Source organism: Hymenobacter norwichensis DSM 15439, from assembly GCF_000420705.1.
Lineage (GTDB): Bacteria > Bacteroidota > Bacteroidia > Cytophagales > Hymenobacteraceae > Hymenobacter > Hymenobacter norwichensis.
In genome coordinates this window covers 979,836-1,156,132 of sequence record NZ_ATVL01000007.1, presented here as the reverse complement: position 1 = coordinate 1,156,132, position 176,297 = coordinate 979,836, and the positions used below count along the sequence as shown (strand labels likewise).

Genomic DNA, 176,297 nt, shown 5'->3' with positions numbered 1-176,297 from the left:
CTTGAGGTGCTTGCGCATGGTCCACCATCGGTAGTAGTAGATCTGCTGCAACACCGAATCGGGGCACTCGAACAGCGGCACCTGCGCCGCCATCCAGTCGGCGGTCTGCGCGTTGGGCACCAGGTTGATAACGTCCTCCTTGTCCAGCGCGTTGAAGCGGGCCACGCTGGCACGCAGGCCATCGGTGGTAAGTACCGGGCGCGCGGATGTGGTTTGGGTGGTTGACTTCGTGGAGTTACAGCTAGCGCCGCCAAGTAGTCCGAGGGAAAGTAAAAGTGCTGTGGTGCGTGAGAGCATATGCTACTTTCTAGTGCGTTTTACTCTAAGATTAGAGGCTAACTCCCCTCCTTTTTCAAGGAGGGGTGCCCGGAGGGCGGGGTGGTTTGCTGGAATTAGAAAGCTAGAGCTAGTTGTCGTTCTAACGGTTTTACCACCCCGCCCTCCGGGCACCCCTCCTTGAAAAAAGGAGGGAAACTAGTCACTAGCTCTAGTTTTCAATACTGAATTATTCATTCTATTTCTATTTCTATTACTGAAATAACCAGTCGATTTCCTTGGTTTGCTCGCCGTTGCTGCCGAGGCCCGCATTGTAGGCTGGTAGCGGCTGGCTGGCATCCACGAAGCCCAGAATCAGGCAGGCACCGCGGCTTAGGTTGAGGGTGTGGGTACCCGCTTTAAAGGAATAGACGTGCACATTCACAGGCGGCTGCCCGGCCACCACCAAACCGTTGGCAATCTTGACGTCGGCCTGACCATAGTCGTTGGCGCTGGCGTCGATTTCCAATTGCGGCGCGGGCAGGTAGCGCGGGCTTTTCTTGTTGAAATAGCCCACTACCACTTGTACTGGCTTAGCAGTCGTGAAGCGCAGCTCCGTGCCGTTCTTCCGCTGCTGGGAAGCACTAAGGCGTACGCCCTTCAGGCCCGCCAGCTCGGGCGCGAGGGCGGTAATCTGGGCGGTGGTATCAGCAAAAACCGACTGTCCGGCCGCTACCGAGTAGGTCCCGGCTTTGGTGAGCAGCGTAACGGGGGTGTTGCGCAGCACCACTAACTTCTGCGAGGCGGGCAGCGCCTTTACTGCTTTCAATGAGTCGATGCTGTGGCGCAGGTTGGTTAGCTCCCGCTGGTACACGGGCAACATCTCGGCCCAGGTGATGTAGGTGGCATCTACGCCGCGCATCGGGATTTTGCGCTGGGCGGTTTGCATGCTGTTGGCGTAGAGGTAGGTGTCTTTGGTAAGGTCCACCATTTTCTGCCAGTGCTGCACGCTGCGTTCTAGCGCGGGCACGGCCTGCTCCAGGTCGGTTACGTTCTTGCTGTATTTGTAGCGCAGCACCCGCAAAGCAGCCCGCACTTTCTCGGCGTAGAAATCAGCCAGCACGGCCTGACAATACATGTCGTTTTTGATGCGCGCAAACTCTGCCTGGTTTTTCGTCACCGATGGGGCGGCGCGCTCAATGGCGGCTACGGCGGCTTTGCCATGCGCTTGCACTTCGTCGGCCACCTGGGGCGGCGTCTCGCCGATGTGCTTCTGCCCTTTGGCCTCTTTTTCGGCGTACTCGATAATCATCTCGCCCTCCGGTGCTTCCGACTCATACATCATCGTGAACACGCCGTAGCGCTTAGGGTTGATAAGTTGGCCCATAAGCATACCCAGCGTTAGGGTCTGGCGGTTGCCGTCGGTGATGCCGTAGCGGCGCAGCAGTTTCGGCTCGATTTCGCCGGCCTGCTCATAGGCTTCCAGCACCTGCTTGCCGGCGGCTTCGTCGGTACCAAACTTGGTGCTTAGCTGCTGGCCCCAGTAGTTCACTTCGGCCGGCCGGGGGCGGTCGGCTTTCCAAGCGTAGCGCGACCAGGCCTTATACCACATCCAGTCCCGGTCAAGTTGCAATAGGCGCTCGGGGGCTTTGTCGGCGGTATAAGGCCAGTCCCAGTACGAAGCCTGTGGGTAAATGTGCAGGGCGTTGGCGCCGTACACACTGTGCATAGCCTGCACACTCTTCTGAATAAAATCGGCAGAGCCGTAGCGGAATGGCTCCAGATTGGCCAGAATATGCACGTTTTCTACATGCACCGTGCCAATGGCGCTGAGCTTGCGGTGCAGTTCAGCCCAAGAGCCGCGCGGCGTGTAGGTGGTAAGGGCCTCGCCGTTGTACTTAGCCATCGTGTACAGATTCTTGTACAACGGCAGCGCGGCGGCCATTACACGGGGCGCGTCGGTGTCGTGGGCGCGTAGCACGATGGGTGGCTGCTCCTGCTGGCCGAGGGCCTTGAGGCCGTCCTGCACGCCGGGAATAATGGTTTTGGTGAACCAATCCACGTCGTCCTGACCGGCGCCTTCCATGGCCTCGCCCAGCGTGATAAGCAGCCCGACGTTGGGATACTTCTCCACGAAAGCAGCAATGGACTTGCGAGTGTAATCGGCAATGAGTGGGGTGATGGGCCGGGCGCGGTCCTGGGTTTTGATGTTGTGATGCTCGGCGAAGGGTTTGGAAACAAGGATGTTGTAAAACATCTGAATTACCCAAATGCCGCGCTTATCAGCCTCCTCAGTTAAGAAGCGGTATAGTTCCTCGTTCTTCTTGAAGGTGGCATCGTCCACTTCCACTGCGTAGGGGTAGTCCTTGAGGCGCACCAGGGAGGCAAACGGGTGGCCGTTCCAGAGGTAGAGCGAGTTCATGCGGTTATCGGCCAGCATGTCGAGGTACTTCACCCACAAGGCTTTATCGTAGAGCCAGGGAAACACTTCGGGCGTGTACGGATACTCGTACACAGTGCGGCCCGGCAGGTAATACGGCTTCTGAATACCGATGCAGGCACCGCGCATCACCATCTCGGGCTGCTCCTTCACGGCCAGCTTCTCCCCTATTTTGCCCTGCGCTTTCACCTGCTCGGCTAGTTCCAGGCAGCCATAAAGCACGCCCGAGTTGTCGGTGCCGCTGATGAGGACGTTGTTTTTATCAGCCGAGGTGATGGTGAAGCCCTCTTTGCCGGGCGCTTGGCCGGGCGTGGCGTGGTAGGCGGTGGCAGCCTGGGTTAGCAGCGCGTCGGTGGCGCGGCCGATGACAATCTGGTTGCTCTTGCCGCTGGATTTGTCTTGCTCGGTGATACTGGCCTTGTAGCCAGCCGCTTGCAGAGCCGCCAGCAGCCGCTCGGCGCCGTAGCGCAGGCGCGGGTGGGCCTTTTTGGGCAGCACGATGGTGCGGGTTTCAGCGGGCTTTGCGGGGGCGGCAAGCGCGCCGAGCGCGGAAAGCAGCAGGCAGCCAATCAGGAAACAACTAGTTGCGAGGCACTTCCACAAACTCCAACGCATCGGCAGGTTCCTAAGTTAATCTTGAGGTTAAGAGAGTATTTTACCTCATCAAAGTTATACGGACTGCCCGCGCTGGCCTTATACCATCTTCTCCGCCTCTTATAGCATATTGCCACGGTACCCCAGCCGCTCCGGCGGCGTTGCAATGGATTGCTTTCGGCGCTTTAGATGCTCAAAAGAGGCAGCTTCTACGAGCCTGAATCATTCCCACCGCTCCTTATATAGTATAGCCCCAAGGTGCTAGGCACCATAATATGGCGCTTCCCCCATATAGATTCCCGGTTTCCACTGCGGATTTACCGGCTCCTACTGGTGCAACTACCCCTAGCATTTGGGGTGATTTAGGCTTGAAATAGTGAATAACGCAGTGCCGCTACGTGGAATGATAACATCCTACACAGGGTCGAAAAAATGGTATAGGTAGGGGCTGTTTTTGTCTTGTTACTTAGCTGCGGTTTAAATCCTACCCACCTCATGAAAAAATACGCTCGTCCTCTTCTCGGTTTGGCAGTGTCTCTTGCCACGCAACAGGCCGCTCTGGCGCAGTATCCGCAGATTCCGGCTGATGTCCAGAAAGCTACCAACGACATGATGAAAGAGGCCCAGCGGCAATCGGATATTGCCTGGGCCAAGGCGCTGCCCATCATCGAGCGCGACAACAAGAATGGCAAGCCCTACATTCCGTGGGCCGCTCGCCCGATTGATTTGCCGCAGTCGCCGATACCGGCATTTCCGGGGGCTGAGGGTGGCGGCGCGTACTCGTTTGGCGGGCGCGGTGGCAAGGTGTACGTGGTAACCAGCCTCGCCGACAGCGGCCCTGGCACCCTGCGTGAGGCCTGCGAGCAAGGCGGGGCACGCATCGTAGTATTCAACGTGGCCGGCATTATTCGGCTGAAAAGCCCGCTCATTATCCGGGCGCCCTACATCACCATTGCGGGGCAGACCGCGCCCGGCGACGGGGTGTGCGTGGCCGGCGAATCGGTGTGGCTGAACACGCACGACGTGGTGATTCGTTACATGCGCTTCCGCCGCGGCGAAACCAACGTGGGCCGCCGCGACGATGCCATCGGGGGCAACCCGGTCGGCAACATCATGATTGACCATGTTTCGGCTAGCTGGGGCCTCGACGAGAACATGTCGATATACCGCCACATGTACAACGACAGCACCGGCATTGCCGAGCAGAAGCTGGGCACGGTGAACATCACCATCCAAAACTCCATCTTCTCGGAGGCGCTGGACACTTGGAACCACGCCTTTGGCAGCACATTGGGCGGCGAGAACTGCACGTTCATGCGCAACCTGTGGGCCGACAACGCCGGCCGGAACCCGTCTATTGGCTGGAACGGCGTATTCAACTTCGCCAACAATGTGATGTTCAACTGGGTGCACCGCTCCACCGATGGCGGCGACTACAGGGCCATGTACAACATTATCAACAACTACTACAAGCCCGGTCCGCTCACGCCGAAAGATTCGCCGGTGGGCCACCGCATTCTGAAGCCCGAATCGGGCCGCAGCAAGCTGGGCTACCAAGTGTACGGCCGCGCCTACGTGAATGGCAACATCATGGAAGGCAACGAGAGAGTGACCAAGGACAACTGGAACGGCGGCGTGCAGGTGGAAGAACTAGCCGATGCCGGCAAGTACACCGCCGACATGCGCGTAAACTCGCCGCTGCCCATGCCCACCATCACCATTTTGCCCACTGAAAAGGCCTACAGCTACGTGCTGGACAACGCCGGCGCCAACCTACCCAAGCGTGACCCAGTGGACGCCCGCATTCTAAAGCAGGTACGCACCGGCAAAATCGAGTATCCGGAAGGCGTAAAAGTGCCCGAAACGCAGTTCAAACACCGCCGCCTTCCCATCGACTCCTATAAGCAGGGCATTATCACCGACATCAGCCAAGTGGGCGGCTACCCCACCTACGCCGGCCAGCCCTACCAGGACTCCGACAAGGACGGCATGCCCGACGCCTACGAAAAGAAGAACAAGCTGAACCCCAACGACGCCAACGACGCCAGCCAGGTGCGCGGCAAAGACGGCTACACCAACATCGAGGTGTACCTGAACAGCGTGGTGCCCGTGAAGGAAGTGAAGCCGTCGTAAGCGTCTCTATTCACCTTTAGAACGTCATGCTGAGCTTGCCGAAGCATCTCTACCGCAGTGGTAATCAGATTTACTTTGGCGGTAGAGATGCTTCGGCAAGCTCAGCATGACGTTCTTATAGTTTTATTGAAGTAGGGCAACCCGTACGAAACCTCTACTCGTCAGGCTCCCCCTCTCCTTTTTATTCCGCGCATCAAGCGGCGTAGGGGGCCGGGGGGTGAGGTGCCCCACCCAGAACGTTCCACTCCACGCTCCCATCGTGCCCACACCACGCTTCCTTCCTGCACTATTCATTGTACTAGCAACTAGCGTCGCGCCAGTGCTGGCGCAAAGCAAGCCGCCCAAAAAGCCGGTGCCGCCGCCACCCGTTGCCGCCGACAAAGACGGGAAGCTGGTATACGCGCCCGATTCGTTGGGCAACCGGGTGCCCGACTTCTCCTACTGCGGCTACCGGGCCGGCGAGCAAGCTATTCCGATGGTGAGCATCCGGGTGCTGGTACCCGCGCAGGCTGGTGATGCCACCGCCCGCATTCAGGCGGCGCTGGATTACGTGGCTGGGCTGCCGCTGGGCAAAGATGGCTTCCGAGGCGCAGTGTTATTGGGCAAAGGCAAGCACGAAGTAGCGGGTCGGCTGTTGGTTCGGGCCTCGGGCGTGGTGCTGCGCGGCAGCGGCATGGGCGACGACGGCACCCTGCTCATCGGCACCGGTTACTCGCGCGACAACCTGATAACCCTAACCGGCCGCAACGACCGGAAGCTGGAAACCGCCCAGGCCATTACCGATGCCTACGTGCCCGTAAACGCCCGCACGGTGCGAGTGGCAAATGCGGCCGGGTTCAAAGTCGGTGACCGAGTACGCATTCAGCGGCCCAGCACAGCCACCTGGATTCAGACCCTCGGCACCCAGAGCTTTGGGGGCGGCGAATCGGCGCTGGGCTGGAAACCCGGCCAGCGCGACTTGTTCTGGGACCGGCAAGTAGTGGCCGTTGATGCCAACGGCCTTACGCTGGACGCGCCCATCACTACGGCGCTCGATAAAACCTACGGCGGTGGCACCGTAACCCGCTACATGTGGCCGGGTTTGCTCACGCAAGTGGGCATAGAGAATCTGCGGCTGGAATCGACGGTGGACGCCACCAACCCCAAGGACGAAGACCACCGCTGGATGGCCGTGGTGCTCGACAACGTGCAGGATGCGTGGGTGCGCCAAGTAGTATTTCGGCACTTTGCCGGCTCGGCGGTGCTGGCCCACGAAACCGCCCGTCGCGTGACCGTGGAGGATTGCATTTCCACCGAGCCCGTATCGGAAATCGGTGGCGAGCGGCGCAACACCTTCTTGACCAAGGGCCAGCAGACGCTATTCCAACGGCTCTACGCGCAGTCGGGCTACCACGATTTTGCCGTGGGCTACTGCGCCGCCGGCCCCAATGCCTTCGTGCAGTGCGAGGCCGAAGATGCCAACAGTTTTAGCGGCGCCATCGACAGTTGGGCTTCGGGCACCTTGTTCGATATTGTGAAAGAATACGGCCAGGCTTTACGTTTCGGCAACCGGGAGCAGGACGGCCAGGGCGCTGGCTGGGCCGCGGCCAATAGCGTGTTCTGGCAGTGCACCGCCGCCCGCGTCGATTGTTATAAGCCCCCAACGGCTGAAAACTGGGCGTTTGGCACCTGGGCACAGTTTGCCGGCAACGGCCACTGGGAGCAATCCAACGAGCATATCCGTCCCCGCAGCCTCTACTACGCGCAACTCCAGGACCGCCTCGGGGCCGGCGTAGCCAGCCGCGCCGTGCTGCTGCCAATTTCCACCGAAGCCTCTAGCAGTCCGCCTGTATCGGTAGCGCAGGAACTAACGAAACTCTCGGTGGAAGCCGCTCCTACCGTGCGGGCCTTCGTTCTGGCCGCCCCAACCCGGCAGCCGATTGCCGTTCAAACCACCGCACCGAGCATCGACAAGCTGAAGGTGAAGCCCGCCGCCAAACCCACGTACGCCGCCCCGCTGCAAGTAACGCGCGGCGTGGTAACGCGCGGCAACGCCCTCATAACGGGCCGCAGGCTGGACGTGCCGTGGTGGAACGGCAGCGCCCGGCCCTACGGCCTGCGCAACCCCAAGCCCCACGTCACGCGCTTCGTGCCGGGCATGAGCGGCGCCGGCCTCACCGACGATTTGCCGGAAATGACGGACTCGATGCGCGTGCAAAACGTGGTAGCCCTCAGCCACAACTACGGCCTGTGGTACGAGCGGCGCCGCGACGACCACGAGCGGGTGAAGCGCATGGATGGCGAAGTATGGCCGCCGTTCTACGAGTTGCCCTTCGCCCGCAGCGGCCAGGGCACCGCCTGGGACGGCCTCAGCCGCTACGACCTCACCAAGTACAACCATTGGTACTGGAACCGCCTGGCCGAGTTTGCCGACCTGGCCGACCAAAAAGGCCTCGTGCTGCTCAACCAGCATTATTTCCAGCACAACATCATCGAGGCCGGCGCCCATTATGCCGACTTTCCCTGGCGCCCGGTCAACAACCTCAACAACACCGGCTTCCCCGAGCCTGCCCCCTACGCCGGAGACAAGCGCATCTTCATGGCCGAGCAGTTCTACGACGTGACGGACGCCACCCGCCGGCCGCTGCACCGGGCCTACATCCGGCAGTGTCTCAACAACTTCGTGGGCAAAACCGGCGTCATTCACTTGATTGGGGCCGAATTCACCGGGCCGCTCAGCTTCGTGCAGTTCTGGCTGGATACCATTAAGGAGTGGGAAATGGAAACCGGCCACCAAGCCACCATTGCTCTGAGCACCACCAAAGATGTGCAGGACGCCATTCTGGCCGACCCCGCCCGCGCCGCCGTGGTCGATGTCATCGACATCAACTACTGGCACTACCAGTTCGACGGCAGCACCTACGCCCCGGCCGGCGGCCAGAACCTAGCCCCGCGCCAACACGCCCGCCTACTCAAGCCTAAACGCAGCTCGTTCGAGCAGGTGTACCGGGCCGTGCGCGAGTACCGCCAGCAGTTCCCCGACAAAGCCGTGCTCTACTCCGCCGACAATTACGACACCTTCGGGTGGGCGACGCTGCTGGCTGGGGGCTCTCTGGCCAGCGTGCCACGCGTAGAGGATGCACGTTTTGCTGCTGCCGTATCTGCCATGACCCCGGTGGAGCTTCCAGGCAAGCCCGCTAACCAGTGGGCTCTGAGTGACAGCAAAACGGGATTTGTGGTCTACCGCGACGGTGCCGCGCCCGTGCAGCTGGATTTATCGGCCCTGAAAGGCACGTTTACTGTCCGTCACATCAACCCAAAAACGGGTCAGGTAACCGCCTCAAAAGAAATGGTGAAAGGCGGGCAGTCGGTGACGCTGAACAGCCCTGCCACCGGCGCCGATGTGGTGTGGTTAGTTAAGAAATAACGATGAAAACACAGGTAGTTGGGCTGCTGGCAGCACTTGGATTTGCTACTTCGGCGCAAGCCGACGTGGTGCTGCCCCGCATCCTCGGGCACAACATGGTGTTGCAGCGCAACAAGCCGCTGCCCATTTGGGGTACCGCCACGCCAGGCGAAGCGGTTTCCGTGCAGTTTGCCGGGCAGCAGCAGCGCACCACCACCGATGCCAACGGCCATTGGCAGGTGACGTTGCAGCCCTTGACAGCCTCGGCCAAACCGGCGGAACTGGTGATTACCGGCCAGAACACCATTCAACTGCACGATATTCTGGTGGGGGAAGTGTGGCTGGCCTCGGGGCAGTCGAACATGGAGTACACCATGCGCAAGAACAGCAAGGTGACCATTCCGGCCACCGAGGATGCCAGTCCGCTTACCGAACTGGAGCGCGCCCACAACCCGGCCATTCGCATTTTTCTGGTGAACCGGAAGGAGCTGGTGAAGCCCGAGCCGCAGCACCGCGGCTGGAGTGTCGCGCAGGATTCGGCCTTACGGTCGTTTTCGGCGCCGGCGTATTTCTTCGCCAAAGAGCTGTACGACCATCTGAAAGTGCCCATCGGGGTTATTTCCTCTGCCATTCCGGGCAGCCGCATCGAGCCCTGGATTGCCGAAGAAGCGTTTGCGCAGGATCCGTACTACGCCAGCCAGAAAGTGGACGGTGACCCCGGAAAATTCTACGAGCCCATGATTCGGCCGCTGGCGCCGTTTGCGGTGCGCGGCTTCCTGTGGTACCAAGGCGAATCCAACTGCTTCCTGGGCGAAACCACCACCTACACCCACAAGCTGAATACGCTGATCAGCAATTGGCGCACCGCCTGGCACGACCCAACGCTGCCCTTCTACTACGTGCAGCTGGCCCCGTTCAAGTACTCGGAATCCAAGGACACCAAAGTACCTCTAACCCGCGAAACCCTGCCCAAATTCCGCGAAGCGCAGGAAGCCGTACTACAAACCCCGCACACGGGTCTAATCGTCACGACGGACCTCGTTACCAAGCTCGACGACATTCACCCCCCTTACAAGTGGAAGATTGGCCGCCGGCTGGCCTGGCTGGCCCTCGCCGATACGTACAAGCAGAAAAACGTGGCCGCCAGTGGCCCGGTGTTCGACCACCTGCAAGTGAAGGGCACCACGATGACAATATCCTACAAGTCTTTGGGCAGCGCCCTCATCAGCAAAGACGGCCAGCCGCTCACCGATTTTGAAGTGGCCGGGGCTGACGGTGTATTCCATAAGGCACAGGCCCGCATCAAAGGCAAGCGCGTGTTGGTTTCCGCGTCCGAGGTACTTCAGCCGGTGGCTGTGCGCTTCGGCTGGGACGAGGTAGCCAAGCCCAATCTGTTTTCCAAAGCAGGCCTACCAGCCCGGCCTTTCCGCACCAACGCCGCTGCTACAAGTGCTACCACCGCCACTACAGAAGCTGGCAAATAGCCTTCTGTACGATACGGGAGCCAGCTTAGAATCCGCTTCTACTTTGTCAATCGAAATAGTATCAGTAAGTATTTACTAACTGCTTCGCCATGCACCAACACCCACTCAACCGTCGGGACTTCCTGAAAGCCGGCTCCCTACTCACGGCTGGTTTGCTCTTGCCTTGGTCAGCCTCCTCGGCCCGCAGCAAGAAGCTCACCTACAAGATTGCCGTAGTGGACCTCATGATTCTGAAGCGGCAGAAGCTGGGGGCCTTACAGCTCACCAAGGACATCGGGGCCGACGGCGTAGAAATTGACATGGGTGGCCTGGGCCAGCGCGAAACCTTTGATAGTCAGCTGGCAAAGCCCGAAATCCGCCAGCAGTTTCTTGATAAAGCCAAGGAGCTGAACCTGGAAATCTGCTCTTTGGCCATGACGGGCTTCTACGCCCAGTCCTTCGCCACCCGCCCCACCTACCAGCGCATGGTGCAAGACTGCATCGATACCATGAAGGCCATGAACGTGAAGGTGGCTTTCCTACCGCTCGGCACCCAGGGTAACTTGGTGAAGAACCCGGAACTGCGGCCGGCCATTGTGGAACGCCTGAAAGTGGTGGGCAAGATGGCCCAGAAAGCCGATGTGGTGGTTGGCATCGAAACCGCCCTAGATGCCAAAGGCGAAGTGGAACTGTTGCGTGAAATCGGTTCTAAACACATCCAGATCTACTTCAACTTCTCCAACCCGCTTAAGGAGGGCCGCGACCTGCACCAGGAGTTGAAAATTCTGGGCCGCAAGCGCATCTGCCAGATGCACGCCACCGACGAGGACGGCGTGTGGCTGGAAAACAACACCCGCCTCGACATGCGCAAGGTCAAGCAGACGCTAGCCGAAATGGGCTGGGAAGGCTGGCTGGTGATTGAACGCTCCCGCGACGCCAACGACGCCCGCAACGTGAAACGAAATTTTGGAGCCAATACGGCGTATCTGAAGTCGATTTTCCAGACGGGCTAGAAGAAAAGCACCCCGTTTGCTGTCAGCAAAACAACTTATACCTTATATACTATACAGAAGGCTGGCTGAGTCATCACTTACCCGTTAAATTGTCGACTTTCTACCCGAACTATTTCCAATGAATTAGTGCTTTGGTAATCCTAAAAATGGGTTTTCTGCGTGCAACCAAAGCCAGATGATAAGATCGTATAACAAGTTGCCTAAAAGGTGCATATCTACCTCTGGGAGTGGGTGTAAATTGCTGCTGCACTGAAGCTACTCCTCACCTATGCACTCTATCATCCGCAGCTACCTGTTTGCCGGGATTCTATCCGTTGTTGCTGTGGCCCCGGCTGCCGCTCAAACCGCTCCGCCCACAGAAACCAAAGAAGCTGCTTATACGCGCACTATCACGGAACGGGCCGACAAGATCGTGGCTACTCTTGGCCAGTTAAACGCAAAAGCTAGCGGGCAGGTTCGAGATATTATTGCTGGTCAGTATCGGGCACTCAACGAGATTCACGAGAAACAGAAAACGCAGGTTACGGCGCTGAAGGCAAAGCCGCAGGATGATGCCACCAAGGCAGAATTGGCGAAAGTGGAAAACACTACCAATGTGGCCCTCGACAAGCTGCACGCCCAATACCTCAAAAAGCTGGAGCGCCACCTCACGGCGGCTCAAGTTGAAAAAGTGAAGGATGGCATGACCTACAGCGTGGCGCCCAACACCATGCGCGCCTACAACGACATGCTGCCCACCCTGACCGAAGCCCAAAAAGCGCAGATGCTGGCCTGGCTGCATGAAGCTCGGGAGCACGCCATGGATGCCAGCACCTCGGAGAAGAAGCACGCCTGGTTTGGCAAGTACAAAGGCAAAATCAACAATTATCTCTCGGCGGCTGGCATCGATATGAACCAGGCCGGCAAGGACTGGCAAGCTCGCCGGGCCGCTGCTGCTACGCAACCTGCACAACCCACAAAATAAATCCCCCCAACACAGCATGTGTTTTCCCACAAATCAACTGCTATGACCCGTTTTGTACCCCTACTTCCTCCCCGCCCGCTCAGCGCCAGCCAACAGGCTGTCTACGCCTTATTAGCCGGCTTTTTGCTTAGCGCTGGCGTGGCCAGTGCCGCTGTGGTCGGCCCGGCGGTAGGTGCTGCCCCCACCACGGCTTCCGCCGCCTTTATCAACCTGACCGGTACGGTGCGGGATGCCAAAGGCGAAGGAATACCAGGGGTCAGCGTGGTCATTAAAGGTACTACCACAGGCACCGCCACCGATGCCAAAGGTGTGTTTCGTCTCAACGTGCCCACCGGCAACGAAACGCTGATTATTAGCTCTATTGGCTTCAAGAAGCAGGAAATAGTCGTTGGGGGCCGTTCCAACCTCGACGTGGTACTGGTAGACGATGCCGCCGCCCTCGATGAGGTAGTGGTAGTGGGTTACGGCACGCAGTCCAGAGTAAGCCTAACGGGCGCAGTAGCTACCGTGGATATGAAAGCCATTGAGGAACTGCCAGTAGGTAGCCTCTCCACGGCCATTGCGGGCCAAAACCCCGGTGTGGGCGTAAGCGGTGGTACTGCCCGCCCCGGCGATAAAGGCCAGATTACGGTTCGGAACCCGGTTGTTCTTACCAAAGACGGCGGTACCACCCGCCCTCTCTTCGTGATTGACAACGTGGTGCGCACTGAGGAAGACTTCAACCTGCTCGACCAGTCGGAAGTAGAAGCTATTTCGATTCTGAAAGACGCCGCCGCTGCTATTTACGGGGCCCGCTCCAACCAGGGGGTGGTAGTAGTAGCTACCAAACGTGGCAAAGCCGGGCCGGCTAAGTTCTCCTATAGTGGCTCGGTAGGCATATCGGATGCTGCCCGTCTGCCTAGCATGATGAGCGGCCTGGAGCACGCCACCTACCTGAACGACCTTAACTTCTACCGGGGCCGAGCAGCTACAGAGCAGATATTTTACACGCCGGATGAGCTGGATTACTTTGCTACCCACGACACAAATTGGCTGGAGAAGGCCTGGAAACCTTCTACCCTTACCCGCAATGCGCTGAACGTAAGTGGCGGTAGCGACCGGGCCACGTACTTCGCCAGCGTATCGTACAACCGCCAGAACGGCAACTTCGACAACGTTAATTCCGATAAGTGGACGTTCCGGGCTAGCACCGACGTAACCGTGGCTACCGGCCTGAAAGCAGGCCTCTCGCTGAGCGGTGACCTATTTAAGTCGAAGACATATTGGTTTAAGCAGGGTACGGAAAATCCCGACAATGACATGAAGTCGTTGCTCTGGACACCTAAGTTTACCGAGTTTTACATTGATGGCAACCCGGCCTATCAAGCGCCTGGCTTTACCAACACGAACAGCGTTGATGCCGCCCATTTCTTTGAAGTCCAGAAGTCAAACAACTACGCGTCACAACGCAACAACGGCCTGAACCTAACGGCCAACATTGACTACGATATTCCCTTCCTCAAGGGCCTAAAAGCCCGAGTGCTTTATAGCCGCACGCTCGACAATACATTCGGCAAGAATTTCGGCACTAGTTACAACGTAACTGAATACGTGGGGCAGGGTGAACACGGACACATTCCGGGAGGGGCAGTTCGTCAGCAGCGCAACATTCGAAATGGTGACCAGATTTTCCTCACTCCTAGTTCTACGGATACGTACCAGCTCAACGGCTATCTGAACTACGATCAGCAGTTTGGCCAGCACCACATATCGGCACTGGCCTTCTTCGAGCAAGCTGAAACCTATTACGATGAAGTCAGAACTTATAAGACGGGTATTGTTCCGGGCGGCCTCGACAACATAAAATTTGCTATCGGTGAAGTATCTACCGATGAAAACGTAAGAGAATCAGGCATTCTCTCCTACGCAGGCCGCATCAACTACAACTTTGCTAACAAGTATTTTGCAGAGCTGGCCTTGCGTTACGACGGCTCCACCAACTTCGCGCCCGAACATCGCTGGGGCTTGTTTCCTTCGCTGTCAGCGGGTTGGGTGATTTCCGAGGAAAACTTCTTTCCGAAGGGCAACGGAGTTAATTTCCTGAAGCTACGGGGCTCCGCGGGTTTGCTTGGAGGTGACGCTACCCGCGGCTACAACTGGCAGGAAAACTATCAGTTCCGGATCGGTGGCGGCGCGGTATTTGGTGGCAACGGCGAAAAAACCCTCACCGTATCGCCTAACAATGCAATGGCCAACCGCAATGCCCGATGGGACGAGAACCGGAAGTACAACGCCGGTATCGACGCCCGTTTCCTTAACAACCGCCTGTCGGTCAGCGCGGATGGCTTTTACGACCAGCGCCGGAACATGCTCACGGCTATTTCATCCTCGGCTCCGCTGCTGATTGGCGCGCCACTACCCTCAGAAAACTATTCGTCAATTGATGGTTTTGGCTATGAGTTGTCGGTGGGTTTCGGCGACAAGATTACCAATGATTGGTCGTACCGGGTAAATACATTCCTGTCGTGGAACGATGACCGGCAGATTAAAGTGGATATAGAGCGCGGCAAAGTCGGGCAGTGGGACGACCCCACTGGCCGTTCAAGCGACCAAGGCGTGCGGGGTTATAAGTACTTGGGCATGTTCCGCTCCCAAGACGATATAGATGCCTTCTTCCAAGCCAACCCCCAACTTAACCGTAACACTTACACCATCTTTGGTGATAAGCCGGCACCCGGCATGCTGTATTACCAGGACATCCGCGGCCGCAAAGATGCGTTGGGCAACTATACTGAGCCTGATGGTATCATCACCGAAGAAGACGAAACATTCCTGAACCGGAAGTCCAGCAACCACTACGGTATTGGCCTCAACCCGAGCATGTCCTACAAAGGCCTGACTATTCAGGTAACAATGGGGATGTCGTTTGGCGGCCAAGGGCTGGTAGAAGGTACCGCGCGCTCAGTCGCCACGCCTACTGCCAACCGGCCGGAGTTCTGGGCCGACCACTGGAGCCCCGATAATCCGAATGCTAAATACCCGTCGCCCGGTACTGCCAACACTTACAACAAGACCTCGGAGTTCTGGTATGTAAACTCGCTGTCGGCCACTATGCGCAACGCCACCATTTCCTACACGTTGCCTACCGCACTGGTGAGCCGCGCTAACATCAGCAGCGTGAAAGTCTACTTCGTAGCCGTTAACCCCATCAACTTCTACAACCCCTACACCTACAAAACCTACGGAGGTGCCTACGATGCGTACCCCACGCTACGGTCGTTGTCGCTGGGTCTGAATGTTGGCTTCTAATTCCCTCTGAACTCATGAAATTCACTCGCCTAGCTGCTTTACTCGCTTTTTCGGCTTCTGCCCTGACCATTGCAGGCTGCAAAGACACTCTGGATAAAATCAACCAGTCAGCCGCCAGCGAAGAACTGGTTTTCCAGAATGAGACCATAGCTTTTCTCAACCTAAGCTACATCTACGACCAAAACCTACCCGGCTGGTTCGGCGTGACCGGTGCAGGCCTGGGGAACGTCAACCCTAGCGGCTTATCGGAAGAAGCGGCGTCAGACAACGACTACCTCCGAGGCACGGTGACGCAGAATACCGTAACGGACTTTGGCGTTGCGCTGGCTGCCAACAACAACTACGGCAAGATTCGGACTATCAACATGTTTATCCAGGGCCTCGGACGGTCGCCGATTCCGACGCAGCCACGCAACCAACTCAAAGGCGAGGCGCTATTCTTCCGCGCCTACCGCTACTTCGATTTGGTGCGGGTGTACGGCGGGGTGCCGCTGGTACTCACGCCGCAGAATGCCGTAGGCCCAGAAGCGCGTGAGGCGGCTTATTTGCCGCGTAATACCACCACTGAGTGCTTCAACCAAATTACTGCCGACCTGGACTCAGCTATTGCTTATCTGCCAGGCAAATGGAGCGGCAACAGCAACTGGGGTCGTATTACGAGCGGGGCTGCCGCTGCCTTTAAGGCTCGCGCCTTGCTTTTTGCTGCCAGTCCACAGTTCAACCCTTCTGATGATGCTGGCAAGTGGCAAAAAGCTTTTGCCGCCAGCCAGCAGGCCCGGACGCTGTTGAGTACCAATGGCTTTGGCCTGCACCCGTCTTTCGACCAGTTATGGCTGCCTACATCGGAAGTTAATAACCCAGAGGCAGTGCTGGTAACAGGCTATAATACCGGCGCTGCCGGCACCCAGGGCGTTAAGAACAACCAATATGACAACTCCACCCGGCCGGCCTACACCGGTACCGGCGGTGGCTCCAACCGGCCTACCTGGGATTTGGTGAAGGCTTTCCCGATGCTTGATGGCAAGAAGCCTGGCGAATCGACGAAGTACCCCTACACTTTACAGAAGTTTTATAAAAACCGGGACCCACGCTTCGACAAAACCATTGCCTACAATGGAGCAACTTGGCCGCTGAACGGTAACGCCAACTTCAAAATCTGGACTTATCTGCGGGGCACCACAAGCGTAGAACCATCTGGCGCTACTCCTAGCGGCTTCTATCTGCGCAAAGCCATCAACCCCACGGTACCCGCTAACACTGCGAATCTTGTTGGTACCGACTGGATTGAGATTCGTTATGCGGAGGTACTACTAAACCTAGCTGAGGCTGCTTGCGGTGTAAATAACCTCACAGAAGCATATGCTCAACTCCGTGCTATCCGAGCGCGGGCCGGCATTGAAGCTGGCGGTGGCGACTATGGCTTGCAAACCGGAATGAACCGGGCGCAGATGTTCGAGGCCATCCTATACGAGCGGCAGATTGAACTAGCCTTCGAGGGCAAGCGGTTCTGGGACTTACGGCGCTGGCGTAAGATGGAAAGCCTCAATGGTAAGCGCCGCGAGGGACTTGTTGTCACTCTCAAGACTACCGGCATCCCCTCCGATTTTGCCACCAACCGTGACAACCTCAACATCGACTTCGTTTACGACAACTATTTCACCCTTTCAACTAAGGTACTAGATGGAACTACAGCAGCTGCTTATCCTCAAGGTATTCAGTGGAAGCCAGAATACTACTTCTTCGCTATTCCGCAGCAGGCCATCGACAATAACCCCCTGCTAATCCAAAATAACACCTGGGGTGGCGCTTTTGACCCGCTGCAGTAGGGCAACAGCTTCGGTTTACATACTCAAACGCCCCTTGGCCAACTGGCCAAGGGGCGTTTGATTTTTAAGCGTTTCGATATCCACTACGCGGCAAATTCGCGTACAGGCTTCATCTTTCGTACTCAACTCCACCTCATGGCCACTTTTCGCCAGAAATTTTTGAAGCTGCTTTACCCACTTATTATGCGTCTTTCAGGCTCAGGAAGCCGGGGCCAAGTGCTGGAAAACAAGCAAGCCAAACCGGCCATAACCCCATTTTACAACTTGGCCAGCCAACTCAACAACGGCCAGAACTTGTCTTTCTCAGATTTGAAAGGCAAGAAAGTGTTGCTGGTGAATACAGCTTCTAACTGCGGCTATACCAACCAGTACGAAGAATTACAGCAGCTTTCCGAGCAATATGCTGGCGAACTAGTGATATTGGGCTTTCCAGCCAACGACTTCGCCGAGCAGGAAAAGGCCGACGACCACGCTATTCAGGAATTTTGCCAGGTAAACTTTGGCGTGTCGTTTCCGCTGATGAAAAAAAGCGTGGTGGTGAAGAAGGACGAGCAGCACCCCGTGTACCGCTGGCTCACTCAAACCGCCCAAAACGGCTGGAACGAGCAGGCTCCGGTCTGGAACTTCTCGAAGTACTTGGTAAACGAAAATGGCCGCCTAACGCACTACTTCGGTCCGGCCGTCTCACCACTCAGCGACACCGTAACCCAGCACCTTACCCGCTCCTAAGCTGGTACCACAGCAAGCCAGCGGCAGCTTTACGGATGAGCTACTATCTACGTGTTTAGTTTGCAGCCAACAGTATTATCAGTAGCCGCGGCCGTGAAGCAAGCCGAAAGCTGCCGCCGTACAGGCTCCAGCCAAAGTATTGAGCATATTCACCACGTTGTTTGAGAGCCGGCCCTGTCGTTCAAGGGTGGCCCCAAGCAACGAATCCACTAGGTTGCCAACCGTGCCGGCTACGGGCAGCCACCACAACCATGGCCCCCAGTTCTGTCCCGCACAGTAGACCAGCGCAAGCAGGGTACTACCCGCCGCTCCCAGCAGAGTACCTTCCAGGCTAACCACTCCGTTTTCGCCGCGCTTATCGGGCCGAAGCGTGAGGACGTTGACGTAGCGGCTGCCGTAAATGTTGCCTAGCTCAGAAGCCAGGGTGTCGGCGGTGGCGGCGGCAAAGCTACCGGCCAGCATCAGCTTACCAAGAGAAGCAAATTCCGGAAACAGCCAGCTTAGCAACGCCAGTACCCCGGCTACTCCAGCATTGGCCAGCACCTGCCCAGCCGTACGGCGGCCTTTGTTTTCTTCGGCCAGCCCCAGTCGGCGCTTGTCGGCTACCCGCCACGCCGAAGCCGCTGTGCCCAGCCCAAAAAACAAACCGAGTAAAGCAAGACCCAGGTAGCCCGTGCCGAGAAAAACAAGTAGCCCAAGGACGCCTCCCAGCCATGCCCCAGCTGGCGTAAGCTTACGCGCCCACAGGCTATACCCCATGCCCGCCCCCAGCAGCAGAAGCACCGGCGCAACATGAAAAAAGAAGGTCATGGCCGGACCTGAAGTTGCACTACCGCAGGGCTATGCGCAAGGCCGTTTTTAGCACACATCATTTTGCTGCTTAATAGGTTACTTCTAATGGCGAAGCCAGCCGCTTGGCATAGTTAGCCAAATACTGGTCCCATTCGGCGGCGGTTTTGAACTGGTTGCTTTTAGTCCAGCCAAAGCCGGCATAATACACCAGTTTGTTTTCCTTTGGCGTAGCTACTACTAGTAAGTGGCTTTGCTCTTTGGCTTTGGTACGGTGGTCTTTCCACGTTTGTATTTGGCTGGGTGCTAGTACTACACCAGTCCCTACAAACGCATCGTCCATGGGCTCCCAGTAACGGAACCAGCCCTGCTTGGGCTCGCCCTTCACTTCGCCTAGCACGCCTTTGGGCTCGGCGTGCAACGTAGTGCCAATAGTAACGTTGGGCAATGGTTTATCGGCGGATATTCGCTCTTCGAAGCGCGTTAGATTCGAGCCCAGGTCGATGCTGAGCATTTTCTTCTCCGTGACGGTGCGGCCACCTGCCTGCCAGGGAGCGTAGCTCAACTCAAACAGCGTACGGATGGGACCGTTGGCCAGCGTTTTATAGCCCGTAAAGTTTCGCGATACATACAGCGAATCATTTTCCCAAATGCCAATGCCCGCAAAGCCCCGGCTGTCGCCCACGTGATAAGGGTCGTAGCCTTCGCCGTGGTCTTTGTGGTAGTAGCCGGCTTCTTTTACGTGGCCGGCATACCATTTGTCGATGATGGGATACGGCACGCGTTTCAGCCAGCAGTCCATGCCACTGGTGAGCGTGCCGCCGGGCTGCTTGGCTACCACTAAGCGCTCGGCCTCGGGCCCGTACGTGCGAAAGGCTACCCGGTCGTTTTCCCAGGTGTAGTCGTCGATGCGCTCAGGAACCAGGCGGGCAAAAGTAGTATAAGGGCTTTTCGGTTGCTGGGCGGCTCCGTTAGCAGCACCGGTTACAGTGAACTTCTGAGTGGCCTTGGCCGGAATATCGATCTGAAACAACAACTCATCCATGGCGCCGTCGCCATTGTTATCTATAGCCTGGCTAACCAGCGCCTTACCGCGGGCATCCTTCACCAGCAGATTAGTAGGACCGTATTTCCTGACTAATACGGTGAGCTGGGCGGCCGGAATACTGATGGTTTCAGAGAGGCGGTGCAGAGCCAGCTTGTTGCGGACCGTTACCGTTTTGCTGTTGGGTGCCGGGGCAGTTGCACCAAGCAAGGTGGCGGATAACAGTAGGGCTGGGGCAGCGCCGGAACGAAAAGGAAAGCGCATAAGCAAAAGACGAATAGCGTGGATAAGGTGCAAAGTAGAAGGTAACTTCCAACTAACCTTACCTGCCTTCCTAAGCAAGTCAGCTTTTACGTGCGCATGTGCTTCTATGCTATACGCTTCACCCTAATTGCCTTAGCATGCTAGGCAACTCCTCTCGATAGTGCTATGCGCCATCAGCTCAGAAAGCTATAGCAGAGCAGGATATCAATATAACTATCTGATGCCTCGATGCTTAAATGTTCCACAATCACTCTTGAATAGCAGTAAAATGCAAACAAATAAAAATAATATAGTAAAACGCTAGGAGTTGTGAATTATTCCAAGCTAACTTTATACTTCTCTTTTATCATTGCCAAGATATCTGCTCTCGCGTCCACCTACTGCTATTTCATCCAGTGTTAAATTCTTCCAGTTTTTCCCTTGCTGCCGTACGGCGGCGGCTTTTTCTGTGCCTGCTCCTCTTAGGTACCTATGATGGTTGGAGCCAGCCTACCAACTCTGGCGTTGCCCCGGTTCTTGTTACCGTAACGGCTCGATACCGCCAACTCCCAGCCGCAACTACTGTTCAGTTCGAAGAATTGAAGTATGGCAAAACGGCCGGCTTTATTTTCACTAAAGACGACGGGGAAGCAACCGACACCAGCGTTGTCATGCCCGTTTTGAATGGCGGCCGAGCCTCGAACGGGGTTACGTACCCCGGTGCCTACTACACCGATGGAGCGGGGCTCCCAGTGAAGTTTCATTACACTTTCGCCGTTAATACAGCTACTATCAACGCTAACTGGCGCTCATACGCCAAAGCGCTGGCCAAAGGCGACAACCTCGCTAACCATTCACACCTGCACGGCAACGCCTATAACGCATGGCGGGCCATCAAAGACCCTGAAAAGGCGGCTTTCGATAAGTTGGGAATTCGTATGCGCACCCTAGTTATTCCGGCTGACTTTGCTGGCTATACGGCTAACTCTATCTATTTGGGGTACAAATTCATTGGCTCTACGTTTGCGGCCAATGCCATTGATGGTTATACAGCCGATATTCAATGGAACGACAAACTGCGCATAGCCACCTTCAACCCAAACCGCATTCTGGCTAGCCGCGCCAATTTAGATGGCAAATGGATGGAGCCTGGTCAGCCAACTATCCGATTTTTCATCGACGACTTGTTGGCGCAAAGCTCAAACGGGGTTAAGCTGATTGGGCACGCGTTTTCTCACGGCCCCGGCACCACGGAAATAGATGGCTTCAAGCGCTTTACGGATTACCTGCTAACCCATCCTAACAACAACGACCGGGTATGGCTGGCGGGGCAACAGGAGGTGATGGAATACTACGAAGTCCGAGACTATTTCCTGACTAATCCCAGTCGGATAAGCAAGGTGGTAACTGGCAACGTAGTGACGTACACCTTCGATACCTCGGGCTTGCCGGCCGAGGGTCTACTGCGCGACTTTTGCCTGCGCTTGCCTACTACCGATTTGACTAGTGTAACCGTCAGTGGGGCTGATACGGCGTCTTACAACCTCAACACTGGGCTGGTGAACGTATATCTGAAAAACAGAACGGTCAAAAACCCACGTATCGATACGGTTCCACCCCAGATTCTTACCGCGCTGGCCTCCCCCACCGACCCCAAGGTTATTGACCTGGTATACAGCAAGAGCGTAAGCCAAACGGCAGCGGGCTTTTCAGTGGCGAGCAATACGCTGACGCAGCTTACGGGCAGCAATCAAAAATGGCAGTTGCATTTGCTCAACGACTGGCAGCCGACCCAAACAATAACGTACTCGCTACAAGCCGGCGACGCACTGGAAACAGGCACGGCCGCTGGCAAAGTATGCAGCCATTTGGGATACTTTGTATCGAGAGAAGAAGTGGATGCTGATTCTACTGATAATAGCCGGCCCCTGCACTTTCGGAACTACCTCTGGCAAAACCTAGATGGCACGTACACCAATAAAGGTACTGCCCCATATCAGCAAACCATTGCCACAGAAACCATAGCAGCCGGACAAGTTGCCCGCGTTTACTGGCGCAAATCTGCAACAGATGGCCTGGCCCTAGGTGTGGCTACCACCGCCGATGCGCACGAAGCACTGGGCATGACTGGTATCGAGGCAGGTATCATGTTTGCCAGCGAAAACCTGCGTTTAGTTAATAAAGGAGTAGACAGCTACAATGGCTCACCCATTGCGGCCTACTATGGCCTGTTGCGCAAAGCTGACGGCACCATCATCCTGCAAACCAGTTCAGATGGCATAACGTGGGTGAATGGCTCGGCTTTCTCGCTCTCATCCACCGCGAAGCTGTATGTAGTGGCGGCTTTACGGGGAAATTTAAATGCTTCGCCCCTCACACAGCCCAGAATCGATTTGCTAGGCCCCATAGTAGGAAGCCCCTTGCCAGTAACGCTGAGCAGCTTTGCCGCCACCCGGCACGCAGATGGGGTAGCCGTACGCTGGCGCACGGCTTCGGAAACCAATAACGCGTACTTCGAGGTGCAATACGCAGCGGCTGGGCAAGCATTTCGGACGGTTGCCACCGTGGCGGGCCAGGGACAAAGTACGCAGCAGCGTAGCTATCAGGTATTACACTACCCACCGGCGGGCCTGAGCTACTACCGGCTCCGGCAAGTGGACAATGATGGAACAGCCACCTTTTCTGCGGTGGCCACCGTCGCCGCCAACCTGGAAGTAAGTTTATTTCCCAACCCGGCCTATACCCACCTAACCTTGGTGGCACCAGCTGGTACTACCAGCTACCGGGTTCGTAACTTATTAGGCGAAGCAGTACTTCAGGGTCCGATGCCGGCTGGCACCGTAGAACTGGACGTGAGCCACCTTCCGAACAGCATCTACCAGATAGAAGTGCTTACAGATGCAGGCCGCACAACCCGTAAGTTCATCAAAGAGTAACCGGTTGGCCGTCGATGGAAACGTGCAACAGCTTGTAGATGAGCACAACCTGCGGAAGTAGTTGAATCACTCACTTAGCAGATTTGCAGTTAGAAGTTTAGGTTAGTAGAAAGACCTGGGCTTACCAGGCACGAGGCATTCTGCTCCGACCAATTTTAAGAGGGCATATGCGCTAGGCCAGCCTAGGTAATGCGCCGGTGTGGTACTACTTAGTTTTCTTCAACACTAAGCAACACAAGTATTGGCAATAAAAAAGGGCAGTCCACAAGACCGCCCCTTTTCCACAACCAAAACACCTAATCACAAAAAAGCCCCTATACGTAGCGTATGAGGGGTTTATTTTTGCAAATCCTGACCTCTAACCCTGGAAAATCCTGACCTCTTGGCTATCTTCGTGTACACTCCGAATACTCCACGAATAGCACAAAATGGCTACTATCAACGCATTCACCAAGCCAAAAGACAGGGACAAGAAAAAGAAGCTCCTGTATGTCATCCTCAGACATGGGAAAACTGAGGTATTGAAGAGCACAGGGGAATTCATTCAGGACTCTGAGCTAAAGAAAGGAGCCATCCGTGAATGCAAACTAGATGGTCAAACTGATTAAGAGGCGTGTACTTGAAAATACGGATGTAGGCCTTATTGCTGGTGTAAGCATTAAGGTCGGTTGATTCAGAAAGCTTTTTGGAAGACATAGTAACAGGATTAAGCTGCAAATCACTAACGCCTATACAGACCCGGCTCAGTGCCGGGTTTTTACATTTTAGAGCTAGCTGATTATTACTATCTTCACTAACCTATTTGACTCACTTTATATAGTTTATATGGCTCAGCAAGACCGGGACCATCATATTGTTATACAGGCACTCAAGGCCGCTGGCTGGACAGTAACCCATCCTCAGGGTATTGCAACCAGATTCGCTGGGAAACGCGGAACCGTTGACATAGGTGCAGAAATCTATGAAGCAGAGAAAGGAAACAGAAAGATTGCTGTTGAGGTTAAGAACTATCCACCGACTGGCAACGGTGTAATGGGTGACTTTCAGCGCAACGTTGGGCAGCACCTGATGTACAAAGAATGGTTTGAGGAAAACGAGCCAGACCGAGAGGTTTATACAGCCGTACCCAAGGCCACCTACGATGGCTTTTTATCCAATCAGGAATCCCAACGTTTTCTGAAAAAGCACGAAATCAAAATGTTTACGTACAACCCAGAGTCTCAAACGCTTGACAAATGGATAGATTAGCCAATTACCGCCAAATCATTTCAGACTACCTCCGGGAACAAGCTAACGTGCCGTACCCGACAACGGTAAACCTGAAATCTTTAGCTGTCATTGACAGTGACCAGTTTCTGTTGCTCACAATTGGGGAGCACAAGGGAGAACAGGTACATTCAACCGATGTACACATTACCATACAGGAGGATAAGGTTCTCTTGCTGGTAGACAACACCGATTGGGATGTTTTAGCCGAGTTGGAAGCCCGAGGTATCGCAAAGGATGACCTGGTTGACGCAACTCAAACCCTGGAACTTGTTAACTCCTAATTATGAGCTTCAAAGCTGTTTTTAAATTGAGTGGTGGAGAGGCGGAAGGACATGAGGTCATCTTCTGCCGCTATAGCTTCAACCAAGCAGTTAATAATGTGGGACAGCCTAATTCCGTAGTGCGCCACACTAGGATGAACGTCACCATCATTGGTACCGGCAACGATAAGGAACTTCTAGCCTGGATGCTTGACCCGTACCAGCAAAAATCAGGGTCCCTCACCTTTTACCGCAATGATGTGGAAGCTGTATTCAAGACCCTCAGCTTTGAAAATGCTTATTGCACGATTCTGAAGGATAAATTTGATGCTACTGGTAGCACCAAGGACAGCAGCCTCGTCACGCAACTCGTCATCAGTTACGAGAAGTTGAACGTGAACGGCGTTGAATACGCAGCCAACTGGTAACGCAGAATTGGAATTAGATAGCGAACCGGCCACACCAGCCGGTTTTTGCGTTTTGGGGCCACTGGTGACACTTCCAGGGCTTCAAGGTCCAATCACTTGCCTCCTATCTAAACGTTGAATACAAGAGACCTGTTTTTCAAGAAGTTTTCAGGGTTACTTTTCAAGCAATCCAAGGTAAACCCAAAATTGGTGAGGTCAAGATGCGCGCGCTTAGAGGTCAGGATTTGACCGAATTCCTGACCTCAAAACGCTAAAAATCCTGATCTCTGAGTACCCAAGAAACCCTTTGAAAGGCTCAAAAACGCCGTTTCCAAGTAACTGGCCGCAAATAATAAAGGACGCCCCATAGGAGCGCCCCTTATCCACAACCAAAACACCTAAAAAAGTATTCTTTCTGCTAAAAACGTGTACAACTACCGCGCCAAAAAGCCCAAGTAGACGCTGTGAAAGAAACTTAATTAGAAAATAACTAGCTGCTGGCAACAGCCGGTTATTAATAAAGTAGTTGACTATACTCTGATGGCTCTTCCGTTACTCTTTCACCATGCGGCTGACTAGCCGGGAGCCAGCAATTTCTATCGTTACCAGATAAACTCCGGCCGAAACGCCACCTAAATCAAGCTGCGGCTGATTGACTCCAACCTTAACGGGAAGGGCCCGTGTAGCCACTGTGCGGCCCACTAAGTCAGCTACCTTAACGGAGGCAGTGCCAGCTACCCGCGAATCGAAGGATAGGGTAACAGCATCTTGAAATGGATTCGGATAGTAACCGAACGATTCAGCAACGAGCACGGCAGGTTGGGTGCTGAGCACAATAGCTAGGTCGCGGGCACCGCGGAACACTTGGCCACGGATTTCGCCGGACGGGTAGAGTGCGGTGTGAATGTTGGCGTAGATACTGTCGCGGCGGAACTGCAAGGCACGGCGGGCAGTGAAGGGCGCGGCAGTATTAGGTGCCACATTACCCGTCGGTTGCCAGAAGCCCTCGGCCGAAATGGCGGTGTTGCCGGCAGGCGTGTAAAATGGGCTCAGTTCGAACACTACTGGCCCACCTTGGTTGCGCAGCCCTGTATGGAAGTGCCCGCCCGTAACCGGGCCACTTAGGCCACCCCATGCCATGCTAAAATGCACATTGCTCTGGTCACGGTCCATGCTGACAAAGCCGGAACCGTAGGCAGTGCTGGCATTGGGCGTAGGCCGCTCTTGACTGCCGTTCATTGAGAAGGTATATCCTTCGCGGGCCAACCGGTACACCTGCCCCCGGATTTCGCCGTTCGGGTTGGCTGCCGTATTTAGCACGAAATTCACCCCGCCCGTCAGAAACAAATTAACCAAGTCCGACGACAAGTTGGTAAAGTTCACGCTGATAGCCGCCGGGGCTCCTACCAGTGACAGGTTGGCCAGCAAATCGGCGGCTGTATTGGCCTGGCCCAGTTCTTTGACAAAAATACTAAGGCTGGTTGGGGCGGCACTCAGGCCGGTGTGAGCCAAAGACACTTGTAAAGTATCGAAGGTAGCGTTAAGCCGACCAAAAGCTACTGCTTTGGCAGTAGTTGTTACGGTGGGTACCATCTGGGTCCCGTCGAGGCGGGCATCGTGGCCGAGGTGGCGCACCTGCCGCACCAATTGACCCCTGATTTCACCACCCGGATTAGCAGCCGTATGAATATTGACGTACACCTGCCCGCTAGCCAGCGCTGCCAGCACTGTGGCGTTGGGCGTTAGTTCGCCCTCAATTACGTTGCCGCTCACGTAGGTCAGCAAGCTTTGGATAACGCCACCAGCTACGCCGGGCAACCCTTGGTGAAAATGAGCATCGGTAATGGCGCCGCTTAATCCGGTAGCTACCACCCGAAACTTCATCTTGTCCTGGGCTTGAGTTAGATTAAACGTGCCAATACCCACAGCATTGGTTATAACAGCAGGTACTTCGTTGGCACCCAAAAGAACAGCTATATAATGCTCGTCTTTTTCCAATTCAATCTGCCCCCTGATTTCACCGGTGGGGTTAGCAGCGGTGTGAACGTTCAGGTAGTAGCCGCCGCGTAGGTAGCGGTCCAGTTTACCTCGGTCGATATCGGACCCAGTGAGGAAGCCTTGAATGCGGTTGCCCCGAATAAACCGAAACAAATCTGTTACCACTGGTCCCGATACGCCCCGGAACCCAAGGTGCGTATGTGCCATTGTAATAGGACCGCTAAGGCCACTGAAAGCGCCGGAAATAAACAGCGTATCCCGCGTGGAATTCAGCGTGAAGCTCACAGCTCCGCGTGCTGCCGTTGTGACGGCCGGTACCTCTTGACCACCATTAAGTGTGGCACCTAGCAGCAGATGTGCCCGTAGATGATCGGCCTGCGAAGGAAGGCTGAACAGCAGGATCAACAAGCCGGCCAGCAAATGCGTAAGTTTTTGATGCATAGTACTATGAAGATGGGATTTGAAATATGCCAGGCTTCCGTCTGGCAACTGGACTGTACTTTCTACTACTCCTGGTTTCTAAATATGTTTAGATTATTATATTTTATTTCCAGTCTTCCGAACACGATTGCTAGCAGTTGTAAGGCGTACTTTGTGGTTTTGCCCGTACAGGCAATGATCTGCCACTTTATTTCCCCATCAGCATGGAAGCACCCAACCCCGACTTCATGCGCGAAGCCATTCGCCTGTCCATCGAAAAAATGCAAGCCGGTTACGGCGGTCCGTTTGGGGCCGTGATTGTGAAAGATGGCGCTATCATTGCCCGCGGCTTCAACCAAGTAACTAGTACTAACGACCCTACTTGCCATGCCGAGGTAGATGCTATCCGGAAAGCCTGCGCCACGCTAGGCACGTTTCAGCTGGACGGCTGCGACCTGTACACTTCCTGTGAACCTTGCCCGATGTGCCTCGGCGCCATTTACTGGGCCCGCCCAAGGCGCGTGTTCTATGGCAATACCAAGCAGGATGCTGCCGACGCCGGCTTCGACGACCAGTTTATTTATGATGAAATAGAGAAGCCTTTGGAGGAACGCCGGATTAGTATGATAGAACTATTGCGAGATGAGTCGAAACAAGGCTTTGAAGCTTGGCACTTACAGCAAGACCGAACCAACTACTAGCCAAAATACAATATATTCAAGCGTCCTATTACTGCTCAGGTTATTGAGCAGCAATAGGACGCTTGTGTTTATCAGGCCGTTGGTATACCAATACAACATATTTAAAAACTTAATAGGATTAAACTATTGTATTTTTTTGTTTAAATACCTTTTTCACTATAATACAGCTATACTGGCTTAAAAATTACAAAGTGCAATTTGACAGATACTGACAGGCGCATATATTTGTTTTGAGGGCTAGTGCTGCTGCTGTTATTATGGCGAACATAGAGGAGTATATTATTGTATAATTCTCCGCTCAAAGAGCACACTAGCTCTATTTCCTATCCGCGTTTCAAATCCAACTACTCCACATGAAAACACTTTTTCCCTCATTTCAGCAGGCTGGTATCTGGCTGGCTAAGCCCGTCCGACTATTGTTGCCGGCAACCCTTTTATTTGGTGCCACCCAGCAGGCGTATGCGCAGTTTCCGCGAAACGAGACCTTCAAAAATGCCTCGGCCCCTAATTTTACTATCAGCGGAGCAGCCCGCCTGACTGGTACTGGCCAAACAGGCAACGACGCAGTTGGTCAAGGCTACCTACGGCTAACTAGCGCCGCCACCGACCAAGCGGGTTCCATCATCGACAATGTAGGCTTTGATGCACCGGATGGATTTACTATTTCCTTTGAATTTTTTGCCTACGGTGGTAGCGGAGCGGATGGCTTCAGTGTATTTCTGGTAGACGAAGCCGGTCAGCCAGCCAGCGGCTTCCGCATTGGCGCATCGGGCGGTTCATTAGGCTACGCCCAGAAAACCAATGCGCCGGCGTCACCAGGTGTTTCACGCGGCTACATCGGTATTGGCATCGATGAGTTCGGCAACTTTGCCAACCCTACCGAAGGCCGCAATGGCGGGCCCGGCTTCACGCCCGATGCTATTTCTATCCGAGGAGCCGGCGACGGTTCGAGCACCACTGACTACCCTTATTTAACTGGCACGGCACTTAACCAACTGGGTTTCAGCCTGGATGTACCCACTACCCGTGCTCAGAGCGGCTCCGCTGACTATCGGCGGGCATTCATCGACGTGGTACCTACCGGCTCGGGTAGCACCCGCACTTACCGCATAACAGTCCGCATACAGCATGGTAGTGTGGTTACTACCACTGTTGATAACGTAACGGTTAGCACACCGCCCGACCGGCTCCGCCTAGGCTTTTCGGGCTCGACAGGCAGCCTGACTAACGTGCACGAAATCCGGAACCTGAACATCGTGCAGGCGCCTTTCGCCAACGACGACCTAGCCGCCACGCGCTACGACCAGCCCATCACCATCAATGCTATCAGCAATGATATATTTCCGGGCACTGGTTTCCAGCCCAATTCTCTGGATCTAGATTTTGGCGCTCCTGGTATTCAAAGTACGTTCACAGTTTCAGGCAAGGGCACCTTTACCGTAGACCCAGCGGGGCAAGTAACGTTTCAACCTACTGGAAATTTTGCGGGTACCATCACTATTCCGTATACCGTCAACGACATTCTTAACCGGACAACCTCCACTTCCAGCCCGGGTAATATCACAGTTGTTGTACAGGGCGCTGATGTAGCAACCAGCATCACAGGACCTACCACTGCCAACCCTGGGTCCCGTATTACTTACAATGTAAATACCACCAATCTAGGCTCTATTACGGCTCAGAACGTGACGGCCACGTTGCAGCTTGCGCCTCGGCTGCCAGCCGGCAGCGTTACGCCATCCAGCGGAAGTTATGACGCCACTACGGGCCTGGTTACATTTGCTCCTGTTGCTAGCCTAGCCAGCGGCGACCCGCCTATTGCAAACTCGGTAACCCTTATAGTACCGGCCAATGGCACAATAACTGGCACCGCTGTTTCCGGCAACTCCATTCCCGACCCCGTTTCGGCCAACAACACAGCTGCTATTACTACCACAATCAGTGGTATTGCCAATGTAAGCACGGTCTGCGCCACCCCCGGCAAAGACGGTCCACTCACTGTTACCGGAACCAACCAAATCCTCAACACCTACTATGCCGGCAACCAAACGGTAACAGCGGGTAGCAGCACTATAAGCGTAAATACCACCACGCGCGGCGCAACCAACACTCTTGCTCCCGGCGACGTGGTATTGATTATGCAAATGCAGGGAGCCGACCTGAATACAGCTAATTCAAATGCCTACGGTGACGGAGTTACTGGCGGGGAGGCTAGTGGTAATTTAACCACCAACTTCACAGCCGGGAATTATGAGTATGCTACTGTTGAAAGCATTGCCACCTCAGGCAGCAACCTGACAATTACGCTTAATAAGGGGCTAGCATACGGATACGAAACTGTTGATTATGCCAACATTTCGGGCACGCAAACGGGGCAGCGTCGTTTCCAGGTTGTTCGGGTTCCTCAGTATGCCACTCTCACGTTCACGGCTGCTAGCACTGTAACTGGTCCTGCCTGGGATGGTAGCACTGGTGGTGTATTAGTGCTGGATGTAGCTGGTAAAACCATTTTCAATGGTAGTGGCTCTTCTCTGTCGATGACAGCGAAAGGATTCCGAGGCGGTGGCGCAAAGGGCTACGATGGCACGACGACAGCCTCAGCCTTCCGCAATATAGCAGCCACTACCCGTACGGGGGCTCACGGCTCAAAGGGCGAAGGCACGGCCGGTACTCCCCGGTATGTGTATGAAGGAGGCACTACCATAGTGAATACGGGCAACGAAGGCTATGTAAATGGCAGTACCGCACAAGGTGCCCCTGGCAATGCAGGCGGCGGCGCTACATCTTTAACTCCTACTTCCAACAATGGCAACGCAGGCGGTGCTGGTGGTGCCAATGCCGGAAAAGGCGGTATTGGGGGCTGGGGTGCAGGCAGTGGCAACAACAATACGGGTAGTGGAGCGCAGGCATCAGGAGGCGCAAGCTTTGATGGTACCTCTGCACGGCTAGTAATGGGCGGCGGCGGTGGCGCAGGCTCCACTAATGCAACTATCGTTTCTGGTACAGAATACTTTAGCAGCGGTGGCATTGGCGGCGGTATCATTTTCTTACGTACAGGCTCCGTGACAGGTACGGCCAGTATAGAAGCCAACGGGGGAAATGCGCCGGGTGCCGGCACCCTACCGGAAGGCGGCGGCGGCGGCGGCGCAGGCGGTACAGTGGTACTGTTAGCCACTCCACCGAGCGGCATAGCAGCCGGCCTGGATGGCTTGACGGTGAGAGCACAGGGCGGCAGAGGCGGCGACGCCCAAACCAACACAAACAGCTCTGTTGGACCGGGTGGCGGTGGTGGCGGTGGCTTCATCTTCGCTAACTCGGCCCTTGCTTCTTCCTCTATAGCGGCTGGTGCCCGTGGCGGTACCAATACTAACAGCCGGGCCTTTGGAGCAGCCGCGGGAAATGCGGGTAGTTCCTCTACTACCACCAGTGCCTCTATCCCAAATACTATTGCCGGTGCTGGCAATTGCTTACCGATGCTCACGGTTGCTTTGCGTACCGAAACGCCGCGCCGAAACCGAGTAGGCGCACCGGGTAGTGCCGTCTATCCGGCCATGTACACTCTAACCGTTTCCAATACAGGCGGTATTGCCACTGACTTGACCCTCTTTACCAGCCTGACTGACAATATTTTCAGTTTTGACAACACTTTCACTCCTGAAGTAACACTGACGCTGGCTGATAATACGTCAAGCACACCTACAGACTTCACAGTGAGCAGCGGCGGTAGTACCCCTTCTTTCAACCTAGCTACCCTACCAGCAGGAGCATCGGCAAGTATTACCTTCCGCGCGACTATTGCAGCCACGGCCAACGACAACTTTGCGTATCAAGCCAGTGCTGGTGTAAGCTACACCAATCCGTTGCGTGCTCTGGCTAGTTCCACTATTCAGCCTGGCGGCAATTATTACTCCGATGATACCAGCTACGGCGCCGCAGGCGGCAGCAATTACACAGGCACTAATCCTAGCAATACGGCCGAGGATGTGATGATTGCCCGGCCACTACCCGTCGAGCTAAAGCATTTTGAAGTTGCAGCGAAAGGCTTGAACGCAGAATTGATGTGGGCCACCGCCAGTGAGTTGCAAAACGACCGTTTCGAGGTAGAACGCAGCCTAGATGGCCGTAGCTTCGAGCAGATTGGTACAGTGCAGGGGCAAGGCACAACCACCCGTGAAACCGCTTACCGGTACACAGACGGCAACGCTGCTCGTGTATCACTGAGACCAATCTACTACCGGTTGCGGCAGGTGGACCGCGACGGTTCCAGTAGTTACTCCCCGGTTCGGATGGTACGGTTCACGCAGGGCGCCAAAGCCGCCATTGCCCTCTACCCTAACCCGCACAGCGGCAGCGCTACCCTCGACCTGACAAGCCTACCTGTAGCCGACTACCGCGTAGAAATACTAGATCTAGCCGGTCGTCAGCTTGGAAAGTTTGAGTTGAAAGGCGGCCTACAGCATCCGTTAGATTTGCATTCGCTGCCGCTCGGCTCCTACATCATCCGGGTGCAAAGTGCCGAAACGATTATTACGCTGCCTATGATTCGCAACTAACCTTCCGGTACACTTCCCTCAACACAAAACGCCCCCGCAAGTAGTTGCGGGGGCGTTTTGCATTCCAGTGCTACCAGACGGCATCTATCCAAACAAACCGGCCCGGACACTCACATAGCGTCCGGGCCGGTTTGTATTTCAGGGAAGGAGAAAGCTAGAATTTGCCGCCAGCTTTGCCCATGCCACCCATCATGCGGGCCATTTGCTGCATACCGCCTTTCGTCTGGCTCATCTTGTTCATGGTGCGCATCATTTTACGCATGTCCTCGAACTGCTTCATCAGGTTATTCACCTGCTGAATGTCCGTGCCGGAGCCTTTGGCAAGGCGCTTCCGGCGCGAACCGCTGAGTACATCGGGGTTGGCGCGCTCGAAAGGCGTCATGCTCTTGATGATGCTTTCGATTGGCTTGAAGGCATCGTCGTCGATTTCCACGTCTTTGATGGCCTTGCTCATGCCGGGAATCATGCCTACCAAGTCCTTCAGGTTGCCCATCTTCTTGATCTGCTCCAGTTGGGACAGGAAGTCGTCGAAGTTGAACTGGTTTTTGCGGATCTTCTGGTTGATACGCTTGGCTTCGTCTTCATCGAACTGCTGCTGCGCGCGCTCTACCAGCGAAATTACGTCGCCCATGCCCAGGATCCGCTGCGCCATCCGGTCGGGATAGAACATGTCCAGCGCCTCCATCTTCTCACCCGTCGAGATGAACTTGATGGGTTTTTCAACCACGGCCCGGATGCTGAGGGCCGCGCCACCGCGGGAGTCACCATCGAGCTTGGTGAGTACCACGCCGTCGAAGTTCAGTCGGTCGTTGAAGGTTTTGGCGGTGTTTACGGCGTCCTGGCCGGTCATCGAGTCCACCACGAACAGGGTTTCCGACGGATTAATAGCACGCTTGACGGCCTCAATCTCATTCATCATCTGCTCGTCCACGGCCAAGCGGCCGGCGGTGTCGATGATAACAACCTTCTTGTTGTTTTTGCGGGCATACTCAATGGCGTTCCGCGAAATGTCCACCGGGTTCTTGTTCTCCACCTCGGCGTACACCTCCACCCCAATTTGCTCGCCCAGCACTTGCAGCTGGTTGATAGCCGCCGGACGGTACACGTCGCAGGCCACCAGCAGCACGGTGCGGTTTTGCTTCTTGATGAACGAGGCCAGCTTACCGGCAAACGTAGTTTTGCCCGAGCCCTGCAAGCCCGAGAGCAGTACCACGGCTGGGTCACCCTTGATAACAATATCCTTTTTGTCGCCACCCATGAGCTGGGTTAGCTCGTCGTAGACGATTTTGGTCATGAGCTGGCCCGGCGACACGGCGGTCAGCACGTCGCGGCCCATGGCCTCGTCCTTGATTTTGTCGGTGACTTCCTTGGCCACCTTGTAGTTGACGTCGGCATCAACGAGGGCGCGGCGGATTTCCTTGATGGTAGCCGCTACGTTGATTTCGGTGATGCTGCCTTGGCCCTTAAGGGTTTTAAAGGCTTTATCGAGCTTGGTACTGAGGTTATCAAACATCGGTTGATGCGCTACTTATTGATTTAGTGCATTGCTGCTGAGGTGCTTGCGCATCTTGTTGCAGCTTAATTATTTTCTTGGGTTTTCGAGGTATCGAATAGTCTTCAACCCACCTGAAAACTTTACTTGCTACTCTCTGATTCAGTGGCTGCCGGTTGGCCGCTTCCGTATCCGCTAGCTTGTTGAGCTGAACAGCTACTAGGTCTAGCCTTCAAAAGTAACCAGAAAACCCCGAAAGGCCGCATCTGTGTACCTTCGCACTTTCACGCTTCCTGTTCTGCTCCCGTGCCCGACCGTCCGCTCCGCCTGCTTGTCATTACCTATTACTGGCCACCCTCTGGAGGTGCGGGCGTACAACGGAGCCTGAAGTTTGTGAAGCACCTACCCACGCTGGGTGTCGAGCCCACGGTGATTACCGTAGACCCGGAGCACGGCGCGTATCCCGTGCTCGACCACTCGCTGGCTGCCGAAATACCCTCTAGCGTCCGCGTGATTCGGACAGGCACTTCCGAGCCATTTGGGAGCTACAAGAAACTGACTGGCCGGCAGCAGATTCCGTACGGTGGTTTCGCCAACGAAAGCAAAACTAGCCTAGTGCAGCGAGCCTTCAAATTTGTGCGAGGCAACCTGTTTATTCCGGATGCCCGGCGCGGCTGGAACGCTCACGCCCTACAGGCCGTAGCCGACCTGGTAGCGCAGGGTGAGCAGTTTGATGCTATACTCACCAGCTCGCCGCCGCATTCCTCGCAGCTGATTGGCCTGGAGTTGAAACGCCGCTACGGTTGGCGCTGGTTGGCCGATTTGCGGGACCCTTGGACCGATATTTACTACAAAGCCGAGCTGAACCAGACCGCGCCGGCCCGCTGGCTCGATGCCCGCTACGAGCGGCAAGTGCTAGAGCAAGCCGACATTGTGCTGACGACCAGTGCTGATACCAAACGGCTATTCCTGGGCAAATCAGGGAAACTACAAGCCGCTAAATTCCATGTACTGCCCAACGGCTACGACGAAAGTGACTTCCAACTTCCCTCCTGCCCGCCTACCGATGCGCTGCTACTCACGCACACCGGCACCATTTCCGAAACCTACCACATCGAGCTGCTGCTAAGCGCCGTAGCCGAGTGCCGCCGCCGCCACCCCGAGGTGCCGTTGCGGCTACGCTTTGTGGGCAAAGTAGCCGATGGCGTACAGCGCCAGCTCACTGCCATTGGCCTCAATGACGCCACCGAGCTGCTACCTTTCGTGCCCCATGATGAATCCGTAGGCTATCTGCTACGCTCCACGGTGCTGCTGATGGCCATTCCAGACGTGGCCCACAACTTTGGTATCCTGCCGGGCAAAGTGTTCGAATACCTGGCCGCCAACAAGCCCATTATCTGTGTAGGTCCGACTGGCTCCGATGCCGATAATTTGCTACAAGAGTGCGGTGCCGGCCGCGCCTGGCCTTACGACGCCTACGAGGATATGCTGGAGTACCTGGAAACCTTAGTGGCGCAGTGGCAAGTGAATCCCAACCTCGACTTGCCGGCCCTTAGCCACACCCGCTATTCTCGCCGCTCCCTCACTGAGCAGCTAGTGAAGCTGTTGCGGTGAGTGGTTCTATAGCAGCCACTCCGTCTTAGTCTCTCTACCCGCAGAATCTGGCTTTCTGCACTACGCAATACCCTTACCTTTGCGCCCGGTGACTCCAGCGTCTGGCGCTTTCTTCCTGTCACCTCCCAGCTTCAGTCTTCTAGCTTCTTTTCAATGGCTCTCGACCTCAATCATAAATCTATTTTGGTAACCGGCGGCACCGGTTCGTTCGGTAAGCAGTTCGTACAGACCGTGTTCGAGAAATTTCCGCAGGTGCGGCGGCTGGTGGTGTACTCGCGCGACGAACTGAAGCAGTACGAAATGTCGCAGACGTTTCCGCAGGCCAAGTACCCGGCTATCCGCTACTTCATTGGTGATGTGCGCGACGGGGAGCGGCTGAAACGGGCCTGTGAAGGGGTAGATATTATAGTGCACGCCGCGGCGCTCAAGCAAGTACCCGCCGCCGAGTACAACCCCATGGAGTGCATCAAAACCAACATCTTCGGGGCCGAAAACGTGATAAACGCCGCCCTAGACTGCGGCGTGAAGGAAGTAGTAGCCCTAAGCACCGATAAAGCCGCGGCCCCCATCAACCTGTACGGCGCCACCAAACTCTGCTCCGATAAGCTGTTTGTGGCCGCCAACAACATGAAAGGCGCCCGTGACCTGCGCTTTTCGGTGGTGCGCTACGGCAACGTCATCGGCTCCCGCGGCTCGGTGGTGCCGTTTTTCCTGCAACAGCGCCATTCCGGGGTGCTGCCTATCACCCACCCCGACATGACCCGCTTCAACATTTCGCTGGAAGAAGGCGTTGATTTGGTGCTCTACGCACTGGAACACAGCTGGGGCGGCGAGATTTTCGTGCCTAAGATTCCAAGCTACAAAATTACGGAAGTAGCCGAAGCCATTGGCCCGAACTGCCGGCAGGAAATCGTGGGCATCCGGCCCGGCGAGAAGCTGCATGAAGAAATGATAACCGAAACCGACGCACTGAGCACCATCGAGCTCGACAGGTACTACGTTATTCTGCCCTCTACGCCCCAGTGGAGTGTGGATGAGTTCGTCGCGCATTTTGGCGGCAAGCGCATGCCGCTAGGCTTCCACTACGATTCGGCCAACAACGACCATTGGCTGAATGCCGAGCAGATCCGCGAGGAAATCCGGCTGCACGTAGATGCCGACTTTGAAGTGTAATCAGCTCATCTAGCTATTAGTAAGCCGCTGTATTCGATGAGTGCAGCGGCTTTTTTATAAATTCCCTGCCATAAGTCTTATTCTTGCTACATGTCTTTCCAGCCCACTCACCCTATTGCCTACGGCCGCCAGCACATCACCGAAGCCGACGTGCAAGCTGTGGTAGCAACGCTGCATTCCGACTATCTCACGCAAGGCCCAAAGGTGGGCGAGTTCGAAGAGAAGTTTGCCGCCTACATCGGGGCGAAATACGCCGTGGCGGTTAGCAACGGCACGGCGGCGCTACACTTGTGCGCACTGGCGCTGGGGGTGCAACCGGGGCAGCGAATTATTACCACGCCCATCACCTTTGCTGCCTCGGCCAACTGCGTGCGCTACTGCGGCGGCGAAGTACATTTCGCCGACATTGACCCGGCTACCGCCCTCATTGATTTGAAGGCCGTACGCCAACTACTGGAAAGCCACCCCGAAGGCTATTTCCAAGGCTTAATTCCGGTAGATTTCGCTGGTCTACCCGTGAACATGGAAGAGGCCCGTAAGCTGGCTGACGAGTTTGGGCTCTGGATTATCGAGGACTCCTGTCACGCGCCGGGTGGCTTCTTCACCGACTCGCAGGGCCGGGAGCAGCGCTGCGGCAACGGGCAATTTGCTGATCTAGCTATCTTCAGTTTCCACCCCGTCAAGCACATTGCCACCGGCGAAGGCGGTATGATTACCACCAACCGGGAGGATTTGTACCAGGAGCTACTAAAGCTGCGTACCCACGGCATCACCAAAGACCCCGCCCAAATGACCCGCAACGACGGTGGCTGGTACATGGAAATGCAGGAGTTGGGCTACAACTACCGTATGCCCGACATGCTGTGCGCGCTAGGTATCAGCCAGCTTAGCCGCGCTGAAGAGGGCATCACACGCCGCCGTGCGCTGGCCGCACGCTATGATGCTGCCTTCGCTAACATGCCCACCGTGCGCCCACTAGTGGGTGCGCCTGGTCATGCTTACCACTTGTACGTTGTTCAGGTGGCTGACCGCAAAGGCCTATATGATTACCTCCGAACCAAGGAAATCTATGCGCAGGTGCACTATATACCAGTGCATACCATGCCGTATTACCAAGGACTGGGTTGGAAACTTGGAGACTTTCCCTTGGCGGAAGAATATTACGCACACTGTTTAAGCATTCCGCTGTTTCCTAGCCTTACAGACGAAGAGCAAGAATACGTAATCAGCTGCATCCAAGCTTTTCTATCAGAAGCAGGCAAGTAGTAGCGCCATACTCCTGGCTGATTGCGGAAGTCATTTCTTCACTCATTCATTTATTTACCCCTTGAAGAAAGTCGGCATTATCTCGCAGGCGCGCATGACCAGCACCCGATTGCCGGGCAAGGTACTACGCGTAATAGCGGGCCAACCGTTGTTGCATTATCACACCAGTCGGTTACAAGCCAGCGGGCTGCCGGTTTATCTGGCAGTAACAAATAATACCACCGACGATGTCTTGGCTGATTTTGCGGCAACTAACCATATACCCTGCACCCGCGGCGACGAGCAGGATGTGCTAAGCCGTTATCAGCAATGCGTCACCACTCACAACTTAGATATTATCGTGCGTGTGACGTCGGACTGCCCCTTGCTGGACGGCGAGCTGATTGCCAGCAGCGTGCGTGCTTACGTGCAGGCCAACAACCCACGTTTATACCTGTCTAATGTACTGGAACGCAGCTTTCCGCGCGGACTAGATTTCGAGATTTTCTCGCGCGAACTACTAGAAGAAGCTTTTCAACTGGCTACTCTACCTTCTGATCGGGAGCATGTAACGCCCTACATCCACCAGAACCGCTCGGGCCAAGTGCAATTCCAGCACATTGTACGCTCGGAAGATCGAAGTAACTACCGCCTTACAGTGGACACCGCCGAGGATTTCCAGCTAATTCAGGAACTCATTGAAAACTACCAGGCTAGCCAACTTACTATCAACGAACTAATTGCGCTGCTAGACACCCATCCCGAACTAGTTGCGCTGAATGCGCATATCGAACAGAAAAAAATCTGATATGCCCCTTCCCCGTCTGCTTTTACGCGCCGATGGCAACTCCCATATCGGGTTGGGGCACGTGATGCGGCTATTGGCCCTAACTGAAATAGTACGCGCTGAAGCCGCCGAATGCTTGTTTATGCTCCGTGAGCCGTCGGATGAACTCCGCAGGCAGCTAACCGAAGCCGGCTGCACCGTTATAGAAGTTCCGGTACAGCCACTGCCTGAAGAAGCGGTTTGGCTGGTGCGGCACGTGTTGCTAGCCACGGATATACTGGTTCTGGACGGCTATTCTTTCACGTATTCCTACCAGCACACGGTGCGGGCCGCCGTTGCCAGACTAGTGTACCTTGATGATTTACATAGCTTTCCGCTAGCCGCCGACTTGGTATTGAATCCGGCGGGCGGCATTCAGATCAACCAGTACGAGATGCGTCAACCGGGGGCACGGCTACTGGCTGGCCCCGCTTACGCGCCGCTGCGGACCGCTTTTCGGGAGGCCACTCAGCGGCCAGCCTCCATTTCCTCTTCTGATACGGTGCTGGTGTGCCTTGGCGGCGCCGACCCCACCCACCAAACCCGGCATGTAGCGGCAACCCTGTTGACATTGCCTTCAATAAGGGAGGTGCATGTAGTGGTAGGAAGTGCCTATCTGGGGTGGGAGGAATTACAGGCCTGGGGTACGCAACAGCCGCAGCTTATACTGCACCGCAACGTAGCCGCCCCCCAGTTAGTGGACTTGATGCGAACCTGTGGTGCGGCGGTGTGCTCACCCAGTACGGTAAGCTACGAGTACTGCGCGGCGGGCGGTGGCCTGCTGGCCTTGTTACAGGTTGCCGATAACCAACAGGATATCAATCAGTTTCTTTGCGATGCTGGTTTGGCGTTGCCTTACTCCGAAGCGCTAGTAGCGCTGGCCTCAGGAGCTGCCAGTGGGCTGGCCGTGAAGTTTCGGCAACGGCAGCGGCAGGTGTTCGATGGGTTGGCACCAGTGCGACTGCAACAAGAATTTCGGGCGCTACAGCTGCCAGCCCCACCGTTCTACCTCCGGCCCGCCCGGCCCTCCGATTCCAGCCAGCTTTTAAGCTGGACCAATGACCCCATTGTGCGGCAGCACTCGTTTAATCCCACTCCGGTCACTCGCACCCAGCACCAACAATGGTTTGCGGCCCGGCTCGCCGATAAGAATAGCCTGCTGCTACTGGCCGAAGATGGTGGCACCGGCAAGCCAGTTGGTTTGATTCGTTTTCAGGTTGAAGAAGATGAGGCTACGCTTAGCTACTTACTCGACGCCGCTTACCGGGGCCTGAAACTGGCGCCTCTGCTTTTGCTGGCCGGCACCCGCACGGTGCTACAGCATTTTCCGCGGCTGCGCCGGGTAATAGGCCATGTACAGCAAAGCAATACAGCTTCCATCAAATCATTCCAACACGCTGGCTTTCAGATCACCAATCAATTACCTGCTGCACCTGCGGGCTCCGTTACGTTCGTGTGGGAAGCCGCCGCATAGCCGCGCCAGTCACGAAGCTTGGTATGCTGAGCTGCTAGGCATGCCAAGCTTCGGTATGGTATTCGTTTCTTTGCAACATGAACTTCTCTATCGGTTCCCGCCTTATCGGCCCCGACCAGCCGCCGCTTATTATTGCTGAACTCAGTGGCAACCACAACCAGGACCTTAACCGGGGCTTGGCCATTGTGGATGCCATGGCTGCGGCCGGGGCGCACGCCATTAAGCTCCAGACCTACACGGCCGATACGATGACGCTACCCGGCGCCTACCGCATCGACGACCCCAACTCGCTGTGGTACGGGCGGGAACTGCACGAGCTGTACCAGGAGGCGCATACGCCCTGGGAATGGCACCGGCCGCTGTTCGAGCGGGCCCGCCAGCATGGCATGCTGGCCTTTAGCTCGCCGTTCGATGAAACGGCTGTCGACTTTCTGGAAACCTTAGATGTGCCGGCCTACAAAATTGCTTCGTTTGAGAATACGGACTGGCCCCTGCTGCGCAAAGTAGCAGCCACCGGCAAGCCCGTCATTATGAGTACCGGGGCCAGCCAATTATCAGAAGTAGCGGAGGCCGTGCAGATATTGCGCGAAGCCGGCTGCCGCGACTTGGTGCTGCTGAAATGCACCAGCACCTATCCGGCTACGCCTCAAAACACCAACTTGCGTACTCTTCCGCATTTCCAGCAGCTGTTCCCCGACTCTCTAGTAGGCCTGTCAGACCACACCATGGGAGTTGGGGCGGCCGTTGCAGCTGTTGCACTGGGCGCCTGCGTGGTGGAAAAGCACGTAACTCTGCGCCGCGCCGATGGCGGCGTAGATTCAGCTTTTTCGCTGGAGCCCGAGGAAGTGGCGCTGCTAGTTACGGAAACCGAGCGGGCCTGGCAGGCGCTGGGGCAGGTGCAATATGGCGTGCAGCGGGCCGAGGAAAAAAGCCGCTTGTATAAACGCTCTTTGTATGTGGCGCAGGATGTGAAGGCCGGCGAAGTATTCACCAAGGAAAACTTGCGGGTAGTACGGCCCGGCGACGGATTGCCACCGCGCTACTACGACCAGTTGCTAGGCAAACCCGCCCGGCAGAACCTGCGGGCAGGTACGGCCCTTACTTGGGAAGCACTGTAACGGCTTACTATGCCCGATTCCACTGCTGCTGGCACTGTTACCACCCGTCTGCGCGACATACTGCAACTGCGGTTCACCGACCTGTTTGCTGGCTTGCCGGCGCGAATGCTTGAACCCATTTCTCCGGCCAACCCACTTAAACGGCTCGGGAAAGTACTGGGCTACGCAGCACTACGGTTGGTTGGCAACGTGTTTCAGCCGATCCGCAACCCCGAGCCGCTACACAACCGAGTGTGGCTGTACGTGGTCAGCCAGAACAACTACGACTCCTTGCATTTTCTGCGCGAAGCCCGGCCCGATACGGTGCTGGTGGCTGGGCAAAGCAAACAGATTGGCAGATACCAAGTACAGGTAAACCGGCTTTCCCTGCGGCGTAAGTTGCTCTACTACTGGCAATTTCCGCTGGTTATAGTGGGGCTTATGCGCACGGAAGGGCGGCGGGCCTGGCGGTTTTTCGATTTAATTTTCAACGCCATCGGCTATTACGAAGTGTATTGCCGGGCCCTGCGGCACTACCGGCCGCGGGCTGTGGTGTTTGCCAACGACCACAACGACGACGCTCGTGCCTTACTGCTGGCTTGCCGCCGAGAGGGGGTACCCACCGTTTACGTACAGCACGCCAGCGTAAGTGCGAACTTTCCACCGTTAGCTTTCGACCTGAGTTTGCTGGAAGGCCAGGATGCCCTCGACAAGTACCACCAATGCGGGCCAATACGGGGCCAGACAGAGTTGGTAGGCATGCCCAAAGCCGACGAGTTTTTGAGTGAAAAAAACTTGAACCCAATGGTGCAGCGCGTAGGTATTGCCTGCAATGTACTCGATGATACAGAAGCACTTACTACGGCCATAGACTATCTATTGTCGCAGTTTCCGTCCCTCACATTCACCTTCCGCCCCCACCCTGGCGACACGCGTGACTTCCGTTTTCTGCAAGCCCAGCATCCGCAGCTCGTCTTTTCCAACGCCCGGCAGGAAAGCGTGTTCGAGTTTCTAAGCAAGCAAGACGCGCTGATTGCCGCTGATACCAGTACCCACTTAGAGGCCACTTTGCTGAACGTAGCAAGTTTGTATTTTCGCTTCGGCACGCATGCCGTAGCCGACGACTACTACGGCTATGTGGCCCAAGGGCTGGTAGAGCGGGCCCGCACCTTGCCCGAATTAGGAGCACTGCTCCTCCGCTATCAGCAGCATAAACCCCTAGACCTGTACCGCCGCGCCGCGTACTATAACGCCACACTAGGCACACCCGAAGAAGGCCACAGCCAACAGCGCGCCGCCCGGTTGCTGGCGGAGTGGCTGGAATCCGAGGGGACGAGGTAGCTTACATTTCTGTTTTTCAAAAATATGCTACCTCCTTTACCTGTTGTCTCGCCGGTTAGCGCCGAAATCCGGCTGACGTATGTGCTGCGCCACTTTCGGCAGGCGTACCAGGCGGTGCCGGTCGTAAGCATCGGCTACGCTAGTCAGCAGCCACAGGTGGAAATTGCCGATTGTGCCGGCAGCTTTTTTGCGGAGCAACAACCTTACCCAGCGCCTCCAAACGTGCGCGAGTGGCAAGGCCGCCAGCTGCCGATATTTTTCGATTCCAGTCCGGAGAAACTACTACTGGAGTTGCTGCCCAACGGCCGAGCCTACATCCACGCCGACCTGATTTCGGCAGCTTTTTATTTGCTCAGTGGCTGGCAGGAGTATTTCAGTGACGAGCGGGACCGGCACGGGCGTTTTCCCTACTCGGCCAGTATGCAATACCGGTACGGCTTTGTGGCAGTGCCGGTCGTCAACTACTACTTCGATATTCTGAAAACTGCCGTTGAGCACGTAACCGGCCAGCCGCTGCACCCACGCTGCTGGGCCAACGGCGCGTCTTTCGCCACCTTCGTCACCCATGATATTGACGAGTTGCGCAGTGCTTGGAAAACCCCAGCCAAGGCCGCCTTACGAAGCGGCAACCTGCTGAAATTCGGATGGCAATTGTGGCGGCATTTTACGCGCCCTGATGCCTGGAACAACTTGGAACTAGTGCAGCAGACCGTGGCAGAATACGGTGCTAAGAGCACGTTCTTCTTTCTACCCGAACACCGCAAATCGGCCAACGGTACGCCGAATGCCGACTACAATATCCGGCAAAAATGGCCGCAGCTAGCCGCAGCCATTGGCGGGTCAGAAGTTGGGCTACACGCCAGTTTGGGCACGGCTCAGCACGGAGGCCGGCTCAAGCGGGATGAACACCGGCTGCAACATCTGCGCAATGATGTGAAAGCCTATGGAATCCGTTTTCACTATTTGCAATGGGAGCCGCGCATTACTCCATTCTTACTTCACACCTTGCTTTACGAGTACGATTCTACGCTGGGGTTTGCCGAGCATTTCGGCTTCCGAAACAGCTACTGCCTACCCTTCCAGCTTTTCGATTTTACAACTTGCAAAAGCTTCGATTTCCTGGAAATTCCGCTCAACGTGATGGACGCCACGTTGCATCACCCTAATTATCTGCAACTGGCGCCCGAGCAAATTCTGCCGGCGCTACAACCCATGTTCCAGGAAATCGAGCGGTTCGGTGGGGTTTGCACACTACTCTGGCACAACGACCACTTCGACCCGGCCAACGAAACCACCGGCCCCCGACAGTTCGCCGAACTCATGCAGTACCTTCACAGCCGCAACACGGCCTTCGTCAATGGCTACGATATCTGGGAAGCCGTGATGTAGCAACAAAAAAAGTTTGACGCTTCCCCCTGACTAGTAACGCAGTTGGAACGTCAAACTCACCACTTCACCTCTTCACCATTTCACCTCTTTGGGCATCGTTCAGCGGCAGGGACTGCGCAATACTATCATTTCGTACGCTGGGCTGGGGCTGGGCTTTGTGAATACGGTGCTGGTGCTGCCCAAAATTCTGGAGCCGCATCAGATTGGCCTCACGGGTGTGCTGGCCGCCATTGCTACCATGCTGGCCCAGATAGCCGCCCTTGGTTTTGGCAACATGGGGGTACGGTTTTTCCCTTATTTCCGCAAACCGGAAGCCGGCCATCAAGGGTTTCTGCCATTTCTGCTGAGTGTACCGCTACTGGGGTTTGTGCTAGTAGCCGTGCTGTATATGGCTGGCAAGCCGCTGGTAATGAGCTGGTACGCCGATGAGGCTACCGACATGGCGCTGCTCGACTACTACTATTTTTGGGGCCTAGTACTGGCGCTGTTTATCTTGCTCATTAACCTCTGGGACGCTTACCTGAAAGGCCTGTACCACACGGCTTTTTCGTCGTTCACCCAGGAAATTGTACTCCGGCTGCTTATCACAGGCGGCGCGTTGCTGTTCGCCGCCGGTTACCTTGACTTTCACGGCTATGTGCTCTGGTACATTGGGGCGAGTAGCGGCGTGGCCGTGCTACTGATTGCCTACACGGCTTTTGTAGGCGAATTGCACCTGCGGCCAGCCGCCGTGTCGCGGGTGCGGCCCTTGCGCGAAATGCTTGGTTTCGGGGCGTTTGCGCTGCTCGGCAACGTATCGGGCGTAGTTATTTCCAGCATTGATTCGTTGATGGTGAGTTCCAAGGTAGACCTGGATGCCGCGGGTATCTACGGCACTGCTTTCTTCATCAGCACGGCACTAGTGCTGCCGTTTCGGGCGCTCTACAAAATTGCCTTCCCGCTGTTGGCCGAGTACTGGAAAAACAACGACCTGCCGCGCATGGCCGACTTTTACCAGCGTACCACCCGCCTCAATACCATGCTAGGCTGCTACCTGGCCCTAGGAATTGCCCTAAACCTAGACTTCATCTATGGTCAGATGAAGCCCGCTTATGCCGCCGGCTCCACCGCCGTACTTATTTTGCTGGCCGGCCGACTCTTTGATGGCATTACAGGCGTCAATGGCCTCATCGTTATTACCTCGCCGCGCTACCGCTACGACTTGATTTTCAATGCGTCGCTAGCCGTGGCCACAGTACTGCTCAACCTGCTTTTGATTCCACGCCTGGGGCTGACGGGTGCGGCTGTAGCAGCGGCGGCGGCTCTGCTGGCTATCAACGTGGCCCGCACTTGGTTTGTGTGGCACAGCTTCGGATTGCAGCCCTTTGACCGGCGCGTACCGTTGCTGCTGCTGCTGGCCTCGGTAGCGGGCGTGGCGGCGTGGCTGGTGCCCTTTATGCATTCGTTGCTGGTGACAATGCTGTTGCGCTCTTCGCTCCTAACCGTGGTATACGGTGGGCTGCTGCTGGCTACCAATGCCGAACCGCAGGTGCGGGAGACACTGCAAAAGCTGCTGCGCCGGGGCCGCGCAAGCCACTAATTTTTCAGCTAAATCTCACTTCTGCTCCTACGGCTGTAGCGGAGTTGTGCCCAAAATACCTGTATACATTCGGCCACTTGTTGGGTGATTTGCAACTCAATTCGCTACAATTTCTATTGCCGTACCAGAAAGGAATAATCCACTCTGAATGCAATTAGGAGTTGAATTGCACGGGCGGGCACGCTTATTTCCTACGCTGGAAAACGCACCAATAAACACGTATCGAAAACACAATGCGGTAGTTAGCTGTAGTTGGTGCTTGGAAATAAATTTGGAAGTGTAAAATTTCGGCCACTACCTTTGTAGTATCAATTCTTTACCCCCAAAAGGATTGTTTTTATACAGAGGCGTGGAGAGACAGGCTCGACGAAGCGCCGGCAACCCTCGGATAATCCGAAACGGTGCCAAGTCCTGACCATATAAAAACAACAGCACCGTGAAACTCTTCACCATCACCGCCGCCAATTCCACTACCCTTTCTGCTGTACAGCATGGGTGTTGTGGCATGGCTAGCCCCGTCTGTATGACCGTGGCTTTTGGGTGCTGTTGCTAGAGGTTACGCTACTCCCCCTTCTTTCCTGGTTCGTGCGCTGAGTTCAGCTTGCTGATGCGTTTTTACGCATAGCTCTACAGCGTTTTCGCACGTCCCGATTTTCGCCCCACTGCTGGTTTTCCGCGCTTTTGCGCCACGCCAACGGGGCTATCCTTCGGCCCGATGTTGCCCACGCGGCAACGTCTCCCTCTCTCGCATATGTCCGCAGTATCTGCCGTTTCGGCCGTTCCCAATCTGGACGACCTACGCCTTCAGCTACCAGCCGCCTCCGCTTTGGAGCGGTTGCGCTTGGTAGCCACCCGCTTCCCCGGAAAAGCCGTTTTCTCTACCTCTTTCGGCTTAGAAGACCAAATTATCAGCCACTTAATCTTCGAGAACGAATTACCTATCAAGGTGTTCACCCTCGATACCGGCCGCAACTTCCAGGAAACCTATTCCACTTGGAACAAGACACTGCTCAAGTACGGGCAGCCGATTGAGGTATTTTATCCGCAGCGGGAAAGCGTGGAAGAGCTGATGCACGCCAAAGGCCCGAACAGCTTCTACGAAAGCATCGACAACCGCAAGGAGTGCTGCTACATCCGCAAAGTGGAGCCCCTGAACCGCGCCCTAGCCGGCCAAGACGCCTGGGTAACCGGCATCCGGGCCGAACAGTCGCAGAACCGCCAAACCATGGACCCCGTGGAATGGGACGCGGCCCACAACCTCACCAAGATTCACCCCCTTTTCGACTGGACCTGGGAGCAGGCCGTGGAGTACGCCCAGGCCAATGGCATTCCGGTGAACCCGCTGCACAAGCAAGGCTTCGTGAGCATCGGGTGCGCCCCCTGCACCCGCGCCATCAAGCCCGGCGAGGATTTCCGGGCTGGCCGCTGGTGGTGGGAAGACCTATCGGCCAAAGAGTGCGGCTTGCACTCCACCGCCCGCCACGACGGCCCCGACCCGGTGGTGGAACCCATCCAGATTGAAAAATAGCAAGCCGTTGGGCTGCCTTCCGCGCCGTCCAACCATGGAATTGAAACAGACAGCATCCTTTGATATGAGCACCCCACAATTCGATTACCTCGACCGGCTGGAAGCCGAAGCCATTCATATTCTGCGCGAAGTTGCAGGGCAGTTTGAGCGGCCCGCGCTGCTGTTTTCGGGCGGCAAAGATTCTATCGTGCTGACCCGGTTGGCAGAAAAAGCGTTTCGGCCCGGCCGCTTCCCGTTTCCGTTGGTGCACGTAGATACCGGCCACAACTTTCCGGAAGTGCTGGCCTACCGTGACCAACTGGCCACTGAGCTGGGCGAAAAGCTGATTGTGCGCAGCGTGGTGGACACCATCAAGCGGCAGCGCTTGCGTGAGCCGGGTGGCAAGTTTCCGAGCCGTAACCCGCTCCAGACCTACACCCTGCTGGAAGTAATCGAGGAATTCGAGTTTGACGCTTGTATCGGTGGGGCGCGCCGCGACGAGGAGAAAGCCCGCGCCAAGGAGCGCATCTTCTCAGTGCGCGACGAGTTCGGCCAATGGGACCCCAAACGCCAGCGCCCCGAGCTGTGGAACGTGTACAACGGCCGCATCCAGAAAGGCGAAAATGTGCGCGTGTTCCCGATTTCCAACTGGACCGAGCTGGACGTGTGGCGCTATATCCAGCGCGAAAACATCCAGCTCCCTGATATCTACTTCGGCCACGAGCGGACCTGCGTGGTACTACCCAGCGGTCAGCTACTGGGTCTTTCCGAGCACTTGCAGCTCGATGAGGAAGACGAAATCGTGACCCGGCAGGTGCGCTACCGCACCGTGGGCGACTCCACCTGCACGGCCGCCGTGGAAAGCGACGCCAGCACCGTGGAAGACATCATCCAGGACTTGCTGCTAGCCAAAGTGAGCGAACGAGGCGCCACCCGCCTCGACGACAACATCTCGGAAGCCGGCATGGAAGACCGGAAACGCAACGGCTATTTCTAAGTGGTGAAACGAATCTAGAACGTCATTCCGAGCAGCGCGAGGAATCTCGCTAGTGTAGTAAATGCCATTTCTACATCAGCACGCGAGATGCTTCGCTGCGCTCTGCATGACAGTTCAAAGTTGAACTCGCCATCTCACCACTTCACAATTTCACCTCATGGACTTACTTCGTTTTATAACCTGCGGCAGCGTCGATGACGGCAAAAGCACGTTGATTGGCCGCCTGCTGTACGATTCCGATTCGGTATCCTTGGACATACTGGCGGCGCTGGAAAACCGCCCTACCGTGCACGGCACTGTGGATTTGGCTCTCCTCACCGACGGCTTGCGGGCCGAGCGGGAACAGGGCATCACCATTGATGTCGCCTACAAATACTTCACTACCCCGCGCCGCAAATTCATCATCACCGATGCGCCGGGCCACGTGCAGTACACCCGCAACATGGTGACCGGCGCCAGCAATGCCGATTTGGCTATTGTGCTGGTGGATGCGCGCCAGGGTGTGATAGAGCAAACCCGCCGCCACACGCTGATAGCCGCGCTGCTGGGCATCCGCAACTTCGTGCTGGCCGTGAACAAGCTGGATCTGGTGGGCTTCGACGAGAATATCTTCAATCAGATTTCGGCCGACTACGCCGCCCTCACCGACCACTTCCAGCTGCCAGCCGCTACTGCTATTCCGCTCAGCGCCTTGCACGGCGACAACGTGGTAGCCCGCTCCAACCGGATTGCGTGGTACAACGGCCCGAGCTTGCTGGAACACCTCGAAAGCGTGCCGGCCGCCGTGGAAGTAGCCAATGCCGAGCCCCGCTTCCAGGTGCAGTATGTAATCCGTCCTCAGACCGATGAGCTGCCCGATTACCGCGGCTATGCCGGCCAAATCCAGAGCGGCCAGTACCGCCGCGGCGACCGGGTGAAGGTGTTGCCTTCGGGCCGGGAGTCGGTGATTGAGGCCATCGAAGTCAACCAGCAGGAAGTGGAATCCGCTGTGGCTCCGCAGGCCGTGGTACTGCGCCTCACCGACGACGTAGACATCAGCCGCGGCGACTCCATCATCCCCGTAAACCACGTACCGACGCTCACGCGCGAGCTGGAAGCCACGGTGTGCTGGATGAGCGAGCAGCCGTTGTTGCCCGGCCGTAAGCTGCTGTTGCAGCATCATTCGGCAGTGGTGAAAGCCGCCGTACCCACCATTCTGCACAAAGTGAACGTGCAAACCTTCGACCGGGCCGATGCCGAATCGGCCCAACTCAACGACATCGTGCGGGTGCGCATCAAAACCGCCGTGCCGCTGGCCGTTGACAATTACCACGAAAACCGGGTGACGGGTGCCTTCATTCTGGTAGACGAGCAAAGCGGTGACACCGTAGCCGCCGGCCTCATTGGCGCCGCCAACGCCGACTACTTCACCGCCCCGGTAACGCCGCCAGTAGCCTTTTCTATTTAGTGCATACCCATAGAACGTCCTGCTTCGGCAAGATCAGCATGACGTTCCTGTTTATTCAAGCCTCTCTTATGTCACTCTCCAAAATCCCTCGTCTTACCGTACTAGGTGCCGGCCCCGGCGACCCGGAGTTGCTGACGCTGAAAGGCGCGCGGGTATTGGGCGAGGCCGACGTCATTTTGTATGACGCACTGGCCAACAATGACTTGCTCGCTCACGCCCGCCCCGATGCCGTGACGGTATTTGTGGGTAAGCGGCGCGGTTTGCGCAGCCATAGCCAGGACGAAATCAACGCCCTGATTGTGGACTACGCCCGCCAGTATGGCCATGTAGTACGCCTGAAAGGTGGCGACCCATTCGTGTTTGGGCGAGGCCGGGAGGAGATGCTGTATGCCGAACAGCATGGCCTCTTAACCGATTACGTACCCGGCATCAGCAGCGCCGTTGCAGCAGCGGGCAGTTTGGGCATTCCGGTTACGCACCGCGGGGCTAGCGAGGGGTTTCGGGTGATTACGGCCACCACCGCCACCGGCGAGTTGTCGGGCAGCGTGAGTGAAGCGGCCAGCACGCGCAGCACCACAGTTATTCTGATGGGCTTGGGCGAGTTGGCGCGCATTGCGGCCCTATACTGCCAGCACGGGCAGGCCAGTACGCCAGCGGCCATCGTGCAAAACGGCACTTTGCCCAATGCGCGGCTAGTAACAGGCACCGTGGCTGAGTTGCCCGCCCGCGCCGCCGCCGCCGGTATTGGCGCTCCGGCCATCATCATTATTGGCGAAGTGGTCCGGCTGGCTACCTCGCAGGCAGAAGTAGCCTCCCTGCTCCCCGGTTTATCATTTCCAGCTTTTGCCGCAGCCTACGCGGAGGTAGCCTAATGCACTGCCATTCCAACCAAAGGGAGGAATCTGAACAGAATAGTTAACCCAGATTCCTACCTGTGGCCGGAACAGCAAACCAGCCTCCCTCCTTCTTAGCCCACCGCTTCAACTTAGTTTCCTGATGTCTATTTCTTCTTCCTCCGGGTTGCCGCTTGGGCTCGACGACAAGGCCCTCAACGACTTGACTGCAAGCCTATCTTCGCAGCAACTGGTGTGGCTGAGCGGCTACCTCTACGGCCGCGCCACCGATGCCACTTCAACCAGTGCCGCTGCTGCCCCAGCCCAACAGGCGTTATCTGCTGCTGTAGCAACACCTGCCCCAGCTCCGGCGGTGGCTCCGCCGCGACTCACCATTTTGTATGGTTCTCAAACGGGCAACAGCAAGAAGATAGCACTGCAAACTGCCGAGGCGGCCCGCCAGCGCGGTTTGGAGCCCACGGTGCGCGACATGAACGAGTACCCAACTCGCGCGTTGGCATCGGAGCAGCAGTTGCTGGTGATTACCAGCACCCAGGGCGAAGGCGAGCCCCCCATTGCGGCCGAAGACCTGCACAAGTTCCTGCTGGGCCCCCGGGCTCCCAAGCTGCCGGCCTTGCGCTACTCGGTGCTGGCCCTCGGCGACAAAAGCTACGTGCAGTTCTGCCAGACCGGTATCGAGTTCGATGAGCGGCTGGCCGCTTTGGGCGCTCAGCGCCTGACTGAGCGGGTGGACTGCGACGTGGCCTACCAGGAGTCAGCGGCGGAATGGGCCGACCGGGTGCTGGACGTGCTGGCGCAGGAAGTAGCCACCGCCACGCCCCAAACCGGCCCCAGCACGGGCGCTACGTTGGCACAGGCGGCAGCTTCCGGCTCCAACGGCGGCAGCCAGGCGGATATTTCCGCGTTTCGGGTGGCGGCTCCAGCCGCTACGCCGGCTGTGCAGCACGATGAAACGCCAATTGAAGCCACGTTGCTGGAAAAGATTCAGCTGAACGGCCGCGGTTCTGCCAAGGAAACCTACCACCTCGAATTCTCCCTGGAAGGTTCTGGCCTCCAATACGAGCCCGGCGACGCCCTAATGGTGCAGCCCCACAACCGCCCCGAGCTGGTAGCCGATGTGCTGCAAGCTGGCCGTTTCGAGGCTTCGACGCCCGTGAAATTCAAAGGTGAAGAACTGGATTTAACTACCGCCCTGACTGAGCGGCTAGAGCTGTCGGTGCTGACCCGTGACGTGCTGGAACGCTACGCGGCCCTCGCGCCGCAGCACCCAACCCTGCACGAAGCGTTGGCGGGTACGCCCCAGCTGCAAGCCTTCCTGTATGGCCGCGACGTGGTGGATTTGCTCACTCAGTTTCCCGCCGACTTATCGGCGCAGCAGTTGGCTACGGTATTGCGGCCGTTGCCGGCGCGGGCCTACTCCATTGCCAGCAGCTTGTCAGCATACCCGGATGAGGTGCATTTGACGGTAAGCGCGGTGCGCTACGAAACCAACGGCCGCCAGAAGCACGGCGCCTGCTCGGTGTATCAGGCTGACCATCTGAACATTGGCGACACGGCGCGGGTGTGGGTGGACCGCAGCGAGTACTTCAAACTGCCGCAAGACCCCGCCACCGACATCATTATGGTGGGGCCGGGTACGGGCGTGGCACCCTTCCGCGCTTTCGTGCAGGAGCGGGCCGAAACCGGCGCGACGGGACGCAACTGGCTGGTATTCGGCAACCCCGAATTCACCACCGACTTCCTGTACCAAACCGAGTGGCAGCAGCACCTCAAGCAAGGCACGTTGAGCCGCTTGGACCTGGCGTTTTCGCGCGACCAGGCCGAGAAAATCTACGTGCAGCACCGCTTGTTGGAGCAGGCTCCGCAGGTGTTTAAGTGGCTGGAAGACGGCGCCCACTTCTACGTGTGCGGCGACAAAACCCGCATGGCAGCCGATGTGCGCAAGGCCTTGCTCACCATCATTCAGCAGCAAAGCGGCCAGGATTCTGAGTATGCCGCCGAATACCTGAAGCAACTTAAAAAGCAGCGCCGCTACCTAGAGGACGTGTATTAAAAGACCTCACGGAGAGGCCGTTGTGTTTCTGTCATCAACATGACGGCCTCTCTTTTGCGTCGCGGCTGAAACCCTTGCCCTTCTCTTTTACTAGGGTTAACTCTCTTCCTTGCAGCTAAATAGACCTTTATTCCGATGAAAGCACGTTACGCTGCTTTAGCTATTGTTCCTGCCTTGGCGCTGGTAACTCCCGCACGGGCGCAAACCGAGCTGATTGCCATCAGCGGGGAGGTGCGCGAGAAAAGCACCAACGAGCCGCTGCCCGGCGTGAGCGTGAGCGTGAAAGGCGGCACCCTGGGCACTCAAACCGATGCCGAAGGCAAGTTCGAGCTGCAAGCCAAGCTGCAATACCCGTTTGTACTGGTATTCAACGCCCTGGGCCACGACCGGCGCGAAATTGAAATTGCGCGCGGCAGCCGGCGCATTGCGGTGTCCTTGGACTCGCGCGAGATTATCACCAACGAGGTGGTGGTATCGGCGTCGCGGGTGGAAGAAAGCCGGTTGAAGTCGCCGGTGGCTATTGAGAAGCTGGATATCCGGGCCATCAAGGAGACACCCGCGCCTAGTTTCTACGACGCGCTGGAAAACGTGAAGGGCGTGCAGATGACCACCAGCAGCCTCACCTTTAAAGTGCCCAACACCCGCGGCTTCAACATCCCGAACAATTTCCGCTTTATGCAGCTCGTGGATGGCGTGGACATGCAGGCGGCCACGCTGGGCGTACCGCTCGGCAACGCCATCGGCCCGACAGAGCTCGATATTGCCAGCGTGGAAATCACGCCCGGTGCCGCTTCGGCGCTGTACGGCATGAACGCCATCAACGGTATGGCCAACCTCACCACCAAAAGCCCTTTCACCTACCAGGGCTTGAGCGTGTACCAGAAAGTGGGCGTCAACCACGTAGATGGTATCGACCGGGACCCGAGCGTGCTGACGGAAACCGCCGTGCGGTACGCGCAGGCGTTCAACAACAAGTTTGCCTTCAAGGTGAACCTCGACTTTATGCGGGGTACCGATTGGCTGGCTAACACCCAAAACGACCAGAACCCGCAAACTGCCAGCTCGGCCAACCCACGTTTCCCGGAGCTGAGCGGCGACCAGAACCCTGCCGCGGACCTCTGGAACCGCTACGGCGACGACAACGCCGGCAACGTGGCCATCACCATTCCCTACAACGGCCGCAACGAAACCTTCAACGTGCGCCGCACGGGCTACTACGAGCGGGACCTCACCAACCCTATCGTGCGCAACATCAAGGCCGATGCCAGCCTGCACTACAAGCTCACCGACAAGCTGGAGCTGAGCTACGGCTACCGATTCGGGCTGATGGACGGCGTGTTTCAGCGCGGCAACAAGATTCAGCTGGACGGCGTGACCGTGCAAAACCATAAGCTGGAACTGAAAAACGACCAGCTGACGGTGCGCGGCTATATGCTGATTGAAGACACCGGCGACTCCTACAACCTCAACCCGCTGGCCCTCAACCTCGACCTGCAAAACGGCGCTACCGGCCTTACCGCCGCCGGTACCAGCTGGGGCGACAAGTTTCGGCGGGAGCTGCTAAGCCAAGTGAACGGCGGCGCTCCGCTGCCCGTGGCCATGCAGCAAGCCCGCGTTGCGGCCGATGCGGGCCGCGCTATTCCCGGCACGGCGGCTTTCAACAGCCTGAAAAACACCATCGTTCATACCAACAACTGGGACAGCGGCGTGAACGTACCCGGCGCCCCGGTACCCGGCGGCGCGGCCCTCACCCAGCGCAGCCACACCTACCACGGCGAAACGCTCTGGAATGTAGGCCAGCGCATCACGTTTGCCGATGTGCTGGTGGGCGCCGATGCCCGCGTGTACGAGGTGATTCCCGACGGCAACAACTTCGTGGACTTCAGCCGGCCTTTGGGTGAACGGACCCAGCCTGGCGGCAACAACCAGTATTACAAGAAGTTCGGCGGCTTTGTGCAGGCCACGCGGCTGTTGCTGGCTGACCGGCTGAAGATTACCGCTTCGTTGCGCGCCGATTACAACCCGGAGTTCGACCCCAAGCTGAACCCGCGGGTAGCGGCCGTGTATACGCTGGCTGAGAAGCACAATTTCCGGGCTTCGTACCAGAATGGCTGGCGCTTCCCGTCGCTGTTTGAGGCGCTGTCGTTTGTGAACAACGGCAACGTGCGCCGCGTGGGCGGCCTGGCCCGCGTGAACGAAGGCCTGAACTACCTCGACAACTCCTACACACTGGCTTCGATTTCCACCTTCAACGCCGCCGTGAATGCCTACGTAGCCGCCAACGCGGGCACTACGGCCTCGCAGGCCGCCGTACGGCCCGAAATTCGCAGCTTGCTCACCGTGGGCAACCTGCCTACCGAGCAGCCCGAGCAAATCAACGCCTACGAGGTGGGCTACCGCAGCGTGCTGTTCGACAACCGCTTGTCGGTTGACGCCGATGCGTACTACAACATCTACTCTGGTTTCCTGGGCCAAGTGGAAGTGAGCGTACCCAAAAACGCCGACGGCCAGCAGGTGCAGGTTGGTTCTGATGATGCCGTACTAGCTGCGCTGGCCACCAACCGCTCCACCCGCCAGGACCGGTACCGGGTGTACACCAACGCCCTCAACGACTACCACAGCTACGGTTCCACGCTGGGCTTGACTTACAATTTCTACCAGAAATTCACCGTCGGCGGCAACATCAACTACAACAACATCTCCGCTAACGACCAGTCCGACATCTTCGTGACCGGCTTCAACACGCCGAAGTGGGCCACCAACGTGAGCTTCGGTAACCGGGAAGTGGCGCGCAATTTGGGATTCAACGTGGTATGGCGCCGGCAAAGCAGCTTCTTGTGGGAAAGCCCGCTGGCTAACGGCCGGGTGCCCGCCTACCAAACCGTGGATGCCCAAGTGAACCTACGCGTGCCGACCCTGAAAACAACCATCAAAGTAGGCGGCGCCAACCTGTTCAACAACCGCTACATCCAGTACGCCGCCGGCCCAACCATCGGTGGCCTGTACTACGTGGCCCTGACCTTCGACAACACCATCATTCGCTAACTAGAACGAAACTCCCCTCCTTTTTTCAAGGAGGGGTGCCCGAAGGGCGGGGTGGTTTAATCGTTGAACAAGTAGCTAGAACAAGTTTCTAATAGTCGTTCTAATTGTTCAACCACCCCTAACCCCTCCTCATCTGAGGAGGGGAACTAGAATAACTTATAGCGCTAGCTTCTCCCATGAAACGCCCCGTTCTCTCCTGTGCTTTGTTACTGCTGGCGGCCCTACCGTTGCGGGCGCAGAAGCAGTATGTGCGAGAACAGCAAACGTGGCTAGGCGTCTTCAACCAAACCCGTTTCTCCCAGCGCTGGGGCACCTGGACCGACTTGCACCTACGCCTACACGGCCATTTTGTGCAAGACCTGTTTCAGGGCGTGGCGCGGGTGGGGCTCACGTACTACCTCACCGATGACGTGCGTCTGACGGGCGGCTATGCTTACGTGCACCACTTCCCCGACGGGGCCCGCACGGTGGGCCAGCCGGAGCACCGTTCCTGGCAACAGGTGCAGTGGTTTACCCGCTTTCCGAAGGCCCGCCTGATGCAGTGGGTGCGGCTGGAAGAGCGGTTTCGCAACACCATCCGCAACAACGAGCAAACGTCTGATTACGACTTCAACTGGCGAACCCGCTACAACGCGGCGCTGTTCTTACCACTCACCAAGCACGCTTTCGAGCCGGGCGGGCTGCAATTTCTGCTCAACAACGAGGTGATGATGAATTTCGGCAAAGAAATTCACTACAACCACTTCGACCAGAACCGCCTGTTTGCGGGCGTGGTGTATCAGGCTAGCAAGCACAGCCAACTACACGCCGGCTACATGCATCTGTTTCAGCAACTGCCCGCCGGCAACGTGTACCGCAACCAGCACACCATTCGGGTGTTTTACTTCCACAATTTCGATTTGCGGCCCACCCCGCCGCCCATCCCTGTTTCTGCTCCGCAACAAAATAATGTCAGATACTCCCAAACTTTCCGAGGTTGAACTCATCAAGACCGCCAGCAACTACCTGCGCGGCACCTTGGCCGATAGCCTCGCCAACCCGATTACGGGCGCCCTCAACCCCGACGACACCCAGCTCATCAAGTTCCACGGCTCCTACCAGCAGGCTGACCGGGACCTGGACTCGGAGCGGAAGCGCCAGCGCCTGGAGCCGCTTTACTCACTGATGATTCGGGTGCGGGTGCCGGGCGGCATTGCCACGCCCACCCAGTGGCTGCGCATGGACGAGCTGGCCGAGAAGTTCGGCAACAACACGCTCAAGCTCACCACCCGCCAAACGTTTCAGCTCCATGGCGTGCTGAAGCGCAACCTCAAGAAGACCATTCACGGCTTCAACCAAGTGTTGATGGACAGCATTGCGGGCTGCGGCGACGTGAACCGCAACGTGATGTGCAACCCCAACCCCTACCAGTCGGAGGTACACGAGCAGGTGTACGCGGCTTCCAAGCGCATCAGCTCCCACCTCACGCCGCGCACGTCGGCATACTGGGAATTGTGGCTTGATGGCGAACAGCAGCACATCAGCGCCCCCGCGGAAGGCGTGGAAGACGACGAACCGATTTATGGCCGTACCTACCTGCCCCGCAAGTTCAAGATTGCGCTGGCCATTCCGCCGCACAACGATACCGACGTCTTTTCCAATGACTTGGGCCTAATTGCCATCGAGGAAGACGGCGTACTGCTGGGCTTCAACGTGGCCATTGGCGGCGGCATGGGCATGACGTTCGGCATGCCCGAAACTTACCCGCGCCTGGCCGATATCATCGGCTTTGTGCCTACCGATAAGGTGGTGGACCTCTGCGAGAAGGTGGTAACCATCCAGCGCGACTGGGGCAACCGCGAAAACCGCAAGTTCTCGCGCCTCAAGTACACCCTCGACCGGCTGGGCCTGGACACGTTTACCACCGAGCTAAACAAGCGCCTCGGCTACGACCTGGAGCCGGCTCGCCCCTACGAGTTCAAGAGCAGCGGCGACGCTTTCGGCTGGACCACCGGCACCGATGGTTCCCAGCACCTCACGCTGTTCATCGAAGGCGGCCGGGTAGCCGACCGGCCGGGCCACGCCCTCAAAACCGCCTTGCGCGAAATTGCCGCTTTCCACACCGGCGACTTCCGGCTCACCGGCAACCAAAACCTCATTATTGCCAACGTTGGCCCCGAGCATCACCTCAGCGTGCAAGCCACGCTGGTGAAGCACGGCATTGAGGTAGCGGGCAGCAACCTATCGGGGCTGCGGCGCGGCGCGCTGGCTTGCGTGGCCCTGAATACCTGCTCGTTAGCATTTGCCGAAGCAGAGCGCTATCTTCCCCAACTCCTGACCAGGCTGGAGGAAAGCCTGAAAACCTATAACTTAACCCAGGATGATATTGTACTGCGCGTGACGGGCTGCCCCAACGGCTGCGCCCGGCCTTACCTAGGTGAGATTGGGTTGGTGGGTCGTTCGGTGGGGCGCTACAACTTGTATTTGGGTGCCAGCTTCAACGGCGACCGTCTCAACAAGCTCTACAAGGAAATGCTGGACGAAGATGGCCTAATCGAAACGCTAAACCCCATTTTTGCCGACTACGTCGAAAACCGGGAGCTTGGTGAGCGGTTTGGCGACTTCACTATCCGCAAGGGATATGTGCAAGCCCCCACGCAAGGCTTGGACTTTCACGCCTAGCTTTATTTAGAGCCTAGAAGGGAGAGGTTAGAACTTTCAAAACTTGACCTCTTCCTTCTAGGCACTTCGTTCTAAGCTTACCCCAAAACACCACCCATGCCTCTTTCCAATGACACTGTGACGCAGCCCCGCTTTGAGCCGCCACCAACCGGCGCGAACCGACTGTTTCCTGTCTTCCTGAAGCTGGAGCAGCTGCATGTGCTGCTGGTAGGCGGCGGCAATGTGGGCTTGGAGAAGCTGTCTGCCATTCTCAACAACAGCCCCTCCGCGGCCGTGACGGTCGTGGCTACCCGCTTTCTGCCAGAGCTACGGGAACTGGCCGCCCGCCACCCAGCCGTGCAGCTGCGCGAAGGCCCCTACCAGATTACCGACCTAGTAGGCCACGACTTAGTGCTGGTAGCCACCGACGATAAAGCCTTGAACCTAAGCATCAAGGCCGATGCTACCCGCCAGCGCCTGCTTTGCAACGTAGCCGACACGCCCGATGCCTGCGACTTTTACCTGGGCTCCATCGTGCAGAAAGGCGACTTGAAAATTGCCATCAGCACCAACGGCAAATCACCCACGGTAGCCAAGCGGATGCGCGAAATGCTCACCAGCGCCATCCCCGAAGAGCTGAACGACGTGCTGCAACGCATGTCGAAAATCCGAGAAATAGTGGGCGGCGATTTTGCCAACAAAGTGAAATCGTTGAACGCCGTAACGGCCGAATTGACGGGCGGCCCTGCCTATGAGTCGCCGGCGGCGGCTATGTGGCGGCGCCGCGCTACCTGGGCGCTGCTTGCTTTTACGGGCCTGATTGTTCTGAACATCCTCTCCTACTACATCACCTGGGATAAGGCCGTACAGATAGCAACCAACGCCGATACGTTCTATATTTTCGTGGCCATCGGGTTCGGTGCGCAGCTGATTGACGGGCTGCTGGGCATGGGCTATGGCGTGGTGACGGCCATCAGCCTAATGAGTTTAAACATTGCGCCGGCGGCCGTTAGTGCCAGCATCCATACAGCCGAAATGTTTGCCAGCGGAGCTTCGGGCTACCACCACTACCGCTTCGGCAACGTGAACAAGAAGCTGTTCAAGGTGCTGCTGATTCCGGGGGTGCTGGGGGCTATTACGGGGGCGTATCTGCTGGCTACGTTTGGCGAAGAATACGCTAAATACGTGAAGCCGTTTCTGGCAGTGTATCTGCTGCTGCTGGGTATTCGCATCATTTCCAAGGCCTTTACCAAGCCCGGACCGCGCAAAAAGCATAAGAAACTAGGGTTCCTGGCCGCAGCTGGTGGCTTCCTAGATTCGTTTGGCGGCGGCGGTTGGGGGCCATTAGTAACCAGCACGCTCATTGCCGGAGGCCGCACACCGCAGTACGTTATCGGCTCGGTGAGTGTAACCGAGTTCTTCGTCACGTTTGCCAGTGCCGTTACGTTCTTCGCTACGCTGGGCATCTCGCACTGGCAAATTATTCTGGGTTTGATTGTAGGTGGCGTAGCTGCCTCACCCTTCGCCGCCCGGCTGGCTGGCCGCATCCCCACCCGCTGGATGTTTGTAGGCGTCGGCCTGATGGTCATCGTCTGGAGTTTGTGGGCGCTGCGTAAGGTGTTTATGTAGCGCAGGGTTTAGCTGATTTATAGAAACGCAAACGCCCCGGCCAATATTGGTCGGGGCATTTGTGTTTGATGTAATGCAGTACTGTTCTGGCGGAGGCCTCACCCCCGCTAGAACAATTACTCTTGCTGTGCCTGCCGCAGTTTGCTGTGTTTCTTGCCGTAACCATAGTAGATAGCCAAGCCGATGGCCAGCCAAACGCCTAAACGCAACCACGTTTCCCACGGCAACGACACCATCATCACCAGGCAGGTCAGGATGCCGAGGATGGGCACCACGGGCACCCATGGCGTGCGGAAACCACGGGGAGCATCCGGCTCCCTTTTGCGCATGATTAAGATGCCGAGGCATACCATCACGAAGGCCAGCAATGTGCCAATACTGGTCATTTCGCCCACCACCGAAATCGGCACGAAGCCGGCAAATACGGCAATGAACAGGCCAAGCAGCAAGTTGGACTGCATAGGCGTGCGGAACTTGGGGTGAATCTTGCCGAATACCGGCGGCAGCAACCCATCCTTAGCCATCGAGAAGAACACCCGGCTCTGACCCAGCAAATCCACCAGGATAACGGACGTGTAGCCGATGATAATAGCTAGAATAACCGCCGCTGATAACCAGGCATAGGGCGTTTTTTCAATGGCAATGGCTACCGGCGCGGCGCTGTTCTTGAACTCGGTGTAATTGGCCAACCCGGTCATCACGTGCCCAAAAAGTACAAATAGCACCGTGCAAATTACCAACGAGCCGATGATACCGATGGGCATGTTGCGCTGCGGGTTCTTGGTCTCCTGAGCCATGGTGGCCACAATATCAAAGCCAATGAACACGAAGAAGATAACGCCCGCCCCGCGCAGAATACCGCTCCACCCGAACTCCCCAAACGTGCCCGTATTAGCCGGAATGTACGGTTGATAGTTGGCCGGATCAATGTACTGCCAGCCCAGCGCTATGAACACGAGTACCACCGATACTTTCAGCGTCACGACCAGCGCATTAAACCACGCCGAACCTTCCGTACCCCGCACGATAACGGCCGTAATGGCCAACACAATCAACATGGCTGGCACATTCACGAAGCCATGCACGGAGGTGCCGTCGGCCAGTTGGGAAACTTCAAAAGGTGAGGTAACCAACTGCGCAGGAATGTGCAAGTCGTACTTGGCCAGAAACTTCACCAGATACTGCGACCAGCTAATGGCCACCGTGGCCGCGCCCACCGAGTATTCTAGCACCAAGTCCCACCCGATTATCCAGGCAAACAACTCACCCATAGTGGCGTAAGCGTAGGTGTAGGCCGAGCCCGAAACGGGTACCATGGAAGCAAACTCAGCGTAACACAACGCCGAAAACGCGCAGCCAATAGCGGCCACCACGAAGGAAAGCGTAACGGCCGGGCCGGTGTGATTGGCGGCGGCAATACCGGTGAGCGAGAACAACCCGGCTCCGATAATTACTCCAATCCCAATGGTAATGAGGTTGAAGCCGTTCAGGCTTCGCTTGAGCGTGTGCGAACCAGTTTCGGCAGCTTCCAGCCGCAGCAACTCCAAAGATTTTTTAAGCATACTAGAATGTAGCGCGAAGCCCTGCTTCGCGGGGCAGTGAACAGTATTCTGCCTTACTGGCGTACAATACCAACCCCTATAGGCTGCCTTGCACCAACCAGTGACAGGTTTAGGAATAGAAAAAGCGGGAGCAAGAAATATGAGGCTGATGCTTTACGTAGCAACTACCTTTTCAGCTTAAAAAGAGGGCGTGCCTCAACAGCAACAACACCCTCTACGCCAACCAATGATGGTAACGCTGGCACAAGCAGCAGAAAAGGCGTCAATAGGAAAGCAGGAATCAAGCAAACAGGCCACGGCAACTTGTTTTTATATGGTCAGGAGTTGGCACCGTTCCGCGGATTGCGGGGGTTGCCGGCGCTTCGTCGAGCCTGTCTCTCAGCGCCTCTGTATAAAAACAATCCTTTGTCGGTAAAGAATTGGTGCGGCAAAGGTACACCCGGACCGCGCGCATTGCCAAATAGGCGCTGGCCCCACCACAAGAAAAGCAAACCCTACGCCCAGGTAGCAGAAAGCCACGTTGCACGCCCATAAACCCACTCGGGCACGGAGCCTACTGGCGCCTTGCTGCGCTGGTAGGCTCCGTGCCCGAGCAAGTATGAAACAGAAGCAAATGGTATCAGGCGGGCAGGTTTGCGGGAGTGCTGTTGGTGGCCGCGAAATACCGCAGGCGGTAGCAGTTCATGGCCGTTTCGCCGAGTTGTTCCAACAGCCGGTAGTTGGCTACGGCGCCCACCGCCGCCCCAATAACCGGAACCAGTTGCGCCAGCTTGGCCAGGTCGATATAGTCGCGGTACTCCTGCTGGAACGTGCGCCAGTCGAAGGCATTGACATCGGCGGGCAAGGTTTGCCGGTAGTTTTCCCAGTCGGCGAGGCGGCGGTAGATGTCGTTGCGCGTGTGCTGGCTGCTAAACGCAAGCTGAAACACGTACAGCAGAAAGAGCCGCTCGGAATAGTCTTTCACATCGTGGCCATAGAGGGCGGCTACATCAAAGAGCAGCTTGAGCTTGATGCCGAGCAGCAGCGGAAAATCGGCAAGACCCAGAAAAAAGCCCCCGGCACCCGTTATGGCCCCTTCGGCCGTAGCGGCATTGCGGTAGTGCCGAATGCGGGTTTGCACGGCTATTTCGCGCTCGGGCAGCGGCATATCCGCTACGGGCAGGCGTGTACTGTAGGTGGAGCCAAACAGCACGGCTTGCACCATCTGCTTGATAGTAGCCGTAATGGCTACATGCACCTTCTCGGGGAGTAAGTTATTGAGGCGAGCTTGCACCCGCCGGGCCACGCGGTTCAGCAAGGAAGGGTGCCGCTGCATCCGCCGCTGCCATTGTAAGAGTTGTGCGTAGGCTTGTTCTTCCTCGAGGGTCATAGTTGAAATGCTAGCCTGAATCTAAAAATTGTGCCTTACAAGTCGTGCCCTTGAAAGCGGGAAAGTGGGTTGCGTATGGAACTCCCTAGCTAGGAGTTTCCGTACGCAACCCACTTATCCTCTAACGGCAATGCAAGGCCGGCCGGCGAAAATGGTCTTTACAACTTATACACTGCTCTAATTCCATCTGTCAGGGAAACCGGCTGCCGGCCCAATGCAGTTGCCAAGTCCGAACTGACTTCCGCTTCCTGGCCGTGGCTGATATCCGTCATAAACCCGATGGTGCGCTCAATGGCTAGTTCGGGTACTCCGCGTTGTTGCATACCAGCGGCAAAAACAGTTGGCTCCACGGCTGTGTATCCCACTTCTTTCCCCGTTATGCTCGTCAGGGCAGCGGCTACGTCATCGAACGAATATGCCTCGGGGCCGGTGAAGTGGTAAATGCGGTTCGCGCAATCCGCTTGCAAGAGCACGTTGGCAATGGCTTCGCCCATTTCGCTACGTAGAGCATAGGCCACTTTCCCCTGCCCTGCTGGTAGTAGAATACCCGTTTCCAGCACGTTGGGGCCCGTAAACAACAGCAGCGTATCCAGATACAGAATGTTGCGAAAGAAAACATACCCCAGCCCGCTCGCCCGAATGTAGTCTTCGGTTTGAAAGTGGCGGACCATCAGTTGGTTGGCGAGGGTGGTGGGGTCTTTGAGGGCCCGGCTGGTGTACGCCAGGCACTGCACGCCGGCTCGCTTGGCGGCGTCCACTACGTTGTAATGCTGTTGCAGCGCGTCATCTTCCCCCCCGCCCGAAATCAGCAGCACTTTTTCGATGCCCTGCATGGCTCGGTCCAGCGAAGCCAAATCGTCGTAGCTGCCGAGGCGCAAACTTACCCCCTGTGCTTGCAGGTCGGTAGCTTTGTGCTCGTCGCGCACCAATGCAGCTAGCTGCGTGGCACTGGTTTTCTGCAACAGGGTTTGCAAAACGGCTGTTCCCAATTGGCCGGTAGCACCAGTTACTAAAATCATAAAATGGAATTTTACGTGAGAAATAAACCGACTTCAGGCGGCATGAACTCCACCGGCTCAACACCCAAGCAGAATTCGCTGAAGTAACGGCTGCAAAATTCCACGCTGTGGCCCAACCACAGAATGGCCGGATGGCGGCAGAATGTGGCTGAAAGGCGGCAACCGCGCTTACCCGGCCTGCCGATACGCTGTAGGAGAAAGTCCCGTGCTTTTCTTGAAGAACCGACTGAACGCAAACTGGTCGGTGAACTGAAGGCTAGCCGCCACCTCCTGCACGGGTAGGGCGTGGTTTTGCAGCAAGGCCTTGGCTTCGAGCACCACGGCCTCGGCTATCCAGTCGCTGGCGGTGCGGCCGGTAGCTGCTTTTACCAGTTCCGTGAGGTATTTCGGCGTAATGCACAGCGTGGCGGCGTAGAATTGCACGCTTCGCATGGAAATGCAGTGCGTTTGTACCAGTTGCCGAAAAGCGTCGGTTAGTAGTTGGCCTCTGTTGGTAGTGGCGGCCGGAAGTTCGGGAGGCTGCTGGTCGTAGAGAGCTCCTATTTCGTAGAGCAGACTAGCAATAATGTTCTTTAAAATATTGTCGCGCTGAGCGTTCGGTGTGCCATACTTCTGTTGCAGAAACCGAAAGGAAGCAGCAATGCTAGCCGCCTCCGTAGCGGAAAGAGGCAGTACATGAACCGGAGGTGCCACAAAAAAGCGCAGCTTTCCCGTGGCAGCATTGTTGGTTGCAATGAAATCCTTGGTGAAAAAGACCGATAACGTTTCGTAGTCCTCGGCAACATACAGCCACTCTTTGACTACATTCGGCGTGGCTAGAATCAAGCAGCCGGGAGTTACAACGTACGTTTCCAGGTTCACCTTCAGTTCGGCTTTCCCGCGTAGGCAGATACTGATCTTGTAGTAGTCGCCCCGATACAGGAGGTTAAGCGGAATCTTCGGTTTTGCCCCCGTGTAGTCAGGGAAGTACACTTCCGTGCTAGCACTTTTGCCACCCGAAAACGCCTGTAGCCGATAGGTTGGGATATGTTCGCTCATTGGAATGGCAGCCGTAGCGTGATGGCCGCAGCCAAGCTACTACATGCTGCGTTCAGTGTTCCAACAACCAGCTTTCTTGAGTGAAGTTATTGCGGCAATAGGCTACCCCAAACGCCCTTTTGCGGGCTACAACTCAGCCACTACCACTACCTGTATCTCGCGGATAGGCTTCAGGTTCTTGTCGTTGGTTAGAAATACGTCGCAGCCGGAATTAACGGCGGTGGCTACCTGCATGGCATCTACGCCTTTCAAGCCGGCGTACCGGGCTTGCAATTGATACGCCAGGGTGGCCGTGGCAAGGTTGATTTCGCGCATCTGGAAGTCGAAATCCCGGAGCAGGTCGTCGAAATCGAGCAGCAAGTCGGGGCGGCCCAATTGCTCCGGCTTGGCGCAAAACTCGGTGTAGGTGAGCACGCTGGTTTCCAGCAGGGCATTATCGGTCAGCGACTGAGTTAGATAGTCAGCTACCTTCTGATAATAACCCGAATGGTTTTCAACCAAATAAATGAATGGCGCGGTATCGAAGAAGATTCTAACCACGCGTATCCTGGCGCATTTGCTGTACATATTCCTGAGCATCCATCGACCAAATGCCGCGGCCTTTGCCCCGGTACTTAGCCAGCAGCTTGGTGGCGCGGCTAATGTTGCTCATGCGCCGGGCTACTTCCTGATAAATCACCTCTAGCTCGGTAGGAGGCAGTAAATCAATTTCCTGAATGATTTGCTCTGTTAAGCTCATAAACTTCCGTGAGGGTGGTTTTCCGGTACGAATTGGGTGGTTGGTACAGGTTGTGCTATCGGCAAGATACACATCTTTCCAATATCCTGTTCATTCATTGGTTACTACAAAAAATAAATAAAAGGACATAAATCCTACGCGTAGCACAATTATTACGCAGTTTTATGAGCTGCTGTTGGTTTCGTTGCTAAGGCCGAACTGCTTTTTAGAGCCATCGATTCAGCGCAGACTCTTTAAAATCAACCCAATACGCTTTCAACTTCTCCTGCGTGTTCCTTTCCTGTATCCGCTTCACACGCCTTGCCCTCTCTAACCGTGGCAATGCCCTGCTTTGGTGTGTTGCCGCTTATTTCAGGCTGTAAATACGCTCGATAATTTCCACTACTTTCAGGCCTTCAAGGGCGTTAGTGGTAGCAAAGCTGCGTTTTTGCACCGTATCCACCACGTTTTCGATTACCTGCACGTGGTTAGCAGCACTGCCTTGGTAGGGGCCATAATCGTTGGCGGGGTTGGTAGGCGGTAGTTGCGGCATGGTGTAGTCGCGCAAGTGGCAATACTCCACTTTATCCATATACTGGCCCCCGAGGCGCAGGCTACCGTGCTCGGCCACCACTGTGAGGCTGCTTTCCAGGTTTTGGTCCCAGACGGCGGTGCTGTACTGCAAGGTGCCACTGCCACCGCGTACCAAATCAAACGTTACTAGGCCGCTGTCCTCGAAATCGGTGAGGCCGGCGTGGTTGAAGTTGCGGAATCGGGCGGCCACGTTGGTGATGTCGCCGAACACCCAATAGAGCAGGTCGATGAAGTGGCTGAACTGGGTGAAGAGCGTGCCGCCATCCTGGGTTTGGGTGCCCTTCCAGCCGCCGGGCTTGTAGTAGCGCGCGTCGCGGTTCCAGAAGCAGTTGAACTGCACCATATAGATTTCTCCCAACCGGTTTTCCTCATACACCTGCTTCAGCCAGGCTGCCGGCGGCGAGTAGCGGTTCTGCATCACCCCGAACACCAGGCGCCCGGTCTGCAACGCGGTGTGCACCACGGCTTCGGCATCGGTCTTGCGCAGGGCAATCGGCTTCTCGATAACTACGTGCAAACCGTGCTGTAAACCAGCTATAGCTTGCGGGGAATGCTGGTAATTTGGTGTAGCTATTGTGAGTACATCGGCCGTAGAGGCACTTTTCAGGTACTGCTCTAGGGAAGAAAAGAACGGAATGCCTGGATGTTCCATGGCCAGCTCGGCTGCTAGCTCCGCCCGAATATCAATGAGGGCAACCAGCTGCGCGCCCGGGTGCCGGGACACCAACGAGGCGTGGCGGCGGCCAATATGGCCCACGCCGCAGATGGCAAAACGAACTGGAGAAACAGAATCAGCCAATGGCGTAGAAGGAACAGGACCGGAAAACAGCGGCAAGCTGCGAAAAAAGCGGCTTTTTTCATCTATTAACCCCAGCACCTGGCGCAAACAAATACAGCGCCCCGGCGCGTGGCAGAATACTCCACACGCCGGGGCGCTGTCTCAACTTGGTAAGCTAGACTTATAGAATCCGCTTCAACTCCTCGAAGTTTTTGTTGCTAACGGTGCGGTTGGTGCACCCGAGTTGCTGCGCGCTTTTCTGAATATTGGTGACGCGCGAGCCAGGATTGGGGTGCGTACTCAGGAACTCGGGCGTGCCGCCTCCCTGCTTTTCGGCTTTAATAAAGAAGCCTGCCGCTCCGTCGCAGGCGTAGTAGCGGGTACCGTTGAGGTAGATGGTGGAGTATTTATCGGCCTCAACTTCATAGGTACGGCTGAATTTCAACTGCCCGATGCCAGAGGCCAACTGCACCAATTGGTTGGGATTGTTGCCGAGCACAATGTTGGTGAGCAAGCCAATGCCATATTGCTTTTGTATCAGCTGCGAGCTGTGGCGTCGGTCGGCGTGGGCAATTTCGTGGCCCAACACCCCGGCCAGTTGGTTTTCGTTGTCAAGAAATTTGATCAGGCCCGAAAACACATAAATGTGGCCGCCCGGTGTGGCAAAAGCATTTTGGGTAGCATCGTCCTTGATGATCTGCACGTCCCACGGGAACTGGGTGCGGTACTTCAGGTTGCCATTGTCAAGGACGCGTTTCACTACGCCATCAAGGAGCTGGTAGGCGCGGGCGTTACTGGAACGGGCCAGCAGCTGACCCTTGGCACGGTACAATGAATCGGTTTGGCGGGCCACCTGCGCTCCCAGGTCAATGTCTTGCTGTACAGAGAAGAGGATAAAGCCTTGATTGGGTTTGGTAACGGCGGCAGTGGTAAGTGTGGCTACGGCCGCAAGGGGCAGCAGTAGTTTAAGAGACGGACGGCGCATAGAAAAAGGTAGAGCTTGAAAAAAAGAGATTCTACGGCGGAAAAGAAAAAACAGTGCCAACCCAGCATCATTGCCGGTTACAGTACAGCCTCAGCTACCAGACACCGCGCTGACGTTAGGTGAAGGCCACAGCTCCACAGCGCACTGTTTCGGCCACATAGGCTACCTGCTCGTCATCTAGCGTAGGATGGATGGGGATGGACAGCACAGTCCGGCATAGCTGTTCGGCCACCGGAAATTGGCCCGGCTGGTAGCCCAAATACTGATAGGCTGGTTGTAGGTGGTTGGGCAACGGATAATACACCATGCTGGGCACTCCGCGCTGCTGCAAATACTGCCGTAATGCCTCCCGCCGGCCCGGCTCATCGGCCACGGTGAGAGTGTATTGATGAAATACGTGCGTACTCCGCGGGTCCCGAGTTGGAATTGTCAGCCCCGGAACACCGGTTAGGCCCGCATCATAACCGGCCGCAACACGCTGGCGGGCCGCAGTCCATTGGGGCAGATGGTGCAGCTTCACGCGCAGTAAAGCTGCCTGGAGCGTATCGAGGCGGGAATTGAGGCCGATGTGCTCGTGGTGGTACTTCTGGGTTTGGCCGTGGTTGGCAAGCTGGCGTAGGTAGGTGGCACGAGCCGGGTCCGGCGTGAATAAGCCCCCCCCGTCGCCCATTGCCCCTAGGTTTTTGCTAGGAAAGAACGACGTAGTGCCCACCTCCCCCACCGTACCCGCCACCCAGGTTTCGCCGGCGGTAGTAGTAAAAGTAGCACCAATGGCCTGCGCGTTGTCTTCTATCAGCGCCACGCCGTGCCGAGCCGTGAGTTGGCGCAAGGCCTCTAAATCGGCACACTGCCCGAATAGGTGCACCACGATAACCGCGCCGGTGCGGGGCGTAATAGCTGCTTCCACGGCCACCGGGTCGAGGTTGAAGGTATCGGGGCAAACATCGGCGGGCACAGGCACGAGGCCGAGCACGGCGGCAGCTTCCAGCGTGGCCACGTACGTGAAGGCGGGCACAATTACCTCTGCTCCTGCTGGCAGCTTCAAGCTCATAAGGGCCAGTTGTAGCGCATCGGTTCCATTGGCGCAGGGCACCACGTGCGGGCCGCCCAGGTAGGCGCTCAGTTCGGCAGCAAACTGCCCGACGGCCGGTCCCTGGATGAAAGCGGCTTCCTGCATACTCTGCTGCCAGGCCGCATCTAGCTCGGGTTGGATGGCGGCATGCTGAGCGCGCAGGTCTAGCAGATGAATGGGCGCGCAGGGAAGAGGCAAATCAGGCACAGGCAATAACAAGGAAAGGCAAGTCTCAAAGATAGAACCCAGCCCGACACCACAACCAGTCAGCGTAACCCGAAGTGAAATCAATCCGTTAGCGACCCAATAGGCACTTGCTATTGTTCAGCTGCCTCCCGGTTTGTTCTCTCCCTAAATATACCATTGCCATGTTCAGAAAAACACTCACCATTAACGCGTTGTCGGCTATCATGCTGATGGGCGGCGTTGCTTTCACCCAAACCAGCTGTTCGCAGGCTGATAAGAAAGAGGTAGCCGGCGAAAGCGACCAGGCGTACCAGGATTTCCAAACCTTCGTGTCGGACACTGAGGCTAAGGCCGATGCCGTTGCCAACGAAACCGAGGCCGACTACGAGCGGGAAACTTCCCAGCTGAAATCCGACTTCGACGCTAAAGTAGCGGCCGTAGATAAGTACGCTGACCAGTACGACGATGCCCGCCGCCAGGAAGTAGAGGCGCTACGTACGCGCTACACCACTGCCTACGATAAGCGCGAAGCCGCTTGGAGCAGCCGCTCGGCTACTGCCAGCACTGCTACCGGCACCGACGCCGCTGGCATGGCCACCAGCACTGCGGCCTCGAAGCCCGGCAAATACTACAAGCCCATGAGCCCAGCGGCGCAGCTCACCGCCGCCAACGCCCGGACGACTTACGAGAAGTTCGTGCAGAACATCAAGCAGAACGAAGACCGGTACGACATCGACGATTGGCGCTACATCAACACCGAATGGCGCGCATTGGATGAAGCCTACGACAAAGTGAAAGGCGACATCCCAGCGAAAGATCTAGCTGAAATACAGAAGGAAAAGCTGAAATACGCCGCCTTTAAGTCTTTCGATAAAACCGAAGCCCGCGTTGCGCAGGGCGCTGACGCCGTGAACGGCGAAGCCAAAGAAGTGAAAGCTGAAACGGCCGACGAGCGTAGCAAAGTTGGTCAGGCTGTCAGCAATACTGCTTCCGATGTGAAGGAAGCTGGTAAAGATGTTGGACAAGGTGCAGCCAAAGTAGGCAAGAAGGTTGGGGGCGCTGTAAAAGGTGCCTACAAAGACGTGAAGGCCGAAGTGAAGAATACCGACAACGACTAGCTGCTACAGCTTTCCGTTAAGCAAGTAAAAGAGCCGGCTTCGTTAGGAGCCGGCTCTTTTGTGTTCTATAACCAAAGGCACGTCATCTGATTCCGTTCGTGTGCTACTCAGCCGTGGACTTTCAGGTCGGCAAGCGAATCAACTGATTGTGAACAACTATTTCGCCAGCTCCGTCAGGATCCAATATAGTTTCAGCGCATCCAGCTGGCGCAGGCTGGGGTGCTTGGAAAGCAAATTGTGGCGCACCCGCATCTGCCGCAGCCGAAAAGCCGCGCGAACTGCTTCGGCTAAGCCCCAGCGGCGCAGTTGTAGGGCGGCCTTTAAGAGTTTGGTGTCACTGCCTAAGCCTTCTGCCCGGTAAAGCAGCGCTAAGTTGCGCACGGCTTGGTGGCTTTTTCGCAGAAACACGGTAGCTGGCTCCAGGCCATCATGCAAAACAGGGTTATCGAGGTGCCGGACCGCAATGCCGGCTTCCCGCAGCAGCCACCCGAACTTGGTGTCCTCGTGGCCGTAGCGGGTGAGTTGCTCATCCAGCCCGAAGCGCCGAAACACGTCGGCTTGCACCAGCATGTTATTGAGAGTTAGTTGGCCATGCGGGGCGTGCTGCCGCACCGAAGCCGGCCGTGCCTCCCGCTGCCGCCCGTACAACCACCGCAGGTGCAGTTCGGGCAGGCGAGGTGCGGTACGCTCGTAGGTGGTACCGCCCACCAGCACCGGCGCTTGGGCACGAGCCGCCGAGTAGCGCGCTAAGAAGTGCGAATCGGGCAGTAGACTATCGTTGTCGAGGAGCAGTAGCCACTCGTGGCGAGCGGTGCTGGCCAGGCGGTTACGAATGGCAGCCCGGCCTACGTTGTGTGGTAGCTCCTGGTAACAAATCCCCGGCAAAGCGGCCAGTTGCCGGTTTGGTAGCCGCTCCTCTTCCCGACTTCCGTCGTCTAAGCACATTATTTCCACTGGCCCGTCCCAGTCGGGAGCTTGCGCCTGCAATGCTAGCACCAGAGCCGTCACGTTGCGGTTATACACCGGAATCAGCACAGAGAGTCCGGACATTTTCAACGAAAGATTTAGGAGGTAAAAACTAAAAGTCTAGCGTTAGTCAATCAGTCTTTCAACTGAAACGGCGTGGTAGCGGAATCAACCAGCTGCCCCTCTTCGCACTTCAGCACCCGATTAGGGTATTGCCTAATAATCTGATAGTTGTGCGTAGCCATGAGCACAGCCGTACCCGAGTTGTTGATTTCCACAAACAAGCGCATGATGCTGTCGGCTACGTCGGGGTCGAGGTTGCCGGTGGGTTCGTCGGCTAGCAAAAGTAACGGCTCGTTGAGTAGGGCCCGCGCAATTACCACCCGCTGCTGCTCCCCACCCGAGAGTTGGTGCGGCATCTTGCCGGCTACATTGGCCAGCCCTACGCGCATCAGCACCTCGGAAATGCGTTGTTGCTTGCGGGCTTTGCCACTCCAGCCCGTTGCGTTCAGCACAAACAGCAAGTTTTCGGCTACCGTCCGGTCGAAGAGCAACTGAAAATCCTGGAAGATGATGCCCAGCTTGCGGCGCAGATACGGCACTTTGCCGCTGCTCCCGATTTTAGGCAAAGCAAAGCTGGCAACGGTACCCGTACCGGAACCCAACTCCAAGTCGGCGTACAGGGTTTTCAGCAATGAGCTTTTGCCAGAGCCCGTGCGGCCCACCAGGTACACAAACTCGCCTTTTTCCAGCGTAAACGTCACCTTCTGCAAGATGGTATTCACATCCTGCATGATGTACGCATCGTGCAACTCAATAACGGCCATGTTTTTATTGCTTGGTGCTTGGTGCCTACCTCCTAGTAGCTAGAGCCTGCGTATCAATTATTTTTTTAAGGACAACCGAATACTCTAAGCACTAGGCACTAGACTATATTTCCAGTTTTTGCAGCTTGCCAAAGGCCAGGCCTTCAATAACGGCAGCTAAGGCTATTTCCTTGTTTTCGAGGCCGTAGCGGTGCAAATCCTTCAAAGGTCGGTCGGCCCGGAAGTAGGCAATCAGCACGAAATTCTCGTCCCGCAACTGAATGTAGTCCGGAATTTTGGCCTTGCCTTTTACTTTGATGATGTACATAAGCGAGGAGCTAGAAATTAGAAGCCAGAAGTTAGGAACCCAGACGATTTGTTGATCATTCCAGCCCTAGCTTCTAACTCCTAGTTCCAGAAGAGGGTTATCCGTTTACCTTTTTGTGGTCGGCTAGGAAAGTAGCGAGGCCTTTGTCGGTGAGGGGGTGGTTGAGCAGACCGGTAATAACGTTGAGCGGGCACGTTACTACATCGGCACCTAGCTCGGCGCACTGAATCAGGTGTGGAATGTGGCGCACCGAGGCCGCCAGCACTTGCGTGGGGTACCCGTAGTTCGAGAAGATGTCCACGATTTGCTGAATCAGCTGCATGCCATCGGCCCCAATATCGTCGAGGCGGCCTACGAAGGGCGACACGTAGGTGGCACCAGCTTTAGCAGCCAGCAGCGCCTGCCCGGCCGAGAAAATCAGGGTGCAGTTGGTTTTAATGCCTTTATCGGTGAAGTAGCGAATGGCCTTCACACCGTCCCGAATCATGGGTACTTTCACCACAATGTTGGGGTGCAGCTCCGCTAGTGCTTCGCCTTCCCGGATAATGCCCTCGTAGTCGGTGGCAATTACCTCGGCCGATACGTCGCCATCTACCAGTTCACAAATTTGCTTGTAATGCGCCATTACGGCATCAGTACCCTTGATGCCTTCCTTGGCCATCAGCGAAGGATTGGTAGTTACACCATCGAGCACACCCAGTTCCACGGCTTCCTGAATGTCTTTCAGGTTGGCGGTATCAATGAAAAATTTCATGCGGCAGCGAAATCAGTTAAAAACAACTCCCAAAGCTACTCACTGATTCAGCGGATTCTTCGAATTGCACGGATTTTGTACCGCTGGCTGCTATAGCCGCAGTAATGGCCAGCCCCTGAAAACACGAAAAGCGGCTGATATAGCCGCTTTTAATTGAAAATTGGGAACTTCACGAAGCCCGACAATTCAATAATCCGTTGGGGTATGGGCAAAAAAAAGCGAGCCAAAATCGCACCGCTCAACCGTTTACCCTTGCTACCTTCCGGTCCTGGGGGAGTTCAACAGGAGCTGGTCGTTCTGACTCGCCGGGTGCAAAGATACACACGATTTGCGCGGCTGGTACTGGTGCCCTGGCTTTTTTTGCGTTTATAGTATCTACACGCAGATAATCAGGCGCTTTTATTTCACTTGCCCGGTGCATTACCTCAAATCGGTTTCCTGCTACACGTAAAAATGCCGCATTATTTAGCGCTCGGCTAAATAATGCGGCACTTTGCCAGACAGCAACCTTGCTACTTAGTTGCGCCAGGCTTTTTCAGCGGTTTTGCCTTGCTTCTTCAGCTTCCGCTCATAGTTGTCGATAAACTCCATTTGGAACGTTATCGGGTGGCCGTATACTGCTTTCTGTTGAATGTCGTTGCAGCCAGCGTAGGTAACCAGCAGCACAGGTGAAATGCTTGTGGAATTGATAATGTACTCTCCCTCCGCATTGGTAGTGGTGGTGGTGCTGAATTGGTTGTTACCAGTAATTATTGATATCACCGCTCCAGCAAGCGGCTCCCCTAACTCATCAACAACAGTCCCTTTGAAATCTTTAGCTTCCAGAACTTCCGCTTTTGCGTCCAGGCTTGGCGTAGTTCGCGTGTTCATAGCAAGCACATTCTTTGGCAACACTGCACCCGAAGAAAGTGAAGCATTTTGCTGAGCTATGGCAGCAGTCGACAAGAGGAGGCTGGTCGCACCTAGAGTGATGAGTAGAGAAAGTTGCATGCGGGATAGGAGTGTGTGGTAGGAGGAGCGGTTTAATCAGGTAGAACTGAAACAGGTTTCAGTTGTCAACCGTTGATTAGTGTTACAAATATATATAGCATAATTATATAATCAATGTATAAGACAATTATTTTTTCTACTAATCCAATACCGTTGCACATTTTTTATATTATTCAATGAATGAGTAGGGAAATAGGCTTGTGGCACTAGGTTTTTTTGTGCTCCTCCTGTCCGTGCTTACCTTTGCCTATGCCTCAACAGATTCTGATTCTCGATTTTGGGTCGCAGTACACCCAGTTAATTGCCCGGCGCATTCGGGAATTGAATGTGTACTGCGAAATTCACCCTTATACGCACGCCCCGGCCCTCACTGAGGATATCCGGGGCGTTGTGCTTTCCGGCTCGCCCTGCTCCGTGCGCGATGCCGAATCGCCCAACCCTGACCTTTCCAGCTACTTAGGTCAAGTGCCGGTGCTGGGCGTGTGCTACGGCGCGCAGTTGCTAGCGCACCAGCAAGGCGGCGAGGTGCTGCCCGCTACCATCCGGGAGTACGGTCGGGCCCGGCTAGCCCACGTCAACCACGAGAGCCCGCTACTGCACGGTGTACCCACCGAGTCGCAGGTGTGGATGTCGCACGGTGATACTATCAAGCACCTACCGGCTGGCTTCGACATTATTGCCAGCACGCCCGAGGTAGATGTGGCAGCATTCAAGATTGAAGGGCAGCCCACCTACGGGATTCAGTTCCACCCTGAGGTGACGCACAGCACCGACGGCAAAACGCTGCTCCAGAACTTTGTGGTGAACATCTGTGGCCTCGACCAGAGTTGGACGCCCGAGCACTTCGTGGACAGCATGGTGGAAACGCTCCAACGCACCATTGGCGAGCAGGACCAGGTGATACTGGGCCTGTCGGGCGGCGTGGATTCTTCGGTGGCGGCGCTGCTGCTGCACAAGGCCGTTGGCAGCCGGCTGCACGGAATTTTTGTGAACAACGGGCTGTTGCGCAAGGATGAGTACGAAGATGTGCTGCACTCCTACAAAGACCTGGGCTTGAACGTGCTTGGTGTGGATGCCTCGCAGGAGTTCTACAACGCCCTGGCTGGCCTCACCGACCCTGAACTAAAGCGCAAAGCTATTGGCCGCACCTTTATTGAGGTGTTCGATAGGGAAGCGCAGAAAGTGGACGGCGCCCGTTGGCTGGCCCAGGGCACGATTTATCCCGACGTAATCGAGTCGGTTTCGGTGCACGGCTCGTCGGTCACCATCAAGAGCCACCACAACGTGGGCGGGCTGCCCGAAAAGATGAACCTGCGGATTGTGGAGCCGCTGCGGGCTTTGTTCAAGGATGAAGTGCGCGAGGTCGGTCACACGCTGGGCTTACCCACCAACATCCTACACCGCCACCCCTTCCCCGGCCCCGGCCTGGGCATCCGCATCCTCGGCGACATTACGCCCGCCAAAGTGGATTTGCTCCAGCGCGCCGACGCCATCTTCATCAACGGCCTGAAAGCGCACAACCTCTACGACAAAACCTGGCAAGCCGGCGTGATGCTGCTCCCCATCCAGAGCGTGGGCGTAATGGGCGACGAGCGGACTTACGAGCAAGTAGTAGCCCTGCGCGCCGTAACCAGCGTGGACGGCATGACGGCCGACTGGGCGCACCTACCCTACGAGTTCCTGGCCGAAATCAGCAACAAAATCATCAACCAGGTGCGTGGCATCAACCGCGTGGTGTATGATATTTCCAGCAAGCCACCCGCAACTATCGAGTGGGAATAGCGAGTAGCTGAGTAAAGGGCCGCTAGCGCAATGCTAGCGGCCCTTTTTTGTTTGTTCGGGACGTTCGCGCAATTCCAGCAGGGCCTCTCCTTGGAAGTTGTAGAACACCGTGTCGTGCTGTTGCCGCCGGCTTAGCTGCTGCAAATAGACCGAGAGTGTAATGCCAGAGGTAGCAGCTTGCAACGTCAACCGCTTTGGCATTTCTGCGGAACGGTCTGGGTTTTGGCCATGCACACGCACCATCGAATCGGCTACTGGACCGGGCGATACGCGAAGTTGGCGTTGCCACGTGCTGTCGGCGCGCAATTGCTCTAAGTAGATGTCGTGTCCTTGGTTGGCAGCTCGTAGCCGGAACGTGCCTTCCCGCGCGGGCACTTCCGTTAGCACATTATCAACTGGAATATCATAGCGCTGTAAGTCAACGTTCTGCAACCAATAACGACCGCGCCCAAGCGCTTGAAATGTGGAGCGAGAATAGAAGTTAGCCACCATCTCCTCTTCCTCCTCTGTATCGTAACGAGTGTAGCGAGGAATACCGCTCACCTCATACAGCCGGTCATCAATCCAACTTCTCTGTTCCCACTCCTTCTTAGCACGCAGTGAATCAGGCGGCACTAAGCTGGCAACAAAAAACGGCTGTAACTGCTGCACGGCGTTCCGGTCGGCGAAGAAGTCGAAAACGGAAGCCACCCGCTGCTTAGCGCTTTTAGCAAGCTTCGGTAGCCGCTTACCCACGCCATCCAGCTTGCCGTTTTGCAGCAGCTTGTATTGGGCAGCTAGTTTCCGCAGCTGGTTGAACTGGCTCCGCTCGGCTACGGCAAAGGCGCTCCACGGCCCGGCAGCTGCCAGAAACGCAATAAGCGCCAAGGAAGCCGGAATCCAGATGATGCCCCTACCCTGCCGCAGCAGAAAGTAAGTGGCCATGATGGCTAGCCACGCCGCCAGTACCAACACGAAATACCGCTCCTCGGTGATGCCGTACGCCCGGATGCGGGTGCCAATAGCCACGGCCAGCAGCCCCAGCAGCGGAAATAGCGCCCGGTAAAACCAACGGGAAAATGTACGAATCCAAGTGTTATCGGCATCGTCGCGGACGGGGTGGATGAGCAGCAGCGCGAAGATACCGGCCACTGCCAAGGCCAGCACCAGCAACGATACCCACCCTTTAGGCAGGGTTTGCAACACTAAAATCCGGGCCAGATAAGCGTACAGAATGGCCAGATACAGCACCACGAGCGGCAGCAGCACAAACTGCGTAAACAGCTTCAGCGCCTTCGGATAAGGCGCTTCCTGCTCCAACGCCTCGAAATTGTGGGGTACGCCGGCCAGAAAAAACCAGGTATTGAACACCGTGGCCAGCACCACAAACAGGTAGCCGTAGAGGTGCTCATCCAGCTTTACCTCGAATAGATTGTCGATGGCCGTTAATGCCAGCGCACAGCCCGCAAACAGTACTCCGGAGTAGAGCCCGGCCGTGAGGATGCGCAAAAACAAGGTTTCGTTGTAGCGCCAGAAGCCGGGCGTATCGGCGCGGCGGCGCAGTTCGGGCAGGTAGGGCACCACGGCCACCAGCAGATGCAGCCCCAGTAGCAGCAATAGCAGGCGCTGTCCCCATATCTGGTTTAGCGCCGCGGGGCAGAGCCCGTACCACACCGCCAGCAGGCCCACCGCGCCCACCTCGGCCAGCACTCGTACCATTATGGGCCAACGGTACCGCTCGGCCGCCAGCGCCACGCTCAGCGTGAGCGTGAGCCCCAGCGCCCCAGCCGATGCCAAAGGCACCAGCCATTCGTAGGTGATTTTTTCATTGTAAATGGCATAAATACCAGTAACACAAAGCACCAGCGCGCACAGTAGGGTGAGTGGGAACCGGCGAACTACGCGGATGGCTTCAACCGCCACATGACTCAGGGAAGGAAGCTTCATTGCAAACTCTATAATTTTATAAGAGGAATAGTGGGCTTCAAGGAAGGCAAAAAACCCTGCTTCGCCTAAAGTCTGTCGGCCACCGCAGGCTACCTGATTACTTCCGCTCAGTGCTACGGCTAGTTTCGGTTATTCGGTTTGCGAGGCCAGCAACTGCTCCACTTCCAGCAGTAGCGCGGTATTTTCTAGAATGTCGCTGAGCTGAGTGAGTTCCACCAGCGAAAAAACCAGCGCCAAATGCGGAGCCGGGGTACGCAACGCAATGCAACGGGCTTCCGGGTCGTGGGTACGTAAGCAATGGTGCTGCCACGTATCCGTCACGACGCGGCGGAACTCGGCAAACTCGATAGGCGTGGCAGCTAGGGCTACGTTGCCAAAGCAAACGTGCAAATGGCAGGTGCGCGGGCAACGGGCGCAGTAGCCGAAGTCGTTATGATGAAAGAATTGCGCCATGAGTTGATGCAGTTGAAGGAGTGATAAGAAGCCAAAAGTAATATTATTTAGAATTTGTCTAAATATATTTTCTTTCGCCTTTTGCTCCCAGCAGGATTCTGGATTCTGAATTCCTAATGCCTTCTGGTCCATACCACAACAGTAGTTTTCACGTAGAACCCGCATCATCTTCTGCCTCCCCGCCCTGCCTACGCCGCCTCTCACCGCATGAAACGCCCTTCTATCCGTCAGCTGCTGGGCTTTTCATTGCTGGGCATTGTGGTTTTGGTGCTGGGAGCCCTGCTGCTGCTTAGCTCCAGCTGGGGCCGCCAGCGGGTGGCGCAGTTGGTCCGGGAGCGGCTGGCCCGCAATTCCGACTTGGTGCTGGCGCCGTTTGAGGTGGACTTCTCTCCTTTCCGCGACTTTCCAGATTTCACCGTTTCGTTGCGGCACTTCTACCTCACCGACACCACCGCCCGCGGTAATGTGCCCGTGCTACGCATTGAGCGGGCTGATGCACGGCTTCAGTTGCGAGAATTGTTGCACGGCCGGGTGAAAATCAACCACCTCACCCTGCACAACACCGAGTTCCGGCAGCTCACCGACTCCACCGGCCAAGACTGGGGCCTGCACGGCAAGGGGGCCCGGCGCTCCTCGGCCAGTTCCCCCCCCGATTTCGACCTTGACTCGCTTACGCTAATAAACTTCCGCGTAACAGACCGCAACGACTTTCAGCACAGTGGTTTCGAGGCGTTTGTATATCGAGCGCGGCTGCGGGCCCGGGGGCGGGCGGGTGTGGCGCAGGTGCGGGGCCTGCTTGATGGGCAGCTGGTGTTTCTGCGTAGCGGCCGGGGCAATTTGTTTGAGCAGGAGCCGGTGCGGGCACAAGTCAGCTACCAGTACGATTTCAAACAGCGCAAAGGCACATTTCTGCGTACCCGAGCCACGCTCAACGGCGACACTGTGCTCATCAGAGGAACGCACCAGGCGCCGCCGCCCGGCCAGCCGCGCGGCACCCGACTCAATTTGCGTATGATAGGCGCGCAGCCCTTACTGGAAGTGCTGCACGTAGCCTTACCGCCTGGTCTGCACCAATACCTGGAAGGCGCCCGCAGTTCCAGCCACGCCCGCATCTGGTACACTATTAAGGGGTTCAGCGGCCCCTCTGCTCGGCCGCGTACCGTCTTGAAATTCAGATTGCAAAACGCGCAGATTCAGTGGGCCGACTCCACCCGGCGCATTCGCCGCTGGGATGCCCGGGGCACCTTCGACAACGGCCCCGAGCACGATTCTCGTACTACTTCGCTCACCTTCGACCAATGCCGGTTGTACTCCACGGCCGGGGAGTTGGACGCCGCCCTTACGGCGCGCAACTTTCTGCGCCCGGTGCTAACCGGACGGGTACGGGGCCGCACAGAGTTGCAAACCCTAGCAGCAGTGGTGGCGCCGGGTCTTTGGCAGGCGCGGCAAGGCACTGCCGCCCTCGATTTGCGCTTCAACGGGCCGCTGCCGGAAATTCCCAAGCAGGCAACCCGGCGCGCCGTGCGGGCTCGCAACATCGAGTTGCCGCCCCTAGCCGTGCGGGGTACCATCACGCTCCAGAATGCCTCGTTCCGGGTGCCCAGCCGTGGGGCCGATATGTCGGGGCTGAACGTGAAGCTAGGGTTGCTCGACAGTTTGTGGCAGCTAGAAAACCTGTCGGGTCGCCTCAATGGCATGCAGGTAAAAGCCAATGCTACTACCACGTATCTGCTGTCGTATTTCAACGGGCAGCACCCGATTACAACGGTGAAAGGCACGTTTGCGGTGGATGAGCTACGGCTGGACCGGCTACGCCAGTTGATGACCCCACCAGTAGGCCAGCCCCACCGTGCACCCCGGCCGCGCAAGCCCGGCCGCACCCGCAACCAAGAGCTGGCGGCTAGGGCTATGAACCTGCTGCCGCCGGGCCTGCGGCTGAATATTCGGCTGGAATGCGGCAAACTGGTACTGCCCGCCGACACGCTGTACCAATTAGCTGCTACGGTCCGCCACGACGGCCGCTACGTGCAGCTTACCAACCTGGAAACTCGCGTATGGGGTGGCCAAGCCAGCGGCGCCGTAAGTTGGCCTACCGACACGCTGCATTTGCAGCCAGTAGCCATGCGGCTGGCTTTGCGCTTCAACACCATTGAGTACCGCCGCCTGCTTACCCTCCTGGACCGGGAGCCACGCCGCACTGCCTCATCGGCCACCCCCGACCCTAGCCTGCGCGAAGTGGTGCTGGCCGCCAATGGGCAGATAGTAGCCACGGTGAAAACCCTGACTCTGCCAGCCGGCGAAAACCTGACTAACCTGCGCCTCCGGCTTGATAAGAATGGGCCTTCTTTCCGAATGCCGTACCTGAATTTTGAAACCAGCGCCGGGGGCTTTGGGCGCGTCAGCGCCACGGCCCAACTTAACCAGGGCAAGCTAGCTGCCGCTACCGCCGACATCAAGCTGCGGTATGCGCTGCTTGATGTGCAACAGCTTTTGCGGCTGCTGGCCGCCTTGAGTCCGCCACCTTCTGAAGGCAAGCTGGCCAACTCCAGCCGTCTGCGCCCGGTTAAGTCGCCGTTCGTTGATGGCACTGTTACGGCGCAGGTGCAAGTTGCGGCCGAACAAGTGCGCTACGGGCTGTTACGGGGCCGCAATTTTCGTTTGGTCAGCCACTTAGAGCCGGGGGGCGCCCGACTGGAAAACTGTTCACTACAAGCTTTCGGTGGCTCGATTTCGTTGCAAGGACACATGCAAACCGATGCCGGCCCCAACCACCATCCGCTACGCGCCCAGATGCGGCTACAGCGTATTGAGTTGCCAGCGTTGTTTCAGTTGGTGGAAGCCCTCCAGTTTGATGTGCTGCGGGCCGATAACGTGCGGGGCACCATGCAGTGTGAGGCCGACGTACGCACCGACCTTGATGCCGCATTTTTGCCTAAACTGACCCGCACGCACGCCTACCTGAAAACTGACTTACGCAACCTGGAACTGCTGGATGTAGATGCGTTGACTCAAGCCCTGCGGTTTCTGAGCAACAAGAAAACCAATCATTTATATTTCGAACCAGTGAGCCCACGCTTCCTTCTGGATGGCAACCGGCTTCTTGTGCCCAGCATGCATCTCAATAGTAACCTAACGGACTTGGCAGTAAGCGGCGAGTACTACCTCAATGGGCAGGCTAACCTGTATCTGGGTTTCAGCCCCATGCAAACGCTGTTCGGCAACAACGAAAAACGCATAGAACGGATTCAGAGCGGTGAGGCTACTCACCGTCCTAGCAAAGGATTGATATATGTGCATCTGAGTCGTCCGCCCAAAAGCAAATACAAAGTGCAGCTTTTCAAAAAACAGGAGCAGCGCCAACAACAGGAATACCTGCAGCAGCAATACCATAACCTATTGCGCACCCAACGCTTAGATACCACACTTCGACTGTTGCGCTAAGAATCAAATCCCGCTATGTGAACAATTAAAGAAATAATATATCCTTACAAAGAACCATAACGAAGGCCTTTGATCTTGCCAGTTTAAGCAGCAAATTGTCTTACGTATTAACCTTATATGTAATTAGCTTACTGTTAAAAAGCACATCTTATGGCTTCAGTTTCTCAGTTACTGATACCTGCCGATGAAACCCAGCGCTTGGGTTCTATCCGGCACTATGATGTGGCTAATTCATTGCAGGAAACAATTTTTGGTGAGTTTGTTTCGCTCACTGCCCGCATCTTCAGCTTGCCTATTTCCTTGATTGCTCTTGTGGAAGAAGAGCAGGTGCAGTACACAGCAAATTTTGGGCTGCCCACCGTGAAGTCGCAGCCCCGCGAAGAGGCGCTGTGTTCAACGGCCATTCTGCATAATAAAGCGGTTGTATACTCTGATTTAGCCACCGAAACCTCGCCGCTCATCACCCGCGACGCGGCCGAGGCTGCCAACAACAAAGGGCTGCGCTTTTATGCGGCTGCTCCCATACGCATGCTCGATGAGCGCCGCATTGGCTCCTTGTGCGTAATTGACCGGCAGCCACGCCCGTTCAGCGCTGACGAGCGGGCACTCTTAGAGCGCATTGCCACCCTAATCAGCCAGATGGTGGCTGTTCGGTACTGCTGCTTGGCTACGCCTAGTTTGGGCCTGACGCAGTGGCAACTCATGCGCGAACAGATTCAGGAAGAAATACAGGGGTTGGCTGCGTTGGTTCGCTACCTTATCACGCGGCACGGCACCCAAATACCCGTTTCGCAGGACATGCTAACGCTGATTACACGGCGCCTCAACGATTTGAGTGTAATCTTGGACCAGTACGAGACCTAAGCAACTTCTTCCACAAGCCGGCATATAGCCGCCACTTTTAGGCAGGCAGCAGAATGACAAATTCCGTGAACTCGCCTTCCTTGGTGTCTACTTGCAGCATGCCACCGTGGCCTTTGGTGATGGTATCGTGCGCCAACGACAACCCAAGACCCGTTCCTTTGCCAAGGGGTTTGGTAGTGAAAAACGGCTGAAAAATCTGCCGCTTAACTTCTTCCGTCATACCAGTGCCATTGTCGTGGATCCGGATGGCTATCTGACCGTTGGCCCGCTCGGTGCTTACGCGCAACACGGGCTGATACCCAATAGCAGACTGATTCTGTTGGGTTTCCAGCGCGTGCAGCGCATTGGTAAACAGGTTGAGCAGCCCCCTTCCTATTTCGGCTGGCACCACCGCCACCTGCCCTGCTGCGGCATCGAAGGCAGTATGAATAGTAGCCTGAAAAGGCGGCTCTTTGCTTGCAGCTATCTGACTGGCCAGCAGCAAATTTTCTTCAACCAAGGCATTGATATTCACTGACTCGCGCTGGGCGCTGCCGGTGCGGGCGTGTACCAGCATGTCGGCAATGATGGAGGAAGCGCGCTGCCCATGCTGGCTGATTTCCTGCAAGTTCTGCTTGAGACCCGCCATAATCTCCTGCTGCAACTCCGCTGATGCTGGGTCGGTGGTGGGGGTACCGTGGCTGTCGTGGTCAAGCAGGGCTACGCTAACTTCGGCAAACTTCTTCATGAAGTGCAGCGGATTTTGCAGCTCGTGCGCAATACCAGCTGATACTTCTCCTACAAACGCCCACTTCTCGGCCGCTACTAGCTGCTTTTGCGTTGCTACCAGCTCGGTCTGCTGCTTTTCTAGCAGAGCGTAGGCTCGCTGTTTTTGCTGGTTATTACGCCAAAGCACTGCGCTTAAGCCCCCCACCAGCAGCAGCCCTACTAATGAGACTGAAAGCAGCCATTGTTGCTGACGGTTTTTCTGCTGAATTAACTGCTGGGTACGGGTGAGCTGTCTGATGCGGGCCTGCTTCCGGTCAAGCTCGTAGCCGTATTGCAAAGCGGCAATCCGCCGAATAAGGTCGCGGCTACTGAGGCTGTCCTGGTAGATGGTGAACAGGCGCTGGTAGCAGTAAGCCGCCGAAAAGCTGTTGGTTGTTGCGCTGGCCTGAGCAAGCACCTCGCTCACGTCGCGAATGTTTTCTTTGGTGCCGCTTCGCAGGCTGGCCTGTAGGCTAGCTTTGCCATAGTAAATGGCGCTATCGGGGCGGTTGGTGTGCAGGTGGGCACGAGCCAGTACCAGCTGTGTCCAGGGCAGGTAGCCCACTACATCCAGCTGCCGCAATTGCCGCAGCACTTGGTAGCAGTAGGCAAACACTTCGTTGTAGCGGCCTTGGTGCTCGGCCATATCGGCTACGTTCATTTCCTCTACCAAGGCCCCTGGCTTGTCGCCGAGGCTGCGCGCCAGTAGCACGTCCTGTTCGTAGTAACGGCGGGCAACGGCCCACTTTTGTTGGGTGCGGTACAAGTCGCCGAGGCCGCGCAAACCTTGGGAAACACCGGATTGGTTGTGGTATCGGCGCGCCAGTTGCAGGCATTGCTCTAGATACAGGCGCGCCTTACTGTACTCTCCCACTTCGGTGCTGATGATACCCAGCTGTGCATTCATGAGCACCAGCCAATGCGGGTCGGCCAGCTTTTCGGCTAGCTGCAAGCCTTGCTGCGAATAGTCGAGCGCCTGTGTGTAGTTGCCCTGGCCAAAGAAGATATAGGCCAGATTGTAGGTACAGGCCAGCTGATTACGCAGGTCGTGCAGACGCTCAAATAACAGATGGGCCTGCTCGGTGTAGGTTTGCGCCAGGCTGTATTCATTGCGCTTCCGATAATAAAACCCCAGGCCTAACAGGGCTTGGGCTTCGCCAAGAGGATAGGCGAGCTGCCGCGCCAGGGCCAGCGCCTCTTCGAAGCTTGCCTTGGAAATGCGTGGAGCGGTGGAGCGTTGCTCGAAAGCCAAAGCGTTGAGCAAGTTCACCCGTGCCGTATCAGCCTGTGGATGAGTCCGAACCTGCACCTGCAACCGCTCCACTGCGGGCACCTGAGCCCAGGCAGTTGTACTCAGCAACAGGAGTAATAGCAAAAACCAAAGTTTCAAGGCAAATGGCGGAAACAGGCGGCACGACAGAATTGCACAAAGCTAACCATATTTCCACACCGCCATATTAACACCGGCAACAAGCTGCGGCTAGAATGCTTTTGGCAAACTCACGCCCCGAATGGTGCGAAACAGGCTAGCAGCATTCTGGTCGGTGAGGCCGCCGAGGTAGTCAGTCAGCAAGATGATCTGCTCGTACGCCGACAAGCCTTCCTGCGGCCCGATAGCGCGAAATTGCGCCGGTAACAACTGCTGCAACTTGCGCGACTGGGCGCTGCCGTGGGGGTCGAAGGTGGCATGCAGAAAGGCATCGAGCAAACCAGCCATTACCTCGAAACCAGCCGCCTCAATTTCCAGCACCGGCCGGCTCTGGTAGAGGTGCTCCACAGTCAGAGCATTCATGTGCTGGAGCTGCTCCCAGCAGTCGAGGTGCTGCACTAGGGGCTCATCGGCGCGGCCGTGCAGGAAGGCGGCGGCGCGGTCGGCGAAAAGCCGGGCCGTTTGCTGCACTAGCCGGTTGATGAGGCGTGCCCGCAGGTAGCCTAGCTCCTCACGCCAGTCGCGCCACTCCACCGAACCGCGCCGGCCGGGGGCGTCGCCTAGCAGGTCGCGCATCAAACTCAGGCCGGTTTCGCAGGGTATGAGCCCAAGTTTGAGGCCGTCTTCAAAGTCGATAATGCGGTAGCAAATATCGTCGGCGGCTTCTACAAGAAAAGCCAATGGGTGGCGGTGGTAGAAGCCAGCCGCAGCCCCGGCCGGCTTGGCCAGCAAGCCTAACTCTTGTGCTACTTCCTGGAACCGAGTGGCTTCGGTTTGAAAGTAGCCATGCTTTTTCTCGCTGGTGCCGTGGGTGCCGCCGGCTTCGTCGAACACCGAGGGGCGCGGGTACTTGGTGAAGGCGCCCAGCGTGGCGTACGTCAGCCCCAGGCCGGCCGAGCCGCTGCTGTGCGCCGCATAGGTGTGGGTAAGGATGCGAAAGCCAGCGGCGTTGCCTTCGAAGTGCTGCAAATCGGCACGCTCGGCGGCATCCAGCACCCGCACAAACGGCTCGGCGGCGGCGCTGCGGAAGTAGGTGGAAATGGCATCTTCGCCGGAATGCCCGAAAGGAGGATTCCCGATGTCGTGGGCCAGGCAGGCCGCCGCCACAATATCGCCGAAGTCGGAGTCTAGATGCGGCAGGGTTTGGGCTAAGCCCTCGGTTTCTTCGAGTAGCAACCGGCCTCCCAGGCGGCCCAAAGAGCGGCCAACGGAGGCGGTTTCCAAGGAGTGCGTGAGGCGAGTGTGCACAAAGTCGTTTTCGGGCTGCGGCATCACCTGGGTTTTGCGCTGCAACCGCCGAAACGCCGAACTGAACACCACCCGGTCGTAGTCGGCAATGAAGGCACCGCGTACGGGCGGCGCATCCGTTACAACGTGCAGTTGCGGTTGGGCGGGGTAGCGGCGGCGGCTGAGTAGCCGCTCCCAAGTCATGGCAGGCGTATCGGTAGGCGTCAGATGCATCATAAGGCGGCAAGGTAAAACGAAGGTGCTGAACTACCCCACCCCATAGTGAACCACTGCTTTGGCTATACCCTTACAACCGCCCTTACTTAGCCCTAGCAATGCTGCGCTACTATTGTTCGGCGGCTTCCATGCGGCCCAACAGGCGCACCGTAATGTACCCGAGCAGCAGAAATACGCCGTAGAGCAAGGTCACGCCCCAGGTGGCGGGGTGGGCAAACGGGTGCAGCAGGCGGGATACGATGTCGAAAAACAGCGTGAGCGGGTTGGTGATAATGTCCCAGGAATTGAACCGCAGGTAACGGCCCAAATACACCCCGAACGAGCTAAGCAACATAGCCACCGTTACGAAGCTCCAACTAGCCAGCCAACCCAGGCGGCGGGCTACCAGCGCCTGCATGTCGGTGAGGGAGGCGTAGGCCAGCATCAGGCCGTTCCAGGCACAGCTCAGAATCAGGGCCAAGTCGTACCAATAAGGCACATTGGCGCGGGGCTCCAGATGAAATAAGTCGGTGAGGATGTAGGGAGCATTGGGGAAAAACAACAGCCACACCAGGCCTACCGGTAACAATACCCGTGCCTGCAAGCGCCCAGCCGAAACACTAAGCATAGTGCTCAGCCCGAACGGAATAAGCGCCAGAAACAGGTTCCAGAGCAAAAAAACGAACGTGAACTGGTGGGTAAAAAATACCCGTAGCGTAATCAACCCAACACTCAACGCCAAAGACGCCCCCAATACCAGCAACAGGTTGAGGCGCTGGCGCAGCTGAGGTAAAGCAAGCGTAGCAGCAGACATAGACATAAGTACAAGGTCGAAATTTCCGGGCTCGAAACGATAGAGCTTCGGCTATATTGTATGCGCGAGCATTGTGGCACCCTAGTAAGGTAGCTACGAAACCTGATGCGCAAGCGCGCCGCCCAAGCTATTTGCTGTAGAACCAGGAGTACAGTAGCCACAACACCGTAATTACGGCCAGCATGTACCAGCCCCATTTGCCAGGGTCGCGCGGGTTTTCGTCGCTGTACGTGCGGGGTCTGCGTTTCAAGCCGGGTACCAGTGCCATAGTATCAAGAAGTTAGCGTATGAAAAAGATAGGGGCAAAGAAATTCATACGTTGCACGCGCACTTTGGTGCTGTGTGGCGGCGTGCAGCGGGCCACTATTTTACTTTCGCCCTGTTGTCAATTAACCAGATATGAAACCGCAGAACGGAAATAAAGATTTCCGACGGAGTAAGCTGACCGTGGCCACTCAGTGGCACAGAACGGCCGGTAAATTGCTAGGCAGCATCTTCCCCACGGTTCCTACGTACTTTTGCAGGCCCGCCCGATCTGGCACCGCCTGCCCGAGCCAGCGGCTACACTTACTTTTCGACCTCTCTCCCACTCGTTATGAGGCATTTCTCTGCCCAACGATTTCCCGCCTTTTGCTTGCTATTCGGCTGGCTGCTGGCTGCTCCCGCAGTGGCGCAGCAACCGGCTATGCCACGCCCTACCACGCCGGCCACTACCCGGAAACCCGTAGCTACGCCCGCCACCGTTCCGGCAAAGTCCGCTAAACCGGCCACCACCACACCGGCCGCTACCAGCAAAACCACGCCCGCCAGCAGCACCAAACCGGGCGCAACTCCCAAAGCCACGCCCGCCGCAACAGCCACCAAGCCCGCTGCCACCAGCACCACCAAGCCGGCAGTTGCTCCTGCCACCGCTAAGCCGGCCGTTACTACCTCGCCCAAACCAACTGGCCCGCCCCTACCCGCCAACCTGGGTTCCCCCGACTTCAATACCCGCTACAAAAACGGCAAAACGCTCATCACCCAGACGCGCTACGACTTGGCTATGACCGAGCTGGAGCCGCTGGCCGCACCCGCCAACAAGTTTGCGCAGGCTCCTGAAGCCGCATACTTATATGCCGTAGCCGCCAGCCGAGCCAAGAAGTGGGCCGAAGCCGAGCAGATGCTAAATCTATTGCGCAACGAATACGCCCAATGGCCGAGCTTGCTCGAAGCCCTGTTTCTGCAAGGTCAGATATCCTTCGAGCAGAACGACTTCGATAATGCCCTGCGGGTGCTGGCCCAGTTGCCGGCTGGCCAGTTGCAGCAAGAGCGGGAGAACATGAAGGCCACCTATCTGCCGCGCATCAAGGATAAAGCCACCTTTCAGACCCTGCTGAAAACGTATCCGCAGGAACTGACGCTGGCCCGCGCCTACGCCGACAAGCTAGCCAACGGCGGCTGGTACACCGACGCCGACAAAAGCCAACTCGACCAACTGGTTACGCAGTTTGCCCTGGACCGCACCCGCTACACGCCCCGCCCGCGGGCTATCAAGAAAAGCACCTACAACATCGGCGTACTGTTGCCTTTCGAGTTTAATGACCCAAGCTGGGAAACGCGCCGCAAAAACCAGTTCGTAACGGACTTGTACGCGGGCTTACGTATTGCGCAGGACTCGTTGCAGCGCGAAGGCCATCCGGTGCAGTTGTTTGCCTACGACACCGGCGCCGATACGCTCCAGCTCAAGCAAGTGCTGGCGCTACCAGAGCTAGCCGGTATGGACCTGATTATCGGGCCGGTATATAAGTCGGGCAGCAAAATTCTGGCCCGCTACGCGCAGCAAAAGCAGATTGTGTGCGTGAACCCCCTTTCGCAGGATGGCGACTTGGTGCTCGACAACCCTTGGCATTACCTGTACCAATCGAGCACGGCCACGCAGGCTCAACAGGCCGCGCAGTTTGCCTACTCCCGCCTGGGTGGCGCGCGCACGGCGGTAGTGCTTTATGAAGACACCAAGGATGAGGCCGCCTTCGGGGTAGCATATAAGCACGCGTACGAGGCCCTGGGAGGCCGGGTGGTACAACTGCGCCGCATCAACTCCGACGTGGACGAGTCACTAAGCGCCGGGTTTGGGGGCTTTGATCTGAAGAGCATTGGACATTTGGTTGTAGCCTCCGAGTCCAAGAAAATCGGGCCGTATACATTCGGTGTCCTGAAAGCTCAGGATGCCCGCCTGCCGCTGATTACGTATTCTTCCTGGCTCGACAACAACCGCATTGGCTTGTACCAACTGGATGCGCGCGACGTGTATTTTCTGCATCCGAAGTACTTGGACCGCAACAACTTTGGGGTGCGCCGCTTCCGGCAGCTGTACATGCAGCGCCAGAACCAACCGCCTTCGGTTTTCGCTTTCACAGGCTTCGAGTTGCTGTACTTTTTCGGCTCCCAACTGCACCTGAATGGCCCGGCTTTTCAGCAGCAGCTTAGCAACGCCGGCCCCATTTCGGGCTCGGTGTTTCAAGGCATCGGCTACCCCGGCGGCGCCCACGACAACCAGTACGTGCCCATCACCAAATTAGAGCGGCTGGAAGTGGAAGTACTGAACCCCGTGGGCATTCGGTAGGTTAGGAATACGGCGCGCTGCTTTCGTTTAGCAAACTACTTTTTGCGCCTCACATCAGTTGAACCCTCACACGCCAGACTTTTGCCCGGCGCTACATCTTGCTTTTATGTCTGAAGCCTCCGCAACCCCTACTCTTTCTCCCAACCTTACTCTTACTACCAGTGAAACGCTGTTTGAGCGCGCCAAAAACCACATTCCGGGCGGCGTGAACTCACCGGTGCGGGCTTTCCGCGCCGTGGGCGGGCATCCGGTGTTCATGCAGTCGGCCAAAGGTGCTTGGCTAACCGATGTGGACGGCAATAAGTACCTGGATTTCATTAACTCTTGGGGCCCGATGATTTTGGGGCACGCCCCGGAAATCGTGCTCGACGCGGTGCAGGCTGCTATTCCGGCGTCGTTGTCGTTTGGGGCTCCTACGCGCCGCGAGGTGGAAATGGCCGAGCTCATCAAGCAAATGGTGCCTAGCATTGAAAAAGTAAGGCTCGTGAATTCGGGCACTGAGGCTACTATGTCGGCTATTCGGGTGGCGCGGGGCTACACGGGGCGCAACAAAATCATCAAGTTCGAGGGCTGCTACCACGGTCACGGTGACTCCTTCCTAATTGCAGCTGGCTCGGGCGCCCTCACCCTCGGCACCCCCGACTCGCCGGGCGTAACAGAAGGCGTGGCGCAGGATACCCTCACGGTGCCCTACAATGACCTAGCCGCCGTAGAGCAAATTATTGCTGTGAATGAAGGCCAGGTAGCTGCCCTGATACTGGAGCCGGTGGTGGGCAATATGGGCTTGGTCGCACCCGAGGAAGGCTACCTGCAAGGCCTGCGCGACCTGTGCACGAAGCACGGCATCGTGTTCATTTTTGACGAGGTAATGACCGGGTTCCGGCTGGCTCGTGGTGGCGCGCAGGAACTATACGGCATCACGCCCGACATGACTACGCTCGGCAAAATCATTGGGGGCGGCATGCCGGTAGGCGCCTACGGCGGCCGCCAGGACATCATGGACAACGTGGCCCCGGCTGGCAAAGTGTATCAGGCGGGCACCCTTTCCGGCAACCCCATTGCCACCGCCGCCGGCATTGCCCAGCTAACCTACCTGCAAGAGCACCCCGAGTTGTACGACGAGCTGAACCGCATCACCACCCGCCTCGCCGACGGCACCCGCCAGATTGCCGCCGAACTAGGCTTGAACTACACCGTCAACCAGGTCGGCTCGATGTTCAGCGTGTTCTTCACCAACCAGCCCGTGCGCAACCTCTCCGACGCCAAGCATTCCGACACCGAAGCCTTTGGCCGCTATTTCCGGGCCATGCTGCACCGTGGCATCTACTTGGCACCGGCACAGTACGAGGCCCTGTTCGTTAGCACGGCCATCACCGACGAGTTGGTGGACGTGTACTTGACAGCCTGCCGCGAGTCTATGCGCGAGGCGCACGGCTTGTAGAAGTCAGTCGATTTCAACTATATGCCATTAAAAAAGGCGGGCCGATGTGGCCCGCCTTTTTTATGCGTGGGTGTGGTGGGTTTACTGCCGCACCAGCTTCAGTTGCTGCACTGTGCTGCCGGTGGTCAGGCGGGCCATATACACACCGGGGCGTACATCAGTAGCCTGCCAATCCACCTGCACCACTTGCCCGGCCTGCGCGCTGCCAGCTGGCAGGTGCTGCACCAATCGGCCGTTCATATCAAAGATATCCAGCTGATAATCCGACGACTGCGCGGCGGTGAAGGTGATGGTCGTGCTGCCGGTAAACGGGTTCGGGTAGCTACTAACAGTGGCTTTACCAGTAGCCGCAACTGAGGCCGGGGTGGCGGAGGTAGGCGCTGTGGCTACACCACGGGCCGCCGTAGCGGCACCAGCCGGCTCCTGCCCGTACACCAGTTGCCCTTGCACGTAGGCGGTGATGTTCGAGTTGGCGGCCAGGGCGGAAGTGGCTACCAGATAGGAGAAGTCGTTGGCTTGGTTGAAGTTCGACCAGTTGGACTTGGCCAAACGGTACTGCACGTTGCCGGTGCTGCTCAGGGGCGAGAAGATGCCCAGCGCAGCGGCAAACCGCAGTTCCGCATACATTTCGGTGCCGGCCTGCCCGAAGGTGATGTTCACGTTATTATTGCCCAGCTGCGCGTAGTCCACAAATGCGTTGAGGGGCTGCGGGCCATCGGGGCTGAACCAGTAGCGTACCGTCAGATCCTGGTAGGCCACGGGCGTATTGCCGTCGTTGCGCACTTGCAGGTAGGTGTTGATGGTGTTGGAAACGGCCTTGTTGGCACGGTTTTGCGACAATACCGTGAAGCGCGGAGCGGCAGCTACCGGCGTAGGCTCGGTTCCGCCCACCAGCACACCGTTGCGGTAGATGGTGATGTGGCTGTTCTGCTGATATGTTCTGCCGGCAGCGTACGAGTAGTCGTCGGCTTCGTTGAAGTTGGTCTGCGTCTGCTTGTTGATGCGTGACTGAATCGGGCCGGAGTTGGCACCGGCCGGTAGGCTGCCCGCGGCAGCCGTAAACGAGTACTCCACGTAGCCAAAAGCGCCTTGCACCGGCTGCGTGAGGGCCACATACCGCGCCCGCACGGCACTAGTGCCCAATTGCGCCCAGTCAATAGTAGCCACGGTAGCAGCAAAGTCTTCCACGGTCAGCCAGTAGCGCACCGTGAGTTGCTGGTACGGAATGGCCGCCGCAGTCAGGTTCACGAGTTGCAGATTAGGCTTGATGGCGTTGTTGGTCGGCGAGTTATCGGCATTCTGATGCAGCACCGCTAGGCTGGCCACGGTAGCCTGCACCGTCACCGGGAAAGTCTCGGTCACCGTTCCGCAGTCATTAACTGCCGTAGCTGTTACGGTGGTGGTACCCACCGCAAAGTTGTACGGCGAAGTTATCGGCGTTACTACCCCGTTGCGTACCACCGAGTAAGTAATTGCAGGCGCTGGTGTACCGGTGGCAGTTGCCTCGAAGTTCACCGAAGCCGTCGTCTGTCCGTAGGCTGCCGTAGCAGTTGGTACGGTAGGTACCGTAACCACGGGCGGCGTATTCACCGTTACCGTCGCCGTACCGGTCAGAGCTGTAGCCGTGCAGTTAGCATCCGTCACGCCCACCAAGCTATAGGTAGTGGTAGCAGCAGGGCTTACCGACAGGCTGTAATTGCCCTCAGCACTCAACTCGGCCGCCGTAACGGGCAGCGTTACCGCAGTAGCGCCGCCATCGGCGGAGTAGCGCACCTGCCAGGGTGCTTCCCCGGTCAGGTGGAACGTGAGGGCGGTGCTGGTACCGATGCAGGTGGTAGCTGTACCGCTGAGCGTAGCCGTGGGCAGCGCCCGTACCGTTACAGGCCGGCTATAGGTGGCTGTGCAGGTACCCTGCGTGATGGTAAGGGTGGCATTATAGGTTTTAGCGACGGTGTAGGCATGGCTGAAACCGCCTTTGGTGGTGTAGTCCACCGTACCGTCACCGTCCACGTCCCAGGCGTAGCGGGCATTCATTTCCACTACCGCCGACGAATCAACAAAGACGGTGGGCGTGCCGGCGCATACGGTGGCGGCGGCAAATGCCGGCGCAGGCTCTAGGCAAGTCAGGCCGGTGCGCACCACGCGGTAAGTGGTACCCACCCGGATGCCGTCCAGCACCAGATTTGGCGTGGTAGTGCCCTGGCGGAGCGCCACCGTACCAATGCTAGCCGGAGCGCCTGTGGTTTCAAGGCTGGTAGCGTCGGCTACGGTCGGCTCCACCTCCGCTGGCGGGTTCACGAACAACTGGCTGGTGGTACCCGTCTCATCGAACGTGTATTTCAGCACCAGCAGATAGGTTTCGCCTACGTTGTATTCCTGGTTGGTATCGTAGATGATAGAGGTTGCCGTGCCGTTGCCGCTGATGCCGAACTGCACCTTGCTGGCCGTGCTGCCCCGGCGGGCATACACCCGGTTCTTGAAGGTCGAGCCGATAGTAGCGGGGCCCAGGTGGAAGAAGTAATCGGCAGCACCTGCGCTGGCTACTTTCACTAAGAAAGACACATATACCGGCGTGCGGGCATATACTGGCGCAAACGCCCGGTTTACGTCCTGGCCCGTGGTGGAGAGGGCCGCAGCGTTGCCCATGGCGGCGCTGTACCCGGGGAAACTCAACCCAGGAGCTACCACCTTCACTGGGTTAGTGGTACCACTGTGGGTCGCCCAGTTGTTGGCCGTCAGGTCTTGCCCAGCAGTGTAGGCGAAGTTTTCTTCCAGCAGCAGCGTAGCCGGCAGGGCTTGCGTCGTGCTGGTTAAGAGGCCTGGCGCAGTGGTCAGGTAGTTTTCAGCGAATAGTATGTTGTTGTCGTTGTAATCGTAAACGGCAAACGAATACGTGCTATTTGGGCGCAGGCCAGTCACCCGCACCGTATCGGCGGTTCCGGCATACAGCACGTAGCTGCTGCCTAGGCGCGCGCCCAGGCCAAACGCTGTACTGTCGCGGTAGGTGGTAGCATCTACAGGCAGGCCATCAACGGCGCTGCCGCTTTGTACCAGCACCAAATGCTTGGCGCCGTTGCCGCCCCCCAACGTCAGCAACAAAGAAGTGCCAGTAATCTGGCTGGCCGTAGGCGTAGCCGACTGCGTGGGCTCGGCGGCCAGCGGTACTACTTCGGTGGTCAGCGTCAGCTCATCGCCGTAGGTGGTGCCCACGCCATTGGTGGCGTAGGCCCGCACGTAGTACGTGGTGCCGGGCGTCAGGCCGATAATGGTGCTGCTGAACGTGCCGGTGTTGTTGGTGTCGGTGGTTTGCAGTGGACCCAGCACGGGGTTGGGCGTGCTGCCCCACACCACACCTTGGGCGGTAATGGCGCTGCCACCAGTAGTAACAATAGTGCCGCCGGTGGTGGCGCTGGTTGGGGTGATGTTGGTGAGGGCCACCGTGCTCAGCGTAGCCGGATACACCGGAGCCACGCTGGTGCCACTCACGGCCACCGTCTGCTGCGGTAGCCCGGCGCTGCTCACCGGAATATCGGCCTGATACACTTGCACTGCCGTAGGCGCAAAGCGCACCTCAATAGTGGTACTGCTAACCGTTCCGCCGTTGGGCTGCAACTCAATCACGCAGCAGGAAAACGGCTGCGTGCCCGTCCGGATTTCAAAGCCAGCCGGAGGCGTAATCAGTAGCGGCGCCGTCAGGCCACTGCCGCTCACCGTGAAGCTCTTCGCGCCGGAAGCCGCGTCGGTTGTCAGGCTCCCGAAATCGGGCGCGGTTAGCTGGGAAACCAGGAGTTGCGGGGTCGGAGTTGGGGCCGTGATGGTAATTGCCACCGGCGCGCTCTGCTCAGTAACCGGGTTGCAAGCACCAATGCTGGTGGCCTGGGCCACTACATAGTAGGTGCCGGCACCGCCGAAGTCAGCGGCGCGGGGCTGGTACGTGGCGGTAGTAGCGCCAGCTAGCACCGCCGTGAACGGACCGGCGCTGCTGGTGCTGTACTGCCAGGTATAGGTGGAAGCCACGGCGGCCGTAGCCGTTAGGGGGGTGCCGTTGCCGGTAACAGCAAGCGTCTGCGGGGCAGTTGGGTTTACCGTAACGGGGTTGCTGGCAGGTGCCAGATTCACCGTGAGGCTAGTGCCGTTGTTGGAGCCATAAGTAACCGGCCCATCGTTCAGCACCCGCACCCGGTAGCCAGTACCGCTGGGCGTGCCGGCCGGAATGCTGGCACTGATAGGCGAAGTGCTGCCGCTGCCAATAATGTTGTCGGTGGTATTCGCCGGAAAAACACCCGCTGCATCAGACAGCTGCACTTTAAAGGTACCCGTGAAGCTGCCCGTTGTGGTATACGCCACATCGAACGGGGCACTACCCGCGGCAGTTGTTATGCAATACGGACTGCTGAAAGTGGAAGCCGTAGTAGCAATGGTAGCCGCTGGCACAGGGGTACCGGTACCGAGCGTGGGCGTTAGCACCACGTCGTCGATACCCGCACCCTGGCCGTTGGTGCTGCCGCCTACGCCCTGCTGGGTCCAGCGGATGTAGAGCGTAGCGCCGCTACCCAAATTCACTGGCAGCACCACCGATTTGGCAGATACCAACGGCGGATACGAGTACACGTTACTGGCCGCATCGGCCGGATACAACTGGTCACCAGTGGTATTCGGGGTCCAGTTCACCCCATCGGGGCTAGTGAAGAACGTCCAGTTAAACGCCCGAGTCCCCGACCGATACTTTTCGTAGTTGAACTCTACGCGCAGGTCCTGAATGGTGGCGCCGGTGGCGTTGTTCACCGCCAGCATAATGTGCCGGGGCGTGGTGGCTGTGGTAGCGCCACTGCCTAGGAAACCTACTGCACGGTCGGTATCGGTGGTAGCCGTTCCGAAGTTGTAGGTACCGCCCGTCGTGAAGTTGTTGCCATTGGCCGCTACATTGGTAGTCAGGTAATTGGCCGCACTGGCATAAGCCGGAACAGTCTCGCCCGAGAACTTGAAGCCGATTGGTAACGTGGCCGTGGCTGCGCTGCCAAGTGCGTTGAAGTTTTCAGTTTTAGGAGTAGCGCTTTCCAGCACCAATTGGGCCTGTGCCCCGAGCGGCGCCAAAATAGCGCACGACAAAAAGGCTATCAGCTGCTTAACGGACCGTAAGGGCCGCGAAGAGCACAATAGATTAGAAGTCAGATTCATATAGGAGATGATGACAGCAACGCTGTGAAAACCAATAAGAGAAAGGCAGGAATTACTGAGTCGGGCCGTTGTCAACGCGGGCCTCTAGCACATCCTGCACCGCCACCGGCAGGTTCGACAGGATGTCGTAGCCGGTAGCCGCTTCAATAGCATCTACCGAGGTGCGGAACGTGCCCCAGTCGGTGCTGATTCCCTGCTGGTTGGGCGTATCGATGGCAATAACGCGGGTGTTGGCGCTGATGCGCGACACGTCGTTGTTGCCCACTGGCAGAACCACAATCACCTTCCAGCAACGGGCCGGCACCGTAATGCGGCCCTGGTCGATGGTGGTAGTTACGCCGCCGTTGCTGCCGGTACCGCCCACGCCGTAGCTGCCGCAAATCACGTACACTTCATTGACTGGCAAGAAGGTGCGGGTGTAGTTTTCCAGGCTAGCCCAGGCTTGCTGGTTGTTGTTGGGAGCCTGGGGCATCATGTTGGTCATCAAGAAGGTAGCCGAATTGTTTTCCGCTGTGGAAGTCCGGTCGGCGCTGGGGCAGTTGTGGCCTCTATCAAATCCGGAGCCGCTGTAGCTGGTCGACTGCACCTGGTACCAGCCGGCAGGCAGCGCAGTATCGTTGCGGAAGTCGTCTTGGCGGTCAACAGGGCCTCGGTCGGTGATATCGAGGTGCCAGCTCACCCAGTTGGGCTTGCCTTGGCTCCGGTTGTAGCCGATAGTGAATTGGGGCTTCGGTAGCAGGTAGTTGTTGGGGCTGCTCACGTCGGCTATAGCGCCACTGGGGTTGCCCAGCGCCAGGTTATCGTTGTCGATGGAAGGTTGGATGGCGCCATACTCGGTGACGGTGAAGTCATCGAGATTAAGCCGCGCCGTGCCCCCCGACACCTTGCGAATCTCGAATTTCACCGGGCCGGAAATATTTACGGTGAAAGCCGCGGCCTGTAACGTGGCCGACGTAGTGAGCACCGTAGCGCCTACTTTCGTCCATTTGGTGCAGTTGCACGCCTGGGGCTGCGCGTATAGCTCCCAGCTGCTGCTTGCGTCGGTGCCATACACGGCATGCTGCACCGTTACGGTACCGGCCCCCGCTGGCAGAAAGAAGTTCATGGTCAGCTTGCCGTTTTGCTGCAAGCGCACGGCTTGGTTGCCGTTTTTGTGGTCGTCGGCGGTGTTGCCCAGCACGGCATTGTCAAGCACCCAAATACCACTACTCAACGTCACCGAATCGGTGGGGTATGTGGTCTTCGTTCCGGTTTCAAAAGCTTCCTGGGTGTCGGCAGCAAAAGGTGCCAGCCAAACCGAGAGGCTGTCCAAACTCGCCGAGTGGAAAGCGAAACAGGGCAGCAGCAACAGCAGATAGGTGCTGTACCTTAGTAATTTTTTGTTCATTTAAATGTAAAAGCTACTACAAGAGAGTTGAAAAATGCGCGACACAAAAAGCTGGTGTTTCACCGGCTACAAAATTACAAGTAGTCTACTGCGCAGCACTAATTCAAATATTAAGTTTATAGTTCAATATAAAATTTACATTGCTCTTTACATCTAATAATTCAATCATAATATTAAAATACAATTTTGTTTATTCCATTTATATAGCAGAGTGAATTACTATAACCATAATCGATGGACTAGCATTCGATTGTGGTTATAAATTGTTGATTCACATTACCTTGCAATAGATGTATCAGTAATAACACAACCAGCATTTCAGTAATCTAACATGTGTGTTTTAATAAAAACTCACACCAATAACAGTCAACTGCACGCACACGCCTTCCATTTAATCAACAATTAGCTCCCCCCTACTTTCAGCAGATTGAAAACACTTAAAGTCTGCACTGGATTTTTCATTTTGCACAATTCATTTTATCGGATTTATACTATCCACTAGCTGTGCATTACACGCCAGGCTACAACACTATTGCTAAGATTCAACTACATATTCCACTTGAAGTAGCAACGTGAGTAGATTCCGGATTAAAGAGCGGTTACCTTTGCCGATAAACCGTTCAGCTGCTATGTCTCGACTTTTAGTATCGATATGCTTGGTTCTCGGGCTTTTCTTGCCAGTTGCCAGTTCGGCCCAAAGCCCAGCGGCGGCCAACAAGCGCCTCTTCGACCGGACCGTGGAGGAGTTGAACTTCCGCACCATGGAAACCGTGTACGATAAGTCATTTACGCGGCGGAAGTTTCCGGTTTCGTTGCGCACGGCCAAGGCCCGCAAGGAGTTCAACGATTTCGATGGGCGGGCCGACTTGCAGAAGCTATTCCAGAACTACAACGGCGTTTCAGAACGCTACAAAAACCGCTTCGGGCAGGGCCGCACCGACCTGGCACAATTCGAGAAGCAGCTACGTAGCATCCTGGTTGACAAGAATTTCGAGTTCTTTATCCGGGTACTACCCCGCGACGAGCGGGTGTCGCTCATCCGTGGTTTGGAGCGCTACATCCAGCAAAGCGCAGCGCAGTTCAACGCCTCCGAAGACGCGGCCCCCGAAGAGCTGGCCGCTGACGGAGCTGCTGTGCCGCCCGCCGATGTAGACGCGCCGCTCACTAGTGCCCCACCAGAGGAAAGCGCCTCACTGGCCGCTGCCGCCACTACGCCCACCGCTCCCTTGCGCAGCAGCAATACAGCGGTACAGCACGATTGGATTGATTACCTGACGCTGCTACTGGCCAGCGCCTCTACCCTGCTCTTGCTTTTCGTGGTTACCAGCGTGCTACCCGAACTGCGCAACCGCCTTGACACCGTTACCGACGAACTAGACCGACAGCAAGGCGCCACCGTAGCACGCCGCCAGGCCAACGCCCTCCCGGAGGACCGCTACGACGACGAAGACGAAAATTAATTCTGAGCTATTAATACTGAGTTCTGAATTGCTGGAGAGCATTGTTTCAAACAACTTTTCAAGCCCTCTTCGCGCTCCATAAGTCAGTGTTAGATAATTCAGAATTTAGAATTGATAATTCAGAATTCTCAACAACTCATGATCCTGACCGACCAGCAGATTCTCGCCGAAATTGAGCGGGGCAACATCATTATCGAGCCCTATGACCGCAGCTGCCTCGGGACCAACTCCTACGACGTGCATCTGGGCCGTTACTTGGCCACTTACCGCGACGCCGTGTTGGATGCCCGCAAGCATAACGAAATCGAAACGTTTGAAATCCCGGCTGAAGGCTTCGTACTGCAACCTGGCGTGCTGTACTTGGGCGTAACCGACGAGTACACTGAGAGCCACGCCCACGTACCCTTCCTGGAAGGCAAGAGCAGCGTTGGCCGCCTCGGCATTGATATTCACGCCACCGCCGGCAAAGGCGACATCGGCTTCTGCAACCATTGGACCCTGGAAATCAGCGTGTCGATGCCAGTGCGGGTGTACCACGGCATGCCGGTCGGCCAGCTCATCTACTTCGCCGTGCAAGGCGACGTGGAAACCTTCTACAACCGCAAAGCCAACGCCAAATACAACGACCGCACCGACAAGCCAGTGGAGTCGATGATGTGGAAGAACTCGTTTTAGATGGCGGCCCCGCTGATTGATGAGTTGTTGATTGTTAAGCAGTTAGTTGACTAAGAGCCGCTGTTTACAATCTAATAAGCAGCAGTTCAACTATTTACCCATCAACAATTTATTGTTCTCCATAAACTCCCTGGCACAGTTTTTCGTTAGGAAATACCATACAGCTGATTTTCGCTCCACATTAGTGGCCGCTGACAGCTCATTGTTTTTCAATTTCCTACCACTATTCCTACCGATGAGAAAGCAACTTGCCACCGCCGCTCTGCTACTCGCCGCCACGCTGGCCGCCAATGCGCAGACGCCTGGTACCAGACCTGAACGCCAGGGAATCGTTGTAAAGCAAGATAAAACCCAAGAGTCGCCTCGACTGAATCCGGTGCAGGACCGCGCCAAGCGCCTTTCCGACCAAATGGCCCGCGAATTGCGCCTGAACGGCTACCAAACTGCCCGCCTGCGTGCCATCAACGACGATAAAATAGCTAAGATGGCTGCAATTGAGCAGCGCAACGCCGGCAACCAGAAGCTCATCAACGAGCAATGCGACGCCGTGTGCAAGGAGCGAGACCAGGAGCTACAAGCCGTGCTTTCAAACGAGCAATACAGCGACTATTACGACTCACGCTCCACGTTCCGCAAATACGACCGGGATTACGCTTCGCGCTCAGCTAAAGTAAATTCTGATTTCGTGAAATCGGTGCAGAATCCTTCGCCAGCTACCGGTGGTGCTGTTATTGCCCCAAGCCGTACTACGCCAGCCAAGTCAGGACGCTAGGCTCACATAAGCCGCAACAGAAAGCCCCGCTAGCATGATGCTGGCGGGGCTTTCTGTTGCAACTTAGTTTCAGGCGCAGCTGGATATGTGCTACTGCTGCTGGCCTTCTTCGGCGTTGAGGTGGTCGGTTAGTTCTTTGCAGAGGTTGCGGATTTTAGTAGCCATCAGCGAATCGCTGGTAGCGGTAATGAGGCTTTCGGCCATGGCACCCATGGTGTCCACATAGAAGCGCTTCATTTCGTCAACGGGCATTTCCTTGGTCCAGAGGTCGATTTTCATCGTGCCGCGCTCGTCCCGGTCCCAGAGGGCAATGTTGATGGCTTTGGCAAAGTGAATGTCGGGGCCGGCATCGGTAGCTGTCCAGCTGATGGCCTCGGGCACTTTCTGGTCGTCGAGGGCAATGCTGAAACGGATTTCGGATTTCTTCATGATTGAGTTGTTGAATTGTTGAATGGCTACATGGTTAAGCTAGAGCCACCCAAATGAAAAAGCAGAACGACTGCATAAGAAAAATGGTCAGCCGTGAGAACGACCAACCATTTAACTAGTAATCAATTAAGCCATTAAACGTAGTTGTTCAGCATTACTGGCATTACCAGCATCAGGATGCTTTCGTTGTCGTCGGCGAGGGTGGGCATGAGTAGACCGGCGCGGTTGGGCGTGCTCAGCTCCAGCGTGATTTCCTCGGAGTCGATGTTGGACAGCATTTCTTGCAGGAACTTGGCGTTGAAGCCGATTTCCATGTCCTCCCCGTCGTACTGGCAGGGAAGCTTCTCGTTGGCCTCGTTGCTGAAGTCCAGGTCTTCGGCCGAAACCGTCAGCTCGGAACCTGCTAGGCGTAGCCGCACCTGGTGAGTGGTCTTATTGGAGTAGATGCTGATGCGCTTCACCGAGTTCAGGATTTCCTGACGGCTGATGATGAGCTTATTGGGGTTGCTTACCGGAATTACGTTTTCGTAGTCCGGATACCGCTCGTCAATCAGGCGGCACACGAGGCGCATCTGGTTGAAGCTGAAGAAGGCGTTGGAGTTGTTGAACTCCACCTTCACCGGCGTGGCCTCGGAGGGTAGCGCGCCTTTCAGCAGGTTAAAGGCTTTGCGCGGAATGATGAGGTTGGCGGTCTGTCCAGCGCCCACGTCGGAACGGCGGTAGCGCAGCAAACGGTGGCCATCGGTAGCCACGAAGGTTACCTGGTTGTCGGCCAGCTGCACCAGAATACCGGTCATGGCGGGGCGCAACTCGTCGGTGCTAACGGCGAAAATGGTCTTGTTGATGGCGCGGGCCAGCGACGACGACGGAATTTCAATCGGTGTAGAGCCTTTTACCACCGGTACGCGGGGGAAATCGGTAGCATTTTCGCCGGCCAGCTTGTAGCGGCCGTTGCTGCTCGCAATTTCGATGGTGTAAGTTTCCTCGTCCAGCGTGAAGGTCACGGGCTGGTCGGGCAGGTTCTTGAGAGTGTCGAGCAGGATGCGGGCGGGCGCGGCAATGCGGCCAGCTTCACGGGCTTCAACGGGCAGCTCCGTCATCATGCTCGTTTCCAGGTCGGAGGCGGTGATGGTCAGTTTGCCTTCCTCGATTTCAAAGAGGAAGTTCTCCAGAATCGGCACCACGGGGTTGTTCGTTACCACGCCATTGATGCTCTGAAGCTGCTTGAGCAAGGCGGAAGACGAGACGATAAACTTCATATCAGGGTTGGGTTGTGGTGCTTGGTTGGGTAGAGGGCAAAGATAGGAAACCAGCGCGGGGTTTTCTAGTGGATAGAGGACTGCTTTTGGTAGTCAGATTACCGCATCCAAGCTTTACTGAAACGCTATTTACCTATGTAACCAGCCGAGAACAGCAACGCCTATCCAAAGGGTTAGCAGCAGCAAAACACCCAGCATTTGCATCAACTTAGTCATCACTGCTCCTCCAGCATTGACGTACCGGTTGGCATACTGTTCAATCAATATTGTCTGCACTCGTTGCGGCTGCAAATAGCGGCCATATAAATACAAGAAACCTAGTATAGTCAGAAAGCAATGCCAAACCGCACCGATTATTACCTGTCCGATAACCTCACCTAGTATCTCGCCAAGCATAGATATTGCATTGAATGTCTATAAGTATTTAGGCACTAAAACGACGCGTACCGCCGCTTCCGGCGCCAAGCACGTACGGCCCCGAATATACCTAACAGCACCAACGGCGCCACAATGTTCAGCAGTTGCCAGCGGCTGCGCTGTTCGATTACCTTCAGCTTGTCGAGGGGGCGCAGGGTAATTTGCTTACCCCGGACGCTGATGAGGCCGGTTTCGTCGAGCATGTAGTCCACGGCGTTTAGCACCAGTTCCCGGTTGGCAAACTCCGTGTTGGCGAGACGGTCGAAGCCGAGGCGGAAGGGCTGCCCTGTTTTAGGGTCCAGCTCGGAGCGCACAAAGTCGCCATCGGAAACCACCAGCACTTTAGCGGGCTTGGCTTGCGGCGACGAAGCGGGCTGAAAACGGGTGGTACCGGGCTCGGCACGGTTGGCGTAGAGCGAGCCGAACTGGCCTTCGAGCAGATAGGCTACTGGCTTGAATTTGTCTTTATAGAGCTTGCGGTCCGGCTCCAAGCGAGCGTCGTTCAGGTTGACGGGCACCGGCGAGGGCAGCACCCGGGAGTAGCGCGAGGTGAAGAACAGCGGCGTTTTCCGGATGCCGGTGGCCTTCACGGTGTCCATGGTGCTCACGAACTTGGTGTACACCGCATCGAGGTTGCGGGTGATGGGGTGCGTGCTGAAGTTGTTGATGAGCGGGTAAAACTGCCACGGCATGGGCTCCACCTTGGGCTTATTGCCTTCCATGCCCGTCACCAGCGGAATCACGCCGGAATTGAGGTCCAGCACCAAATCGGCGTTTACGCGCACACCGTACTTGAACAGTAGGTCGTCGAGGCCAATAGGTTGCGGAAACGACAGCATGCCGGTGCGGGCGGCGCTGTCGAGGTTGACGCGCATGGCATCCACGAAGAACAGCGCATTGCCGCCCTGGGTGATGAACTGGTCGAGTTTAAACTTCTCGGGCTCGGTGTAAGCACCGGCTGGTTTGGCAATGATGAGGGCGCTTAAGGACCGCAAGTCGCGCACCTTGCTCAGATCTACGCGGTATACGTCATAATACTGCTGCAACGAGCCAATCAAGTCGCCGGCTTCGGCGTTGTTTAATTCGCCGTGTCCTTCTACTACGCCAATCAGCTTGCGCTTGCCGGGGCTGAGCTTACGGATGGCACTGGCCAGCTCGTATTCCAGCCCTTCAATGCTTTGGTTGAGGCGTACATCGGAAGGAGCGGCCTGGTTACCACGCAGCAGTAGCACCCGCTGCTCCTTCCCCCCTGCTGATACCGTGGCCCAGGGGAAGATGATCTTCTCAACCCGCTTGCCGTTCTCGTTGGCCCCTAGGTTGGTTGGCGAAAGACCTTTCTTGAACAGCGTCTGGTAGTACTCGTTGCGGGCCTTCTCGGTGCCAGCCGCCGAGGGGTCGATGAACACGTATTTCAGGTTGCTGCCGCCATACACCTGCATTTCATTCAGCGTTTCGCGCACCGACTGCTGCAAGCGCCGAAATGGCGGCGGAAAGTCGCCGTCCAGGTACACCGTCACGGTTACGGGCTGCTTGAGATTGGTGAGCAGCTGCCGGGTGGCCGCCGACATGGTATAGCGCTTTTCCTGGGTGAGGTCGAGGCGGAAAAAGAACTGCTGGCCGATGAAATTGACGAGCAGCAATCCGGCAACAACCGCTAGGAAAGTCAGCAGGTCGCGGCGTTTGCGGGATGGGTTAGGAAGTTGTTCGGGCATAGGATATCGGCGGCTAGGCAACTACCAGTTACGGCTTTGCAGCACCACTCTGGTTGCCAGCAGCAGGCCGGCAATCAAGCTAAAGAAATAGAGTAAGTCGCGGGAATCGACGAGGCCTTTGCTGATGTCGCGGTAGTGGGCGGCAATACCGAGCTGGCTGATGTAGTAGGCCGGCGCGCCGTCAAAAACCGAGGCTAGCGAATCGAAGCCAGAGTACACCAGAAAGCAGCCCACCACGGCTACCAGAAAGGCAATAATTTGGTCGCGGGTGATGGCGCTGGCGAAGATGCCGATGGCCGCAAACACCGCCGCCAACAGCACCAGCCCAAGGTAAGAACCCACCGTGGCCGCCGAATCGATGTTGCCTTCGGGGTTGCCGAGCTTGTACACCGAGTAGTAGTAGAGCAGCGTAGGCAACAGCGCCAGCAGCGCCAGCAGCAGGCACGCCAAGTACTTGCCGCCTATGATTTGGCCATCGGTGAGGGGCCGGGTAAGCAGCAGCTCGATGGTACCGGCCTTCTTCTCCTCGGCAAACGTGCGCATGGTGATGGCCGGAATCAGGAACAGGAAAATCCAAGGCGCGGTATTGAACAGCGTCTGCAAGTCAGCGAAGCCGTAATCCAGCACCGAGCTGTCGGGAAACACCCACACGAACAGGCCAGTAGCCACCAGAAACACCCCGATGACCACATAGGCCACGGGTGAGTTGAGGAAGGAATTGAATTCTTTGCGAAGAATGGCGTACATCTAGTGATGTGCTATATGAATAGTTAAAAACGTCATGCAGAGCGCCGCTTTGCATGACGGGCTGTTTTGGTTGGAGTGTAGGTCATTTCGTCAACGCTTGGAACACTTGCTCCAACGACTGTTCTTCCTGCCGCAAACCAAGTAGTATCCAGCCTTGCTGGGCGGCCAGCCGTGAAATAGCCCCACGCTGGTCGGTGCCGGCGGTGGCCCGGATACGGTAGGTGTGGCCGGTTTCCACTTCCACGCGGCTGATGCCGGGTAGGTTTTGCAGCAATTGCATGTCAATGGCCTGCTCGAACTCGGCGCGGATAATCGTTTCACTGGCCTTGCCCGCGCCCAGTTCCGACACAGGCGAATCGGCTACCAATTGGCCCCGGTTGATGATGACGGCGCGGCTGCATAAGGCTGTTACTTCGGGCAGAATGTGGGTGCTAAAGATGACGGTTTTGTCTTCACCTAGCTCCCGAATCAAGCTGCGGATTTCGCCAATTTGGTTGGGGTCCAGACCAGTGGTAGGTTCGTCGAGGATGAGCACGCCGGGGTCGTGAATGAGGGCCTGCGCCAAGCCTACGCGCTGTCGGTAGCCTTTCGAGAGAGCCCCGATTTGCTTGTTCTGCTCTCGGCCCAGCCCTACCCGTTCCACTAGCTGCCGTACCCGGCGGCGTAGCGCCTCTCCCCCAAGGCCATGCACCGAGCCAATGAATTCTAGGTACTCGTGCACGTACATATCCAGATAGAGCGGGTTATGTTCGGGCAGGTAGCCCACCCGGCGGCGCACTTCCAATGGGGCCGTCAGTACGTCGAAGCCCTCAATAAGCACAGTACCGGCCGAGGGCGGCAGGTAGCCGGTAGCCATCTTCATGGTCGTGGACTTGCCCGCGCCATTCGGCCCCAGAAACCCCAGAATTTCGCCTTTTCCTACCGTGAAACTGATGTTGTTCACGGCGGTTTGCGGGCCGAAGGTCTTGGTCAAATGTTGAACTTCTACCATGCTGTAACGCCAAATTATAACCTGGCAAGTCGTTGAACAGTGAATATTGAACGAGTTTTTACGCATCGTTCAACAAAGCATCAAGCCGGAGTTTGGTGCTACTTAGGCTGCGTGGGCCGCATCTGCATTTCCGATATCATAACGGTTTGCGGGGCTTCCAGTGCGTGCACAATGGCGGCAGCAATATCTTCAGGTTGCATCTTGTGTGGGTCGGGCTCTTGGCCGGGTTCGGCGCCATTAAAGTTGGTTTCCACCGAGCCGGGCATCACGCAAGTAACACGTACACCATCGGGCCGCACTTCCTTGAACAAGGCGTCGGAGAAGCCGCGCACGGCGTATTTGGTGGCGCAGTAGCCGGCCAGCTTGGCCGTACCGGCCGTGCCCGCCAGCGAGGCTACGTTGATGATGTGGCCTTCTTTCTGCTTTTTCATTTCCGGCAGCACCGCCCGCGTGCAGTAAAACAGGCCGTGCACGTTGGTATCGAACATGGCGTGCCAGTCTTCCGACGGAAACCCATCAATCGGCCCAAAATTGCCGATACCGGCGTTGTTGACCAGCACATGCACGGCCGGTCCAAGTTCCCGGAGCGTGTTGGTGTACGCCTCTTTCACCGATACCTCGTCGCGGATGTCGCACTCGAAAAACTGAAACCGTTCGTTGCTCAGACCCTCTGGTGCGGTGCGGCCCCAACCGGCCACTACGGCTCCTTTAGCCAGCAATGCCTCGGCCGTGGCCCGTCCGATGCCTTTGCTGACGCCTGTGATAATGGCTACCTTGCCGCTTAGTTCCATAGCTGTAAGATGATGATTCGGATTGGAGTTGCGCCGCAAGTTAGCGGCCTACGGCGGGTTTTACGTTGGCTTTCACTGTTCGGTCTATCCACCAGCCTATTAGCAGCCTGCCAAAACAACGACTGCCTGAAAAGCGCCGGCGACGTAACCACCGAGCGGCGCGACTTACCCGCCTTTGAGGAGCTAATTGCCCTCGACAACGTGAACATCACTTTGGTGCAGGATGCCGACACCTACGCCGAGGTGCGTACCGGCGCGCACCTGCAATCCGACTTGAAGCTGGAAGTACGCGGCGGCAGCCTGTACGTCAGCAACGAAAGTACCTGCAACTGGGCCCGCAGCTACTCGATACCGCACGAAGTAACGCTCCATGTTCCCCGGCTTACCAATATTGCCCTCAACGGCCAGGGAAACATCATCGGGCAAGGTCAACTCCAAGCCGATACGTTGTATTTACACCTCAAAGGCGCTGGCGACTATGACTTGGACCTTCGCAGTCAATACCTCTGGATAGACCAATACGAGCTAGGTGATTACCGCTTGCGGGGCCAAGCCAACGAGTTGCTGCTCAGCGGCGGTGGGCTAGGCCGTTTCTTTGCCAGCAACCTGCGCGTCAACACCTGCTACGTAAATCTTTCTCCTTACGCTGATGGGGCTATTCACGTCAATGCTGCTAGTAGCCTCTCTGGTATTCACGCAGGCACCAGCACTATTCACTATGCTGGCAATCCTTCTTCCGTTGAAGTTCAGATAACTGGCCGGGGTAAGCTGATCAAAGAGTAGTGCAACAAGTGAGCAGCTAAATAATCATCGTCGACAAGAATAATTACTCAACTACTCACTTGCTGCGCTACTATATATCCCCCAGTTGCGGGCGGATGAGTAGTTCTTCGATTACGGCTTGCGGCGAGAGGCTGTAGGCAGAAAATACGGCTTCGGCCACGTCGTCGGGCTTGATGAACCGCTCGGCGGGCAAGTCTACGCCTTCCCAGCTGGCCGTGAGGGTAGCACCCGGCAGTACGGCTGTCACCCGCACGTTATGCTCCTTGAGTTCTTCACGAAGGTTGCGGGTCAGGCCGTAGAGGGCGTGCTTGGCAATGCCGTAGGAGCCACCGTTGGGGTAGGCCGTAATGCTAGCAGTGGAACAGATAGTGAAAATATGGCCGCGTCGTTGCGCAATCAGGCCGGGCAGCAACGGCAGCGTCACGTCGTAGGCGCTCAGCAGGTTAGCGGCCAGCATCTGGCGCAACTGCGAGCCGTCAGTGGGCTCGTCCTGCAACCTTCCGGGCAGAAAAGCACCCGTATTATTTACCAGCACCTCTACTTCGCCTTCTAAACCCAGCACAAAATCAGTGAACCGACGGCAGTCTTCGGCGCGGCTCAAATCGGCGGGCAGCGTGTGCAGCACCGCCCCGGGAACTTCTTGGCGGCAGGCTGTTTGCAACTCAGTTAGGTTGTCGGAGGAACGAGCACAGGTGACTACCGGCAGGCCGGCCCGCAAGAAACGTAGCACAATGGCCCGCCCAATCCCCTTAGTTCCGCCCGTCACTACCACATATTTTTCCATTCCTTTGATTGTTGTTGCGCTTTTTACGTAAGAGGTTGCAGCCGTTTGAACACATAGCGGCGCACGGCCGCAAGTTTCCGCTTTTCTTCTCACATCCCCTCTTATGGTCAAAACTTTCGGCTCTTTTCTGATTTTTATGCAGAGCATGCTGGTTCGAAAAGAACGATTCGCAGTGCTCTGGAAACGGACTATTGATGAATGCGTGCTCATTGGTACCGACTCCGTGTTTATCGTGTCGGTAGTAGCAGCCTTCATCGGGGCCGTTACCTGCGTTCAGATTTCCTACAACCTTATCAGCCCCCTCATCCCGAAATCCACTATTGGGTACATGGTGCGCGAAATGACTATTCTGGAGCTAGCCCCCACCATTACCAGTATTGTGCTGGCCGGGAAAGTAGGCTCCAGCATTGCGGGCGGTTTAGGCACCATGCGCATCACCGAGCAGGTGTCGGCACTGGAGGTCATGGGTATCAACTCGGCTTCTTATCTGGTGCTGCCGCGTATTGTGGCTTCTATTCTGATGTTCCCATTGTTGGTTATTCTGGCCATGTTGCTCTCTATTTTGGGTGGTTATCTGGCAGGTACTCTTACGGGTGCTATTTCTGCTTCCGAATACATTGAGGGAATCCGGAGCGACTTTATTCCTTACAACATCACCTTTGCCATAATCAAGTCGATAGTATTTGCCTTTTTGGTGTCTTCTATTTCGGCATTCAAAGGCTACTATACCGAAGGCGGTGCTCTGGAAGTAGGTGCAGCCAGCACTGGTGCGGTTACCAACTCCATCATTGCCATCCTGCTCGCCGACTTCGTATTGGCCGCGATACTTCTCTAATTAGCTGTTAGCCATTAGCTGTTGGCTGTTAGCTTTTTCAAGCAACTGGCCCGCCAAAAATGGCTATCAGCTGTCAGCTAGTAGCTAACAGCTAAAGAAATGATTGAAATTCATAACGTTCAGAAGGCATTTAACGGCAATGCCGTCTTAAAAGGCATCAACTGCACTTTCGAAACGGGTAAGTGCAATCTGCTGCTCGGTGGCTCTGGTACTGGCAAAAGCGTGCTTCTGCAATGCATTGTAGGATTGATGAAACCGGACCTGGGCAGCATCACCTTCGATGGCACTGTTTTCACCAACAACAAGGTGGACATCCGGCAGGAAATCCGGCGCAAGATTGGTATGCTCTTCCAAGGCTCGGCGCTGTTCGACTCGATGACGGTGTACGAAAACACCGAGTTTCCGCTGAAGATGCTGACGCCGGAAATGAGCAAGGAAGAGCGGCGCGACCGGGTGGAATTCTGTCTGAAGCGCGTGGGCCTCGAAAACGCAGGCAACAAGATGCCCTCTGAAATATCGGGTGGGATGAAGAAGCGGGTAGGTATTGCCCGCGCAATTGCGCCCAACTGCACCTACCTCTTCTGCGACGAGCCTAACTCCGGCCTCGACCCCGCCACGAGCATCAAGATCGATGAACTGATTCACGAAATAACCCACGAGTACGGCATCACTACCGTCGTCATCACCCATGACATGAACTCGGTGGTAGAAATCGGGGACCATATTATCTTCCTGCACAAAGGCGAAAAGCTCTGGGACGGCAATAAAGACCAGATCCTAACCGCTAAAGTGCCCGAGCTGCGTGAGTTCATCTTCAGCAGTAGCCTCGTACGCGCCGCCAAGCGCGTAGATGAAGAGTCGGAAGGTGGCCTTGAAGCCCTGGCCAACGAGCCGCTTTCAGAAGTGTAGTTCTTCAGAGCGTTAGAATTGAATTTGAAGTAATACCCAAACAAAGAAGCCCTTGCTATCCATCTGGACAGCAAGGGCTTCTTTGTTTGTAATAGGTTAAGTATCAATTTGCTCTTTGGCAGTAAACTAATACACTTCCCTCCTACCAGCCTAGCCGCTGGCGGAGTTGCGTGATGTGCGCCAAGTGGTGTCGGCCGTGCCAAGCGTATAGTACCAGCACTTGGTCGAGGGTGAATTGCTTTTGCGAGCCAGGATGGTAGAAGGTGCGCTGCCACTGCTCGGCGCTCAGGTTGCGCAGCAATAGTGTCCAGCGGATGTGCAAGGCTTCCAGCAAAGCCAACGATACGGCCGGCGGCGTGGCGGCTATATCGGGTAGCTCGGCCCAGGCAGCTTCATCGTAAGGGCTGATGGTCGGATTATCCTCGGTGAGAGCTAGCTTGAAGCGAGTGTAGGCATTGAGGTGCGAATCGGGCAGGTGATGGATTACCTGGCGCACCGTCCAGCCGTCGGGGCGGTACGGGGTGGCGAGTTGATTGGTGTTCAAGCCGGTAACGGCAGCGCGCAGTTGGTCCGGAAGCAACGCAATGTGGGCAATATGCGCGGTGCGGGCCCCGGCCTCTAGCGGGCCAGTAGGCAATACTGGGTGGCCGATGGGGAAGCGCAAATCAGCAGTGGCGTCTGACATAGGTAAGCAGTTCTGTAGGCAAGGCGAATGGCCGCCAAGACAGTGCAATGCTACGCATTTGCTGGTTTTCGCTCGTTATACAGCAGGTAGTTCAATTACAGTTAGGGCCTGTTCTAAACGTAGTGCAAAGTAAAAAGCCACTCCGGATGGGAGTGGCTTTTTCAAGAGCATAGCTTCTCGATATACTAACCGCGCTTGTTTAGCTCGTCGCGGATTTTGGCGGCTTTCTCGTAGTCCTCGCGTTCCAGAGCTTGGGCCAGCATCTTAGTTAGCTCGTCCAGCGATACTTGGCCGCTAGGGTCGCGCGGGGTAGGCTCGGGCTTAGCCGGGCCTTCGCCGGGGTTGTCGTCATCCTCGTCATCCTCGTCGTCGTCCGAGTCTTCGGCGTTTTCGTCGAGTTCTGACAAGATGATACCGGCTTCGCTCAGCACGCTTTCCACCGTAAAGATGGGCACACCGAAACGCAGGCCAATGGCAATGGCATCGGAAGGCCGGGAGTCCAACTCGAAGGTGGTGGCGCCATCGGAACACACGATTTTCGAGTAGAACACGCCTTCTTTCAGGTCGGAGATTATCACCTCCAATACGGCGACGTGCACATGCTCGGCGAAGCTCTTGAACAAGTCGTGCGTGAGGGGGCGGTTCGGATTTATTTTTTCAATCTGAATGGCAATGCTCTGCGCCTCGAACATGCCGATGATGATGGGCAGGCGGCGGTTGCCCGTTTTTTCGCCCAAAATGAGGGCAAAAGAACCGGACTGCGACTGGCTGGAGGAAAGGCCGAGGATTTCGAGCGGTATTTTTTTCAAGGGTCTTGGTGACTTTGGGGCTTGGAGACGTGGATTTCGGCCTTACTACGTGCAAAGAAAACAAAGGCTTCCGGCTCGTACTAACAGAAACGAAAAAAGACTTGAAGCCTCGGCCGCAGGCACTACCCAATACGGCGGGCTCCAAGTCTGTTTCCTTCTTAGCCTAACTCCTTAACAGCCTGGGTCAGTTTAGGCAATACATCGAATACATCACCAACAATACCGTAGTCGGCGGCCTTGAAGAACGGCGCTTCGGGGTCTTTGTTGATAACTACAATCACCTTGCTGGAGTTGACGCCGGCTAGATGCTGAATAGCGCCCGAAATGCCGCATGCAATGTACAGGTTCGGCGATACAGTAATACCGGTTTGGCCTACGTGCTCGTGGTGAGGCCGCCAATCCACGTCGGAAACGGGCTTGGAGCAGGCTGTGGCCGCGCCAATGGCTTTGGCTAGGTCTTCAATCAGATTCCAGTTTTCGGGGCCCTTCATGCCACGGCCACCGGAAACCACTTTGTCGGCTTCGGGGAGCAGAATGCCACCGGCCTGATCCTGCATTACCACCTGCTTGGGCGCATCTGCAAAATCAGCATCCGACAGCTGGGCCGAGAAGCTTTCCACTTGCGCGGTTTTGCCGGCTTCGTGCAGCGCCTCGATGGAGTTCTTCTTAACGGCAATTATTTTCCGCTCGCCTTCCAGCGTTACGTCGGCAAAGGCTTTGCCCGAGAAGGCACCGCGCTTCACCGTGAAGCTGCCACCGTCGGTTTTAGGCAGTTCTACCACGTTGGTAGCTAGGCTGGCCTGCAAGCGCACTGATAGGCGCGAACCAACTGATGCACCAATATTGGAGTTGGCCAGCACGATTACTTTGGAATCTTCTTTCTGAGCGGCAGCGGCAATAAGCTTGGTATAGGCGCCATTCACAAAGTCTTTGAGGCGGGGTTCCGCATCATAGAGCACTTTGCTGATGCCTTGCTCACCGAGCTTAGCCAAGCTGGCTTCAGTAGCTTCACCCACCGCCACAGCCGTAGCCGTAGTGCCGAGCATTTGTGCCACCTGGCTGCCGTAGGAAGCCACTTCCAGCGAAGACTTCTTTACCTCGCCGCCATCACATTCAACAACAACTAATACAGACATCTTTTTGAGTTATGAGTTAAAAGTTATGAGCTATGAGTTGCCAGTCGGAGTTACAATCAGCTCAAAGCCAACTCATAACTCGCAACTTTTAACTCATGACTCCCTCTAGATGACCTTCGCTTCGTTGCGGAGCAGCTTGATCAGCTCGCCGGCATTCTCGGCCGGGATGAGCTTTACGCCTTGCTTCTTGGGTGGCAGGGCATACTCCGAAACAGCGGTACGGGCAGCATCAGCGGTAGGCTCTACCACTTTCAGCGGCTTAGTGCGGGCCGTCATGATGCCGCGCATGTTTGGGATACGGGGCTCGCACATCGGCTGCTGGCACGAGGCCACAAACGGCGTGTTTACCTCTACTATTTCCTTGCCGCCTTCGATTTCACGCTCCAGCGTGGCCGTGATGCCACTCATATCTAGCTTCATGGCCGGGGCCACCGTAGGAATGCCAAGCAGTTCGCCCACCATGCCGTGCACTTGGAAGCCATTGTAGTCAATGCTTTCCTTGCCCATCAGAATCACGTCGTAGCCGCCTTCTTTGGCCACATTGGCAATTTGCTGCGCCACAAAGAAAGCGTCTTTGGGGGCGGCGTTTACCCGAATGGCATCATCGGCCCCGATGGCCAGCGCCTTGCGGATGTTGGGCTCAGTATCGGCCTCGCCCACGTTGAGCACTGTTACGGTGCCGCCGCCCTGCGCTTCTTTCAGCTCAATGGCGCGCGTGAGGGCATATTCGTCCCAAGGGTTAATCACGAATTGGACACCAGCCTTGTTGAACTCCTTATTATCGGGCGTGAAGGTGATTTTGGTGGTCGTGTCGGGTACGTTGCTGATGCAAACGAGAAACTTCATCTACGGCTGCTTGAGTGGGAAGATAGAGGATATACTACGGGAAAGCCCCAAATTTGGGGCAAAGATACTGAAAACTACTGCCTGATGGAAACCCAACCCAGTCGCTTGCAACAACTGCTAGCCTTCTACCGCGACGAGCCCAACGACCCGTTTACGATTTATGCGCTAGCCACCGAATACAAAGCCACGGAGCCACTGCGGGCGCTGGAGTACTTCCAGATTCTGCTGACCGAGCACCCTGATTATGTAGGTACGTATTACCACGCCGGCAAGCTGCTCGAACAACTTCAGAAGCCAGATGAGGCCGAAAAAGTTTACCGCGAAGGGCTACGAGTGAGCCGCCAAGCTGGCCAGATGCACGCCGCTAGCGAGCTACAGCAGGCCCTCAATCAGTGCCTGGGCCTGGATTACGAAGACGACTAAGGCCAGCTACACCAATACGCCGCGGCGGGTTTTACCGCTGAACAGCCGCTTAGCTTCCGTAATGGCGCTCATGGCATCGGGGGCCCAGGCATCGGCTCCCACAGCCTGCCAGAGCTGTGGGTCGGCGTTGAAGGGCGCGCCACCTACCAGCACGCAAGTATCGGCGCAGGCGTCCGGGCGCAACGCTAGCAGCTCTCGCACCCTCCCTACGTGGTGGCTCATGGAGGCGCTAACCACCAGCAACTCGGCACGGTGCGCTACCACAGCCTGCCACACCGATGCCGCTGGCGTACTGGCTCCTAGAAAATACGCGTCCCAGCCATCAGACTCCAGAAAGTCGCTCACGATGCGCAGGGGCATAACGTGCAGGTCGCCGGATAGCGTGGCAGCTACTAGGCGGCGGCCGTTGCGGGGTGCGGCCATGAGGTAGGCGTGCAACGTGGCAATAGCCAGCTCGGTGGCGGCGGTGCAGTAGTGTTCTTGCGCCACATCAACCTTGCCTTGGTGCCAGAGCTGGCCGATTTCGCGCTGCACCGGCATGAAAATGTGCAAGTAAATGTCGCGCACGTTGGTTCCGGCCCGTAGCGCCTGCCGGATACCGGCCAGTGCCTCCGTGCGGCGGCCAGCCAGCAGGTGCATCAAATACTCGCGGGCCGCTTCCACCAGTGGGGCATCGTTGGCCAGCGCCGACTGGGTGGGCGCCTCTACCATAGCCGCTGGCTTGCTCAGCACCTCCTGCCCAGCGTAGAAATACGGTAGCGTCAGGTTATAGTGCATGATGGTGAGGCGCTGGCTCAGGGCCTGGCGCAGCGCGTTTAGCTGCTGGCGTAGCTGCTCGTCACGGGCCGGTGAAGGGCCGGGCTCGTGGCGGACGTGCTCCAGATGAGCCTCTATCAACGACACGCTGTTCATTAGCAACGCATCGGCCAGCGGCTGGCAATGACTTCTGATTTCTTCGAGCAGCGCCGCTTCCGAGCTGCCCGCAGGCCGGTCGGGCAGTTGCAGGCTGGCGGCCTGCGCGAGTGCCAGCGCGTGCTCGGAAAGGAAATCGGCTATAGCCTGATGCTGAGCTGACAAAGAAGCCATGAAAAACTGGGTAACGCAGAAAAACCGGGTGCTTGTCCGCACCTTTACGAGGCAAAGCTGAAACTGGCAGTACGGCAGATGCCCGTGGTGGTTTCAGGCCTCAACTAACGTACTATTCTGCTTTCCCGATTTTAGGTAGTTATGAAAATCCTCCTGGTTGAAGATGAGCCCAAAGTTTCAGCCTTTATCCGCCGGGGGCTGGAAGAGGAAGGCTTCACCGTGGACACCGCTTTCGATGGCGACATGGGGGCCCGGCTAGCGGTGGCCCAGGCGTATAGCTTAGTAATTCTGGACGTTATTCTGCCGCTGCGCAACGGCTACGAGGTGCTGCAAGCCATTCGGGCCCACGACCAGCAAGTGCCCGTGCTGATGCTTACGGCCCTGGGCACCACCCAAGACAAGCTGCGCGGCTTTGATGGCGGCGCCGACGACTACTTGGTCAAGCCGTTCGATTTTCCGGAATTGCTGGCCCGTGTACGGGCACTTACGCGCCGCCGCAGCCAAGAAACTAAAGGTGCCCAGCTCACCCTCGCCGACCTCACGCTAGACACCGCCGCCAAAACCGTAACCCGCGCCGGGCAGCCCATCAAGCTCACGGCCCGCGAATTCAACCTGCTGGAACTGTTCATGCGCCACGCCGGCCGCGTGCTGAGCCGCGCCGAAATTGCCGGCGACGTGTGGGAAGAGTCGTTTGATGCCGGCTCCAACGTGGTAGACGTGTACGTGAATTACCTGCGCAATAAAGTGGATAAAGGCTTCTCCCAGAAGCTTATCCATACCGTAGTGGGTATGGGCTACGTGTTGCGAGTGGAGTAGCAGCAATCTAGTTAAATGGCCGTCATTCCGAGCTTGCCGAGGAATCTCGGTCATCACTGAATCACTATTTCACTCAATCACTGCTTATGACGATTCGGAACCGGCTGACATGGCTGTTTACAGGGTTGGTAGCCGTGCTGCTGCTGGCGGTGATGACCACTATTTACATTCTACAAGCGGATTACGCGCACGAGGAATTCCACCAACGCCTGCGCGACCGGGCCGAGGTGACGGGCTACGTGTTTCTGGAGCAGGACGAGCTGCGGGCTGAGGCATTTCGGGAGTTTCAGCGGCGCTACCTCCGCACGCTTACCGGCGAGGTTCTCCAGATATATGACAGCAAGCTGCAACCGCGCTTCATTGAGGCCGACGAGCGAATTCAGATTCCGAAGAGCATTCTTACCCGCATTGTAGCCGAAAAGCTGGTGTACTTTGATTTGGGGCCGCGCCAGGCCGTGGGGCTGTTCTACCGCGACAACCAGGGCCAATTCATCATTGTGGCCGCTGCTCAGAACCACTCCGGCGCCGCCCGGCTGGAGCATCTTATCATGATTCTGGCGGGTATTTTTGTGGTGAGCCTAGTGGTGATATACGTGGCCGGCCGGGTGTTTGCGGGTAAGGCCCTGGCGCCCATTGCCGCCGTTAATGACCAGGTGGACCGCATCACCACCCAGGATTTGCACCTGCGGGTAAACGAAGGCGTCAGCCACGAACAGGACGAAATAACGCGCCTGGCCCGCACCTTCAACCGCATGCTGGAACGGCTGGAAGACGGCTTCGAAACCCAGCGCACCTTCGTCAGCAATGCCTCCCATGAGCTACGCACGCCGCTTACGGCCACTATTGGGGAGTTGCAGGTGCTGCTCAACCGGGACCGGGACCTGGCCACTTACCGCGAGGGCCTGACCTCGGTACTACACGAATTGCAGCAGCTCAAGCTTCTGATCAACAACCTACTGGACCTCACCCAAACCAACTCAGGCAGCACCGACGACATTCGGCTGGACGAGCTGCTGTGGGAGGTGCGCGAAGCAATAGCCCCCGACCAGCGCCACCGCGTGCACATCACGCTGGGCGCGCTGCCCGAGGAAGCTGACAGTCTGGAAATCAAGGGCAACCGCCAGCTGTTAAGCCGGGCGCTGGTAAACCTACTCGATAACGCGCTGAAATATTCGCCCGAAAACCAGCCGGTGGAAGTACAGTTCAATTACCGCCACGGGCAGCGGCAGATTCGGGTGCAGGACCACGGAATCGGTATTGGGGAGAAAGAGCTGCCTCAAATTTTCCAGCCGTTTTTTCGGGCTGACAATGCCCGCGCCGTTACGGGGCACGGCGTGGGGCTGCCGCTGGCCCGCAAGATTATTCAGTTGCACGGCGGCGAGCTGCGCATCAGCTCCGAGTTGGGCGCGGGCACCTTGGCCGAGGTGGTTTTTTAGCAGCTACTGAGTGGCTGAAGACTGGCTGCCAGTGGGCGGAATGGGCAGAAATTCATAGAAACTTCATTTTCTAATTGGTTTCTAATCTACCTCTAACCTGTGGCTAATACCGGGGGCGTAAGCTTGCAACTTACCAGTTACGCCCATGAACCGCCTATTCCATTTTTCCTCCCTGCTGCTGCTGCCTACCAGCCTGTGTTTGAGCAGTTGCACCGAAGAAGCCGCCGAACTACTCCCCCACCCCGACACCCGCCTGCTACCCGCCGCCACCGTGGCCGCCCTGCAAACCGACAGCGTGCAGTTGGCCCCTATCCAAACCGAATTGCGCCTGGAAGGCCGCATAGCCCCCAACGCCGACCGCCTGACGCCCGTGTACGCCCTGGCCGGCGGGGTGGTGGAGCAGGCCCCCGTAGCCCTCGGCGACGTGGTAACGGCGGGGCAGCCGCTGGCCGTGTTGCGCAGTGCCCAAATGGCGGGCCTAACCCAGCAGCGTACCGAAGCCACCGTGAACCTGGGCACGGCCCGCGTGCAACTGGAGGCCATCAGTGAGATGCACGCCGACGGCATGGCTTCCGACCAAGACCTGAGCATGGCCCGCGCCGCGCTGCAAAAAGCCCAGGCCGAAGTAACCCGCCTGCGCAAACAAACCGACGTGTACGGCACCGCCCCCGACCATTACACCCTACGCGCGCCCCAGGCCGGCACCGTCATTGAAAAGCACCTGACCGAGGGCCAGCAATTCGACCCCGGCCAGGTGGGCAGCCTGTTTACGGTGGCCAACCTCGATGAAGTGTGGGTGCTGGCTGACGTGTTTCAGTCGGATATTGAAAAGGTGCGGCCCGGCCTGCCGGTGCAGGTGCACACCCTCAGCTACCCCGACCGGCAGTTTGCGGGTCGCGTTGATAAGGTGTTCAATATGCTCCACCCCAACCGCAAAACGCTCCAGGTGCGGGTGCGGCTCGCCAACCCCGACCATTTGCTGAAGCCCGGCATGTTTGCTCGCGTGCACCTCACCGAAACCAGCGCTACGCAACTGCCGGCGGTGCCTTCGGCGAGCTTGGTGTTTGCCAATGGCCGCCGCTACGCGCTGGTGGTGAAGAACAACGCCGTAGAAACTCGCCTGGTGGCCGTGCAGCACGCTGGCCAGGGCGTGAGCTACGTGAGCAGCGGCCTGAAACCCGGCGAGCAGGTGGTAACCAGCAACGCCCTACTCTATTACAAGGAACTCAATGACTAGCCCGCGGACCTCCCGGAACTGGATCCGGCACGCCATGAGCACGGCGGAGCGGGAGCTGTTGGAACCGTCTTCGGCAGCAATTTCTTTGCCTCCTGGCTATGTTGAAAAAGCCTTTTCAGTGGAGCGAATGGCCTTTCTGAAAAAAATATTCCATTCTAATCCGTTTCTAATTTACCTCTAATTCGCCCCTAATACGGGGGGCGTACTCTTGCATATCTCAACACCGAATCCGGATATGCAACGCCTCCTTTTCCTGCTGCCGCTGGCCCTGCTGCTCACTCTCAGCACCCACGCTACTGCCGCGCCGCTCAGCGGCGACACCCTGACGCTCACGCTGCCCCAGGCCGAGCAGCAGTTTGTACAGAACAACTTGCTGCTGCTCGCCCAGCGCTACAACGTGTCGGCGGCCGAGGCCCAGATTTTGCAGGCCCGGCTCTGGGACAACCCCACGATTTCCATCGAGCAGAACACCTACAACCCGCAGACGCGCAAGGTGCTCGACGTAACCAAAACCGGCAACTCCATTGTGCAGGTGCAGCAGTTGTTTGCTTTGGCCGGCCGCCGCAAAGCCGCCGCCAACGTGGCTCAGCAGAACGCCTTGGTGGAACAGTTCACCTTCCAGGATTTGCTGCGCACCCTGCGCTACCAGCTCCGCAGCACCTTCTACGACCTGTACTACAAGCAGCAGAGCGTGGGCGTGTACGACAAGGAAGTGGCCAGTTTTCAGCGCACCGTGAGTTTGTATCAGGGCCAATACGAGAAAGGAAATATTGCTTTGAAAGAGGTGATTCGGCTGAAAGCCTTCCTGTTTCAGCTGCGCAACGAGCGGCAGGCCTTGCTCAATGACATTGCCTCACAACAGGCCGACCTGCGCACCCTGATGCGCGACACCAGCGGGGCCTACTACATGCCCACCGCCGACCCCAACCGCCTCAAAGCCCTCAGCCTAACCAACCGCACCGAAGCGCAGCTCATCGACTCGGCGCAGGTGAACCGCGCCGACCTGAAAGCCCGCCAGGCCGCCGTGCAGCAGCAAAACCAGAACCTGCGCCTCCAACGCGCCCTAGCCGCTCCCGACCTGGCCGTGGGCTACGTGTACGACCGGGCCGGCAACTACATCCAGAACTACAATGCCCTTACGCTGGGCGTGGCTGTGCCCATCTTCAACCGCAACCAAGGCAACATTCGCACCGCCCAAAACCAGATTGAAGTGAGCAAGGCGCAGCTGGGCCAGCAGCAGCTGCAAGTGCAGAACGACGTGCAAGAAGCCTGGCGCCTAGCCCGCCAAAATGACCAGCTCTACCAAGGCACCGACCGCGAGACCTTGGACTTCGACCGCCTCATGAAGGGCATTGACGAGAGCTACGCCAAGCGCAACCTCACCATTGTGGAGTTCCTGGATTTCTACGAGAGCTACAAGAACAACCTCGTGCAACTCAACAACCTGCGCGCCAACCGGGTGCGCGCCTTCGAACAACTCAACTACGCCGTGGGCCGCCCGGTGTTCAACGCCGAATAGCCATGCAGCCGACTTCAAAACCATCAGCAACTCCCCTCCAACGCCCTATTTCCATGAAACGCTTTGCCACCCTGGCCACCTCGTTGGCTCTCCCGCTCGCCCTGGGATTGGTGGGCTGCTCGAAATCCGAAGAAGCCGACGCGCCGCAGAAAGCCGAAGCGGGCTTCTCGATTTCCAATCAGATGCTGCGGGAACTGAAGATTGACACGGTGCGCCGGGAGCCCGTGCGCGACGAGCTAAGCCTTTCGGGCCAAATTGCTTCTGACGGCGACAAAACCGTGAAAGTGTACCCGTTGGTGGGCGGCGTGGTCGAGCAGCTTTCGGTGGAGCTAGGCGACCATGTGACCAAAGGCCAGGTGCTGGCCGTGATTAAGAGCGGTGAAATTGCCGACCTCCAGAACCAAAGTAGCACCGCCGGCACCGACCTCGACATTGCCCGCAAAAACCTCTCGGTGCTGGAAGACCAGTATAAGGCTGGCCTGGCCTCGGAGCGCGACGTGAGCCTAGCTCGCCAGGAGCTGCGCAAGGCGCAAAGCAACGTGGGCAAAAGCCAGAAGCAGCTCGGCGTGTACGGCGTATCGGCCGATGGCACCTACACGCTACGGGCACCCATTTCGGGCTTTATCACCGAGAAGAACGTGACCGACCACATGCAGTTCAACGCCGATAACGTGGGCAACCTGTTCACGGTCAGCAACCTTGATGACGTGTGGATTATGGCCAACGTGTTCGAGTCCGACATCAGCAAGGTGAAGGAAGGCTACGCCGCCGACGTGACGACTCTCTCCTACCCCGACAAGCACTTCACCGGCCGCATCGATAAGGTATTCAACGTGCTAGACCCCGATTCTAAGGTGATGAAGGTGCGCGTGAAGCTCAACAACCCCGGCTACCTGCTCAAGCCCGAAATGTATGCCCAGGTGAAGGTGCTCAACACCGAAAACCAGCAGATGCTGGCCGTGCCTGCCCAGTGCGTGGTCTTCGACAAGGACCGCAACTTCGTGATGGTGTTCAAGGACCGGCACCACGTGGAAACCCGCGAGGTCAAAATCGCCAAAACCGTCGGCGACGTGAGCTACGTGCAAACCGGCCTTAAAAACGGGGAGCACATCATCGCTCAAAACCAACTCCTGGTCTACGACGAGCTGAACGACTAATAGAACGTCATGCAGAGGCGCAGCCGAAGCATCTCGCCCGAAGCTAACTGTCATGCTGAGCTTGTCGAAGCATCTCTACCGCTTCGTTGCAATGCTTAGTGAGTAGCCAGAGGTACTTCGACAAGCTCAGCATGACAGTGCCTTCTACAAACGTCAGCACGCGAGATGCTTCGGCTCCGCCTCTGCATGACATCCAATATCAAGTCAGCACCGACTTACCATGAACAAATTCATCCAAGGCATTATTGCCTTTTCGCTCAAAAACCGGGGGTTCGTATTTCTGATGACGTTTGCCGTCGTGGTGGCTGGGGTTATCAGCTACCGGAACACGCCAATTGAGGCCTTCCCGGACGTCACGAACACTGAAATTACCATCATCACGCAATGGCCTGGCCGCTCGGCCGAGGAGATTGAGAAGTTCGTGACGGCGCCCATTGAAATTGCGCTGAACCCGGTGCAGAAGAAAACCAGCATCCGCAGCACCACCCTATTTGGGCTGTCGGTGGTGAAGGTGATTTTCGATGATGGTGTGGACGATGCCTTTGCCCGCGTGCAAGTCAACAACCTGCTCAGCCAGGCCGACCTGCCCGAAGGCGCCGACCCCGACGTGCAGCCGCCCTACGGTCCCACCGGCGAAATCTTCCGCTACACCCTGCAAAGCAAGGACAAAACCACCCGCGAACTGAAAACCCTGCAAGACTGGGTGGTGGAGCGCAACCTGAAAGCCGTGCCCGGCGTGGCCGACGTGAACAGCTTCGGCGGCGAGGTGAAGGACTACGAAATCAGCGTGAATCCCGGCAAGCTCCAGGACCTCGGCCTCACGCCCCTGGACCTCTACAACGCCATCCAGCGCAGCAACATCAACGTGGGCGGCGACGTGATAAATGAGGGCCAGCAGAACTACGTGGTGCGCGGCATCGGCCTGCTCAACAACATCGGCGACATCAACAACACGGTTATCAAGAACGTGAACGGCGCCCCGATTTTGGTGAAGGACGTGGCCATCGTGCACGAGTCGGCGCTGCCGCGGCTGGGCCGGGTGGGCCGCGGCCTGAACGACGACGTGTTGGAAGGCATTGTGGTGATGCGCAAGGGCGAAAATCCCTCCGAAGTCATTGCCCGCCTCAAAGACAAAGTGGCCGACCTGAACGACAAGATTCTGCCCGCCGATGTGAAGATTAAAACCTTCTATGACCGGCAGCAGCTCATCGACTTCAGCACCGAAACCGTGATTCATAACCTGCTGGAAGGCATCATTCTGGTAACGGTTATCGTGTTCGTGTTCATGGCCGATTGGCGCACCACGGTCATCGTGAGCGTAATTATCCCGCTGGCGCTGCTGTTTGCCTTTATCTGCTTGCGGCTGAAGGGCATGTCGGCCAACCTGCTGAGTATGGGCGCCATCGACTTCGGGATTATTATAGACGGGGCCGTGGTGATGGTGGAAGGGCTGTTCGTGGCCCTCGACCACAAGGCGCACCGCATGGGCATGGACAAGTTCAACAAGCTCGCCAAGCTGGGCCTCATCAAGAAAACCGGCCGCGACATGGGCAAGGCCATCTTCTTCTCCAAGGCCATCATTATCACCGCGTTGCTGCCCATCTTCTCCTTCGAGAAAGTGGAAGGCAAGGTGTTCAGCCCGCTGGCCTGGACGCTGGGTTTTGCTCTGCTGGGCGCCCTGATTTTCACGCTCACGCTGGTACCGGTGCTCACCTCTATTCTGTTGAAAAAGAACGTAGTAGAGAAGGATAACTTCTTTGTACGCGGTATCAACCGGGGGGCGCAACGGTTCTTCTCGTTCACTTACGCTCGCAAAACCGCCAGTTTGCTGGTAGCTACGGTGGCTGTGGTGCTGGGCATGGGCGCCTTCCACTTCCTCGGCTCCGAGTTCCTGCCCGAGCTAAACGAAGGCTCCATTTATGTACGCGCCCAACTGCCGCTGAGCATCAGCTTGGAGGAGAGCAACAAGCTCTGCAACGAGATGCGCCGGGTGTTCCTGAGTTTCCCCGAAGTGGGCGACGTGGTGAGCCAGACCGGCCGCCCCAACGACGGCACCGACCCGACCGGCTTCTACAACAACGAGTTTCTGGTGCAGCTCAAGCACACCCCCGAGGTGGAGGCCGAAATGAAGCACAAAGACAAGCGCGAAGCTCTGATTGCCAACATGAAGGAAAAGTTGAACCGCTTCCCCGGCGTGGATTTCAACTTCTCCCAGCCCATCACCGATAACGTGGAGGAAGCTGCCTCGGGCGTGAAAGGCTCCATTGCCGTGAAAATCTATGGCACCGACCTCAAGCTGATGGAGGAAAAAGGCCGCCAGGTGTACGGCATCCTCAAGAACATCAAGGGTATCGACGACTTGGGCGTACTGCGCAACATCGGCCAGCCCGAACTGCACGTGGACCTGGATGAGCAGCGAATGGCCCAGTACGGCGTGAGCAAGGCCGACGCCAACGCGGTGCTGGAAATGGCCGTGGGCGGCAAGCAGGCCTCCCAGATGTACGAGGGCGAGCGAAAATTCCCCATCCGGGTGCGGTACCAGGAGCAGTTCCGCCAGACGCCCCAGGAAATTGCGGCTCTGATGGTGCCCACCCAGAACGGCACCACCATTCCGCTCTCCGAAATTGCTACCATCAGCGACGTAAACGGCCCCAGCCTCATCTACCGCGACGACAACCAGCGCTTTGCCGCCGTAAAGTTCAGCATCCGCGGCCGCGACATGGGCAGCACCATCGAGGAAGCCCAGAAAAAGGTAAACGCCGTAGTGAGCCTTCCCAAAGGCTACACCATGAAGTGGACCGGCGACTTCGAGAACCAGCGCCGCGCCACCCAGCGCCTCACCCAGGTAGTACCCGTGTCATTGGGCCTGATTTTCTTCATCCTGTTCATCTTATTCGGCAACCTGAAAGATGCCGGGCTGGTCCTGCTGAACGTGCCGTTTGCCATCATCGGTGGCATTGCGGCGCTACTTATCACGCACACCAACTTCAGCATTTCGGCTGGCATTGGGTTCATTGCGCTGTTCGGTATCTGCATCCAGAACGGCGTGATTCTGATATCGGTGTTCAAGCAGAACATGGTGCGCAAAATGAGCCTCGACAGCAGCATCCACGACGGCGTAACCAGCCGGGTGCGCCCCGTAGTCATGACGGCCCTCATGGCCACCATCGGCCTGATGCCCGCCGCCATCAGCACCGGCATCGGCAGTGAAACCTCGAAGCCGCTGGCCATTGTGGTCATTGGCGGCCTCATCACCGGCACCATCCTCACCCTGTTCATCTTCCCCCTGATTTTCGAAAAAGCCTACCGCGCCGAGCACACCCACTACGGCGACGACCCGCAACTGCACCCCGAGCGGCATGAACAGGCAGTGTTGGTGCACTAGCTCACCCAAAAATTATTTAAAGCATAGAAGAAGCCCGGCCTATGGTCGGGCTTCTTCTATGCTTTGTTGGCACTATTGCCTATACTTTGGTGAAGGGCAAGCAAGAAAATTCGTTGTGCTAAGCGCAGTCGAAGCACCTACCGCTTCGTCTGACTAACATCATAACGTCAGCCTGCGAGACACTTAGCGCTACGCTGCATGACAGTTTTGCCTATGACCTAAACGGCTTATTAGGCAAGCAGTAGACACTGACCATTTATTAGATAATTACTTGCTCTACGTAGCATCAGTCTAGAGCCTATACTTACGGCTTTTTATAACAATGTAAATTATACAGCATTCATCAATTTTACCACTTATCGATATAGTAATAATCGACTAGATGATTTGCAAACCGCACCAAAGTTCATCACAGACACTCGAATGTTTGTTTTCTAATCATCAAAAGACATTATGATGGTACCCAGTCATTATATTGTCAATAAGACAAGCTGAAATATATCTTATCTATGAATCCTGTCATAATTTTATATATTTCCACTCATCTCAATAAACAACCAACTTATAAACCTGTGTTAACTATGTACTTATACGTAGATTTGAGTACGAGTAAGTAAGTAAGGTTTGATTGGAAGCTTGTGAAGAAATTTTTACTCTTTTGGGTGCTATGTGGCTTGGTAGTTTTAACGGCGGGAGGACAAAGTGCCAACCCCGAGCTTATTGATAAGCTGCAGAAGCAACTGGCTCTTACAGGCCCTAATGATACCCTGCGTGTGTCTTTGTTGGGAGCTTTAGCCTGGAATCTGAGCCATTCGGATTTGCCCAAGGCGCGGCACTACGCCGAACAGGGTATTGTGCTGGCTCGCAAGCTGCACTATCCGGCTGGTGAGGCGCTTTGCAGCAACAATTTGGGCACCTGCCTGGCGCTAGCGGGCAGCGCCGACGAGGCATTGAGCTACCATATGGCGGCGCTTCAGATTTTTCAGTCCCTCAATGACCGAAAGTCGATGGCCCACGCTTACAATGGCATTGCGAACTGCCACAATCTGCACCAGAATTTCACTACTGCTGCCACCTTCTACCAAAAAGCCTTACACCTAGCCGAAAAGCGCCACGATACTGCCGACCAAGCATTATTTCTAAGCAACCTTGCCGACTTGGCTTCTCGGCAGCGCCAACCCGCCCGCGCCAATGCGTACATCCGGCGGGCGCTACGCTTTTATACCTCGCTTGATAATCTGCCAGGTCAGGCCAACAGCCTTTTCACGCTGGGCTCCGTGCAGGCCGAGCAGCAACTCCCTGATTCGGCAAAAAACAACCTGCTGGATGCGCTGCTGCTTTACCGAGTGCTAGGCGACGAATACGGCCTCTCGGGAGTATACACCACTTTATCGGCCGTGATGGCCACGCAGAAAAATGCCTTGCCTAGCCTGGAAGCCGCTACGCTTGGGATGCGCTACGCCAAGCAGGTAGGCTCACCAGAACGCCTTCAGAATGCCTACCAGCAACTCGCCACCACTTATGCGCTGCTCGGCAACCATAAGCAGGCGTACACTATGCAGCAGCGGTTCCAGCACCTACGCGACAGTCTGGTAACCGATGTAAACACTCGGGCCATGGCGGCACTGCAAAGCCGCTACAACACCCAAGACCAAGAAAACCGCATTCGGTTGCTCACGCATCGCCAGAAAGTAACGCAGTTGCACGCCGACCGAGACGCTGATCGGGTGCGGTTGCTGGCCGTGGCAGTGGGCGGCTTGCTTTTGCTGATTGTGATGGGCGGAGTGCTATATGGCCAGTTACTACGTAGCCGCAAAGAGTTAGCAGCCCAACACCAATTGGTAGCCGACAAAAACACTGCCCTAGAAAGTGCCGCCCATGAGCTACGCCAACTGGCCGAATCCAAAGCGCGGCTTTACGCCATTATTGCCCACGATTTGCGGGGTCCGGTTATGGCCTTCACGGGCGTTACCGAGCTGATTCGCTTCTACCAGCGCACTAACGACCAAGAAGGTTTGCGCCACTTGCCTGAGCTAGTGCGGGAATCGGCGCAAAACCTCAACGGCCTGCTCGACAACCTGTTGAACTGGGCCGTGAGTGAAACCGGCGAGCTAAGCTGCCAACCCGAGCGGGTGCCTGCGCGGGAGTTGCTGTCGGAGTGCTACGAGCTGTTCCAAACCACTGCTCATTCCAACCAAATCAGTCTGCAATACGATGCGCCAACGCACATGGCCCTGTACGCCGACCCCAATATGGTGCGTACCATCCTGCGCAACCTAGTAAGCAACGCCCTCAAGTTTACCCCAAACGACGGCACCATCCGGTTGCAGGCTACCCCAGACACCACCGACCCCACCCAAATCTGCATTTCCGTGACGGACACCGGCCCTGGCATGCCCGTCAGCAAGCTGAAACAGGTGCTACAACCCGAGGCGCAGCAGCTCCGCGCCGCCGATTCGGGCCGCCCCGCTCAGGGCACAGGCTTGGGCTTACAGCTGTGCCGCACATTTGCTGAGTGCCACGGCGGTACATTGGGCATGGGCGCCGGGCCCGAAGGTGGCGCTATGGTTTGGGTTACGCTGCCGGCCGCCGGGCATTCCCTGGTAGCTCCCTCCGTACCCGATTCTGCTTTCCGGTCCCCGTCCGCCGCTTAGCCTACCGTAACTCGCGCACCTACTGTCAGATTAAGGCTTTGGCTTAGCTGGTGTTTCGGGCGCAATGCGAGTAGGCGTCTGCTGCCCCGCTATAATGCCGGTAGCACTGCGGGCAATAGCCGTAATAACGGCTGTCATGTTGGGCAGATTTAGGCTTTCCACTTCGTCATCCACGGAATGATAGAGCTTGTCAGTTGGTATCTGGTCGGTGCTGATGCTGTGCGCTGGTACGCCTAAGCGAGCCAGCGTGGCATTGTCGGAACGGTAAAATAGGTTCTGAGTGGGGTACGGGTCCGGCTCGAACCGGAACGGCGTATCCTTGAGGTTGGCCTGGAGCAGCGTACCGAAATCCGACCGTTCGAAGCCTGTAATAAACGCAGAATTAGGTCCGAACTGCGCGAGTTTGCCAATCATTTCGATGTTGAACATGGCCACAATCTTCACCGGGTCGAGCTGCTTGGAGAAGTACTGCGAGCCAAACCCACCGATTTCCTCGGCCGTGAAAGCCACAAATATCAGCGTGCGAGCATTGTCGTTTTTCTTTTTGAAATACTCGGCCAGGGCCACCACAGCCGTTGTGCCGCTGGCATCGTCGTCGGCGCCGTTGGCAATAGAGTCGCCAGCAACTGGGGGTAGCGCGCCCAGGTGGTCGTAGTGAGCCGAGAAAACAACCTGCTCCGCCTTCCGAACTGGGTCTTTGCCGGGCAATACTCCCACCACATTGCGTAGCGTGAGGGTCCGTACTGTATTAATAGCCGCTACTTTGAATGGCACTTTGCTGGCAACCGGGCCCGCTGTCAAAATCACTACGCTGGAAAACGAATTATTACTGGGCTCTTCCGCCCGCAGGCTGCTATGGCTGAGGCGGTCGGCTAGTCGTTTGAAGATGGTGGTATGCGCCGAATCGAGCAGCACTAGAACGTTCTCCTTCGGCCGCACGATGTCGCGCAGGTATTGCTGCGGATTGTCCTGTGCCCCTATCGTTAGTACCCGTACGGCTGGCACATCGGTATTGGTCCAGTTCAGGCGGGGCTGGGTGGAAATCAGCAGCGCCTTGTCTTTAGCCACTGGAGCATTATCAAGCGTCACCGAAAAAGAGGTGGTGCTCGACTCGTAAGCAGGAAATGTTTGCTCGTAGCTGGTTAGGCCTGGCATGGTTTTTAGACCAATGCGCTTGAACTCGGTGGCCAGAAACTGAGCCGCCCGGTCACCGCTGGGTTTGCCGGTTGCCCGGCCCTCCATATCGTCGGCTGCCAAAGCCCGCACTACCCGCCCCACCGTCACGGCCGATACGCCGGCGTCAGAGGGAGTAGTGGAAGGCTTCTTCTGAGCGTGAAGCGAGAAAGAGAGCAGGAATACCAGCGAGAAAGGAAGGAATTGCTTGTGCATAGCACAAAATAAACCTTTTGCAATCTGTTCAGTACACCTCAGCAGTCATCTTTTCACATTTTTCGTTGAAATTTTCCAGTTTTTGCCATGTTTGCTTCGTTCCGCAACGCTTCTGTTTTGCTTTCATTGCTGCTAGCTGCTTGCCAAACCACTGCCCCTACCACTCAGGAAACAGCGGCAGTTGAAACAGTCACTACCCCTACTGCCCCTCTGCGCAATACGCGCTGGGTACTCCGGACGCTGAATAGCCAGCCGGTTGCAGTGCCCGCCAATGGAGAAGCCTACTTGCTGCTGCGCACCGACGAGCTACGGGCCGAGGGCAATGGCGGCTGCAACCGGTTCCGAGGCTCTTTCGAGCAGCCTGCTGATGGGCAGCTTAAATTCGGGCCGCTGATGTCCACCAAAATGGCCTGCCCCGACCTGCAAACCGAGTCGGGTCTTATGAGTGCACTTCAAGCGGCTCGCACCTACCAAATCAGTGGCGACACGCTACGCTTATTTGGTGAAACTACTGCGCAGCCTTCGGCCGTATTTCACGCGGTGTATCTGCGTTAAGCCGGAGCTACTTATTTAGGGTCCAACTCATCCAATAAGGCCGCCCATTCGGCATCTGTTTTGGCCGTTTTGGCTGCGGCCGACTGTTTTAGTACTGCAAACAACTCGGGAGCAACTTGTTGCAACGACTTATAATTCAGTTTCACAAGCATCACTGCAGCATTGTTGCGGCGCAAATAATAGGTGGATTTATCTTCCACCTCATCATACCGCTTCCCATTGCTGTATGCACCTGAAAGGTTGGCCTTGTGCAGCACTTTTATGTGGCGCTTTAACAGACTGTACCGCCCCTCATGTAGCACTTCCACGTAGTCGTTACGTTGAGTGGCCATAGGGGCTTCCTCGAAACGACGAAATACCCGACGGCCACCAGTGGGTTCTTCTAAATCGAAGCTCGTAACTAGCCGGTCATCCATCATCAATGAATCAGTAGGTCGATTAGCTGAACGCATTAATAGGCGCTTGTTTAGCACATCGTATTTAATTGATACTGGCGCTACCGGCATTTTATTGGAAAGCGTCAAGCGTGCTGCCAACCAGCGATTATCTGCATAAGGCGAACCTACTATACCTTCACTGCTTGTTCTGGGTAGCACTGTTGACGAGCCTTCTACCAACGCATCAAGATTTGCTTGAGCTGCCGCACCCATTTGGGAAGATGGTTGTTGTCCTCTTGTGGTCAGCACCATTGACACCAAAAGAATAGAGAAAATCAAACGTAAATTCATCATCCTATTCAGGTTTACGAAATCATTTTTCAATCAAACACTACTCAAAGGGAGGCTTGCTACCATCTCTGTTAAGCATATAAAACACCAGGTCAAGCAATTTAGCCACTTCTTTTTTATCCCAGCGTCAGCACCAAATCGTCGGCGTTAACCAACGTTCCTTCGGGCAGATGCAGGCTTTGCACGGTGGTATCGTCGGGGGCGGTAATGGTGGTTTCCATCTTCATGGCCTCGATTATGAAGAGTGGGGCGTTGCGCTTCACTTCCTCGCCATCTTTCACCAGCACCTTTGAAAGCAAGCCTTGCAAGGGGGCGCCCACTTGCTTGGGGTTTACTTTGTCGGCTTTCTGGTTCTGCACGCGCTTCACTTCCACACTTAGGTCGCGCACTTCCACCTTGCGAGTCTGGCCGTTGAGGTTGAAAAAGATGGTGCGGTTGCCGTCCTCGTTCACGGTGCCGATGGACTGCAAGCTCACGATGATGCTCTTGCCGCGGGCAATGTCGATGATGGTTTCGTCGCCGGGTTGCAGGCCGTAGTAAAACACGGGGGTAGGTACAATGCCGGCTTCGCCGTACTGCACCAAATGCGCCCAGTACTGCTCGAACACCTTCGGGTACAGCAGCCACGACAACAAATCGGTGAACTTGACGCTGGGCCCGAACTTCTCCTCAAACTTGCGCCATTCCGCATCGAAGTCAATGGGGGCTAGATGCTCGTTGGGCCGGTCGGTGAAGGGCTGCTCGTCTTTCAGAATAGCTTTTTGCACCTCGGCAGGCCAGCCGCCTTCGGGCTGCCCAATATCGCCGCGGAACAGGTCCCGCACCGATTCGGGGAAGTTGAGGCTGGCGCCTTTGTCTAACACATCTTGGGTGGTGAGGTTATTAGAAACCAGGAATAGCGCCATGTCACCGACTACTTTCGAGGAAGGCGTCACCTTGGGAATGTCGCCGAACAGCAGGTTCACATCGGCAAACGTGTGCTTGATGGTTTCAAACTTATCGAGCAAACCCAACGCTGCCGCCTGGGGCCGTAGGTTGCTGTATTGTCCGCCCGGAATTTCGTGCTGGAATACCTCAGAGTTGCCTGCTTTCAGGCCCGACTCAAATGGGTAGTAGTACTCGCGCACCGTTTCCCAATAGTTGCTGAACTCGTTGAGCGAGTGTTGGTCGAACTCCCGGTGGCGGGGTTGGCCGCGTAGCATTTCCACAATGGAGTTGAAATTGGGCTGCGAGGTAAGGCCTGACAGGCTGCCTAGCGCTACATCAATAACATCGACGCCCGCCTCCACCGCCTTCAAATAGGTAGCCGACTGCAAACTGCTTGTATCGTGGGTGTGCAGGTGGATGGGCAGGGTGATGGTGTCGCGCAGGGCGGTAATCAGCTCAGTAGCGGCGTAAGGCTTCAGCAGCCCGGCCATGTCCTTGATGCACAGGATATGGGCGCCGGCATCTTCAATCTGCTTGGCCAGGCGCAGGTAGTACTCCAGGTTGTACTTGTGGTTGCGCTTGGCGTCCAGAATGTCGCCGGTGTAGCAGATGCTGGCTTCGGCGAGCCGGTCGGTTTTCGTGCGCACGAAGTTGATGCACGATTCCATGCCCGGCATCCAGTTCAACGAATCGAAAATGCGGAATACGTCGATGCCGGTTTCGGCGGCCTGCTGCACAAACCGTTCGGTTAGGTTGTCCGGATACGCCTTGTAGCCCACCCCGTTGGCGCCCCGAATCAGCATTTGCAGCAGGATGTTCGGAATGGCCTGACGCAGCTTAGCTAGCCGGGCCCAGGGGTCCTCGTGCAGAAAGCGCAAGGCTACATCGAACGTCGCGCCGCCCCAGCATTCCAGTGAGAACGTCTGGGGGTGCTGATGGGCGTAGCGGGCCGCCACTTTCATCATATCCGAAGTGCGCATGCGGGTGGCCAGCAGGCTCTGGTGCGAGTCGCGCAGGGTGGTGTCGGTGTAGTGAATCTGCTTGTCGTCGCGCAGCCACTTGGCAAAGCCTTCAGGCCCTAGCTCGGTGAGCTTATTTTTGGTGCCGGGTTGCAGGGGCGCATCGGGGTTGTAATACGGCAGGTCGGGCTTGCGCAGTTCCCGGTTCTTGTCCACGAGGCCCTTCACGTCGGGGTTGCCGTTCACAATTACCTCGCCTAGGAAGTTGAGCACCTTGGTGGCGCGGTCTTGCCGGGTTTTAAACTTGAACAGCTCCGCGTGGTCTTTGATGAAGTCCACGTTGGCCTCCCCGCTTTTGAAAACCGGGTGGGCAATAATGTTTTGTAGAAACTGAATATTAGTTTGCACCCCGCGTACCCGAAACTCGTCGAGCGTACGCGCCATTTTGGTGGCGGCTTCCGCCAGCGTGGGCGCATGAGTGGAAACCTTCACTAACAAGGAATCAAAGAACGGCGACACCTTTACGCCGGTGTACACCGAGCCTTGGTCGAGGCGGATGCCGAAGCCGCCCGCCGAGCGGTAGGCCGTAATAGTGCCGTAATCGGGCTTGAAGTCGGTAGTGGGGTCCTCGGTGGTGATGCGGCACTGGATGGCGTAGCCGTTCTTGAGCGGCTTTACGTCGGGGCCCAGCCCGACTTCCGGGTCGGTGAGGCGCTTGCCGTCGGCAATGTGGAGCTGGGTTTTGATGAGGTCAACGCCGGTTATCATCTCTGTTACCGTGTGCTCCACCTGAATGCGCGGGTTCACCTCGATAAAGTAAATCCGGTCTTGCTCGGGGTTTACCAGAAATTCCACGGTGCCCACGTTGTTGTACTTCACGGCCCGGCCAAGACGCAGCGCGTACTCATACAAGAGGTGACGCATGTGGTCGGGCAGGTTCAGCGAAGGAGCCACTTCCACCACTTTCTGATAGCGCCGCTGCACCGAACAATCCCGCTCGTAGAGGTGCACTAGCCCGCCGTGGTTGTCGGCTACCAGCTGCACCTCAATGTGTTTGGGCTGCTCCACGTACTTTTCCAGAAACACGGTATCGTCGCCGAAGGCTTTCAGCGCCTCGTTGCGGGCCTCGAAGAAGCCGCGCTCCAGCTGCTCGTCGTCCCGAATGACGCGCATGCCCCGGCCGCCGCCGCCCGAAGCGGCTTTCAGCATCACGGGGTACCCGATGCGGTGCGCTTCTTCCAGCGCAATTGGCAGGTCAGTGAGGTCTTGAATGCTGCTCTCAATGATGGGAACCTGACACTCTACGGCCACTTTTTTGGCGGCTACTTTGTCGCCTAGGGCATCCATCACCTCGGGCCGCGGGCCTACGAAAATGATACCGGATTCGGCGCAACGACGGGCTAGGGTGGCATTTTCACTCAGGAAGCCATAGCCGGGGTGAATGGCATCCACCCCGTTTTCCTTGGCCACCCGAATTAGGCCCTCGATGTCCAGATATGGCTTCAGCGGCTCATCATCTCGCCCAATTTGGTAGGCTTCGTCGGCCTTATAGCGGTGCAGCGAATACCGGTCTTCGTAAGTATATACGGCTACTGTTGTAATGCCTAGCTCAGTGGCGGCACGCATAACACGAATGGCAATTTCACCTCGGTTGGCAACAAGCAGCTTACGGATATTCATCTTGGAAGACAGCGTTTTAGTGGAACAGAAAATGCGCGTAGCAAGCTAATAAAGAAGTTGGTAAATGACAGCGAAAATTCGCTACTCTTTTATTCGGCCTTCCATACCTTACTAGTGAGGGCAAAATATTGCGGGCGCAACTAGTATCCATTTCCGGAAATCAGGAATCTACGATTTCTAACCCCCGAATTTTGCGGCGCCTTTCCACTACCGTGCCCAAACCTTACCCGCACCGTTGAGTTTTAAGGGCATCTTCTCTCCTGATTTTTCGCATGGAATTCGCCAACAAAAACATCTTGCTCGTCGGAGCCTCTTCGGGTATTGGGCTGGCTACGGCTCAACTGCTGCACAAGCTCAATTGCAACCTCTACACGGCCTCGCGGCACCTCTCGCCCGAGCTGGCTGAGCTGGGTACCACCTTCGTGGAGCTGGACGCCACCCAACCGATTGGCACCGCGCTGGACGGCCTGCCCGACGAGCTACACGGCGTGGTGTACTGCCCCGGCAGCATCAAGCTGCGGCCGTTCGAGCGGATTCCGGTGGATGATTTCCGGGCTGATTTCGAGTTGAACGTGCTGGGTGCGGTGCAGGTGCTGCAAGCCGTTATGAAGCGGCTCAAAAAGGCCAATGGTGCTTCAGTGGTGCTGTTCAGCACGGTGGCCGCCGATACGGGCATGAGCTTCCACGCTAGCATTGCTACCGCCAAAGCCGCCGTGGAAGGTCTCACCCGCGCCCTAGCTGCGGAGTACGCCGCCAGCAACATCCGCGTGAATGCCGTGGCCCCGTCCCTGACCGACACGCCGCTGGCCGCCGCTTTGCTCAACACCCCCGAAAAAGCGGAAGCCGGCGCCAAGCGCCACCCCTTGCAGCGCATCGGCCAGCCTCAAGATTTGGCCTACATGGCTTCGTTCCTGCTGTCCGACCATAGTTCGTTTATCACTGGCCAAGTGCTGCCCGTAGATGGCGGCATGGGCCGATTGAAATAGTCTATGGTGCCTAGCGCTTAGCTTTTTTAACCCACGCATCAAACCCAAGCAGTTAAGCACAAAGCACTGACAACTAAGTACTAAATGAAAATTACGCTTTTCTGGCACCGGCGCGACTTGCGCCACCACGACAACACCGGCTTGGCGGCCGCGCTGCAAGGCGAGCATCCGGTGGTACCGCTATTCGTCTTCGACCGGGAAATTCTGGATAAGCTCGACAACAAAGCCGATGCCCGCGTCACGTATATTTTTGATGCGGTGGAAACCCTGGCCACCAATACGCAGCACGCCGGCGGTACCATGCTGGTGTACTATGGCAAGCCCGAGCAGGTGTTTCAGCAGTTACTTAAGGAGTACGACGTAGCCGAGGTACACACCAACGAAGATTACGAGCCCTACGCCCGGCAGCGGGACGCGACCATCGAAAAGCTGCTTGGCAAGCACCAAGTGGCTTTTCGCATGCACAAAGACCAGGTAATTTTCGCCAAAGACGAGGTGCTGACCAAAGCCGGAACGCCGCCGAAGGTGTACGGGGCCTACAACAAGGCGTGGCGGGCCGCTTTGCAGCCCGACAGCTTCGCGGAGCAGCCCTCCAAACGGTTGTTCAAGAAAGAAAACCTGCACCACCTGCCCAAAGCTCCCAAACGGCCTACCCTGGCAGATATGGGTTTTGAGCGGTGCGAGCAGCCGGTGCCACCCGCTAAGCTACCGCCGGCCGCTGTGGTGAAAAACTACCACCACACCCGCGACCAACCCGCTGACGCCGACGGCACCACGCACCGCTCGGTGCATCTGCGCCACGGCGCTATGAGCGTACGGGAGCTGATGCGCCAAGCTAACGATCTGAACGACAAGCTACTAGACGAGTTGATTTGGCGCGACTTCTTTATGATGCTGCTTTGGCACTTCCCCGACACCGCCCACGAAAGCTACGACCCCAAGTTCCGCCATATCAGATGGCGAAACAACGAAGCCGAGTTTAAAGCGTGGTGCGAGGGCCGCACTGGCTACCCGCTTGTTGATGCCGGCATGCGGCAGCTCAATGAAACGGGCTGGCTGCACAACCGGGCCCGCATTGCCACGGCTAGCTTCCTGATCAAGAACCTGCTGGTAGATTGGAAATGGGGCGAGCAATATTTCGCCGATAAGCTCATCGACTACGACATGAGCAACAACATCGGCAACTGGCAGTGGACGGCTGGCACCGGCGTTACGTCTTCGCCGTGGTTCCGGGTATTCAGCCCCGATAGCCAGCTAAAAAAGTACGACCCCGACCTAGCCTACGTGCGCCAATGGATACCGGAGTACAACACCGATAAGTACCCTGCCCCCCTGGTAGACAGCAAGGAAACCCGGCAGCGCGCCATCGACACGTACCGGGCCGCCCGGCAGTAGTAGTTACCCCTTGTTTTAGTTGAAACCACTCTCCGCCTCTGGTAGTTATACCTGCACTATGGAACAGCAACCTTCGCCCCAAGTAACGCCCGAGACAGCCAACTCGGCGAAAGTCCGCATCAAGCAGGCCTACCTCGACTATGTGCTCGACAAAGGCAAAACGCCGGCTTCGGTGTACAAGCTCACGCAAAAGCTGGGCTTACCCGAACAGGAATTTTATCTGCACTACGCTAATTTCGAGGCCATCGACCGGGAGCTGTGGGCCGATTTTGGCCGCGAAGCCCGTGTCACGGCCGCTAGGGAGCCGGTGTGGGAGCAATATGGGGCCCGCGAAAAGCTACTGGCCTTCTACTACACGCTCATCGAAATATTGAAGCGCAACCGCAGCTACGCGCTAAATGCGCTGCGCCGCTCCCTTTCGCGCATGCCTGGCATCACGCCCCGCGTCCTCGACGATTTCCGGCAGGAGTTCGAGGATTTTGTGGACGACCTTCTGCGGGAAGGCCGCCGCACCGACGAAATAGCCACCCGCCAATTGGTGCAGGACGGCTACCCACGGTTCTTCTGGCAGCAGCAGCTATTCGTGCTGGGCTTCTTCGCCAAAGATGACAGCATCAATTTCGAGCGCACCGACGCAGCCATCGAAAAAGCCGTGACGCTGAGCTTCGACCTAGTTGGCCGTAACACGCTGGACTCGGCCACCGACTTTGTGCGGTTTCTGCTGCACCGCCGACGCTAGCGCACCGCTTATTTTCAAGTTACCATTGCCCGTCATGCTGAGCTTGCCGAGGCATCTCTATCACCAAAGTAAATGCTTTACTCTTGTGGTTAAGATGCTTCAAGCAGCTCAGCATGATCTGTTTATATTCTGCCATGTCCGAATCCGCCGATAGCAAATCCCTTTCCTCACTACCGACCACCAAAGTGGCGCGGGCGGCGCGTTTTGCCCGCACTGGCCTGAACGTGGGGGCTAATTACGTGAAGCACTACGCCAAGCGGGCCGTGGGCGCCGAAAGCACTACCGAAGACCTGCACGCGGCTAACGCGGCCGAGCTATACGGTACACTCAGCGAGATGAAAGGCTCGGTGCTGAAAGTGGCGCAGATGCTGGCTATGGAGAAAAACCTGCTGCCTACCGCCTACGCCGACCAGTTTGCGCAGGCCCAGTACCAAACCCCGCCGCTGTCGGGGCCATTGGTGGTGAAGGCGTTTCGGGATGCGTTTGGCAAGTCGCCGTTTGAAGTATTCGAGGAGTTCGACATCAACGCCCGGCAAGCGGCCAGTATCGGGCAGGTGCATTTTGCCCGCCAAGCCGGTAAGGCACTGGCGGTGAAGGTGCAGTACCCTGGCGTGGCCGACAGCATCCGCTCGGATATCCGGCTGGTAAAGCCTATTGCGCTACGGGTGCTGGGGCTGGATGAAGCCACCGTGCGGCCCTATTTGCAGGAGGTGGAAACGCGCCTCATTGAGGAAACCGACTACGCGCTGGAATTGCGGCGCGGCCAGCAGATTGCCGCGCAGTGTGCCGCTCTGCCTTATTTGGAATTCGCCGCGTACTATCCGGCGCTTTCATCCTCCCGCATCCTGACGATGGACTGGCTGCCCGGCCAGCACCTCAAGGAATTTATGGCCATCGAGCCCAGCCAGGAAGTACGCAACCAATTAGGCCAGGCGCTCTGGGATTTCTATATGTTCCAGCTCAACGAGTTGCGCATGGTGCACGCCGACCCGCACCCCGGCAACTTCCTGCTACGCGCTGAAAACGGCGGCACTGTAGGCGTGCTGGACTTCGGCTGCGTAAAGGAAATACCGATGGATGTGCACCGCCTCTTCACCGACCTGCTCACACCCGAAACCCTCGCCGACCGCACCAAACTAGCCGCCTTGCTCACCGAAGCCGGCATTCTGCGCCCCGAGGACGAAACTGCGCGCCAGGATTTCTACCTGAACACCATGCAAGCCTCCTTGGAATTGGTAGGTCGCCCATTTCGCCAACCCACTTTCGACTTCGGCGACCCCAGCTACATGCAGGCCCTATACGCTCTCGGCGACGACCTGATGCAGCAGCCCGAGCTACGCCAGCAGCGTGAGCCGCGCGGCTCCGAGCATTTCATTTATCTGAACCGCACGTACGTGGGCCTCTATGCGCTGCTGACGGAACTCCGGGCCGTGGTACAAACGGGTGCCGCTTAAGTTGTAGCTGTTTGTAAACCATTGCGTGGTTTGTGGGTTAATGCGTCCCGGTGGTGGTCACTCCTGATAGGTATAGGGGTAGCCGCCAACCGGGATTCACTTTTTTAACTCCACTGTATGAACAAAATCTGGACTTTGTGCGCTGTGCTGCTAAGCACGATAAGCATGGCGGCGGCTCAAAACACCGTTAGCTGCTGCGCGAAACCAGCCGGCCCCAATGCTACCGAGGCATTTGCTATGCTAGCCACCAACGAGGACTTTTCGGGTGGCCACGATGCACCGCTGCCTTTCAACTACGCTGGAGAGGGCCACGCCATTGAATTCAAGACGCCCGATGGCAAAACCGGCAAAGGCTTCGAAATCAAGAGTGCCACGAAATCCGATAAGTACCTATTTGTGATTCATGAGTGGTGGGGCCTCAACGACTACATCAAGCAGGAAGCCGCACAATACGCCAAGGACCTGCCCGGCGTGAACGTCGTTGCTCTCGACTTGTACGATGGCCAGGTAGCCACCACGCCCGAAGAGGCCGGCAACTACATGCAAGCTGTGAAAACCGACCGGGCTCAGGCCATCATCAAAGGGGCTATGCAGTACGCTGGCCCCAGCGCCAAGATTGCCAGCGTGGGTTGGTGCTTCGGCGGTGGCTGGAGCCTGCAAACTGCCTTGCTGGCTGGCCCGAAGGCCGTAGGCTGCGTGATGTACTACGGCATGCCCGAGAAAGACGTGGCTAAGCTCAAAACCTTGACTACTGATGTGCTGGGCATTTTCGCTAGCCAAGATAAGTGGATCAACCCCGAGGTGGTAGCACAGTTTCAGAAGGACATGGCCGCCGCCAAAAAGAAGGTAACCATCAAGAGCTACGATGCCGACCACGCCTTCGCCAACCCATCCAACCCGAAGTACAACAAGACGTTTGGTGACAATGCCCACGCGCTTTCGGTGGCCTATTTGAAGAAGAACTTCAAGCTTAAGAGCTAGCGGAATATATTTTCTAGCATTGAAAAAGCCCGTCTGCTTGTGAGCAGACGGGCTTTTGTTTTGTAAGCGAATAGTGTAGAAACCGACCCAACCAACTTATTAGCAACACTTGTGGGTGAACAGCAGCGGCAACAATAGTATCCCCCCTCTCACTACCGCGCGTTCACCCATCAAGTAGTCAGCCGGTCTGGCTCCTACCCTATTGCTTGTTATTTCTTGGGATTTCAACCAGTTGCTTTCCCAGGTTTATCTCCCAATCAGAAGCCAGCAACGCGGCTAGCTCAGCCACACTACCCGTCAGTTGCTCCCAGTTAGGCAACACAAAATACTGGTTTTGTAGGTGTGCCTCACTGTAAGGCGTATCCAGCACCGTACCTAAATCGAAAGGGTGGCGGGTGCTGTCGTCGGCAATGCAATGATGAATCTCGCCCGACGACGACAACAAACCGGCGCCGTACATGCGGGTGCTGCCGTTTTCCTCTACTAGCCCAAACTGCACCGTGAAACCATACAGCCGGTCGAGCCGCTCCAACGCCACGGCGTCATCCAGGTGCTGCGCCGCCACGTGCCCCAGGAAATGCAGAAAGTCGGCAAAAGCCTTGTCCATCAGCAACGGTACGTGCCCAAATACACCGTGAAACAGGTCGGGCTCCTCGATGAAATCGAACTGCTCCATGGAGCGAATCCAGACGGTGGCAGGAAACTTACGCTGTGCCAGCAATCCAAAGAACTCGGCATCATTGAGCATACCCGCTACGGGCTCCAACTGCCAACCGGTGGCTTTGCGCAGTTGCTCACTGGTTTCCTCGAAGTTGGGAATGGCGTTGCGGTGGAACCCAATGCGCTGCAAACCGTCGGCAAAGGCCTGGCAGGCCCGCTTGTGGAGCAAGGCGGTTTGGCGGTCGAACAATACTTTCCAAACCAGTTGGTCTTGGGCAGTGTACCGGTCGTAGTGTTGCTGTAGCATGGAATAGTAGGAAGAAGAAAGCCCGGCTCCTTGGGGAAGGAGTCGGGCTTTATAAGGTTTCAGAGGATAAGTAGCATTTCGCTGTTAGCTCCCGTACCGGCAAAGCAGCCCGACTCCGTCCCGTGCGGGACGAATATTGGATAGGCAGACTTGTTTCATTGGCTGGTGCGACATCATGTAGGCAAATATATAGATTTTAACGAAAGCTGTACACTGCGTCTGTATATTTTTTCAAGGCAAAGCCAAACATAACATTGATAAAAGTGAAATAGCCCTTGATATTATGGGGTACCTACTTGAATGAAACATTATTTTCAAGAACATACGCCCCAAAATTCATAGGCTAAGTCTTAATACTATGTATTCACTAAGTTTTGTAGTTATATACCCAATGTTTAGCTAGCTACAGGGTGGAAGGTGTATTCGTTGCGAATTATAAAGTCTTTACTACCATCGTATTTCACCTCTTTCAGAATAGTGAGTTGCTTTTTCTTCATTAGCACAGTCTTTCTGATTAGACAGCTTTTGTTATCGTCAACCCCACGTCCTTCCAGCACCAGTGCCAGCCCCTGCTCCGGTAGGCGGGTCTTGCGCACTAGGCGCAGAGGTACTCCATCCCAAATCAGGCTCAGACCATCGGTAGCCAACTGCACTTTATCGTAGCCCTTCACTTGACTACCTTCGGGCTCCTGGTAGATATAATCCAGCACTAGCTCCCGCGGTTTAGACTGCATGCCGTTTAGCGTGGTTGGTAGCGTAACGCGCTTTTGCGTTTTGTAGTCAACGTACGTCAAGGTGCCATTCCACTGCTGTACAATGGCTTGCAGCTCTGGCATGGTTACTTTGGGAGGAGCCATTTGGGCCTGAGCCACTACCGAACTAGCCAACACAACTAAAAGCGCCGTTACCGCCTGGGCCAGCGCGCTACCCGCCAGCCGACTCAGGAAACGGGAACTACTGCTGCGTAACCACCAATAGTCCAGCGAGTACCGGCCACCTCCTACTACGGTTATCAGCACGAACGCCCAAAAAAGCAGCTGCTGATAGTACATGCCCAAAACCGGTTCGGGTGCTTCGTACCACACGAAGGCAACAACCATAAACTGCACGGCCAGTTGCAGGCTAGCCCAGCGCGTAAGCAACCCCAGCGCCACCAGCAGGCCGCCCGCAAATTCGCCCCAGGCGGCCAGCCACGCCCATATGTATGGGGAAGGATGGGTAAACCCTAGGCTGGCAACCTGCTGCACAAACCAGTCGGGCGGACCCAGCGTAGCAGTTCCGGTAGCCAGCTTGGCCGCTTCTTGAGTGGTAATAAGATTAACGAGTTTCGACCAGCCCGCCCCAATGGCAATGGACAGGCCGAGGTGCAGACGGAACAAAAGCCAGGCGGCATCTGCCAGATGAGACGGGAAGGGCTGGGTATCCAGAAGTAGCTTCTTCATGACCGGATAAGGAGGGTTTGGGTTGGTGAAATAATATCCCAAAGGAACCCTCCTCGCCTACCCCAAGCGCCCCGAATTACCTTCCGGGACGTGCCAAATTATGGTTTGAGCCCAGTCGCAATTTCGCTTGGGGTGGCTCCACGCAGCTTTTTGAATACACGGTTGAAGGTAGATTTTGAGTTGAAACCGGACTCCAGAGCCACGGCCAGCAAGGTATACTGTTGATGACGTGGGTCGCGGAGGAGGCGCTCAGCCTCGCGCACCCGGTACTCGTTCACGTAGTCGTTGAAGTTCTGGCCGAAGCCCGTATTAATAACCCGCGAGAGAACCGACGTGTTAGTTCCTACCTGAGTGGCCAGTTGCGACAGGGTTAGTTCGGGCGCCAGGTACGGTCGGTCGGTGGTCATGATTTCAGTTAGACGAGTAAGCCAGCGGGCTAAGTGCGGGTCGGCCGCATCAGTGTTGGCGGTGGTTACCGGCGTAGGCATACTAGGCATGGCCTCAGCAACGGGTTGCGTGCCAGGTGTTTCAGGCCGCGGCTCAGGCACTTGGGGGATATCAACGACCAGCGGCCCTGTTGTGGCGGGAGCAGGCAGGAATTGCAATGGAACCGCCAGTCGGTCGTTGGTGAGCAGGCCAGCAATGCCAAGAAAGTAAATCAGGATGCCGGTGGCCAGGAATTCGTACCACGCCTGATAATAGCTGAGCGGCTGCACGCTCACATTCACCACCGAAAACAGGAAAGTAACGCTCACCCCTAATAGCATAGCCACCAGCAGATTACGCAGCCACACAAACCGAATCTGCTCGGTATCCGAGAAATAATCGTTGATGTAGCGGCGATACTGCCGGTACTCGCGCAAGGTCAGCCAGGCATACCACCCCACCGACACATAGCCCGCAATTTCCACCCAAAAGCTCACGCCCTCCTGCATGGCGGCCAACGGCCCTTTGGTACCGAAATGGTACGGCAGCGGCACCCCCTGCACCCCGCGCAGCCACCCCAAGTCAACGACCAGAGTCATCAGTCGCCACCCCAGGTACAGCAGCACCGGTACAAAATGCCGAAAATGGTGACGGCGGAATTGAAATTCCTGATTGGTGAGGCTGCGGAAGTAGAAGTATAACGCGGGTCCCAGTGCCAGCCAGTTACTAAACGGGAAATAGAACATGAACGTCGACAGCACGTTGTGCGCGTCGTACCAGCCCGCAAACCCTAGCATCCACTGCGCCAGCCGCGCCGTGTGCAGCAGCAACAGCAACGCCAACCACCCATCGGCCGTGGAACCATGCCGCCGGCCGCGCGTCAGCAGCACCACGCTCACCACTATTCCTTGCAGGAAGAACGGCAGCAGTAGGCTGCTGTAGGCGTTGAAGGTGAAGGTCATACTTGTGACTTTACTCTTTCAAAATGGCACATAATAAGCCAGCCGGAAGGTTTGCTAACATACCTTATGTTAGCAAACCTTCCGGCTGGCTTTTCTATAGCGGCGCACTGCTTATACAATCTGGTTTCGCTACCTACTATTGAAGTAGCAAACCACTAATAGTGCCTGATACTATTGTACCATTAGAAAAAGCACCGGTAAAAGAGCCGGAAACTGCATTAGTCGTGGCATTTCGGGTGGTCTTACCGCTGGTTTGCGTAGCATTGCCTTGCGTCTCCGAATACATTTCTACCACATCCGTAACGTTGGAACCTGCAACGGTTGGGCTACTCTGACTGAATGTCACGCGTATCACAGGTCCGCTGTTCAGCTTACCATTTATCACCAAGTTAGCAGTAGGCCCTTGGTAGGTAGAGGAAGCTATTTGCGCTTGATTTAAAACATAAGGCGGCGCACCATTCTCACTGACCGAAATGGCAGTAGTGTATATTACAGAGGTCTGACCAGAGCCACCTGCATCGTCGTCGTCACATCCGAATAACAGGGTGCTGGCGAGTAGAAATCCAACAATAATTCGAAGCATATATAGCAGAGTTTTGAAGTGAAGAACACAAGTTACGTGCAATCCTAAACTTGCTGCCACTACTCTAGTTCCTGCCGCAGGGCATACACTTTACGCAAGTTGCGAATCAGGCGCGCCGACTCCTCGAAATTTAGAGTCTGGGCTCCGTCAGAAGCAGCTTCCTCGGGCTTCTCGTGGGCTTCGTAGATGATGCCGTCGGCGCCGGCCATCAGGCCCGCCAGCGCCATGGTGGGCACGTACTCCCGAATGCCGATGCCGTGCGAGGGGTCCACGATGACGGGCAGGTGCGTTTTCTCCTTGAGGATAGGCACGGCGTTTAGGTCGAGGGTGTTGCGGCTGGCCGTTTCGAAGGTACGGATGCCCCGCTCGCACAAAATCAGCTTCTCATTACCTCCCGAAAACACATACTCTGCCGACGACAGCAGTTCTTCCAGTGTGCCGGAAATACCGCGCTTTATCATCACTGGTTTGTCTACGCCACCTAGCGCATCGAGCAGGTTAAAATTCTGCGTGTTGCGCGCGCCCACCTGAAACACATCCACGTAGTCATGCATTTCCTCCACCTGCGACACCTGCATCACCTCGGTAATGATTTTGATGCCGCGGGCGCGGGCCATTTGGTGAAACAGCTTCAGCCCATCCATGCCCAGCCCCCGAAACGCATACGGTGACGACCGGGGCTTGAACACGCCCCCGCGCATGATGCGCACGTCGTTGTCGAGTAGATGCTGCATCATCAGCTCCATCTGGGCCTCGTTTTCGATGCTGCACGGGCCGGCGGCCAGCGTCAGAGTACCTTCCCCGATGCGCACACCGTCGCCGAGGTCGAGGACGGTGGGGCGTACGCGCCATTTGCGGCTCACCAGTTTGTAGGCATCGGATACCCGGTGAATGTCGAGGATGCCGGGCAGCTGGCCAATGGTACGCAGGTCGAAATCGGCTTTACCGATAGCTACGAGGTAGTGCGCCCGTTGGGTGGTGACGTCAGTGGCCTTGTATTTCAGCGCCTCGATGTGAGCCAGAATATCGGCTTTGGCGGTTTCGGTGATGTGGGGGTCGAGTTGGATAACCATATGGTGGGGTTCCCGCACAAGGCGCAGAGGCTTGCGCAGAAGGCGCAGAACGTTCTGAGCTTGCAGGAGGCTTTTAGTTCAGAACAGAAGAAACAAACCGAGCGGCGGCGGCGGGAGCGTCATCGGCACCATCTAGGGCCTTAATCAGGGCCGAGCCGATGATGGCGCCTTCTGCGTACTGGCAGGCTTGCTGGAAAGATGCTTTATCGGCAATGCCGAAGCCGATGAGGCGGGGGTTACGGAGTTGCATGGCCTCAATACGCTGGAAATAGGCCTCTTGCACGCCAGCTGCCTGAGTATTGGCGCCGCCCGTAGTGCCGGGTCCGGAAACGAGGTATAGAAACGAATCCGTCAGCTCATCAATGCGGCGGATACGGGCTTCGGCGGTTTGCGGCGTAATCAGAAACACCGGTTTTAGGTTGTAGCGCCGGAAAATCTCCTGGTATTCGTCCACGTAGTCATCGAGCGGCAAATCCGGTAGAATCACGCCATCCACGCCCGCGGCAGCAGCTTCGCGGCAGAAATTTTCCACCCCAAACTGCATAACCGGGTTCAGGTAGCCCATCAGCAAAATGGGAGTTTCGGGTATTTCCTGGCGGATATCCTTCAGCTGCGTAAACAGCACACGCATGTTCATGCCGTTTTGCAGCGCTACCGTGCTGCTCTGCTGAATCACGGGGCCATCAGCCAGCGGGTCGGAAAAGGGCATTCCGATTTCGATGAGGTCGGCCCCGGCCGTGGCCAAGGATTTCAACATCGGCACCGTGGAGTCAAGGGCCGGATAGCCAGCCGTGAAATAGATATTGAGCTTCTTGCCTTTCTTTTCAAAGGCTTGTTGGATACGATTCATGAGGTGTTTCTCGCAGAGGCTCGCAGCAAGTGGCGCAGCAGTTCGCAGAGGTTGTTCTGCTGCAAACCACTACGCCGCCCGCCGTAAGAATTATTGAATGGAATCGGCGTACTTCATGTACGTTTCCAGGTCTTTGTCGCCGCGGCCGGAGAGGTTGATAACCACCACGTCGTCGGGGCCGGCGCCAAGCTGCCCGAGGGCGGCCAGCGCGTGAGCCGTTTCTAGGGCCGGAATGATGCCTTCCAGCCGGCTGCATTCTGCCACGGCGCGTAGGGCCTGCTCGTCCTCAATCGAAATAAACTGCGCCCGACCTTCTGCGGCCAAATACGCGTGCAACGGCCCAATACCCGGATAATCCAGCCCTGCCGACAAAGAATACGGCTCGGTAATCTGACCGTCTTCGTCCTGCATAAGCAAGGTGCGCGAACCGTGAATAATGCCCGGCTTGCCCAGCACCGACGTGGCCGCCGAATGGCCTGAGGTGATGCCGTGCCCAGCCGCTTCCACGGCTACCAGCTTCACCGAAGGCTCGTCGAGGAAGTGGTAGAACGCGCCGGCTGCATTGGAACCGCCGCCCACGCAGGCCACCACGTATTGTGGCAGCTCGGAACCGGTTTTCTCCAGCAGCTGCTTGCGCATTTCCTCGCTGATAATGGCTTGCAGACGCGCCACCAAATCGGGGTACGGGTGCGGACCTACCACCGAGCCGATGATGTAGTGCGTGTCAACGGGGTTGGAAATCCAGTCCCGGATGGCTTCGTTGGTGGCATCTTTCAAGGTCTGACTACCGCTGGTGGCGGGGCGCACTTCGGCCCCAAGCAGGCGCATGCGCTCCACATTGGGCCGTTGCCGCTCCATGTCCACCGAGCCCATATATACGATGCACTCCATCCCCATCAGGGCGCAGACGGTGGCCGTGGCTACGCCGTGTTGGCCGGCGCCGGTTTCGGCAATAATACGGGTTTTGCCGAGCCGCTGCGCCAGCAAAATCTGGCCGACAGTGTTATTGACCTTGTGAGCACCGGTATGGCACAAATCTTCGCGCTTCAGGAAAATGCGCGTGTTATACTTTTTGGAAAGCCGCTTGGCCTCGAACAGTGGCGTGGGCCGCCCCACAAAGTCGCGCAACAGCATCTGATACTCGCGCTGAAACTCGGGGTCAGCGAGGATATTGAGGTAGTTGTCGCGCAGCTCTTCCACGTTGGGATAGAGCATTTCGGGGATGAAAGCGCCCCCAAATTGGCCGTAATAGCCGCGGGCGGTGGGTTCTTTATAGGTGGTCATATGGTTCGGTTTAGGAGTTTCTGCTGCAGACGAGGAACGTTCAGCGCCCTCTGCGCCAGCTTCTGCGTCTTCGGCGGGCTAAAAATGGCAGGTTCGTAGGCTGGTAAACATCTGACTCAACAACTCGGCATCCTTCACGCCGGGTGCGGTTTCAAAGCGGCTGTTTAGGTCTAAGGCAAACAGGCCCGGCAGGCGCAGGTTTCGCAGCGCCTCCGCTTCCTCTAACCCTAGGCCACCCGCCAGGAAATACGGCACCGGCAAACTATAAGTGGCCAGCAGGTTCCAGTCGAAGGTGGTGCCATTGCCGCCAGGTTGCATGCCTTTGGTATCGAAAAGGAAGTAGTCGACGTGGTCCACGTAGGGTTGCAGCACCTCGAAGCTAAACTCCTCCCCTACCGAAAACGCCTTGACAACCGGCACGCCCGCCGCTTGCAGCCGAGCACATTCTGTAGGTGTTTCCTGCCCATGCAATTGCACCAAATCCAACCCAAATTCCGCTACTTGTGCCAGCACCTTATCCACGGTTTCATTCACGAACACGCCCACTTTGCGAATTCCGGCTGGCAGCGCAGCCAAATCAGCCTGGTTTAGTTGTGTGCCCACATAGCGGCTGGATTTCGGGTAGAAGATGAACCCCAGAAAGTCGGGCTGCAACGCCGCCACGGCCGTCAGGTTGACGGATTGCGCCATGCCGCAGACTTTCAAATAAGGGACTGTTGGGTTCATGATCAGGCTGAAGAAACGATGACTTTGGCGTTACAACTCGCTTTACAGCAACGTTATGGCTTCGGTGGCGCGGAGCTGCTGCACCAGCGCGGCGCAGGCTATTTCAGGGCGGCTGTGGCGCATGAAGGTTTCGCCGATAAGGAAGCCGCGGTACCCTACACCGCGCAACGCTTCGATGTCGGCAGCCGAGCTCAGGCCGCTTTCCGTTACCTTCACATAGTCATTGGGGATGCGCTGGGCCAGCTCGCCAGAAGTATCGAGGCTTACCGAGAAGTCGTGCAGGTTGCGGTTGTTGACGCCAACCATGCTTACGGCATCGGGATGCAAGGTTTTGTCTAGTTCTTCAGCGTTGTGGATTTCAAGCAGCACTTCCAGCCCCAAGCTTTTAGCAAAACGCCCCAAGCGCAGCACTTCCTCGCCCGTCAGCACGGCCGCAATGAGCAGCACGGCGTCGGCCCCGATGCTCTTGGCTTCCAGAATCTGGTATTCGTCCACCACGAAATCCTTGCGCAAAATCGGGCAGAAATTGTAGCGCCGTGCCACGGTCAGGTCTTCGTTCTTACCGCCAAAAAACTCGGTATCCGTCAGCACCGACAGGGCCGACGCCCCGGCTTGCATGTAGCCCAGCGTGGTGCGCTCCACCGGTGCGTGGGCGTTGATGATGCCCTTGCTCGGCGACTTGCGCTTGAACTCGGCAATGATGCCGCTTAGGTCTTCGCGCAGTAGGTACTGGCGCAGGCTGAGCGGCTGCGCGTTCATATACAGGCTTTTCTCCAGTAATTTCACGGGCACCAGCGCTTGGCGGTCCTGCACTTCCTGGCGCTTGTGGGTGATGATTTTATCGAGGATGGTGGGCATTTCAGTTTACTATGTAGAGCTAAGCATCTGCTCAGCAAGTCATTAAATACTATATTACACGGCTACAGCCTTGCTAGTTGTAGCGGCCAGCAACTGCCGCAATGCCGCGCGGGCCCGCCCAGAATCCAAGGCCTCTTGGGCGGCGGCCAGGGCTTCGGCAAACCCGAAACCGGGTTCCAGGCACCGGATGGCTAGTGCGGCGTTGGCCGTTACTACATCGCGCTGGGCACGGGTGGCTTTTCCGTCCAGCACGTCCAGGAACAGCTGCGCCGACTCGGCGGGCGTGCGGCCCCCAGCCAGTTCAGCCGCCGTAGCGGCTTGCAAACCAAAATCGGCGGGTGTTACTAGCTGCTCGCCCTCAGGAGTGGCCAATTTGGCCGCACCGGTGAGCGAAAGTTCGTCGTAGCCGTCGAGGGCGTGCACTACGGTGTAGCAGGCCGAAGTTTGTTGCAGCAAGTAATGGTAGAGGCGCAGCAGCTCCAAACTAAACGTGCCGGCCACCTGGTAGCGCGGCCGGGCCGGATTTACGAGCGGACCCAGGATATTGAAGAACGTGCGTACCCCCAACTCGCGCCGTACCGGCCCGGCGTGGCGCATAGCCGGATGAAATGACGGCGCGTGCAGAAAGCAGATGTTGGCTTGCTCTAGCTGTCGTTTCAGCACGTCGTTGCTTGCCGCAAAGTCAACGCCTAGCTTCGCCAGCACATCCGACGACCCACATACCGACGAGACGCCAATGTTGCCGTGCTTGGTCACCTTATAGCCCGCGCCAGCCACCACAAAACACGCCAACGTACTGATATTGAGCGTATCCTTGCCGTCGCCACCGGTGCCTACTATATCTACGGTGTCGTGGGTGCCTAGCTCCGGGTCGCGGCTGAGGCTAAGCAGTGCCTCCCGGAAACCGGCTAGCTCGGGCACCGATATGGGCCGCATCCGGTACACGGTCATGAAAGCGGCTATTTCCGCCGGATTGGCCTCGCCCTGCCCGATTTGCAGCATGGCTTCCCGCGCCTCGGCGTGGGAAAGCAGCTGTTGCTCGAAGAGGATGTTAAGTAATTGCTTCACAGGTGCTTATTTCTAAAACGCGAAGTACTAGCTCCGCGCCTTGTTGCGGAATTGAGGAACGGAAAACCGGTTAGGCCAACCAGTTGCGCATCATTTGGTGGCCGTGCTCGGTCAGGATAGACTCAGGGTGGAACTGCACCCCGCGCACATCGTAGGTGCGGTGGCGAAAGGCCAGCACTTGGCCATTGGCATCGAGGGCGGTTACTTCCAGCTCAGCCGGCACCGACTCAGGACGCACACTCCAGGAGTGGTAGCGGCCCACTTGGAACTGCGTGGGCAGCCCGTTGAACAGCCGGTCTTCGGCGGTTACATCAGCCTGGGTGGCAATGCCGTGCAGCACATCGGGCAGGTTGTACAGCTCGCCCCCAAAGCTCTCGGCTAGCCCCTGGTGCCCCAGACATACACCCAAAATACGCTTGGTAGGCGCGTAGCGGCGAATAATTTCCGGCATTAGCCCCGCCTCGGAAGGCAAGCCCGGTCCCGGCGACAAAAGCACGGCATCGTAGGCTTCTACGTCGTCAACGGCCAGCTTATCGTTGCGGATAACCGTGGTATCGTCGCCGTGGCCTAGCTCCCGTAACACCTGCACGAGGTTGTAGGTGAAGGAGTCGTAATTATCAAGAACAAGGATTTTCATGGGGTGTGGGTATTGGGCAATAGGGCTCGGACTGTAGGGTCTGGTTTTTTCGCGGGAGGTTGCAGCCCAACCGGCTACACGGCTTCCGCTTCTTTCAAGGCTTTGCGCAGAGCGGCTAGCTTATGGTGCACCTCGTTCAGCTCGGAGTTGATGTCGGAAGCGGCTACTACGCCGGCGCCGGCCTGATAGTAGAGCTGGTTGGCACTGCTCAAGAACGAGCGAATCATGATGGCGTGGTTGAAGTCGCCGTTGAAGCCGAGGTGGCCGATGGCGCCGCCGTAGTAGCCGCGGGCGGTGGGTTCCAGCTCATCGATGAGCTGCATCGCGCGGTGCTTGGGTGCGCCAGAAAGCGTGCCGGCCGGGAACGTGTCGGCCACCACTTGCAAGGGGCTGGCCGAGGGAGCCAGGGTGGCGTTTACTTCGCTCACCAAGTGAATGACGTGCGAGTAGAACTGGATTTCGCGGAAGGTTTTCACGCGCACGTTGTCGGCGTGGCGGGCTAGGTCGTTGCGGGCCAGGTCTACGAGCATGGTGTGCTCGGCGTTTTCCTTGGGGTCGTCGGCTAGCTTTTGGGCCAGGGCAGCATCCTCGGCGTCGTGGCCGGTGCGGCGGAAGGTACCAGCAATCGGGAACAGGCTAGCTTCGCGCCCCTTGATAAGCAGCTGGGTTTCGGGTGAGGAGCCGAAGATTTTGAAGTTGCCGTAGTCGAAATAGAACAGGTACGGCGACGGGTTAATGGAGCGCAGCGCCCGGTACACGTTGAACTCGTCACCGGTGAAGCCTTGCTGAAAGCGGCGCGACAACACAATCTGGAACACGTTGCCGTGGCGGCAATGCTGCTGCCCGGCGGCCAGCACCTTTAGGAATTCCTCGTCGGTTTGGTTGGTGGTTTCCTCCCCTACCGTCGCGAAGCTGTAATCGGGCAACGACGGATTGCGCACCAGATTCACCAGCCGCGTGAGGCCTTCGGGGTCGGTTTCTTCGCCAGCCAGCGTGTGCTCGAACACATACAGCTCGTTGCGGAAATGGTTGACGGCAATAACGTAGCGGTAGGTGCCGTACAGAATGCTCGGAATCTGACCGGCGGCCTGTTTGCTGGCGTTCAGCTCCAGGTCCTCGAAATACTGCACGCCCTCGTAGCCGATATACCCAAACAAACCGCCGGTGATGAAGTCGTGGCCAGTGGGTTCGGTTTCAAAGCAGTTGGCAAACTCTTGCAAGCGGGTCAGGGCCAGGCGGGGCTCCGCGAGGGTCTCGGTTTCGGTGGTATCGTCGGGAAAGGTCAGCTTCAACTTGTTGCCGCTCAGCTCGAACCGGGCCAATGGATCGAAGGCGAGGTAGCTGAAGGCGTTTTGCTGGCCGTGGTAGTCGGAGCTTTCCAGCAGCAGGCAGTTGGGGTACCGGTCGCGCAGGCGCAAGTAGAGGCCCACGGGCGTGATGGTGTCGGCGAGGGCGCGGAGGAAGCGGGTATGGAGCTTGAACTGTTTCATAGGGGGCGTGCCGGGAGGAGAAGCTGAACGCCGGGCAATAAAAAAGCCCGGCGAGGCGGCCGGGCTTTCTGTAGAGTCGTTGCGAAGAGGAGTTTCAAGAGTCTTAACGCACGCACAGGATGTCCCGTCCGGAATTTCCGAGGGGCCACCACCAGCCTTGCTGCATCATTGAAACGGTCATTACCAAAAGTTGATTAGGGCGTTGAGTGGCACAAAGGTACAGCAGACATTTTATCGAGCAAGCAAAATGTTGGTTTTCTTGCTGAAGTAATGGCAATGATCCAGGTATTTAGTTGCTATAATAGCAAAGATGCTTGTGTGTTTCCTTACTTTTTGCTTTTCATCCCACCCTCTGCCGGTGCTGATAGCCAACGATAGGCAGCTGAAAACTCCCGTTTCCAGAACCACTCGGAGTGCTGGCCGTCGGTGTGCGGGTTGAAGCTTAGGTTGGCGGCCGGTACGCCACTGCAGAGCAGCGCATCGTGTACCGTCTGCATGAGGGGCACCATGCTTTGGCCCTCAGTGGTGCCACACACAAAGTAGAAGCGCGTGGCTGGGTTGGCTGGGTGCTGGCGCAGGTACTGCAGCAAGGAGTCCTTGGCAAACCAGAACGCGGGCGAAAACACACCTACTTTGCTGTACACCATCGGGTACTTCAGGGCGGCGTACGTGGAAATGAGGCCGCCCATGCTGCTGCCGGCAATGCCCGTAAACTCGCGGGTGGTGAGGGTGCGGTAGTGGGCGTCGATATAGGGCTTCAGGGTTTCAACCAGAAAATCCACGTATTGGTCGCCTTGGCCGCCGCCGAGTTTGAGGTTGCGCCAGGGCGAAAGTTCGTTGAGTCGCTCGGTGCCGCCGTGGTCCACGGCTACCACTATGGAGCCAGTGGCATCAAGGCCTTGCTTTTGCAGTTCGCTCAAGGTTTCATCTACCCCCCACTCGCCGGCAAAGCTGGTGCAGGCATCAAACACGTTCTGGCCGTCGTGCATGTAAAGCACGGGGTAGCGTTTGGTGGCGTTGGTGGCGTAGTCGTTGGGCAGGTACACCCAGATGCGGCGGGTGCGTTTGAGCTGGGGTATATCAAACGCTGTGTTGATTATCTGCACGTTGGGTTGTAGGGCCGTGCTTTCACAGGGCTTGTTGGCACCACCGAAATCCTGCCAGTTCTCTACCTGCATTTCCACGATGGCCCGGCCGCTACCCACAGTGAAGCGGTGGTTTTCAATGCCCTTGTGTTGCGCATTAGTTTCTGCTGAAGCCCAAGTGCCGCGCGTGATTTTGTATTCAATAGGGCCATTCACCGTAGCGGGCAATATGAGTCGATAGGTGCCATCAGGGCGACGGGTAAAGGCATAGGCGGCATTGCCTGGGTCCCAGTTATTGAACGAGCCCGCCATGTACAAAACAGCATCGGTCGGCGTAGTGGCCGGGACCCGCACCACATTAATCGTGGTTTGCGCCGATAAGCAACCCGCCCACAACAATAAACCAGCCAGCAGCAACAGGATACGCATAAGAACTAGGCAGGTTAGGAACCACTTGGCCTGTAGCCGCCTAGTGGAGGCCGCACCGGAGGCGCAAAGCTACTTCCTTTCCTTTTCCAAAGCCCGCGCATCAGGCGGCAAGTTGGGCCGGACTGGAAAACTCCCGGGCCTGCCGATGTCGAACTGCCGTAACTTGCACCGGATTACGCCAGCGCCTGCCTCGTACCTCGTTTTCGCAAACTTACTCGCGGGTTCTCCTTTTAATTACAATTTCATGCTCACTCGCTTACTCACGCTTTTCCTTACCCTTGCCTGCTACACCTTTATTCCAACCGCTGTCAGAGCCCAAAATTCCAGCCTCCCCAAGAGCGACGTTTTTGTGGACAAACAGGGCGTATTGCGCTGGCAACAGGGAAAGAAGGAAGTAGCGCTGTTCGGCGTGAACTACACTACCCCATTTGCATACTCTTACCGGGCCCTTCAGAAAGTGGGCATCAACCATGAACAGGCCATTCGGGAGGACGTGTATCACCTTTCCCGGCTCGGAGTTGATGCGTTTCGGGTGCACGTCTGGGACGTGGAAATCACCGATACGCTGGGCAATTTGCAGCAAAATGAGCACCTGAAACTGCTTGATTTCCTAGTGGCCGAACTCAAGCAGCGTGGCATCAAAATCATCCTGACGCCCATTGCCTACTGGAACAACGGCTACCCCGAGCCCGACACTGGCACCGGCTTTTCCAGCATCTACTCAAAAACCCAGGCCTACACCAACCCGCGGGCCATTACGGCGCAGGAAAAGTACCTGACTCAGTTTCTCAACCACCGCAACCCCTATACCAAGCAACTCATTCGCGAAGACCAGGATATTATTGCTTTCGAGGTGTGCAACGAGCCGCGCTACGGCAAGCCGGAGGCGCAAGTAACTAGTTTTGCCAACCGCATGGCCGAGGCCATCCGGGCCACCGGCTGCCGCAAGCCGGTATTCTACAACATATCGGAAAACCCGGATGTGTACGAGGCCATTCTGAACGCCAAGGTAGACGGGCTGACGTTTCAATGGTATCCACAGGGCTTGGTGGCCGGGCACGAATTGCGCGGCAATTTCCTGCCCTACGTGGATCAGTACCCGATTCCGTTTCGCCAGGACAAGCGCTTCACCAGCAAAGCCCGCATGATTTACGAGTTCGAGTCGGCCGATATTATTCAGCCGGTGATGTACCCGTTCATGGCGCGCAGCTTCCGCGAAGCCGGCTTCCAGTGGGCCACTCAGTTCGCCTACGACCCCATGTCCATTGCATACGCCAACACCGAGTACCAGACGCACTACCTGAATCTGGCCTACACCCCAGCCAAGGCGTTGAGTTTATTAATTGCCTCCAAAGTATTCCACCAGGTAAAGCGTGGTCAGTCGTTTGAGCGCTACCCGCAGGATTCGGTGTTTGGGCCGTTTCGGGTGAGCTACCGGCAGCAGCTAAGCGAAATGAACACACCAGAGGAGTTCTACTACACCGCCAATACCAGCACCCAGCCCAAGCAACCGGCCAAGTTGCAGCACCTGGCCGGCGTGGGCTCGTCGCCGGTGGTGCGCTACGGCGGCACCGGCGCCTACTTCCTCGATAAACTGGCTCCCGGCGTATGGCGCTTGGAGGTGATGCCGGATGCAGTTCCCATTCGGGACCCATTCGAAAAAGCCTCACTCAGCAAGCAAGTCACCCTGATTTTTTGGAACGAGCAGCCGCTGCAAGTAACGCTGCCCGACGTCGGTCCTAGCTTTTCGCTACGCCCCCTGGATGATATTTGGGGAACCCGAGTACAAACCACTGATGGTCGTACCACTGTGAAGCCCGGGGTGTACGTGCTAGCCGCTAACGGCAAATCCACGGATGCTTTCATACCCCGTACTCCCTTCAATCGCGGCGAATTGCGGGATTTCCACGCGCCAAGATGGGCCGATTTTCCTGCAGGAAGTCAGCAGCAGATACGCCACACGCCACCAGTTCAGGCCGCAGTAGGCCAGCCGTTACGCATCAGCGCCACCCTCACTGGTCTGGAGCCACAAGACAGCGTGTATCTGGTTGCTCAGCATTACTACGGCCGTACGCTCACCCTGCCCACAACCAGCCCGAAGTATGCCACCGTGGAAGCCACCGTGCCTGCCGAACTGCTGTACGCCGGGGAACTGCGCTATTGGTTTGTGGTGCGCAAAGGCAAATACAAATACAAGTACCCCGTCACGTTCCCTGGCGGCTTCGACGGCCAGCCCCGCGACTGGAACTACTATCACCCCGAGCACTACACCACCCCCATTGTCGCCCCAAGTGCACCACTACCGCTGTTTCAAGCCCGCCACGACCAGGAGCGAGTAGAAGCCCGCGGCCTGGCCAGCACCGCCTGGACTGACTACGTAACCACCCCAGCTGGCGACCTAGCGTTGCGCATTGTGCAAGGTGCGCCTCGCAACGGCCAGTCGCAGCCAGCCGCTACGCCGGGGCCAGCTGCTGTATTGCGGGCTTATTTCGCTGATAAGCTGGCGGGCCGTACTACTGATTTGGCAGGTTTCAAGGAAGTTGTGCTGAAAGGCCGTGCCAGCGAAACTACCACCGTGAAAGTGGTACTTATGACCAAAGATGCTACTGCCTACTCCGCTACTGTGCAGATGGGCCCCGAAGTGCAAACCCAACGGATTCCGCTGGCGGCGTTCCAGGCTGATGCGCTATTGCTAGTACCCCGCCCCTATCCGGGCTTCTTGCCACTTACGTATAATCCTAACGCCCAATCTGCCCTGATTCTTTCTGAGGCAGAAGTGCTACAAGTAGTGTTTGAGGCGCCGGCTCCCGCCACCGGTCAGCGCCACCTCGACCTCGAATCGGTTTCGTTGCAGTAAGTAGCCGTTCTATCCTACTCTCTTTGTTCCTATCCACCTCGAATACCTACCATTCCATGAAAAAACTTCTATAGCTTATCGGCTTAGTTGCCGCTTTATGCAGCACGCCTATAGCCGATGCGCAAACGCCAGTTTTTGCCAAAGGAGCGGACGTCGGCTGGTTACGGAAATAGAAGCGGCCGGCTACCCCTTCTACAACAGCGCCAGCACGCAGCAGGCCCTGCCCAGGCCACAACTACGTAGCGTATAAAGTGAATGGCCAGCAAAATGTATCATTGGCCGTTTATAACTCCATGAGCCAGTTGATACGCTCCCTGGCCAATGAGCAGCAGGGCCGCAGCAAACGACATGCCATCATCAACTTAGCTGCTGATCCTTGCCTAGTGAAGCTAAAGTTGGCAATCGGGCGGTCAGCCAGAAAGGTGTTGTTGAGTAAGGCTAGGCGCTTCTTCGCAGGTGCCTAGCCGTGCGTTTCAGGCCTTCGTAGTTCCAGTTTGGGTCGACCGCCTTATTTATAAACGCGCCTCGATGCTAGCTACCTGCTCCCCTGGCGGCCGTAACGCAGAGTAACAGCAGCTCAATACCCGCTTATTTATTTACAAGTCGATAAAAAGTAATTGCATTTTTTCTTCTCGTCGGGGGAAGCATACCTGCACCAATAAACTTGGATTGCAGCCATTTCCTGCACCGAGTGAGGCCAGTATCAGTTCTCAGGTAGGCAAATACCCACTAAAATATCAGCAACTGCAGCAACCGAGTTAGCTGGGGCCTAAGATAACCTATATGCCGCTTCATTGCTCATAACTAATGACCTACGCGTTTATTCTATTGCGTTATGGTTGGGCTTGCTGTTGGGGAATTTTAGGTATACCCCCTATAAAAACGACCTATTCTGGTACGACACATCTACCTCCGACAGATACTGCTATCTAACTACAAGGGCTTACTTGCCTTTTGTATGCTGCATCTTGGTTTCATCTATGTGCCTAATTTTATCAATTGTGGCGCTGCTTTTAACGGTACTGCGCTCAGCAGCCAGCAGATGCGCTGCTGGTAAGCCTACCATTAATTGGAGTTCTTGGTTTTTATTAGGTATCCCATGCACTGCTCTCAGTTGGCGGGTGGCACACGTTTAACGGCTGGCAAAAGCAAAATTTCGCAATAAAGCGGAATTAGTGCTATTCCTATAGAGCACCCGCAAACGTTTCCGATGTACGCGTGAAAGCAGTACCTTGCACGCCCATTTACCGGATTGCAGTACTCAGAGCATAGTTAAGAAGTCTTACCCCGAAGTGACCTGCTAGTTTACCAAGGCTGCTTGATGATATGCGCATTGCCGCACAAATTCCCACTCCGGCTGAGCCGGAAAAACCCATTTCCATTTCTAACATTTTTCCAATGAAACACCCCTACCTGGCAAAACTATTGTTTTTGCTACTGTTCGTGTGTGCCGGTTTCACGGGCGCTTTTGCCCAGACCGGCTCTGTAAGTGGCCGCGTCGTCGACGAAAAAGGCGAAGGATTACCTGGTGTGACTGTGCTAATTGAGGGTACAACACTCGGTAATTCCACCAATTCAGACGGAGGCTTTTCCATTGAGAAAGTCCCGGCTGGCCAGCACACGCTCGTCATTTCGTATGTAGGCTTTACTTCCACTCGGCTCCCGTTTAACAGCACAAACGGCCAGAACTCGGCCTTAGGTAATGTCACGCTCAACGAAAACACTACCCTGCTCAATGAGGCAGTAGTAGTAGGCTACGGTGTGCAGCGCCGCCAGGATGTAACCGGCTCCATTGCCACCGTGCAGGCCAAAGACTTCGTGCCGGGCCAAGTAACCAACCCTGAGCAGTTGGTACAGGGTAAGATTGCGGGGGTGAGCATTACCACGGGTGGTGGTGCCCCGGGCTCAGCCAACACCATCCGTATCCGCGGGGGCTCTTCACTGAATGCCAACAACGACCCCCTGTTTGTAATTGATGGGGTACCCGTAGACAAGGGGTCCATTAGCGGAGCCAGCAACCCCCTCACGCTCATCAACCCCAACGATATTGAGTCGATAACGGTACTGAAAGACGCTTCGGCGCTGGCCATCTATGGCAACCGGGCCTCGAACGGCGTGGTACTTATTACCACCAAGCGCGGCGTACAGGGCGAGAAGCTGACGGTAAATTTCTCGTCGCAGACGTCCATTGCCCGCCCTTTCAAAACCTACGACGTACTGGGTGCCGATGAGTTCCGCTCCCGGATTCAGGCCAATGGTATTGCCTCACAGGTTGCCACACTGGGTTCAGCTAACACCGATTGGCAGGATGAGATTTTCCGCACCGCCGCCACTTACGACAACAACATCAGCCTGACCGGTAACCTGGGCAAGCTCCCGTTCCGGGTCTCCTATGGTAACCTCTACCAGGACGGTATTGTCATCACCAACAATCTGAAGCGTAATACGGGCTCTTTGAGCCTCTCACCGGTAATTCTCGACGGCCACCTGCGCATCGACGTGAATGCCAAAGGCACGCAGCTGAAAAACCGTTTCATTGATAACGGGGCTATTGGTGGTGCTTTGTTCTACGACCCAACCCAACCCGTTTTCTCACCAGAAGGTCGGTTTACGCCTTTCGGGGGCTACAATCAGTACCTCACCAGCGCTGGCATACCGCTGACGCTGGCCCCTGGCAACCCAGTAGCGGCCCTGCGCAACACCAACAACATCAGCGACGTGAACCGCTTTATTGGTAACGTGCAGCTGGACTACAAATTCCACTTCCTACCCGAGCTGCGGGCCAACCTGAACCTAGCTACCGACGTTTCGCGGGGCAAAGGCTCGACGACTAACTCGGTAACCGATTTCGGCAACTTCAACAGCGGCGTTACCAACGTCAACCAAAACGGCCGCTACTCGCAGTACAAGCAGGACAAAGACATGCGTCTGCTGGAATTCTACTTGGCTTATAACAAGCAGCTAAGTGAAACCACCAAGTTCGACGTGCAGGCTGGCTATTCGTACCAGGACTTTGAAACCCAAGGCCCGCTGTACCTCCCCTACCGTTTCGACCGTACCTCCCTTTTCACGCCGGGCCAGGAGCTGACGGTAGCAGGTTACTACGACCCCTACCGCCTCATTTCGTACTTCGGCCGCGCCAATCTGTCGGTGAAGGACCGCTACCTGCTGACGGCTACGTTGCGTAACGACAATACTTCCCGTTTCCGCAAAGGCAACCGGAGTGGTTACTTCCCGGCTGTAGGCTTGGGCTGGCGTATTAAGGGCGAAGAATTCCTCGCCAACAACAACTCCATCACGGAGTTGAAGCTGCGGGCCGGCTACGGCATCACGGGCCAGCAGGAAATTGGTGGTCCCTTCGACTTTCTACCGCGCTACGTGACAGGCCGCTCGACAGTGCAGTACCAGTTCGGCGTAGATGCCAACGGGGCGCCGCTCTTCGTTACAACCCAGCGCCCGGCCGGCTACAACCCCGACCTGACCTGGGAAACCACCACTACCTACAATGTGGGCTTAGACTGGGGAGTGCTGGATAACCGTCTCTCGGGTACCATTGATGCGTACCAGCGTACATCCAACGATCTGCTGGCCAACGTAGTTGTACCAGCAGGCGGCCTGAGCAACCAGCTCAACCGCAACATCGGTTCGTTGCGTAACCGCGGCGTGGAACTGGCCCTGAACGTGGTGCCTGTTCGCTCCGAGGATTTCACTTGGGATTTGAATTTCAACGTAGCCTACAACAAAACCAAAATCACTGACTTAGGCACGCAGCAGGCAGGCTTCCCTGGCTATCAGGTAGAGGGTATCCCCGGCGGTACGGGTACCAACATCCAGATTCAATCGGTGGGCTACGCTAACAACGCGTACTACGTGTACCAGCAAGTGTACGGCGAAGACGGCCGCCCGCTGGAAGGCGTGTATGCCGACCGTGACGGCAACGGCACTATCAATGAGCAGGACCTGTACCGCTACAAGCAGCGTGCCCCGTTGGCTACGTTTGGCCTCACCACCAACTTCGCTTATAAGCGTCTGACGCTGAATGCGGTATTCCGCGCCAATACCGGCAATTACGTGTACAACTCGCTGCAAGGCAACCTAGCCAACTACGCTAACTCCCGCACTTCTACTGGCTTCGTCGGCAATCTGCCCGTTGGCATCCGCGACACCGGGTTCCTCACGCAGCAGGTACTCTCCGATTATTACGTGGAGAACGGCTCATTCCTGCGCGGCGAGAATGTTACGCTGGGCTACAATGTTGGTAAGATTTTCAAAGAAGGCTCGAATCTTCGTCTCACTGCTGCTGTTCAGAACCTGTTCCTCATCACCAAATACAAAGGTCTGGATCCAGAGATTTTCAACGGGGTTGACAACAACTTCTATCCGCGTGCCCGCACCTTCACTTTTGGTATCAACGCCAGCTTCTAATCCACCCATCCAATGAATAAGTTTTTGATTCGTGGCTTAGCAGTAGCCACTACCAGCCTGGCTCTCAGCAGTGGACTTACCTCCTGCAACGACCTCGACCTAGACCCCAAATACGAAACCACTCCGGAACGCGTGTACGTGGACCTGAATGGCTACCGCTCGGTGCTGGCTAAGGTGTACGGCGGCTTTGCCGTAACGGGCCTGGGCTCCGACGACAACGGCGCGGCTGGTGGCGGCGACGTGCAGGGCATTGACGAAGGAACCTCCGACTATATCCGCCAGCTGTGGAGCGCGCAGGAAGTCTCAACCGATGAGGCTATTCTGGCTTGGGGTGACCAGGGGGTCCGCGATTGGCACAATATGAACTGGACGGCGTCCAACCCGCTCATTCGTGGTTTGTACTACCGTGTTTACTATGAAATTGCTGTTGCCAACGAGTTCATCCGGGAGTCGAGCGACGACAAGTTGAACGCTCGCCTGAGTGGAGCTGATGTGGCTTTGGCCCGGCGCTACCGCGCCGAAGCCCGCTTCCTGCGTGCCGTAGCCTATCAGCATATCATCGATTTGTATGGTGGTGGCCCGTTCGTAACGGAAACTGACCCGTCCGGGGTATTTACGCCGCCCTATCGCACCCGTCAGCAGTTGTTCGACTATGTGGAGAGCGAACTACTAGCCCTCAGCAATGATGCCGATTTTGCCGAGCCCCGCACCAACGAGTACGGCCGCGTAGACAAATCGGCTGCCTGGGGTATGCTTTCCCGCCTGTACCTGAACGCCCAAACATATACTGGCACGCCGCGCTACAACGATGCTGCTACGTATGCCAAGCGTGTAATCGACGCGGGCTATACGCTCTCGACCACGGCGGCGGGCAATGTATCCTCGGCTTATGGCCGCTTATTTCTGGCCGACAATAACACGGCGCCGGCTCGCAACGAAATCATCTGGCCGATTACGTTTGATGCCAACAATACGCGCAGCTTTGGGGGCACCACATTCCTGGTGAATGGCTCGGCTATTGCGTCCAATACTAACTGGAAAGCCAAAATTGGTATGCCTCAAGGGGGCTGGGGCGGTATGCGCGCCACCAAAAACCTAGTAAACCTGTTTGGGGCCGATACCGCCCGCGACACACGGGGCCGCTTCTGGACGCAAGGACAGACGCTGGAAATTTCGGATATCGGTAATTTCCAGGAAGGCTTGGGTGTAATTAAATTCCGCAACGTAACGTCGGCTGGCGCCGCCCTGGGTGGCTCACAGAACCAGTCGAGCGTAGATTTCCCGATGATTCGCTTATCGGAAATGATGCTCAACTACGCGGAGGCAGTAGCCCGTGGCGGTACCGGTGACGCTACCCTGGCACGAACCTACGTCAACCAAATTCGGCGCCGCGCCTACAATCTTCCAATCAATACGGCAAATGCCACCGTGGATGTCAGCTCTGTCACGGTTGCTTCGCTGCTGGATGAGCGGGGCCGGGAATTGTTCTGGGAAGGTTTCCGTCGGACGGACCTGATTCGTTACAACCGCTTTGTGGAGGGCACTTACTTGTGGCCTTGGAAGGGTGGCGTACAGAACGGACGGGGCGTAGAGGCCTATCGGGTACTATACCCACTGCCGGCCTCCGACCTGTCGGTTAACTCAAACCTTGTTCAGAACGAAGGTTACAGATAGTTTTTGCTTCAAGGGCCGGTCTTTTGACCGAGGCCGGCCCGTTATGCTTCACACTTCAATTCACTTCCCACATGAAAAACTGGTTTTCTCAAGTAGTGGGGCTATGCGCCTTGTTGTTCGTGTTTTCGGCCTGCGAAAAAGACGAAACTAAGGCTACGCTCACTCCAACTTCGTCTCCTACTCTCACGGCTTCTACTTCTACAATCGTATTGGTACAGGGCCGTAGCACAACCCCAGCTGTTACTTACACCTGGGCGCCTATCAGCTTCGATTGGAAGAATACCGAGCACGCCTACGCCCCGGCCGTTACGTACACGCTACAACTCGACAAGCAGGGCAATAATTTTGCTGCCCCCGTTACCCTCGAAGCCGGCGCCGGCCCCAATACAATAGTTACGTATGGCCAGCTGAATAACGCCCTGATTAGCCTAGGTCTCACGCCCGGCATAGCTACTCCGGTTGAAATGCGTCTGCGCTCCATACTCCCGTACGCGGCCAACAATCCGCTCTATACTTCGGCGGTTCCGCTCGTAGCCACGGCTTTCGAGTGCAAAGCTCCTGTAGCTGACGGTATCTGGACTATCATCGGCCCGGCGGGTGTGGACTGGAATACCGACATACAAATGACGTACGACTGTGACTTGCAGGCCTACACGCTGACTCGTGCTTTGAAAGCTGGTGATTTCAAATTTCGGCAAAACAGAGCTTGGACAGTGGACTATGGTGGCGGTACGCGAAATGCTAACGGCACTGGCCCCCTTCTGCTAGGCGGCACGAACATCACGGTTCCGACAGCTGGCACTTACACTATTATTTTCAACCTGAATACTATGACGTATACCTTAACCCAGTAGGTCTGGGTTAAGCTTACTTCTGTTAATAAAAAGGCCACTGCTCATCAGTGGCCTTTTTGTTGTCCGGGCATAATGCCACGCTTGGCACTAACAGTTGTGAAAGCGCGCACATCCTGTACTTTCGCACAGTAGCTTTGGCGGCTTGCTCGTACTACCCCTAGTCTTTCATCTTTTCTTCCCACGCTCATGATTCTAATTGCCGACGGCGGCTCGACCAAAACCAACTGGTGTCAACTTGATGGCACCGGCAACCGGGTGTTTTTCAATACTGAGGGCTACAACCCCGACTTTGTAGGCACCGAAACCATTGCGGCGTCGCTCGATAAAAACCTACCCGACACGCTCCCGCGGGCGGACGTGACCCAGGTGTACTACTACGGCGCGGGTGTGTCGAATGCCGAGAAGGCCGAGCGGGTAGCGGCGGCCATGCGGCAGGTGTTTCCGAACTGCAAAGCGCAGGTGGCCGAAGACCTGCTGGCAGCGGCCCACGCCCTACTCGGCGACAAGCCCGGCTTTGCGGCTATTCTCGGCACGGGTACCAACTCCTGCCTCTACGACGGCGAGAAAATCACCTACAACGTTGATTCGCTGGGCTACTTCCTGGGTGACGAGGGCTCGGGTTCATTTATCGGCAAGCGCCTATTGCGTGACTATTTGCGCGGGTTGCTGCCCGATGGGTTGCAGGAAACCTTCAAGCAGGAGTTCAACCTCACCCGCGAAGATGTAATCGACCGGCTCTACAACCAGCCGCTGCCGAACCGCTTTCTGGCCAGCTTCGCCAAGTTCGCCTACGACCACAACAACATCAGCTACTGCCGCGAAATCGTACTCCAAGGCTTCGAAACCTTCTTCGACAACCTGGTCGTGCATTACCCCGACTACCAGCAGTACACTTTCAACTGCATCGGCTCGGTGGGCTACAACTTCCGCGACGCGCTGGCGCAAGCCGCTCGCAACCACGGCATGGAAGTCGGCAAAATCATCCGTTCACCCATCGACGACTTGGTATCCTACCACGAGAGCAAGCTTAGTGCTTAGAATGTACTCGGCATTCTAATTCCAGGATCAAAAAAGAAGGCCGATTCCTGATGGAATCGGCCTTCTTTTTTGATCCCCTGTCGGGCTTTTCTAAACACTACCTTCCAGGCACTAAAAATTAGTGCTGCACTACCAATCGGGTGGTTTGGGTGAGTTGCCCAGTGCTTAGGCGCACTAGGTACACCCCGTTGGCCAGGTCCCGGACGGGCAGGTTTAGCTCGTGCTGGCCGCTGACCTGGCGCGTACCCACTTGGATGGTGCGCAGCGTGCTGCCCAGCAAGTTCTGCACCGTCACCGTAACGGCGGCCGGCGCGGTTAGCTCGTAACGGAGCAAGGCGCTGCTGCTGGTTGGGTTGGGCGCGGCCGTGAGGCGCAGGGCATCGGTGGCGCGAGGCTTATTGCTCAGCACGGTGCTTTTTCTGATGAGGCGCGAGGTGTACACGGCATACTGGCCGGGCTGCAACGTAATCGGAGCCGTAGCATTAGCCACCGTGATACTGTCGCCGGTGAGGTAGTTGTACCATTTACCAGTGCGCTGGAACTCGGGGTTGATGGGCTGAGCCACTACGTCGAAGTTGCCGATGACCGTCACGCTCAAATTCGGGTCGGTGAGGTGAATGGACTTGGTGGCGCCGCCCACTTGCTGCGTGAAAGTACCCGTTTTGAACACCGGCTGGGTTTTGCGCAGCGCAATCAACTCACGGTACACGTTGAACAGCTTGCGGCGGTTGGCTTCCTGGTAGTAGTTCCAGCGAATGGGCTTCTGGCCGGTCCGGCCATTAAAGTTGATGTCCACATCATAGCCAACTTCCCCGAACTGCCACACCATTTTCGGGCCGGGAACCGTGAAGAAGAAGGCCGCCGCCGCTTCCTGCCGGGCCAGGGCCGTGGTCGGGTTGCGTACATCGTAGGCTGGGGCTGTGGGCGGGGCCTGGTTACCAAAGGTGAGGTTCTTGTACATCGTCCGCTCTTCATCGTGGCTTTCCATGTACGTAACCAAGTGCGGCGACTGCCAGTTGCGGGCCCCAAAGTAGCCCCCGCTGAAGTTGGAGTTGGCGTTGTAGCCCATAGAAGCTTCGTTGTAAGCCCCGTTCAGGTTGCCCCATAGCATCAGGCCGGCGTTGGCCAGCACGGTTTCCTCACTATTGTCAGCGAAGTGCTCCAGAATTGGGTACAGCGTTGGGCTGACGGAAACCAGGTGGTTGTAGTAGTCCAGCCAGATATTGATGCGCGACTGGTCGTAGGCGGCCATTAGGGGTTCGTTGGAACCGGAATTAAACTGGGTGAACCCCTTGCTCAAGTCGAAACGGTAGCCGTCGATGCGGTACTCCTGCAACCAGAACGACATCACCTGCTTGCTGAAATACTTAGTGAACGGGCTTTCGTGGTTGAAGTCGTAGCAAACGTTGAAGGGGTGCGTGGCGGTGCGGTTGAACCACGGCGACGTGGTGGAGGGGTTGCCGTTGTCGAAGTACATCTGCACCATCGGGCTCTGGCCGCAGCTGTGGTTGAGCACCATGTCGAGCACCACGGCCATGCCGCGGCGGTGGGCTTCGTCGATGAAGCTTTTCAGGGCGTCTTTGGTGCCGTAATACTTATCGGGGGCGAAATAGAACGAGGGGTTGTAGCCCCAGGAGTCGTTGCCCTCAAACTCGTTTACTGGCATCAGCTCGATGCAGTTCACGCCTAGGCGCTGCAAATAGCCCAGCGTATCGCGCAGAGTCTGGTAGTCGTGGCGGGCAACAAAGTCGCGCAGGTGCAGCTCGTACACCACCAAATCGGTGCGAGCCGGCTTCTGGAAGTTGGTCACCTGCCACTGGTAGGGCGTTTGGTTGGTTTGCAGCACCGACACAATACCGATGGTGCCAGTGGGGTACGCGCGCAAGTTGGGGTAGGTGACGGCCGGAATGAATTGGTCGTTACCAGGGTCCAGCACTTTCTCGCAGTAGGGGTCGGCTACGCGCAAAGCACCATCAATTTCGTATTGATAGGCGTATTCCTGGCCGGGCGTCAGGCCGTTGATTTGCACCCACCAGCGGCCGTTGGCGGCGTCAGTGTCAGCAGTGCGGTTCATGAAGCCGGCACTGGTTTGCTGCCAGTTGTTGAACTCGCCGAGCACGTACACAAACTGCTTGTTGGGCGCCGTGAGGCTGAGAATAACCGATGTACCGCCGTTCAGGTAGGTAATGCCGTCCTTCTTAGCGCCAGCGGGCAGCGCGGCCACATTCACCGTGGGCCGCACCAGCAAAATCAGGGAATCTGACACGGTGGTTGTGCCGCTCACGGCCGTAAAGCGCACGACGTTGCGGCCGGCCTGGTTTACCGTAACCGGGGCGCTAAGCGTAGTAGCCGAAGCCTGCTGCGCCACCTGCGTGCCATTAAGCCGGAACGTCAGCTGCGCGCCCGTTGAAGCCTCGCCGGTTACGTTCACCGTAGTACCCGGCGCCACTACCTGCGCCGTACCGCTAACGGCCGGCGTTATGATACGAGCCCCTAGGCCACCCTGAAACACGTCCACGAAAATGTCGCTGCCGTTGGGGCCACGGCCGACGATGCTGCCATCGGCATTCTTGAAAATCATGGCCAGCTTCAACACCTGCTCGGCGGCTGGCACGCCATAAAACGTCCGCGGCGTGAACGTGATGCGGTAGAGATTGGGATTGGTAGCGTCACGCGTCAGTTGGGCGGCCGGGTCGGCGGTGCCGAACGACGGGCTCTTCACGTACTTCCAGTCGGAAGGCGAGGTGCTCAGGTTGGTAATAACGCCGGTCCAAACGTACACCGGGCCCGTGAAATTAGCCAGCGCGGCGTTGCCCTGGCTGGCATCGAAGGTGAGCGTGACAGGAGTAGTATCCTGAAAAAAAGTAGGTTGAGCGGTAACTACCTGAGCTTGGGCTAGCCACGGGCTGAGCAGTAATAGCCAAAGGCTACCTAAAAGTCGAAGTGCTTTCATGAAAAAGGTGAGTGGGAAGTAGGGAAAGGCTGGATGGTGACGCAGCCGCAGAAAAATGCAGTAAAAGCTAGCAAAGGTACTCAAACTGCCCTTTTTGCTGGCCTGCTGACCGGTGCTTTTGTTTGTAGCTTTGTTGGCCTCTTTCAATTCACCTGTGTTCTGTGCAGTTCCTGTCCGCTTTGCGCCTCTCCCCTAGTCTGCTGCCGTTGCGCCGGCGGCTGGGGCTGCTGCTGGCAAGTAGCTGCCTGCCGCTGCACCTACTGGCCCAGTCGCCCACTCCCGACTCGGCGGCCACAATGGTAGCACCAGTTGCCGCTCCAAGCTCTGCGCCTGATACTGCCGCCACCCGCCTAAACCGCCGGCTGCCGCTGCTGGCGGGGGGCCTAGCCGTAACGTACACCGGCCTCATGTACGCGCTGAGCGAGGCCTGGTACACTGGCGAGAAAACCAAGCTACACTGGTTCAATGATTTGCCGGAGTGGAAGCAGATGGACAAGGCCGGCCACTTCTGGGGGGCGTTTCACCAGAGCCGCGGCGCCGTGGACATGCTACGTTGGGCCGGCGTACCCAACCGGCGCGCCATCTGGTACGGCGGCTTCGTGGGGTTTCTGCTACAAAGTCCCATCGAACTGCTCGATGGCCGGGACCCGGCCTATGGCGCATCGGCCCCCGATTTAGCGGCCAACTTTTTAGGCTCGGCAGGTTTAATTGGGCAGCAATTGGCTTGGGGCGAGGTCCGCATTATGCCCAAATACTCGTTCCACACCACGCCATATGCCGCCCGCCGGCCCAACGTACTTGGCAAAACCCTGGCCGAGCAGCACCTGAAAGACTATAACGGTCAGACCTACTGGCTGTGCACCGACGTGGGCGCCTGGCTTCCCGCTACTTCGCGCTGGCCCCGCTGGCTGCAACCGGCTGTAGGCTACGGCGCCCAGCAGATGGTATTCAACGACCCGGCCACCAACGCCGCCGCCGGCCTGCACGCCTACCGCCAGTTTTACTTGACTCTGGACGTGGATTTGCGCCGCATCCCAACTCGCAGCAAGTTGCTGCGCCGCGTGTTCTACGTGGCCAGCATCTTTCACCTGCCGGCGCCGGCGCTGGAATGGAACAAGCGGCGCGGCTTCGTGGCGCATGGCCTGTACTACTAATGCCTGGCGGGCAGCTGCACCGTGGACTGGCTGGGTACAGGCCGCTCACATTAGGTAACAGCAAATAGCTACGCTTGGCTCGTATTTTCCAGCCTAGGCGCAGTGCCGACTTTTTCTTTCCGACTTTTGCCTTGTCGGAAGCAAGCGCGCCCACCTTTCCCGGGAATCCGCGTAATCCGATACACCTATTTAAATCTGTGATTCATGAATGTAGGAGATAGAGTACGCCTGTTAACCGGCCGTGAGCAAGGCATCATCACCCGCCTGCTCAGCGACGAGCTGGTGGAAGTGGCCATCGACAATGATTTTACCATTCCGGTGCTGCGCCGCGAAGTGGTGGTAATAGCCGCCGACGAGCAGAAGGCCTTCGGTACCTCGTCGCAAGGACCCGTGGCGCCGCGCGACGTAGCCAAAGCCGCAAAGGCCGCCAAATCGGCTAAAGCTGCGCAGCCCAAAGTACCGCAGCCAGGTGCGGCACCAACCCAGAGCAAAGCCGAGCAGCCCGCCCCACCCAAAGCCACCGTGGCCCAACCCGCCCCCAAAGGCCTATATCTGGCGCTCAGCCATCAGTCGCCGGAGCTGCTGTCGGTGCATGTCATCAACAATACCGACACCGATGTGCTGTTCACGTACGGTGAGGAGCGGCGCGAGCAGTACCGCGGCCTGACTTCCGACAAGCTCGGCCCGAAAGCCGTTAGCGCAGCGCTGGGGCACTTCCACCTCAAGGATTTCGACCAGTGGCCGGCTTTGGTGGTGCAGTTGCTGCCGCACCAGGTGAACGGCAACACGGCCTATGAGTTGATTACCAAGCGCACTCAGTTCCGGGCCGGCAGCTTCTACACTAGCCGCCGCGAGGCCCCGGTGCTCAAGCAGGATGCTTACTTGTTTCAGTTGGATGAGAAGCCCGCTGCCCCAGTTGCCATTGCCCCCGACAAGCTCGCCGAAACCCTGAAAGCCCAGCTCAGTGGCAACGCGCCCGCCAAACCGGCCGCCGTGGCCCCCGCCCCGGAGCCCGCTAAAGCCATTGTGGCGCCACCGCACGAAGTGGACTTGCACCTAGAAGCCCTTCAGCCCGAAGGCGCCGAAACACTAAGCAACACGGCTATCCTGAAGCTGCAAATTGAAGCGTTTGAAGATGCTTTGAGCCGCGCCTTAGCCACCAACATGCATGAAATTGTGTTCATCCACGGCTCGGGCAGCGGCACGCTCCGCAAAGAAATCCACAAGCTGCTAAGCCGCAACAAGGACATCAAGTTCTTCGAGGATTCCCGAAAAGAGAAGTTCGGTTACGGCGCCACACTGGTCCGGTTGAAGTAAGCTAAAAGCTAGTTCCCCTCCTTGGATGAGGAGGGGTTAGGGGTGGTTGAAGAACTAGAATTAGAAAGCTAATTTTCGTTCAACGATTGGTTAACCACCCCTAGCCCCTGCTTATCTGAGGAGGGGAACTAGCTTTCATAAGTAGCTGTCAGTGAATCTTATAGATTAACAAACCCATGTACGACATCATTGGTGACATTCACGGCCACGCCAACGAGTTGCGCGCCATGCTGGCCAAGCTGGGGTATGCGCTAGAGCAAGGCGTGTATCGGCACCCCAACCGGCAGGTAATTTTCGTGGGTGACTTCATCGACCGGGGGCCGTACATCCGGGAAACGCTGGAGATTGTGCGCGGTATGGTGGACGGTGGCGCAGCTTTGGCGGTGATGGGTAACCACGAGTACAATGCCATTTGCTTCCACGAAAAGCACCCCCAAGGCGGCCACCTACGGCCACATATGCCGCGCAACATCATGCAGCACTTCAAAACGCTGGAAGCCTTCAGCACTCGGGAAGGCTGGGCGCAGTGGCAGGACTATATCGAATGGTTCAAAACGTTGCCACTGTTTCTGGAACTACCGGGCATGCGCGTGGTACACGCCTGCTGGGACCCGCGCCACATCGAGTACCTGCGCCAGCAATTACCTAATGCGCGCCTCACCGACGCCTTTCTGCTGCGTAGTTCCCAGCGCGGCACCCCCGAGTACCAGGCGGTGGAAGACACCCTCAAAGGCAAGGAAGTGGACCTACCCCCCGCCGTTTCCTTCCACGACAAAGACGGCAACGCCCGCACCAAAATGCGCACCCGCTGGTGGCACGACCCGCAAAACAGCACCTACCAAGAGTATTACTTGGAGCCCATTGAGGCGCTAAACCTGCTACCCGTTGATGTGGCCGCGTTAACTGACGCGTGGCATTACCAGGACGATACACCCGTGTTCTTCGGCCATTACTGGCTGCGTGGTACGCCGCAGTTGCTGAGCCCGCACGCCGTGTGTCTGGATTACAGCGTGGCGAAAGGCGGCGAGCTGGTGGCCTACTGTTGGCACGGCGAACAGGAACTAACGCCAGCCGGGTTGGTAAGCGTGTAAGGAAAGTAGCCTATTGCCAAACCTTGCTAAGCTGTCGAGTTGGACACTGTTACTTGTGTTTTCAGGCTTATTCACGCTTCTGTTTCATGCCCGCTCTACCTTGTTTGCTTCGTTTTGTGCTGGCCATGGTCCTTGCGGCAACGCTAGCAGCCTGCCATTCCACGCCCCCATACCGGCAGCTCCCGCCTTCCGAGCAGATGATTACCACCCATGACGGCGTGAAGGTGGCCGTGAAGGTAGCGGGCCAGGGCTACCCTTGCCTGTACGTGCACGGCGGGCCGGGCCAGGACTACCTCTCGTTCGAGCAGCTGGGCGGCAACCGTCTGGAGCAGTGCCTGACCATGATTTACGCCGACCAGCGCGGGTCGGGCCACTCGCAGAACGCGGCAGATTACAGCCTGAACCGGCTAGTAGAAGATATGGAGGAAATCCGGCAGCAGCTGGGGGTCGAGAAGATGTAGGGGCGTGCTGGCCGTAAACTACGCCCGCAAATACCCACAGCGCGTGGCCGGCCTCATTCTGGCAAACTCCACCTTGCATTTCTTTAGCACCACCTTCCTGCAAAACCAGCTAACGGCCGGCTACCACCTGCTGGGCATAGACACGGTACTTACACCTACCAACCGCCCGCGCCTGGTGCAGGCCTGGGGGCAGCTACGACAGCAGCTTAGCCAGCGCCACTTGGCTTACCGGCTGCTGGCCGACAGCATTGGCACCATTGCCCGCATGGACAGCCTGGAAAGCAGCTACCAGCGCACCACCGACTTCGGGTCCAAGCTGATTCCGCCGCTGCTCGATAGTACGCTGGCCAACTCCTACCCCGAATATGTAGCCGACTACACGGCGCTAACGGCGCAGATACACGTACCAGCCCTCGTTATCACCGGCACCCGCGACTATGCGGTGGGGGTGGAACATTACAAATCCTTTCGTTTCCCGCAGCAACAAACGGTGATACTTCCCGGCAGCCATCTGCTCTACCATGAAAACAACGCGGCCTTTACGCGGGCAGTTTGCAGCTTCGTGACTCCGGCCAAGTAGCCACCAGGCAACGGCTACTGGCCACGACAGGGCAGAACTAAACGACAGTTCGCACGGCCGAAATGCAGCCCGGTGGAGAGGATGGTTACTTTTGTGGCGATATTCCCTCTTCATGAAACTACCCTCTACCCTACTGGCCGGGCTGACCTTGCTGCTGGCGCTGCCCGGCCGCAGCCAGCTGCTGCCAGTACCGCTCAACCTGCAAGCCACCTATGCCAAGGGCACCCGCTCGGCCACCGGCGCGCCGGGTCCTAAGTACTGGCAGAACTCCGCCGAATACGACATCAACGTTAGCTTCGACCCCGCCACGCGCCGGGTGGCGGGCACCGTGGATGTCGTGTACCAAAACGCCAGCCCCGATTCGCTGCGGCAACTGCAATTCAAGCTCTACCCGAACCTGTATCAAAAAGGTGCGCCGCGGGTCAACCCGATGAGTGCTGAAGATATTGGCGAGGGAGTGCAGATTGAAGCGCTCAGTTTCAACGGGCAAGCCCAGGACGTAGCCAAGCTCCGGATTCAGGCCACCAACCTGCCCGTGAAGCTCCCCAAGGCGTTGGGTTCAGGCGGCAGCCTGAAGGTGCGGGTGGCCTACTCCTACCTCCTCAACAAAGGCTCCCACATGCGCACCGGCGAAATTGAGCCGGGGGCGGCTTTCGTGGCGTATTTCTTCCCGCGCATTGCGGTGTATGATGATATTGATGGCTGGAACACCGCCGACTACAACGGCTCTCAGGAATTCTACAACGACTTCTGCACCTTCCGAGCCGCCATTACAGTGCCCCGTAACTTCGTGGTGTGGGCCACTGGTGATTTGAAAAACGCCAGCCAGGTCTTGGCGCCGAAATACGTGCAGCGCCTTCAGCAGGCCGAGCAGCAAGACGGCATTACCCCTATCATTAGCGAGGCCGACCTCAAGCGTAAAGACATTACCGTCGCCAACGCCCAGAACACTTGGCGCTTTGAAGCCAAAGACGTAACGGATTTCGTGTTTGCCACCGCCGACCATTACGTGTGGCAGGCCAGCAGCCTGGTGGTAGATGCCGCCACTAAGCGCCGCACCCGCGTCGATGCCGTGTATAATCCCAAGCACAAGGATTTCGAGGAAGTGGTGCAGTTCACACGTCAGACCGTGGAAGCTATGAGCTACACCTTCCCGAAGTGGCCCTTCCCCTACTCCCACGAAACCGTGTTCGATGGCCTCGACCAGATGGAGTACCCGATGATGGTGAATGACAACCCTGTGGACACCCGCGACGACGCCATCACCCTCACCGACCACGAGGTATTCCACACCATGTTCCCGTTCTACATGGGCACCAACGAAACCAAATACGGTTGGATGGACGAGGGCTGGGCCACCATCGGGGAGTGGATTATTTCCGGCATCATCAAGCCCGGTTTCGAGGATGAATACGGCGTGGAGCCCTACGCCCGCGGCTCAGCGCAAGAGTTTGATGTGCCCATCACCACGCTCAGCACCCTCCAAAACGGCACGGCGTTCTTCCTGAATTCTTACCCCAAACCGGCGCTGGGCTACCTCTACGTGAAAGATTTGCTTGGCGAGGAGCTGTTCACGAAAGCCCTGCACACCTACATCCGCAACTGGCACGGCAAGCACCCCATGCCCTACGATTTCTTCAACTCGATGAACACAGGCGCGGGCCAAAATCTGAACTGGTTCTGGCAGCGCTGGTTTTTCGACGACGGCTACCCCGATCTGGCCGTTAGCAACGTCAGCAAAACCAGCAGCGGCTACGACATCCTGGTAACCGCCAAAGGCACCAAACCCGTCCCCGTCGACCTCACCGTGACTTTCGCCGATGGCAAAACCGAGAAACTTCACCGCACCGTTGCAGTGTGGCAAGCCGGCAATACCACCGTCACGGTGCCCGTTTCCACCAAACAAGCCGTGAAGCGCGTGGAGCTAGGCAGCACCTACGTACCCGACAAGCACAAGGCCGATAACGTGTGGATGAGAAAGTAAGACCCTTCTCATTTACAGCACGTTATAACAGCAAACTTCACTATCTTTTTGCATGAAAAAGCTAAGCCTGACTTTCGCACGTATCACGGGGGCATTGCTCCTAAGTGCTAGTACTAACAGCTACGCCCAGACTGCCCTTCCGCAATTATCCATTGGAAAGCCAGAGCCTTTGGTGCAACCCAAAAACGGGCAGCCGGCAGCCAATTCTGCGCCTAGCACCTCCATCCGCCTTTCGCACAATACAACGCTAGCTTCACGCAACCCGCCCCTCTACGTTGTCGATGGAACGCCCATCACGGAGGAACGGATGAAAACGCTGGAACCTAATCTGATTGAAAAAATCGAAGTTCTGAAAGGCAGCAAGGCCGCCGTGTATGGTCCTAGTGGCCTGAACGGTGTGATATTGATTACCATGAAGAAGTAACTCCCTACCATTTACTATAAACTAAAAAAGGGACGCCATACTCTGGCGTCCCTTTTTTAAAATCCATCCTCTTCTACCCTTTCGGGGTGAGCGTGATATAGGGGATGATGCACTCCTCCAACGAAATACCACCGTGCTGGAACGTGTCCTTGTAGTAGTTCACGTAGTAGTTGTAGTTGTTGGGGTAGGCGAAGAAGTAGTCACCAACCGTGAAGACGTAGGCGGTGCTCACGTTTTCGCGGGGCAGGAAGATGCGCTCCGGCTTACGCACGGTATACACGTCCTTGCTGTCGTCGAAGCCCAGGTTTTTGCCGTGCTTGTAGCGCAGGTTGGTGTTGGTGTTTCGGTCGCCCACAATCTTGTAGGGGCGCTTCACCCGGATGGTGCCGTGGTCAGTGGTAATGATGAGCTTGCCTTTGCGCTCGGCAATCTGCTGCAACATTTCATACAGCGGCGAGTGCAGGAACCACGAACGGGTAATGCTGCGATACGCCGACTCATCTGCAGCCAGTTCCCGAATCATGGCCATGTCGGTGCGGGCGTGGCTGAGCATGTCCACGAAGTTGTAGACGATGATGTTCAGCTTGTTGTTGTTGTGCAGGTTGGCCATTTTGCCCAACAAGTCTTTACCGGCTTGCAGGTTGGTTACCTTGTTGTAGCTGAACTTCTGCTTCTGGCCGGCCTTCTGGAAGTTGATTTCCACCAGCTCGGCTTCGTGCAGGTTTTTGCCTTCGTCATCGTCGTCCCACACCCACAGGTTGGGGTATTTCTTCTGGATATCACCGGGCATCATGCCCGCGAAAATGGCGTTACGGGCGTAGGCCGTGGTAGTAGGCAGGATGGAATAATACATCTCCTCCTGGTCCACGGTGAACAGCTCGGCAATGATGGGCTCCAGAATCTTCCACTGGTCGTAGCGCAGGTTGTCGATGAGCACGAAGTACACGGGTGTGTCGCCGGTGGACTTCATCAGCGGAAACACCCGCTCCTTGAACAGCTGGTGCGACATGAGCGGAGCGTCCTTATCGTCGCCGTTCACCCAGTCCTCGTAGTCCTCGGTGATGAAGCGGCCGAAGTAGGTATTGGCCTCGTCCTTCTGCATGTTGAAGACGTCAGCCATGCTCTTGCCTTCCGTCTCGTTGATTTCCAACTCCCAGTACACCAACTTCTTGTACACATCTGCCCACTCGCTGGGGCTGAGGCGGTCGGAGAGCTGCATGCCTAGCTGGCGGAAGTCGCGCTGATAGCCGGAGTTGGTTTTCTCGGATACGAGGCGCTTGTTGTCGAGTACCTTCTTCACCGACAGCAGAATCTGGCTGGGGTTGACGGGCTTGATGAGGTAATCGGCAATCTTGGAGCCGATGGCGTCCTCCATGATGTGCTCTTCCTCGCTCTTGGTAATCATAATGACGGGAAGCGTGGGCTTGGCCGCCTTGATTTCGGTGAGGGTTTCGAGGCCGGTGAGGCCGGGCATATTTTCGTCGAGAAATACGATGTCGTAGTTCTGCTCCTGCACTTGCTCGATGGCGTCGGCACCAGAATTAACACCGGTTACGTCGTAGCCTTTTTCCTGTAAAAAGAGGATGTGCGGCTTAAGGAGGTCGATTTCATCATCGGCCCAGAGTATGCTGTAACGTTGCATTGAGTGGGGTCTTGGGTGTAACGCCAACCTACGGTTGGCGCGGCAATAAACGAGCTTCCTGTGGTAGTTGTACCATTCACAGCACCGTTAGATTCCAAAGAACCTAACAGGCTTAAAAGGGTTGCAACTGAAGTTTCGTAAGTAGCTTTACTCCCAATCCTCGGTTTTTGATTTAAAAAATTATCGCCAACAGATATTCCCGTCAAACTCCGCCGTAAAGAACCGGAAAATAAGTGGATTCCTGTTGGCGCCGCCAAAATGCTGCCTGAAGCTCCAGCTTCGGGCCTTGTTGAACGACACCCGTTCAGCCACATACAGCACAAACCGTGCAACAATGCCCGAAGCTGGAGGATCGGGCTGCCTCCTATGAATAAAAAGAAAATCTTCAACGACCCGGTGTATGGCTTCGTGACCATCCCTACCGAGCTGTTGTTCGACCTGATTGAGCACTCGTATTTCCAGCGCCTGCGGCGGATTCAGCAATTGGGCCTCACCATGTTTGTGTATCCGGGGG

128 protein-coding genes, 1 other RNA gene, 1 pseudogene and 2 riboswitches (1 of these 132 only partly in view) are annotated in these 176,297 nt (G+C 56.8%); of the genes and pseudogenes, 71 read left to right on the top strand and 59 right to left on the bottom strand.

Features of this window, described 5'->3' with window-relative positions; genetic code table 11:
- Positions 1-297 (bottom strand): annotated as a pseudogene (locus tag G536_RS32155) (hypothetical protein); the annotation flags it as partial.
- 232 nt (positions 298-529) lie between these two features.
- On the bottom strand, positions 530-3,310 hold the full coding sequence (locus G536_RS0111000) for an alpha-d-galacturonidase (RefSeq protein ID WP_051166904.1): 2,781 nt from the start codon (positions 3,308-3,310) through the stop codon (positions 530-532).
- A gap of 474 nt (positions 3,311-3,784) precedes the next feature.
- On the opposite strand from G536_RS0111000, the gene G536_RS0110995 reads away from it, so the two are divergent.
- The 8 genes from G536_RS0110995 to G536_RS0110960 all read left to right on the top strand — a co-directional run bounded on the left by G536_RS0110995 (position 3,785) and on the right by G536_RS0110960 (position 18,090).
- Positions 3,785-5,422, top strand: coding sequence for a pectate lyase family protein (locus G536_RS0110995; protein ID WP_022823651.1), 1,638 nt, complete (start codon positions 3,785-3,787; stop codon positions 5,420-5,422).
- Between the two features lie 259 nt (positions 5,423-5,681).
- Positions 5,682-8,828 carry a DUF6298 domain-containing protein gene (locus G536_RS0110990; RefSeq protein WP_051166903.1) on the top strand — a complete coding sequence of 1,049 codons (3,147 nt, stop codon included), beginning with the start codon at positions 5,682-5,684 and terminating at the stop codon, positions 8,826-8,828.
- A gap of 2 nt (positions 8,829-8,830) precedes the next feature.
- A complete protein-coding gene (locus G536_RS0110985; protein WP_022823649.1) occupies positions 8,831-10,291 on the top strand; it encodes a sialate O-acetylesterase in 1,461 nt (486 codons plus the stop codon).
- 89 nt (positions 10,292-10,380) lie between these two features.
- Positions 10,381-11,283, top strand: a complete 903-nt coding sequence (locus tag G536_RS0110980) for a TIM barrel protein (RefSeq protein ID WP_022823648.1) — start codon at positions 10,381-10,383, stop codon at positions 11,281-11,283.
- 268 nt (positions 11,284-11,551) lie between these two features.
- Positions 11,552-12,247 (top strand): DUF3826 domain-containing protein, encoded by a 696-nt coding sequence (locus G536_RS27450; protein WP_022823647.1) that lies wholly within the window; start codon positions 11,552-11,554, stop codon positions 12,245-12,247.
- 42 nt (positions 12,248-12,289) lie between these two features.
- On the top strand, positions 12,290-15,535 hold the full coding sequence (locus tag G536_RS0110970) for a SusC/RagA family TonB-linked outer membrane protein (RefSeq protein WP_022823646.1): 3,246 nt from the start codon (positions 12,290-12,292) through the stop codon (positions 15,533-15,535).
- 14 nt (positions 15,536-15,549) lie between these two features.
- Positions 15,550-17,361 (top strand): RagB/SusD family nutrient uptake outer membrane protein, encoded by a 1,812-nt coding sequence (locus G536_RS0110965; protein ID WP_022823645.1) that lies wholly within the window; start codon positions 15,550-15,552, stop codon positions 17,359-17,361.
- Positions 17,362-17,496: 135 nt separating this feature from the next.
- Positions 17,497-18,090, top strand: a complete 594-nt coding sequence (locus G536_RS0110960) for a glutathione peroxidase (RefSeq protein ID WP_022823644.1) — start codon at positions 17,497-17,499, stop codon at positions 18,088-18,090.
- A 78-nt stretch (positions 18,091-18,168) separates the two neighbouring features.
- Here G536_RS0110960 and G536_RS0110955 read toward each other — a convergent pair whose 3' ends face one another.
- Positions 18,169-18,900, bottom strand: a complete 732-nt coding sequence (locus tag G536_RS0110955; protein ID WP_022823643.1) for a DUF92 domain-containing protein — start codon at positions 18,898-18,900, stop codon at positions 18,169-18,171.
- A gap of 70 nt (positions 18,901-18,970) precedes the next feature.
- Complete coding sequence (locus G536_RS0110950; RefSeq protein WP_022823642.1) at positions 18,971-20,188, bottom strand: DUF4861 domain-containing protein; 1,218 nt, start codon at positions 20,186-20,188, stop codon at positions 18,971-18,973.
- Positions 20,189-20,583: 395 nt separating this feature from the next.
- Between G536_RS0110950 and G536_RS0110945 the strand changes: the two genes are divergently transcribed.
- From G536_RS0110945 to tssD, 4 genes are all read left to right on the top strand, one after another.
- Positions 20,584-23,103, top strand: a complete 2,520-nt coding sequence (locus G536_RS0110945) for a T9SS type A sorting domain-containing protein (RefSeq protein WP_157530556.1) — start codon at positions 20,584-20,586, stop codon at positions 23,101-23,103.
- Positions 23,104-23,928: 825 nt separating this feature from the next.
- On the top strand, positions 23,929-24,351 hold the full coding sequence (locus G536_RS0110935; protein ID WP_022823639.1) for an element excision factor XisH family protein: 423 nt from the start codon (positions 23,929-23,931) through the stop codon (positions 24,349-24,351).
- The gene (locus G536_RS0110930) at positions 24,339-24,653 is read left to right on the top strand and encodes an element excision factor XisI family protein (RefSeq protein ID WP_022823638.1); all 315 of its coding nucleotides are present in this window, start codon (positions 24,339-24,341) and stop codon (positions 24,651-24,653) included. The genes G536_RS0110935 and G536_RS0110930 overlap by 13 nt, the downstream gene beginning before the upstream one ends.
- A gap of 2 nt (positions 24,654-24,655) precedes the next feature.
- Positions 24,656-25,060, top strand: a complete 405-nt coding sequence (tssD, locus tag G536_RS27445) for a type VI secretion system tube protein TssD (RefSeq protein WP_033369802.1) — start codon at positions 24,656-24,658, stop codon at positions 25,058-25,060.
- Positions 25,061-25,591: 531 nt separating this feature from the next.
- On the opposite strand, the gene G536_RS0110920 is transcribed toward tssD, so the two are convergent.
- Complete coding sequence (locus tag G536_RS0110920) at positions 25,592-27,478, bottom strand: CHRD domain-containing protein (protein ID WP_022823636.1); 1,887 nt, start codon at positions 27,476-27,478, stop codon at positions 25,592-25,594.
- Positions 27,479-27,681: 203 nt separating this feature from the next.
- On the opposite strand from G536_RS0110920, the gene G536_RS0110915 reads away from it, so the two are divergent.
- Entirely contained in the window at positions 27,682-28,158 is a 477-nt protein-coding gene (locus tag G536_RS0110915; protein ID WP_022823635.1) for a nucleoside deaminase, read from the top strand.
- Positions 28,159-28,511: 353 nt separating this feature from the next.
- Positions 28,512-32,711: an Ig-like domain-containing protein gene (locus G536_RS30585; RefSeq protein ID WP_022823634.1), complete on the top strand. Its 4,200-nt coding sequence runs from the start codon at positions 28,512-28,514 to the stop codon at positions 32,709-32,711.
- Positions 32,712-32,865: 154 nt separating this feature from the next.
- Here G536_RS30585 and ffh read toward each other — a convergent pair whose 3' ends face one another.
- On the bottom strand, positions 32,866-34,224 hold the full coding sequence (gene ffh / locus G536_RS0110905) for a signal recognition particle protein (RefSeq protein WP_022823633.1): 1,359 nt from the start codon (positions 34,222-34,224) through the stop codon (positions 32,866-32,868).
- 285 nt (positions 34,225-34,509) lie between these two features.
- Between ffh and G536_RS0110900 the strand changes: the two genes are divergently transcribed.
- From G536_RS0110900 to G536_RS32970, 18 genes are all read left to right on the top strand, one after another.
- On the top strand, positions 34,510-35,817 hold the full coding sequence (locus G536_RS0110900) for a glycosyltransferase family 4 protein (protein ID WP_022823632.1): 1,308 nt from the start codon (positions 34,510-34,512) through the stop codon (positions 35,815-35,817).
- 153 nt (positions 35,818-35,970) lie between these two features.
- Positions 35,971-36,990, top strand: coding sequence for a UDP-N-acetylglucosamine 4,6-dehydratase (inverting) (gene pseB / locus G536_RS0110895; RefSeq protein ID WP_022823631.1), 1,020 nt, complete (start codon positions 35,971-35,973; stop codon positions 36,988-36,990).
- Between the two features lie 90 nt (positions 36,991-37,080).
- Positions 37,081-38,256, top strand: coding sequence for a UDP-4-amino-4,6-dideoxy-N-acetyl-beta-L-altrosamine transaminase (pseC, locus tag G536_RS0110890; protein WP_022823630.1), 1,176 nt, complete (start codon positions 37,081-37,083; stop codon positions 38,254-38,256).
- A 61-nt stretch (positions 38,257-38,317) separates the two neighbouring features.
- A complete protein-coding gene (locus G536_RS0110885) occupies positions 38,318-39,043 on the top strand; it encodes a cytidylyltransferase domain-containing protein (RefSeq protein WP_022823629.1) in 726 nt (241 codons plus the stop codon).
- Position 39,044: 1 nt separating this feature from the next.
- Positions 39,045-40,535: a UDP-2,4-diacetamido-2,4,6-trideoxy-beta-L-altropyranose hydrolase gene (pseG, locus tag G536_RS27435; RefSeq protein ID WP_071837686.1), complete on the top strand. Its 1,491-nt coding sequence runs from the start codon at positions 39,045-39,047 to the stop codon at positions 40,533-40,535.
- A 77-nt stretch (positions 40,536-40,612) separates the two neighbouring features.
- Complete coding sequence (gene pseI / locus G536_RS0110875; RefSeq protein ID WP_022823627.1) at positions 40,613-41,653, top strand: pseudaminic acid synthase; 1,041 nt, start codon at positions 40,613-40,615, stop codon at positions 41,651-41,653.
- Positions 41,654-41,662: 9 nt separating this feature from the next.
- Entirely contained in the window at positions 41,663-42,973 is a 1,311-nt protein-coding gene (locus G536_RS0110870) for a glycosyltransferase family protein (RefSeq protein WP_022823626.1), read from the top strand.
- 24 nt (positions 42,974-42,997) lie between these two features.
- Positions 42,998-44,362, top strand: coding sequence for a DUF7033 domain-containing protein (locus tag G536_RS0110865; RefSeq protein WP_022823625.1), 1,365 nt, complete (start codon positions 42,998-43,000; stop codon positions 44,360-44,362).
- Between the two features lie 88 nt (positions 44,363-44,450).
- Positions 44,451-45,941 (top strand): lipopolysaccharide biosynthesis protein, encoded by a 1,491-nt coding sequence (locus G536_RS0110860; RefSeq protein WP_022823624.1) that lies wholly within the window; start codon positions 44,451-44,453, stop codon positions 45,939-45,941.
- A gap of 334 nt (positions 45,942-46,275) precedes the next feature.
- A riboswitch (SAM riboswitch) is annotated at positions 46,276-46,367 on the top strand.
- Positions 46,368-46,692: 325 nt separating this feature from the next.
- Entirely contained in the window at positions 46,693-47,469 is a 777-nt protein-coding gene (locus G536_RS27430; RefSeq protein ID WP_022823623.1) for a phosphoadenylyl-sulfate reductase, read from the top strand.
- 64 nt (positions 47,470-47,533) lie between these two features.
- Entirely contained in the window at positions 47,534-48,445 is a 912-nt protein-coding gene (cysD, locus tag G536_RS0110850; RefSeq protein WP_022823622.1) for a sulfate adenylyltransferase subunit CysD, read from the top strand.
- 157 nt (positions 48,446-48,602) lie between these two features.
- On the top strand, positions 48,603-49,892 hold the full coding sequence (locus G536_RS27425; RefSeq protein ID WP_022823621.1) for a sulfate adenylyltransferase subunit 1: 1,290 nt from the start codon (positions 48,603-48,605) through the stop codon (positions 49,890-49,892).
- Between the two features lie 68 nt (positions 49,893-49,960).
- Positions 49,961-50,764: a uroporphyrinogen-III C-methyltransferase gene (gene cobA, locus G536_RS27420; protein WP_051166931.1), complete on the top strand. Its 804-nt coding sequence runs from the start codon at positions 49,961-49,963 to the stop codon at positions 50,762-50,764.
- Between the two features lie 124 nt (positions 50,765-50,888).
- On the top strand, positions 50,889-52,799 hold the full coding sequence (locus G536_RS0110835) for an assimilatory sulfite reductase (NADPH) flavoprotein subunit (protein WP_071837685.1): 1,911 nt from the start codon (positions 50,889-50,891) through the stop codon (positions 52,797-52,799).
- A gap of 135 nt (positions 52,800-52,934) precedes the next feature.
- The gene (locus G536_RS0110830) at positions 52,935-55,844 is read left to right on the top strand and encodes a TonB-dependent receptor (RefSeq protein WP_022823618.1); all 2,910 of its coding nucleotides are present in this window, start codon (positions 52,935-52,937) and stop codon (positions 55,842-55,844) included.
- 176 nt (positions 55,845-56,020) lie between these two features.
- Complete coding sequence (locus G536_RS27415; RefSeq protein ID WP_084708571.1) at positions 56,021-56,824, top strand: DUF2490 domain-containing protein; 804 nt, start codon at positions 56,021-56,023, stop codon at positions 56,822-56,824.
- Positions 56,793-58,505 carry an NADPH-dependent assimilatory sulfite reductase hemoprotein subunit gene (locus G536_RS0110820; RefSeq protein ID WP_022823616.1) on the top strand — a complete coding sequence of 571 codons (1,713 nt, stop codon included), beginning with the start codon at positions 56,793-56,795 and terminating at the stop codon, positions 58,503-58,505. The genes G536_RS27415 and G536_RS0110820 overlap by 32 nt, the downstream gene beginning before the upstream one ends.
- 96 nt (positions 58,506-58,601) lie before the next feature.
- Positions 58,602-60,113, top strand: coding sequence for a TSUP family transporter (locus G536_RS32970; protein ID WP_022823615.1), 1,512 nt, complete (start codon positions 58,602-58,604; stop codon positions 60,111-60,113).
- A 116-nt stretch (positions 60,114-60,229) separates the two neighbouring features.
- Here the strand turns inward: G536_RS32970 and G536_RS0110810 are convergent, their stop codons facing one another.
- From G536_RS0110810 to G536_RS27400, 9 genes are all read right to left on the bottom strand, one after another.
- A complete protein-coding gene (locus G536_RS0110810) occupies positions 60,230-61,675 on the bottom strand; it encodes an amino acid permease (protein ID WP_022823614.1) in 1,446 nt (481 codons plus the stop codon).
- Between the two features lie 306 nt (positions 61,676-61,981).
- Positions 61,982-62,073, bottom strand: a riboswitch (SAM riboswitch).
- Between the two features lie 221 nt (positions 62,074-62,294).
- On the bottom strand, positions 62,295-63,044 hold the full coding sequence (locus G536_RS0110805) for an EcsC family protein (protein WP_022823613.1): 750 nt from the start codon (positions 63,042-63,044) through the stop codon (positions 62,295-62,297).
- Positions 63,045-63,202: 158 nt separating this feature from the next.
- Positions 63,203-64,063: an SDR family oxidoreductase gene (locus G536_RS0110800; RefSeq protein ID WP_022823612.1), complete on the bottom strand. Its 861-nt coding sequence runs from the start codon at positions 64,061-64,063 to the stop codon at positions 63,203-63,205.
- Positions 64,064-64,231: 168 nt separating this feature from the next.
- Positions 64,232-65,101, bottom strand: coding sequence for an AraC family transcriptional regulator (locus G536_RS30580; RefSeq protein ID WP_022823611.1), 870 nt, complete (start codon positions 65,099-65,101; stop codon positions 64,232-64,234).
- A 126-nt stretch (positions 65,102-65,227) separates the two neighbouring features.
- Complete coding sequence (locus G536_RS31425; RefSeq protein WP_022823610.1) at positions 65,228-65,641, bottom strand: type II toxin-antitoxin system VapC family toxin; 414 nt, start codon at positions 65,639-65,641, stop codon at positions 65,228-65,230.
- Positions 65,634-65,840 (bottom strand): hypothetical protein, encoded by a 207-nt coding sequence (locus G536_RS0110785; protein WP_022823609.1) that lies wholly within the window; start codon positions 65,838-65,840, stop codon positions 65,634-65,636. The genes G536_RS31425 and G536_RS0110785 overlap by 8 nt, the downstream gene beginning before the upstream one ends.
- Before the next feature lie 346 nt (positions 65,841-66,186).
- A complete protein-coding gene (locus tag G536_RS0110780; RefSeq protein WP_033370050.1) occupies positions 66,187-67,212 on the bottom strand; it encodes a Gfo/Idh/MocA family protein in 1,026 nt (341 codons plus the stop codon).
- Between the two features lie 160 nt (positions 67,213-67,372).
- Positions 67,373-68,176, bottom strand: coding sequence for a M48 family metalloprotease (locus G536_RS0110775; RefSeq protein WP_022823607.1), 804 nt, complete (start codon positions 68,174-68,176; stop codon positions 67,373-67,375).
- Between the two features lie 115 nt (positions 68,177-68,291).
- Positions 68,292-69,455, bottom strand: a complete 1,164-nt coding sequence (locus G536_RS27400; protein WP_245575794.1) for a DegT/DnrJ/EryC1/StrS family aminotransferase — start codon at positions 69,453-69,455, stop codon at positions 68,292-68,294.
- A gap of 161 nt (positions 69,456-69,616) precedes the next feature.
- Between G536_RS27400 and G536_RS0110765 the strand changes: the two genes are divergently transcribed.
- Positions 69,617-70,552 carry a hypothetical protein gene (locus tag G536_RS0110765; RefSeq protein ID WP_022823605.1) on the top strand — a complete coding sequence of 312 codons (936 nt, stop codon included), beginning with the start codon at positions 69,617-69,619 and terminating at the stop codon, positions 70,550-70,552.
- A 156-nt stretch (positions 70,553-70,708) separates the two neighbouring features.
- On the opposite strand, the gene G536_RS0110760 is transcribed toward G536_RS0110765, so the two are convergent.
- The 6 genes from G536_RS0110760 to G536_RS0110740 all read right to left on the bottom strand — a co-directional run bounded on the left by G536_RS0110760 (position 70,709) and on the right by G536_RS0110740 (position 74,396).
- Positions 70,709-71,602, bottom strand: coding sequence for a glycosyltransferase (locus tag G536_RS0110760; protein ID WP_022823604.1), 894 nt, complete (start codon positions 71,600-71,602; stop codon positions 70,709-70,711).
- 50 nt (positions 71,603-71,652) lie between these two features.
- Positions 71,653-72,345 carry a cell division ATP-binding protein FtsE gene (locus G536_RS0110755; RefSeq protein ID WP_022823603.1) on the bottom strand — a complete coding sequence of 231 codons (693 nt, stop codon included), beginning with the start codon at positions 72,343-72,345 and terminating at the stop codon, positions 71,653-71,655.
- A 103-nt stretch (positions 72,346-72,448) separates the two neighbouring features.
- A complete protein-coding gene (locus G536_RS0110750; RefSeq protein WP_022823602.1) occupies positions 72,449-72,652 on the bottom strand; it encodes a hypothetical protein in 204 nt (67 codons plus the stop codon).
- A gap of 97 nt (positions 72,653-72,749) precedes the next feature.
- Positions 72,750-73,406, bottom strand: coding sequence for a fructose-6-phosphate aldolase (gene fsa, locus G536_RS0110745; protein ID WP_022823601.1), 657 nt, complete (start codon positions 73,404-73,406; stop codon positions 72,750-72,752).
- Positions 73,407-73,618: 212 nt separating this feature from the next.
- Positions 73,619-73,715: signal recognition particle sRNA small type (gene ffs / locus G536_RS31420), an RNA gene on the bottom strand.
- A gap of 207 nt (positions 73,716-73,922) precedes the next feature.
- On the bottom strand, positions 73,923-74,396 hold the full coding sequence (locus tag G536_RS0110740; RefSeq protein WP_084708569.1) for a carboxypeptidase-like regulatory domain-containing protein: 474 nt from the start codon (positions 74,394-74,396) through the stop codon (positions 73,923-73,925).
- A 249-nt stretch (positions 74,397-74,645) separates the two neighbouring features.
- Between G536_RS0110740 and guaA the strand changes: the two genes are divergently transcribed.
- Complete coding sequence (guaA, locus tag G536_RS0110735; protein ID WP_022823599.1) at positions 74,646-76,178, top strand: glutamine-hydrolyzing GMP synthase; 1,533 nt, start codon at positions 74,646-74,648, stop codon at positions 76,176-76,178.
- Between the two features lie 33 nt (positions 76,179-76,211).
- Here the strand turns inward: guaA and G536_RS30575 are convergent, their stop codons facing one another.
- The gene (locus tag G536_RS30575; RefSeq protein ID WP_022823598.1) at positions 76,212-78,104 is read right to left on the bottom strand and encodes a DUF4153 domain-containing protein; all 1,893 of its coding nucleotides are present in this window, start codon (positions 78,102-78,104) and stop codon (positions 76,212-76,214) included.
- Between the two features lie 129 nt (positions 78,105-78,233).
- Complete coding sequence (locus tag G536_RS0110725; protein WP_157530555.1) at positions 78,234-78,557, bottom strand: DUF6686 family protein; 324 nt, start codon at positions 78,555-78,557, stop codon at positions 78,234-78,236.
- Positions 78,558-78,764: 207 nt separating this feature from the next.
- Between G536_RS0110725 and G536_RS0110715 the strand changes: the two genes are divergently transcribed.
- A complete protein-coding gene (locus G536_RS0110715; RefSeq protein ID WP_022823596.1) occupies positions 78,765-81,998 on the top strand; it encodes an AsmA-like C-terminal region-containing protein in 3,234 nt (1,077 codons plus the stop codon).
- Positions 81,999-82,148: 150 nt separating this feature from the next.
- Entirely contained in the window at positions 82,149-82,862 is a 714-nt protein-coding gene (locus G536_RS0110710) for a GAF domain-containing protein (RefSeq protein ID WP_022823595.1), read from the top strand.
- Positions 82,863-82,899: 37 nt separating this feature from the next.
- Here G536_RS0110710 and G536_RS30570 read toward each other — a convergent pair whose 3' ends face one another.
- The 4 genes from G536_RS30570 to G536_RS32150 all read right to left on the bottom strand — a co-directional run bounded on the left by G536_RS30570 (position 82,900) and on the right by G536_RS32150 (position 87,563).
- Positions 82,900-84,999, bottom strand: coding sequence for a tetratricopeptide repeat-containing sensor histidine kinase (locus tag G536_RS30570; RefSeq protein WP_084708568.1), 2,100 nt, complete (start codon positions 84,997-84,999; stop codon positions 82,900-82,902).
- Positions 85,000-85,089: 90 nt separating this feature from the next.
- Complete coding sequence (dgt, locus tag G536_RS0110700) at positions 85,090-86,502, bottom strand: dGTP triphosphohydrolase (protein WP_022823593.1); 1,413 nt, start codon at positions 86,500-86,502, stop codon at positions 85,090-85,092.
- Positions 86,503-86,611: 109 nt separating this feature from the next.
- Complete coding sequence (locus tag G536_RS27385; protein WP_022823592.1) at positions 86,612-87,295, bottom strand: DUF1361 domain-containing protein; 684 nt, start codon at positions 87,293-87,295, stop codon at positions 86,612-86,614.
- 127 nt (positions 87,296-87,422) lie between these two features.
- The gene (locus tag G536_RS32150; protein ID WP_022823591.1) at positions 87,423-87,563 is read right to left on the bottom strand and encodes a hypothetical protein; all 141 of its coding nucleotides are present in this window, start codon (positions 87,561-87,563) and stop codon (positions 87,423-87,425) included.
- A 327-nt stretch (positions 87,564-87,890) separates the two neighbouring features.
- Here G536_RS32150 and G536_RS0110685 point away from each other — a divergent pair, with 327 nt between their 5' ends.
- Positions 87,891-89,897 (top strand): ABC transporter substrate-binding protein, encoded by a 2,007-nt coding sequence (locus tag G536_RS0110685; RefSeq protein WP_157530553.1) that lies wholly within the window; start codon positions 87,891-87,893, stop codon positions 89,895-89,897.
- A gap of 106 nt (positions 89,898-90,003) precedes the next feature.
- Positions 90,004-91,338 (top strand): glutamate-1-semialdehyde 2,1-aminomutase, encoded by a 1,335-nt coding sequence (gene hemL / locus G536_RS0110680; RefSeq protein ID WP_022823589.1) that lies wholly within the window; start codon positions 90,004-90,006, stop codon positions 91,336-91,338.
- Between the two features lie 81 nt (positions 91,339-91,419).
- On the opposite strand, the gene G536_RS0110675 is transcribed toward hemL, so the two are convergent.
- Positions 91,420-96,516: a cellulose binding domain-containing protein gene (locus tag G536_RS0110675; RefSeq protein ID WP_084708566.1), complete on the bottom strand. Its 5,097-nt coding sequence runs from the start codon at positions 96,514-96,516 to the stop codon at positions 91,420-91,422.
- Between the two features lie 52 nt (positions 96,517-96,568).
- The gene (locus G536_RS31415; protein ID WP_022823587.1) at positions 96,569-97,903 is read right to left on the bottom strand and encodes a DNA/RNA non-specific endonuclease; all 1,335 of its coding nucleotides are present in this window, start codon (positions 97,901-97,903) and stop codon (positions 96,569-96,571) included.
- Positions 97,904-98,532: 629 nt separating this feature from the next.
- Between G536_RS31415 and G536_RS0110665 the strand changes: the two genes are divergently transcribed.
- The 3 genes from G536_RS0110665 (at position 98,533) to G536_RS30560 (ending at position 100,810) form a co-directional block, all read left to right on the top strand.
- Positions 98,533-99,363, top strand: a complete 831-nt coding sequence (locus tag G536_RS0110665) for a hypothetical protein (protein WP_157530551.1) — start codon at positions 98,533-98,535, stop codon at positions 99,361-99,363.
- Between the two features lie 138 nt (positions 99,364-99,501).
- Positions 99,502-100,038, top strand: a complete 537-nt coding sequence (dcd, locus tag G536_RS0110660) for a dCTP deaminase (RefSeq protein WP_022823585.1) — start codon at positions 99,502-99,504, stop codon at positions 100,036-100,038.
- 235 nt (positions 100,039-100,273) lie between these two features.
- Positions 100,274-100,810 carry a hypothetical protein gene (locus G536_RS30560; protein WP_022823584.1) on the top strand — a complete coding sequence of 179 codons (537 nt, stop codon included), beginning with the start codon at positions 100,274-100,276 and terminating at the stop codon, positions 100,808-100,810.
- A gap of 90 nt (positions 100,811-100,900) precedes the next feature.
- Here the strand turns inward: G536_RS30560 and gldC are convergent, their stop codons facing one another.
- The 6 genes from gldC to G536_RS0110620 all read right to left on the bottom strand — a co-directional run bounded on the left by gldC (position 100,901) and on the right by G536_RS0110620 (position 107,156).
- The gene (gene gldC / locus G536_RS0110650; protein WP_022823583.1) at positions 100,901-101,239 is read right to left on the bottom strand and encodes a gliding motility protein GldC; all 339 of its coding nucleotides are present in this window, start codon (positions 101,237-101,239) and stop codon (positions 100,901-100,903) included.
- 134 nt (positions 101,240-101,373) lie between these two features.
- The gene (gene dnaN, locus G536_RS0110645) at positions 101,374-102,498 is read right to left on the bottom strand and encodes a DNA polymerase III subunit beta (protein WP_022823582.1); all 1,125 of its coding nucleotides are present in this window, start codon (positions 102,496-102,498) and stop codon (positions 101,374-101,376) included.
- 431 nt (positions 102,499-102,929) lie between these two features.
- Positions 102,930-104,627, bottom strand: coding sequence for a gliding motility-associated ABC transporter substrate-binding protein GldG (gene gldG / locus G536_RS0110635; protein WP_022823580.1), 1,698 nt, complete (start codon positions 104,625-104,627; stop codon positions 102,930-102,932).
- Positions 104,628-104,648: 21 nt separating this feature from the next.
- Positions 104,649-105,374: a gliding motility-associated ABC transporter permease subunit GldF gene (gldF, locus tag G536_RS0110630; RefSeq protein WP_022823579.1), complete on the bottom strand. Its 726-nt coding sequence runs from the start codon at positions 105,372-105,374 to the stop codon at positions 104,649-104,651.
- Positions 105,375-105,456: 82 nt separating this feature from the next.
- Positions 105,457-106,365 (bottom strand): gliding motility-associated ABC transporter ATP-binding subunit GldA, encoded by a 909-nt coding sequence (gene gldA, locus G536_RS0110625; RefSeq protein WP_022823578.1) that lies wholly within the window; start codon positions 106,363-106,365, stop codon positions 105,457-105,459.
- Between the two features lie 98 nt (positions 106,366-106,463).
- Complete coding sequence (locus G536_RS0110620) at positions 106,464-107,156, bottom strand: SDR family oxidoreductase (protein WP_022823577.1); 693 nt, start codon at positions 107,154-107,156, stop codon at positions 106,464-106,466.
- A gap of 9 nt (positions 107,157-107,165) precedes the next feature.
- Here G536_RS0110620 and G536_RS0110615 point away from each other — a divergent pair, with 9 nt between their 5' ends.
- Positions 107,166-107,939 (top strand): GIN domain-containing protein, encoded by a 774-nt coding sequence (locus tag G536_RS0110615; protein ID WP_026880049.1) that lies wholly within the window; start codon positions 107,166-107,168, stop codon positions 107,937-107,939.
- 70 nt (positions 107,940-108,009) lie between these two features.
- On the opposite strand, the gene G536_RS0110610 is transcribed toward G536_RS0110615, so the two are convergent.
- A complete protein-coding gene (locus G536_RS0110610; protein ID WP_022823575.1) occupies positions 108,010-108,723 on the bottom strand; it encodes an SDR family oxidoreductase in 714 nt (237 codons plus the stop codon).
- Between the two features lie 103 nt (positions 108,724-108,826).
- Between G536_RS0110610 and G536_RS0110605 the strand changes: the two genes are divergently transcribed.
- A complete protein-coding gene (locus G536_RS0110605; RefSeq protein ID WP_022823574.1) occupies positions 108,827-109,558 on the top strand; it encodes an MlaE family ABC transporter permease in 732 nt (243 codons plus the stop codon).
- 99 nt (positions 109,559-109,657) lie between these two features.
- A complete protein-coding gene (locus G536_RS0110600; protein WP_022823573.1) occupies positions 109,658-110,467 on the top strand; it encodes an ABC transporter ATP-binding protein in 810 nt (269 codons plus the stop codon).
- Between the two features lie 142 nt (positions 110,468-110,609).
- Here the strand turns inward: G536_RS0110600 and G536_RS0110595 are convergent, their stop codons facing one another.
- The 4 genes from G536_RS0110595 to G536_RS0110580 form a co-directional block, all read right to left on the bottom strand.
- Entirely contained in the window at positions 110,610-111,152 is a 543-nt protein-coding gene (locus G536_RS0110595) for a YfiT family bacillithiol transferase (protein WP_022823572.1), read from the bottom strand.
- 185 nt (positions 111,153-111,337) lie between these two features.
- Positions 111,338-111,961: a bifunctional nuclease family protein gene (locus G536_RS0110590; RefSeq protein WP_022823571.1), complete on the bottom strand. Its 624-nt coding sequence runs from the start codon at positions 111,959-111,961 to the stop codon at positions 111,338-111,340.
- 158 nt (positions 111,962-112,119) lie between these two features.
- Positions 112,120-113,097, bottom strand: coding sequence for an electron transfer flavoprotein subunit alpha/FixB family protein (locus tag G536_RS0110585; protein ID WP_022823570.1), 978 nt, complete (start codon positions 113,095-113,097; stop codon positions 112,120-112,122).
- A 105-nt stretch (positions 113,098-113,202) separates the two neighbouring features.
- Entirely contained in the window at positions 113,203-113,943 is a 741-nt protein-coding gene (locus tag G536_RS0110580) for an electron transfer flavoprotein subunit beta/FixA family protein (RefSeq protein WP_022823569.1), read from the bottom strand.
- 84 nt (positions 113,944-114,027) lie between these two features.
- On the opposite strand from G536_RS0110580, the gene G536_RS0110575 reads away from it, so the two are divergent.
- Positions 114,028-114,366, top strand: a complete 339-nt coding sequence (locus tag G536_RS0110575) for a hypothetical protein (RefSeq protein ID WP_022823568.1) — start codon at positions 114,028-114,030, stop codon at positions 114,364-114,366.
- Positions 114,367-114,372: 6 nt separating this feature from the next.
- Here the strand turns inward: G536_RS0110575 and G536_RS30555 are convergent, their stop codons facing one another.
- Positions 114,373-115,452, bottom strand: a complete 1,080-nt coding sequence (locus G536_RS30555) for a cobalamin B12-binding domain-containing protein (protein ID WP_022823567.1) — start codon at positions 115,450-115,452, stop codon at positions 114,373-114,375.
- A 141-nt stretch (positions 115,453-115,593) separates the two neighbouring features.
- Between G536_RS30555 and G536_RS0110565 the strand changes: the two genes are divergently transcribed.
- From G536_RS0110565 to G536_RS0110535, 7 genes are all read left to right on the top strand, one after another.
- Positions 115,594-116,268 (top strand): response regulator, encoded by a 675-nt coding sequence (locus G536_RS0110565; protein ID WP_022823566.1) that lies wholly within the window; start codon positions 115,594-115,596, stop codon positions 116,266-116,268.
- 86 nt (positions 116,269-116,354) lie between these two features.
- Positions 116,355-117,704 carry a sensor histidine kinase gene (locus tag G536_RS27370; protein ID WP_022823565.1) on the top strand — a complete coding sequence of 450 codons (1,350 nt, stop codon included), beginning with the start codon at positions 116,355-116,357 and terminating at the stop codon, positions 117,702-117,704.
- A gap of 145 nt (positions 117,705-117,849) precedes the next feature.
- Positions 117,850-118,941 (top strand): efflux RND transporter periplasmic adaptor subunit, encoded by a 1,092-nt coding sequence (locus G536_RS27365; RefSeq protein WP_022823564.1) that lies wholly within the window; start codon positions 117,850-117,852, stop codon positions 118,939-118,941.
- A 235-nt stretch (positions 118,942-119,176) separates the two neighbouring features.
- Entirely contained in the window at positions 119,177-120,460 is a 1,284-nt protein-coding gene (locus G536_RS0110550) for a TolC family protein (protein ID WP_022823563.1), read from the top strand.
- A 53-nt stretch (positions 120,461-120,513) separates the two neighbouring features.
- Positions 120,514-121,617, top strand: a complete 1,104-nt coding sequence (locus G536_RS0110545) for an efflux RND transporter periplasmic adaptor subunit (RefSeq protein ID WP_022823562.1) — start codon at positions 120,514-120,516, stop codon at positions 121,615-121,617.
- Positions 121,618-121,837: 220 nt separating this feature from the next.
- Positions 121,838-125,002: an efflux RND transporter permease subunit gene (locus tag G536_RS0110540; protein WP_022823561.1), complete on the top strand. Its 3,165-nt coding sequence runs from the start codon at positions 121,838-121,840 to the stop codon at positions 125,000-125,002.
- A gap of 779 nt (positions 125,003-125,781) precedes the next feature.
- On the top strand, positions 125,782-127,656 hold the full coding sequence (locus G536_RS0110535; RefSeq protein WP_169515081.1) for an ATP-binding protein: 1,875 nt from the start codon (positions 125,782-125,784) through the stop codon (positions 127,654-127,656).
- A 30-nt stretch (positions 127,657-127,686) separates the two neighbouring features.
- On the opposite strand, the gene G536_RS0110530 is transcribed toward G536_RS0110535, so the two are convergent.
- Positions 127,687-129,045: a M20/M25/M40 family metallo-hydrolase gene (locus tag G536_RS0110530; RefSeq protein WP_022823559.1), complete on the bottom strand. Its 1,359-nt coding sequence runs from the start codon at positions 129,043-129,045 to the stop codon at positions 127,687-127,689.
- A gap of 87 nt (positions 129,046-129,132) precedes the next feature.
- On the opposite strand from G536_RS0110530, the gene G536_RS27360 reads away from it, so the two are divergent.
- Complete coding sequence (locus G536_RS27360; RefSeq protein ID WP_022823558.1) at positions 129,133-129,600, top strand: META domain-containing protein; 468 nt, start codon at positions 129,133-129,135, stop codon at positions 129,598-129,600.
- An 11-nt stretch (positions 129,601-129,611) separates the two neighbouring features.
- On the opposite strand, the gene G536_RS32145 is transcribed toward G536_RS27360, so the two are convergent.
- Together G536_RS32145 and G536_RS0110515 are read right to left on the bottom strand one after the other, a co-directional pair.
- Complete coding sequence (locus tag G536_RS32145; protein ID WP_157530549.1) at positions 129,612-130,331, bottom strand: hypothetical protein; 720 nt, start codon at positions 130,329-130,331, stop codon at positions 129,612-129,614.
- A gap of 113 nt (positions 130,332-130,444) precedes the next feature.
- Entirely contained in the window at positions 130,445-133,894 is a 3,450-nt protein-coding gene (locus G536_RS0110515) for a pyruvate carboxylase (RefSeq protein WP_022823556.1), read from the bottom strand.
- 272 nt (positions 133,895-134,166) lie between these two features.
- On the opposite strand from G536_RS0110515, the gene G536_RS0110510 reads away from it, so the two are divergent.
- From G536_RS0110510 to G536_RS0110485, 5 genes are all read left to right on the top strand, one after another.
- Positions 134,167-134,880 carry an SDR family NAD(P)-dependent oxidoreductase gene (locus G536_RS0110510; RefSeq protein ID WP_022823555.1) on the top strand — a complete coding sequence of 238 codons (714 nt, stop codon included), beginning with the start codon at positions 134,167-134,169 and terminating at the stop codon, positions 134,878-134,880.
- Between the two features lie 84 nt (positions 134,881-134,964).
- Positions 134,965-136,275 (top strand): cryptochrome/photolyase family protein, encoded by a 1,311-nt coding sequence (locus tag G536_RS0110505; RefSeq protein WP_022823554.1) that lies wholly within the window; start codon positions 134,965-134,967, stop codon positions 136,273-136,275.
- Positions 136,276-136,333: 58 nt separating this feature from the next.
- Positions 136,334-137,014, top strand: coding sequence for a TetR/AcrR family transcriptional regulator (locus G536_RS0110500; RefSeq protein ID WP_022823553.1), 681 nt, complete (start codon positions 136,334-136,336; stop codon positions 137,012-137,014).
- A gap of 134 nt (positions 137,015-137,148) precedes the next feature.
- Complete coding sequence (locus G536_RS0110490; RefSeq protein ID WP_022823551.1) at positions 137,149-138,468, top strand: ABC1 kinase family protein; 1,320 nt, start codon at positions 137,149-137,151, stop codon at positions 138,466-138,468.
- Positions 138,469-138,585: 117 nt separating this feature from the next.
- Positions 138,586-139,449 (top strand): dienelactone hydrolase family protein, encoded by an 864-nt coding sequence (locus tag G536_RS0110485; RefSeq protein ID WP_022823550.1) that lies wholly within the window; start codon positions 138,586-138,588, stop codon positions 139,447-139,449.
- A 199-nt stretch (positions 139,450-139,648) separates the two neighbouring features.
- Here the strand turns inward: G536_RS0110485 and G536_RS27355 are convergent, their stop codons facing one another.
- From G536_RS27355 to G536_RS27335, 13 genes are all read right to left on the bottom strand, one after another.
- Entirely contained in the window at positions 139,649-140,416 is a 768-nt protein-coding gene (locus tag G536_RS27355) for a phenylalanine 4-monooxygenase (RefSeq protein ID WP_022823549.1), read from the bottom strand.
- A gap of 395 nt (positions 140,417-140,811) precedes the next feature.
- On the bottom strand, positions 140,812-141,858 hold the full coding sequence (locus G536_RS30550; protein ID WP_022823548.1) for a DoxX family protein: 1,047 nt from the start codon (positions 141,856-141,858) through the stop codon (positions 140,812-140,814).
- Positions 141,859-141,956: 98 nt separating this feature from the next.
- A complete protein-coding gene (locus G536_RS30545; protein WP_022823547.1) occupies positions 141,957-143,246 on the bottom strand; it encodes a helix-turn-helix domain-containing protein in 1,290 nt (429 codons plus the stop codon).
- 136 nt (positions 143,247-143,382) lie between these two features.
- The gene (locus G536_RS32140) at positions 143,383-143,829 is read right to left on the bottom strand and encodes a hypothetical protein (RefSeq protein ID WP_157530547.1); all 447 of its coding nucleotides are present in this window, start codon (positions 143,827-143,829) and stop codon (positions 143,383-143,385) included.
- A gap of 59 nt (positions 143,830-143,888) precedes the next feature.
- The gene (gene aroF, locus G536_RS0110465; RefSeq protein WP_022823546.1) at positions 143,889-144,902 is read right to left on the bottom strand and encodes a 3-deoxy-7-phosphoheptulonate synthase; all 1,014 of its coding nucleotides are present in this window, start codon (positions 144,900-144,902) and stop codon (positions 143,889-143,891) included.
- A gap of 73 nt (positions 144,903-144,975) precedes the next feature.
- Entirely contained in the window at positions 144,976-145,752 is a 777-nt protein-coding gene (trpA, locus tag G536_RS27340; RefSeq protein WP_022823545.1) for a tryptophan synthase subunit alpha, read from the bottom strand.
- A gap of 90 nt (positions 145,753-145,842) precedes the next feature.
- Positions 145,843-147,036, bottom strand: a complete 1,194-nt coding sequence (gene trpB / locus G536_RS0110455) for a tryptophan synthase subunit beta (RefSeq protein WP_022823544.1) — start codon at positions 147,034-147,036, stop codon at positions 145,843-145,845.
- 78 nt (positions 147,037-147,114) lie between these two features.
- Entirely contained in the window at positions 147,115-147,762 is a 648-nt protein-coding gene (locus tag G536_RS0110450) for a phosphoribosylanthranilate isomerase (RefSeq protein ID WP_033369795.1), read from the bottom strand.
- A gap of 42 nt (positions 147,763-147,804) precedes the next feature.
- A complete protein-coding gene (trpC, locus tag G536_RS0110445; protein ID WP_022823542.1) occupies positions 147,805-148,620 on the bottom strand; it encodes an indole-3-glycerol phosphate synthase TrpC in 816 nt (271 codons plus the stop codon).
- A 54-nt stretch (positions 148,621-148,674) separates the two neighbouring features.
- Positions 148,675-149,688 (bottom strand): anthranilate phosphoribosyltransferase, encoded by a 1,014-nt coding sequence (gene trpD, locus G536_RS0110440; RefSeq protein WP_022823541.1) that lies wholly within the window; start codon positions 149,686-149,688, stop codon positions 148,675-148,677.
- 70 nt (positions 149,689-149,758) lie between these two features.
- Positions 149,759-150,325, bottom strand: a complete 567-nt coding sequence (locus G536_RS0110435) for an anthranilate synthase component II (protein ID WP_022823540.1) — start codon at positions 150,323-150,325, stop codon at positions 149,759-149,761.
- Between the two features lie 74 nt (positions 150,326-150,399).
- On the bottom strand, positions 150,400-151,815 hold the full coding sequence (locus G536_RS0110430) for an anthranilate synthase component I family protein (RefSeq protein WP_022823539.1): 1,416 nt from the start codon (positions 151,813-151,815) through the stop codon (positions 150,400-150,402).
- Positions 151,816-152,141: 326 nt separating this feature from the next.
- Positions 152,142-153,329, bottom strand: coding sequence for an alpha/beta hydrolase (locus G536_RS27335; RefSeq protein ID WP_022823538.1), 1,188 nt, complete (start codon positions 153,327-153,329; stop codon positions 152,142-152,144).
- A 244-nt stretch (positions 153,330-153,573) separates the two neighbouring features.
- Here G536_RS27335 and G536_RS27330 point away from each other — a divergent pair, with 244 nt between their 5' ends.
- The 5 genes from G536_RS27330 to G536_RS0110395 all read left to right on the top strand — a co-directional run bounded on the left by G536_RS27330 (position 153,574) and on the right by G536_RS0110395 (position 164,177).
- Positions 153,574-156,186 carry a cellulase family glycosylhydrolase gene (locus G536_RS27330; protein WP_022823537.1) on the top strand — a complete coding sequence of 871 codons (2,613 nt, stop codon included), beginning with the start codon at positions 153,574-153,576 and terminating at the stop codon, positions 156,184-156,186.
- Between the two features lie 1,398 nt (positions 156,187-157,584).
- On the top strand, positions 157,585-160,611 hold the full coding sequence (locus tag G536_RS0110410; RefSeq protein WP_026880045.1) for a SusC/RagA family TonB-linked outer membrane protein: 3,027 nt from the start codon (positions 157,585-157,587) through the stop codon (positions 160,609-160,611).
- Between the two features lie 12 nt (positions 160,612-160,623).
- Positions 160,624-162,285, top strand: coding sequence for a RagB/SusD family nutrient uptake outer membrane protein (locus G536_RS0110405; RefSeq protein ID WP_022823534.1), 1,662 nt, complete (start codon positions 160,624-160,626; stop codon positions 162,283-162,285).
- 71 nt (positions 162,286-162,356) lie between these two features.
- Positions 162,357-163,139 (top strand): SusE domain-containing protein, encoded by a 783-nt coding sequence (locus G536_RS0110400; protein WP_022823533.1) that lies wholly within the window; start codon positions 162,357-162,359, stop codon positions 163,137-163,139.
- 186 nt (positions 163,140-163,325) lie between these two features.
- The gene (locus tag G536_RS0110395; RefSeq protein ID WP_022823532.1) at positions 163,326-164,177 is read left to right on the top strand and encodes an N-acetylglucosamine kinase; all 852 of its coding nucleotides are present in this window, start codon (positions 163,326-163,328) and stop codon (positions 164,175-164,177) included.
- 118 nt (positions 164,178-164,295) lie between these two features.
- On the opposite strand, the gene G536_RS27325 is transcribed toward G536_RS0110395, so the two are convergent.
- Complete coding sequence (locus G536_RS27325; RefSeq protein ID WP_033370026.1) at positions 164,296-167,130, bottom strand: alpha-amylase family glycosyl hydrolase; 2,835 nt, start codon at positions 167,128-167,130, stop codon at positions 164,296-164,298.
- Positions 167,131-167,291: 161 nt separating this feature from the next.
- On the opposite strand from G536_RS27325, the gene G536_RS0110385 reads away from it, so the two are divergent.
- The 7 genes from G536_RS0110385 (at position 167,292) to G536_RS0110355 (ending at position 174,141) form a co-directional block, all read left to right on the top strand.
- Positions 167,292-168,284, top strand: a complete 993-nt coding sequence (locus G536_RS0110385) for a YfiM family protein (RefSeq protein WP_245575792.1) — start codon at positions 167,292-167,294, stop codon at positions 168,282-168,284.
- Between the two features lie 204 nt (positions 168,285-168,488).
- Positions 168,489-169,601 (top strand): Smr/MutS family protein, encoded by a 1,113-nt coding sequence (locus G536_RS0110380; protein WP_022823529.1) that lies wholly within the window; start codon positions 168,489-168,491, stop codon positions 169,599-169,601.
- A 176-nt stretch (positions 169,602-169,777) separates the two neighbouring features.
- Positions 169,778-170,692 carry a metallophosphoesterase gene (locus G536_RS0110375; RefSeq protein WP_022823528.1) on the top strand — a complete coding sequence of 305 codons (915 nt, stop codon included), beginning with the start codon at positions 169,778-169,780 and terminating at the stop codon, positions 170,690-170,692.
- Positions 170,693-170,778: 86 nt separating this feature from the next.
- Positions 170,779-171,153, top strand: coding sequence for an alpha/beta hydrolase family protein (locus G536_RS0110370; RefSeq protein WP_157530543.1), 375 nt, complete (start codon positions 170,779-170,781; stop codon positions 171,151-171,153).
- A gap of 4 nt (positions 171,154-171,157) precedes the next feature.
- Complete coding sequence (locus G536_RS0110365) at positions 171,158-171,733, top strand: alpha/beta fold hydrolase (protein WP_026880042.1); 576 nt, start codon at positions 171,158-171,160, stop codon at positions 171,731-171,733.
- Between the two features lie 112 nt (positions 171,734-171,845).
- On the top strand, positions 171,846-173,717 hold the full coding sequence (locus tag G536_RS0110360; RefSeq protein WP_022823527.1) for a M1 family metallopeptidase: 1,872 nt from the start codon (positions 171,846-171,848) through the stop codon (positions 173,715-173,717).
- Between the two features lie 52 nt (positions 173,718-173,769).
- Positions 173,770-174,141 carry a TonB-dependent receptor plug domain-containing protein gene (locus G536_RS0110355; RefSeq protein ID WP_022823526.1) on the top strand — a complete coding sequence of 124 codons (372 nt, stop codon included), beginning with the start codon at positions 173,770-173,772 and terminating at the stop codon, positions 174,139-174,141.
- A gap of 73 nt (positions 174,142-174,214) precedes the next feature.
- Here G536_RS0110355 and porX read toward each other — a convergent pair whose 3' ends face one another.
- Entirely contained in the window at positions 174,215-175,783 is a 1,569-nt protein-coding gene (porX, locus tag G536_RS0110350) for a T9SS response regulator signal transducer PorX (protein ID WP_022823525.1), read from the bottom strand.
- Between the two features lie 366 nt (positions 175,784-176,149).
- On the opposite strand from porX, the gene G536_RS0110345 reads away from it, so the two are divergent.
- Positions 176,150-176,297, top strand: the 5' end (the start) of a protein-coding gene (locus G536_RS0110345) for an HD domain-containing protein (RefSeq protein ID WP_022823524.1). It continues 1,082 nt past the right edge of the window; only the first 148 of its 1,230 coding nucleotides appear in the window; its start codon is at positions 176,150-176,152; its stop codon lies off the right edge, out of view.

Bases quoted from the DNA above. Each gene is read 5' to 3' on its own strand.
- G536_RS0110775 (WP_022823607.1), bottom strand. From the start codon at position 68,176: ATGCGCCGTCCGTCTCTTAAACTACTGCTGCCCCTTGCGGCCGTAGCC.
- G536_RS0110395 (WP_022823532.1), top strand. From the start codon at position 163,326: ATGATTCTAATTGCCGACGGCGGCTCGACCAAAACCAACTGGTGTCAA.
- tssD (WP_033369802.1), top strand. From the start codon at position 24,656: ATGAGCTTCAAAGCTGTTTTTAAATTGAGTGGTGGAGAGGCGGAAGGA.
- G536_RS27370 (WP_022823565.1), top strand. From the start codon at position 116,355: ATGACGATTCGGAACCGGCTGACATGGCTGTTTACAGGGTTGGTAGCC.
- G536_RS0110805 (WP_022823613.1), bottom strand. From the start codon at position 63,044: ATGACCCTCGAGGAAGAACAAGCCTACGCACAACTCTTACAATGGCAG.
- G536_RS0110930 (WP_022823638.1), top strand. From the start codon at position 24,339: ATGGATAGATTAGCCAATTACCGCCAAATCATTTCAGACTACCTCCGG.
- hemL (WP_022823589.1), top strand. From the start codon at position 90,004: ATGTCTGAAGCCTCCGCAACCCCTACTCTTTCTCCCAACCTTACTCTT.
- G536_RS0110980 (WP_022823648.1), top strand. From the start codon at position 10,381: ATGCACCAACACCCACTCAACCGTCGGGACTTCCTGAAAGCCGGCTCC.
- G536_RS0110490 (WP_022823551.1), top strand. From the start codon at position 137,149: ATGTCCGAATCCGCCGATAGCAAATCCCTTTCCTCACTACCGACCACC.
- G536_RS30585 (WP_022823634.1), top strand. From the start codon at position 28,512: ATGAAAACACTTTTTCCCTCATTTCAGCAGGCTGGTATCTGGCTGGCT.
- G536_RS0110970 (WP_022823646.1), top strand. From the start codon at position 12,290: ATGACCCGTTTTGTACCCCTACTTCCTCCCCGCCCGCTCAGCGCCAGC.
- G536_RS0110500 (WP_022823553.1), top strand. From the start codon at position 136,334: ATGGAACAGCAACCTTCGCCCCAAGTAACGCCCGAGACAGCCAACTCG.
- G536_RS0110710 (WP_022823595.1), top strand. From the start codon at position 82,149: ATGGCTTCAGTTTCTCAGTTACTGATACCTGCCGATGAAACCCAGCGC.
- G536_RS0110375 (WP_022823528.1), top strand. From the start codon at position 169,778: ATGTACGACATCATTGGTGACATTCACGGCCACGCCAACGAGTTGCGC.
- pseI (WP_022823627.1), top strand. From the start codon at position 40,613: ATGAACTTCTCTATCGGTTCCCGCCTTATCGGCCCCGACCAGCCGCCG.
- G536_RS0110835 (WP_071837685.1), top strand. From the start codon at position 50,889: ATGTCTATTTCTTCTTCCTCCGGGTTGCCGCTTGGGCTCGACGACAAG.
- G536_RS0110380 (WP_022823529.1), top strand. From the start codon at position 168,489: ATGAATGTAGGAGATAGAGTACGCCTGTTAACCGGCCGTGAGCAAGGC.
- G536_RS0110785 (WP_022823609.1), bottom strand. From the start codon at position 65,840: ATGAGCTTAACAGAGCAAATCATTCAGGAAATTGATTTACTGCCTCCT.
- G536_RS27355 (WP_022823549.1), bottom strand. From the start codon at position 140,416: ATGCTACAGCAACACTACGACCGGTACACTGCCCAAGACCAACTGGTT.
- G536_RS0110830 (WP_022823618.1), top strand. From the start codon at position 52,935: ATGAAAGCACGTTACGCTGCTTTAGCTATTGTTCCTGCCTTGGCGCTG.
- G536_RS0110485 (WP_022823550.1), top strand. From the start codon at position 138,586: ATGAACAAAATCTGGACTTTGTGCGCTGTGCTGCTAAGCACGATAAGC.
- G536_RS0110450 (WP_033369795.1), bottom strand. From the start codon at position 147,762: ATGAACCCAACAGTCCCTTATTTGAAAGTCTGCGGCATGGCGCAATCC.
- G536_RS0110740 (WP_084708569.1), bottom strand. From the start codon at position 74,396: ATGCAACTTTCTCTACTCATCACTCTAGGTGCGACCAGCCTCCTCTTG.
- G536_RS0110585 (WP_022823570.1), bottom strand. From the start codon at position 113,097: ATGTCTGTATTAGTTGTTGTTGAATGTGATGGCGGCGAGGTAAAGAAG.
- G536_RS27360 (WP_022823558.1), top strand. From the start codon at position 129,133: ATGTTTGCTTCGTTCCGCAACGCTTCTGTTTTGCTTTCATTGCTGCTA.
- trpC (WP_022823542.1), bottom strand. From the start codon at position 148,620: ATGCCCACCATCCTCGATAAAATCATCACCCACAAGCGCCAGGAAGTG.
- G536_RS32140 (WP_157530547.1), bottom strand. From the start codon at position 143,829: ATGCTTCGAATTATTGTTGGATTTCTACTCGCCAGCACCCTGTTATTC.
- G536_RS0110530 (WP_022823559.1), bottom strand. From the start codon at position 129,045: ATGCACAAGCAATTCCTTCCTTTCTCGCTGGTATTCCTGCTCTCTTTC.
- pseB (WP_022823631.1), top strand. From the start codon at position 35,971: ATGGCTCTCGACCTCAATCATAAATCTATTTTGGTAACCGGCGGCACC.
- G536_RS0110870 (WP_022823626.1), top strand. From the start codon at position 41,663: ATGCCCGATTCCACTGCTGCTGGCACTGTTACCACCCGTCTGCGCGAC.
- G536_RS0110820 (WP_022823616.1), top strand. From the start codon at position 56,793: ATGTCAGATACTCCCAAACTTTCCGAGGTTGAACTCATCAAGACCGCC.
- G536_RS0111000 (WP_051166904.1), bottom strand. From the start codon at position 3,310: ATGCGTTGGAGTTTGTGGAAGTGCCTCGCAACTAGTTGTTTCCTGATT.
- G536_RS0110985 (WP_022823649.1), top strand. From the start codon at position 8,831: ATGAAAACACAGGTAGTTGGGCTGCTGGCAGCACTTGGATTTGCTACT.
- trpA (WP_022823545.1), bottom strand. From the start codon at position 145,752: ATGAATCGTATCCAACAAGCCTTTGAAAAGAAAGGCAAGAAGCTCAAT.
- G536_RS0110675 (WP_084708566.1), bottom strand. From the start codon at position 96,516: ATGAATCTGACTTCTAATCTATTGTGCTCTTCGCGGCCCTTACGGTCC.
- G536_RS27330 (WP_022823537.1), top strand. From the start codon at position 153,574: ATGCTCACTCGCTTACTCACGCTTTTCCTTACCCTTGCCTGCTACACC.
- G536_RS30580 (WP_022823611.1), bottom strand. From the start codon at position 65,101: ATGAGCGAACATATCCCAACCTATCGGCTACAGGCGTTTTCGGGTGGC.
- G536_RS0110605 (WP_022823574.1), top strand. From the start codon at position 108,827: ATGGTCAAAACTTTCGGCTCTTTTCTGATTTTTATGCAGAGCATGCTG.
- ffh (WP_022823633.1), bottom strand. From the start codon at position 34,224: ATGTTTGATAACCTCAGTACCAAGCTCGATAAAGCCTTTAAAACCCTT.
- G536_RS0110410 (WP_026880045.1), top strand. From the start codon at position 157,585: ATGAAACACCCCTACCTGGCAAAACTATTGTTTTTGCTACTGTTCGTG.
- gldC (WP_022823583.1), bottom strand. From the start codon at position 101,239: ATGAAGAAATCCGAAATCCGTTTCAGCATTGCCCTCGACGACCAGAAA.
- G536_RS27385 (WP_022823592.1), bottom strand. From the start codon at position 87,295: ATGTCTGCTGCTACGCTTGCTTTACCTCAGCTGCGCCAGCGCCTCAAC.
- G536_RS0110565 (WP_022823566.1), top strand. From the start codon at position 115,594: ATGAAAATCCTCCTGGTTGAAGATGAGCCCAAAGTTTCAGCCTTTATC.
- G536_RS0110865 (WP_022823625.1), top strand. From the start codon at position 42,998: ATGCTACCTCCTTTACCTGTTGTCTCGCCGGTTAGCGCCGAAATCCGG.
- G536_RS0110620 (WP_022823577.1), bottom strand. From the start codon at position 107,156: ATGGAACTAAGCGGCAAGGTAGCCATTATCACAGGCGTCAGCAAAGGC.
- G536_RS0110405 (WP_022823534.1), top strand. From the start codon at position 160,624: ATGAATAAGTTTTTGATTCGTGGCTTAGCAGTAGCCACTACCAGCCTG.
- G536_RS0110965 (WP_022823645.1), top strand. From the start codon at position 15,550: ATGAAATTCACTCGCCTAGCTGCTTTACTCGCTTTTTCGGCTTCTGCC.
- G536_RS27415 (WP_084708571.1), top strand. From the start codon at position 56,021: ATGAAACGCCCCGTTCTCTCCTGTGCTTTGTTACTGCTGGCGGCCCTA.
- gldA (WP_022823578.1), bottom strand. From the start codon at position 106,365: ATGGTAGAAGTTCAACATTTGACCAAGACCTTCGGCCCGCAAACCGCC.
- G536_RS0110750 (WP_022823602.1), bottom strand. From the start codon at position 72,652: ATGTACATCATCAAAGTAAAAGGCAAGGCCAAAATTCCGGACTACATT.
- G536_RS30560 (WP_022823584.1), top strand. From the start codon at position 100,274: ATGAGAAAGCAACTTGCCACCGCCGCTCTGCTACTCGCCGCCACGCTG.
- gldG (WP_022823580.1), bottom strand. From the start codon at position 104,627: ATGCCCGAACAACTTCCTAACCCATCCCGCAAACGCCGCGACCTGCTG.
- trpB (WP_022823544.1), bottom strand. From the start codon at position 147,036: ATGACCACCTATAAAGAACCCACCGCCCGCGGCTATTACGGCCAATTT.
- G536_RS0110725 (WP_157530555.1), bottom strand. From the start codon at position 78,557: ATGGCGCAATTCTTTCATCATAACGACTTCGGCTACTGCGCCCGTTGC.
- G536_RS30575 (WP_022823598.1), bottom strand. From the start codon at position 78,104: ATGAAGCTTCCTTCCCTGAGTCATGTGGCGGTTGAAGCCATCCGCGTA.
- G536_RS30545 (WP_022823547.1), bottom strand. From the start codon at position 143,246: ATGACCTTCACCTTCAACGCCTACAGCAGCCTACTGCTGCCGTTCTTC.
- G536_RS0110430 (WP_022823539.1), bottom strand. From the start codon at position 151,815: ATGAAACAGTTCAAGCTCCATACCCGCTTCCTCCGCGCCCTCGCCGAC.
- G536_RS27430 (WP_022823623.1), top strand. From the start codon at position 46,693: ATGTCCGCAGTATCTGCCGTTTCGGCCGTTCCCAATCTGGACGACCTA.
- G536_RS0110765 (WP_022823605.1), top strand. From the start codon at position 69,617: ATGTTCAGAAAAACACTCACCATTAACGCGTTGTCGGCTATCATGCTG.
- G536_RS0110600 (WP_022823573.1), top strand. From the start codon at position 109,658: ATGATTGAAATTCATAACGTTCAGAAGGCATTTAACGGCAATGCCGTC.
- G536_RS0110760 (WP_022823604.1), bottom strand. From the start codon at position 71,602: ATGTCCGGACTCTCTGTGCTGATTCCGGTGTATAACCGCAACGTGACG.
- G536_RS0110610 (WP_022823575.1), bottom strand. From the start codon at position 108,723: ATGGAAAAATATGTGGTAGTGACGGGCGGAACTAAGGGGATTGGGCGG.
- G536_RS0110355 (WP_022823526.1), top strand. From the start codon at position 173,770: ATGAAAAAGCTAAGCCTGACTTTCGCACGTATCACGGGGGCATTGCTC.
- G536_RS0110360 (WP_022823527.1), top strand. From the start codon at position 171,846: ATGAAACTACCCTCTACCCTACTGGCCGGGCTGACCTTGCTGCTGGCG.
- G536_RS0110920 (WP_022823636.1), bottom strand. From the start codon at position 27,478: ATGCATCAAAAACTTACGCATTTGCTGGCCGGCTTGTTGATCCTGCTG.
- dgt (WP_022823593.1), bottom strand. From the start codon at position 86,502: ATGATGCATCTGACGCCTACCGATACGCCTGCCATGACTTGGGAGCGG.
- G536_RS32150 (WP_022823591.1), bottom strand. From the start codon at position 87,563: ATGGCACTGGTACCCGGCTTGAAACGCAGACCCCGCACGTACAGCGAC.
- G536_RS0110810 (WP_022823614.1), bottom strand. From the start codon at position 61,675: ATGCTTAAAAAATCTTTGGAGTTGCTGCGGCTGGAAGCTGCCGAAACT.
- G536_RS0110400 (WP_022823533.1), top strand. From the start codon at position 162,357: ATGAAAAACTGGTTTTCTCAAGTAGTGGGGCTATGCGCCTTGTTGTTC.
- G536_RS0110935 (WP_022823639.1), top strand. From the start codon at position 23,929: ATGGCTCAGCAAGACCGGGACCATCATATTGTTATACAGGCACTCAAG.
- G536_RS0110515 (WP_022823556.1), bottom strand. From the start codon at position 133,894: ATGAATATCCGTAAGCTGCTTGTTGCCAACCGAGGTGAAATTGCCATT.
- aroF (WP_022823546.1), bottom strand. From the start codon at position 144,902: ATGGTTATCCAACTCGACCCCCACATCACCGAAACCGCCAAAGCCGAT.
- gldF (WP_022823579.1), bottom strand. From the start codon at position 105,374: ATGTACGCCATTCTTCGCAAAGAATTCAATTCCTTCCTCAACTCACCC.
- G536_RS0110915 (WP_022823635.1), top strand. From the start codon at position 27,682: ATGGAAGCACCCAACCCCGACTTCATGCGCGAAGCCATTCGCCTGTCC.
- G536_RS0110545 (WP_022823562.1), top strand. From the start codon at position 120,514: ATGAAACGCTTTGCCACCCTGGCCACCTCGTTGGCTCTCCCGCTCGCC.
- G536_RS0110435 (WP_022823540.1), bottom strand. From the start codon at position 150,325: ATGAAAATCCTTGTTCTTGATAATTACGACTCCTTCACCTACAACCTC.
- G536_RS27325 (WP_033370026.1), bottom strand. From the start codon at position 167,130: ATGAAAGCACTTCGACTTTTAGGTAGCCTTTGGCTATTACTGCTCAGC.
- porX (WP_022823525.1), bottom strand. From the start codon at position 175,783: ATGCAACGTTACAGCATACTCTGGGCCGATGATGAAATCGACCTCCTT.
- fsa (WP_022823601.1), bottom strand. From the start codon at position 73,406: ATGAAATTTTTCATTGATACCGCCAACCTGAAAGACATTCAGGAAGCC.
- G536_RS27425 (WP_022823621.1), top strand. From the start codon at position 48,603: ATGGACTTACTTCGTTTTATAACCTGCGGCAGCGTCGATGACGGCAAA.
- G536_RS0110550 (WP_022823563.1), top strand. From the start codon at position 119,177: ATGCAACGCCTCCTTTTCCTGCTGCCGCTGGCCCTGCTGCTCACTCTC.
- guaA (WP_022823599.1), top strand. From the start codon at position 74,646: ATGCCTCAACAGATTCTGATTCTCGATTTTGGGTCGCAGTACACCCAG.
- cysD (WP_022823622.1), top strand. From the start codon at position 47,534: ATGAGCACCCCACAATTCGATTACCTCGACCGGCTGGAAGCCGAAGCC.
- G536_RS0110665 (WP_157530551.1), top strand. From the start codon at position 98,533: ATGTCTCGACTTTTAGTATCGATATGCTTGGTTCTCGGGCTTTTCTTG.
- dcd (WP_022823585.1), top strand. From the start codon at position 99,502: ATGATCCTGACCGACCAGCAGATTCTCGCCGAAATTGAGCGGGGCAAC.
- G536_RS31415 (WP_022823587.1), bottom strand. From the start codon at position 97,903: ATGAACAAAAAATTACTAAGGTACAGCACCTATCTGCTGTTGCTGCTG.
- G536_RS0110995 (WP_022823651.1), top strand. From the start codon at position 3,785: ATGAAAAAATACGCTCGTCCTCTTCTCGGTTTGGCAGTGTCTCTTGCC.
- G536_RS27450 (WP_022823647.1), top strand. From the start codon at position 11,552: ATGCACTCTATCATCCGCAGCTACCTGTTTGCCGGGATTCTATCCGTT.
- cobA (WP_051166931.1), top strand. From the start codon at position 49,961: ATGTCACTCTCCAAAATCCCTCGTCTTACCGTACTAGGTGCCGGCCCC.
- G536_RS0110715 (WP_022823596.1), top strand. From the start codon at position 78,765: ATGAAACGCCCTTCTATCCGTCAGCTGCTGGGCTTTTCATTGCTGGGC.
- G536_RS32145 (WP_157530549.1), bottom strand. From the start codon at position 130,331: ATGATGAATTTACGTTTGATTTTCTCTATTCTTTTGGTGTCAATGGTG.
- G536_RS0110575 (WP_022823568.1), top strand. From the start codon at position 114,028: ATGGAAACCCAACCCAGTCGCTTGCAACAACTGCTAGCCTTCTACCGC.
- G536_RS0110595 (WP_022823572.1), bottom strand. From the start codon at position 111,152: ATGTCAGACGCCACTGCTGATTTGCGCTTCCCCATCGGCCACCCAGTA.
- G536_RS0110540 (WP_022823561.1), top strand. From the start codon at position 121,838: ATGAACAAATTCATCCAAGGCATTATTGCCTTTTCGCTCAAAAACCGG.
- G536_RS0110800 (WP_022823612.1), bottom strand. From the start codon at position 64,063: ATGATTTTAGTAACTGGTGCTACCGGCCAATTGGGAACAGCCGTTTTG.
- G536_RS30550 (WP_022823548.1), bottom strand. From the start codon at position 141,858: ATGAAGAAGCTACTTCTGGATACCCAGCCCTTCCCGTCTCATCTGGCA.
- G536_RS0110580 (WP_022823569.1), bottom strand. From the start codon at position 113,943: ATGAAGTTTCTCGTTTGCATCAGCAACGTACCCGACACGACCACCAAA.
- G536_RS0110685 (WP_157530553.1), top strand. From the start codon at position 87,891: ATGAGGCATTTCTCTGCCCAACGATTTCCCGCCTTTTGCTTGCTATTC.
- G536_RS32970 (WP_022823615.1), top strand. From the start codon at position 58,602: ATGCCTCTTTCCAATGACACTGTGACGCAGCCCCGCTTTGAGCCGCCA.
- pseG (WP_071837686.1), top strand. From the start codon at position 39,045: ATGCCCCTTCCCCGTCTGCTTTTACGCGCCGATGGCAACTCCCATATC.
- G536_RS0110505 (WP_022823554.1), top strand. From the start codon at position 134,965: ATGAAAATTACGCTTTTCTGGCACCGGCGCGACTTGCGCCACCACGAC.
- pseC (WP_022823630.1), top strand. From the start codon at position 37,081: ATGTCTTTCCAGCCCACTCACCCTATTGCCTACGGCCGCCAGCACATC.
- G536_RS0110960 (WP_022823644.1), top strand. From the start codon at position 17,497: ATGGCCACTTTTCGCCAGAAATTTTTGAAGCTGCTTTACCCACTTATT.
- G536_RS0110615 (WP_026880049.1), top strand. From the start codon at position 107,166: ATGATGATTCGGATTGGAGTTGCGCCGCAAGTTAGCGGCCTACGGCGG.
- G536_RS30555 (WP_022823567.1), bottom strand. From the start codon at position 115,452: ATGGCTTCTTTGTCAGCTCAGCATCAGGCTATAGCCGATTTCCTTTCC.
- G536_RS0110510 (WP_022823555.1), top strand. From the start codon at position 134,167: ATGGAATTCGCCAACAAAAACATCTTGCTCGTCGGAGCCTCTTCGGGT.
- G536_RS0110955 (WP_022823643.1), bottom strand. From the start codon at position 18,900: ATGACCTTCTTTTTTCATGTTGCGCCGGTGCTTCTGCTGCTGGGGGCG.
- dnaN (WP_022823582.1), bottom strand. From the start codon at position 102,498: ATGAAGTTTATCGTCTCGTCTTCCGCCTTGCTCAAGCAGCTTCAGAGC.
- G536_RS0110755 (WP_022823603.1), bottom strand. From the start codon at position 72,345: ATGGCCGTTATTGAGTTGCACGATGCGTACATCATGCAGGATGTGAAT.
- G536_RS0110950 (WP_022823642.1), bottom strand. From the start codon at position 20,188: ATGCGCTTTCCTTTTCGTTCCGGCGCTGCCCCAGCCCTACTGTTATCC.
- G536_RS27365 (WP_022823564.1), top strand. From the start codon at position 117,850: ATGAACCGCCTATTCCATTTTTCCTCCCTGCTGCTGCTGCCTACCAGC.
- G536_RS27335 (WP_022823538.1), bottom strand. From the start codon at position 153,329: ATGCGTATCCTGTTGCTGCTGGCTGGTTTATTGTTGTGGGCGGGTTGC.
- G536_RS0110370 (WP_157530543.1), top strand. From the start codon at position 170,779: ATGCCCGCTCTACCTTGTTTGCTTCGTTTTGTGCTGGCCATGGTCCTT.